The sequence below is a fragment of the Halomonas sp. M1 genome (genome assembly GCF_029581375.1).
In the GTDB taxonomy this organism is placed as follows: Bacteria; Pseudomonadota; Gammaproteobacteria; order Pseudomonadales; family Halomonadaceae; genus Vreelandella.
In genome coordinates, this window is sequence record NZ_CP121119.1 from 57446 (window position 1) to 288131 (window position 230686).

203 protein-coding genes, 2 tRNA genes and 1 riboswitch (2 of these 206 cut by a window edge) are annotated in these 230686 nt (G+C 53.8%); of the genes, 132 read left to right on the forward strand and 73 right to left on the reverse strand.

What is annotated here, in order from left to right; translation table 11 throughout:
* The 7 genes from P8S54_RS00265 to P8S54_RS00295 form a co-directional block, all read left to right on the forward strand.
* Window positions 1-609, forward strand: partial view of a carboxylate/amino acid/amine transporter gene (locus P8S54_RS00265; protein ID WP_281442740.1) — the 3' portion only. 261 nt of this gene lie to the left of the window's left edge; only the last 609 of its 870 coding nucleotides appear in the window; its start codon lies beyond the left edge, outside the window; its stop codon occupies window positions 607-609.
* Between the two features lie 93 nt (window positions 610-702).
* Window positions 703-1635: an NAD(+) kinase gene (locus tag P8S54_RS00270; protein WP_281442741.1), complete on the forward strand. Its 933-nt coding sequence runs from the start codon at window positions 703-705 to the stop codon at window positions 1633-1635.
* Window positions 1636-1637: 2 nt separating this feature from the next.
* Entirely contained in the window at window positions 1638-2624 is a 987-nt protein-coding gene (locus P8S54_RS00275) for a metallophosphoesterase (protein ID WP_281442742.1), read from the forward strand.
* 205 nt (window positions 2625-2829) lie between these two features.
* Window positions 2830-3678, forward strand: coding sequence for a rhomboid family intramembrane serine protease (locus P8S54_RS00280; RefSeq protein WP_009099592.1), 849 nt, complete (start codon window positions 2830-2832; stop codon window positions 3676-3678).
* 14 nt (window positions 3679-3692) lie between these two features.
* Window positions 3693-3977, forward strand: a complete 285-nt coding sequence (locus P8S54_RS00285; protein WP_009099593.1) for a DUF1315 family protein — start codon at window positions 3693-3695, stop codon at window positions 3975-3977.
* Window positions 3978-4041: 64 nt separating this feature from the next.
* The gene (locus P8S54_RS00290) at window positions 4042-4842 is read left to right on the forward strand and encodes a DUF2797 domain-containing protein (protein ID WP_235803696.1); all 801 of its coding nucleotides are present in this window, start codon (window positions 4042-4044) and stop codon (window positions 4840-4842) included.
* Between the two features lie 81 nt (window positions 4843-4923).
* On the forward strand, window positions 4924-5349 hold the full coding sequence (locus P8S54_RS00295) for a CopD family protein (protein ID WP_009099595.1): 426 nt from the start codon (window positions 4924-4926) through the stop codon (window positions 5347-5349).
* A gap of 36 nt (window positions 5350-5385) precedes the next feature.
* On the opposite strand, the gene P8S54_RS00300 is transcribed toward P8S54_RS00295, so the two are convergent.
* Window positions 5386-5844 (reverse strand): DUF2231 domain-containing protein, encoded by a 459-nt coding sequence (locus P8S54_RS00300; protein ID WP_281442743.1) that lies wholly within the window; start codon window positions 5842-5844, stop codon window positions 5386-5388.
* Between the two features lie 36 nt (window positions 5845-5880).
* On the opposite strand from P8S54_RS00300, the gene coxB reads away from it, so the two are divergent.
* From coxB to P8S54_RS00320, 4 genes are read left to right on the forward strand one after another with little or no spacing between them, the layout of a single operon-like run.
* Window positions 5881-6942 carry a cytochrome c oxidase subunit II gene (gene coxB / locus P8S54_RS00305; RefSeq protein WP_281442744.1) on the forward strand — a complete coding sequence of 354 codons (1062 nt, stop codon included), beginning with the start codon at window positions 5881-5883 and terminating at the stop codon, window positions 6940-6942.
* A complete protein-coding gene (ctaD, locus tag P8S54_RS00310; RefSeq protein ID WP_281442745.1) occupies window positions 6939-9464 on the forward strand; it encodes a cytochrome c oxidase subunit I in 2526 nt (841 codons plus the stop codon). The genes coxB and ctaD overlap by 4 nt, the downstream gene beginning before the upstream one ends.
* A gap of 5 nt (window positions 9465-9469) precedes the next feature.
* The gene (locus P8S54_RS00315; RefSeq protein ID WP_281442746.1) at window positions 9470-9826 is read left to right on the forward strand and encodes a hypothetical protein; all 357 of its coding nucleotides are present in this window, start codon (window positions 9470-9472) and stop codon (window positions 9824-9826) included.
* Window positions 9827-9841: 15 nt separating this feature from the next.
* The gene (locus P8S54_RS00320) at window positions 9842-12106 is read left to right on the forward strand and encodes a cation-translocating P-type ATPase (protein WP_281442747.1); all 2265 of its coding nucleotides are present in this window, start codon (window positions 9842-9844) and stop codon (window positions 12104-12106) included.
* Here P8S54_RS00320 and P8S54_RS00325 read toward each other — a convergent pair.
* The 7 genes from P8S54_RS00325 to ptsP all read right to left on the reverse strand — a co-directional run bounded on the left by P8S54_RS00325 (window position 12066) and on the right by ptsP (window position 21653).
* Window positions 12066-12362 carry a winged helix-turn-helix domain-containing protein gene (locus P8S54_RS00325; RefSeq protein ID WP_281442748.1) on the reverse strand — a complete coding sequence of 99 codons (297 nt, stop codon included), beginning with the start codon at window positions 12360-12362 and terminating at the stop codon, window positions 12066-12068. The genes P8S54_RS00320 and P8S54_RS00325 overlap by 41 nt on opposite strands.
* Before the next feature lie 40 nt (window positions 12363-12402).
* Window positions 12403-13482 carry a PA0069 family radical SAM protein gene (locus P8S54_RS00330; RefSeq protein ID WP_281442749.1) on the reverse strand — a complete coding sequence of 360 codons (1080 nt, stop codon included), beginning with the start codon at window positions 13480-13482 and terminating at the stop codon, window positions 12403-12405.
* 231 nt (window positions 13483-13713) lie between these two features.
* The gene (locus P8S54_RS00335; protein WP_281442750.1) at window positions 13714-14094 is read right to left on the reverse strand and encodes a gamma-glutamylcyclotransferase family protein; all 381 of its coding nucleotides are present in this window, start codon (window positions 14092-14094) and stop codon (window positions 13714-13716) included.
* Window positions 14095-14180: 86 nt separating this feature from the next.
* Entirely contained in the window at window positions 14181-15839 is a 1659-nt protein-coding gene (gene pgi, locus P8S54_RS00340) for a glucose-6-phosphate isomerase (RefSeq protein WP_281442751.1), read from the reverse strand.
* 239 nt (window positions 15840-16078) lie between these two features.
* Window positions 16079-17815 (reverse strand): PTS fructose-like transporter subunit IIB, encoded by a 1737-nt coding sequence (locus tag P8S54_RS00345; protein ID WP_281442752.1) that lies wholly within the window; start codon window positions 17813-17815, stop codon window positions 16079-16081.
* Window positions 17812-18783 carry a 1-phosphofructokinase gene (gene pfkB, locus P8S54_RS00350; RefSeq protein WP_281442753.1) on the reverse strand — a complete coding sequence of 324 codons (972 nt, stop codon included), beginning with the start codon at window positions 18781-18783 and terminating at the stop codon, window positions 17812-17814. Before pfkB ends, P8S54_RS00345 begins: the two co-directional genes overlap by 4 nt.
* On the reverse strand, window positions 18783-21653 hold the full coding sequence (ptsP, locus tag P8S54_RS00355) for a phosphoenolpyruvate--protein phosphotransferase (protein ID WP_281442754.1): 2871 nt from the start codon (window positions 21651-21653) through the stop codon (window positions 18783-18785). The genes pfkB and ptsP overlap by 1 nt, the downstream gene beginning before the upstream one ends.
* Window positions 21654-21890: 237 nt before the next feature.
* Here ptsP and cra point away from each other — a divergent pair, with 237 nt between their 5' ends.
* Window positions 21891-22865 (forward strand): catabolite repressor/activator, encoded by a 975-nt coding sequence (gene cra / locus P8S54_RS00360; RefSeq protein ID WP_009099622.1) that lies wholly within the window; start codon window positions 21891-21893, stop codon window positions 22863-22865.
* 13 nt (window positions 22866-22878) lie between these two features.
* On the opposite strand, the gene P8S54_RS00365 is transcribed toward cra, so the two are convergent.
* Window positions 22879-23355, reverse strand: coding sequence for a methylglyoxal synthase (locus tag P8S54_RS00365; protein WP_281442755.1), 477 nt, complete (start codon window positions 23353-23355; stop codon window positions 22879-22881).
* A 22-nt stretch (window positions 23356-23377) separates the two neighbouring features.
* Entirely contained in the window at window positions 23378-24844 is a 1467-nt protein-coding gene (gene pyk, locus P8S54_RS00370) for a pyruvate kinase (RefSeq protein WP_281442756.1), read from the reverse strand.
* A gap of 257 nt (window positions 24845-25101) precedes the next feature.
* Between pyk and gap the strand changes: the two genes are divergently transcribed.
* Window positions 25102-26106, forward strand: a complete 1005-nt coding sequence (gap, locus tag P8S54_RS00375) for a type I glyceraldehyde-3-phosphate dehydrogenase (RefSeq protein WP_281442757.1) — start codon at window positions 25102-25104, stop codon at window positions 26104-26106.
* Between the two features lie 24 nt (window positions 26107-26130).
* On the opposite strand, the gene P8S54_RS00380 is transcribed toward gap, so the two are convergent.
* The 6 genes from P8S54_RS00380 to P8S54_RS00405 all read right to left on the reverse strand — a co-directional run bounded on the left by P8S54_RS00380 (window position 26131) and on the right by P8S54_RS00405 (window position 33336).
* Window positions 26131-27180 carry a LacI family DNA-binding transcriptional regulator gene (locus tag P8S54_RS00380; protein ID WP_281442758.1) on the reverse strand — a complete coding sequence of 350 codons (1050 nt, stop codon included), beginning with the start codon at window positions 27178-27180 and terminating at the stop codon, window positions 26131-26133.
* A gap of 176 nt (window positions 27181-27356) precedes the next feature.
* On the reverse strand, window positions 27357-28463 hold the full coding sequence (gene ugpC / locus P8S54_RS00385; RefSeq protein WP_281442759.1) for a sn-glycerol-3-phosphate ABC transporter ATP-binding protein UgpC: 1107 nt from the start codon (window positions 28461-28463) through the stop codon (window positions 27357-27359).
* Between the two features lie 66 nt (window positions 28464-28529).
* Window positions 28530-30146 (reverse strand): alpha-glucosidase family protein, encoded by a 1617-nt coding sequence (locus P8S54_RS00390; protein ID WP_281442760.1) that lies wholly within the window; start codon window positions 30144-30146, stop codon window positions 28530-28532.
* A 66-nt stretch (window positions 30147-30212) separates the two neighbouring features.
* Complete coding sequence (locus P8S54_RS00395) at window positions 30213-31055, reverse strand: carbohydrate ABC transporter permease (protein WP_281442761.1); 843 nt, start codon at window positions 31053-31055, stop codon at window positions 30213-30215.
* Window positions 31055-32050, reverse strand: coding sequence for a sugar ABC transporter permease (locus P8S54_RS00400; RefSeq protein WP_281442762.1), 996 nt, complete (start codon window positions 32048-32050; stop codon window positions 31055-31057). The genes P8S54_RS00395 and P8S54_RS00400 overlap by 1 nt, the downstream gene beginning before the upstream one ends.
* A gap of 14 nt (window positions 32051-32064) precedes the next feature.
* Window positions 32065-33336 carry an ABC transporter substrate-binding protein gene (locus P8S54_RS00405; protein ID WP_281442763.1) on the reverse strand — a complete coding sequence of 424 codons (1272 nt, stop codon included), beginning with the start codon at window positions 33334-33336 and terminating at the stop codon, window positions 32065-32067.
* Between the two features lie 418 nt (window positions 33337-33754).
* On the opposite strand from P8S54_RS00405, the gene P8S54_RS00410 reads away from it, so the two are divergent.
* The 5 genes from P8S54_RS00410 (at window position 33755) to P8S54_RS00430 (ending at window position 40197) form a co-directional block, all read left to right on the forward strand.
* Window positions 33755-35290 carry a carbohydrate porin gene (locus P8S54_RS00410; protein ID WP_281442764.1) on the forward strand — a complete coding sequence of 512 codons (1536 nt, stop codon included), beginning with the start codon at window positions 33755-33757 and terminating at the stop codon, window positions 35288-35290.
* 378 nt (window positions 35291-35668) lie between these two features.
* Complete coding sequence (zwf, locus tag P8S54_RS00415; RefSeq protein WP_281442765.1) at window positions 35669-37162, forward strand: glucose-6-phosphate dehydrogenase; 1494 nt, start codon at window positions 35669-35671, stop codon at window positions 37160-37162.
* A 1-nt stretch (window position 37163) separates the two neighbouring features.
* Window positions 37164-37829 carry a 6-phosphogluconolactonase gene (pgl, locus tag P8S54_RS00420; protein WP_281442766.1) on the forward strand — a complete coding sequence of 222 codons (666 nt, stop codon included), beginning with the start codon at window positions 37164-37166 and terminating at the stop codon, window positions 37827-37829.
* Window positions 37830-37871: 42 nt separating this feature from the next.
* Window positions 37872-38534, forward strand: a complete 663-nt coding sequence (locus P8S54_RS00425; RefSeq protein ID WP_281442767.1) for a bifunctional 4-hydroxy-2-oxoglutarate aldolase/2-dehydro-3-deoxy-phosphogluconate aldolase — start codon at window positions 37872-37874, stop codon at window positions 38532-38534.
* A 181-nt stretch (window positions 38535-38715) separates the two neighbouring features.
* Window positions 38716-40197, forward strand: a complete 1482-nt coding sequence (locus P8S54_RS00430) for a glycoside hydrolase family 32 protein (RefSeq protein ID WP_281442768.1) — start codon at window positions 38716-38718, stop codon at window positions 40195-40197.
* A gap of 21 nt (window positions 40198-40218) precedes the next feature.
* Here P8S54_RS00430 and P8S54_RS00435 read toward each other — a convergent pair whose 3' ends face one another.
* The 5 genes from P8S54_RS00435 to P8S54_RS00455 form a co-directional block, all read right to left on the reverse strand.
* A complete protein-coding gene (locus P8S54_RS00435) occupies window positions 40219-41184 on the reverse strand; it encodes a carbohydrate kinase (RefSeq protein WP_281442769.1) in 966 nt (321 codons plus the stop codon).
* A 41-nt stretch (window positions 41185-41225) separates the two neighbouring features.
* Window positions 41226-42191, reverse strand: coding sequence for a glucokinase (glk, locus tag P8S54_RS00440; protein ID WP_281442770.1), 966 nt, complete (start codon window positions 42189-42191; stop codon window positions 41226-41228).
* Window positions 42191-44095 carry a phosphogluconate dehydratase gene (gene edd / locus P8S54_RS00445; RefSeq protein ID WP_281442771.1) on the reverse strand — a complete coding sequence of 635 codons (1905 nt, stop codon included), beginning with the start codon at window positions 44093-44095 and terminating at the stop codon, window positions 42191-42193. Before edd ends, glk begins: the two co-directional genes overlap by 1 nt.
* Window positions 44096-44278: 183 nt before the next feature.
* A complete protein-coding gene (locus P8S54_RS00450; protein WP_281442772.1) occupies window positions 44279-47374 on the reverse strand; it encodes an efflux RND transporter permease subunit in 3096 nt (1031 codons plus the stop codon).
* Window positions 47375-47382: 8 nt separating this feature from the next.
* Window positions 47383-48438, reverse strand: coding sequence for an efflux RND transporter periplasmic adaptor subunit (locus P8S54_RS00455; protein WP_281442773.1), 1056 nt, complete (start codon window positions 48436-48438; stop codon window positions 47383-47385).
* A gap of 232 nt (window positions 48439-48670) precedes the next feature.
* On the opposite strand from P8S54_RS00455, the gene P8S54_RS00460 reads away from it, so the two are divergent.
* The 9 genes from P8S54_RS00460 (at window position 48671) to P8S54_RS00500 (ending at window position 56420) form a co-directional block, all read left to right on the forward strand.
* Window positions 48671-50143 (forward strand): efflux transporter outer membrane subunit, encoded by a 1473-nt coding sequence (locus P8S54_RS00460; protein WP_281442774.1) that lies wholly within the window; start codon window positions 48671-48673, stop codon window positions 50141-50143.
* A gap of 114 nt (window positions 50144-50257) precedes the next feature.
* Window positions 50258-51307, forward strand: a complete 1050-nt coding sequence (cobT, locus tag P8S54_RS00465; protein WP_281442775.1) for a nicotinate-nucleotide--dimethylbenzimidazole phosphoribosyltransferase — start codon at window positions 50258-50260, stop codon at window positions 51305-51307.
* On the forward strand, window positions 51304-52020 hold the full coding sequence (locus tag P8S54_RS00470; RefSeq protein WP_281442776.1) for an adenosylcobinamide amidohydrolase: 717 nt from the start codon (window positions 51304-51306) through the stop codon (window positions 52018-52020). Before cobT ends, P8S54_RS00470 begins: the two co-directional genes overlap by 4 nt.
* Window positions 52014-53015 (forward strand): adenosylcobinamide-phosphate synthase CbiB, encoded by a 1002-nt coding sequence (gene cbiB, locus P8S54_RS00475; protein WP_281442777.1) that lies wholly within the window; start codon window positions 52014-52016, stop codon window positions 53013-53015. Before P8S54_RS00470 ends, cbiB begins: the two co-directional genes overlap by 7 nt.
* Window positions 53012-54148 carry a threonine-phosphate decarboxylase CobD gene (gene cobD, locus P8S54_RS00480; RefSeq protein ID WP_281442778.1) on the forward strand — a complete coding sequence of 379 codons (1137 nt, stop codon included), beginning with the start codon at window positions 53012-53014 and terminating at the stop codon, window positions 54146-54148. Before cbiB ends, cobD begins: the two co-directional genes overlap by 4 nt.
* Window positions 54132-54686 (forward strand): bifunctional adenosylcobinamide kinase/adenosylcobinamide-phosphate guanylyltransferase, encoded by a 555-nt coding sequence (locus P8S54_RS00485; protein ID WP_281442779.1) that lies wholly within the window; start codon window positions 54132-54134, stop codon window positions 54684-54686. The genes cobD and P8S54_RS00485 overlap by 17 nt, the downstream gene beginning before the upstream one ends.
* The gene (cobS, locus tag P8S54_RS00490) at window positions 54683-55453 is read left to right on the forward strand and encodes an adenosylcobinamide-GDP ribazoletransferase (protein ID WP_281442780.1); all 771 of its coding nucleotides are present in this window, start codon (window positions 54683-54685) and stop codon (window positions 55451-55453) included. Before P8S54_RS00485 ends, cobS begins: the two co-directional genes overlap by 4 nt.
* The gene (locus P8S54_RS00495; protein WP_281442781.1) at window positions 55390-56043 is read left to right on the forward strand and encodes a histidine phosphatase family protein; all 654 of its coding nucleotides are present in this window, start codon (window positions 55390-55392) and stop codon (window positions 56041-56043) included. Before cobS ends, P8S54_RS00495 begins: the two co-directional genes overlap by 64 nt.
* Window positions 55989-56420 (forward strand): bifunctional adenosylcobinamide kinase/adenosylcobinamide-phosphate guanylyltransferase, encoded by a 432-nt coding sequence (locus tag P8S54_RS00500; RefSeq protein ID WP_348651272.1) that lies wholly within the window; start codon window positions 55989-55991, stop codon window positions 56418-56420. The genes P8S54_RS00495 and P8S54_RS00500 overlap by 55 nt, the downstream gene beginning before the upstream one ends.
* Before the next feature lie 5 nt (window positions 56421-56425).
* Here the strand turns inward: P8S54_RS00500 and P8S54_RS00505 are convergent, their stop codons facing one another.
* Complete coding sequence (locus tag P8S54_RS00505) at window positions 56426-57043, reverse strand: hypothetical protein (RefSeq protein ID WP_281442782.1); 618 nt, start codon at window positions 57041-57043, stop codon at window positions 56426-56428.
* A gap of 74 nt (window positions 57044-57117) precedes the next feature.
* Window positions 57118-57380: riboswitch (cobalamin riboswitch) on the forward strand.
* Between the two features lie 140 nt (window positions 57381-57520).
* Here P8S54_RS00505 and P8S54_RS00510 point away from each other — a divergent pair.
* The 11 genes from P8S54_RS00510 (at window position 57521) to rho (ending at window position 70670) form a co-directional block, all read left to right on the forward strand.
* On the forward strand, window positions 57521-59323 hold the full coding sequence (locus tag P8S54_RS00510; RefSeq protein ID WP_281442783.1) for a TonB-dependent receptor: 1803 nt from the start codon (window positions 57521-57523) through the stop codon (window positions 59321-59323).
* A 13-nt stretch (window positions 59324-59336) separates the two neighbouring features.
* Window positions 59337-60227 carry a cobalamin-binding protein gene (locus P8S54_RS00515; protein ID WP_281444050.1) on the forward strand — a complete coding sequence of 297 codons (891 nt, stop codon included), beginning with the start codon at window positions 59337-59339 and terminating at the stop codon, window positions 60225-60227.
* Complete coding sequence (locus tag P8S54_RS00520; protein WP_281442784.1) at window positions 60227-61198, forward strand: iron ABC transporter permease; 972 nt, start codon at window positions 60227-60229, stop codon at window positions 61196-61198. The genes P8S54_RS00515 and P8S54_RS00520 overlap by 1 nt, the downstream gene beginning before the upstream one ends.
* Window positions 61198-61965: an ABC transporter ATP-binding protein gene (locus tag P8S54_RS00525; protein WP_281442785.1), complete on the forward strand. Its 768-nt coding sequence runs from the start codon at window positions 61198-61200 to the stop codon at window positions 61963-61965. The genes P8S54_RS00520 and P8S54_RS00525 overlap by 1 nt, the downstream gene beginning before the upstream one ends.
* A gap of 65 nt (window positions 61966-62030) precedes the next feature.
* Window positions 62031-63341: a cobyrinate a,c-diamide synthase gene (locus P8S54_RS00530; protein WP_281442786.1), complete on the forward strand. Its 1311-nt coding sequence runs from the start codon at window positions 62031-62033 to the stop codon at window positions 63339-63341.
* A gap of 88 nt (window positions 63342-63429) precedes the next feature.
* Window positions 63430-63870, forward strand: a complete 441-nt coding sequence (locus P8S54_RS00535; RefSeq protein WP_009099723.1) for a YtoQ family protein — start codon at window positions 63430-63432, stop codon at window positions 63868-63870.
* A gap of 33 nt (window positions 63871-63903) precedes the next feature.
* Window positions 63904-64515 (forward strand): cob(I)yrinic acid a,c-diamide adenosyltransferase, encoded by a 612-nt coding sequence (cobO, locus tag P8S54_RS00540; RefSeq protein ID WP_281442787.1) that lies wholly within the window; start codon window positions 63904-63906, stop codon window positions 64513-64515.
* A gap of 477 nt (window positions 64516-64992) precedes the next feature.
* Window positions 64993-66342, forward strand: a complete 1350-nt coding sequence (locus P8S54_RS00545) for an FRG domain-containing protein (RefSeq protein ID WP_281442788.1) — start codon at window positions 64993-64995, stop codon at window positions 66340-66342.
* Window positions 66343-66534: 192 nt separating this feature from the next.
* Window positions 66535-67623: a dsDNA nuclease domain-containing protein gene (locus P8S54_RS00550; RefSeq protein WP_281442789.1), complete on the forward strand. Its 1089-nt coding sequence runs from the start codon at window positions 66535-66537 to the stop codon at window positions 67621-67623.
* Window positions 67624-67655: 32 nt separating this feature from the next.
* Window positions 67656-69371, forward strand: coding sequence for an AAA family ATPase (locus P8S54_RS00555; protein WP_281442790.1), 1716 nt, complete (start codon window positions 67656-67658; stop codon window positions 69369-69371).
* Between the two features lie 342 nt (window positions 69372-69713).
* Window positions 69714-70670 (forward strand): transcription termination factor Rho, encoded by a 957-nt coding sequence (gene rho / locus P8S54_RS00560; protein WP_281442791.1) that lies wholly within the window; start codon window positions 69714-69716, stop codon window positions 70668-70670.
* A 52-nt stretch (window positions 70671-70722) separates the two neighbouring features.
* Here rho and P8S54_RS00565 read toward each other — a convergent pair whose 3' ends face one another.
* The gene (locus P8S54_RS00565) at window positions 70723-71922 is read right to left on the reverse strand and encodes a DEAD/DEAH box helicase (protein WP_281442792.1); all 1200 of its coding nucleotides are present in this window, start codon (window positions 71920-71922) and stop codon (window positions 70723-70725) included.
* Window positions 71923-72167: 245 nt separating this feature from the next.
* Here P8S54_RS00565 and P8S54_RS00570 point away from each other — a divergent pair, with 245 nt between their 5' ends.
* Together P8S54_RS00570 and P8S54_RS00575 are read left to right on the forward strand one after the other, a co-directional pair.
* Window positions 72168-72590, forward strand: a complete 423-nt coding sequence (locus P8S54_RS00570) for a hypothetical protein (protein WP_009099737.1) — start codon at window positions 72168-72170, stop codon at window positions 72588-72590.
* 92 nt (window positions 72591-72682) lie between these two features.
* Window positions 72683-73153 carry a DUF1456 family protein gene (locus P8S54_RS00575; protein WP_281442793.1) on the forward strand — a complete coding sequence of 157 codons (471 nt, stop codon included), beginning with the start codon at window positions 72683-72685 and terminating at the stop codon, window positions 73151-73153.
* A 12-nt stretch (window positions 73154-73165) separates the two neighbouring features.
* Here P8S54_RS00575 and P8S54_RS00580 read toward each other — a convergent pair whose 3' ends face one another.
* The gene (locus P8S54_RS00580; protein WP_281442794.1) at window positions 73166-73909 is read right to left on the reverse strand and encodes a class I SAM-dependent methyltransferase; all 744 of its coding nucleotides are present in this window, start codon (window positions 73907-73909) and stop codon (window positions 73166-73168) included.
* 159 nt (window positions 73910-74068) lie between these two features.
* On the opposite strand from P8S54_RS00580, the gene P8S54_RS00585 reads away from it, so the two are divergent.
* Window positions 74069-74476: a DUF4019 domain-containing protein gene (locus P8S54_RS00585; RefSeq protein ID WP_281442795.1), complete on the forward strand. Its 408-nt coding sequence runs from the start codon at window positions 74069-74071 to the stop codon at window positions 74474-74476.
* Window positions 74477-74590: 114 nt separating this feature from the next.
* On the opposite strand, the gene P8S54_RS00590 is transcribed toward P8S54_RS00585, so the two are convergent.
* A complete protein-coding gene (locus P8S54_RS00590) occupies window positions 74591-75232 on the reverse strand; it encodes an alternative oxidase (protein ID WP_235803695.1) in 642 nt (213 codons plus the stop codon).
* Window positions 75233-75498: 266 nt separating this feature from the next.
* Between P8S54_RS00590 and P8S54_RS00595 the strand changes: the two genes are divergently transcribed.
* Together P8S54_RS00595 and P8S54_RS00600 are read left to right on the forward strand one after the other, a co-directional pair.
* Window positions 75499-76860: a nodulation protein NfeD gene (locus P8S54_RS00595; RefSeq protein ID WP_281442796.1), complete on the forward strand. Its 1362-nt coding sequence runs from the start codon at window positions 75499-75501 to the stop codon at window positions 76858-76860.
* A 29-nt stretch (window positions 76861-76889) separates the two neighbouring features.
* Window positions 76890-77675 (forward strand): slipin family protein, encoded by a 786-nt coding sequence (locus P8S54_RS00600; RefSeq protein ID WP_009099750.1) that lies wholly within the window; start codon window positions 76890-76892, stop codon window positions 77673-77675.
* Between the two features lie 38 nt (window positions 77676-77713).
* Here the strand turns inward: P8S54_RS00600 and P8S54_RS00605 are convergent, their stop codons facing one another.
* On the reverse strand, window positions 77714-78325 hold the full coding sequence (locus tag P8S54_RS00605; RefSeq protein WP_281442797.1) for a LysE family translocator: 612 nt from the start codon (window positions 78323-78325) through the stop codon (window positions 77714-77716).
* Between the two features lie 142 nt (window positions 78326-78467).
* Between P8S54_RS00605 and P8S54_RS00610 the strand changes: the two genes are divergently transcribed.
* Together P8S54_RS00610 and P8S54_RS00615 are read left to right on the forward strand one after the other, a co-directional pair.
* Window positions 78468-78941, forward strand: a complete 474-nt coding sequence (locus tag P8S54_RS00610) for an Lrp/AsnC family transcriptional regulator (protein ID WP_281442798.1) — start codon at window positions 78468-78470, stop codon at window positions 78939-78941.
* Window positions 78942-79031: 90 nt separating this feature from the next.
* Entirely contained in the window at window positions 79032-79880 is an 849-nt protein-coding gene (locus P8S54_RS00615; protein ID WP_281442799.1) for a methylated-DNA--[protein]-cysteine S-methyltransferase, read from the forward strand.
* A gap of 7 nt (window positions 79881-79887) precedes the next feature.
* Here the strand turns inward: P8S54_RS00615 and P8S54_RS00620 are convergent, their stop codons facing one another.
* Complete coding sequence (locus P8S54_RS00620) at window positions 79888-80808, reverse strand: glutaminase (RefSeq protein ID WP_035539879.1); 921 nt, start codon at window positions 80806-80808, stop codon at window positions 79888-79890.
* A gap of 462 nt (window positions 80809-81270) precedes the next feature.
* On the opposite strand from P8S54_RS00620, the gene P8S54_RS00625 reads away from it, so the two are divergent.
* Entirely contained in the window at window positions 81271-83460 is a 2190-nt protein-coding gene (locus P8S54_RS00625; protein ID WP_281442800.1) for a S8 family serine peptidase, read from the forward strand.
* A gap of 10 nt (window positions 83461-83470) precedes the next feature.
* Entirely contained in the window at window positions 83471-84922 is a 1452-nt protein-coding gene (locus tag P8S54_RS00630) for a cobyric acid synthase (protein ID WP_281442801.1), read from the forward strand.
* A gap of 24 nt (window positions 84923-84946) precedes the next feature.
* On the opposite strand, the gene P8S54_RS00635 is transcribed toward P8S54_RS00630, so the two are convergent.
* Window positions 84947-85336 carry a RidA family protein gene (locus P8S54_RS00635; protein ID WP_281442802.1) on the reverse strand — a complete coding sequence of 130 codons (390 nt, stop codon included), beginning with the start codon at window positions 85334-85336 and terminating at the stop codon, window positions 84947-84949.
* Between the two features lie 175 nt (window positions 85337-85511).
* On the opposite strand from P8S54_RS00635, the gene P8S54_RS00640 reads away from it, so the two are divergent.
* From P8S54_RS00640 to P8S54_RS00650, 3 genes are all read left to right on the forward strand, one after another.
* Window positions 85512-86069 carry a hypothetical protein gene (locus P8S54_RS00640; RefSeq protein ID WP_281442803.1) on the forward strand — a complete coding sequence of 186 codons (558 nt, stop codon included), beginning with the start codon at window positions 85512-85514 and terminating at the stop codon, window positions 86067-86069.
* Window positions 86070-86387: 318 nt separating this feature from the next.
* Window positions 86388-87788: a xanthine/uracil/vitamin C permease gene (locus P8S54_RS00645; protein WP_281442804.1), complete on the forward strand. Its 1401-nt coding sequence runs from the start codon at window positions 86388-86390 to the stop codon at window positions 87786-87788.
* A 179-nt stretch (window positions 87789-87967) separates the two neighbouring features.
* On the forward strand, window positions 87968-88498 hold the full coding sequence (locus P8S54_RS00650; protein ID WP_281442805.1) for a cytochrome b: 531 nt from the start codon (window positions 87968-87970) through the stop codon (window positions 88496-88498).
* Between the two features lie 87 nt (window positions 88499-88585).
* Here P8S54_RS00650 and P8S54_RS00655 read toward each other — a convergent pair whose 3' ends face one another.
* The 3 genes from P8S54_RS00655 to P8S54_RS00665 all read right to left on the reverse strand — a co-directional run bounded on the left by P8S54_RS00655 (window position 88586) and on the right by P8S54_RS00665 (window position 92729).
* The gene (locus P8S54_RS00655) at window positions 88586-89764 is read right to left on the reverse strand and encodes a VWA domain-containing protein (protein ID WP_281442806.1); all 1179 of its coding nucleotides are present in this window, start codon (window positions 89762-89764) and stop codon (window positions 88586-88588) included.
* A 3-nt stretch (window positions 89765-89767) separates the two neighbouring features.
* Window positions 89768-90622, reverse strand: coding sequence for a MoxR family ATPase (locus tag P8S54_RS00660; RefSeq protein ID WP_281442807.1), 855 nt, complete (start codon window positions 90620-90622; stop codon window positions 89768-89770).
* A 100-nt stretch (window positions 90623-90722) separates the two neighbouring features.
* Window positions 90723-92729, reverse strand: a complete 2007-nt coding sequence (locus P8S54_RS00665; RefSeq protein ID WP_281442808.1) for a sigma-54-dependent Fis family transcriptional regulator — start codon at window positions 92727-92729, stop codon at window positions 90723-90725.
* Between the two features lie 293 nt (window positions 92730-93022).
* Here P8S54_RS00665 and P8S54_RS00670 point away from each other — a divergent pair, with 293 nt between their 5' ends.
* The 3 genes from P8S54_RS00670 (at window position 93023) to P8S54_RS00680 (ending at window position 97055) form a co-directional block, all read left to right on the forward strand.
* Window positions 93023-94837: an NAD(P)/FAD-dependent oxidoreductase gene (locus P8S54_RS00670; protein WP_281442809.1), complete on the forward strand. Its 1815-nt coding sequence runs from the start codon at window positions 93023-93025 to the stop codon at window positions 94835-94837.
* Between the two features lie 15 nt (window positions 94838-94852).
* On the forward strand, window positions 94853-95917 hold the full coding sequence (locus P8S54_RS00675; RefSeq protein ID WP_281442810.1) for a 2,3-butanediol dehydrogenase: 1065 nt from the start codon (window positions 94853-94855) through the stop codon (window positions 95915-95917).
* 523 nt (window positions 95918-96440) lie between these two features.
* Window positions 96441-97055, forward strand: coding sequence for an OmpW family outer membrane protein (locus tag P8S54_RS00680; RefSeq protein WP_281442811.1), 615 nt, complete (start codon window positions 96441-96443; stop codon window positions 97053-97055).
* 87 nt (window positions 97056-97142) lie between these two features.
* Here P8S54_RS00680 and pepQ read toward each other — a convergent pair whose 3' ends face one another.
* The 8 genes from pepQ to P8S54_RS00720 form a co-directional block, all read right to left on the reverse strand.
* A complete protein-coding gene (gene pepQ, locus P8S54_RS00685) occupies window positions 97143-98447 on the reverse strand; it encodes a Xaa-Pro dipeptidase (RefSeq protein WP_281442812.1) in 1305 nt (434 codons plus the stop codon).
* A gap of 14 nt (window positions 98448-98461) precedes the next feature.
* Window positions 98462-99373 carry a LysR family transcriptional regulator gene (locus P8S54_RS00690; RefSeq protein WP_281442813.1) on the reverse strand — a complete coding sequence of 304 codons (912 nt, stop codon included), beginning with the start codon at window positions 99371-99373 and terminating at the stop codon, window positions 98462-98464.
* A gap of 49 nt (window positions 99374-99422) precedes the next feature.
* Window positions 99423-100484, reverse strand: coding sequence for an oligopeptide/dipeptide ABC transporter ATP-binding protein (locus P8S54_RS00695; protein ID WP_281442814.1), 1062 nt, complete (start codon window positions 100482-100484; stop codon window positions 99423-99425).
* Window positions 100481-101497 carry an ABC transporter ATP-binding protein gene (locus P8S54_RS00700; RefSeq protein ID WP_281442815.1) on the reverse strand — a complete coding sequence of 339 codons (1017 nt, stop codon included), beginning with the start codon at window positions 101495-101497 and terminating at the stop codon, window positions 100481-100483. The genes P8S54_RS00695 and P8S54_RS00700 overlap by 4 nt, the downstream gene beginning before the upstream one ends.
* A 7-nt stretch (window positions 101498-101504) precedes the next feature.
* Window positions 101505-102446, reverse strand: coding sequence for an ABC transporter permease (locus P8S54_RS00705; protein ID WP_281442816.1), 942 nt, complete (start codon window positions 102444-102446; stop codon window positions 101505-101507).
* A complete protein-coding gene (locus P8S54_RS00710) occupies window positions 102443-103492 on the reverse strand; it encodes an ABC transporter permease (RefSeq protein ID WP_281442817.1) in 1050 nt (349 codons plus the stop codon). The genes P8S54_RS00705 and P8S54_RS00710 overlap by 4 nt, the downstream gene beginning before the upstream one ends.
* A 141-nt stretch (window positions 103493-103633) precedes the next feature.
* Window positions 103634-105205 carry an ABC transporter substrate-binding protein gene (locus tag P8S54_RS00715; RefSeq protein WP_281442818.1) on the reverse strand — a complete coding sequence of 524 codons (1572 nt, stop codon included), beginning with the start codon at window positions 105203-105205 and terminating at the stop codon, window positions 103634-103636.
* Between the two features lie 276 nt (window positions 105206-105481).
* Window positions 105482-105868 (reverse strand): glutaredoxin, encoded by a 387-nt coding sequence (locus P8S54_RS00720; RefSeq protein ID WP_009096365.1) that lies wholly within the window; start codon window positions 105866-105868, stop codon window positions 105482-105484.
* 223 nt (window positions 105869-106091) lie between these two features.
* Between P8S54_RS00720 and mpl the strand changes: the two genes are divergently transcribed.
* Genes mpl through P8S54_RS00735 form a run of 3 tightly spaced genes read left to right on the forward strand, consistent with a single transcriptional unit; the run spans window position 106092 to window position 108777 of the window.
* The gene (gene mpl / locus P8S54_RS00725) at window positions 106092-107468 is read left to right on the forward strand and encodes a UDP-N-acetylmuramate:L-alanyl-gamma-D-glutamyl-meso-diaminopimelate ligase (RefSeq protein WP_281442819.1); all 1377 of its coding nucleotides are present in this window, start codon (window positions 106092-106094) and stop codon (window positions 107466-107468) included.
* A 5-nt stretch (window positions 107469-107473) separates the two neighbouring features.
* On the forward strand, window positions 107474-108151 hold the full coding sequence (locus P8S54_RS00730) for a flavin prenyltransferase UbiX (RefSeq protein WP_281442820.1): 678 nt from the start codon (window positions 107474-107476) through the stop codon (window positions 108149-108151).
* A gap of 5 nt (window positions 108152-108156) precedes the next feature.
* Entirely contained in the window at window positions 108157-108777 is a 621-nt protein-coding gene (locus P8S54_RS00735) for a LysE family translocator (RefSeq protein WP_281442821.1), read from the forward strand.
* Window positions 108778-108807: 30 nt separating this feature from the next.
* Here the strand turns inward: P8S54_RS00735 and P8S54_RS00740 are convergent, their stop codons facing one another.
* From P8S54_RS00740 to P8S54_RS00750, 3 genes are read right to left on the reverse strand one after another with little or no spacing between them, the layout of a single operon-like run.
* A complete protein-coding gene (locus P8S54_RS00740; RefSeq protein ID WP_281442822.1) occupies window positions 108808-110205 on the reverse strand; it encodes a bifunctional DedA family/phosphatase PAP2 family protein in 1398 nt (465 codons plus the stop codon).
* 23 nt (window positions 110206-110228) lie between these two features.
* Window positions 110229-111161 carry a diguanylate cyclase gene (locus P8S54_RS00745; RefSeq protein WP_281442823.1) on the reverse strand — a complete coding sequence of 311 codons (933 nt, stop codon included), beginning with the start codon at window positions 111159-111161 and terminating at the stop codon, window positions 110229-110231.
* On the reverse strand, window positions 111158-112012 hold the full coding sequence (locus P8S54_RS00750; RefSeq protein ID WP_281442824.1) for a hypothetical protein: 855 nt from the start codon (window positions 112010-112012) through the stop codon (window positions 111158-111160). The genes P8S54_RS00745 and P8S54_RS00750 overlap by 4 nt, the downstream gene beginning before the upstream one ends.
* Window positions 112013-112246: 234 nt before the next feature.
* On the opposite strand from P8S54_RS00750, the gene P8S54_RS00755 reads away from it, so the two are divergent.
* The 11 genes from P8S54_RS00755 to lipB all read left to right on the forward strand — a co-directional run bounded on the left by P8S54_RS00755 (window position 112247) and on the right by lipB (window position 122761).
* Window positions 112247-113554 (forward strand): glutamate-5-semialdehyde dehydrogenase, encoded by a 1308-nt coding sequence (locus P8S54_RS00755; protein ID WP_281442825.1) that lies wholly within the window; start codon window positions 112247-112249, stop codon window positions 113552-113554.
* A complete protein-coding gene (nadD, locus tag P8S54_RS00760) occupies window positions 113551-114210 on the forward strand; it encodes a nicotinate-nucleotide adenylyltransferase (RefSeq protein ID WP_281442826.1) in 660 nt (219 codons plus the stop codon). The genes P8S54_RS00755 and nadD overlap by 4 nt, the downstream gene beginning before the upstream one ends.
* A gap of 143 nt (window positions 114211-114353) precedes the next feature.
* Complete coding sequence (gene rsfS / locus P8S54_RS00765) at window positions 114354-114740, forward strand: ribosome silencing factor (protein WP_281442827.1); 387 nt, start codon at window positions 114354-114356, stop codon at window positions 114738-114740.
* Window positions 114737-115204, forward strand: a complete 468-nt coding sequence (gene rlmH / locus P8S54_RS00770; RefSeq protein WP_281442828.1) for a 23S rRNA (pseudouridine(1915)-N(3))-methyltransferase RlmH — start codon at window positions 114737-114739, stop codon at window positions 115202-115204. Before rsfS ends, rlmH begins: the two co-directional genes overlap by 4 nt.
* Before the next feature lie 71 nt (window positions 115205-115275).
* Entirely contained in the window at window positions 115276-117183 is a 1908-nt protein-coding gene (mrdA, locus tag P8S54_RS00775; RefSeq protein ID WP_009096343.1) for a penicillin-binding protein 2, read from the forward strand.
* Window positions 117183-118346 carry a rod shape-determining protein RodA gene (rodA, locus tag P8S54_RS00780; RefSeq protein ID WP_281442829.1) on the forward strand — a complete coding sequence of 388 codons (1164 nt, stop codon included), beginning with the start codon at window positions 117183-117185 and terminating at the stop codon, window positions 118344-118346. Before mrdA ends, rodA begins: the two co-directional genes overlap by 1 nt.
* Before the next feature lie 87 nt (window positions 118347-118433).
* Window positions 118434-119408, forward strand: coding sequence for a lytic murein transglycosylase B (mltB, locus tag P8S54_RS00785; RefSeq protein ID WP_281442830.1), 975 nt, complete (start codon window positions 118434-118436; stop codon window positions 119406-119408).
* A complete protein-coding gene (locus P8S54_RS00790; RefSeq protein ID WP_281442831.1) occupies window positions 119405-120418 on the forward strand; it encodes a septal ring lytic transglycosylase RlpA family protein in 1014 nt (337 codons plus the stop codon). The genes mltB and P8S54_RS00790 overlap by 4 nt, the downstream gene beginning before the upstream one ends.
* Window positions 120419-120488: 70 nt before the next feature.
* Window positions 120489-121688, forward strand: coding sequence for a D-alanyl-D-alanine carboxypeptidase family protein (locus P8S54_RS00795; RefSeq protein WP_035539866.1), 1200 nt, complete (start codon window positions 120489-120491; stop codon window positions 121686-121688).
* 111 nt (window positions 121689-121799) lie between these two features.
* Complete coding sequence (locus tag P8S54_RS00800) at window positions 121800-122111, forward strand: DUF493 domain-containing protein (protein WP_281442832.1); 312 nt, start codon at window positions 121800-121802, stop codon at window positions 122109-122111.
* 2 nt (window positions 122112-122113) lie between these two features.
* A complete protein-coding gene (gene lipB / locus P8S54_RS00805; RefSeq protein WP_281442833.1) occupies window positions 122114-122761 on the forward strand; it encodes a lipoyl(octanoyl) transferase LipB in 648 nt (215 codons plus the stop codon).
* Between the two features lie 111 nt (window positions 122762-122872).
* On the opposite strand, the gene lipA is transcribed toward lipB, so the two are convergent.
* Together lipA and P8S54_RS00815 are read right to left on the reverse strand one after the other, a co-directional pair.
* Window positions 122873-123925: a lipoyl synthase gene (gene lipA, locus P8S54_RS00810; protein ID WP_281442834.1), complete on the reverse strand. Its 1053-nt coding sequence runs from the start codon at window positions 123923-123925 to the stop codon at window positions 122873-122875.
* A 150-nt stretch (window positions 123926-124075) separates the two neighbouring features.
* A complete protein-coding gene (locus P8S54_RS00815) occupies window positions 124076-125062 on the reverse strand; it encodes a LysR family transcriptional regulator (RefSeq protein ID WP_281442835.1) in 987 nt (328 codons plus the stop codon).
* Between the two features lie 336 nt (window positions 125063-125398).
* Between P8S54_RS00815 and P8S54_RS00820 the strand changes: the two genes are divergently transcribed.
* From P8S54_RS00820 to P8S54_RS00845, 6 genes are all read left to right on the forward strand, one after another.
* The gene (locus P8S54_RS00820) at window positions 125399-128026 is read left to right on the forward strand and encodes a DUF3141 domain-containing protein (RefSeq protein ID WP_281442836.1); all 2628 of its coding nucleotides are present in this window, start codon (window positions 125399-125401) and stop codon (window positions 128024-128026) included.
* Window positions 128027-128334: 308 nt separating this feature from the next.
* Window positions 128335-130962 (forward strand): type I DNA topoisomerase, encoded by a 2628-nt coding sequence (topA, locus tag P8S54_RS00825; protein WP_281442837.1) that lies wholly within the window; start codon window positions 128335-128337, stop codon window positions 130960-130962.
* On the forward strand, window positions 130959-131420 hold the full coding sequence (locus P8S54_RS00830) for a DUF6586 family protein (protein ID WP_281442838.1): 462 nt from the start codon (window positions 130959-130961) through the stop codon (window positions 131418-131420). The genes topA and P8S54_RS00830 overlap by 4 nt, the downstream gene beginning before the upstream one ends.
* A 121-nt stretch (window positions 131421-131541) precedes the next feature.
* The gene (locus tag P8S54_RS00835; protein ID WP_281442839.1) at window positions 131542-132006 is read left to right on the forward strand and encodes a 2-hydroxyacyl-CoA dehydratase; all 465 of its coding nucleotides are present in this window, start codon (window positions 131542-131544) and stop codon (window positions 132004-132006) included.
* 156 nt (window positions 132007-132162) lie between these two features.
* Entirely contained in the window at window positions 132163-132792 is a 630-nt protein-coding gene (locus tag P8S54_RS00840; protein WP_281442840.1) for a L,D-transpeptidase, read from the forward strand.
* A gap of 224 nt (window positions 132793-133016) precedes the next feature.
* Window positions 133017-133280: an Lpp/OprI family alanine-zipper lipoprotein gene (locus P8S54_RS00845; protein ID WP_016914087.1), complete on the forward strand. Its 264-nt coding sequence runs from the start codon at window positions 133017-133019 to the stop codon at window positions 133278-133280.
* A 100-nt stretch (window positions 133281-133380) separates the two neighbouring features.
* Here P8S54_RS00845 and P8S54_RS00850 read toward each other — a convergent pair whose 3' ends face one another.
* Window positions 133381-134514, reverse strand: a complete 1134-nt coding sequence (locus P8S54_RS00850; protein ID WP_281442841.1) for a L,D-transpeptidase family protein — start codon at window positions 134512-134514, stop codon at window positions 133381-133383.
* Window positions 134515-134664: 150 nt separating this feature from the next.
* The gene (gene mfd, locus P8S54_RS00855) at window positions 134665-138114 is read right to left on the reverse strand and encodes a transcription-repair coupling factor (RefSeq protein ID WP_281442842.1); all 3450 of its coding nucleotides are present in this window, start codon (window positions 138112-138114) and stop codon (window positions 134665-134667) included.
* A 269-nt stretch (window positions 138115-138383) separates the two neighbouring features.
* On the opposite strand from mfd, the gene P8S54_RS00860 reads away from it, so the two are divergent.
* The 9 genes from P8S54_RS00860 to sthA all read left to right on the forward strand — a co-directional run bounded on the left by P8S54_RS00860 (window position 138384) and on the right by sthA (window position 148122).
* The gene (locus tag P8S54_RS00860; protein WP_281442843.1) at window positions 138384-139847 is read left to right on the forward strand and encodes a glyceraldehyde-3-phosphate dehydrogenase; all 1464 of its coding nucleotides are present in this window, start codon (window positions 138384-138386) and stop codon (window positions 139845-139847) included.
* Window positions 139848-140185: 338 nt separating this feature from the next.
* A complete protein-coding gene (locus tag P8S54_RS00865; protein WP_281442844.1) occupies window positions 140186-141535 on the forward strand; it encodes a Na(+)-translocating NADH-quinone reductase subunit A in 1350 nt (449 codons plus the stop codon).
* Complete coding sequence (locus P8S54_RS00870) at window positions 141535-142761, forward strand: NADH:ubiquinone reductase (Na(+)-transporting) subunit B (RefSeq protein ID WP_281442845.1); 1227 nt, start codon at window positions 141535-141537, stop codon at window positions 142759-142761. Before P8S54_RS00865 ends, P8S54_RS00870 begins: the two co-directional genes overlap by 1 nt.
* Entirely contained in the window at window positions 142761-143579 is an 819-nt protein-coding gene (locus P8S54_RS00875; protein WP_009096306.1) for a Na(+)-translocating NADH-quinone reductase subunit C, read from the forward strand. Before P8S54_RS00870 ends, P8S54_RS00875 begins: the two co-directional genes overlap by 1 nt.
* Window positions 143580-143581: 2 nt before the next feature.
* A complete protein-coding gene (locus P8S54_RS00880) occupies window positions 143582-144250 on the forward strand; it encodes an NADH:ubiquinone reductase (Na(+)-transporting) subunit D (RefSeq protein ID WP_009096303.1) in 669 nt (222 codons plus the stop codon).
* A gap of 1 nt (window position 144251) precedes the next feature.
* Window positions 144252-144869, forward strand: a complete 618-nt coding sequence (nqrE, locus tag P8S54_RS00885) for an NADH:ubiquinone reductase (Na(+)-transporting) subunit E (RefSeq protein ID WP_105208885.1) — start codon at window positions 144252-144254, stop codon at window positions 144867-144869.
* Between the two features lie 68 nt (window positions 144870-144937).
* A complete protein-coding gene (gene nqrF, locus P8S54_RS00890; RefSeq protein WP_281442846.1) occupies window positions 144938-146170 on the forward strand; it encodes an NADH:ubiquinone reductase (Na(+)-transporting) subunit F in 1233 nt (410 codons plus the stop codon).
* A gap of 190 nt (window positions 146171-146360) precedes the next feature.
* Window positions 146361-146615: a (Na+)-NQR maturation NqrM gene (nqrM, locus tag P8S54_RS00895; RefSeq protein WP_009096297.1), complete on the forward strand. Its 255-nt coding sequence runs from the start codon at window positions 146361-146363 to the stop codon at window positions 146613-146615.
* 115 nt (window positions 146616-146730) lie between these two features.
* On the forward strand, window positions 146731-148122 hold the full coding sequence (sthA, locus tag P8S54_RS00900; protein ID WP_009096296.1) for a Si-specific NAD(P)(+) transhydrogenase: 1392 nt from the start codon (window positions 146731-146733) through the stop codon (window positions 148120-148122).
* On the opposite strand, the gene P8S54_RS00905 is transcribed toward sthA, so the two are convergent.
* From P8S54_RS00905 to leuS, 7 genes are all read right to left on the reverse strand, one after another.
* Window positions 148119-149297, reverse strand: a complete 1179-nt coding sequence (locus tag P8S54_RS00905) for a GGDEF domain-containing protein (protein ID WP_281442847.1) — start codon at window positions 149295-149297, stop codon at window positions 148119-148121. The genes sthA and P8S54_RS00905 overlap by 4 nt on opposite strands.
* Entirely contained in the window at window positions 149294-149845 is a 552-nt protein-coding gene (locus P8S54_RS00910) for a hypothetical protein (RefSeq protein ID WP_281442848.1), read from the reverse strand. Before P8S54_RS00910 ends, P8S54_RS00905 begins: the two co-directional genes overlap by 4 nt.
* 136 nt (window positions 149846-149981) lie before the next feature.
* The gene (locus P8S54_RS00915) at window positions 149982-150935 is read right to left on the reverse strand and encodes a PA2778 family cysteine peptidase (protein ID WP_281442849.1); all 954 of its coding nucleotides are present in this window, start codon (window positions 150933-150935) and stop codon (window positions 149982-149984) included.
* A 10-nt stretch (window positions 150936-150945) separates the two neighbouring features.
* Window positions 150946-151344 carry a PA2779 family protein gene (locus P8S54_RS00920; RefSeq protein ID WP_009096290.1) on the reverse strand — a complete coding sequence of 133 codons (399 nt, stop codon included), beginning with the start codon at window positions 151342-151344 and terminating at the stop codon, window positions 150946-150948.
* A 100-nt stretch (window positions 151345-151444) separates the two neighbouring features.
* A complete protein-coding gene (gene holA, locus P8S54_RS00925) occupies window positions 151445-152512 on the reverse strand; it encodes a DNA polymerase III subunit delta (protein WP_281442850.1) in 1068 nt (355 codons plus the stop codon).
* Window positions 152509-153021: an LPS assembly lipoprotein LptE gene (lptE, locus tag P8S54_RS00930; protein WP_281442851.1), complete on the reverse strand. Its 513-nt coding sequence runs from the start codon at window positions 153019-153021 to the stop codon at window positions 152509-152511. The genes holA and lptE overlap by 4 nt, the downstream gene beginning before the upstream one ends.
* The gene (leuS, locus tag P8S54_RS00935; protein WP_281442852.1) at window positions 153018-155603 is read right to left on the reverse strand and encodes a leucine--tRNA ligase; all 2586 of its coding nucleotides are present in this window, start codon (window positions 155601-155603) and stop codon (window positions 153018-153020) included. Before leuS ends, lptE begins: the two co-directional genes overlap by 4 nt.
* Before the next feature lie 164 nt (window positions 155604-155767).
* On the opposite strand from leuS, the gene P8S54_RS00940 reads away from it, so the two are divergent.
* Window positions 155768-156286, forward strand: a complete 519-nt coding sequence (locus tag P8S54_RS00940; RefSeq protein WP_009096282.1) for a zinc ribbon-containing protein — start codon at window positions 155768-155770, stop codon at window positions 156284-156286.
* Window positions 156287-156300: 14 nt separating this feature from the next.
* Here the strand turns inward: P8S54_RS00940 and P8S54_RS00945 are convergent, their stop codons facing one another.
* Window positions 156301-157614, reverse strand: a complete 1314-nt coding sequence (locus P8S54_RS00945) for a hypothetical protein (RefSeq protein WP_281442853.1) — start codon at window positions 157612-157614, stop codon at window positions 156301-156303.
* A gap of 438 nt (window positions 157615-158052) precedes the next feature.
* Here P8S54_RS00945 and P8S54_RS00950 point away from each other — a divergent pair, with 438 nt between their 5' ends.
* Together P8S54_RS00950 and P8S54_RS00955 are read left to right on the forward strand one after the other, a co-directional pair.
* Window positions 158053-158946 carry a DUF2971 domain-containing protein gene (locus P8S54_RS00950; protein WP_281442854.1) on the forward strand — a complete coding sequence of 298 codons (894 nt, stop codon included), beginning with the start codon at window positions 158053-158055 and terminating at the stop codon, window positions 158944-158946.
* Window positions 158947-159031: 85 nt separating this feature from the next.
* Window positions 159032-159697, forward strand: coding sequence for a hypothetical protein (locus tag P8S54_RS00955; RefSeq protein WP_281442855.1), 666 nt, complete (start codon window positions 159032-159034; stop codon window positions 159695-159697).
* Window positions 159698-160052: 355 nt separating this feature from the next.
* Here P8S54_RS00955 and rlmF read toward each other — a convergent pair whose 3' ends face one another.
* Together rlmF and P8S54_RS00965 are read right to left on the reverse strand one after the other, a co-directional pair.
* A complete protein-coding gene (rlmF, locus tag P8S54_RS00960) occupies window positions 160053-160991 on the reverse strand; it encodes a 23S rRNA (adenine(1618)-N(6))-methyltransferase RlmF (RefSeq protein ID WP_281442856.1) in 939 nt (312 codons plus the stop codon).
* A gap of 291 nt (window positions 160992-161282) precedes the next feature.
* On the reverse strand, window positions 161283-162179 hold the full coding sequence (locus tag P8S54_RS00965; RefSeq protein WP_281442857.1) for a LysR family transcriptional regulator: 897 nt from the start codon (window positions 162177-162179) through the stop codon (window positions 161283-161285).
* A gap of 158 nt (window positions 162180-162337) precedes the next feature.
* Between P8S54_RS00965 and leuC the strand changes: the two genes are divergently transcribed.
* From leuC to P8S54_RS01055, 18 genes are all read left to right on the forward strand, one after another.
* Window positions 162338-163789, forward strand: a complete 1452-nt coding sequence (gene leuC / locus P8S54_RS00970) for a 3-isopropylmalate dehydratase large subunit (RefSeq protein WP_281442858.1) — start codon at window positions 162338-162340, stop codon at window positions 163787-163789.
* A 3-nt stretch (window positions 163790-163792) separates the two neighbouring features.
* Window positions 163793-164440, forward strand: a complete 648-nt coding sequence (gene leuD, locus P8S54_RS00975; protein WP_281442859.1) for a 3-isopropylmalate dehydratase small subunit — start codon at window positions 163793-163795, stop codon at window positions 164438-164440.
* Between the two features lie 30 nt (window positions 164441-164470).
* Entirely contained in the window at window positions 164471-165550 is a 1080-nt protein-coding gene (leuB, locus tag P8S54_RS00980) for a 3-isopropylmalate dehydrogenase (protein WP_281442860.1), read from the forward strand.
* A 143-nt stretch (window positions 165551-165693) separates the two neighbouring features.
* Window positions 165694-166806 carry an aspartate-semialdehyde dehydrogenase gene (gene asd / locus P8S54_RS00985; RefSeq protein ID WP_281442861.1) on the forward strand — a complete coding sequence of 371 codons (1113 nt, stop codon included), beginning with the start codon at window positions 165694-165696 and terminating at the stop codon, window positions 166804-166806.
* A gap of 351 nt (window positions 166807-167157) precedes the next feature.
* Complete coding sequence (locus P8S54_RS00990; RefSeq protein WP_281442862.1) at window positions 167158-169245, forward strand: FimV/HubP family polar landmark protein; 2088 nt, start codon at window positions 167158-167160, stop codon at window positions 169243-169245.
* 30 nt (window positions 169246-169275) lie between these two features.
* On the forward strand, window positions 169276-170214 hold the full coding sequence (truA, locus tag P8S54_RS00995; protein WP_009096252.1) for a tRNA pseudouridine(38-40) synthase TruA: 939 nt from the start codon (window positions 169276-169278) through the stop codon (window positions 170212-170214).
* Complete coding sequence (locus P8S54_RS01000; protein ID WP_281442863.1) at window positions 170211-170846, forward strand: phosphoribosylanthranilate isomerase; 636 nt, start codon at window positions 170211-170213, stop codon at window positions 170844-170846. The genes truA and P8S54_RS01000 overlap by 4 nt, the downstream gene beginning before the upstream one ends.
* An 83-nt stretch (window positions 170847-170929) precedes the next feature.
* Window positions 170930-172168 (forward strand): tryptophan synthase subunit beta, encoded by a 1239-nt coding sequence (gene trpB / locus P8S54_RS01005; RefSeq protein WP_009096248.1) that lies wholly within the window; start codon window positions 170930-170932, stop codon window positions 172166-172168.
* Between the two features lie 8 nt (window positions 172169-172176).
* Window positions 172177-172980, forward strand: coding sequence for a tryptophan synthase subunit alpha (gene trpA, locus P8S54_RS01010; protein WP_009096245.1), 804 nt, complete (start codon window positions 172177-172179; stop codon window positions 172978-172980).
* Between the two features lie 92 nt (window positions 172981-173072).
* The gene (gene accD, locus P8S54_RS01015; protein ID WP_281442864.1) at window positions 173073-174083 is read left to right on the forward strand and encodes an acetyl-CoA carboxylase, carboxyltransferase subunit beta; all 1011 of its coding nucleotides are present in this window, start codon (window positions 173073-173075) and stop codon (window positions 174081-174083) included.
* Window positions 174076-175386 carry a bifunctional tetrahydrofolate synthase/dihydrofolate synthase gene (gene folC, locus P8S54_RS01020; protein WP_281442865.1) on the forward strand — a complete coding sequence of 437 codons (1311 nt, stop codon included), beginning with the start codon at window positions 174076-174078 and terminating at the stop codon, window positions 175384-175386. The genes accD and folC overlap by 8 nt, the downstream gene beginning before the upstream one ends.
* Before the next feature lie 42 nt (window positions 175387-175428).
* A complete protein-coding gene (locus tag P8S54_RS01025; RefSeq protein WP_281442866.1) occupies window positions 175429-176100 on the forward strand; it encodes an SPOR domain-containing protein in 672 nt (223 codons plus the stop codon).
* Window positions 176101-176103: 3 nt separating this feature from the next.
* Window positions 176104-176688 carry a CvpA family protein gene (locus P8S54_RS01030; protein WP_281442867.1) on the forward strand — a complete coding sequence of 195 codons (585 nt, stop codon included), beginning with the start codon at window positions 176104-176106 and terminating at the stop codon, window positions 176686-176688.
* Window positions 176689-176815: 127 nt separating this feature from the next.
* The gene (gene purF / locus P8S54_RS01035; RefSeq protein ID WP_281442868.1) at window positions 176816-178336 is read left to right on the forward strand and encodes an amidophosphoribosyltransferase; all 1521 of its coding nucleotides are present in this window, start codon (window positions 176816-176818) and stop codon (window positions 178334-178336) included.
* 35 nt (window positions 178337-178371) lie between these two features.
* On the forward strand, window positions 178372-179571 hold the full coding sequence (locus tag P8S54_RS01040) for an O-succinylhomoserine sulfhydrylase (protein WP_281442869.1): 1200 nt from the start codon (window positions 178372-178374) through the stop codon (window positions 179569-179571).
* 229 nt (window positions 179572-179800) lie between these two features.
* Window positions 179801-180352, forward strand: a complete 552-nt coding sequence (locus P8S54_RS01045; RefSeq protein WP_281442870.1) for a cytochrome b — start codon at window positions 179801-179803, stop codon at window positions 180350-180352.
* A 94-nt stretch (window positions 180353-180446) separates the two neighbouring features.
* Window positions 180447-181031 (forward strand): YceI family protein, encoded by a 585-nt coding sequence (locus tag P8S54_RS01050; RefSeq protein ID WP_009096234.1) that lies wholly within the window; start codon window positions 180447-180449, stop codon window positions 181029-181031.
* 105 nt (window positions 181032-181136) lie between these two features.
* A complete protein-coding gene (locus tag P8S54_RS01055) occupies window positions 181137-182483 on the forward strand; it encodes an MATE family efflux transporter (RefSeq protein WP_281442871.1) in 1347 nt (448 codons plus the stop codon).
* A gap of 12 nt (window positions 182484-182495) precedes the next feature.
* On the opposite strand, the gene P8S54_RS01060 is transcribed toward P8S54_RS01055, so the two are convergent.
* From P8S54_RS01060 to P8S54_RS01075, 4 genes are all read right to left on the reverse strand, one after another.
* Window positions 182496-183986: an NCS2 family permease gene (locus P8S54_RS01060; protein WP_281442872.1), complete on the reverse strand. Its 1491-nt coding sequence runs from the start codon at window positions 183984-183986 to the stop codon at window positions 182496-182498.
* A 234-nt stretch (window positions 183987-184220) separates the two neighbouring features.
* On the reverse strand, window positions 184221-185411 hold the full coding sequence (locus P8S54_RS01065; protein WP_281442873.1) for an amino acid aminotransferase: 1191 nt from the start codon (window positions 185409-185411) through the stop codon (window positions 184221-184223).
* Window positions 185412-185750 carry a 4a-hydroxytetrahydrobiopterin dehydratase gene (locus tag P8S54_RS01070; RefSeq protein WP_281442874.1) on the reverse strand — a complete coding sequence of 113 codons (339 nt, stop codon included), beginning with the start codon at window positions 185748-185750 and terminating at the stop codon, window positions 185412-185414.
* A 26-nt stretch (window positions 185751-185776) separates the two neighbouring features.
* Window positions 185777-186676, reverse strand: coding sequence for a GGDEF domain-containing protein (locus P8S54_RS01075; RefSeq protein WP_281442875.1), 900 nt, complete (start codon window positions 186674-186676; stop codon window positions 185777-185779).
* 348 nt (window positions 186677-187024) lie between these two features.
* On the opposite strand from P8S54_RS01075, the gene cobA reads away from it, so the two are divergent.
* From cobA to dcd, 4 genes are all read left to right on the forward strand, one after another.
* A complete protein-coding gene (gene cobA / locus P8S54_RS01080; RefSeq protein ID WP_281444051.1) occupies window positions 187025-187822 on the forward strand; it encodes a uroporphyrinogen-III C-methyltransferase in 798 nt (265 codons plus the stop codon).
* Between the two features lie 170 nt (window positions 187823-187992).
* Entirely contained in the window at window positions 187993-189132 is a 1140-nt protein-coding gene (locus P8S54_RS01085; protein WP_281442876.1) for a kinesin, read from the forward strand.
* 144 nt (window positions 189133-189276) lie between these two features.
* Complete coding sequence (apbC, locus tag P8S54_RS01090; protein WP_009096223.1) at window positions 189277-190077, forward strand: iron-sulfur cluster carrier protein ApbC; 801 nt, start codon at window positions 189277-189279, stop codon at window positions 190075-190077.
* An 11-nt stretch (window positions 190078-190088) separates the two neighbouring features.
* On the forward strand, window positions 190089-190655 hold the full coding sequence (gene dcd, locus P8S54_RS01095; RefSeq protein ID WP_281442877.1) for a dCTP deaminase: 567 nt from the start codon (window positions 190089-190091) through the stop codon (window positions 190653-190655).
* 82 nt (window positions 190656-190737) lie between these two features.
* Here the strand turns inward: dcd and purN are convergent, their stop codons facing one another.
* Together purN and purM are read right to left on the reverse strand one after the other, a co-directional pair.
* Complete coding sequence (purN, locus tag P8S54_RS01100) at window positions 190738-191481, reverse strand: phosphoribosylglycinamide formyltransferase (protein ID WP_281442878.1); 744 nt, start codon at window positions 191479-191481, stop codon at window positions 190738-190740.
* On the reverse strand, window positions 191478-192557 hold the full coding sequence (purM, locus tag P8S54_RS01105) for a phosphoribosylformylglycinamidine cyclo-ligase (RefSeq protein WP_281442879.1): 1080 nt from the start codon (window positions 192555-192557) through the stop codon (window positions 191478-191480). The genes purN and purM overlap by 4 nt, the downstream gene beginning before the upstream one ends.
* A 220-nt stretch (window positions 192558-192777) precedes the next feature.
* Between purM and P8S54_RS01110 the strand changes: the two genes are divergently transcribed.
* Complete coding sequence (locus P8S54_RS01110; RefSeq protein ID WP_281442880.1) at window positions 192778-193890, forward strand: AI-2E family transporter; 1113 nt, start codon at window positions 192778-192780, stop codon at window positions 193888-193890.
* Complete coding sequence (gene hda / locus P8S54_RS01115; protein ID WP_009096214.1) at window positions 193887-194591, forward strand: DnaA regulatory inactivator Hda; 705 nt, start codon at window positions 193887-193889, stop codon at window positions 194589-194591. Before P8S54_RS01110 ends, hda begins: the two co-directional genes overlap by 4 nt.
* A gap of 86 nt (window positions 194592-194677) precedes the next feature.
* Here the strand turns inward: hda and P8S54_RS01120 are convergent, their stop codons facing one another.
* Window positions 194678-195052, reverse strand: coding sequence for a phasin family protein (locus tag P8S54_RS01120; RefSeq protein WP_009096212.1), 375 nt, complete (start codon window positions 195050-195052; stop codon window positions 194678-194680).
* A 321-nt stretch (window positions 195053-195373) separates the two neighbouring features.
* Between P8S54_RS01120 and P8S54_RS01125 the strand changes: the two genes are divergently transcribed.
* The 3 genes from P8S54_RS01125 to P8S54_RS01135 all read left to right on the forward strand — a co-directional run bounded on the left by P8S54_RS01125 (window position 195374) and on the right by P8S54_RS01135 (window position 197099).
* On the forward strand, window positions 195374-196750 hold the full coding sequence (locus P8S54_RS01125) for a class II fumarate hydratase (RefSeq protein WP_281442881.1): 1377 nt from the start codon (window positions 195374-195376) through the stop codon (window positions 196748-196750).
* Window positions 196751-196925: 175 nt separating this feature from the next.
* Window positions 196926-197002: transfer RNA gene (locus tag P8S54_RS01130), tRNA-Val, on the forward strand.
* A gap of 20 nt (window positions 197003-197022) precedes the next feature.
* Window positions 197023-197099 (forward strand) — tRNA-Val (locus P8S54_RS01135).
* A 61-nt stretch (window positions 197100-197160) separates the two neighbouring features.
* Here P8S54_RS01135 and P8S54_RS01140 read toward each other — a convergent pair.
* From P8S54_RS01140 to P8S54_RS01155, 4 genes are all read right to left on the reverse strand, one after another.
* Entirely contained in the window at window positions 197161-197640 is a 480-nt protein-coding gene (locus tag P8S54_RS01140; protein ID WP_281442882.1) for a GAF domain-containing protein, read from the reverse strand.
* A gap of 107 nt (window positions 197641-197747) precedes the next feature.
* Window positions 197748-198539, reverse strand: coding sequence for a MetQ/NlpA family ABC transporter substrate-binding protein (locus tag P8S54_RS01145; RefSeq protein ID WP_281442883.1), 792 nt, complete (start codon window positions 198537-198539; stop codon window positions 197748-197750).
* Between the two features lie 103 nt (window positions 198540-198642).
* Window positions 198643-199296 (reverse strand): methionine ABC transporter permease, encoded by a 654-nt coding sequence (locus P8S54_RS01150; protein ID WP_281442884.1) that lies wholly within the window; start codon window positions 199294-199296, stop codon window positions 198643-198645.
* Window positions 199277-200320, reverse strand: a complete 1044-nt coding sequence (locus tag P8S54_RS01155; RefSeq protein ID WP_281442885.1) for a methionine ABC transporter ATP-binding protein — start codon at window positions 200318-200320, stop codon at window positions 199277-199279. The genes P8S54_RS01150 and P8S54_RS01155 overlap by 20 nt, the downstream gene beginning before the upstream one ends.
* Window positions 200321-200800: 480 nt before the next feature.
* On the opposite strand from P8S54_RS01155, the gene P8S54_RS01160 reads away from it, so the two are divergent.
* The 10 genes from P8S54_RS01160 (at window position 200801) to moaE (ending at window position 208620) form a co-directional block, all read left to right on the forward strand.
* Entirely contained in the window at window positions 200801-201427 is a 627-nt protein-coding gene (locus P8S54_RS01160; RefSeq protein WP_281442886.1) for a riboflavin synthase subunit alpha, read from the forward strand.
* Between the two features lie 196 nt (window positions 201428-201623).
* Window positions 201624-202922 carry an NCS2 family permease gene (locus P8S54_RS01165; RefSeq protein WP_009096201.1) on the forward strand — a complete coding sequence of 433 codons (1299 nt, stop codon included), beginning with the start codon at window positions 201624-201626 and terminating at the stop codon, window positions 202920-202922.
* Between the two features lie 34 nt (window positions 202923-202956).
* On the forward strand, window positions 202957-203502 hold the full coding sequence (locus P8S54_RS01170; RefSeq protein WP_009096200.1) for an adenine phosphoribosyltransferase: 546 nt from the start codon (window positions 202957-202959) through the stop codon (window positions 203500-203502).
* 8 nt (window positions 203503-203510) lie between these two features.
* On the forward strand, window positions 203511-203990 hold the full coding sequence (gene gpt / locus P8S54_RS01175) for a xanthine phosphoribosyltransferase (protein WP_035539888.1): 480 nt from the start codon (window positions 203511-203513) through the stop codon (window positions 203988-203990).
* 1 nt (window position 203991) lies between these two features.
* Window positions 203992-204675: a uracil-DNA glycosylase gene (ung, locus tag P8S54_RS01180; RefSeq protein WP_281442887.1), complete on the forward strand. Its 684-nt coding sequence runs from the start codon at window positions 203992-203994 to the stop codon at window positions 204673-204675.
* Between the two features lie 97 nt (window positions 204676-204772).
* The gene (upp, locus tag P8S54_RS01185) at window positions 204773-205402 is read left to right on the forward strand and encodes a uracil phosphoribosyltransferase (RefSeq protein ID WP_009096193.1); all 630 of its coding nucleotides are present in this window, start codon (window positions 204773-204775) and stop codon (window positions 205400-205402) included.
* 89 nt (window positions 205403-205491) lie between these two features.
* Window positions 205492-206721: a uracil-xanthine permease family protein gene (locus P8S54_RS01190; RefSeq protein WP_281442888.1), complete on the forward strand. Its 1230-nt coding sequence runs from the start codon at window positions 205492-205494 to the stop codon at window positions 206719-206721.
* A 37-nt stretch (window positions 206722-206758) separates the two neighbouring features.
* Window positions 206759-207310 carry a molybdopterin-guanine dinucleotide biosynthesis protein B gene (gene mobB / locus P8S54_RS01195; protein WP_281442889.1) on the forward strand — a complete coding sequence of 184 codons (552 nt, stop codon included), beginning with the start codon at window positions 206759-206761 and terminating at the stop codon, window positions 207308-207310.
* Between the two features lie 13 nt (window positions 207311-207323).
* Window positions 207324-208121, forward strand: a complete 798-nt coding sequence (gene moaC / locus P8S54_RS01200) for a cyclic pyranopterin monophosphate synthase MoaC (protein WP_281442890.1) — start codon at window positions 207324-207326, stop codon at window positions 208119-208121.
* Between the two features lie 4 nt (window positions 208122-208125).
* Complete coding sequence (gene moaE / locus P8S54_RS01205; RefSeq protein WP_281442891.1) at window positions 208126-208620, forward strand: molybdopterin synthase catalytic subunit MoaE; 495 nt, start codon at window positions 208126-208128, stop codon at window positions 208618-208620.
* Here moaE and P8S54_RS01210 read toward each other — a convergent pair.
* Window positions 208604-210205: a ribonuclease J gene (locus P8S54_RS01210; protein ID WP_281442892.1), complete on the reverse strand. Its 1602-nt coding sequence runs from the start codon at window positions 210203-210205 to the stop codon at window positions 208604-208606. The genes moaE and P8S54_RS01210 overlap by 17 nt on opposite strands.
* A 340-nt stretch (window positions 210206-210545) precedes the next feature.
* Between P8S54_RS01210 and purU the strand changes: the two genes are divergently transcribed.
* Window positions 210546-211400: a formyltetrahydrofolate deformylase gene (gene purU, locus P8S54_RS01215; protein ID WP_009096183.1), complete on the forward strand. Its 855-nt coding sequence runs from the start codon at window positions 210546-210548 to the stop codon at window positions 211398-211400.
* Window positions 211401-211418: 18 nt separating this feature from the next.
* On the forward strand, window positions 211419-212090 hold the full coding sequence (locus P8S54_RS01220; RefSeq protein ID WP_281442893.1) for an energy-coupling factor ABC transporter permease: 672 nt from the start codon (window positions 211419-211421) through the stop codon (window positions 212088-212090).
* A gap of 33 nt (window positions 212091-212123) precedes the next feature.
* On the opposite strand, the gene lexA is transcribed toward P8S54_RS01220, so the two are convergent.
* Window positions 212124-212804 (reverse strand): transcriptional repressor LexA, encoded by a 681-nt coding sequence (gene lexA / locus P8S54_RS01225; protein ID WP_281442894.1) that lies wholly within the window; start codon window positions 212802-212804, stop codon window positions 212124-212126.
* A gap of 271 nt (window positions 212805-213075) precedes the next feature.
* Between lexA and P8S54_RS01230 the strand changes: the two genes are divergently transcribed.
* From P8S54_RS01230 to P8S54_RS01245, 4 genes are read left to right on the forward strand one after another with little or no spacing between them, the layout of a single operon-like run.
* A complete protein-coding gene (locus tag P8S54_RS01230; RefSeq protein ID WP_009096176.1) occupies window positions 213076-213753 on the forward strand; it encodes a TetR/AcrR family transcriptional regulator in 678 nt (225 codons plus the stop codon).
* Entirely contained in the window at window positions 213731-214294 is a 564-nt protein-coding gene (locus P8S54_RS01235; protein ID WP_281442895.1) for a L,D-transpeptidase, read from the forward strand. The genes P8S54_RS01230 and P8S54_RS01235 overlap by 23 nt, the downstream gene beginning before the upstream one ends.
* A gap of 40 nt (window positions 214295-214334) precedes the next feature.
* On the forward strand, window positions 214335-215345 hold the full coding sequence (nagZ, locus tag P8S54_RS01240) for a beta-N-acetylhexosaminidase (protein WP_281442896.1): 1011 nt from the start codon (window positions 214335-214337) through the stop codon (window positions 215343-215345).
* A 57-nt stretch (window positions 215346-215402) separates the two neighbouring features.
* Window positions 215403-215981 carry a hypoxanthine-guanine phosphoribosyltransferase gene (locus P8S54_RS01245; RefSeq protein WP_281442897.1) on the forward strand — a complete coding sequence of 193 codons (579 nt, stop codon included), beginning with the start codon at window positions 215403-215405 and terminating at the stop codon, window positions 215979-215981.
* Window positions 215982-216008: 27 nt separating this feature from the next.
* On the opposite strand, the gene P8S54_RS01250 is transcribed toward P8S54_RS01245, so the two are convergent.
* A complete protein-coding gene (locus P8S54_RS01250) occupies window positions 216009-216842 on the reverse strand; it encodes a pyruvate, water dikinase regulatory protein (RefSeq protein WP_281442898.1) in 834 nt (277 codons plus the stop codon).
* 277 nt (window positions 216843-217119) lie between these two features.
* Here P8S54_RS01250 and ppsA point away from each other — a divergent pair, with 277 nt between their 5' ends.
* Window positions 217120-219504, forward strand: coding sequence for a phosphoenolpyruvate synthase (gene ppsA / locus P8S54_RS01255; RefSeq protein ID WP_281442899.1), 2385 nt, complete (start codon window positions 217120-217122; stop codon window positions 219502-219504).
* 195 nt (window positions 219505-219699) lie between these two features.
* On the forward strand, window positions 219700-221490 hold the full coding sequence (gene ggt, locus P8S54_RS01260) for a gamma-glutamyltransferase (RefSeq protein WP_281442900.1): 1791 nt from the start codon (window positions 219700-219702) through the stop codon (window positions 221488-221490).
* Between the two features lie 80 nt (window positions 221491-221570).
* Here the strand turns inward: ggt and P8S54_RS01265 are convergent, their stop codons facing one another.
* The 3 genes from P8S54_RS01265 to acnB form a co-directional block, all read right to left on the reverse strand.
* A complete protein-coding gene (locus P8S54_RS01265) occupies window positions 221571-223514 on the reverse strand; it encodes a glycerophosphodiester phosphodiesterase family protein (protein WP_281442901.1) in 1944 nt (647 codons plus the stop codon).
* 7 nt (window positions 223515-223521) lie between these two features.
* The gene (rraA, locus tag P8S54_RS01270) at window positions 223522-224019 is read right to left on the reverse strand and encodes a ribonuclease E activity regulator RraA (RefSeq protein ID WP_281442902.1); all 498 of its coding nucleotides are present in this window, start codon (window positions 224017-224019) and stop codon (window positions 223522-223524) included.
* Between the two features lie 207 nt (window positions 224020-224226).
* Window positions 224227-226830, reverse strand: a complete 2604-nt coding sequence (gene acnB / locus P8S54_RS01275; RefSeq protein WP_281442903.1) for a bifunctional aconitate hydratase 2/2-methylisocitrate dehydratase — start codon at window positions 226828-226830, stop codon at window positions 224227-224229.
* Window positions 226831-227369: 539 nt separating this feature from the next.
* Between acnB and P8S54_RS01280 the strand changes: the two genes are divergently transcribed.
* A complete protein-coding gene (locus tag P8S54_RS01280) occupies window positions 227370-228026 on the forward strand; it encodes a tRNA-(ms[2]io[6]A)-hydroxylase (protein WP_281442904.1) in 657 nt (218 codons plus the stop codon).
* Window positions 228027-228056: 30 nt separating this feature from the next.
* A protein-coding gene (locus P8S54_RS01285; protein ID WP_281442905.1) for an AAA family ATPase crosses the window boundary here: on the forward strand, window positions 228057-230686 show its 5' portion. Its footprint extends 1267 nt past the window's final position; the window shows 2630 of its 3897 coding nt (coding positions 1-2630); its start codon is at window positions 228057-228059; the stop codon falls past the right edge of the window.

A 230686-nucleotide genomic window follows, 5' to 3' on the forward strand; every position in this document is an offset into this window, starting at 1 on the left:
CTGCTATTTACCATCTTTACGCCTGTCTATATAGCGCTGCTGGATGATCTTATGTTTGGCCGCTTCACTCCTATCTATCTCGTTACCGCCGTGCTGGCCGTGCTGGGTGCTGGTGTGATCCGCTACGACGGTGTGGACAGCGGTTTTTGGGTAGGATTTTTGGTAGTACAGGGCGCTAACCTCTGTTTTGCCATTGGGCAGGTTGGGTATCGGCGCTTGGCCGCCGACCTTCCGCCAACGCTGCCTTGGCATAGCGTGTTTGGCTGGTTCTTTGTCGGCGCTATGGTGATTGCCCTGCCTGCCTTCCTGCTGTTTGGTAATACCGCTGCCTTACCAACGACATCCGTTCAGTGGGGGGTATTGGCTTGGCTAGGCCTCGTAGCCTCAGGCGTTGGTTATTTCGCTTGGAACCAAGGAGCCACTAAGGTGGATGCCGGTACGCTGGCAGTGATGAACAACGCGCTGGTGCCAGCAGGTTTGGTGGTTAATCTCGTGATCTGGAATCGCGATGCCGATATTGCCAAGCTTATTTTAGGCGCGGTGATCATGATGGCTTCGCTTTGGCTCAATCAATGGTGGCTAAAGCGTAGAACCCCAGCCGCAGCATAATGACCCTATTACTTCAGAAAGCCGGCAGGCGACTTATTTGCTCGATACCGCCCGACTCTACATAATGTCGGCTGATGCTAGCGAGAGTCGCCCATGCCTGATACTCCGTCGATACATATTGCACCATTGGATTTTGCGCGAAAGGGTAAGCCGTTCAAAACGATTGGTTTAATCGGCCGCCTTGGCAGTAATGAGGTGGTTGACTCGCTAACGCGCCTGGTTACTTACTTAGTTTCTCACGGCTACAAAGTGCTGGTTGAAGATCGTACCGCCACGGTTGTTCCAGACCACGGTCAGCCAGAAGCCAGCCGCCGCATGCTGGGAGAGCTGTGTGACTTAGTGATTGTGGTCGGTGGAGACGGCAGTTTATTAGGCGCTGCTCGTACTCTCTGCCGCAGCGGTACGCTGATTTTAGGCGTGAACCGTGGGCGTTTAGGCTTTCTGACCGATATTTCACCGGCTGAGCTTGAAACCCGGGTAGGAGAAGTACTGGCGGGGGAGTTTGAGGTTGAAGAGCGCTTCTTGTTGGACGCGGTGCTCTACCGTAACGGTGTTGCGGTAGGTAATGGCGATGCGCTTAATGAAGTAGTGGTGCATCCTGGCAAAGCAGTGCGCATGATTGAGTTTGAGCTGTTTATTGACGGTCAGTTTGTTTATAGCCAGCGTAGTGACGGCCTGATTATCGCCACGCCTACCGGTTCTACCGCTTATGCACTTTCTGGCGGTGGGCCGATTATGCACCCCAAGCTGGATGTGGTAACGCTAGTGCCGATGTTTCCCCATACGCTTTCAAGCCGCCCCATCGTGATTGATGCTGCCAGTGAAATACGCATACATATTGGTGAAACTAATCACTCCTACCCCCATATTAGCTGCGACGGACAAACCCGAGCAGTGGCTAAGCCTGATGACGTATTGGTGATTAAGCGTAAGCCTGAGCGTGTTCAGCTGGTGCATCCCATTGGACACAACTTTTATGAAGTGCTGCGCAGCAAGCTTGGCTGGAGCCATCGGTTAGGGGATTGAGTATGGAGGGTTACGATTTAATTGGTGATGTGCACGGCTGTGGCGCCACCCTGGCGGCCTTGCTGGAAAAGCTAGGCTATCACCAGCGCGGTGGGGTATACCGCCACCCGCGCAGAAAGGTTATTTTCCTGGGTGATTTGATTGATCGCGGCCCGCGTATTCGCCTAGCGGTGACTATTGCTCGGCGGATGGTGGAGGAGGGCGAAGCACACATCGTGATGGGTAATCACGAATATAACGCTCTGGCCTACACACATCCGGCTCCTCCGGGGAGTAACCGGCGCTGGCTGCGGGAGCATACGCCACGGCATAACCGAATTATTGAAGACACCCTGGCCCAATATAGGGACTACACCAACGAGTGGGAAGACACGCTGGCGTGGTTCAAAACGATCCCTCTATTTTTAGAGCTAGACGGTATTCGAGTTGTGCATGCCTGCTGGGATGACGAGCTAATTAGCCAGCTAACAGCGCGTGCTCCGGATGCCCGAATGGACAGCCGCTTCTTAGTTGAATCCACCGACCCCTCCACCCAAGCATTTCGGATACTGGATCGCTTGACCCGCGGCACTCATATACCGCTACCCCCGGGCGTGGCCATTCACTCAGGGGATGGGTTCACACGGCAGAGTTTTCGTGCGCACTTTTGGTCAGCTAACCCTCAGCAGTGGGGGGACGTGGTTTTTCAACCCGATAACCTACCTGGAAACTTGGAGTCTCGAAGCTTAACGCCCCAGGAGCGGAAGCGGCTGAGCTACTACGGGCCTGAAAAGCCGCCACTGTTTATTGGCCACTACTGGTGCGAGGGAATTCCAGCGCTGCCCACTAATAATATCGCCTGCCTGGATTATAGTGCAGTAAAATACGGGCGATTAGTGGCTTATCGTTGGAGTGGTGAAGAAACGTTGAACGCCGATCATTTCGTTTGGATTCAAGTGCCTAAAGAGGAGCGGGCGCTGCCTAAGCCGTGGGAAATCGATTTTGATTAAGTAAAGATAACAAAGCATACATACGGTTACATATTTTTTGCAAAACTGCTGAACTAACCCTGTTGCCGGCTATCAGAGTAAGTGTTCCCTTGAATGATCCCTTGCTTTTTACCCGGCGGCCCCCTCCGCCGGTTTTTTTTGTTTGTACGCTGGCTAAACCGATTGCAGACGCTGGGAATACCTAAATGCAAATAAGGAAGTCGCCATGCATCCAGTAACGCTTTTACCCCTAGGTGCAGATACCAGCGAGCTGCGTAAGGCATTGTGGCACTACCGCATTGGGCACCGCATTACTGATGAAGCCGATGGACAGCTGCTCTGGGTCGCTGACCCACGCCAGCACACGGAGTTAACGAGCCTCGTAGCGCGTTGGGAGCGGGGAGAAACGCTAATTGTTGATGCCCCCAAAGCCCGTCCACCTGCGTCACGCAATATTTTTGCGATAATCCGCCAGTTACCCGTCACCGCCTTGATGATCGGTATAAGCGTGCTCATCTTTGCGTTAACCGGCGTTTTTGGTGACCTACTGATCGTGGCGCTTACCATCGTGCCGGTGGGCGTATCGGGTGGGCAACTAGTGTACGGCTCGCTTGGCGACACGCTTGCTTCTGGGCAGGTATGGCGGTTGTTGTCGCCAGCGTTTTTGCATTTTGGCTGGATGCACCTGATATTCAACCTGATGTGGGTGTGGTACTTCGGCCGCCAAATTGAGCAGCTTCAAGGTAGCCGCACCATGTTACTGCTGCTTCTGGTGGCTGGTATTGGAGCCAATTTAGCCCAATATGTTACCGGCACCGTTCTGTTTGGCGGTATGTCTGGCGTTGTTTACGCACTGCTTGCCCATGTATGGCTGATGTCCCGGCGTGTGCCACGTAGCGGCTTTTTTGTGCCGCAAATGCTTGTGGTATTTATGCTGGGTTGGATGGTGTTCACCATGATGGATGTCGCGGGAAGCGTAGGTTTTGGCAATGTGGCCAATGAAGCGCACTTGGGTGGACTGCTCGTGGGGCTGGCGTCAGGCTGGTATTATTCATCCAAACGAAGAAAACGCTGAGCGAGGAGCTTGCGATGAGCGATATGACTTTTGATCGTATGATCAACCAAATGACCCCCGCAATTTATGAGAGCCTTAAACAGGCGGTTTCGCTGCGTAAATGGCCTGATGGCCGTCGCCTAACGCCAGAACAGACAGAGCTTTGCCTGGAAGCAGTAATGCGTTTTGAGGTTGAAAATAATGTGCCTGAAGAGAACCGTGTGGGCTACCTTGAGCACCGCACCTGCGGGGCGGGTGCGACGGGCGCTGGCGTTACCCCTGAAATGGCAGGACTAGCCCGGGATGCCACGCGTGACTGACAGTCTGTTCTCTTCCCAGTCACTGAATGCTCAACCACCCACTGCCCAGGGTTGCTTAACTAAAATGGCAGCGGCACTGCCTGCTAGTCCAGACGATTCAGTGGTTTACCACTTGCGGGCAGGCGAGCAGCGTCTTTTGCTCAATACGTTGATTGGGGAGCGGCTCAGCCTTACCTGGAGCGGCGCGATTGCTTGCACTCACTGTGGACGGGCGACTAAAAAAAGCTTTGCCCAAGGCCACTGTTACCCCTGCTTTAAACGCTTGGCGCAGTGCGATACGTGCATTATGAAGCCGGAAACCTGCCACTATCACCTAGGCACTTGTCGTGAGCCTGAGTGGGGTGAAAAGCACTGCTTCCAGCCGCATATTGTCTATTTGGCAAACTCATCAGGGCTGAAGGTGGGTATTACCCGCAAAACTCAAATGCCCACCCGTTGGTTAGATCAGGGGGCCATTCAAGCGCTACCCATACTGGAAGTGGATACGCGTCAACAGTCTGGCCTTGTCGAAATGCTGTTTAAAGAGCGGGTGGCTGATCGCACTAATTGGCGCGCGATGCTCAAGGGTGAGGTGGAAACGCTAGATTTAGCCGCAGAGCGCGACCAGCTTTTTCAACAGCTGGCTGATGGGTTAGCCCAGCTGCGTGAGATTCACGGAGCCGGAGCTATTCGCACGTTGGATGAAAAGCCGCTGCACTTTCATTACCCCGTCGACACTTTCCCTCGCAAGGTAGTCTCGCATAATTTTGATAAGAAGCCCCTGGTTGAAGGGGTGCTACAGGGGGTGAAAGGGCAGTATTTGATGTTTGATACGGGCGTTATTAATCTACGGAAATTCACAGGTTACGAAATTACGGTGCGTTAAACGGCTAGCCAGAGTGGCTTGGGTTGACTAAGGTTAATGGTGTAAAAATACCCCTGCCCAATGCAACGCAAGGAAGCCGCAATGCCCTGGCTAAAACTGCTCCACATTGCCGCGCTGGTTATCTGGTGCGGCTCACTTCTGTATTTGCCGGCGCTGCTTAGCCAGGCACTTCAGCTTCGTAAAGATGCTGGTTTTGCCCAAGGCGCTCCGCCGATGCCGCGGTTTTTCTACAATTCGGTGGCGACGCCAGCAGCGCTTGCAGCGATTGCTTCGGGCACGCTGCTATTTCTGTTGCATGGGTTGTTAGGCGGCTGGTTAATTCTAAAACTTGGCGCTGTGGTGGCGATGGTGGCTGCCCACGGCTGCTTTGGCTGGCTAATTTTACGCTTGGAGCTGGGAATCCACAAAGGTGTGAAATCCGCCACGCTGCTTGCATTGTTGCTAGCGGTGGCGGGTATTTTAGCAGTACTGGGGTTTGTGTTGGCCAAGCCCTTGGACTGGAGTTAAGTGTTTATGAAAAGTCTTAGTGCGCCTTCTTGGCTGCTAATCAACATCCACGCCCACTGCGTGCTCGTACACCAGTTGGCCTCCCAACCAGCCAGCCAGCGCAATAAGTGCGCCAGTGAGCAGCGATACAGCCAGGCCCCAGGGCAGAATGGCACTGGGTTCATTAAGCCGCAGCAGCCAGTTGAACGACGCCAGCGAGAGCATTACAACGGCCACAATCGCATGGCTCCAGCCGGTGATAAGTCGGCGGATACGGGCAACGGTTACCAGATCAATGATCCCTGCGATAGACGCTATCCAGCCACCAAAAGCGCCTACGCCCGCCAGCCAAAGGCCGCTACGCAGCCAAAAGGGGTCGTTGGTGTACCAGTAAGCCAGGTCGCTTGCTACCAGTGCCATCAAGGCGGCTACAGGAAAGTGGATCATTACAGGATGCAATGGGTGGCCAGCCAGAGAAGCTCGGCTTTTTATCGATCGCTGGGGAGTTGGTGCCATGGTCACTTCCTGTGGGCAGACAAAGGGAAATAGCAAATGAGGGAACGCAACTGCTACACGGCCTCACGGAATATTCAACGCGTATCGCGCCAACGGGTCAACCAAATAGCGTTAGTGACAGTGCTCGCCGCTGCTGGCTTAACCGCTGGTTGTGCAGGCGATAAATCTATTCTAGACCCCGCTGGACAAGCTGCACGTGATGTGGCGCTGATTTGGTGGATCATGCTGAGTTTCGGAACGGTTGTGCTTGTCGCCGTGACGGCGCTATGGCTGTACGCTTTTAAGCCCCGGGAGGTAACGCGTACCCCGGTTCAGGAGCGGCGCATTGCTCGCCGCTGGATTCTAGGCGGTGGTATCGTGCTGCCCGTGACCAGCATTATCGCATTGTTGGCGTTTGGCGTACCTGCCGGGCAGCGCATGCTGGCGATCGACGATTCAGCGGAAGTTATTGAAGTGATTGGGCACCAGTGGTGGTTCGAAGTGCGCTATCCCAACGCTGAAGGGGGGCAGGTGGTAACCGCGAACCATCTGGTCATGCCCGTAGGTGAGCCGGTTGATTTCCATGTGACCGGTGCGGACGTGATTCACGCCTTCTGGATACCGCGCCTGGGCGGCAAGGTGGACATGATCCCCGGTAGGGTGAATAGAATCCGTCTAGAAGCCGATATCCCCGCTGTTTTTGGCGCTCAGTGTGCGGAGTTTTGTGGTGTTGGCCACGCGCATATGCACCTTTTCGTTGAGGCGCTTCCTAGAGAGGAGTACGACGCCTGGTTAGCAGAGCGCCAAGAAGAGCAGCTGAGTGCGGTGGCCGCCGCCGACGCCAGCCACGATGACGCGCGCGATGCTTTCATGACCCATTGTGCCAGTTGCCATCAGGTAGCTGGCATTAGTAGTGGTACCACCGGGCCGAACTTGTCGGATATGGGTAGCCGCGCGACGGTGGGGGCGGGCGTTATGGCTATGGAGGAGGGCGCTGTGAGTCGGTGGCTAAAGTATCACCAATCGCTAAAGCCTGGGAATAGGATGCCATCTCATGATGATATAGAAACGGACACCTTGGATGCCCTTGGTGCTTGGTTGGAGACCTTGAGCCCATGAGCACAGTCAACGATAAAGCCATTGAGCATGACCCCCAGCAGCTACACGATGACCTACACGACATTTGGGGCAATCCAAAAGGGCTTAAAGCACTAACGATTGTGAATCACACCACCTTGGGCCTACGTTTCATGGTCACGGGGATGGTGTTTTTCTTGATTGGTGGCATTCTTGCCATGCTTATACGCACCCAGCTTGCGATGCCTGATCAAGACTTCATGTCGCCGGACATCTATAACCAAGTTACCACCATGCATGGCACGGTGATGATGTTCCTGTTCGCTATCCCTATGTTGGAAGGGCTAGCGATTTATATGATTCCCAAGATGATCGGCGCGCGAGATTTGGTCTGCCCAAGGCTGACCTCGTTAGGCTATTGGTGCTACCTATTCGGCGGCATCATCCTTATGTCTAGCCTCGTTTTGGAGATGGCGCCGTCCAGCGGCTGGTTTATGTACACCCCGTTGAGTAGCAGCGAATTTTCCCCAGGCTTAGGCTCAGACTTCTGGCTGTTGGGCATCACCTTTGTAGAGATTTCTGCGCTGTCGGCAGGGGTTGAAATTGTCGTTTCTATCTTGCGTACCCGAACCCAGGGGATGGCGCTGCATAAAATGCCGCTATTTGCTTGGTATATCCTCGCTATGGCGTTAATGATTGTGGTGGGCTTTCCACCGTTAATCTTAGCCAGTGTGTTGCTTGAACTTGAGCGTGCCGTGGGCATGCCATTTTTTGAAGTGGCGGCCGGCGGTGATCCTATCTTATGGCAACACCTGTTCTGGCTTTTTGGCCACCCTGAGGTCTACATCATCTTCCTGCCGGCGGCGGGCATTGTTTCCACGCTCATCCCGGTATTTGCCGGGCGGCCGATTGTTGGCTATGGCTGGGTGGTATTCGCGATTATCGTGACGGGGTTTATTAGCTTCGGGTTATGGGTGCACCACATGTTCACTGTGGGCATACCCCAGCTTGCACAGGCATTTTTCTCGGCCGCCAGTATGTTGGTGGCGGTGCCCACCGCCATTCAAGTATTTGTTTGGCTGGCAACGCTGTGGTTAGGCAAGCCCAAAATGAAACTGCCAATGCTTTGGGTAATGGGCTTCTTGATTATCTTTGTCTGTGGCGGTTTGACGGGCGTTATGCTGGCGTTGGTTCCGTTTAACTGGCAAGTGCACGATACCCACTTTGTGGTGGCCCACATGCACTACGTTCTTGTGGGGGGCATGTTCTTCCCGTTAATTGCTGGGCTTTATTATTGGCTGCCGCTCTTTTCTGGGCGTATGCCATCAGAAAATTTAGGCCGCTGGGGGTTCTGGCTCACTTTCCTGGGTTTCAACGGTACTTTCCTGATTATGCACTGGACAGGGCTATTGGGCATGCCGCGCCGTATTTATACCTACGATACGGGAATGGGATGGGATATTTATAACCTGCTCTCATCGGTTAGTAGCTTTGTGATGTCAGCTGGTATTGCCATGGTGCTGCTGGATATCGCGCTGCACTTCCGTTTTGGTAAACCTGCCAAGCATAATCCATGGAATGCCGACACGCTTGAGTGGGCTAATACAATGCCGCCAAGTGCCTATAATTTTGTCAGCCTGCCCAACATCGAAACGCGTCACCCCCTTTGGGATGACCCTAACCTTCCCTACACCATGGCCGAAGGTAAACACTCTCTGGCGGTTGCTTCCCATGGTCGGCGGGAAATGTGGGGTACCGACCCCATTACGGGTAAAGTGCGTGAAATTATTCACCTGCCGGGCAACTCTTGGTGGCCGCTATTCGCAGCAGCAGCGCTGGCAGTGGTATGTATTAGCCTCTTAGTCCGCGTGTACGCAATAGCAGGTATCTTTGTATTGATTGCCGGTGTATTCCTGCTGCGTTGGTCATGGGAAAACGGCGCGCACCCCAAAGCCGCACCAGAAGCGGGTGTGGTGCCAGGAGACCCGCCGCTTCACTCTCGTACCATGGATAGGCCTGGGGTCTGGGCGATGGCCACCTTTTTGATTGCCAACGGCTCCTTTTTCCTCTCCTATTTATTTGGCTGGTTTTATCTCTGGACAGTGTCGCCCGAGTGGAGCATGCCTCCGGTGCCGCCGCTCTCATTAAGTATTTTGGCTGGCGCTGGTATTGCAGTGCTGGCGGGCTATGGCGTGATGGTAAAACTAATACGCGGGCTTCGGCAGCAGCGTGATGCTGGTTTGGGTTCAGGCTTTTACTTGGCAGGCGCACTAGGTGCCTTGCAGGTAGCCTTAACGGGTTGGGCGCTGTATGGCGCCGATCTATCGCCAACCCAAACCACCCACGATGCGATCATGCTGGTCGGTCTTATCTACGCCCTGTTTCACGGCGGCTTAGCGGTTATTCTTACCGTGATGCAAGGGTTACGCGTGGGTTATGGCTATGTGGGTGTTCATGCGCCTTTTGAGCCTGCGGTGGTGATACAGCTATGGCGCTATAACGTGGTTACCTTCTGGGTGTTAGTAGGGGCGCTTGCTGTTCTGCCCCGTGTGATAGGGGGCTAAGCACTATGACAACTCTAATGGAGCGTTTGCGTTTAACCCATCCCCTTCACTTTGTGATTGGCTTGACGCTGTGGTGTATCTGGTTTGTCGCGGTTTATGGAGGGCACGCAGTAGCCTGTGAAGCCGCGCCGCCCGCGCCGGACCAGGGTGTATTTACCCTGCTGAATGGAGGGCTGCTGCTGATCAGCCTATTGACCACTGCCGTGCTGGTGGCCCTCACCTGGGGGTGTTGCCAAGCCGTGAAGCAACACCATGGGCGAGCGCGATTTAATGCGGCAGTTTCTGCGGGGCTATACCTGTTTTCAGCACTTAGCGTTGTGTTTGTCGCGCTGCCTATCATTGGGGTGCCCCCTTGTCTCTAGGGATTTGGCTGCGCCATGCATAAAGAGCAGCCTCGGTGCGAAGAGGTCATTGAAGCGCCACTCTATACCCTCCACGGCATGTGGTGTACCAGCTGTGCACTGGCTGTAGAGGGGGTGCTAAAACGCCTGGTGGGTGTTTCAGAGGTTAGCGTTCACTACCCAACCGCCACGGTGTGGATTAAAGGAGTGCCCGACGCCATTCGGCTAGCGGTGCTTGCGCCTCACGTGGCAAAAATTGGCTATCGGTTAACCGCGCTTGAGGCGGTTGGTGATGCCCATGCGCGCCTTGAGCAAGAGAGCCGCTACCTGTCGCTTCGTTTAATCGTTGGCTCCGTGTTTGGCATGTGGACCATGCTGGCGTCGCTGCTGATATACGCCGGTGCGCTGCCCAGCGTTCAGATAGAGAGCGTCGTTGCGTGGATCTCTGGTGCGTTTGCGCTACCCGTAGTGCTTTACGCTGGCCTGCCCTTCTACCGAGCCGGTTGGCGCACGCTACTCGCCAAGCGCCCAGGTATGGATGTGCTGGTTAGTTTAGGGGTTATCGGGGCGCTAGTGGTGTCAGCGGGGCTTTTATGGCGGGGCTCAGTAGAGGTCTATTTTGATACCGCCGTGATGCTGATTGTGCTGCTTTTGGTTGGTCGCCTCGTCGAAACTTTTTGCCGGCAACGGGGCTTAAGAGCTTTTGATTCGCTAGCGCTACCTAGCGTGGAGGTGACTGTCTGGCAGCATCGTCAGCCGGTAACCTTACCCGTTGAAGAGATTGCCCTGGGCGCACAAATAGACGTGGCCCCAGGTGAGACAATTCCTCTGGACGGTACGCTGGAAACATCTGGCTGGATAGATACGGCGACACTCTCCGGCGAAAGTGTGCCGCGCTTCTTTGCTAAGGGGCAGCAGGTGTATGCGGGCTGCCGTTACTTAGGTGGGGAAGCTCCCCTTAGGCTTCGGGTCACGGCGCCGGTTGGGCAGCGGCGGGTGGATAAGCTGTGCGAACAAATGCGCCGTTTTCAGGCCCAAAAGGGCGAACTACAAACCTTAGCTGAACGGTTTGCCGCATGGTTGAGCCCTGCAGCGCTCGTGCTTGGGGTTTTGACGCTGCCTGCTGCGTTGCTATTTGGGGTGGGGTGGGAAGAGGCCACCGTGCGTGCGCTTTCTGTATTAGTGGTGGCCTGTCCCTGCGCGGTAGGCCTTGCGGTGCCGCTGGCAAGCCTAGCAGGCAGCGGCCAAGCGATGCAGCAAGGTGTTGCCCTACGCGACCCCGCTGCACTGGAAATTCTCGCTAACGTGCGTGCCATCGCTTTTGATAAAACCGGCACGCTCACCCGTGGTCAGCATAGCGTGCTGCATGCTGTCCTGCGTCACCCCAAAGACCAAGCCGACTTTCAGCAGATGTTATGTTCCGCCGTTAGGCAAAGTGAGCATCCACTCGCTTACGGCCTGCTGCGTTGGGCAACTAACCCTGAAAACTATGCAAACGATAAGGTTGCGCAGTTAGAGCAGCTAGAAGAGTACCCTGGTAAAGGTCAGCGAATGACGTTTACTAACGGTGAGCAGTGGTCTTTAGGCAGCGCCGCTTTGGTAGGGGCTCAACTTGAACAGCAAGGCCAAGACTTGCCTGAATGCGCCCAAGACCCCACTTACGACTTTGCCTCTCAAGTGGTAGTGGCTGACAGTCAAGGCTGGCTTGCCACGCTATACCTAGCTGATCAGCCGGTATCTGATGCCCAAGCAACCATACAGCAGTTACAAACTTCAGGTTATGGGCTGGCGATGATCAGCGGTGACCGCCAGGGTCCCGTGACTTGGCTGGGTCAGCAGGTAGGGCTACCCAAAGAAGCGTGCTACGCGCAGCGCTCACCGGAAGCTAAAGCAAAGCTCCTAACTGCGCTACCATCCCCCACGCTCTACGTGGGAGATGGTGTTAACGATACACTCAGTTTGGCTGCCGCAGGAGTTGGTGTTGCCCCTATGCAGGCAAGCGAGGCTGCTCGGGAGGGGGCCGCTGCGCAGTTGCTAACGCCAGGGGTGGGTGGCGTGGTGCGGCTACTAAGCATTGCCAAGCGTACACGTCGGGCAATGGTGCAAAATCTTGCGTTTTCAGCGCTTTACAACACTTTAGCCCTGGGGTTAGTGGTGGTGATGGCGATACCACCGTTGGTGGCCGTGCTGGCCATGGCAGCCAGCTCGCTTAGCGTTACACTCAATGCGGCAAGGCTAGCGTGGGCGGAAACTGACGAGGTTAACGATAGCCCAGCGCTTGCCCCAAACGCTCCGCATTAACGGCTACCCAATGCGAGTCAATGGCGCCCCAGTGTTTTATGGTGTAGTGGCCAATATTATGCCGTTCGCCTTCGCCTTTCTCGAACACACACTCGATATCCAGTTCTGCCAGGGAGGTGATGGTATCTTGCGCGGTACGCCTTGGCATGCCGGTGGCTTCAATAAGGGCGGGCACGTTCGCGACACCTTGCGCAATTAAATGTGCCACATATAAACGGCGGTAAAAACTCGACTTGGTTTTGCTGAGCGGGGGCATTCGGTTTCCTTGGCGGCAACTAATCAGTGTGCTGTCTAGCTTAAATGAATAAATCCCCCTGTGCCCGTGGTGGGCAAAAATCCCGAGTATTTAAGCCCTGTTCGGTGCGGTTTTGCATGTTCCACTGGCGACTTGCGCGGCTAAAGCGCTGGGCGATCAAGTCGGCAAATACCCCTTCACCGCGAAAGCGCTTACCAAATTGTGCGTCATAGTTTTGCCCGCCTCGGCACTGGCGAATGAGGCTCATCACTTTAGCCGCTCGCTCGGGGTAGTGGGCTTCCAGCCAAGCTTCAAATAGGGGGGCGACTTCATTGGGGAGTCGCAGCAGCATCCACGTGGCGGTGCGTGCCCCGGCACGGCTGGCGGCTTCCAAGAGGCGTTCAATTTCGTGGTCGGTAAGCCCCGGAATAATCGGTGACACCAGTGTGCCCACCGGTATGCCCGCCGTGTTTAGTTCTCGGATCACCTTCAAACGCGCCTGAGGCGATGCCGCGCGGGGTTCTAACGTGCGTTTAAGGTTGGCATCCAGGCTGGTTAAACTGACAAATACCCGCACTAAGCGATGCTCGGCCATTTCTGCCAAGAGATCCAAATCCCGCAGCACCAGTGTGCTTTTTGTCACAAGCGTGACTGGGTGGCGGCAAGCCAGCAGTAATTCCAGCAAACGGCGGGTGGTTTGGTAGGTGGCTTCTAGCGGCTGGTAACAGTCGGTATTGCCGGATAGGTTTATCGGGCGGCAAACGTAGTGAGGGTGGCAAAGCTCCTCTTTTAAGTGTTCCACCAGCCCGCTGCGGGCGATCAATTTGGTTTCAAAATCTAGCCCTGGCGACAAATCCCAATAAGCGTGGGAGGGGCGCGCATAGCAGTAGACACAGCCATGTTCACAACCACGGTAAGGATTAAGCGAACGGTCAAAAGGTAAATCCGGCGAGTTGTTCCAAGAGAGCGCGCTTTTGCTGGCTTCCTCGCGTACTTCTGTTGCCAGCGAGCTAGAGGCTTCTTCCTGCCACCAGCCGTCATCCTCTGCCACGCTGCGGGTAGGGGCAAAGCGGTTGTGCGGGTCGTAGGTTGCACCGCGCCCTTTATGCACGGTCGCGCGAGAGGGATCCAGTGATGTCATCTGCCACCTCGTACGTAGTATCAACATATATGTTCATAAATACAGTATATGAGGTTTTCGCAGCACCGCAACCAAGCGGTCAGTACAGCCACTTTCACGTTTGCAAAGCGAGATTACGCCGGCACCTATCGCACTGCCGACGAGGTGCATGCGATGTCGCTGGCGAATTTAGACGGGGGGTATGCGGAGGTTGTGAGTACGCAAGAGGCGCTGGCCCTTCTTTAAACTGTTTTACCACTTTCCGCTCTTGATCAACGACGTTGCATCAACCGTTGGGTTGTAGATATAGCACCATGCATCGCCATACTGTGTTGTTAACACCGTCCGGTCGTACATCCCTTTTGCGGGAGAGTGATGCAGGTAATCTTCTAGCTCATCGAGCCGCGCTAGCTGATCAGCGTTAATGGCATACACCTCCACCACAACGCCTGTGGATGGCGTAAGCTGGGCACCTGGGTAGGGGCCAAGGTCGTAAAGCGTGATCTCTGTTAAATGGTCTTGGCCCAGCATTTCAGCGCCGTTTAACCAATGATGATTGCGATGGCCGTGCTTTAACGTGCCGTATACCGCTACTCGCGGGCAGCGTTGGATAGCTTGGTGAAGATGATGCATGACGTTCACCTCGTACAATGTGATAAGAGCGATTGCAGAAGCGCCTGGGCAGTTTGCCGAGGCGCTTTACTTACCTATCCATGAATTTAACGCTTCTTGCGGGCGGGCTTTTTGTCACCGGCCTCTGGTTCTGCTCGGTGTGTGGTACCCGGGAAGTGGGCGCGGACTAATTCTAGCAGCCCCTGGGTAGAAGCATCGAAGTCGGCGGCGTTGGCGTCGATGCGCTCGCTGATCTCTCCGGCGATGCGCTTGCCCAGCTGCACGCCCCATTGGTCGAACGAATTGATGTTCCAAATCACGCCCTGGACGAACACCTTGTGTTCGTAGAGCGCAATCAGCGCGCCGAGGTTTTTCGGCGTTAGCTCGTCGAGTAGCAGCGTGCTGGAAGGGCGGTTGCCTGGGCAGCTATAGGGGTCGAGCTGGCTGAGCTCTTTGCTGTCGCCTTGGCTGCCTTCCATAAAGGCGTTGGCTTGCGCCAGCATATTGGTGAGCAGCGCGAAGTGGTGGTCTTCCACGCCGGGTTCCGGCTTGAGCGAGGCGATAAAGTCGATGGGCACATAGCGGGTGCCCTGGTGTAGCAGCTGGAAGAACGCGTGCTGGCCGTTGGAGCCGGTTTGGCCCCACACAATCGGGCCGGTTTTGTAATTGACCGGATGACCGAAAATATCCACCGACTTGCCGTTAGACTCCATATCCAACTGCTGCAGGAAAGAGGGCAATTGGTTCAGCGCCTGGTCGTAGGGCACGATGGCCTGAGTTTCTGAGCCGATAAAGTTGATGTACCAAATGCCAATCAGCGCCATCAGTACCGGCATGTTCTGGGCGAACGGCGCTTCGATAAAGTGCCGGTCCATCTCGTGAGCGCCTTCCAGCAGCTCAATAAAGCCTTCAAAGCCAATAGAGAGCGCAATGGGCAAGCCGATGGATGACCACATGGAGTAGCGGCCGCCTACCCAGGCCCAGAACTCGAACACGTTCTCTTCACGAATGCCGAACTCCATCGCCGCTTTGCGGTTGGTGGAGGCGGCAATAAAGTGCGCGCCGACGTCGGCGTCTTCTCCGGCGTTTTCCAGGAACCAGCGCCGTGCGGTCTTGGCGTTTAGCAGGGTTTCCTGGGTGGAGAAGGTCTTAGTAGAAACAATAAAGAGCGTGGTGGCGGGATTGAGTCGTGATAGCACCTTCTGAATATGAGTGCCGTCCACGTTGGAAACAAAGTGGAAGTGCAGCTCCGGGTGGCGGTATTTCAACAGGGCACGGACCGCCATATTGGGGCCTAGATCAGAGCCGCCAATACCGATATTCACTACGTCTTTAATGCGCTGGCCGTCATAGCCTTTCCACTCGCCGTTACGCACCGCTTCGGAGAACACTTTGATCTGCTCGCGGGTGCGGGTAATTTCGGGCATCACGTCTTCGCCATCCACATACACGGGCTCATCGCCTAAATGGCGAAGAGCCGTGTGAAGTACGGGACGGTTTTCGGTGACGTTAATAATGTCCCCCGAGAACATCTGGGCACGTCGCTGTACCAGTGCAGAGTGGTCAGCTAGCTCAATCAGCTTAGCGAGCACCTCGTCAGAAACGTGGTGCTTTGAGTAATCGAGAAACAGGCCGCCGACGCGCAGGCTCATTTTTTCAAAGCGCTGTGGGTCGTTGGTGAAATAATCTCGGATACGGTCTTGAGTCGTTTTGTCGCGCAGGCGCTCAAGAGCCTGCCAAGTGACACTGCGAGTGAGTTGAAACATAACGGGCGATCCTATTGTTTTTACATCGTTATCACTGACGAGGGTGAGGGGGCTGCCCCTTTCGTCGCTTTTATTTATGTAAAAATACTACATATTGCGTGATATGAAAGCCAAATATGGGCTTAATTGGCTTAAAGTAGGTAATAAAACAAGTTGTTGTGCGGTGTGAGCGGTATGAGCGGCATGTCGGCAAAAAAGGCGGGTTCAGGCCCGCCCTTGGCAATGCCAGTCTGCAATCGTTAACTAGCGACAGCGACCTGCGCGGCACCGCGTTTGATAAAGGCATAGCCTAAGCCGGTGATCAAAGAGCCCACAATGATCGCGCCAAGATAGAGCAGCACAGGCGTAATGGCATTCGGGATCAGTAGCACAAAGATGCCGCCATGAGGTGCCATGAGCTGGGCACCAATCAGCATAGAGAGCGCGCCGGTCACGGCACCCCCAGCAATACACGCAGGAATCACGCGTAGCGGGTCTTTCGCTGCAAAGGGAATCGCCCCTTCACTGATAAAGCACAGGCCAAGCACAAACGAGGCTTTGCCTGCTTCCTGCTCTGGGGCAGAAAACTTGTGGCGGGCGACAAAGCTGGCAATGCCCATGCCAATGGCTGGTACCATGCCCGCTGCCATAATGGCTGCCATGGGCGCATAGGTTTGTGATGCGAGCAGGCCCACGCCAAAGGTGTAGGCCGCTTTGTTCACTGGGCCACCTAGGTCAAAGCACATCATGGCACCCAGTAAAATCCCCAGTAGCACCGCATTGGTAGACCCCATAGAGGAGAGGAAGCCGGTTAGGGCGGCCATAATGGCGGCCACGGGTTCCCCAATCACGTAGATCATGGTCAGGCCTGTGACGAGGCTGGCCACAAAGGGAATAATCAGAATGGGCTTGAGGGATTCGATGCTCGCGGGTAGCTTAACGTATCGAGTCACGGCCAGTGCCACGTAGCCTGCCAAGAAGCCAGCCAAAATACCGCCGATAAAACCAGCATCAATATTGGCGGCCAGCATGCCACCAATCATACCGGGAGCGATACCGGGGCGGTCGGCAATGGAGTAGGCGATATAACCTGCCAGCACGGGAATCATCAGGGCAAACGCGGTACCACCACCAATTTGCATCAGTGCGGCAGCCAGCGTTCCCTCTTCTTGGAACGCTTCGATACCAAACACGAACGAGAGGGCAATTAACAAGCCGCCCGCCACCACCATGGGTAGCATAAAGGAAACACCGGTTAGCAGGTGTTTATAGACGCCTTTCTCTTTCATGCCTTTCTTGGCCGATGCGCCATTGGCGGCACTGGTGCCGTCCTCCACCGCAGCGTCGGTAAAGGCGGCTTCAAGCGTCGGGCGCGGCTTTTTTAGGGCGTTACTGGTAGACGTACGATAAATACGCTTACCCGCAAAACGAGTGGGGTCCACTTCGATATCGCAGGCCAATACGACCACGTCAGCGGCGGCGATCTCATCTTCGGTGAGTTTGTTTTGTGCGCCCACCGAGCCTTGGGTTTCCACACGAATCTGGTGGCCCATGGCTTTGCCCGCTTCGGCCAGCGCTTCTGCGGCCATAAAGGTGTGGGCAACGCCGGTGGGGCAGGCGGTGACGGCAACAATCCTTTTGACGCCTGCGCTGCTTGCCGGGGTAGCCGCCGTGGCCGCCGGAGCGCTGAAAATAGGCGCTTCCCGCTTGGCTTGGGTCAAAAATGACGAGGGGTCGGGTAAGGCGCTGGCAATAGGGGCCTTAAATAGCCGCTTACCCTCAAAGCGCTCTGGGGCGGGTACATGGTCGGCGGCTACGACAATTAAGTCGGCGCTAGCGATTTGCTCGGCGCTGGCGGCTTGCAGCGGCGCAATCTCGCCGTGCATCTCCACATGAACGTTCCAACCTAGCCGAGTGGCGGCTTGTTCTAGGCGCTTGGCGGCCAGGAAAGTGGTCGCCATGCCGCTGGGGCAGGCGGTAATCAGAATAAGGTTCATCGCGTGGCTCCCTCGGTGTGGGTGTCGTCAAGACGCCGTACCCGGGTCTGTTGTTGGAGTGAGTCAAAATCATCGGCGTGGGAAGTGCCCACACCGACATGGCGTACCGCGTCGGCAGACAGCGCCGTCGCGAAGCGAAGCGTGTCTTCAGGCGAGTGGTGGCTTAGCAGCCCGTGGAGCATGCCCGCCACAAAGGTGTCACCCGCGCAAACGGTATTGGTGGCGGTGACGGTGGGTGGCGTGGATTGCCAAGTGCCGTGCTGGCTCACCCATAGAACGCCTTCGGCACCTGCTGAAATCAGCGCGTGTTCGATACCGCTGGCGTGCAGCCGCTCGGCGGCCGCTTGGCGCTGCTGGTCGCTATCAAGCGCGCTGCCCGCCCAGTCGGCCAGCTCGGTTTCGTTCGGCTTCACGGCAGCAGGCTGCGTGGCAATCGCCGTGAGCAGCGCCGGGCCGCTGGTGTCTACCCAAAGCGGCACTCTGAAACCTTTGAGGAAGGTGAGCAGCTCGCCAAACGTGGGCTGGTCGATGCCGGGAGGCAGGCTGCCTGCGACCACCACGGCTTGAGGCGGCGCACTACTTTCAAACAGGCCGCTGAGCGTGGTACGTAAAGCATCCAGATGGGCAGCTTCGATGGGCATGCCGGGGCCGTTGATATCGGTCACGCGGCCGCTCTGCTCGGCCAGTTTTGCGTTGATGCGCGTATTGCCCGGCACCCGTACAAAGGCATCTTCAACGCCGTAACGGGGGAAGGCGAGGCTAAACGGGGTATCGTTCTCTGCGCCCAAAAAGCCGCTCACGATCACCTCGTGACCCAGGCTTGCCAATACCCGCGCGACGTTCACCCCTTTACCTGCGGCCTCCAGCTGCGCGCCGGTGGGGCGGTTCACGTGCCCCAGCGTTAGTGCATCCAGGTTGAAGGCGAGATCCAGCGCCGGGTTCAGCGTAATGCAGACCACACGTGCCATTAGCTGGCCTCCAGAGCGTCGCGGACTTCGTCGCTGGTGGCTTTGCTCAGCGCTAGCTGGGCGCTGGCCTGGGCTTGGGCAAGATCAAACTCGCGAAGGCGGGCTTTGACCAGCGGGATTTGGCGTGCGCTGACGGAGAGTTCATCGACACCCAAGCCCACCAGAACCGGTACGGCCATCGCATCAGAAGCCAGTTCGCCACACACGCCAACCCATTTGCCCTGTGCGTGGGCGGCTTCGACGGTCATTTGAATCAACCGCAGTACCGCCGGGTGCAGGCCATCGGCTTGGGCAGAAAGCTCCGGGTGGCCGCGGTCAATCGCCAGGGTGTACTGCGTTAAGTCGTTGGTACCCACGGAGAAGAAGTCGACTTCGGCGGCGAGTGTTGGCGCTAATAGGGCGCTGGAAGGCACCTCAATCATCACGCCAAGCTGTACGTCGGTGGCGCGCTGCTGGGGGGCGATCTCTTTGAGCAGGCGGTCATAGATCGCCTTCGCCGCGCGGAACTCGGCCACGTCTTTAACCATCGGCAGCATGATGCGTAACGGTTTGCCAACGGCGGCCATCAGCAGTGCGCGAATCTGGGTTTCCAGTACTTCCGGCTGGGTCAGCGCTAGGCGAATACCGCGCAGGCCAAGGAAGGGGTTGTCTTCCTGGGGCACCGGCCAGTAGGGCAGTGGCTTGTCGCCGCCGACGTCGAGGGTGCGGGCGACGAGCGGGCGGCCATTCAGCGCGTCGGTGGCTTCGCGGTACTCGGCGATTTGCGTGGCGAGATCCGGAGCGCTGGAGTAGGCCATGAACAGGAACTCGGTGCGCAATAAGCCGACGCCTTCCGCACCGCGTTCTACCGCATCGGCGGCGTGGGCAGTGTTGCCCAGGTTGGCAGCCACCTCCACTTTATGACCGTCGCGGGTTTGCGCTTGCTCAAAGCGCAGCTCCCAGGCGTCCGCTTCTCGCTGCTGCTGGTCGAGCAGCTGCTGTTCGGCGCGGCGCAGGCGCTCCTCGGAAGGTTGCGAGGTTACGCGGCCGCGCTCGCCATCCAGAATCATCATGCCGCCGTTATGCAGCGCCATCACCGCTTCACCGGCACCGACCACGGCAGGAATGCCGAGCGCACGTGCCAAGATGGCGCTGTGGGCGGTCGCACCGCCGCGAACGGTCAGCAGGCCGCGCACGCGGGAGGTGTCTAGGCGGGCCACATCAGAGGGGCCGATATCGTCCATCACCAGAATATAGGGGTGGTCGGGCGGCTCGGGCAGGGTAACGTCGCAAAGCACGCCGAGCACGCGGCGGCCTACATCGCGCAGGTCGGCAGCGCGTTCCGCCAGCAGGCGGTCGGCCAGCATCTCTTGGGCGTGGGCGGCGGTGTCGATGGCTTCCCACCAGCCCGCTTGTGCCGAGCGGCCTTCGCGGATGGCGTCAATCGCCGCCTGGTGCAGTTCGGGGTCGTCGAGCATCTCTTCGTGCATGGAGAGAATGTCGGCTACTTCGCCGCCGGGGGCGTTGTGTACCAGCGCCTGCAGCTGGGCAGCGCCCTCTTTGAGAGCGGCCTCTAAGCGTGCGATCTCTTGGGTGGGGTCGCTGGCATGCTCAGGGTAATCAAACTGCATCGGGCGAATAACAAATACTGGGGCAATTGCTAACCCTGGGGAGGCTGCCACGCCGGTGTGCGGTTTATCGGCGGCCAGCGGCTCCACGGCAGGCTTGCTGGCGTTGGCGGCTGGCGTGGCATCGCGGCCCCCGTCGAACGGCGTGACTTTTTCACCCAGGCCCTCTTCCACGGCAGCAGCAATGGCATCTAGCGCAGCGCTTGCCTGTTCGCCCTCGGCAGAGAAAATCAGCCATTGGCCGCGGCGCGCACCCAAACCAATCACTTTGGTCAGGCTGGCGGCGGAGACGGTGGTGGCGCTGCCTTCTTCCAGGCGCACGTTGATCGGCATGGGCTGGGCACGGGCGATCTGAACCAGTTGTTTAGCCGGGCGAGCGTGCAGACCGTGGGGGTTCAATACGCGCACGCGGCGGGTTTGGGTGCTGGCGGTTTCACCGGCCAGTGCCGCAAGTAGCTGGGCGCTGTTTTTGCCCACAAAGCTCTCGCTTTCGCCGTTCTCTAGTACCGCCATCAGCTGCTCAAGCAGCGGGCGGTGGGCATCGCCGCTGGCGGCGAGGCAGAACAGCGCATGAACTGGGTAGCCGCTATGCTCAAGCGTGGTGTCGGCGGGCGTCGCCACACCTAGTGCAGGATGGTTCACCCCTTGGGCGTGGCTTGAAAGCCACAGGCCTTTGCCTAGCCACTGTGGCTGGGCGTTCGCCACCGCGCTGATAAAGCCGTTATCCACGCAGCCGCTTTGGCGCAGCCGTGCCGCGGCCGCCAGAGCTAGTTCTTGTGGGTCGCGGGCGGGAAAGTTAACGCATAGGGTATCGGCATCCAGGCGAGGTGCCAGTGTTGGCTTGGATAGCAGTCGAGCCACATCAGCGGCGGAGCTGGCGCTGGCCAACTCAGTGGCTACGCCGTCACGGTCAAGAACATGGGTTAGCTGGCGCAGAATGTCCAGATGCTCATCATTTTGTGCCGCAATAGTGACCAGCACATACACCGTATTGCCATCGTGCCACTGTACTCCCTTGGGGAATTGCAGCACGCGTACGCCAGTGCGCTTTACATGGCGGCGGCTGTCAGGCGTGCCATGCGGAATCGCAATCGCGTTACCGAGGTAGGTAGAGGACTGCGCTTCACGGTCATGGAGGCCGTCGCGGTACTCGGCCGCCACCAAGCCAGCATCCGCTAGCGCGTTGGCGGCGCTGTCGAGCGCAGCTTGCCAGTGGTCCGCATGGCGGTCGAGCAAGATGTCATCGGGGCCGAGTGTCAACATAGGGATCTCCTGTAAACGCGGTCAGGCAACAGCAACGTCTGCGATTGGCGGCGAAGGTGCGCGCATAAGATGTTAGTCGTAGATCGTTAAGGTTAGCTGGATGAATCGTGTCACCTGTGGTTAGTTGGCTATGCTGAATCGATTCACTTTTAGGCACAAGGGTTGTTTCTTTAGACTTTTGTCTGAAGAGGGTAAAACGGCTGCTAAACTGCCGTCTTCATTTAGGGAGAAACCAGCATGACACTTGCCGATATTGCCCGGCTCGCCGGGGTTTCGCGCACCACGGCAAGCTATGTAATCAACGGCCAGGCTGAACAGCGGCGCATTAGTTCAGCCACCATCGACAAAGTTATGGCCGTGGTGCGTCAGCACCGCTATCACATTGACCCTCAGGCCGCTGCGCTGCGCCGTGGCGCTAGCCGTTTGATTGGCCTGATCGTGCCGGATTTGGAAAACATCAGCTATGCGCGCCTCGCTAAACGCTTGGAGCGCGGCGCCCGCGAGCGCGGCTATCAGCTGCTGGTGGTGAGTTCTGACGACTGCGCAGACAGCGAGCGAACGCTGGCCCTAGCGCTGCGCGCCCAGCGCTGTGAAGTGCTGATTACTGCGAGCTGCCTGCCCGAAAACGACACCTTTTACGCGGATTTAGCCGATGAAGGGTGGAGCGTGGTAGGCATGGACCGTGGCCTGACGCCTGAACGTTTTGCCAGTGTGGTGAGCAATGATCATGAAGCGGCTTATGCGCTAACACGTTCGGTGATGACGAGTTCAACGCGGCGCATTGCCTGGCTAGATGCCATGCCAGAGCTGTCGGTGAGCCGCGAGCGTCGCGCCGGTTTCCTGGCGGCGTTAGAAGGTCAGGGAGTTGAGGCAGTCACCTTTAGCGGCGAGCGTTACGAGCGTGATCTGGGCGTTGAGCTGGCTAAGCAAGCCTTGGCGGTAGGTGAGGTTGATGCGCTGGTGACGGCCTCCTACGCGCTTATGGAGGGTGTATTTGATGAGCTGCTTGCCCAGGGTGGGCTGCCAGAGACGCTGCGGTTAGCCACGTTTGGTGACCACCGCCTGCTAGATTTCCTGCCCCAACCGGTTAATTCTGCGTTGCAGGATTACGATCGAATTGCGGAGCTAACGCTGCAGTGCGTGCTGGGTGCGATGAATGGAACCTACCAGTGCGGGCAGCAGGTGGTATCGCGCCACCTGCGTACCCGATAGAGTTTCAGGGAGGCTATACCGTGCGTGCCTTGGCCCAGGCGTTCGCATCGGGAATCGACATGTCGTAGCGCTCGCTAAGATAGGGCGAGGAGAGCAGGAAGTCGGCGCTGGCGGCGTTACACGCCACCGGTACGTTCCATAGCGCCGCCAAGCGCAGCAGGGCTTTCACATCCGGGTCGTGGGGTTGCGGGGCAAAGGGGTCCCAGAAGAAAATCAGCACGTCGAGCTGCTGCTCGGCAATACGCGCGCCAATCTGCTGGTCGCCGCCCAGCGGGCCGCTCATTAAGCCTTCTACTTCTAGCCCCAGGGCGGTTTTAAGCCGCTCGGCGGTAGTGCCCGTACCAATCAACGTATGCTGGCTCAGCGTATCTTGCCAGCGCGTCGCCCACTCCAGCATCTCGGTTTTTTTGCCATCGTGGGCAATCAGCGCAATACGCTTGCGCGGTTGCAGCGTGCGCACGGCTTGGCGGGGTGGGCGGGCGTCAGTCATGGTGGGGTCTCCTGAAGAAAAATTATTCGGCGTCAACGGCCAGTACTTTCATGGTGTTGGTGCCGCCGTGGGCATTCATATGGTCGCCGCGAGTAAGAATGACATGCTCGCCGGGGTGTGCCAATCCATGTGCCTTCAGCAGCTTAATGGCTTCTTTATTGACGTCGGCGGCTTCCATGTGAGTGGTATCAAATGGGATCGAGACGACACCGCGATAAAGCGCCATGCGCCGCTGGGCGATGGGGCTGTGGGCTAAGCCGACAATCGGTAAGCCAGAGCGAATGCGCGAGGCAATCAGAGGCGTGTAGCCGGTGGAGGTCATGCAGGCAATAGCGCGTACACCAGTTAAGTGGTTAGCAGCGTACATGGCGGATAGTGCGATGGTTTCATCAATGCGCTCAAAGCCTTCATGAATGCGGTGTCCGGAGGCTTGAGCAACCCGCTCACGCTCAGCGCCTAAGCAAACGCGATCCATGGCTTCCACGGTTTCCACCGGGAAGTTGCCCGCTGCCGTTTCTGCAGAGAGCATGACCGCATCGGTGGCGTCGAGTACGGCGTTAGCCACGTCGAACACTTCTGCACGCGTGGGAAGTGGCGATTCGATCATCGACTCCATCATCTGTGTGGCGGTAATCACAGCGCGATTAAGGGTGCGTGCGTGCTTGATGATGCGTTTTTGCGTGCCGATCAGCGCTTCATCACCAATTTCAACGCCCAAGTCGCCACGCGCCACCATCACTGCTTCTGAGGATTCAATAATGGCATCAAGCGTCTCATCATTAGCCACAGCTTCTGCGCGTTCCAGCTTGGCTACTAGGCCAATCTCTTTGCCTTCCTCACCCAGCAGCGCGCGGGCTTCTTGCATATCGGCGGCGTGACGCGGAAAAGAGACGGCTAAATAATCCACGCCAATGTCGATTGCTGTTTTCAGGTCTTGCTTATCTTTATCGGTGAGTGCCGGTGCTGACAGGCCGCCGCCCTGCTTATTAATACCTTTATTGTTGGACAGTTTGCCGCCCACGTGAACGCGTGTGTGAACTTCCTGCCCAACAATAGTGGTGACGTCCAATACGACGCGACCATCGTCCAGCAGCAGCCGGTCACCGGGGTCAACGTCATCCACCAGCGCTTTATAGTCACAGCCAACCCGCTCAGCGGTGCCGCTGTTGGCATCCATGGCCATATCGAGCACAAACGCTTGACCGATGTCTAAGTGGATAGCGCCTTCCTTAAAGCGGGAAATGCGAATTTTAGGGCCTTGCAGGTCGCCGAGTGCCGCGACACTGCGGCCAAGGCGCTGAGCGATCTCGCGGACATCGTTCAGGCGACGGCGATGATCATCAGCAGAGCCGTGGGAGAAGTTCAGTCGCACCACATCCACGCCTGCTTTAAGCATGGCTTCCAACACCCCGGGGAGGTCACTAGCGGGGCCAAGCGTGGCAACAATTTTGGTACGACGAAGGGGAGTGGGGGGCGTTGTGCGTGTCATAACGGTGACTCCTTAAGCAGCGTTGGCTGAACCTTTTGTGTTGCAGGACGCAAGGTACCGTAGGCCGACGAATCGTTGATTAAGTATTGGACTACGGTAGTCTTTATATAGTAATTTTACTACATATTGGATGATTTTTAGCCTCTTTAGGCGGTTATAGCAGGTTTAAATCGGCCTAAAGGTGATTAAATACGTATTTTTAGTAATTTTTTTACAGAATACGCCATCTACGACCACTGCTTGATTGAGGTGCTACCATGACAATAAGAGTTGCCATTAACGGTTTTGGACGGATTGGTCGCAATGTGCTGCGTGCGCTGTACGAGAACGGCTACCGTGATCGCGTTCAGGTCGTTGCGATTAATGATCTGGGCGACCCCTCCCTCAATTCGCATCTGCTGCGCCACGACACCGTTCATGGGCACTTTCCGTTTGCGGTTGAGCATGATGCAGAAAGCATCAGCGTGGATGGCGACCGCATTGCGATTTCGTCAGAGCGCGATCCGGCTAATTTGCCTTGGGCCTCCATGCATATTGATTTGGTCATGGAGTGTACCGGCCTGTTTACCAAGCGCGAGGCAGCGGCCAAGCATATTGCTGCCGGTGCCAAGCGCGTGCTGATTTCTGCGCCCAGCCCGGATGCGGATGCCACCATTGTGTACGGAGTGAATGACGAAATTCTCACCGCTGACCATAAAGTGGTGTCGAATGCGTCCTGCACCACCAACTGCTTAGCCCCCGTTGCCAAAGCGCTAAACGATGTGGTGGGTATCGAAAACGGCCTGATGACCACCGTTCATGCCTACACCAACGACCAGAACCTGTCGGATGTGTATCACTCCGACCCGTACCGTGCCCGTAGCGCTACCCACTCCATTATTCCGACCAAAACCGGCGCAGCTGCCGCCGTAGGTTTGGTGTTGCCGGAACTGGCGGGCAAGTTTGATGGTTTAGCGGTGCGCGTACCGGTGATTAACGTCTCACTGGTGGATCTAACGTTCAACGCGGGTCGTGACACTACCAAAGAAGAGATCAATGCGATTGTTGAGAAAGCTGCCGCTAACTCTCCGGTGTTGGCCGTTAACGCTCAGCCGCTGGTGTCTATCGACTTTAACCATGATGCACACTCATCGACGTTTGACGCGAACCACACCCGTGTGAACGGTCGGCTGGTGAAAATCATGGCGTGGTACGACAACGAGTGGGGCTTCTCCAACCGTATGTTGGATACTGCCATCGCGATGCAAAAAAACGCGCGATAGCCCCTACCGCTTAAGGACTGCTCTCTAAGGGCAGGTATCCCCCAGCAGCAGCTCTGTTTTGAGTAGCTGCTGGGTTTTGGGTATTCGCCCTAGGATCATGTTGGCCGCCACGCGCCCTTTACCTGCGCTGTCCTGGCGCACGGTGGTTAACCGCGGGGCGCGGTATTGCCCTTCCGCAATGCCATCAAACCCCGTAATCCGCAGCTCTCCTGGTACCTGAATGCCCCGCTGCTCTGCCAGCGTCAGCGCGGTGAGCGCAATTCGATCCGACATGCACAGCAGTAAGTCAGGCCGCTGTTCGGCGGGTAGGTCGATGATCTCGGTAATCACCGGTGAGCACACGTCAAACACGTTCTCTTCAATGTTCCACAGCGGGATCTCGCCAGTATCGAAGCCATGTTCTTTAAGCGCTGCGTGAAACCCGTCTAAACGCGCACGGCTAATGGTGCTGCTGTCCGGCAGCATCGTGTGCTCTTTGGTTACCCGGCCATTGCAGTGCTCTTTGGTTAAACGCAGGTTGATAATGGCGGGCCGAAGAGGGCGCTGTTTAAGCGCATGGGTTGCCATCGCGTAGCTGGCGTCGCGGTCATCGATATGCACCGTGGGGCAGTCGTCAATATCAAAATCCACCGATACCAGCGGGCGCTGTGAAGGAAGCTCATTCAACAGCTTATTGTTGGGCATGAGCCCGTAAACAATAAAGCCATCGGCAATATTGGCTGAGCCGGGTGGCTGGGAGGCGTGCCCTCGACCGGGTAACAGCAGCATGGTGTGCCCGTGGGCATCGAGTACTTCGGCCACGCCAGAGAGAAACTCGCTGGCCACGGCATCGTTCAAGCTGTAGGTCAGGCTTTCGGCCAGTATCACCGCCACAATGCTGGAGCGGCCGGTGCGCAGGCTGCGGGCTTTGGCATCCGGGCCGCTATACCCCAGCCGCTTGGCTTCTTTGAGAATACGGTCGCGCAGCAGCGGGGAGAGCTGGTCGGGGCGGTTGAAAGCGTTGGAAATCGTCGCGGTAGAGACGCCGAGTTCGAGCGCAAGGTCCTTTAGGGTCATTCGGCGAGGGGCAGTCACGGTGCTTCCTAAACAGGTGAAGAACGTTGGCAGAGTGCGTGCCTGCCTTATTTTATAGCGCAGGCTAATTATTTAATTGTCGCGCACAAGAATAACGGCCTAGGTGGTATGCCGACTACCCTCATCTGAAAGGTTGTCTTAACCGCCAAGGCCGTGATAGGTCGTGCTTTGATTAATTAAGCTGCTGAACGAGCGCCTGAGAGCACCAGGGCAGCACCGCTCTCGTCAAAGAGGTGCACATGCTCGGTATCCGGCACAAGCGATACCTGCTGACCCTCTTTCCACTGGCTGGGCGCTTCGCTGCGGTGAATCAGTAGCGTTTTGCCCTCTTTAGGCTCTAGGTAAACGTATACTTCGTTGCCCAGATACTCGACGTTAACGATATCAAAGCAGTTATCTCCCTGCGGCGCTTCCAAACGCAGGTGCTCAGGGCGCACGCCAAGCGTCAGCGCACTGCCTTGCGCGTAGCCGTCGCCCGCTTGGGGCAGGGTTACGTCACCTAATCCTGCAACGTTAACCCGGCAGCCGTCAGTGGTACCGTTAAGCAGTTTGGCAGGCAGGAAGTTCATGGTTGGCGAGCCAATAAAGCCTGCCACGAACTTAGTGGCCGGGCGTTGATAGAGCTCATGAGGGCTGCCTACTTGCTCAACATGGCCACGGTTAAGCACCACGATTTTATCTGCCAGCGTCATGGCCTCTACCTGATCGTGGGTCACGTAAATCATGGTAGAGCCAAGGCGGTTATGCAGACGGGCAATTTCGTTGCGCATCTGCACGCGCAGTGACGCGTCCAGGTTAGAGAGCGGCTCATCAAACAGTAAAATGCGTGGCTCACGCGCCATGGCACGGCCCATGGCTACCCGCTGGCGCTGACCACCTGAAAGCGCTTTGGGCTTACGGTGTAAGAGCTCTTCTAGCTGAAGGATCTTCGCTGTGCTCATTACTCGTTCATGCACCGTTTCTTTGTTGGTTTTAGCCAGTTTCAAGCCAAACGCCATATTGTCATAAACGGTCATGTGCGGGTAAAGCGCGTAGGACTGAAATACCATCCCTACACCGCGTTCGCGGGGTGGTAAATCGTTGACTACGGTGCCGCCAATGTTCAAATCGCCGTCGCTGATGGACTCTAACCCGGCAATCAGGCGCAGCAGGGTCGATTTACCGCAGCCGGAAGGGCCGACAAATACTACAAACTCGCCGTCGCCAATGGAGAGATCGACGTCTTTAATAATGTGATCTCGGCCAAATACCTTGTTGACCTTTTCAAGCGTAACACTTGCCATGGTAACTCCTTGCCGGCCTCAAGAGCGTCGCGGGCCGGCTATCGTTATTAACTGTTGTAGGCGGCTTTAGGCAACCTGCATAAAGGCGGCTTGATAAGCAGGCAGCGTGAGTGTGCTGCCATCTCGCGTAGCGGTAAAGTTGGCCACTGAGTGGTCACTGGCAATCTCAACGGGCAGCGTAGTGTGCTGCTCTTGCCCTGTCAGGTTGAAGACGCACAGTAGCGTTTCGTCGCCTTGTTGACGGGTGAAACCAAGCAGATCTTCACCTACATCCACCAGGGTTAAGTCACCATCAAACAGCGCTGGGTGGCTGCTGCGAAACGCCAGCAGAGCACGTACGCTATTGAGCGTAGCATTCGGGTCATCTTGCTGGCGGCTAACGGCCAAATCTAGATGGCGGGTTTCCATCGGCAGCCAAGGCTCTACCGGGGAGAAGCCGCCTCGCACGCCGTCGGTCCACGGCATGGGCGTACGGCAGCCGTCGCGGCCCTTAAATTCCGGCCATAGTACTTTGCCGTAGGGGTCTTGAATGCGCTCGAAAGGTACGTCAGCTTCCGGCAGGCCCAGCTCTTCACCCTGATAAAGGCACACGCTACCGCGTAGCGAGAACAGCATAGCGAGCATGACTTTGGGGTAGGCCTTGGGGTCTTCATCGACTCCCCAGCGGGTCGCGCTGCGCACCACGTCGTGGTTAGAGGTTGCCCAGCAGGGCCAAGCGTCACCTGCCAAACGCTGGAAGCGCTCAATCACTTCGCGCAGGTAGCTGGCTGAGTGAGGCATGTTGAGCAAATCAAAGGTATACGCCATGTGCAGCTTATCGCCACCGGCGGTGTACTCCGCCATGCGCTCTAGCGGGTTGTCGTCTCCAATTTCGCCCACCGTCGTGGTGCCGGGGTACTCATCCATCAATGCGCGTAGGTCTTTCAGGAAGTCCAGGTTCTCTGGGCGGCTGAGGTCGTAGACATGGCGCTGCCAGGTATAGGGGTTTGCTTCCGGAGCGCCCAGGGTTTTGGCTTCGCCTTTCGGTACCGGCGGGTTGTCCCGCAGCTCGGCATCGTGGAAGTAGAAGTTGACCGTATCCAAGCGGAAACCGTCGACGCCCAAATCCAGCCAGAAACGCATGTTGTCGAGCTGCGCCTGACGCGCTTCCGGATTGTGGAAGTTCACGTCCGGTTGGCTGGTCAGGAAGTTGTGCAGGTAGTACTGCTGGCGGCGCGAGTCGAAGGTCCACGCTGAGCCACCAAAAATCGACAGCCAGTTATTAGGCGGCGTGCCGTCGGGCTTGGGGTCGGCCCATACGAACCAGTCGGCTTTCGGGTTGGTGCGATTCTGGCGGCTCTCTTTAAACCAGGGGTGCTGATCGGAGGTGTGGCTAATCACCTGATCAATCATCACCTTCAGGTCCAGCGAATGGGCTTTTTCCAGCAGCGCTTTGAAATCCGCCAGCGTGCCAAACATCGGGTCCACGTCGCAGTAATTGCTAACGTCGTAGCCAAAGTCGAGCATCGGCGAGGTGAAGAAGGGCGATAGCCAAATACCGTCCACATTCAACGACGCGACGTAATCCAGTTTCTCGGTGATGCCGTTCAGATCACCCACACCGTCGCCACGGCTATCTAAAAAGCTGCGCGGATAAATTTGATAAATCACGCCGCCGCGCCACCACATCGTATTGTCTTGCATTACTCAATTCCTTAAAACAGTGGCTGACGGATAAACATCAGCCCATCAATATAGTTGCTGCGTGGGTTAGCCTTTGACGGCACCCGCGGTCAGGCCCGACACAATGCGGCGCTGGAAAATGATCACCAAAATTACCAGTGGAACGGTGACCACCACGGAGGCGGCCATGATCGGCCCCCAGGGCAGCTCGTAGGCACTACCGCCAGACAGCAGCGCGATGGCAACCGGCACCGTACGCTGGGCATCGGTCAACGTGAACGTCAGGGCAAACAGAAACTCGTTCCAGGCAGCGATAAACGCCAGCAGCCCGGTCGTGGCCATGGCGGGCCACATGAGCGGTAAAAAGACCTTGGTAATAGTGACCCAGGGAGTGGCACCGTCCATGATGGCGGCTTCTTCCAGTTCCATAGGCAGCTGCTTCATAAAGGTAGTGAGCACCCACACAGTGAAGGGCAGGGTGAAAATGGTGTAGCTAAGAATCAGGCCTGCTGGGTTGTTGTAAAGGTTCAGCGCGCGAATAACTTCAAACAGCCCTGAAAGCACAGCGACTTGGGGGAACATGGAAACGCCAAGAATCACCAGCAGAACCGTGGAGCGCCCACGAAAACGCACGCGACCAAGCGCGTAGGAGGCGGTAATACCCAGCAACAAGGCAATGAATACTACGCTGAACGCGACGATGATGGAGTTGAAAATGGCTCGGATAAAGCTGGTTTGGCTAAAGATATGGACGTAGTTGTTCAAGTTCCAGTTGGAGGGCCATAGCTCCACGCGAAACAGGTCGCTAGAAGGCTTTAACGACGTGATGACCGCGTAGTAAAACGGGAATACCGCATACACCATAATGATGGCAATCAGAGCCCAGAATCCAACGCGTTTCGCTATTTTGGCTAGCTGACGAGTGGTCATCAGTCACCTCCTAGTTGAATCTGTTTGCGGCCGAGGTAGAGGTACGCAATGGTGGCTAGCGCAATAATTAAGAACAGCAGCGTGGATGCCGCACTGCCGTAACCTACGTCCTGAAATTCAACCAGCTGCTGGCGGGCGTAAACCGACATCGACATCGTGCTGGTGGAGTTTGAGGTGAGTACGTAAATGACGTCGAAGACTCGCAGCGCATCCAGCAGCCGGAAGATAACGGCGACCATCAGGGCTGGCGTAATCAAAGGCAGGGTGACTTTGAAAAATACCCGCAGTGGGTGAATGCCATCCACCTCGGCAGCTTCGTAGCAGTCTTTGGGGAGCATCTGTAGGGCGGCCAGCACCAGCAAGGCAACGAAGGGGATGGTTTTCCACACGTCGACCATGATGACTGCCCACATGGAGTAGGTGGCGCTAGCGGTCCATGCAATGGGGTTGTCGATAATACCCACTGCCATCAGCATGTGGTTAATGATGCCGAACTGATCGTTGAGCATCCACGCCCACATCTGGGCAGAAACAATCGTAGGGATCGCCCAGGGTATAAGTACCGCTGCCCGAACGATCACACGTCCTTTAAACTCAGCGTTCAAAATTAGTGCGACGATAACGCCAAACACGACTTCCAGCGATACCGACACCACCGAAAAATAGACCGTGTTCCACACCGAGCGCCACCAAATAGGATCGGCAAGTACGCCGTACCAGCGGCCATCGTCGTACACGAGATAGTTCTCAAAACCGATGAGATTGGCGGCACCCAGATCTGAAAGCGAGGCGTCGGTAAAGCTCAAGAAAAACGTACGCATTAACGGCCAACCAGCCACTAGGGTTAATGCAATGAGCATCGGCGCCAGAAAGAGCCAGGCGGCTTTGACGCGTTGGCGGCGTACTTTGGTGCCTCGATGACGCCGCGCAGGTGGCGCGATGGAGTGCGCCCCGAGGGGCGCATCGTTTTGCGAGGAGTGTGAAGAGCTCGGCATGGGGGTCTCCGCGATTACCAGTTGCGACGCTTAAGACGCAGCAGCTCGCCTTCTAGGTCTGCAACGGCCTGAGCGCCATCTTTGGTGCCAGAAAGCACGTCGTGGGAAGTGCTAAAAAACGCGTTGCTGACACGTCCATAGGCATCACCCGTGGGTGCTGAAGGGCGGGCAACGGCGTTCGTGAACGTGTCGTAAAGCGTGCCAAAGAAGGGGGCGGCATCCAGTACTTCTTGATCTTGGTAGAGTGCATCGATGGTCGGGTTATAAGAGGCCTGAATGGCACGCCGCTTCTGCTCCTCTTCCCCCGTTAGGAAAGCGACCAGATCGGCGGCAAGCTCTGGGTGCTCGCTGTAGCGGGAGACGGCTAAATTCCAGCCACCCAGTCCCGCCGCGCTCTGGCCCTCGTCACCGCCTGCTGGCAGTTGAATGACGCCCACTTTACCGCGCACATCGCTGTCATCGCTTTGTGCCAGTGACCAAGCATAGGGCCAGTTACGCATAAAAACGGCGTTGCCGCCCTGGAACACGCCGCGGGCTTCCTCTTCGGTGTAGTTCAAAACGCCCTCAGGAGCGATGTCACCAACCCAGGAAGCGGCGAGGTCAAGTGCTTGCGCGGCGCGCTCGTTGTTAATGGTCACTTCACCGTCGTTATCCACAACGGTGCCGCCGCCAAAGCTTGCGACCCATTCAAGGGCATTCACGGTTAAGCCTTCATAAGCGCGGCCCTGAAACACAAAGCCCTGCATGCGGTTATTGCCTTCAGACCGCTCAGCGCTTTGAATATCACGAGCAGTCTCGGTTAATGCTTGCCAAGTGGTGGGTACGTCATGGCCATGTTTTTCAAGCAGGTCTTCGCGGTAATACAGCACACCTGCATCAGTGAACCAGGGCATAGCCACCAAGCGGTCATTAATGGTGTTGTTGGTCACAATCGTGTCGAAGTGGCCCGCAGCGGCCTCTTCACCTAGCACCTCGCGTAGGTCCAACAGGTGATTGGCCAACAAACCAGGCCACACCACATCAATTTGCATGACATCAATGTCGCTAGAGTTAGCAGACAAAATTTGCTGATACAGCGATAAACGCTCGGTTGATGAGTTAGGCGTTGACACCACATCCACGCGATGGCCGGTTTTTTCTTCCCAAGCGCGTACGCCTTCTTGGCAAAGGGTCAGTTCCGCGCCAACGGCCCCACAAGAAATGGTTATTTCGGCCGCCTGGGCAGACCCAGTGGCACTGGCAATACTGGCCAAAGCAATGGCTGACGTGAGAAGTGTCTTTTTCATAACGGCGTTCCTCGGCGTTTATTGTTGTGGGTGATGATGTTGTGGATGATAAGTATCAAAGCGCTTGGTGCGCCTACTTAAACGATTAAGTAAGTTGCCAGTTAGCCGTCTGTTGGCGTGAAGTTCAATAGCGACTTTTGTCTAAAGCAATAAATGAATTTTATCTAACATAAACGAGTGGTTAGACATTGGTCGATAATTAGCAACAGCATGTTGGTTTACTGATACTTAATCGATTAAGTTTCAGGGGCTGCGACTCCTGAAGCCAATCTAGTGGTTGCTTTGCAACATCGAAGGAAAATTGGTGCGAGGGCAGGCATAACGAGTAAAGCAATAGCGGTTTAAAAACACTCGTTTTTTTAAGAAGAACAGATGTTTTTCAGAGCAGATGTTTTCCAGAACAATAGGATCTATAACAATGCATAAAACAGCGTTTAAAACTCCGCTGACTATTGCGGTGGCGGCTGCCAGCTTAGGCATGAGCGGGTTAGCCAGTGCCAACATGACCCTCGAAGAGCGTTTTGCCGAGCTTGAAGCGCGTATTGCCGCCGCTGAGCAGCGTGCTGATGCTGCCGAACGCCGCGCTGAAGTGGCCGAGCAGGGCACCTCCGTTCCTGCTACCAGTGCTCCTGCTGCTGCCACCACTGATGCTGATATTGAAGAGCGCCTAGCCCGAGTAGAACGCCGCTCTAACGGCGAGGAAGGTTTTGCATTCAATGTCTATGCGCGTTCAGGCCTGTTACTAGGCGAAGACCGTAAAAGTATCGATGGTGGCCCTTATGTTACGCCTGCCGGCAATCTTGGCGGCGCCGTGGGTCGTTTGGGGAACGAGCCTGATACCTACACAGAAGCCGTCCTCAACTACCGCATGCAGTTTGATAATGGCGCACGGGCACGCTATACCACCATGCTGGCGGCAGGCACTAACTCCAGTAACGATTGGGTTGGGGATGATACTAACCTAAACGTACGCCAAGCCTATGCGGAATTCAGCGACTTACCGAGTTTCACAGGGGTGTTTGAAAACGCCTCTATTTGGGCGGGTAAGCGTTTTGACCGCGACAATTTTGATATTCACTGGTTGGATAGCGACGTGGTGTTCCTGGCCGGCACCGGCGGCGGTATTTATGATATTCAGCTGGCGGATAATTGGAAATCAAACGTCTCGCTGTATGGCCGCAGTTTTAGCGAGTTTGACGTTATCAACCGTGAGAACCCCGGTCTAGACGGCGACGGTAGCAACACCGACAACCTGATCCTGACCTCCAACAACTACTTCGGTAACTGGCAGGTGATGGCCAACGTGATGTCCGCCGCGGATAATGATGAGCGCGATATTGGTGTGGGCCAAACCGCCGCCGATAGCGGCTGGCACACCATGGTGGCCTACCACGGTGACAGCTTTTTTGGCCTGGGCGAAGGGAACTTCAAAGCTGCCGTGCTGCATGGCCAAGGCTTGGGTGCGGAAGTGAAAGGGCTGGGTAGCAACGGTGACCTGACCGACGACGCCACTGCCACGCGCTTAGCTGTTTATGGCACCACTTACATTGCTCCGCAGTGGCGCATTGCGCCCTCGATTCTGGCAGAGGTCAGCGATGACCGCTTTGCTGATGGCGACAGCTACACCTGGGCAACACTGAATGTTCGTTTAGCTAACGAGATTACCCAGAACTTCGAGATGCAGTACGAAGGCAGCTATCAGTACATGGACCTTGACCCCAACGGTTTCAGTAGTCGCAATGCGGTTAGTGGCAACTTCGGCAAGTTTACCATTGCGCCTACCTTTAAGCCGGAAGTGGGTGGTTTCTGGAAACGTCCCGAAATTCGGCTGTTCGCCTCCTACACAGATTGGGACGCTGAGTTGAACGGCTACACTACCGAAGACTCTTTTGGTAACGATGGCTTTGCGGGCGGACAGTGGAGCTTCGGTGTGCAAAGCGAAATTTGGTTCTAGGGTGGGCAGGTAGCTTATCTAGCAACCGCTTGACGTCTAACGAATCTGTCAGGCAGGAACGGTCTTACCCATGCTGATTGCCCGCGACACGTCGCGGGCTTTTTATAGGTAAGTGCTGATTATAGGTAAGTGCTGATGATGAGTATTCACCAAATGACAGTAGTTAACCCTGCTTGCTGTTAACGTGATACAGCGTATGAAAAAGGCAAGTTCATTGTTAATGGAGTGCGCATTTTGTGATATGCCACTGTGTAAATATGCGATGACATAAAAATTTTGTAGTAAAATTACATTTAATATTGCGCTTAATGACTCGATTCAGATAGATTTTAGGTAATCTAACTACATTATAGCGCCTAATGATAAACAGGAGTTGAGATGAGCCAGTCACATGCACCGCTGGGCGACCCCAGTCATGCGATTGATTTAGCGCTGTTCGGGGCGTTAGGCGACCTTGCCATGCGCAAGCTGTTCCCTGCGCTGTATCATCTTGACCGCGAGGGCTTAATGCCCGAAAACACGCGGATCATGGGGCTGGCGCGTCAGGAGCACGACATTGCTGCGTTTCGTCAACTGGTCAGTGGTGCACTGCAAAAGCGCCTGAAAAAAGACGAGCAGGATAAAGAGAGCCTGGAGCGGTTCTTAAACCGCTTAGAGTATCTGACGCTCGATTTCGCAACGGTAGATGGCTACGACGCCATTCGCCAGTGGCGCGAAGGCTCCAAGCTTCCCATGGTGGTGTATCTATCCGTCGCGGCGCGCATCTATGGCGATATCTGCCACAACCTGCAGGCAAGCAATAGCCTGGATGACGACACCCGCGTGATTGTTGAAAAGCCGATTGGTTATGACTTGGCCTCTTCCGAGCAGATCAACGACGCTATTGGCGCTGTTTTCCCTGAATCGCGCATCTATCGTATTGACCACTACCTGGGTAAAGAGACGGTTCAGAACCTGATCGCCCTGCGCTTTGCCAATCCGCTGTTTGGCACGCAGTGGAACCAGAACCATATCTCCCACGTCGAGATTACCGTAGCCGAAAAGGTCGGCATCGAAGGCCGTTGGGGCTACTTCGACGATGCGGGCCAGCTGCGCGATATGGTACAGAATCATCTACTACAGCTGCTGTGCCTTATTGCCATGGACCCACCTTCGAATCTAGATGCCGACGCTATCCGCGATGAGAAGGTAAAAGTGCTTAAGGCGCTCAAACCGTTTACCGGCGAAGCGCTTGGCCGCGACGTGGTACGTGGCCAGTACATTGCGGGCACCAGCGATGGTCAGCCCGTGCCAGGCTACTTGGATGAAGAGGGTGCCAACACCCAAAGCCAAACCGAAACCTTCGTGGCCATGAAAACCGAAGTGGCCAACTGGCGCTGGGCAGGCGTGCCGTTTTACCTGCGTACCGGTAAGCGTATGCCGGAGAAGCTGTCGCAAATTGTGATTCACTTCCGTCAGCAGCCTCACTATATCTTCGATCCTGATCAGCGCAATATTGCCGCTAACAAGCTGATTATTCGCCTGCAGCCGGAAGAGGGCATTGCCCTTCAAGTGCTCACCAAGGATAGCGGCCTGGATAAAGGCATGCGCCTGCGCCCAGGGCCGCTGCACCTGGATTTCAACAACGCCTTCCCCAAATCGCGGATCCCAGATGCCTACGAGCGTTTGCTGCTGGAAGTAATGAAGGGGCAGCAGTACCTGTTTGTGCGCCGGGACGAAGTGGAGCACGCGTGGCGCTGGTGCGACCAGCTGATTGGTGGCTGGAAAACACGCGAAACCCCGCCGCGCCGCTACCCGGCGGGCTCGTGGGGGCCGGTTGCCTCCATTGCCATGATTACCCAGGATGGCCGTAGCTGGTACGAGGACTATTAAAATGAGCAACACACGACAAGCGCTCGCTGAGCAGCTAGCAGAAGCTGTTTACCAAGCCCTGGCCGACGACCTTAGCCACCAAGCGCGTGCGCTGCTGGTGGTGTCGGGTGGTTCAACGCCTGTGCCGTTTTTCAAGGCGCTGGCGCAAAAGCCACTGGCGTGGGCGCGGGTAGAGATTACCTTGGCCGACGAGCGCTGGGTGGATGAGCAGAGCAGCGACAGCAACGCCAAGCTAGTGCGCGACAACCTGCTACAAGGCCCTGCGGCAGCGGCTACGTTTGTACCGTTGACCTCTGATGCCGGTACGCCGGAAGAGGGCGTAGCAGCCGTGGCAGAAGCTACCGCAGGACTTGCCTGGCCTGCGAGCGTGGTAATTTTAGGTATGGGCGGCGATGGTCACACGGCTTCGCTGTTCCCAGATAGCCAAGAGCTGGGCCTGGCGCTCTCCACCGATGAGCCGCTGGTCGCCGTGCGCACCCCCAGCCAGCCGCAGCCGCGCATTACGTTTTCGGCGGCCCGCCTGCATCAGGCGAAGCGCCATATTCTACATATCACCGGCGACAATAAGCGTGCCGTATTGGCGAACGCCATGAGTGGCGACGATGTACGTACACTGCCCATTCGCGCCTTTCTATCTTGCCCGTTGGCGATCTATTGGGCGCCCTAATGCGTCGCCTTCGCCAATAATAAATTGCTTGGAGACTCACTCATGACCATCGATAAACAGCTACCCTCAACGCGCACCGCCGAGCTAGACAGCATCTGCTTAAAGGCAGAAGTGATTCCGGTGATTACCATCGAGCGCCTTGAAGACGCGGTACCGCTAGGCCGTGCTCTGGTGGAGGGTGGTCTGACCGTTTTGGAAATTACTCTGCGCACTGATTGTGCTCTGGAAGCCATCAAGCGTATGAAAGGAGCGCTGCCGGGCGCCAGCATTGGGGTGGGCACGGTACTCACGCCTGCGCAGTACCGCCAGGCCGAGCAGGTAGGCGCTGATTTCGTAGTGACGCCGGGTGCCACTGAAGCGCTTTACCGCTACGGCGTTGAGAGCCCGGTGCCGATGTTGCCGGGAGTATCGACTATTTCTGAGCTGATGACCGGTTGGCAGTTTGGCTACCGTCGTTTTAAGTTTTTCCCCGCTGAATCCAGCGGCGGTGCCAAAGCGCTTAAAGCGTTTGGCGCACCGATTCCTGAAGCACGTTTCTGCCCCACGGGAGGTATTACCTTAGACAACGCTGAAACCTACCTCTCACTGCCCAACGTAATGTGTGTAGGCGGCTCCTGGCTAACGCCGAAAGCGATGGTCGATGCCGAAGATTGGGACGGCATCCGCGAACTGGCCCGCCAGGCTGCCGAGCGTTTCCACCACTAATTTGTAACACCGTATAGAGAACTCTCGTCACTTGCCTCACTGATATCGGGTCGTGTGAGCAAGACGTTTGCCCGAGCATGTTGCCATGCTCGGGCTTTTTTGTGTTTACGCCTAAAGGGGGTGCTTCCGTTTGCTAACAGTCGTGATACGCTAACTTAAACGATTAAGTTAAGGTTTAAGCATGACGTTAGCGGATTTTGAGCCCCAACGCCCGGCGGTGCACTTCGCGCCGCCGATGGGGTGGATGAACGACCCCAACGGGCTGGTGTTTTTTGACGGCGAGTACCATCTGTTTTATCAATTTCACCCGTTCAGCACCGTCTGGGGGCCAATGCACTGGGGGCATGCGGTTAGCCGCGACCTGTGCCACTGGCAGCATTTGCCCATTGCGCTGGCACCCAACGAAGAGGGCGCCAGCTTTTCGGGTAGCGCCGTGGTGGATGAGCACGATGTAACGGGGCTGTTTGACGGCCAGCCGGGGCTGCTGGCGTTTTACACCTGCCACCGGGTGCTCTCTGATGACCCGGAAGATTACCAGCAGTCCCAGTTCCTGGCTTACAGCCGCGATAAGGGCCGCACTTGGCAGCGCTACGAGCGTAACCCCATTCTGCCGCCGCCAGGATTTAAGGACTTCCGCGACCCTAAAGTGGTTTGGCATGGCCCCAGCCAGCGCTGGGTGATGGCGCTGGCCTGTGGGCAAGAGATTCACTTCTATACCTCCCACAACCTGCTGGAGTGGCAGTTTGCCAGCGCCTTTGGTGACGGCGAGGGCGCGCATACTCAGCACCCCTGGGAGTGCCCGGATCTGTTTGAGCTAGCGGTAGAAGACGCTGGCCCTAATGAGCCCGCTACGCGGTGGGTGTTGGTGGTCGGCATTGGCGCCACGCCGGATAACCCGTTTGGCTCGTTTACCCAGTACTTTGTAGGCGAGTTTGATGGCCAGCGATTCACCAATGACAACGCCCCAGGCGCTGTGCTGATGATGGATGAAGGGCGAGATTTTTACGCCGTGCAGAGCTGGTCGAATACGCCTGGGCGGCAGCTGGCGCTGGCATGGTTGAACAACTGGCAGTACGCCAACCATGCCCCTGAAACGGGCTGGCGGGGCACGATGAGCCTGCCACGAGAACTTACGCTGCACGCGACTTCTCGTGGGGTGCGGTTACATCAGCGTTTTGCGCGCGAAGCAGGTCAAGCGCTGAGTGCCCCAAGCCACATATCGCCTCGCTCGGTGCAAACAGCGAGTGAGCACTGCATCGCCTTGCCAGAGGGTGAGGCGGTTTACGGCCAGCTGACGCTGGTACTTAAAGCAGGAACGAAGCTGGCGTTATCGCTACAGCAGGGCAATCAGCAGCGGTTATGGCTGACGGCGGGGGAAGCAATAACCTCGCTCCGCTACGAGCGGCAGGGAAGTAACGGGCAGGCTGCATTCGACGAGCACTTTGCTTGCGATCATGCTGCTGACAGCGTCGATGGGCTAACGGTCACGGTGGAGTGGTGGTGCGATCACGGCACGCTGGAAATGCTGATCGGAGGAGCCACCGAGCAGCGCAGCATCACTCAGGTGAGCTTTGTCGATCATCGCCGTCAACCAGTTACGTTGGAAGTGATCAGCGGGCAGGTAGATGTCATGGAAGGGGCTATTCAAAGCGTCGTCGAGTAGCGTGCTCGACGATGCTGAGTGCTAGCCTGCCGAGCTGCGCAGGGCTTCAATATCGGCGTGGGTGGGCAGGGCGGCATAAGCGCCGGGGCGGGTGACCGCGTGGGCGCCGCAGCGGCAGGCGATATCTACAGCGCTGGCGAGAAATTCGCTATCTTGATGCCAGTTGTCTGTTAGGCCGTAGCGGGAGAGCTCCGCCAGCAGACCGCCAATAAAGGCATCGCCACCGGCGGTGGTATCCACTGCCGTTACGCTGGGCGGCGTCACGGTTTGGTCAATGCCGATGCCTTTGAGCACCACATTATTCGGGCCGTCGGTAATCACCACCACTTTGACGCCTGCGGCGAGCCGCTGAGCAATCCACGCGTCTTGCGGGTGGTCGCCCCGCAGGTAGTCCAGCTCTTCAAGAGAGACTTTCAGCAGCTCCGCACTATCAATCAGCTCGGTCACCCGCCACACATCCGCTGAGCCATCCGCCCACAGGTTGTGGCGCAGGTTAGCATCCACACTCACTAGGCAGCCCGCCCGCTTGGCCATGGCGGCAATCGCCAGGGTGGTGTCTGCGATCTCTGGGTCGGTTAGGCTGTTGCTGCACAGGTGAACAATAGCAGGCTGCTCAAACACGCCGTGGGGCAAGTGCTCCAGGCGGTAGAGCAGGTCGGCCGCGGGTGGGCGGTAGAAATCAAAGGTGCGCTCGCCGCTGCTGTCGCGGGAAACAAACGCCAGCGCCGTGCGGGCCTCTTTGGTAAGCACGACCCCGTGAGTATCTACGCCGTGGCTTTTCAGCTCATTAATCAAAAAGTGCCCAAAGGTATCGTCACCCACCATGCCCAAGAACTGGCTAGGTACGTTCAGCCGTGCGCAGGCCACCGCCACATTGGCCGGTGCGCCGCCTGCGTAGGGGGTGAACGTCTCTGGCCCTTTGGTATCACCCAGGCGGCTAGAGAGCATATCAATCAAAGCTTCACCGAACGCAATCACCGGCGTCATGGGTTACTCCTTTTAGTTAGGGCGGATTTTCATCAAGAGGGTCAGAAAACTTCTTCGTTATGCAGCGCTTCGGCGGCACCCAGCAGGCCGGTCCAGGGGTGGGTCACAATCCACACCGGAATATCGGCGTTGTACGCGCCCATGCGCCCTTTATTAACAAAGCTTGAGCGCAGTTCGCACTTAGGCAGCCACTCTAATAAGCGGGGCAGAATGCCGCCGCACAGATACACGCCGCCGCGTGCGCCCATGGTCAGGGTCGCATCGCCGCACACGTCACCAAGAATTTTCAAAAAGCGCAGCAGGGTGGCGGTGGCTATGGCATCGCCCTCGTTAGCTGCTTGGGTCACCTCGGCGGGTGTCTCGCAGCGCGGCGATTGGCCTTCTAGGGTGCAGTGCGCTTGGTAAAGCTCTAACAACCCCTGGCCGCACAGAATGCGTTCCACACTCACACGCTGGTGGCGCTGTAAAAACACGTCCAACAGCGCGCGTTCGGTGGTGTCGGTAGGCGCAAAGGTGACGTGGCCGCCCTCGGTGGGCAGTGGAATCCAGGCGTGCTGGCCGGGGAATACCCCGGCAACGCCCAGGCCCGTACCTGGGCCAATGACCAAGCGGGTCGAGTGCGACTGGGCTTCCCCAGGCTGCACTTCCACCAGGTTATCTTCCCCCACGTGGGGCACGCCCAGCGCCTGGGCGGTGAAGTCATTGATGACTTTAAACAGCGATAGATTCAGCGCCTGCTGAACGTCGCTTTTCATAAAGTCCCAATGGTTGTTGGTCATCTTTACCCGCTCGGCGTGCACCGGGCAGGCGAAGGCCAGGCAGGCTTCTTGCGGGGCGTTATCGCCCGTTGCGCCTACACGGGCGAGATAGTCCTGAATCGCTTCAATGACGCCGGGGTAGTCGGCGCAGGGCAGATTAAGAATGTCGTGGGGCGTGACCTCGCCCGGCGTGACCAACGCCAGGCGAGCATTCGTGCCGCCGATATCGCCGATGAGTGCTGGTCGCATCAGGCGTCCTCTTGTAAGATTTGCCCCTGCTGACGAGCGAGATCGTCTGCTTCAAAGCCGCCCAACGAGCCAGCGCCCTCTTCACCGCGCATCGCCAAGTGGCGGAAGCCCGAAAACAGCTCGCGGCCCAGGCCAACGTGGTAGTGGTCAAGGTTCGCCACCACGCGCTCGCGGTCGGCCCAGGTGGCCGCATCCACTTTGGCTTCCAGGGTGCCGGTGTTGGCATCCAGGCGCACCACGTCGCCATCGCGCAGTTTGGCAAGCCCGCCGCCGTCCAGCGCTTCCGGGCTCATGTGGATAGAGGCGGGCACTTTGCCCGACGCACCGGACATGCGGCCATCGGTAACCAGCGCGACCTTGAAGCCACGGTCCTGGAGTACGCCGAGGAAGGGGGTGAGTTTGTGCAGTTCGGGCATGCCGTTGGCTTTGGGGCCTTGGAAGCGAACCACCACAATCACGTCGCGATCCAAGTCGCCGGACTCAAACGCCGCTTTCATGTCGTTTTGATCTTCGAAGATCTTCACCGGCGCTTCTACCACGCGGTGCTCTTCAGCCACTGCCGAGACTTTGATGACGCCACGGCCCAGGTTGCCTTTCATCACAGTCAGGCCGCCGGTGGCAGCGAAGGGTGTGGCGACCGGGCGTAGCACTTCTTCGTCCAGGCTGTTTTCCGGGCCTTCGCGCCATACCACTTTGCCATCTTCCAGGAAGGGCTCTTGGGTGTAAGCGGTGAGGTTGGTGCCAAACACGGTAGGAATGTCGCCGTGGAGCAGGCCCGCGCCCAGCAGTTCGCGGAACAGGTAGCTCATGCCGCCCGCTGCCTGGAAGTGGTTAATATCCGCCTGACCGTTAGGGTAGACCTTCATGATGCTGGGCGTTACCGCTGAAAGGTCGGTGAAGTCGTCCCAGTTGAGCGTAATACCCGCCGCTGCCGCCATGGCGATCAGGTGCAGGGTGTGGTTGGTAGAACCGCCAGATGCCAGCAGGCCAACCACGGCGTTCACAATGGCGCGCTCATCGATCTGCTTGTAGAACGGGCGATACTCGCCGCCGGGTTCGGTGTTGCGGATGGTTTGCTCGGTGGCGTAGCGGGTCAGCGCTTCGCGCATCTCGGTGCCTGGGTTCACAAACGAGGTGCCCGGCAGGTGCAGGCCCATCACTTCCATCATCAGCTGGTTAGAGTTGGCGGTGCCGTAGAAGGTGCAGGTGCCGGGGCTGTGGTAGGAGTCGGACTCCGCTTGCAGCAGCTCTTCGCGGCCCACTTTGCCTTCGGCGTATAGCTGGCGAATGCGCGCTTTCTCCTTGTTCGGCAGGCCGCTGGGCATGGGGCCGGCGGGTACGAACATGGCGGGCAAGTGGCCAAAGCGCGCGGCACCGATAAACAGGCCCGGTACGATTTTGTCGCACACGCCCAGGTAAATAGCAGCATCGAACATGTTATGTGAAAGACCCACGGCGGTGGCCATGGCGATCAAGTCCCGAGAAAACAGCGAGAGTTCCATGCCCGGTTGGCCTTGAGTTACGCCGTCGCACATGGCGGGCACGCCACCGGCAAACTGCGCGGTAGAGCCCATGGCGCGGGCGGCCGCTTTGATGGTTTCTGGGAAGGTTTCAAACGGCTGGTGGGCCGACAACATGTCGTTGTATGAAGAAATAATCCCCAGGTTGGCGCTGTTCATCAGCTTCAGGGAGTCTTTCTCCTGGGCGCTACAGGCAGCAAAACCATGGGCCAGATTGCCGCAGGAGAGCTCAGAGCGGTGAACACCGCGCTTGTGCTGGTCGGCCATGCGGCGCTCGTAGAGGGCACGCCGCTCGGCAGAGCGCTCACGAATGCGTTGGGCAACCTCGGCAACGGTCTCATTTAAGGTGGCGGGTGCTGAGCTAAGTGGTGTTGAACCAGGCATATTGACCTCTGCGCTGTGGGGGCGACAAACTGGATTTGTAGTTATCTTACGTATTTAATAGCCTTTAAGAGATATTTTACGGTAAAAAAAGCCAGCATTGTAGTTTTATTACCATATTGTTGACAGGAGTAGCAAAAGGCCAGCCTAGCCACTTACGTCGCTTAGGCGGGCCATCTTAGTGGTTTAGCTCTCTACTTCGTCGCTTTTTATGCTGAATAGCATGGCATAAAGAGTAGGAACCGCCACTAGGGTAAGTAACGAGGCGAACGCCAAGCCCCCCATAATAGTGACAGCCATGTTATTGAAGAACGCATCTACCAATAGGGGCAGCATGCCTAAAATAGTGGTGCCTGCGGCAAGGAACACGGGGCGTAGACGGCTGATACTGGCATCTATCAGCGCAGTAAAGCGCGCTTTGCCTTCATTGATCTGCCCATCTATTTCGTCCACTAACACAATGGCGTTCTTCATCAGCATGCCCGAGAGGCTAAGCATCCCCAAAAGCGCGGTGAAAGAGAAGGGGAGCCCTGATAACAGCAGCCCAATCACTACGCCGCATACTGACATGGGCACCACTAGCCACACGATAAGCGGCTGTTTGAGTTTGCCAAAAAGCAGTATGGAGATAAGTAGCATTACCAGCAGGCTGATGGGTAGCTGTTGGGCTAACCCCGCCTGTGCTTCGCTGGAGTCTTCATGCTCGCCACCCCACTCCAACCGATAGCCGGGTGGCAGGGCAATGGACTCGATTTCCCCTCGAATGGCATCGAAGGCTTGTGCTGCTGTGTAGCCTTCAGCGGGGTCTGCGCCAACGGTTAAAGTACGCAAGCGATTACGTCGCTGTATTAACGACTCTTCGCTTTGTAACTCAAACGCTGTCACCACTTGACTGATAGGGACAAAGCGCTGCTGGGCGGCGCTCCATACGTTACGATCTTGAAGTAGTGCCACATCGTCACGTTCTGGAGAGGTTGGTCGCACCACAATGGGGAGTAAATGCTCTCCTTCACGGTAGGTACCCGCACGAACACCCGATGAGGCAAACTGCAGCGTTTGGGCAATATCTTCCCTGGATACGCCGGCAATACGAGCGCGCTCGTCGTTAATGTGCGGTACGACTATCATCTCTTGTTGGCGCCAATTATTCCTCGGGTCGATCAAGTAGGGGTTAGCCGCTATACGGCGTTCCGCTTCCGCCGCTAGTTCGCGTAATACCGTGGGAGAAGGCCCTTGAAAGCGCGCCTCTATATCCGCGCCATCGCCAGGGCCAAACTGTAGCCGCTGCGTGCGCACCTGGGCATCAGGAAACGTCTCGTTAAGGTCACGGTAAAGCTGGCGATCAAGATCCGGTATAACGTCTATATCTTCGGTACGCACCATCAACTGTATATATGCGGAATTTGGCTGTTCTGGGGCATACGTAAGCATAAAGCGGGTTGCGCCCTGGCCAATAAAGCTAGCCACTGAAGAAACGCCTTCCTGCTCTAATATATAGGCTTCGATTTCTTCGGCGTGATGGGCCGTCGCGCGAATGTCGCTGCCCTGGGGCAGCTCCACATTAACCAAAAATAGCGGCGTTGTGGATTGTGGAAAGAATGATTGAGGTAGATGCGTAAAGGCCCATATACAAACAGCCGTTACCACTACCAATATAGAGACCGTGATAATGCGTAAACGCAGCGCGAGTATGAGCAACCTTCGGTATGTCCGATAAAAAAAGCCGCCGTAAAGCTCTCGTTTACTGAGATCTTCCTCGCTGCTTTCGGGTTGGTCGGTAGCGTTGTCTGAGTCCGTTTCCTCTTTACGCAGCAGGTAGTAACCAAATAATGGCGTCACCGTAATAGCCAGTAGCCAGCTTAATAGCAGTGACACCAGAATGACGATGAACAGTGAGAAAAGGAATTCACCAGTAACATCGTCTGAGAGCCCGATGCCGGCAAACGCCATAATGCCAATAACCGTCGCCCCCAAAAGCGGTAGCTGGGTGCGGTTGGCAGCTTTGCTGGCGGCTTCCTTGGCGCGCTCACCTCGCTTGATGTTGCTGACCATGCCCTCAGCAACCACGATGGAGTTATCGACCAGCATCCCCATGGCAATAATTAACGCGCCGAGTGACACCCGCTCCATATCAATGCCCAGTAGGCCCATAAACAGCAGCGTACCTAGCACGGTAAGCAGTAGGGTACTGCCGACCACCACGCCAACCCGCCACCCCATGACGAGACACAGCACGCCAATGACAATGGCCACCGACATCAACAGGTTGAGCAAGAAATCGTTAATGGCATCGTTAACCACATGGTGCTGTTCGTAAAGGGGATGAAGCTCTACGCCAAGCGGGATTCTGCTCTTAAGCTCCTCCATGCGAGCTTCAACTGCTTCACCTACTTCAATAATGTTTTCGTTGGCCAGACCTGCAATGCCGATAGTGAACGCGCTTTGGCCATTGTAGCGAATGAGGTGCCTGGGCAGTTCGCTTGGTTGGCGATAAATATCGGCAATATCGACTAACGAGATTTGCTCTGTTGTGCCAGGGCGGCCTATGCGGATGGCTTCCATTAACGCCGTGCTATCAATATCACTGCGCGCCACCAAGCGCACTTGGCGGTCGCCAATGCGAAGGCTGCCTGCATTTTCCACGGTGTTTTCCGTTTGAATCGTATTGATGACCTGCTCAATGGGAATGCCAAGCGTGGTTAGCCGTTCGTTCGATATATCGATGTAAATTGTTTCTTCGCGCTCACCGGCGGTGATTACCCTGGCAACGCCGGGCACGGCAAGCAGCTCTCGCTGTAAAAAAGTAGAAATGTCGCGAATTTCACGGGTGGTAAAACCATCCGCGGTCACCGCATAAAAAAGCCCGTAAACCTCACCAAAATCGTCGTTGATTTGCGAGCCAAGCACGCCGGTGGGGAGGTCGCTTTGCGCATCATGGATCTTGTTACGCAGCTCATCCCAAATTTGCGGCAGCTGATTACTGTGGTAGCTAGGGTGCACTTCTACTTTGATTTCTGAGCGTCCAGGCAGCGACTTCGACTCGATAACGTCGATCTGCTCCATTTCCTGGATAGCGCGCTCAAGGCGTTCGGTGACCTCATTTTCTACTTCTGTCGCGGTGGCGCCAGGATAGGGCGTATTAATAATAGCGTTAGGGATGGTGAAGGATGGGTCTTCGAGTTTGCCGACGGCGTTATATCCCCACAAACCACCAAATAAGCAAATTAAGACGATTAGCCACGTGTTTAAAGGCCGTTCTATGGACAGCTTTGCGATATTCATAAGGCCTCCTAAAGCGCGGCGTCGAGCGGTTTAACGCGCATGCCGTCGCGCAGTAGCTGGACGCCAGTGGCTGCAATGGGCACGCCCGGCGCAAGGCCTGCAACAATAATGACGAGGTCTTGGGTAACTTCCCCCACGGTGACTTGCTGGGGTGAAACCGTGCCGGTCTCTGAGTGATATACCCAAACGCGAAAATCGCCGTCTTCGGTGTGATCCAGCGCACTACTAGGCACTGTGACCACCGAGGTCGTTAGCGCATTTTCTAACTTAATAATGACCGTCGCAGTAGTGCCGGGGAGTGCGATAGGCGAAACACCATCAGCGGGGGCAAATTCAACTTGGTACGTTTGTGCCACTAGGTCAGGTTCAGTGACATGCTCGCGGTAAACTAACGGAATGCGCTCGCCGGGCAGGGTGGCAATTTCTGCTTCGATGTTGAAGACGCTGCCACTCTCCAGGTGCTGCATGAGCGCTTCAGGCACATTAATGCGAATACGCAGCTCAGAGATATCCTGAATACGCACTACCTCCGCATTGGGCGGCACGGTGGTGTGGTTTTCCACAAGGCGCCGTGTCACGAGTGCATCAAAAGGCGCATTTAGGGTGGTATATGCCAACTGTTGTTTAGCATTTTCCAACTGCGTTTCGGCTAACTCCGCATCGGCACGTGCTGCGTCCAGCACGGTTTCAGACACCGCATTGTGCGAATACAGGTTGCGCTGTCGATTAAAATGCCTACGCGCTTGTTCTACTTCTGCTTCAGCGCTGCGTACTTGCAATGCGTAGTCGGTAGGGTCTAGCTGAGCAATGAGTTCACCGCGGGGAATTGTCGTCCCTTGGACGGCAGGAAAGGTTTCTATCCGGCCGCCGACCCGAAAGGCAAGGTTAACGGTACTTTTAGCATCTACGCGCCCAATAAAGCGCCGGCTGGGAAAAAGATCCTGCTGATCTGTTTCAAACAGCTTAATGACTTGCACGGGAGGCTCTGGAGGCGCTTCATCGTTGGAGCAGCCGACAAGCAGTACCGCTGCTATTAATACTATCCATAATACGTTGGGCCTCATTCAATGCCTCCCTGCAGGCGATTAATCATTGGTATGTCGTAATGTGGGTTAATGATATCTGGGTCTTCAGCCCATGGCGTGTTTAAACTGCCCACTATAATAGGTACTCTTAACACATTCGAACAGGCGTTTGGTTTTTTGCTGTACGTGACCACAAATAATGGCACACGTTAAACGCGCCCAATGCAAAAAACGATGATTAACACTAAGGATGGCGAGCGTGCAGCGGAGTATGCAAAAACGTATCTCAAAAGCGATACCCAGCAAGGGTAGCCAAAAGCGCAGTTGGTTAGGGGTGGCATTAGCACTGGTTTTAAGCGGCTGCGCACTTGGGCCTGAGTACCAAGCGCCTGAGGTTGTGCTACCCGATATCTGGCCTGAGCACATCACCTTAAGCCAAACGGAGCGGGATGATTGGCGCAACTGGTGGCGCCAGTTTAACGACCCGGCGCTGAACCAATTAGTGTCGCGGGCCACACACGATAATCTAGAGCTCACCATCCAATTGGCGCGCATTCAAGAAGCCCGCGCCCAGTTAGGGTTTGCAGATGCCGATCAGTTTCCGACCGTAGGCTTTCAAGCGGAAGCCACACGAGAGCGCACACCAGGGGCAGCGTTCCCCATCGATTTTGAACCTATTCAAGATTTAATTACCTCCACTAACAATCAATACTCGCTAGCCGCTAGCCTAGGGTACGAGATTGATTTGTGGGGGCGTTTAGCTAACGAGCGAGAGGCGGCCACCGCAGCCCTTCAACAAAGCGAGTTTGCCCGAGATGCGGCAGAAATAGGTGTCATAGGCGATGTCGTGACGACGTATTTCAATCTAAAGAGCGCTGAGGCGCAGCGCCAGCTACTCGATGAAACCATTGCCTCTTATGAAGAGACCTATCGTTTGCAGCGCCTGCGTTTTGAGCATGGCGACATTAGCGAGCTGGACGTTCGACGCGCAGAAGCCGAGCTGCAGGGGTTGCGTGTAGAGCGGCCTGCATTAGCCAGGCAAGTGGAGGCGTTGCGCGGGGCGTTAGGCGTGTTAGTGGGTATGTCGCCCCAAGAGCTAATCAGCGCGCTGGATACTGGTGATACCCAGCTTGCGGAGATCGCTCAGCCGCAAAGAATTCCTCAAGTGATGCCCTCTGAGCTACTTCAGCGTCGGCCCGATATTCGCTCGGCTGAAGCCTCGCTCATTGCAGCAACGGCGCAGGTAGGTGTTGCGGAAGCGAACCGTTTACCCTCGCTCAATTTAACCTCTTTTATTGGCACAAGTGCCGTAAGTAGCGGCGATCTCTTTAGCGATGCAGCGCGAACTTGGGGGCTTGGTGCGTCGGTAATGGGCCCGCTGTTTGATTTTGGCCGAACCCGTGCGGGTGTTGAAGGCGCTGAAGCTCGGGTTGAGCAGGCTGAAGGGCAGTATCGTCTAACCGTATTGTCAGCTTTTAATGAAGTGCGTGACGCCCTTTACAGCTACGAGTTTACCTCCCAGCGGGCCGCAGCGGTGGAAGAACAAATAGGTGCAGTGCAGCGCGCCCGAGACCTTACGGTATTGATGTATGAGCAGGGCCAGGTTAGCCAGCTTGAGCGCTTAGATGCCGAGCGTAATTTGCTTGCCGCCCGGATGGAGCAAGCCGATGTAAGGCGTGAGGAGCTAGCCGCAGCAGCCACACTATTTAAAACGCTAGGGGGTGGATGGCAGGCCGACCAGTAAAGGCTCAACAATCAAGCCACCAAAATGGTTCAGTTTTGTTACTATTCGGCGTCCTTAAACAGCTGATCTTTTACTCTTTTCTAACTGAGGCCGTTTTGTTGTTCTGGAGCCGCTATGCACCCCATCGTTAAGCAAATAGAACCCATTAACCGTGATGCTGCTGAACACACGCGCGCATACCTAAATACGCTGACCAAGCCGCCCGGCAGCTTAGGTGAGCTAGAAGCCTTGGCGATTCAACTGAGCGCCATCACCGGCATGGCTAAACCCAGCGTGACGCCGCCGCGCATAGTGGTGTTTGCCGCCGACCACGGGGTAGCTAGCGAAGGTGTTTCCGCGTTTCCCCAGGAAGTCACTGCGCAAATGGTGGCCAACTTTACCCAGGGGGGCGCTGCCATTAATGTATTTGCGCGACAAATTGGCGCTGATGTGGAAATCGTCGATGTGGGCGTCGCATCTACGTTAACGCTTTCTGGCATTACCCTGGCGAAAGTGCGTGCGGGCACGGCTAACATGGTGGTGGAAGATGCCATGCACGCCGATGAGGCCTTAGCGGCGATTGAGCAAGGCATAGCGGCAGTTGAGCGCGCAAAAAAGGCAGGGGCACGCTGCATGATTGTGGGCGAAATGGGGATTGCCAATACCACTGCCAGTAGTGCCATGCTAGCGGCCCTGACTGGCGTGTCAGTTGCCCACGTGGTCGGGGCCGGTAGCGGCATTAATAGCGCTCAGTTAGCGCATAAAGTCGCGGTGATTGAGCGCGCGCTAAGCGCCCGCCAAGCCAACGCCGACGACCCTCTAGACGTACTCGCCAAATTGGGCGGCCTTGAGATTGCCGCAATGACAGGCGCTTACCTAGCCTCAGCAGCGCATCGCACCCCCGCGATTGTGGATGGCTTTATTGCCACGGTGGCAGCACTCACGGCCTGCCGCCTCTGCCCATTAGTGCGCGATTACCTGATCTTTGGTCACCGTTCACACGAGCCAGGCCACGCCACAGCGCTAGAAGCACTTGACTCTAAACCACTGCTCTCACTAGGCATGCGCCTTGGTGAAGGGAGCGGCGCGGCGCTGGCCTTTCCGCTACTGCAGGCAGCCGCCGCCATGCTCAGCGAAATGGCCTCTTTTGCCGATGCGGGCGTTAGCAACAAAGCGGCGCAGTGAGCCGTTTGGAAACGCTGCCGTTTAGCCAGCCTTTATTGCTTGCCCGCAGCGAGCAGTGCCTAGCGATCACCTCTGCTATGCCGCTGCGTGTCCTTAGCAGTGCGTTAGTAGGTGAGGGCTTTGGCAGGGTGCGTCATTTTGCGAATTTCCACGTTGATAAGCACTACGATGGCCACTCGCCAAACGAAGATTTAGCGCAGTGGTTATTGGCCCAAGGCTTACCGCTAACATCGGTAGCCATGATGACCGCCGTTCATTTAAACAGCGCCTGTGTGGTTAGCAGGCCGCTGGGTGAACTACCCCATGGCGTGATGGCGCTGGTTACTGCGGGGGTGGGCAACGCCGTTGATATTAGCGTTCCAAGCCAAGACGACCCCCGCTTGGCGCTACGCGCCGCGCCCAAGGTTGGCACCATCAATATATTTGCGTTCTTAGATGCTCAGCTAACCGATGGCGCGTTAGTCAACGCTTGTTTGTCGGTAACGGAAGCAAAAGTGCAGGCGCTCCGGCATGTCGGGGTAACAGATCCTTACAGCGGTACGCCCGCTACCGGCACCTCTACCGATAGCATCTCCATTGCGGCAACCCAGCGTGGCGACGCCACTCCTTATGCTGGATCTGGCACCCCGCTTGGGCGAGCACTGGGCCAGGCGGTTTACCAAGCAACGCTTGGGTCGCTGTCACTTTCACAAATGAGGACGCCAACGTGCTAACGCTGCTGCTAACTTCAACCGTTGGGCTGGTTGCCATTGCGATTGTCATCGACTTGATCGTTGGCGACCCGCGCACGTTGCCGCACCCGGTGGTGCTGATGGGGCGGGCGATTAGCAATTATGAGCGGCTTTGGAACCGAGGCACGGCGCAGCAGCGCAGGTTAAGCGGCGCCTTCTTAACCGTTTCGATGGTCGGCGGTGTATGGTTTTCTAGCTGGTTACTTCTCGTATTGTTAGCCAGGCTGCACCCTGGGTTGGCGTTGCTTGCCGAGCTTTGGCTGCTTTCCACGACGCTTGCGATTAAAGGCCTGGGCGATGCGGCCCGCGCAGTGGTAGAGCCGCTTAGCAAAGGCGACTTGCCCGCTGCACGCCAAGCACTGGGAATGATTGTTGGGCGTGATACCCAAGCCTTAGATGAGGCAGAAATCACCCGGGGAACAGTGGAAACCGTGGCGGAAAATACCGTCGATGGCATCACCGCGCCGCTGTTTTTTGCGCTTATCGGTGGGGCACCGCTGGCGCTGGCGTACAAGGCGGTGAATACCCTAGATTCAATGGTCGGCTACAAAAATCAACGCTATGGCGATTTTGGTTTTGCCTCTGCCAAATTGGATGATGTGGCTAACTGGATACCCGCGCGCTTAACCGCTCTGTGCCTATGGGTCGCTGGCCTGCTATTGAGTATTTCGGGTGTTTTATCCCTACGCTGGAAGGGCGCGCTGCAGGGCACCTGCCGCGATGCGCCGCGCCACCCCAGCCCCAATGCCGGTTGGCCGGAGGCCATGGTGGCCCGTTTGCTTGGCGTGCGATTAGGCGGCACCAATTTCTACCAGGGCGTGGCGTCCCACCGCGCCACGCTAGGCGACCCCCTTGAGCCGCTGCGCTTAGCGCATATCACTGCCACCGTGCGTTTAATGCACGGCGCTTGGATGCTGTTTATGCTGCTAGCGGTTGGGGTCGCTGTGTTGGTGCTTACTCTTCGGGGGCTGTTATGAGTGCGCCTAATCTTGCATGCACCAGCGCTACATGGCCCGCGCATGGCGGTCAGGCTGAAACATTGCTAGCGCATTTTGGTTTGCCCGCAGACCACCCAGTGGAAGACTTTAGCGCCAACCTCAATCCACTAGGCCCACCCCCCTGGGTGCGAGGCTGGCTAACAAAGCAGCTGGACGGCCTTGAGCGCTACCCCGCGCCAGACTACGCCACTGCCCGGCAGGCTATCGCCGCCCATCATCAGCTTCAGCCTGACCAGGTATTGCTAACCAACGGCGGTGCAGAGGCCATTTTTCTTGCCGCCGCGCTGCATGCGGGCAAACATGCTGCGATTGTTACTCCAAGCTTTGGCGAATATGCCCGCGCCTGCCGCGCCCATCGGCTGACTGTCAGCGACATCGCGCTGCGCCCGCCGCACTTTATACTTGAGTTAGACGCGCTAATGGCAGGGCTTGACGGCATCGACGTGCTGTTTTTATGCCGCCCGAACAACCCTACCGCCACGCTTATTGAGAGTTCGGTAATGGAAGCCTTACTGGAGCGCACGGTGTCAATGGGGTGTCATGTAGTGGTCGATGAGGCGTTTGTCGATATGGCAGGCGACAGCCCACAACAGGCTTCCCTGGCACCCTTGCTGGCGCGCTATCCGCATCTGATGCTGCTGCACTCCATGACTAAGTTTTATACCTTGCCGGGCCTGCGGCTGGGCTACTTGTTGGGAAGTGAGGCGACGATTCAAACGGCAGCGATTCACCAGCCGCCCTGGAGCGTTAATCACCTTGCGGCTGAATTGGTGGCGCCGCTGCTGGCGGACAAAGCGTTCGCCAACGCCACCTCGCAGTGGCTAACCAGCGAGCGCCCGGCCATGGAGCAGGCGCTGAAACAGCTAGGTTTGGACGTAGTGCCTAGCCACGCCTGCTTTTTTTGTATTCGCCCCGGTAGTAAGCAGCGCAGGACGGGCATTACCAGCGATGCGCTGTTTGAGCGTTTGCTACGCCACGGGGTGCTGGTGCGTCATACCCATAATTTTTCAGGGTTGAACGGTGAATGGCTGCGAATAGCGCTGCGCGATGCCCCTGCAAATCAGCGGTTGATCAGCGTGTTGAGAAAGGTGCTCAATGATTGTGTTCGTTAGCGGCGGGGCGCGCTCCGGCAAAAGTGAGATTGCTGAGCAGCAGGTAGCCAGTGCTGCAGGCCATTCGCCCTGTTACTACGTAGCCACCGCCGATGTGTACGATGACGAGATGGCTGAGCGAGTGGCCCGTCACCGTCAATCTAGGCAAGCGCAGTGGCAGGGCGTGCAGTGGAAAACCCTAGAGGCGCCGCTACGGGTTGATCAAGCAATTGCCAACGTGCCAGACGGTGGCGCGGTACTGCTGGACTGCTTAACGCTATGGGCTAGCCAAGTGTTGTATGCAAGCGGGCTAAGCGAAGAGGAGGGTTTAGCGCTGCTGGCAGAGACACTTGCTGATGCCCGAGCACGCCGCGTGCATTTAGTGATTGTTTCTAACGATATCAACGAAGCGCTGCCGCCCACCGATGCTGAAACCTGGCGCTATCTGGCTTTTCTTCAGCGGGCTCACCGCTGTGTGGCGGCTGAAGCGGATTCCGTACTTGAGGTCATCGCGGGCTGCGCACTGGAATGGAAGCGAAAGAAGGAGCTGCCACGGTGAAAAATGCTTTATTAGGTCTCTTGCTGGCGCTGCAGTTTCTTACCCGCATTCCGATTCCGGTCGCCTGCCCCTGGACACCCGACACCCGACGCTGGGCCGTGCGCGCCTACCCGCTAGTCGGGTTAATGATAGGCAGCGTGCTGGCGCTAATAGCGTTCGCTATGCAAAACGTGCCTGCACCTATCACTGCGCTAGCCATATTAAGTGTGTGGGTGGCACTTTCGGGGGGGCTGCATTTAGACGGCGTCATGGACATCGCCGATGCGCTAGGCAGTAATCAACCGTTGGCGCGTCGCTGGGAGATCATGAAAGACTCCCAAATCGGCAGCTTTGGAATGCTGGCGCTGGTATTTCTGCTCGCCTGGAAGGGTGTGCTGCTGTGGGCGTTGGTGGCCTATCAGGCGCCTTTGTGGTGGCTGTTGATAGTGCCCGGGCTAGGGCGTTGGGCAGGCGTTGCGTTACTGGTGTTAACACCCTGCGCACAGCAAAAAGGCTTGGCGTGGAGCTGGCAGCAGTCGCTTAGCCGCAAAGACGTAGCGCTTGCGCTATTGCCACTGGCGTTGCTTGCGCTGTTGGCACCTGCCGTCGTGTTGATGTGGCTAATGGCCATCGCTTTTGTGGTACTAATGCGCTGGCTTATGCTGCGACTGTTTAACGGGATTAACGGCGATATGGTTGGCGCCACCATTGAAGGAGGAGAGCTTTGGCTATTGATCTTAGTGTGGAGCTGGTGGCAGTTCGCCACGGTATCACCGCCTGGAATTTAGAGCGCCGCTACCAAGGCCAGCAAGATATTCCGCTGCTGTTTCCAGATGCCGAAGCAGGGCTGTTGGCGCTGCGGGATACGCTGGCCGATGAGCGCTTTGACGCTATCTACTCAAGCGATTTACAGCGTTGCCAACAAACCCTTGCGTGGTCTCGGGCGGCAAAGCCGGGCACGACGGTGAGTTTGGAGCCGCGCCTGCGCGAGCTGGATTTTGGCGATTACGAAGGTAAGGTGTACGACGAATTAAAAGCGCTGCCGCACTACCGCGCCTGGATTGATAGCGTAGGCGAGCTGCAAATTCCTGGCGGTGAGTCCTCCGGCCAGCTACGCGCGCGCCTGGATGCCTGGCTCGACGACCTTGCCGCCAATGCCCTCGCGGGTAATCACCGAAAAATTCTCGCTGTCACCCATGGCGGTGTGATTCGGGAGCTGCGCCGGCGTTTTGAAACCATTGGTTTTTGGGATGGCATTGTGCATCAAGCCCAAGGCCGACGCTGGCAGCTTATTTATCAGCAAAACGCACAGGGAACAGGGGAATGGCAATGCAGCTCTTCATCGGCGGTGCCTGCGCAGGAAAGCGAGACACGGTAACTGCTCGTTTTCCTGCAGCGCGCTGGTGGCGGCTCAATGATGATCACCCCTTGAGCGATTGCCATCAAGCGCTGGAAGCTGAACAGCCGCTGGTTATCACCGGCGTGCTTGAGTGGCTAGCCTCCGCTCTCGACGCTACTGAACACGATGTTTTACGCTCGCAATGGCTGCGCGAGTTAGCCACGCTAGGCCAGCGTGCCGACGAGCTAGGCGCGCCGCTGATTGTCATTACCACGGAAGTGGGGCGAGGTATTGTGCCTATGCAGCCCGAACAGCGCCGCCTGCGCGATGTAAACGGCTGGTTTAATCAAGATGCAGCCGCCCAAGCCGAGCAGGTGTGGTATGTGAGACACGGCTTGGTGGTGGCAGTTAAGTAGCCTGTTTACCGCAGGCGCCGCCAGCGCTGCCAGCCGATCATTAAAAGATGCACAGGCAGGTAAACCACCAGCGGCCAAACCAGTGTCAGCAGGAAGAGGTAGAGCAGAGGATCGAGGGTATCCTGAGGCTGGCCAAAGGGCCCTTGAACCCAGTTAATATTACGCTCGGCTTCGGTGAACAGGTAGGTCATTGGCAGCATGATCCAAGTCAGCACCGTTTGCCACAGCAGGGCACGGCGCGAGTAGCCCAGCTTGGCGACGCCCATGCCCGCCACCAGTGGCAGAACCACATGGTAGAGCGACATGGCCCGCGCCATGGGCGGGTGCTCAGGGTCGAACATATACTCGGTGCCGCCGATAAGGTGTGTGCCAGTAAGCGCCGCCGTGGCAACGTCCAGGCTCCACAAACTGCCGACCAGTGCCACCGCCAGCCACTGCATCGACATCAGCGTGCGCTGCTCGCTCCACAGTGCCGCCAACAGCAGAAAACTCGCCACGTTGCATAGCCAGAAAAAGTTTTGTGCCCCCAGCAACACGACGTAGCTCGGCGCCCATATCAGGATCCATAGCGTAAAGGCCAGCTTTAGCCAACGCGGCACAGTGGCTGCCGAAGAGTGGGCCATGTTCGTCTCCTTGTCGGTGCGCTGCCCTCACTCTAACAATTCACGGTTAATTGACCACCCTCCAACAACTTGCTAGCTTACGCGCACTCTCAGGTGCTGGTGGCGCTCCCGCCATCAGTTAAACGGGAAGTTGGTGAACACGGCTTTGTAAACTAGTGGTTTGAGATAGCTGTGTGAATCCAACGCTGCCCCCGCAACGGTGATCGAGATAAGAACGGCCAAAAACGCCACTGTGCTACGGCATGGGAAGGTGGTCGTTCGGAAAGACACGGCGCTTATGTAAAGCTGCCCCTTTCGCTTGTCAGCCCGGAGACCGGCCTAAGAGTGATGGTTCTAAAGAACCACTCCATACCGAGACGCGGAGGGCGGCTCAGGGTGATGCTGGCGGCTTTCAAGCTGCCGATTTCCCCTTGGTGTTCCTCTGCTCGGTCAAAAAAATACGCTGTGCGGGTGAGCACAGCGAGCAAGGGACCTTTCATGAACCACCGTTTCCACACTACCGCCACCCTGGCTTCGTTTGCTATGGCGGCACTGCCGTTAGCTGTTCAAGCCCAGACGAACGCCCAACCTGCTGCTAATACATTAAATCCGGTGGTGGTGACCGCCGCGCTTGCCCCCCGTACTGCTAACGAAAGCCTGTCGTCGGTTACCGTGTTAGATGAAGCCACGTTGCGCCGCCAAGATCCCGTAAGCATAACCGACCTGCTGCGCGGCCAGCCGGGGGTTGATGTCTCCAGTAACGGCAGCTTTGGCAAAAATAGCAGTGTGTTTATTCGCGGCACCGGCAGTAGCCAAAATGTGCTGTTGATCGATGGCATTCGCCTACGTTCAGCCACCACAGGCGGTGCTGCATGGCAGCACCTTGACCCCCGCATGTTTGATCGCGCCGAAATTGTGCGTGGCCCGCGCGGCAGCCTGTACGGCGCTGACGCCATGGGTGGGGTTATTCAGCTTTTTACGCCCGAAGGAGAGGAGGAGGGGCCACAGCCGCGTATTTCCGTAGGTGGTGGCTCGTTTAACACTCAGCGGGTAGGTGCAGGGATTAGTGGTAAAACAGGTGGTACTCGCTATAGCTTCGCGGGCAACCATTTCACCACGGATGGTCAGCCGATACGCCGCGATGGTGAGGACAAAGGTTACGACAATACCTCAGCCTTGGCGCGGGTTTCTCATACTTTTGAAAATGGCGCAGAAGCGGGCGTTCTGGCCCTTCGTGCCCGTGGCCACAACGAATACGATGGTGGCGAAAACGACTTTGTTCAGCAGGTGGCGGGCGTTTATGGTGAGCTGCCGATGACTGAAAGCTGGCGTAGCCGCTTAACCCTTAGCGAAGCCCGTGATGAAAGCGATAACTTTGCGTCCTTTGGTGATTCAGTCTTTGACACTAAAGTGAGTACCGCTCGCTGGGAAAATACCTTTATTGCCGGTGCCCACGAATTGATCGCTGGCGCTGAGTACAGTGAAGATCGCGTTAACAGCACGACCGCCTATGAAGAAACCAGCCGCAGTAATGCAGCGGTATTTTCCCAAGCGTTACTCGACTTTTCACCGTTTACGTTACAAGCCAGCCTGCGCTTTGACGATAATGAATCTTACGGTGAAGAAGTGACCGGGAGTATTGGCGTTGGCTACGATGTAGATGGTCGCCACACCCTGCGAGCCAACTATGGCACGGCATTTAATGCACCTACTTACAATCAGCTCTATTTTCCCGGCTTTGGTAATCCCGATTTAGAAGCTGAAACGTCCCAAAGCGTTGAAGTTGGCGTGCGTGGCCAGTTCGACAGTTGGTTCTGGGATGCGGCGCTTTACCAAACAGACATCGATAATTTGATAACCGGCCAGGGGCTTCAGTTTAACGTGCCTGAAACCCGCATTCGTGGAGCAGAGCTGGCCGCTGGTGTGGAAGTCAGCGATTGGACACTGGCAGCTGCGCTGACTTACACCGACCCTGAAAACCGGCTGACTGGTAAGCGTTTGCAGAACCGTGCCTCTCAAAGCATTCGCTTAGACGCGGATCGTGAACTAGGCGAGTGGTCGGTAGGCGGCTCTTGGGTAGCTCAAAATCACCGGTACCGTGATGCGCAAAACCAAGACCGTTTGAGCGGCTATGGTCTGGTGAACCTTCGCGCAGGGTGGCAATTTGCTCCGCTATGGAGCGCCCGTGTCACGCTGGAAAACGCGCTTGATCAAGACTATGTGACAACGCGCTCGTTTGATGGCGCTGACTACATCAACGCAGGCCGAGCAGGATTTCTAAGTGTTCACTTTGGCCAGTAGCCAACGTGGGTTAATGCGCGGGGCCTTGGGCCTCGCGTTTTCGCTCATGACCATACAGGCACAGGGCCACGACCATTCACGCTGCGTGGTGGATGATCGTGACCGCGAAGTATGCCTGCACAACGCTGCACGGCGTATTGCCACGCTTTCCCCTGGGGCTACGGAACTCACCTATGCCGCAGGCGCAGGCGACCAAGTCGTTGCCGTGGTGAGCTACAGCGACTACCCCCCAGAAGCTAAAGAGGTTGCGTCGGTGGGGAGCCATACGCGCATCGATTTAGAAGCCCTCGTCGGGTTAGCGCCAGATTTAGTCATCGGTTGGGTGACCGGTAACCCCGCCGAACAGTTAGAGACACTGGAAGCATTAGGTATGCCGGTGTTTTACATTGAACCGCGCACGGTGGAAGACGTCGCCTACACCATTGAGCGTTTAGCGCGGCTAGCGGGCACAGAGCCAGCGGGGCAACGGGTAGCCGAATCATTTAGAACAGGCATGGCTGATCTGGCCTCACGCTATGGCGAACGTGCGCCAGTACGCACGTTCTACCAGGTGTGGGATGAGCCTTTGATGAGCGTTAATAACGATCACCTGATTGGCCAAGTGGTGCAACTGTGCGGGGGTGTCAACGTGTTTGGCGATCAGCGGCGATTAGTGCCACGGCTGGACGATGAGGCCGTGCTGGCCGCCAACCCGGAAGCCATCATTGCCGGGGGGATGGGCGAAGAGAATCGCCACTGGCTGACCCACTGGGAGCAGTACTCGAACCTCACGGCCGTTGCGGCAGAGAGTCTCTATTTTGTACCGCCCTCCCTCATTCAGCGCCCTACGCCGCGCTTGCTGGAAGGCGCGCAGATTCTGTGTGACAAACTCGAACAATCCCGCCAGAAGCGCAGGGCCTCATAGTGGCCGCGCGCCTGTGGCAACCCCTTGGCCTACTGGTGCTGATTGCCATGGCCGCTATGCTGTTCGCCTTAGCGGTGGGCAGTGCGCAGCTTTCCATTGGTCAACTTTGGGCGGTGGTACAAGGGCAGGGCGACGCACTGGCGCGCACCATGGTGATTGATTTACGCCTTCCCAGAGCGCTTTCCGCCTTTGCGGTGGGGGGGCTTCTGGCAGTGGCGGGGGCGTTGATGCAGGTGCTGCTGCGTAACCCGCTTGCGGACCCTTACGTGCTGGGGCTTTCCGGCGGGGCATCCATTGGTGCGCTGGCGGCCATGCTGGCAGGCGCGGGCGGCGTGTTGATTTCAGGCTCGGCGTTTGCCGGTGCGCTGTTTTCGACCTTTTTAGTGTTTGGCCTTGCCCACGGCAGCGGTGGCTGGACGCCTTCACGACTGCTGCTGACGGGGGTGGTGGTGGCTGCAGGCTGGGGCGCGGTGATTACCCTGATGCTTGCGCTAAGCCCTGCCGAGCGGCTGCCGGGCATGCTGTATTGGCTAATGGGCGATCTCTCCTACGCCCGCACCCCGTGGCCACCGTTGCTGCTTTTATTAACGATTTGCATTGTGCTTATACCGCTTGGGCGAAGCTTGAATGTGCTGGCCCGCGGCCCACAGCAGGCGGCAGCGCTGGGGGTGGATGTGCGCCCGCTGGAGTGGGGTATCTATATCGTTGCCAGCCTACTCACGGCGGCAGCGGTCACCACCGCAGGTAGCATTGGCTTTGTTGGCTTGGTGGTGCCGCATCTGCTGCGCCTACTGCTAGGCAACGACCAGCGCTTAATTTTACCGGCCTGTGCCCTGGCAGGGGGCACTTTGCTGGTGCTGGCGGATACGCTCGCCCGCACCATGATTGCACCGGAACAGCTGCCCGTGGGCGTGATTACCGCGCTATTAGGCGTACCCACTTTCTTGTTTTTGCTCTACCGGAGCCGCTGATGAGCGACCTTTCTACCAGCGACCTCATCATCGACGTGCCCGGTCGCGAAAGTGGCACGGCGCTGAACCTTGCCCTTGAGCCGGGTCAAGTGTGGGGCGTGTTAGGCCCTAACGGCGCGGGTAAAACCACATTGCTGCACACGCTGGCAGGGCTGAATGCCCCACGGGCTGGGCAGGTGCTGCTCAATCAATCACCGCTTACTCAACTGCGCCGCCGCCATATCGCCCGTGAGCTTGGCTTAGTGTTTCAAGAGCGCCTGGATGGCTTTCCTGCCACGGTGCTAGAAACCGCGCTGATTGGTCGTCACCCTTACCTTTCTTTGTGGCAGATGGAGGGGGGCGATGACTACGCGCAGGCTGAAGCGGCACTGGAAAGGTTAGATGTAGCGCACCTCCGCGACCGTTTGGTGAGCACACTCTCCGGCGGTGAACGCCAGCGGGTGGCGATGGCCACGGTGCTCACCCAAGCGCCGAAGATTTGGCTGGCAGACGAACCCACCAATCACCTCGATTTACACCACCAAAGCGCGGTGATGGCGCTAATGGCGGAGCAGGCCGCACAGGGGAGTGCGGTAATGATGTGCCTGCATGATTTAAATCTAGCCGCCCGCTGGTGCGATCACATACTGCTGCTATATCCCAACGGTGAAGCCTGCTGGGGGCGGCGAGACACCATGCTGGTGCCCAGTGCACTGGAAAGGCTCTACCAGCAGCGCTTAGCCACGGTACAGGTTGAGGGTGCGCCGGTATTTGTACCTATTCAGTAATACCTGACGTCACGATAAATTCAAAAAGCTTGTAGTCGACAAGCGTGTGTAAAAGAGGAAAGGTCATGTTGCAAGGTGAAGCGCACGCGGCGTTAATCAGCGCCCCCGGTTCCGGCCAGGGAAAATCCATGGTAACGGCCGCTTTGGCAAGGCTGCACCGTAATGCGGGCCGCACTGTGCGGGTGTTCAAACACGGCCCCGACTACCTAGACCCCATGGTGCAAGAGATCGCCTCTGGCCAGCCGGTTTATCAATTGCACCCCTGGATGACCGGCGAGCACGAGTGCCGCTGGCGCTTGGCGAAAGCCGCCCAAGAGGCCGATGTGATTTTGGTGGAAGGCTCCATGGGATTGTTCGATGGCTCGCCCTCCAGCGCTGATTTAGCCATCTTGGCAGGCATTCCCGCTTTGCCGGTCATTGACGCCTGGGGCATGGCGCAAACCTTTGGTGCGGTGGCCCAAGGCCTTGCCAATTACCACCCGGATCTCGCTATTCACGAAGTGATTGCCAACCGAATCGGCAGCCCCGGCCACGGCAAACTGTTGGGTGAGAGCATGCCGGAAGGCATTGCGCTGCTGGGCGCGATTCCTCGCCACGATGCCATGAAAATCCCCGACCGCCACTTAGGCTTGGTTCAAGCCAGCGAACTCAGCGGCCTGGACGCCCAGTTAGATGCCGCCGCTAAGGTACTGGAAGAAGCTGGGCTAGGCCGCCTGCCCAAACGGGTAACACTGAGCGCCGACGCCCCCACGCCCGCACCCCAATACTTGAACGGCGTGCGTATCGCCATCGCCAAAGACGACGCCTTTGCATTTATCTACCGCGCGAATCTTGATGTATTAGAAGAGATGGGCGCGACGCTGCACTTCTTCTCGCCGCTTAACGACGCAGCACTGCCAGAATGCGATGCCCTTTGGCTGCCCGGCGGCTACCCAGAACTGCACGCCGCCCGTTTTAGCGCCAACCAGCCAATGCGCGACGCGATAAGCACCCACCACCGCGCAGGCAAACCGATACTGGCCGAGTGCGGCGGGCTAATGAGCTGCGTAGAGCAGTTGATGGATGGCGAAGGCACAAGCCACACGATGATGGGGCTACTGTCCGGCACTGCCAAAATGGCCGGTAAACTCACCGCGCTGGGGCTACAAAGCCTGCACACCCAAAATGGCGAACTACGTGGCCACACTTACCATCATTCACTACTGGAAACGCCTATGCAGCCGCTGGCCCGAACCCGCAAGCTGGCAGGCAGCGAAGCCGAACCTATCTACCGTGAAGGCGCGCTGGTAGCCAGCTATTTCCATGGCTACTTCCCCTCTGCTCCCAAGCTGGTGGCAGATATCTTTACCGGGCAAGCGCTGGAAATCGCAGCTTAGTAATTTTTTTGGAATGTTTTTTCATAAAGCGTATGTGGGCTATGATAGGGCGTCTAAAAATCCACATTTACCATGATTAGGAGCCACCATGAGCTTTTACGTATACCTTTCCGGCGAGATTCACACCGACTGGCGTGAAGAGATCCAGCGCGGCGCAGAAGCGGCAGGGCTGGATGTAGTCTTCACTGCACCCGTGACTGACCATGACGCCTCCGATGCCGCAGGCGACCACCTGGGCAAACCCGAGAACGGCTTCTGGCGCGACCACCAGTCTTCCAAAGTGAACGCAATCCGCACCCGCACGATGATTGAACAGGCGGATTTGGTGGTGGTGCGCTTTGGCGACAAGTACAAACAGTGGAACGCCGCCTTTGACGCAGGCTACTGCGCCGCGTTGGCTAAGCCCTACATCACGCTGCACAGCGAAGAGATTGTTCACCCGCTGAAAGAAGTCGACGCTCAAGCGCAAGCCTGGTGCACCACTACCGATCAAGTCGTGGAAACCCTGCGCTACGTGCTGAAAGCGTAGCTCGTAAAACGTAAAACACCCCAAGGAGACCCCATGCGCGAAAATGCCAAAACCCCGGAACGTCATGCCCAGCGCATGGCGGCCAAGCAGAAAATCATGAACGAGCGCATCGCCCGCGCCGATAAAGAGCAGGGCATCTTGCTGGTGCTTACCGGCCCCGGCAAAGGCAAAAGCAGCTCCGGTTTTGGCATGCTCGCCCGCGCCCTAGGCCACGGCATGAAGGTTGGCGTGGTGCAGTTTATTAAGGGCGCGTTCAGCACCGGTGAAGAAGCCTTCTTCCGTAACCTGCCCAACGTGGACTACCACGTAATGGGCGAAGGCTACACCTGGGACACCCAAGACCGCGAACGCGACGTCGCCGCCGCCAACGCCGCCTGGGAACAAGCCAAGCGCATGCTCCAAGACGACAGCTACCACATGGTACTGCTCGACGAACTCAACATCGCCCTGCGCTACGAGTACCTCGACCTAGACCAAGTCCTCGACGACCTACAAGCCCGCCCCGAGATGCAGCACGCCATCGTCACCGGCCGCTACGCCCCCCAACAGCTCATCGACCTCGCCGACACCGTCACCGAAATGAAAGTGATCAAACACGCCTTCAAAGACCAAGGCATCAAAGCCCAGAAAGGGATTGAGCTGTAAGGGGCAGGGGAGAAGCGTAAGTGGTGAATGGTGAGGGGGCGCTAATCGAACCCTCATTACCCTGCGCTATGGCTATGGCTATGGCTGATGGTGGTCTGAAGTGGTAGGAGGGAGCTTTAGCCCGCGACGATAAAGCCACAACCCTTAATACTCCCACTTGATCAATATACCCACCCAGTGGGAGGTTGCTTCAGTGCGAGCCCTCCCCAATTCCCCACCGCTGCCAAAAACTGCGCTAGCTCAATATTTTTTGCAGCATCACGTGACCTAAGCCAAATTTATCAATAAAGTATGATTAAATCGTAAAAACGAGCCGGCACGCGAATTTTGGGTATGCTGCCCAGCGAGATGAAAAGTGCTATAAAAACAGTGGTTTATTTTTTTAAAGCGGCTAGATAACACCAATAAACGCGCAGTCACGTTCATCAATGTTATGCGGCAGGCTGTATAATCACTGTTAGGCATACAGAGAGCATTATGCAGACTCTTAGGATTACCAATAGTCAGGAGCTTGAGGACTTTATTAGAGGCTCTGAGGAAAGTTGGCTATTTCGGGGGCAAACACGCCACTACACCGATGACAGAGGTGAGGTGAGTATTCCGACCTCGTTCCAGCGACATGGCTGTATTCCGCCTGTCATGATTGCTTGGACGCATTACTCTAGAGCGCTCATTAGAGCGTTTTCAGGTATGAATTACCATGAAATAGATTTGGGAACCTCTCAGGCGATATTGCAGCATTATGGTTGGCGCTCCTTCTTCGTGGATCTGACTAAATCCTTCAGTGTGGCTGGATGGTTTGCTGCCAACCGATACTCTGAGTCAAAAGCAATTGAGATGTGCGAAAACTTCGAGGAAGAGCCTGTGTGGCTTGTTGTGCGGAATGCTTCATATGAAGAGGCGGAGGAACCAGGCAGCATCTATGTTATAGATCGAGCGCGTCTGGAAAGTCATGAGCTTTCCATACATGATCTTACCGAATTCGAAATTCAAGAAGGCACATTACGGTTCGATTCTCAAAAGGCATGTCTCGTAGAAGGGAAAAATGGCAAGCTGCCGCCTGATGCTGTTATTTATCATCTAGTCGTTGAACACAGTGTGCTGGTTGAATATTGCTCCCAATCGGGCATAACCAACGTTGAAGATGTTTTTCCAAATCGGGAACACGACTTTTTGCTCCAAGCTCTATTAGATATCCCTTGGGAATTAATTCGGACTGAAGAACAGTTTCCGATCCCTGCGTATCGAAGAGGCTTAGAGTTGCCCGAGTACGATCACAAGTTTGTAAAACATTTAGGGTCATATCCAACCTTGTTTTCTGGCTTTTGGGTTGCAGACAACCGAGGAGAAATGACCTCTCCATTTGTTGATCTGCCATTTTTCCGACTACCAAAATTCGTATACTTTGCTAACACCAACGATAATTTTGAAATTAATCATGTTACTGCGCTGGTGAATAGATATGGGAAGTTCGTTGTTGAGCTGGATGGGCTGATTAATGTACCGGAAGTAGCTGTTGCGTCGGAGTTTGAGAAAGGGATCTATGTTGAAAGGTTGAGTGACGGAAATGTTGCAGTTTCCGCGCTAGTGGTTCAGCACCCTGGCCATGTGGTGAGTGGAGTTGGTGTTAATGTGGGGTGGGTCTACAAGTTGGGACAGCGTGAGTGGTTGAAGCAAGATCATCCAGAACAATGCCCTTGTAATAATGACCTTCGTCATATACTCCAGTTTGCTATTCTGAGGCATCTAAATGAAGCTCTTAAGCATGAGAAAATGATCCAAAGAAGCGCTTTGGATTTTGTGCATAATGAAGTGGAGTATGCCTAACAAATCGCGTCACGCGGACGCACTGAAGTGCGCCGGTGCGCTCTGCCGTTATACGGCAGCCAAGCTTAGGGTAGATCTAGGCTACATCTTCAATGAATTTGGGTGAATCTATAAAGAGACTGGATTGACTGAGACAGGAATCCAAGATTCAATAGATAAACTTATGTTTTATGCAAATTGGGGCTTTCTAAAATGAACAGTGCAATTCAGTCTGACCTAATTAAAGTGCCCCAAACCGAGACTTCAGGCTCTCGCTCCCCTGCAAGGTTTGCGTATCAGAGAAACTGGGCTCTAGCAGAGCTGATCGAATATCATTTGGAAGGAAAGGATTACGTCTTCGCCTTTGAATTCCACGATGACATATTGATACTTGATTCTGAAGATAATCCATCTAGCCTCCAATTTGTTCAGGTGAAAACCAAAACAACTGGGCTAAAGTGGACTGTTCATGAGCTCACAAAGTCAGAAAAAGGCAAGAAAGGGAACCCAGACAAGCTCTCAATAATCGGTAAGCTATACGAAAATAGGAATAACTTCTCTAGTCACAGCAGCCAACTGCGTTTTGTCACCAATGCATATTTTTCCTTCATTGCCCCCGCACCTTTAACAACTACAGATAAGTTAGAAAAGAGTGATCAAGATAAGATAACTAATGCAATCCAAGCACAGCTCGGAACTGCCGCTGTTGATTTAAGTACTCTCCAACTAGAACAAAGCTCTCTGAGTGTTGATGATCACGAAAAGCACATACGGGGCATTCTGCATAACTTTTTTGAGCAGCTGTTTGGTAGTGATCATAATATCCCGGTGTCACCATGGTATCAGTCTATATCCGACCAGATTAAGGTTAAAAATAACTATCCATCAAAGCAAATAAAATCTTTCGATGATTTAATTCGTAACAAATGCATTACGAAATCTGAAATTGAGGATTTTGTTCAGCGAGTAAGCCAATCTCATAATGGCAGCGATAACTGGGATCTCATTAAATCCAAGCTACAAATGGAAGGCCTTGGTCTTCAGGAATTAATAAAGCTTCAGCGTAGCTGGAAGAAGTACACTTCTGACAGACTGGATTACGACAATGATGCGCTAAAGAGTCTCGAAAGTGACATTGCAAATGCAGTAAGTTCAGCCTCTCTTGGAGTTGATCCAACATTAAAAGATGTGATTGAGATAATTAGAAAAGATATATCTAAAAAGCTGTCAAAAGTGACAAGCATATTTGACAAGCACTACATAGACACCATCATCCTATGGCAATACTGTGAACAACTATAATTTTAAAAAACTTGTAAGGCATTTGCGAAAAAATGGAACGAAAACAGCTACTACTCAAGCAACTAATAATCCTGTCGATACCGGAGAAGTCCGCAAAAAAAGTGACGTTCCATCCACAAAGAAACCTGATAACGGGCGAGAATGACGTAGGCAAATCTTCCATTATAAAGTCAATCTACCACTCTCTTGGTGCTGACGTACACTTTGACAATGTTTGGAAGAAAGCTGACGCAATTAGCCTGTTAACATTTTCATACAGCAATGAAGATTACATGATCTTGCGTTCCAGAGATCATTTTGGCTTATTCGATATACAAGGTAATCTGATCCAGTCTTTTGATAGCATTATCAAAGGCCTTTCACCTTACTTCGCTAAGCTGTTTAACAACAAGCTGCAGCTAAAGCAATCACAAACAAATCAAAGAATACCTGCTTCACCAGCCATTCAGTTTTTACCGTTTTATATTGATCAAGATAAAAGCTGGACAAAGCCGTGGGACTCATTTGAAGGGCTTGGCGTTTTTGGTGGTTTCAAACGAGACTTGATAAACTTCGTTACCGGTATACGTCCGAATGAATATTTCCTGCTGTCTGAACAAATAGACCAACTTTCGGCTAAATTGATAATACTTAAGAATGAGTCGGGAGCTCTTATCTCAGCAAAAAAAGCTGTAGAAAAGCATATGCCAAAAGCCACTTTTGATATTGACATTAGAGCTTTTAAAAAAGATATAGACAGGTTGCTTGTGAAGCTAGAGGCGCTAAAAAATAAGGAAAACAAATACCGCAAAAACCTCATCAAGCAAAAGAACAAAGAGGTTTTTATCGACAATGAAATTAACCTGGTCAGCAAAACCATTCGTGAAATCAATAAAGACTATGATCATTCGCTAAATGAACTTGATTGTGAAATAACCTGCCCAACCTGTAATGCAACCTATGAAAACTCGATGGTTTCCAGGTTTGGACTATTGAAAGACATCGACACTTGCCGCAGCCTTCTCTCTGACTACTTGGAAGACAAGAAGAAAATCGCAAAGGAAGTCGTCAAGCTGGAGAGCCAGCTTAACCTGCAGATTGCTAAGGTTCGTGAGATCACTTCTCTCCTTGATGAGAAGAAAGGCAAAGTTCGTCTCAAAGACCTTATCCAAAATGAAAGCTCCAAGCAGGTCAAAGAAATATTTAACCGGAGTCACAGCAACTACAGTATTCAAATTGATGAAGTTGAGGAGAAGAAGTCAGGCCTTGAAGCAGACCGTTCAAAATTGAACAACAAGGAACGTAAAGACTCTATCATTAGTAGTTTTAATGCATTTATTGACCTGTTTTTAATAAAGCTGAATGTTCACACTCTTAACTCTGATGGGTTCAGTGACATTCCATTATCAGTGAGATCCCAAGGTAGTGATACTCCGCGAGCCTTGTTGGCTTATTACTACGCCATTCTATTCACATCAAAAGAGTTTACATCTTTACCGCTGTTTCCTCTGGTTATTGACTCACCAAATCAACAGGATCAGGATGCTACAAACAGGAATAAAATAATCAAGTTTATATTTGAAAATACACCTGATGACTACCAGCTTATTCTAGGTACTGTAGACTTACACGGTGTTGAGTACGATGGCCATAATATTTCACCTGCGACCAAGCTTAAACTATTAGATAATGATGAATTTGAGGAAAGTTACAATATGGTGTCGCCTCTTTTAGACCGTCTTCAAGCGAGCTTAGTGGCTGGCAAGTGACTAGAGTAGTGATTTTATAGGTCAGGCATCGTCGAAGCAGCGTATAACAAGCTCATGTTGTCGAACTGGTTTTCCGCTTCGCTCCAAACCAGCCGCAAATGCGGGCGTTAGACTTGCTACAAAAAAAGAGGAAATTTTGTGTCACAAATTATTGAGAACTGAATCGCCTCAGGTTTCATAGACACCTCCAGGCTACACTTCCAATTTGTCGGTGAGCCGGGCGTTAAATTTTAGTAGAAGTAATAATGATGCACTCGACGTCACCTCCTGTCGTATCCAAGGACATGGTTAACCACACGGAATCCGACAAACACCCAAATTTAAAAGGCAATCCACCCTACCATGACCCGCAAAACTCTAAGCCTAAAAACCAAAAGGCCAACAGAGCCAAAACCCATTAACGAAGTCGAAGAACAACTCTCCAACGACCCCATAACACGCTTCCTCAACGGCACCGCCATCCATCCCTCCCCACGCCTGTATCTAGCGCCCAGTGATCAGCCGCGCACCGTGCGGGCGATGGATTTGATTACGCCCATCGGGATGGGGCAGCGGGGGTTGATTGTGGCACCGCCGGGTTCTGGCAAAACGACGCTGTTAAAGCATATCTGCCAAGCGGTGGCGGAGGCTTACCCGGAGATAAAGCTGTATGCCTTGCTGATCGATGAGCGCCCGGAAGAGGTCACCGATTTTAAGCGCAGCGTGTCGGCAGAGGTGCATGCCTCGTCGTCCGATGAAAGCTACGCGAACCATGTGCGGATGGCCGATCAATTGCTGGACACGGCGCGTAAGCAGGCAGGCGAGGGGCAGGATGTGATGATCGTGATCGATTCACTCACAAGGCTTTCGCGGGTTCACAATGCCGAGCAGCGGGGCAATGGGCGCACGATGTCGGGTGGTCTAGATTCCCGGGCGATGGAAATCCCTCGCAAACTGTTTGGCGCGGCGCGAAAAATCGAAAATGGCGGCTCGCTGACCATTCTGGCCACCGTGCTGGTGGATACGGGAAGCCGTATGGATCAGGTGATTTTCGAGGAGTTCAAAGGCACGGGCAATATGGAGCTAGTGCTATCACGGGACGTGGCTAATCAACGGATTTTCCCGGCGATCGATATTGCCAAAAGCAGTACCCGTCGCGAAGAGCTGTTGATGGATGCAAAAGAGCTTGAAAAAGCACGCACCTTGCGCAGAGCGTTAACACCGCTTAAGCCCATAGAAGGCGCGCAGAAGTTTCTTGCGCTGTTGGAGAAATACCCCACGAATGCGGCGCTGTTGGATGCCTTTTCACCGGCTGAGTAGAGGAGAAGCTCACCTCTGAAACGAATACAAGAGTGAGCTTCTTTGTTAACGCTTAACGGCTGCTTTTTTTGACATGGTTTAAGTTAGACGCGGGCACGGTTTTTTTAACCGGGAAGCCTTCAATTTCTTTGCGCTCAATTGTATTTTTCAAACGCTTTTCAATTGCGCACAGGTTTTTAAAGTCACTGATATCGACCAGCGAGATGGCTTCACCGGAGGCACCCGCACGGCCTGTGCGGCCAATGCGGTGAATGTACTCTTCTGGCTGGAAAGGTAAGTCGTAGTTCACCACACGGCTTAGTTCGCCAATATCCAACCCCCGAGCGGCGACACCCGTAGCCACCAAGTACTTCAGTTCGCCCGATTTGAACTGATCCAACACTTTTTCACGCATGGCCTGGCTTCTGCCGCCATGGATGGAATCCGCTTGAATACCGCGCTTTTCCAGCTGGGCGACCAGCTTGGCGGCACTGTGTTTTTTCTCGACAAAAATCAGCGCCTGATCCCACGCTTGCTCGTTGATCAAGTGGCTTAACAGGGCGGACTTGGTGTCTTTGTCGACCGTGATCAGCCACTGTTTGATCGTGGCGGCGGCGCGGACATTGGGCGTAATGGAGATGTCAGCCGCCAGGTCGGTCATTTTGCTGTCTGAAAACGCGTGGGCGATGGCACGCACGTCGTTGGTCATGGTGGCCGTGAACAATAGGTTCTGCCGGTTCTCCGGCAGGCGCACGATGATTTTATGGATGTCATCGACAAAGCCCATGTCGACCATTCTGTCCGCTTCGTCCAGCACCATGACTTGCAGTTCATCAAAGTGCAGCGCGCGCTGATGCGCCAAATCCAGCAGTCTGCCCGGTGTGGCGACCAGAATGTCCACGCCTTCGATTAAGCGCTCTTTTTGCGGCGCGGTATCCACGCCGCCATACGCGGCCATTGAGGTGAGCTGGGTATGCTTGGCGTATTGCGCCACACTGGCTTCAACCTGAACTGCCAGCTCGCGGGTCGGCACCAGGATCAGCGCACGAATGCGTTTGCCGCGCAGCGGTTCGGCTGTTTTACTGAATTTTTCCAGCAGTGGCAGCACAAAGGCAGCGGTTTTACCTGTGCCGGTTTGTGCGGTGGCGATTAAGTCTTTACCCGAAAGAATGACAGGAATCGCTTGTTCCTGGATGGGCGTGGGCGTTTTGTAACCGAGTTCAGTAATTGCTTGAACGAGTGGGCTGGATAAGCCTAGTTTTGAAAAGGGCATTAGACGCTCTGACAAAGGGTCGTAAGGGGTGTCGAAAATAAAAAGTGGTGCAGTATAGCGTAAAAGCACCCCTAGGACGGGCCTCATTAACACCTCACTATAAAGCCATAAATGACCGCCCCGGGGGCCATCCCTAAGGGGTATAATGTTGCCGGTTGCGGTGAGGTGACTGTGTTACAAACGTTGGCGTTCAGCAGATTTGTTTTACTTGTTACTGTTTTTTAAATAGAGAAAGGTAGTGGTTAATGATTAATACCAAAATATACAAGGCAGTTTACGAACTTGCTGAAAAGCTGATGAAGGCCGCCGCCAAAGATGATCGCGCCACCTTTGAAGCGCTGTATGCCGAGCTACAGGCGATTTGCAGCGAGCATGAAAACACCGATAAAGATCACCCAGAGCAGTGGGAAACCTTGGCGGACTTCACCGAAGAGCTGGAAGATGCGCTGGCCCTCTACGAAAAAGCGTTAGCAAAAGCCAGTGCGATAGATTCGAAAGACCATCTGTCATCCATCGGTTTTTCCATGGCAATGTTGCAAGTGGAGCTGGGCCAAACAGACGCGGCAATCAAAAACCTCCAAGAGGCAAAAGAGAGCGCACGTCGAATTGAAGACAACGAATTGAAAGCAGAAATAGATGAACTGCTTGAAACGTTAACTGCAGGCTAAACTGCGTTCTTGATGTACCAACCACTGATGACAGACACAGGTTCAGCTAACAGCTGATGGTGTTGAACATACCTAAGACTAGGGGCTCGCTCTTGACCAATAACGATATTTTTCGCCGTATTCGCTATACCTTTGATTTAAAAGATAACACCATCGTGAATATCTTCGCTCTGGCTGAGGTTGAGGTGACACAAGAGCAGGTAACCGCTTGGCTGAAAAAGGATGACGATGACGCCTTTGTCACAATGAAGAACAGGGAGCTGGCGTCCTTTCTGAATGGCTTTATCAGCTTTAAGCGGGGTAAGCGCGAAGGCCCGCAGCCCGCGCCGGAAGCGCAGTTAAACAATAATATGGTGTTCCAGAAGCTGCGTATTGCGCTGAATTTAAAAGCGGATGACATTTTAGAGATTTTTGAGCTGGTGGGCTTGCCCTTAAGCAGCCACGAGCTAAGCGCTTTTTTCCGGAAGCCCAGCCATAAGAACTATCGCGAGTGCAAAGACCAAATGCTGCGTAACTTCCTGCTTGGCGTTCAGCGTCAGCTACGGCCCAACGCTGAGAGTTAAAGTGCTAAAAGGCTAGCGCCTCACGCAAGCGAAAATCGCATTGCCAGAGGCGTTATCCCACGGCGAGATGGTGTCGTAGTTGTGCTCAAACACATGCACCTCGAAGTAAGGCGCCAATAGGGCGCTTAACTCTGCAAAACTCACCGCCACCATGGGGTGCTCGTCATTCCAAACCTGCGTCTCTTCAGCGTTCGTTTTTTCGATACTCAGCCTGAGTGACTGTCTTTCTCCGTGCCCGCAGTAATGCCAGCCAGAGCGAAAGGTAAAGGTATTGTTTGCCTGCTTGGCGGTGTGTTTAACGCATAAACCGTTGTCGATTTTGTCTTTATCGACGGCATTAAAATAGAACACGCCGCCTGCTTTTAACGCGCGGTGGGCGCTGGCAATGCACGCCGTTAGCTTTTCAATACCATCGTTATAATGGATTGAGTACAAAAAGCAGGTGATGAGATCGAGGGGTTCGTTAATCTCAAAGGTGCTCATATCTTGCAGCGAGAAGTGCGCTTCTGGGCAGCGCTTGGCGGCGATATCCAGCATCGGTTGGTTAATGTCTAGCCCACTACTGGTGTAGCCCGCGTCGATAAAATGGCGCACATGGGGGCCGGTACCACAGGCTAAATCCAAGTGGGTGGTGCCACCGTTGCCAAATATCTGATGCAGCCTGCGGATGGCGTTACTTTGGGCTTGATAGTCGATGTCTACGCACATCAAATCGTAGTAGCCAGAAAGATCAGTATAAAGTGCGTTGACGGACATGGTCGCCTAGTGGTGGAAGCTGGAATAAAAGGGATGGCGCATAGTAAACGAGCGGGTAGGAATTGAGAAGCGAGGGCGGGACGACGGCTAAAGAAATCCGGCTACTTCCCGATAACACCTCACAGGTAGGAAATCTTAACGTCACCACAAGAGCCCGCTATGCGCAAACTACTTGCCCTTTGTTTTACAACGCTATTACTCACTCTTCCGGCCCATGCCAAGGCTTCTGTGCAGGCGGCCGAAGCGGCGGCGCTGGCGTGGTTAGCGGCGGTAGATAGAGGGGAATACCAGCAGGCGTGGGATGAGGCATCGCCGCTGCTACAAGCGCCACTTTCTGCGGCTATGCTTCAGCGCACTATTTCGCTGTCGCGGCGGGACTTTGGTGCAGCGGAAACGCGACGCCGTGTAAGGGTATCGCAATATACGTCTATGCCCGGTGCACCACGAGGGGACTATAAGGAGTTCACGTTTCAAACACGTTTTGAAAATAATCCCAGGGTTATGGAGGTGGTAACGCCCCACCTTGAAAACGGCACTTGGCGCGTTAGTGGCTATTATATCGAATAAGGACAGGGCAGACGTGGCGGAAGATACAACAGCGCCGCTAATCCAGCGGCGCCAGCTCAACCAGTAGTGGAAACAGCTGAGTATAAAGATTGAAATAAAACTGCTTAGACAGCGCTATTGAGAGAGCTGATCCGCAAAATCATGATTAGTGTCGCGGTGGTCTGCTTCATCCGCCCTTACTGCAACCACCACCTCACGCAGCCGAGCATCCTGAGGCAAGTTCCAGTAGTCGATAGCAATTTGCGGAGCGGGAATGTTTTCGTATTCGCCGCGATCAATCCCTTCTAGGTACTCGGTGTAGCTATAAACGGCTTCCTCTTCTAAGTAACCCACTACACGGTGGGCAGTTTTGCTAGAGCAGAGGTAGAGCAAGAAAAACAGGTTAAAGAAAATACCTTGCGCCAACATAATAATGAAACGCTCAAAGCGGTTAGGTTTGGCCACTTCGATAAACGTCATCAAGTGCATACGCTCATTTTCAGCTTCATCCAGCAGCGTACGAATCCAGCCGTCGTCATCTTTAATTCGCCGCAGGGCATGTAGGTGTTGAATGGCACCTCCTACCATGCCGGGCACTGCGGCCACGGTTTCTAAAATGACCGCCCGATGGCCGTAGCGGCCTGCAAAAAAAACATCTGCAAAAAAGCGCATAAAGCGTACTAACCGATATGCAATGCGGTCAGAAAATCCGCGTGGTTGATAGTGGGTCTGCTTCGTGTCGCTTTCGGTTGAACGGTCGTTGGTGGTGCGCATCATTATGTTCCTTATCTGAATTTATCTGGTAGTACGACTTCTGTATAAGAGTCTGGTTCACTCGAAAAGGATAAACAGCGTAAGAATTAGTGCTTACTTTTACTTAATTTATGGCGAGTCCACCCAGAGGTGCTACGTTAAAAAGAGGTTCTGATATTAACAGCTGCTTTCCGGTTTCTACATGCTGTATAGGTTTTGTGAAACTAAGCGGTGTGGTAGTGGTCACTGTTGTAAGATTTAGGTGATGGCGCGAAGCGCGAGGAGCGATCATGCAAGCCTTTTCTCTCAAATCGCACTGGCTCTGGATGCTTCTCGCTGGCGTCATCATGGCCACATCGTCTTTTACATGGCAGGCGATGGCGCAAAATAGTGGTGGTAAGGCACTGGTGCTCAACATTGAGGGTGCCATTGGGCCTGCAACGAAGGATTACTTTGGGCGTGGCCTTCGTCGGGCTCAAGAGCAGAACAGTGATCTGGTTATTGTTGAGTTAAACACGCCTGGCGGGCTGGTTGAAACTACCCGTGACATGATCCAAGCCATGCTCAATTCCGAAACCCCCGTGGTTATGTATGTGTCGCCAAGCGGCGCACGCGCGGCAAGTGCTGGCACCTATTTGTTATATGGCAGCCATGTGGCGGCCATGGCACCTGCCACCCATTTAGGGTCGGCAACGCCAGTGCAAATGGGTGGCTCTGGCGTCGCTAGCGGTGAGGAAGACACAGACGAAGGTGATACAAAAGAGTCTGAGCGTGAAGGCAGTGCGATGGATCGAAAGGTACTGGAGGACGCCGTTAGCTTTATTCGGGGCCTGGCCGAGCGCCACGGACGCAACGCAGATTGGGCGGAAGAAGCGGTACGCAACGCGGTAAATCTCACTGCCAATCAAGCACTAGAGCAGAATGTAATTGATGTCGTCGCAAAAGATATCGACGACCTGCTCGCACAGTTGGATGGTATGACGGTGGTGATGAAGCGGGGAGATGTCACATTGGCGACGGAAAACCTGATCGTTGAGCGCTTTGACCCTGATTGGCGTACCCAACTGCTGTCATTGATCACCAATCCTAATATTGCCTACTTCTTAATGATTATCGGTTTTTACGGGCTGATTTTCGAACTCTCAAGCCCTGGTAGCTTATTTCCCGGCACCATAGGCGTTATTTCGCTGCTATTAGCGCTTTTTGCCTTTCAGGTACTGCCCATCAATTATGCGGGCCTTGCACTGGTCTTGGTGGGGCTAATACTGATGGTGGGAGAAGCGCTACTACCCAGTTTTGGCATATTAGGGGCAGGCGGTATTGTGGCCTTTGTGCTTGGCTCGGTAATGCTGATGGATGCTGAATACTTGGCTATTTCGCTACCACTAATCGGTGGAGTGGCGCTACTTTCAGCAAGTTTGATGCTATGGACACTCACTCGGTTTGCCACACTGCGTAGAAGGCCTGTGCACAGTGGGGCAGAACAGCTGATTGGGGCGCACGCGGTGGCGTTAGATGACTTTCATATTCAGGGCCATGTGCGCCTGCACGGCGAGCGCTGGAATGCGGTGTGTGATGTGCCCGTTAAGCAAGGCGATACCTTAAAGGTAGTAAGGCTTGATGGGCTAACCGTGCATGTAACGCCCTCTTAATCAAAACCAACGGCGAGACGAGGTGTGCAATGATGCTTTCATATTTGGTTCCCGTAGTGTTGGTAGTGATGCTATTCGCTGCCTCTATTCGTATTTTACCGGAGTATAAACGTGGGGTTGTGTTTTTCCTTGGGCGGTTTCAAACGGTGAAAGGACCAGGGCTTGTCATCGTGATTCCTGGGGTTCAGAAAATGGAAGTCGTGGATTTGCGCGTTATTACCATGGATGTTCCAGAGCAGGACGTTATTTCCCAGGATAACGTGACGGTTAAAGTGAATGCAGTGCTCTACTTCCGTGTAGTAGACCCTGAAAAAGCGATTATTCAGGTGGAGAACTTCACTCAGGCTACTAGCCAGCTGGCGCAAACGACCCTTCGCTCAGTGCTGGGTAAGCATGACCTTGATGAGATGCTTTCAGAGCGGGATAAGCTTAACGATGACATTCAAGAGATCATCGACACCCAGACCGAAGCATGGGGCATTAAGGTCGCGAACGTTGAGATCAAACACGTCGATCTAGATGAGAGCATGATTCGCGCCATTGCTCGCCAAGCAGAAGCTGAGCGGGAGCGTCGCGCCAAAGTAATTCACGCAGAGGGCGAGCTGCAAGCGTCTAAGAAGCTAGTGGAAGCCGCCAATGTGATGCAGGAAAACTCTGCCGCACTACAGTTACGTTACCTGCAAACCATGAGCGACATGAGCAATAAAAATGCTTCAACCATTATTTTCCCGCTACCCATGGATATCATGGAAGCGTTTAAAGATATGAAGGCACATAAAGCGACAAGGTCGAATAATACACAAGACGATACATAATGCTTGCCGCCAGCGCTGACCCTTCAACAGCAGGTCTGCTAAGAGGCTAAGCGCAATGCGAAGCCAATTAGCAGCGTGCCAAATACCCAGTTCTGTATTTTTTGCTTTTTTTGATTGCCTGCAACCCAGCGCTGCATTTTTGCCCCAATGCAGGCATAAAACGCGTCATATATTAGCCCTATGCCCACCAGCATGGCCCCTAGCAGCGTGAATTGAAGTGCAACCGCACCTTGTTCTGCATGCACAAACTGGGGCAATAACACCGAGCAGAAAAGCAGTGACTTTGGGTTCAGTAGATTGGTCAGCAGTCCGCGCCGGAAGGCCATGTAATAGCTTCCTTTAAGCGGTGTTGCGTGCTGTTTGGTACGGGGGCTAGGCCGTGCGCGGATAAGCTGCAAAGCTAGCCAAACCAAGTAGGCGGCACCGGCGTAGCGAACCACATCAAATAGCCACGGAGCCGCAATAAAAAGTGCTGCTAATCCTAACCCTGCCAAGGCGACATGCGCGCCTCTGGCAATTGCCAGCCCGAGCGCAGTAGCCAGCCCGTGGCCACGGCCAAGGGTGCTGCTGGTATGCAGAACGAGCAGCATATCAGGGCCGGGAATTAGATAAACAATGGCTAAAGCGCCGATAAAAAGCCCGAGCTCCATGGCTGCGTCCTGTGAGTGCTAAATCGTCTTGAGAAGAGACTCATGGTAACGTTAAAGTGCTAAGCGTTTTCTTGCCATTTACACCCATGAAAATTAATTTTTTAGTATTTTGTGCCAATTTTAATAATGGAAATACTCACATATGCCAAATTGCAAGTTGGATGCTACCGACCGCCGACTGCTTGCGTTACTCCAAGGCGATGCGCGTTTAACAAATGTAGAGCTAGCAGAAAGGGTGAACTTGTCACCGTCTCCTTGTTTACGCCGTGTGCGGCGCTTGGAAGAGAGTGGCATTATTCGCGGCTACCATGCAGAGCTTGATCGCCGAAGCGTTGGCTTAGAGTTAACCGTGTTTGTTGGTATTAAGGTGGAGCGACACCATGAAGAGCAGGCAAACGCCTTCCGCGACGCCGTGGTAAAGCTGCCTGAAGTAGTCACCGCTCACCTGGTATCCGGTGAATCAGACTTTTTGTTACAAGTGGTCGTGCCGAGCCTGACGGCTTACGACGCGTTTTTAACCAATACGCTGCTACGCTTGCCTGGAGTGAGCGATATTCGCAGCAACTTTGCGATTCAACCGGTGAAGGAGTACGGCATTTTGCCGCTGAAACATTAAGCGATGCTCTTTTGCGCAAGATTCGGGTAGGACAAGCGGGCGTGGCTGGTTAAGCTTGGCGCATGCTCTGCGTTTAGGTGGGGACTCACTGTGACAGACTATGCCCGTATCGAGAAAGCCATGGCCTTTATGGTGGCGAATGCCACCCAGCAGCCCAGTTTGGAAACAGTGGCGGCGCAGGTACATTTGAGCGCGTTCCATTTCCAACGGCTGTTTTGCCGCTACGCAGGCGTGAGCCCTAAGCGCTTTTTGCAGGCGCTGACGCTGGCGCGGGGTAAGCAGCTGATTGCATCTGCCCAGAGCCTTACCGATACTGCCCAGGCATTGGGGTTAAGCGGCGGCTCGCGGCTTTACGATCATTTTGTCACGCTGGAGGCGGTGACACCCGGGGAGTTTAAGCGTCAAGGGCAGGGCGTCGAGATTGCTTATGGCGTGCACCCTACGCCGTTTGGCGAGGTGTTGGTGGCGGCGACTCCCAGAGGTATTTGCCGCATGGGCTTTCTTGCTGCGACACCAAAAGAGGAGATGCTTGCCCAACTAGCCGCCGATTGGCCCCGCAGCTCGCTTAACCACCAGCCAGACGCCACGCGCCACGTGGTGGATGCGCTGTTTGAGCCTCAACAAAGCGCCGCGTCGGGGGCGCTACGGCTGCACGTCAGCGGTACAAACTTCCAGATTAATGTTTGGCGAGCGCTGCTTACCATTCCCGAAGGCCAGCTGGCCAGCTATTCCCATATTGCCCAGGCGCTTGGGGCACCTAAATCTTCCCGTGCGGTGGGCAATGCCGTGGGCGCTAACCCTATTGCGTTGTGGATTCCCTGCCACCGGGTGATTCAACAAAGCGGTGCTCTCGGTGGCTACCGTTGGGGCGTTGAAACCAAGCTGCAGGTGCAGGCGTGGGAAGCGGCCCGGCACTCCCCTTTACTTGAACCGCACTAACCCTGAATCAGTGGCCAAACACCGACCAACCAGTGTGTTGGACAAACATTTCCAGGGCGCGCGTGCCCAGCAGGCTATTGCCAAATTTATCCAGCCCCGGTGACCATACGGCCAACGAGCCGCGACCAGGGGCAACCGCTAAAATGCCGCCGCCTACGCCGCTTTTGCCAGGTAAGCCGACACGGAAAGCAAACTCCCCTGACGCATCGTAGTGGCCGCACATCATCATAAGTGAATTAATCCGTCGCGCCCGCTGGGGTGATACCACGCGCAGATTGCTGGGGCGATTGACGCCATCTGAGGCCAAAAACAGCCCCGCATGGGCAAGCTGCTCGCAGCTCATGGCGATGGCGCACTGGTGGAAGTAGGTGCCCAGCACTTTATCGACATCGTGGCGCAGATGGCCAAAGGCTTTCATAAAGTGGGCAAGCGATGCATTGCGGTCTTTGTGCTGCATTTCCGAAGCGGCGACTTGATGGTCAAAGCAGATACTGTTGTCGTCAGCAATGTAACGCACAAAGCTCAATATTTCCGCCAGGGTCTCTTTAGGTTCGTGGCCCATCATAATGGCATCCACTACTGCAATGGCCCCGGCGTTGATAAACGGGTTACGCGGTTTACCGCCTTCATGTTCAAGCTGCACAATGGAATTGAACGGGTCGCCAGATGGCTCGCGGCCAACCTTAGACCACAGCCCATCGCCCCATTTGCCCAGTGCGATGGTGAGTGTGAAAACTTTGGAAATACTCTGGATTGAGAACGGCGTGTTGGCGCAGCCCGCAGAGAAGCGCTGGCCATCTACTGTTGCCAAGCTAATGGCAAATTGGTTTGGGTCGACATGGGCTAATTGTGGGATGTAGTCCGCTACTTTGCCCCGCTCGGTTTCCAGGGCAAGCTGGGTGGCAATGTCGTTAAGCAACTCTTGCATGAAATCCATCGTCGTTTGGTAGCGTGGGGGCCGCTACCCTAGCGGAAAATGCTGAATCTGTCTGCTGATGTGTGCCCATTCAACACGGTATAACGCCCGTTTAGAGTGACCTTGGTGTTGGCAAGTGCCGAAGAGGACTCCTAAGACGTAACCCTAAGTTACTTAAGCGCTATATGGCATTTTGGGTGGCATTCTTTCTTATCGTTTTAAGAAGTGGTTCGTCACTATCGGACAAGTAATAGTTAAAATAAACGATAGCTTAATTAGGCGCTCTATTTATAAATACAACATTAATCAGCTACTTTTAATTTTACTAAGTGTACTGTTTGATGAGTTTTTTAATACTTTTATTAACTTGATTCGCTATTTTTATCAGTATTTAATGCTTCAGCATCTCATCCCCTGCATTGAAACTGGTAACGAATCTCATGTTTTCTTTCATTGAATACCTAAGTGGCCCTCATGCTTGAGCGCCGCCCTCTCTTCCTGGCGGTAGGGATCGCGCTCGGCACTCTGTCATTATCAGGATGTGGTTCAAGCGGCGGCGGTGGCTATAGCAGCCAGGGTGTGCATACCCCTGGCGGCTCTTCTCCTAACCTGAGTGCCGGCCAACTCCCCATACCGCTTGGGCCTGGTTTGGTAAGAGTGGCGGTGGCAGATAGTGCGTTCGATGTCGCCTCTATCACTAATAGCGAGCGAGTGATCGACAGCTTAGATGTCTATAGCGGCACATCAGATGTTAGCGGTTTTGATGAATGGCACGGCAATGCCGTTTCTTCCGCAATTACTAGCGGAAATTTGGGTAATGCCCGCTTAGACCTGCTGAAAGTAGAGGATAGCCTAGGTAACACCTTCAGCAACGCACTCGATTACGCTATTGGTGAAGCGGCCAGTCGCGGTGCCAGGGTAATTAACGCCAGCTTTTCCCGCCGCTTAGAGGCCAGCGACCCCAGGCTTTCTTTTAATGGGGTGACCTCGGCTACCTCGTACCAGCGTGTTGTCAATGCTAACGGCGGCAAAGGCGCCATTTACGTTGTTAGCGCAGGCAATACTGGCCGCGCCATTGACACCCGAGGTAACCCCATTTACACAAGCCAGCCTGGGCTTTACGAGATGATGCTTATCGCAGTAGGCACTACGTCGGATGGCAGAATTCACCCTTCAAGTAGCTATCCAGGAGATGATGCTCGGTTGCAGGCACGCTCCATTGGAACGGGGTTCGTCAACCGAAGGGTGGGTGCCCAGGGCACGTCGATTTCAGCGGCACAAATTTCTGAGTATGCTGCGGGTATTGTGGGCCAATGGCCACATTTAACGGCTCAGCAGGCTAGCCAGCGCCTGTTGGATACGGCGAGCCAGGAGAGCGCGTTGTTTCAGCAGAATAACTGCGGCGCTAGCGGCACGCTGAACTGCGGTGCCTTCTATTTAGGCCAAGGCATTGCTGATATCGACGCTGCCCTTGCGCCTGAAGGCGATCTACTGGTCAGCCAAAGCCAGCGTGTGGCAGAGGGCGGGGCGCTGGCCGATGCGTCTTTCTTGCAGCTTTCCGAGGCCTATGGCAATTCTATAGCCACTTCTGGTGTGCTGGAGAATGTGGTTGCGTTTGACGCGCTGGGCCGGGATTACGCCATTGATTTGGGGCGCAATACGCAGCCGCGCACCGCACAGGCCACGCAGCGGCGCGGGCAGATGCAGCAGATGGCAAAAGCCACATCGGCTGCGACTGAGACGCATACCGCTATCGACGGCAATTACCGCTTCACCGCCCGCAGTAATGTTGCTGGTGATTTACTGGCTAGCCGCTTTGACGGGTCTTTTGGCAATACTCAATTGAGTGCGTTTAGCTTTGCAGGTAACCAGCCTAGCCCTATGGGCAATGTCGCAGAGCTGGGTGTGATGCCAATGATCTCTTTTCAAACGGGGTCGGCGCTTACCCAAGCATTCGATACGGTGGAGGGTATCGAATCCCGCTATGCGCTGGGCCAACGGCTCAGTATGACGGCATCCCACTGGGCGGGGGATTCTGGCGACGATGCTGTCAGCGACTACCAAGCACGGCGCTCGGACCTGGGGCTTACTTGGCAAATAATGCCTGGACTGAGCGTCAATAGCTATGTTGGCCAGCTGACAGAGCAGCAGGGACTGCTGGGGGCTAGCGGTAGTGGCGCACTTGGCCTTGGCGACGATAATCAAATGGATTTTGCTGGGCTAAGCGTTCAAGCTCAGTTTGATAACATTAGCGGCTTTGCTGAATTTGAGCAGGGCCGTGGTAGTGCCTCAGGACGTGGCTTATTGTCCAGCGTTGATGACATTAGTGCGCAGCAAATGGCACTGGGCATTCAGTGGCAAGGGCAGTGCGCACGTTCTGAACGCTGGGCGTTAACGCTACGCCAACCGCTTCGCATCGATAGCGCGAATGCCACTTTCGATGTGCCTGTGGGTCGTCGTTTGGATGGCAGCGTTGTGCGTGAAACGCGAAGCGCTTCTCTGGAGCCGTCAGGTCGCCAGCTCGATATCGAATTAGGGTATGGGTTTTCGACCAGTGAGCACAGCCAGTGGCAGGTTAACGTGCTGCATACCCGAGACCCTGGTCACGATGCTGGCGCACCGAGCGATTCAGCGGCCATGGTGAACTACATTTACGCTTGGTAATAGGCGCGCTATGACCACACTAATGATTCAAGGCACCACCTCGGATGCAGGAAAAAGCACCGTGGTGGCGGGGCTTTGCCGCGTTTTAAAACGTCGCGGTGTCTCCGTGGCCCCGTTTAAGCCCCAGAACATGGCCCTGAATAGCGCGGTGACCAGCGATGGCGGCGAGATTGGCCGCTCCACCGCGCTACAGGCTCAAGCGGCGGGGGTGGTTCCGCATAGTGATATGAATCCGGTGCTGTTGAAGCCGGAAACCGATCGCGGCGCCCAGGTGATTCTGCGCGGCAAGGTGCATGGCCATATGGATGCACTGGATTACCATGCGTTTAAGCGCACAGCGAAAGAGAGCGTCATGGCAGCGTGGCAGGCCTTGGAAAGCCGTTTTGATGTGATTATTGCCGAAGGCGCGGGTAGCCCTGCGGAAATCAATCTACGTAAAGGCGATATCGCCAATATGGGCTTTGCTGAAGCTGCCGACTGCCCGGTACTGCTGGTGGGCGATATTGACCGTGGCGGCGTCTTTGCTCAGCTCGTAGGCACGCTGGCGCTATTAAGTGACAGCGAGCAGGCGCGCACCAAAGGTTTTATCGTGAACCGTTTTCGGGGAGATATTGCGCTGCTGGAGCCTGGGCTTGAGTGGCTAGAGGCGCGCACTGTCAAGCCGGTACTGGGTACGCTGCCCTATGTGCAGGGGCTACTGTTGGATGCGGAAGATAGTATTGGCTTAACTCAGGCCCCGCAGGCAAGCCAGCCCCTCAACGTTATCGTTCCCGCGCTACCGCGCATGAGTAACCACACGGATTTCGACCCACTGCGCCTGCACCCGCAGGTATCGCTGACGTTTGTAGGACCTGACCGGCAGATCCCCCCAACGGATGTGATTCTCCTGCCCGGCAGCAAAAGTACGGCCAGCGACTTGGCATGGCTTAAGCGCCAAGGCTGGGAGGCAGCGATTACTCGCCACCTGCGCTATGGTGGCAAAGTGATGGGTATTTGCGGTGGCTTCCAAATGCTGGGTGAATGGGTAGATGATCCAGAAGGGCTAGAAGGCACACCAGGAAAAGTTGCTGGGCTTGGACTGCTACCGATGACCACGCGAATGGTGGCTGGCAAGCAGTTACGCAATGTTAGTGGCACGATGGTGGGGCAGGACGCGGCAGTGATCGGCTACGAGATTCACAATGGGATTAGTGAAGGAGCCGCTCTAAACCAGCCACTGCTTGACCTAGGCAGCCATCGGGATGGGGCAATAAGTAGCGACGGCCAGATATTAGGTACCTATGTGCACGGCGTGTTTGACCACCCGGAAGCCTGCCGAGCGTTGCTCACGCACTTAGGATTAAAAAATACGGTGGAGGTCGATTACCGCGCCCACCGTGAGAAAGAGTTGGATCGTTTGGCGGACACGCTAGAAGCACACTTGGATATAGGCGCGATACTCAAAATGCTCAATGTGAGCTAAACGAACCACAGAGCTGGATGCTGGTTAATCGCGCTGGCGCGTGGCCATTAGGGTGATTTCGACAGCGCTGCCACCACAGAGGTGTGGCGACTCCGTGCAGGTGCGCGCGGGGTAACGACCAGGCTCAAAAAATTCAGCATAGATACTGTCTAGCGCGTTGATCTGTTTTAAATCTGCTAAATGTATATCCACTCGTAAAACATCCGCTAAGCTACCGCCCTCTTGCTGCAGCATGCGCTTAAGTTCGTGCATCACTAACTGTGTTTCCTCTTTAACATTGCCGCGGACAGCTTGACCATTAGAAATATCGGCAACGGTAAGTCCCGAAATAAACACATAATGGTCGTCAATGACCATGTGGCTTCCTGGAAAGCTGGGCTTAGGCAGCGTCGGGTCGTTATTAAACTGTGGCATTCGTTCTCCTTAACGACAAAATAGCCGTTTTGCCTTTAGTGCGACTGTGGTTGTTGAATGTGGTTCCCTTCTATTAAGAGGGTGGTGCTGGCGGTGGCTTTGCTCTACGCTGGCGGGCTTTTAAAACGCGCCAGAGTCGTTTTGGCGTCATGATCAAGCGCAAAGAGAGAGCGTAATGAAGGTAGTTCATATTAGTCAGAGCGCCCCGCGCGATGCGAGTTTGGCAACCCTATGTGCCGAAGTTTACGGTCAGCAGGCAGGGCTAACGCCGTTGGTGGTATTTACAGGCACAAAAAACGTGCTGTTTGCCCAAGAGGCTGCACGTTTATTGGCGGGCGTTGACGGTGAAGGGAAGCCTCTAGCACTTGCACTGCTGGTGCTGGATGAAAAAGGTCAGGGTATGACCGTGACCCATGCCTGCGAATTTAAACAAGGCGCTAAAGCGCGCTTAATCAGTGAGCTCAGCTTAAAAGCACCGCTGCGTGTTGAGGTGGCTAGCGACAAAGAAGAAGCATTTTACCAGCAGTGCGGTATTAAACGCTGGTTTGATAGTGAAGGTAAGCGGATCGGTTTAGGCGCGCGTCATCCTGCTAAAAGCAGTGATGAGCTGGTGCCCACCCTCCATCTGGACGAAGCGCTAATTTTGCGCCGTTTTAAGCATGACCCCAGCGCATTTTCTGACGCTAAAGAGGCTTTTCTGTCGGGCTTAAATAACTTTCCCAGCACGTTTTGAATTTAATGCCGCCGCGTTAAGAGGGCGGCCTTGCCTATAAGACTAAAAGATGACGTTTACGTTGACGTCATTTTGCGGTGGGCTATTGTCTGCATGTAAGCGTTATCTTAACAAGTTTTAGCCGATTTTAGTGGTTTTTGCTGCCTTATTAGCGGTTTGCGCTTTTGCAGTTACTGCAATATTAGGTGCGTTTTAGCTGGGCCATGCACGAAAGGTCGAATGTTATCTTGATTAATAGCTGAGTAAAAAGCACTCAACTAACAACAACAATACTCAAGGATATTAATAATGAATAACCAGACACCGTGAGGAAACGCTGTGCTGCTCAAACGTAAATACGGGGAAGAACATCCCTACTGGCCCGTTGGCCCCTTCAAAGTTCGTTTGCCTTTTATCCATTTCCGCTGGGAAATACCCGAGACCATTCAGGCGCTGGTCATGTTTGTTATCGGGCTGGGGATGATTCCGCTTTTGGAGCAGTATCTAGGGCTGCCCTATGAAGTGGCACTAGCGTATGTCGTGGTGTGTGGTATCGGTTTTATTCTTCCCCCGTTGCTTGGGGTGCCTTTTGTGGCGGGGTGGATTACGCCCGCTATTCCCGTGGTACTGCTGTTTATTGGTCAGTTTGAGCCAGGGCCGGAAGCTATCCGCGCGATGGTGGCACTGCAGCTAATGGTCACGGCGATTTTCCTGTTTATGGCGGTGACGCGTTTAGGTACGAAGCTGGTTAACAGCGTGCCGGACTCCATCAAGGCGGGCATTTTATTGGGCGCTGGCATCGCCGCGATCAGTGGCGAAATTAGTGTTGGCGGGAGGCTTTACGAAACGCCTATTTCACTGGGTATTGGTGGTTTAATTACCCTGTATGTCCTGTTTTCACTTTCGTTTCGCGACCTGACTGAAAAATTCCGTTGGGCGCGTAATATCGCCGCCTATGGCATGGTGCCCGGTATGTTAATCACCATGGCGATTGGCTGGGGGGTAGCGGAGTACCCGATGCCTACGGTGGAGTGGGGCATTGCCGTGCCGGACTTTGGCGGTATCTGGGCCTACCTGCCGTTTACCATTGGTGCGCCGGGTATTGATCTACTGGTCGCCGCTATACCTACCGCTATCATCGCTTACATTATTGCCTTTGGTGACATCATTGTGGGTCAGAGCTTGATCAAACGCGTGGATCATTTGCGGCCGGATGAGAAAATCGAAGTGAATGTTGATCGTGTTCACCTGATCACGGGCTTGCGAAACCTAATGCACTCTATGTTTGCTCCTTACCCAGGCCTTGCCGGGCCGCTCTTTACCGGGGCAATGGCCACTATTGCTGAGCGCTACCGGTATGGCCGCGGTGCCATGGATACTATTTATTCGGGGGCGTCGGTATTCTGGATAGTGGGCTTTTTGGCGCTATTCTTACTGCCGCTGGTAACGCTATTCCGCCCGGTACTGCCCATTGCGCTCTCGATTACTTTGCTGATTACCGGTTATTTGTGTATTGCGGTTGCGGTAGAGCAGATCAAAAACGCAACGGCCATGGGGGTCGCTGGCATTATGGGTGTGGTGCTGGCTACACACGGCGCAGCGTGGGGGCTGGGAATTGGGGTGATTCTCTACTTTATGATTGAACACCGCGCGCGAAGCCATGCGGAAGATGAGGCCGATGAGCCTATCCACGTGGAAGAAGATGCGGTGGTCGAGGTGGAAGAAAAACCGGTTAGTTAGGTAAGACGCTGCGCTAATACAAGCTGTTAAAAAACCGGCAGTCTTTATAGACCTGCCGGTTTTTTTTGCAACAACACGTTCGAGTTTACGCAACAAAAATACTGAGTGTTGTCATGATGTTGCTTGTTTAGCCCGGTAAAATATAGGTGTGTTAACTGTTACTTAAGAGGTAAAGGCGTATGGCGTTAGCGATAAGGGATACCCACTCCCGCTATGGTTTGGTGAGTAGGGCGCTGCATTGGGCGATGGCACTGCTTTTTTTATGGCAGTTTAGCGGTGCCACGGCGCGAGTGTTTTTGGAAGATACCGCACTGGAATCTTTCTTATGGGGCACGCACCGTACTGTGGGCGTAATGCTTATGGCGCTTATTTTGTTACGCATTGTATGGGCGCTCATCAATGCATCGCGCCGTCCGCCTTCAGTGAGCGTGATGGCAAAACTAGGTCATTTGGCGCTGTACGGCTTAATGGTTGCTGTGCCCACGATTGCCTTAATACGCCAATATGGCTCGGGCCGGGCATTGGATGTTTTTGGCGTCAATCTAATGCCGGGTTTTGAGGGTGAGCGCATTGATTGGATGGTAGACCTAGGCGGCTCGCTACACGGCGAGCTAGGCTGGGCGATGTTAGCGCTGATCGTCGGCCATATCGTAATGGCGGTTATGCACCGCAGGCTAACTAATCATAATGTGCTAAAGCGTATGGCGTAATTGGTCAGCGTTACTGACCTGGCTATTCTAACCCAGCGTATTGAAGGCGCGCCTCGCTCTACCAGCGGGGCGCGCTTTTTTAGCCCTCTACTTAGCCAACTGACGCATGGCGGTTTCTAAACCTTCCATCGTCATCGGATACATGCGGTCTTCGATGATTTCGCGGATTAGCTGAGTCGAGTAGGTGTACTCCCAGGCCCGGGGCGGCATAGGGTTTAGCCACGCCAAGCGCGGAAACGTGTCGCAAAGGCGTTTAAGCCACACACCACCCGCCTCTTCATTAAAGTGCTCCACGCTGCCGCCTGAGTGAGTAACCTCATAGGGCGACATAGCGGCGTCGCCGACAATCACTACCTGGTAATCTGCGCCGTAGGTGTGCAGCACATCCATGGTGGGAATGCGCTCGTTGCCCCGGCGCAGGTTGTTTCTCCACACGCCTTCATACAGGCAGTTATGGAAGTAGTAGTGCTCCAGATGCTTGAACTCTGAACGCGCGGCTGAGAACAGCTCTTCGCAGACGCGTATATGGTCATCCATGGAGCCGCCAACGTCCAAAAACAGCAGCACTTTAACCGCGTTGTGGCGCTCTGGACGCATTTGGACATTTAACAAGCCGCCATCGCGAGCGGTTTCACGAATGGTGCTGTCCACGTCAAACTCGTCAAGCGCCCCTTGGCGGGCAAACTTGCGTAGCCGTCGCAGGGCCATTTTGATATTGCGAGTGCCGAGTTCAAGTGAATCATCGTAATCGCGAAAGCGCCGTTCGTCCCATACCTTGGTGGCGCGGCGGTGGCGCGAGCCATCCTGACCAATACGAATGCCTTCCGGATTGTAGCCGTAGGCGCCAAAAGGGCTGGTGCCACCGGTGCCAATCCACTTGTTGCCGCCGGCGTGGCGCTCTTTCTGCTCTTCGAGCCGTTTTTTGAAGGTTTCGATCAGTTCTTCAAGTCCGCCTAGGGATTCAATTTTGGCTTTCTCTTCGTCGCTGAGCTGTTTCTCAAACTCCCGGCGTAGCCACTCATCGGGGATCAGCGCCTCAATGGCGGCGTCCATATCCTCAATGCCTTTAAACCAGGCGGCAAAGGCGCGGTCGAAGCGGTCGAAGTAGCGCTCATCTTTGACCATTACGGTGCGGGCGACTTGATAAAACGCTTCCATATCGGCAAACACGACGCCACGTTCAACCACCGCATGGAGGTCAAGTAGTTCGCGGAGTGAGACGGGCACACCAGCGCGTTTTAGCGTGTCGAACAGGCTGATAAACATCGTTTAACGGCCTGAGCCTTTCTGGCGACGCAGCATAAAGGCCAAGCGCTCCAGTAATTGTGTATCCTGCTCGTTTTTGACCAGCGCACCGGCCATCGGTGGCAGGGCTTTGGCTGGGTCGCGGTTATAGAGCGCTGCTTGGGCAAGCTCATCACTCATCAGTAGCTTTAACCAATCCACCAGCTCCGAGGTGGAAGGTTTTTTCTTGAGCCCTGGGGCGTTGCGTAGATCAAAAAAGACTTCCAAGGCTTCGCCGACCAACCTGGGGGCGATATCCGGGAAGTGGACATCCACAATTGCTTGCATGGTCGCGCGGTCAGGGAATTCGATGTAATGGAAAAAGCAGCGGCGTAGGAAGGCGTCGGGCAGCTCTTTTTCGTTATTCGAGGTGATCACGATAATTGGGCGTTGTTCGGCACGAATGGTCTCGCCGGTTTCATAAACATGAAACTCCATACGATCCAGCTCTTGCAGCAGGTCGTTGGGAAACTCGATATCCGCTTTGTCAATTTCATCAATCAGCAGTACGACACGCTCGCCTGCGGTGAAAGCTTCCCATAGCTTGCCTGGCTTAATGTAGTTACCTACGTTTTCCACGCCTTCAACGCCCAGTTGGGAATCGCGCAGGCGGCTGACCGCATCGTACTCATAAAGCCCCTGGGCGGCTTTGGTACTGGACTTGATGTGCCAAGTAATCAGCTTAGTGCCAAGGGATTCAGCGAGCTCCTCGGCCAGCAGTGTTTTACCGGTACCGGGTTCGCCTTTAATGAGCAGCGGACGCTGCAGCACAACAGCGGCATTGACCGCCTGTTTGAGTGCATCAGTTGCGATGTAAGAAGAGGTAGAATCAAACGCCATGGGGGAGTGCCTCGGCTTGTCGAAACGAGTTTTAAAAATAGATTCAAACAAGTGTACGTGAGGGTAAACCTCAAGGCCAACTAGTGGATAAAGAGACTTGCTATCCGCCCTGCCAGTTGGGTGGCACAATGCCATGGCGCTGCATTTGCCGGTAGACCGTGGGGCGCGAAACGCCTAGCTCACGGGCGACCGCGCTAATATTCCAGTGGTGTTGCTTGAGCAGTTGGGTAAGTGAGCCTGTCTGAGATTCACTGGCATCGGCTACAAGCTGCGGCGCTTCGTGGCGAGTAATTCGTTGGCTAAGGCACTGTTCTGGCAGGTCGTGAACGGTTATTTCGTCACTTTCTGAGGTTGCCAGGGCAAAAGCGAGAGCGTTTTTAAGTTGACGGATATTGCCGGGCCAGGAATAGGCGAGTAGTGCACTGATGGCATCTGCGCGCAGGCGCGGCGATATTTGCGCGGCGCGTTCGGCGGCGACATCTTCAAACACGCGGCGAATAACATACAGTTTATCGGCGCGTTCACGTAATGCGGGTAAGCGCAGCTGCGCGCCGTTAAGCCGGTAATAGAGGTCTTCGCGGAATTCCCCTTGCTGAATCATTTCTTCGATATGGCGATGGGTTGCTGTAATAACGCGAATGTCGATTTTTACTGGCGTGTTAGCGCCTAGCGGCATGACTTCTCGTTCGGCCAGCACGCGTAACAGCCTAGTTTGTAGTGCTAATGGCATATCGCCAATTTCGTCTAGAAACAGCGTGCCTCCATGGGCCTGAGGAATAAGCCCACGCATCCCTTTTGAGCGGCCACCGGTAAAGGCGCCAGGTTCGTAGCCAAACAGTTCGCTTTCAATCAGTGACTCGGGAATGGCCGCACAATTAACCGCAATAAACGGTTGTTTGGCGCGATTGCCGCTTTCGTGCAGTGCGCGTGCCACCACCTCTTTACCGGTGCCGGTTTCGCCGCAAATCAGTACGTTCACGTTAGCTTCATTACGCAAGCGGTCGGCTAGTTTTTGCACTTTGCGCATCGCAGGGTCGTCGGCACCTAGCCGGGCTAAGGGTTCCGGCAGTTCAGTAGTAAGCGGTGTTGCCCGTTGCGCCATGCGGGGACGGCGGGGTTCCAGCAGGCTTATAAAGTGGATGGTGTTGCTGGCGCGAGCGCGAAAAGCACGCAATTGATCATCAGTACCGCTGTTAATACTGAGTATATCGGCGATCTCACACTCGAATAGTTCACCTAGCATTGGAATGTGATTTGCAGACCAAGGGGGCCAGCGGTGCTGGTGTTCGGCGATTAGCTCGCGGCCAACGCCGTTGGCAGCGATTACCTGTCCATTTTCCTCAATGGCAATTAAACCACGCCCATTGACGTGGACAAATTCCCGCGAGATATCTAGACGCACCATCAGGCAGTCGCGGTAGCGCTGCAGAAAATAAGCATCCTCAATCATGCGCGCATAAAGCGTTACCAGCGATAGGCTGAAATTCTGGCTTTCGTGCTGGGTAGGCGACTGCAGCGCGGAGATATCTAACACGGCCATCACGTTACCCTGAGGGTCAGCAATAGGCGCGGCGGTGCAGGTCAGAGAAATATGGGAAGCATCGAAGTGTTCTTGGCGGTGGCAGATAATCGCCTGGCGATCATGCAAGCAGGTGCCAACAGCGCAGGTGCCAGCAAAGCGTTCATCCCAGTCAGCGCCCAAGTAGAGGCCTGCTTTGCGTAATTGCTGGTCCTGGTTGGGGTCGCCGCGAAACTCAACGGTAATGCCGCGGTGGTCGGTGACCAGTAGCACGTAGCCAAGCTGGGCTATTTGTCCATAGAGTTGATCGACCCCAGCGCGGGCGACATGCAGTAGCTCGTCAACAGACTCGCGGTGCTCAATCAGGGTTTGCTGAGGCACCACCCGTGCTGGGCGTGGGTGAGTGGGGTCTAGCTGATAGTCATTTAGGCAGCGCAGCCAGGAACGACGAATGGTGGCCTGCGCAGGCAAGCAGGGGGCATCTAACCCTTCACCAAGCTGAAAAATATGCTCTATATGTCGACGCTGTTCAGACTGAAGCTGTGAAGTTGTCTGAAACTGTTTAATGGCGTGCGTTTGATGCAGCATGGCGTTACTCATTGGGCGCTGTTGTTATTGTTCTTTTAGCCTATGCGCTTTGCCCCCAGAGTCAACGTGGGCTGCTTACGCCGTTAGTCGTGCGTTACACCTGTAACGTTTAGCTGTAAACAGCGTGACAGGTGTACGGCACTTTCGCTGTCTTATCTGCTTGTCTGCATGTGAATAAATTATATATTTATCAATTGCTTATTTTTTATATGGTTGGTTTGGCACGGCGGCTGCTATGTATTAGGTGCATCACATTTAATTCAACAATAACAACTGCATATGGGGTACCCGCTATGTCAACGATAAAGGCACAAGGCCCGCAAGCCGCCACGGCAACTGTTCAAGGTTGGCTTCGCAATTTTGATGCTGCCCTTCAAGGCCAGGATGTTGAGCGCGTGCTGTCTCTGTTTGGAGACGAGTGCTACTGGCGCGACTTTCTTACCTTCACCTGGAATTTAAAAACCTGCGAAGGCAAAGATGAAATTCAGGCCATGCTCAATGCCACGCTCAATAACGCACAGCCTATGGGTTGGCAGTTAGACGGCGAAGCCACTGAAAACGGTGACACCTATGATGCATGGTTTACTTTCAAAACAGCGGTTGCCAGTGGCAAAGGCTATTTGCGTCTTAAAGAAGGCAAGTGCTGGACGTTGTTAACCACCATGCAAGCACTGAACGACTACCCTGAGCAGTGCAATCAGCATCGTCCAAAAGGGGCCGAACACGGTGCCAATAAGCAGCGTGAAACGTGGTTGGAGTCACGGGAGCGTGAAGAGGCGGAGCTGGGCTACACTCGGCAGCCTTACTGCGTGATTATTGGCGGTGGCCAGGGTGGTATTGGTTTAGGCGCACGGCTCAGGCAATTGGGGGTGCCGACGATCATCATTGAGCGCAACGAGCGCGCGGGAGACTCCTGGCGTAACCGCTATAAGTCACTCTGCCTGCACGATCCAGTGTGGTACGACCACCTTCCCTATATCCCTTTCCCAGATAACTGGCCGGTATTCGCCCCGAAAGACAAAGTGGGTGATTGGCTGGAAATGTACACGAAAGTGATGGAGCTCAATTATTGGAGTTCCACCGAGTGTCAGAATGCTAGCTACGACGAAGCCGCAGGTGAGTGGGTGGTTAAGGTTAAGCGCAACGGCGAGGAGATCACGTTACGACCCAAACAGTTAGTGATGGCTACCGGTATGTCTGGGATGCCCAATGTGCCGACATTTCCAGGGGCGGAAAGCTTTGAAGGTGAGCAGCAGCACTCTAGCCAGCACCCCGGGCCGGATGCCTATAAAGGCAAGAAATGCGTCATCTTGGGCTCTAATAACTCGGCCCACGATATTGCTGCAGCGCTGTGGGAGCACGATGCTGATGTCACTATGCTGCAGCGTTCATCGACCCATATTGTGAAGTCGGATTCACTGATGGAAGAGGTGCTAGGGCCGCTTTATTCGGAAGAGGCGGTGGCAAGCGGGTTAACTCATGAAAAAGCCGATCTGGTGTTTGCCTCCATCCCTTACAAGGTGCTGCCAGATTTTCAGCGCCCCGCCTTTGAGGCGATTAAAAAGCGCGATGCCGAGTTTTATCAGAAGCTTGAGAACGCAGGGTTTATGCTCGATTTCGGTGACGATGAATCGGGGCTGTTTTTGAAATACCTACGCCGCGGTTCGGGTTATTACATCGATGTAGGCGCTTGCGATTTGGTCGCCAGTGGCGACATCAAACTGCGCAGCGGTGTGGGCATCGAACGCATTAACCCGCACTCTATCACGCTGACGGATGGCAGCGAGCTTGAGGCTGACTTGATCGTCTACGCCACCGGTTATGGCTCGATGAATGGCTGGGCGGCACGGCTTATTTCTCAAGAAGTGGCCGATAAAGTTGGTAAGTGTTGGGGATTAGGGTCTGATACCACCAAAGACCCCGGCCCGTGGGAAGGTGAGCTGCGCAATATGTGGAAGCCCACTCAGCAAGAGGCACTGTGGTTCCATGGCGGCAACCTACACCAGTCGCGGCACTACTCACGTTATTTGGCGCTGCAGTTAAAAGCACGTATGGAGGGGCTAGATACCCCTGTCTATGGCCTGCAGCCAGTTCATCACAGAGCATAAGAGAAGGAGTAGCAAATGAGTCATTCAACCATGCAGGCAGCGGTTTGGTACGCAGCGAAAGACCTTCGTGTTGAGCAAATGCCAATACCGACGATTAACGACCCTCATGAGGTAAAGGTCAAAGTAGCGGCGTGTGGTATTTGTGGTAGCGATTTGCATGAGTACGCTGCTGGGCCGATTTTTATTCCAGTCGATAAACCACACCCCATTAGCGGTGAACAAGCACCGATTATCATGGGGCATGAATTCGCCGGTGAAGTGGTTGAGGTAGGTGACAAAGTAACACGGGTGAAAGTGGGGGATCGCGTTGCCATCGAGCCGATTCTTTCGCCCAATAAGGATGGGGCTTATCAAATGGAGCGCTATAACCTCACGCCGCTATTGGGTTTCCATGGCCTTTCCGGCGGCGGCGGTGGCTTCTCGGAGTTCACCGTGATGGGGGAACACATGGTGCATAAGCTGCCGGATGACCTCAGCTACGAGCAAGGGGCATTGGTAGAACCAGCGGCGGTTGCTTTGCATGCTGTTCGTCAAAGTAGTTTGAAAGCGGGCGATAGCGCGGCCGTATTTGGCGCAGGCCCAATCGGATTAATGACCATTGAAGCCCTGAAAGCGGCCGGCGCCGCTCACATCTACGCCGTTGAGGTCGCGCCTTCACGCAAAGCCAAAGCTGAAGCGCTGGGCGCTATCGTAGTGGACCCGCAGCAAGAAGACGCCGTGGCGAAGCTGCAAACGTTAAGCAAGGGTGGTGTTGACGTAGCGTTCGAGGTGACGGGGATTCCGGCCGTACTCAATCAGTCTCTTCATAGCACTCATGAAGGCGGTGAGGTGATTGTGGTGAGTATTTGGGAAGGGGAGGCGAGCTTCCAACCTAATGACCTCGTCATTAAAGAGCGCACCATGAAAGGGATTATTGCCTACCGTCATGTCTACCCGGCGGTGATGGCGCTCATGCAGCGTGGCTACTTCCGCGCTGAAGACATGGTGACTCAGCGTATTCCGCTTGCAGATATTGTGGAAGAGGGATTTGAAGCGCTGTTAAGTGATAAAGCACAGGTGAAGATTATTGTAACGCCTTAGCGCTTACTGCTTTAACAACGCTAGGTTGATGCATTGTGAAGCAAGGCCACCTTGAAATGCGCAGCGCTGGTGCATTTTGCTTGCTGCAATGCGTTATAAATAATTTAACGAAAACCAAATATTGTATAAGTTATTGTTTTTAATGATTTATTAAAAATATGGCACACGGCTCGCAATATATTAAGCAAGAAGCAAATGAATAGAGTAGACAGATGCAAGATGCCTCTCTCCCTTCTTTGCTACATCGCCCCAGCCTTTGCTGGTAAGCGACACACCGAGTGAGCTGGCGTGCTCCACCTGGGTCCCCTTCGGGGGACTCTTTTTTTTGTCTATTGCTTTGAGCTATCGCTCTATCGCTCAACAGTTTGTTTGAAAACAAAAACCTATATTAAAATTACACTAAAAATTTTGAAACGCTGTTCGACTGGTATATCTTGTATAATAAGCTAGTATTAATAGTAGCTATTCATAAGCTAGCCTAAAAAAATCCACCCCCTGAGTTGAACGCAAGAGGATTGCCCTGATGAGCAAAATTAAACTGATGACAGCTGCCGTTATTTCCGCTGGCACACTAATGGCAAGTCAAGCAGCGCTTGCTTATGGAGCAGGAGATACGTTTGTACGTATCGGTGTGGCCCAAACCGATACGGGCTCTGGTAACGGAGATGTTCTCGGTGCAGATCTAAATGTCCAAAGTGCCCGTGGCTTCACTTTTGGTGCAGGCTACCTGTTTGCAGACAAGGTTGGCGTAGAGTTGAATAGCTCTGAGAAATTCGAACACGACCTCAACATTACCCCTGGCGGTGACATTGGCAGTGTCGACCGCATGCCCGTTAACTTGTTGGTTAACTACTACCCAATGGGTGGACTGGACTCTAAAGTACAGCCTTATGTGGGGGCTGGCTTAAACTACACGCGTTTTTCTGGAGAAAGCACCACGCCAGATGTTAGTGTCGACAGCAGCTATGGTGTCATTGGTCAAGCAGGTGTAGATCTAGCTGTGACGCAGAACATTATGCTGAACGGCTATGTAAGCTACGCTGATGTTAGTGCGGATATTAATGCTGGTGGCAATACGGTTGGTAAAGTAGACATTGATCCGGTCACTATCGGTGGCGGCGTTACCTATCGCTTCTAATCAATGCCGCAAACGCTATTACAGCACGTATGAAGGTAGCAAGTTTGTAAATAACGCCCGGCTTTGCCGGGCGTTTTTTTTAGGCAATTACTGTGAGGGCGTTAGGTTTTCGTAGCCGCTTTCGGTAATCAGTACATTGTCTTCAATTCGAATGCCGCCACAAGGCGCCAATGCATCTATTAATTCCCAATTAACCGGTAGCGATGTTTTACGCAGCGGTGCCAGCAGCATCGGAATAAAATAGAGGCCTGGTTCAATGGTGACCACCATGCCTGCGCGCAGTGTCCGTGTCAGGCGTAGCGCGGGGTGCAAAGCAGGCGCAGGTGATGGGGTGCCATCTGGGTGACGAAGCCCTGCCACGTCATGTACTTGGAGCCCCAAAGAGTGACCCAGCCCGTGAGGGCAAAAGGCCCGCGTTACCCCTTCATTAACAGCTTCTTCTAGGCTGCCTTTGAAAAGATCGTGGGCAATTAAAATCTCGCCTAAGTGCTGGTGCATTTGCTCATGCAGTGCAACAAACTCGACCCCAGGTGCTGTGCTCTGTACGAGGGTGTCTTTTAGGCCGTGCATCGCCGTGATTAAATCGCTAAACACGCCGGGTGCGTCAGGGCCTGCGTGGGTGCGGGTTATGTCGGCACAGTAACCGCGAAAGCGTCGGCCTGCGTCTACCAACAGGCTGTGCCGCTGCTTAGGGCTATGCAGGTCATAGTGTTGATAGTGCAGCACACCCGCATGGCTATTTAGACCAATAATATTTTGATACGGCACGTCAGATTCACGCTGACGACTGGCGCCTAGATAAGCCAGCTGGATGTCCAGCTCCCCTGAGGCACCGACGAACGCAGCCTGAGCGGCTTGGTGCCCAGCGATAGCCAAACGGTTTGCTTCACGCAGGCAAGCGATCTCATAAGCCGTTTTAAACAGTCGTAGCTCATCAAGCGCTTGGATCAGCGCAGTGGGCTCATGCTCTGCTTGAATGGCTTGTTGCGTGCTTGCTTCTAGGCAGTGGATGTCGCCAATCACCGCTGCACGACCCGTGAGGGGAGGCGTTATTTTGTCGCTGCACAGATGCACATCAAGTTCAGCTACCCAAGGCTCTTCAGGAAGACGCGTAGGTAAATGCCAGAAATCAGCCGGCGCATATAAATAAAGCTGCGGACGTTTGCCTGGTTGAATGACAAGCCAGCTATGCTGCACATTGGCAAGCCCTATCCAGTGCATGAAGTGACCATAAGCTTGAAACGTAGGTGTTTGGTCGTCGGCGAAATGGACGTTGGCATGGCCGCTGTAAATAGCCAGGCTATCTATCTCTTGGGCTATCAAAATATCGCTATAGACGCGCTGTAAATGCGCTAAGTGGTCTCGCTGTAAATTAAATAGGGTGGCTGACATACTTAGGTGTCCTTTCAATGTCGTGGTGGAGTGATTTCACTCCATAGCCCATCCAGTTCAACATGATGCTGGCTTTGATGGCGGTATAAGCGGAGTTCCATGGGCACATCCCAGTGGCTATCGCCTGCCCGTACCAAGGTGCCTTTAGCAAGCTCAGCGGTTACGTTGCGTTCAGGTAGCCAGCTCATGCCATAGCCAAGCAGCACTAACTCTTTAATACCAGCGGCATAGAGGTTTTCACTCTGTGCCGTCAGGTAGGTGCTTTGGGGCATGCGGGCAAGGTGTGCTTTTACCGCCGAACCCAGCAATCCGCGTTTTGGATAGGCAAGCCAGGGAGCTGGCTGTTGCCGAGTACCCGGCAAAAGGGCGCAGGGTGAACCTTGGCTATTTAGCCCAGTAACTGGGATCAGACGCTCATGACCTATCACGCGGTAGGTGCATGCGCTGGTATCGATATCTAAATCACAGCGTCCTATGGGCCAATAACACATGGCTAGATCGCATTCCGCTCTAGCAAGCGCTTGAAAATAGTCACTGGCTACCCAGCCGGTGGCGCGCAGGTAAGGTTGTACGCGCTCCTGCCAGCCCATTTTGGCTAGCCATTCGGGTAAGAACTGCGGCAGTAAGCTTTGGGGGGCGGCCACCATAATACGTCGCTGCTGCCCAGCGCTGATCTCTCGCACACGGTCGCGGGTGAGACGTACACGGTCGGTAACTTGCTCGCATAGTGTCAAAAATTCTTCTCCCGCAGGCGTGAGCGAGAGCGGCAGCGTTTGCCGATTTATCAGCGTGACGCCCATCTCCTCTTCCAGCAGCTTAATTCGCCGGGAGAAGGTGGGCTGTGTCACGTGTTGCTCGTCGGCGGCGCGGGAGAAGTGTCGCGTTCTGGCCAGGGCAATAAAGTCTTCTAGCCAGCGAATTTCCATGCCATACCTCGTAGTGCTCTCAGGCGCGATGCTTTGTTGAAGATGACCTTCATAGGCGACCTTCTTCTACAGCGTGGCATGCGACGCGTGTGCCGTCGTCCTGCGTTCGCAGCGTAGGAATTTCCTGCTTGCAGCGGGCGTTGGCGTAGGGGCAGCGCCCGTGGAAGACACAGCCGCTGGGTAAGTTGACCGGCGTAGGCACTTCGCCGGTTAGGCGGATATGCTGTGGTCTGTCATCTTTCAGCCGTGGGATCGCCGAGAGCAGCGCCTGAGTGTAAGGGTGGCGTGGCTTCTCAAACAGCGTGGCCGTTGTAGCAATCTCGCATACTGTCCCTAAATACATCACAGCTACCCGGGTGCCGAAATGCTCTACCACGGCTAAGTCATGGGTAATAAATAGGTAAGTTAGATTACGATCACGCTGTGCATCCATTAGTAGGTTGAGCACTTGGGCCTGAATGGAAACGTCTAGCGCTGAAATGGGCTCATCTGCGACGATAAACTCGGGGTCAACCGCTAAGGCGCGTGCAATCGCGATGCGCTGACGCTGGCCACCGGAAAATTCATGCCCAAAGCGCTTGCCCCAGTCAGGGTCAATGCCCACAGAGCGCATTACCTCGCCAACTTTGTCGAGAATTTGCTGCCGATTCCAGTTCGGGTGATGCAAGCGCAGCGGTTCTTCCAGGGTTTGCTGGATGGTCATGCGTGGGTTGAGCGATGCATAAGGATTCTGGAAAATCATCTGCATGCGCTTGCGATAGGGCAGCAGCTGACGCGAACTCAGGTTGTCGATACGCTGGCCATCGTAGCTAATCTCGCCTTCGCTAGGCGTAATCAGCCCCATTACCGTGCGAGCGACCGTTGATTTGCCACAGCCGGACTCGCCCACTACACAGAGTGCTTCACCGCGTTTGATGTCTAAATTAACGCCGTTAATGGCATGCACATGCTCTTGATGGCGAACCAGCTTGCCGCCTTTAAATCGCAGCTGATCTAGGAAATCGCCTGATAGCGAAAAGCGCTTCTTTAGCCCACGAATTTGCAACAGTGACGCGCTGCTCTCTTCGTTTTGTGTCGGCTGGGTGATGAGCGTTTCTGCCTGCGCACTCATGAGGTTTCCTCCTTCAGGCGACGGTCTTCTAGCATCTCAGCCACCATGTGGCAGGCCACTTGGCAATTGCCTGAGGTGACGAAGCCAGGGACTTGCTGGGTACATGCCGGGCGGGGCTGGCCATCGGCACGATTGATAAAGTCGCAGCGGGGATGGAAGGCGCAGCCATTAGGTAAATTGGACAACGAGGGCATACTGCCGCGGATTTGGTTGAGCCTTTCTCCTGGGGTCGCCATTTGCGGCAGGGCGTTAATGAGCCCCTGGGTGTAGGGGTGCTGTGGGTCGTTGATAATTTCCCTGGTGGGGCCTTGCTCAATCACTCGGCCAGCATACATAACCAGCATGTGCTGGGTAACTTGGCTAACAACACCCAGGTCGTGGGTGATCAATATAAGCCCGACATTGTGCTGCTCGCATAGCTCTAGCAGTAGCGCCATGATTTCCGCTTGAATAGTCACATCCAAAGCGGTGGTGGGCTCATCGGCAATGATGATGTCGGGGTCAAGCAGCAGTGCGATGGCGATAATGATCCGCTGGCGCATACCCCCGGAAAGCTCGTGGGGGTACTGATCCAGACGCGTTTCCGGCGATGGGATCTGCACTTGGCGCAGCTTGTCCAGTGCGATACTGCGCGCCTCTTTTGATGAAATACGCCGGTGCGCCTTGAGGCACTCCAGCATTTGCTCACCAATGGAGAGCACCGGGTTTAGCGTCATCATCGGATCTTGGAAAATCATCGAGATGCGGTTGCCACGCACCTTACGCAGGCCGCGCTCAGACATCGTATTAAGCGTTTGGCCTTCAAATTTAATGCTTCCCCCAGCGATAAAGCCGGGCTTGGCGATCAAATTCAGTAGTGAGAAAGCGGCCACCGATTTACCGGCGCCGGACTCTCCAACAATGCCTAAACGTTCGCCGCGCTCAAGGGTGAAATTAACATCGCGTAGGGCGCGCACTTCGCCCTGGCGTAGGGCAAAGCGAACATCGAGTTGAGAAACTTCAAGTAGTGCCATGGTGCCCTCAGCCTTTATAAAGTCGTGGGTTCATGACATCGCGAAGCCAGTCACCCAATAGATTGATAGACAGCACCAGCACTACTAGCACCGCACCAGGAATCAACGTAATCCACCAAGAGCCCGACTGTATGTAATCAAAGCCTGCTTTGATCAACGACCCCAGCGATGGGTGAGTTTCTGGCATCCCCAGGCCCAAGAACGACAACGCCGCCTCGGAAATTATTGCGTTGGCAATTTGTACCGTAGAGATAACAAAAATAGGTGAGAGCGTGTTGGGCAGTACATGACGGAACATAATGCGCTTGCTGCGCAGGCCCATCACGCGGGCGGCGTCCACGTACTCTTTGCTTTTCTCGGCCAGCACCGAGGCGCGCACCGTTCTTGCATACTGCGGCCACTCAGCCAAGCCGATAATCAAAATCAGCATGAGTACCGCGTATTGGCTGTAAAAGGCGCTGCCCATGGTGGCCTTAACTACAGCGCCTACCACAATGGCCACCATTAGAGTGGAGAACGATAGCTGGATATCTGCCAGGCGCATCAAGAAAGCATCAACGCGGCCACCCAAATAGCCGGCCATTAAGCCGAAGGTGACGCCAAGCAGTGCCTGAAGGAATACGGCACCAAAGCCAATCAGTAGCGATACCCGGGTGCCGTAAAGCACAATCGACCATAAATCGCGGCCCTGGGCATCGGTGCCTAGTACGTAGCGGTCGTCGGCGCCGTCAATCCAGAAAGGCGGCAGTTCAGAGTCGAGAATATCAATTTGGCGCAGGTCATAAGGGTCAGTGGGGGCCAATAGCGGTGAAGCAAAGGCGGCAATGACCATGCAAAGGAATACCGCCAAACACAACTGAGCGGTGCGGTCGCGCTTAAAGCTGTACCACAAAAAGGAATCGCGTAGGCGTTCCCAGCGGCTGGGTGAAGCATTCGTTGTCATTGTCATGCGGGCTTCCCGGTCAGTTTAACGGTGGGGTTCACCAGTCCGTAGATCAAGTCCACAATCGTATTAGTGACCACAAAAATAACGCCGACAATCATCAGGTAAGAGACAATCAACGGAATATCGGCATGGTTTATTGCATCTAAGAACATCAAGCCCATGCCCGGCCATTGGAAAACGGTCTCGGTTAAAATGGTGTAAGCCACCATGGTGCCGATTTGAACACCACCGACAGTAATCACGGGTAGCATGGTGTTCTTAAGCGCGTGAACAAAGTAAACGCGGCGCATCGAAATGCCTTTGGCACGGGCATACTTCACATATTCAGATTGCAGTACTTCCATCATTTCGGCGCGGATCAGTCGAATGAAAAGCGGCAGCATAATAGAGGCAAGTGCAACCGAAGGCAGTACCAAGTGCTTTATGCCATCCCAGGTCGCGAGATTGGTATCCCAGTTACCCGTCACGTTGACTAAGTCATAGCCACGTCCAAAGGAAGGCATATTACCTTGCGTGGAGAAGACGCTATTCAGCCACGCTCCCCAGCCGGTGGTTTCAGGGAAGAGCGTGACAGTCACGCCGATGGAAAAAATTTGGATAAGCAAGATGGCGGTAAGAAAGACCGGAATTGAAATACCAATAATGGAAACGCCCATAAAAAGGCGTGAAATCGGTGATCGTGGCTTAATCGCGCTATAAACACCAATGGGGACAGAAAAAACGACGATGATCAGCGTTGCAGCAAATACCAGCTCTAAGGTTGCCGGTAAGTGTCTGGCGATCACTGATAGAGCAGGCTCGCGATAAAAGTACGAATAGCCAAAATCGCCTTGAACCGCGTTTGTAGCAAAACGTACATACTGTACCAAGAACGGGTCGTTAAGGCCCAGACGCTCACGAATAGCTTCCCGCTCGCTTTCAGGTACTGACTGTCCGACCATCTGTTGTACAGGGTCACCCAGGTTATCCTGGATGGCGAAGGCCAGTACACTGATGATAAACATCACCAATATAGCGTGCATCAGCCGCTTGATTAGAAAAGCAATCATGGCGTACGCCACCTATGCAATAGGTTTAATTAAGGAGTAGGGCGGATCTCGTTGCTGGTCATCAACAAATAAACTACTTCGCCCCCCAGTTACCTGGAGAGCGAAGCATCCTTGCTTATTAATGCGGCAAAGCGAGAGAACTTAGCGGTTGATTACTAAGTCACCCAGGTATGGGAAGTCGGTTGCGTTAACGACCGGCTCAATTTCGACACCGTCTGCTGCGGCATAGGCCAGATTTTGCCAATGCAGCATGATGAAGCCAACATCTTCGTAAAGCATGGCTTCAGCTTCACGTAGCATTTCATTACGTTTTTCGAGATCTGTTTCGCTGTCTGCTTGGGTAACTAGCGTATCGATCTCTTCGTTGCAGTAGCTGCCGTAGTTGTACTGGCCCGCCCCCGTCTCTTCGTCAATACAGAAAGAGAGATACTGGAAGAAGTTAGCGCTGTCTTCGGTATCAGAGTGCCAGCCAATCATCGCGATATCAGAACCACGCTCATCATATTCGGGCCAGTACTGGGCGAGCGGCATGGTACGTAGGCTGACATTAATATTAATACGCGCCAACATGTTAGCAACCGCCTGGGCGATTTGCGCATCGTTAACGTAGCGGTTGTTCGGCGCAATCATTTCCACGCTAAAGCCGTCTTCAAAGCCTGCTTCCGCCATAAGCTCCTGGGCGCGTTCCAGATCGTAACGCGGAACCAGGTCAGGGTTGTGGCCCGAATAGCCTTCAGGAGAGAACTGGCCTGCAGGCGTTGCGAAACCGCGCATTAAGCGGTCGGCAATGCCCTCTTGGTTAATGGCAAGGTCAACCGCTTGGCGGACGCGAGCATCCTGGAAGGCTTCAACCCGCTCTTCATTAAGCTGGAAGCCGATGATGCGCGTGCCGGGAATTTCATAAAGGTTTGCACCTTGGGCATCGCGAACACGGTCTAAATCGTTAGGCGGTACGGCATCAATAAAATCAACGCCGCCAGAGAGAAGCGCCGCAACGCGGGAGGCGTTTTCTGCAATAGGCGTCAGTACAATGCGTGAAACATTGCCTTCGGTTTCGGTATCCCAGTAATCTTCGAAACGCTCAAAATCAACCCGCACACCCTGACGACGGTCGGTGACGATGAACGGGCCGGTACCGGAAACGTTGCGCGATGCAAAGGAGTTGCCCGCTTTAACGATTTCTGATTTGTCGTTTCCGTCGTCGGTTTCACCGGTGTAGAACTCGCTATCCATGGGGAAGATGTAGGTAGCAAGGTTGAGCAGCAGCGGGTAGGGCTCAGTGGTAGTGATTTCTACGGTGTAGTCATCAACCGCTTCAACGCTGGCTATCGGCTCAAAAATAGCGCGATAGTCTGGGCTATCTTTTAAACGCTCAATGGTCCATACCACGTCTTTGGCAGTGAATTCGTTACCGGAGTGGAAGGTAACGCCTTCACGCAGCGTCATGCGCATGTGGGTGTCGTCTACTTGCTCCCACTCAGTGGCCAACCGCGCTTCAAATTGAAAGTCTTTGGTCCAGCGAACCAGCGGGTCAAAGGCTAAGTGTGAAAAGCGTAATACGCCGCCAGAAAGCTGCTCATGGAGGTCGAGAGTTTCAGGGTCAGCAGAGTAGCCAATACGCAGTGTTTCAGCGCTTGCCGCCATCGGTAGCATTGCAGTGCCCGCAACAGCGGCGCCAATAATGGAGGCTAGTAGCGTTTTCTTGAGCGTCATAATCGTTCCCATGAATGATTGTTTATTGTTCGTTCTACACGTTGGTCACGGTGCTGTTGTTCATAGGTGACCCGTAAAACAGACACGGCCAGCTCGTAAGCTATCTAGCTAACATAGAGAGAGCCTGTTGCGTCATACAATCGAAATAATGACACGTATCATTCATCTGCCGAATGAGATGGCTAAAAGCGGCAGGGCGGCGCCAGGTGTTTAGACGAAAGTTGATACTGTTGGCAGTAAACTAGCAGGCCAAATGGCCTGCCTTAAGCAAGTTTTTTAGCCAAAGCGCTTATGCAGCAAGCGATTAATGGCATCCGACTCGTAAAGCCATTCGTGCCGCCCATCTTCATGGGTGATTTTCAGGCAGGGGACTTTAACTTTGCCGCCGCCTTCTTGTAGCGCCTTTTTATGCTCGGGATCTAACTGAGCGTCCCGTGTTTCAATTTTCAGCCCCAGCCGGGCAATTTCTTTGCGTACTTTGATACAAAAAGGGCAGGTGCGAAATTGATAAAGCGCTAGGCTTTTGCACGCTTGATCTACCTCGGCCTGCTCTTCAGGGGTGCGCTCTACCGATTTTGGTGTAGAAAGCTTTTCTGAGATCAGCATGACCGGTGCGAGTACAAGACGTAGGCCGCGGAAAAAATAACGAATCAGAATGCGCATGGATAGTTCCTCTGACCAACACCGTGGCTAGGCGATGTGGTTAAGTGGTTTATTAAATGGATGGGCGCATCCTGCAACAATACGCCGAATTTGTCACTTTCTAGCCCCGTGACGTGAAGCCGCAATGATGATGGGATGAGCAGCGTGGCTTAGCGTGCTAATCTCAGCGGCTATTTTCAATATGTTATGTCGGCTTTTACGGCAAAGGGAAAGGAGCTACCCCATGCATCTCCATATTATCGGTATTTGTGGCACCTTTATGGGTAGTTTGGCGTTGTTGGCTCGGGAGTTAGGGCACCAGGTTAGTGGCTCCGACGCCAATGTTTATCCCCCCATGAGCACCCAGCTTGAACAAGCAGGCATTACGTTAATGGAGGGCTACCGTGCGGAAAATTTGTCAGCGGCAATCGACATGGTGGTGGTGGGTAATGCGCTCTCTCGGGGTAACCCCGAGGTCGAGGCATTGCTCGATAGCGGGCTGCGCTACACCTCGGGCGCCCAGTGGCTTGCCGACCATGTGTTGCCTAATCGGCAGGTTATTGCGGTGGCCGGAACCCACGGTAAAACAACCACAGCAAGCCTATTGGCATGGCTGTTAGAGAGTGCAGGGCAGACCCCCGGTTTTTTAATTGGCGGTGTGCCGCGTAATTTCGGTGTGTCTGCCCGACTGGGCAGCCCCGAAGCGCCGTTTGTGGTTGAGGCAGATGAATACGACACCGCTTTTTTTGATAAACGCTCTAAGTTTGTACATTACCGCCCCACCATTGCGGTGCTGAATAACCTTGAGTTTGATCATGCGGATATTTTTCCTGATCTAGCGGCTATTGAGCGCCAGTTTCACCACCTAGTGCGCACGGTACCCAGCAAAGGCCAACTGCTGATCGCCGACCAGCAGCCTGCCTTGGAACGGGTGCTAGGGATGGGTGCCTGGACGCCAGTAGAGCGCTTTGGTTGCTTGGCCACCAGCGAGTGGCAGCTAAGCCTGGAGCGCTCGGATGGCAGTCGTTTTCAGGTACTGTATCGCGGTGTTAATGGGGAAGAAGACGGCGTTGTAGAGTGGTCGTTAACCGGAGAGCACAATGCCCGCAACGCCTTGGCAGCGCTGGCGGCGGCGCATCGCTGTGGGGTTGATCTGCCCCGTGCATGTGCTGCTCTGTCGCGTTTTCAGACCCCTCGGCGCCGGCAAGAGGTGCTAGGTGAAGTAGGGGGAGTGCAGGTGATTGATGATTTTGCCCATCACCCAACCGCCATCGCCGCTACGTTACAAGGGCTGCGTGCGGCCACTACCAAGGGGCGCTTGTTAGCGGTGATTGAGCCTCGCTCCAATACCATGCGCTTAGGTGCACTGCGTGAGCAATTAAATGACAGCGTTGCTGAAGCGGACGCGGTGTTTTGGTTTCAGCCCGAAGGCCTTGATTGGTCAATGGAAACGTTAGTGGCAGAGCAGGGCGAGTGCGCTCAGCTATTTAGCACTATTGAGTCGCTGGTCGAGGCCGTTGTCACCCAGGCGTCACCGCAAGACCGTATTGTCGTCATGTCGAATGGTGGCTTTGAAGGTGTCCATGAGCGCCTATTAACCGCATTAGCCGTTAAGGAGTAAGTTGCGTGGCGAAGATTCGTTCAGATAGCCCAGGTTCTACTTTTAAGCCACCGGTTACCGTGGCCCTAACCGGTGCATCGGGGGCGCAATATGGCTTACGGCTGATCGATGTGCTGGTAGAGGCCGAGCATGAAGTATGGGTGATGATATCCAAAGCTGCACACATGGTGATAGCCACTGAAACAGAGGTATCGCTGCCAGCGCAACCTGCGCGTTTAGTCGAGGCGTTAAGCCAGCGTAGTGGAGCTAAGCCAGGGCAAGTTCGTTGTTTCGGGCGTGAGGACTGGATGGCGCCTGTGGCGTCCGGTTCGGGTGCACCTTCGGCCATGGTGGTGTGTCCTTGCTCTACAGGGACTCTCTCTGCGGTGGCAACCGGAGCAAGCAATAACTTAATTGAGCGCGCGGCAGATGTCGCCATCAAGGAGCGTCGAACCTTGGTGATGGTACCCCGGGAAAGCCCTTTTTCTCCCATTCACTTAGAACATATGCTGGCGCTTAGTCGACTAGGCGTAGTGATCCTCCCAGCCGCGCCAGGGTTTTATCACCAGCCGCAAACCATCGAAGACCTTATTGATTTCATTGTCGCCCGAATCCTCAATCAGTTGGGCATTACTCACCGCCTGATGCCGCGTTGGGGAGAAGCGCACCAGCCATCCAGCGATACACAACATAAGGATTTGTGACGGTGATGTCCTGGGCCATGTTGTCGGTGTTTGTGCCAACTTTTTTGTTTGTTTCGCTTACGCCAGGCATGTGTATGACCCTTGCCATGGTGCTGGGTATGACCCAGGGCGTTAAGCGTACGCTTTGGATGATGGCGGGGGAGCTAATTGGGGTTGGTTTTGTAGCTGCTGCAGCCGGCGCTGGCGTTGCCGCCTTAATGCTTCGTCAGCCTGAGCTGTTTACTGCTTTCAAATGGGCAGGTGGTGCTTATCTTGCTTACCTGGGAGTTATGATGTGGCGCTCCCGGGGGCGCATGGCGATCCCCAGTGAACTGGATGCTGGCCCCGCTGCTGGGCGGTTGCAACTGGCCATGCAGGGACTCGTAACTGCCGTTGCAAACCCTAAAGGCTGGGCGTTTTTTATGGTGTTGCTACCGCCGTTTTTAGATAGCAGTCGCCCACTAGCACCGCAGCTTAGCGTTTTGATTGTGGTTATTCTTACCATCGAATTTGCCAGCATGCTGGTTTACGCCACCGGCGGTAAAACGCTGCGTAAGGTGTTGGGTAAAAGTGGCAATGTGCGCTTGCTTAACCGAATTGCTGGCACGCTGATGTTGGGTGTGGGCGCTTGGTTAGCGCTGGGTTAACAAAGCCAGTTAGAGTAAGGCTACCGCCCGTTAAGCGGGCGGTAAGAAGATAATGCGTAAAGTAACCAGAAACAGCGATGCGCTAGCGAGCAGTATCCACGGGCAGGGGGGGAAAGGCGGCCGGTAGCGACGCTGCCAGCTAAGTCGCACCAGCGCGCACACCACCAAGCCGAGTAGAGCGCCGCCAATTAAGTCACTTAACCAATGTACGCCTATTACTAAGCGGGAGAGTGCCATTGGGGTGGCTAGTACAATCGCAAGCCAGTACACCCAAAAGTGCCGCTTACGCGGCAGACCAGCCACTAAAAAAGCGGCGGCCAGGCCAATCACCACCACCGATGTAGAGGTGTGGGCGCTAGGGTAAGCGAGTGACCCCGTTAGGTGGTCGGGGGTGAAAGGCCGTTCACGTCCAAAAATAGCCTTGCCCAAGGTGTTTAGCAGGGCAATGCCCCCCACTGCTGCGCCCCAGTGATAAAAGGCATCCCAGCGCTTGTGCACCAAAAACCACAGCCCCCAGGGGATGAGTAGCGCGGTAATACCGAGCTTATCGCCGATATCAGCCAGTATTAAACTTGAGGTAACCAACACATCGTTGCTTAGCCAGTTAAACAGCCGCTGAGCTTGGAGGTCCATGAGTAGGGGGCCGTCGTGCTGCATGACCAGCAGCGTCCAGGCTGACACGCTGGCGAGTGCCACGACGAACAGCAGAAGCGATGCTAGTGGAACCTCTCCGGACCGGCTCATAGAGAGCCAGGGGCGCCGCATGAATGGGATGCGGCGAATGATGCGCGCAATGCCTAGATACGCCCAGCCGTGGCGGCCAACTTGTGCTCTGCCCCAGGAAAACATCACGGCTAGCACTACTACGCTTGCGGCCATCATAATCGCAGCGGCTTCTACGTCAGGTGGCAGGTCAAGGCGCTGTTGCCACGTTCGGCCTAATAGATAACCTGGCAACACATAAGCCGGCGCCCATAGCGCTGCTGATGAAACGTTGGCCCACAAAAACGTGCGGGCAGGCATGCGCATCATGCCTGCAATTAGCGGAATAATAGGGCGTACCGGGCCTACAAAGCGGCCAACAAACACCGAATAGATCCCATATCGTTCAAAAAAACGCGCGCCACGCCCTAGCCACTCTGGATGATGCACCAGTGGCCAGCGCTGAGTTACCTGCTCGCGGTGATGGTAGCCCAGCTTATAGCTAATGCCATCGCCTAGTACGGCGCCAATGAAGGCCGCGCCAACAAGCCAGGGGAGGCCAAGGGATTGGTGCCCGGCAACCGAGGCGGCTGCGGTAATTAACACTACCCCAGGAACCAGCAAACCAACGAGTGCGAGAGACTCAGCCAGCGCGATGAGTAAAACCAGCAGCAGCAACATGGTTGGCGACATCGAAAGCGCAAAAAGTGAATCAACTACAGACACAGAAAGCTCCAAATAAAAAAAGGTTAGGCCTCAACCAATGCCTGGGCGCGCGCTTCCAGGCGCTTCACGTAACGTTCAAAACTTTCAGTTCGGCACGGTAAACACACGCTAATGCGGGTGTCTAAATGACCTGTTTCGACGAGCACGCAGCGTGATAATGCGCGCTGAAGCCGTTCACGTACTAATAAAGCTCCGCTTTCACTCGTGTCTGGAAGCACTAGCCAAAAAGTGGCGTTGCCTGCTCGGCCCAGCAAATCATGGTCGCGGCAGCGGCTATTAACCTCGCTGCAGAGAGTACCTAGAAGCGCTAGTTGAGCACGCTGTCCAAACTGCTCTTCTGCCATATCTAGCTGGGGTAGATGAAGCACCAGCACGGCAAGGCGTTTGTTAAGCATTGCTGCGCGCTGATACTCATTGTGTAGCCGCTCTTTTAAGGTGTCGATATGGTAAGCATTGCAGTCGCTGTCGTTGGGATCTGTTGCTCTTAATAGTGCCCCCCTGCGAGCATGTTCCCAGGGGGGGAGCGCTGATAGCAAAATAAGGGCGAGATAGCCCAGCGCAAAGGTGGATGAAATATCACTGGTGCCGGGTAGCAGCCACCAAAGGGGTGTACAGAGGATGTTTAAAAAAAGCGCGCCCCATAACGGCAGAAGCAAAAAAGAAGCGGCAACAGGCAACCCCAGCCAGATAAGCGGTGTAGAGGGTTGATAGTACATGGCGGCTAGAACCACCGCGTAGGTGCTTGCGAGTAAAATGGCCCGCGGGATAGCGGGTGTTAAGCCCTGGCTGTAGTGCATCAATAGGGCGGTTAGTAGCAGCAAGGTGACAAATAAGGGGATTAATAACTCGCGGTAGTCACCCATCGCGTATAGCCACAATGTATAAGCGGCCATAACGACGACGCTGCCACTGTACGCCAGTGTCATTAACCACCTGGGTAGCTGATGCTCAGTCATGGCATGCTCCCAAACGTCTTGGCAGGAGAGGTATGCAGCATTTCCAGAGTGAGCGTTGAAAGCTCCACATCCATCAGCGGAGTGTGGTAATAAAGCACCTTTTCAGGCAGAGCGTTGCAAATCAGCCTGCGGCGTTGGGCGCCCTCCTTTGGCGAGCGCGACAGTAGCAATATAACTAACGTCGTGCCATTTAAGCGATACACGTTTTCAAATGCGTAAGTTAACTCGCAGAGTTTTTGTGCCGATGCCCAAAGCTGGTGACGTTTAACGTGTATGACGACTACTTCAGCGTAAATCGCCTCTCTTTCAGAGCGGATCTGCTCCCGGGCTAAGTCGCGTAATAGCTGCTCGCCAGCCCATAAGTTGAGCCCCGGTATTAGCCGTAAGCGTTGCTGGATCGCTCCGTTGATATCAATCAGCTGGCGTGTTTTCGATACCGCCAATAGCCCTAAAGCCGTTAGTGTTGTCAGCAGTAATAGCCACTCTGGCTTGCTGAGAAAAGGGGCGATCATTATCCAGCTTAGTAGGGCGGCGCTGGCGTTAAAGGCGATTGCCACAGGTCTTTGCGGCAGCATATAAACGGCTGCAAAAACCCATATCAGTATGCTGTGCCGCTCCGGGGCCGAGACAATTAAGCAAAGTAGCAGGCCGCCAGCCAGCATTTGCCAGGGCAAGCCTCTAGCCCGGCGGTGGCTGAAATCCAGCAGCAGCGCGGTGATCAAAAGCCATCCAACCGAGAGCCACAGCACCAGGGCGGCAGCAGGTGGGGCGGTGGGTGTCCAGAGTGCTAGCACCACAGCGGCAGCCAATAAATTGGTTCTTAGTAGGCGTATTTTGTACTTGCTTTGCATGGTGGCTTACTATTCACCTTTAATAACGAAGGCTGATTCACGGCCGTGCCGTGGTGCTGTTTGATAATGTTGCCGTGTCGAGATGAGGCATCTAATACCCCAGTATAACGCCCAAATGGCGTAACATACTGTTAAGCATTCAGTACCATGGTCACCATAGCTTCTATATAGCTTTTACACATAACATTTACCTACAACCACCTCACACGCTACGCCACTAACCAGGGAGACGATATGAGCGGTTCTAACACGTTCCAGGATGAAGCCCAACGCCACTTGGCTGCTGGGGATGTGCCCGCTTATATGCAGGCGCTCGGGCAGGGTGCCCGTGCAGCGGCCGTTGAACTGCGCCGCGCGGATACGGGACTAAAAAATCGTGCACTTGAGGCGATGGCGGCCCGCTTGGCCGCTTCTAGAGCGATGATTTTAGAAGCTAATGCACTTGATATGCAGCGCGGTCAACAAAATGGTTTAGACAGTGCGCTACTGGATCGCTTAGCGCTCTCCGATAGCCGAGTAGATGCCATGATTGAAGGGTTGCGCCAGGTGGCTGGACTACCCGATCCAGTGGGCGAAATCGACGAGATGAACTACCGTCCAAGTGGTATTCAAGTGGGCAAAATGCGCGTTCCGCTGGGGGTTGTCGGCATCATTTATGAGTCTCGCCCCAATGTCACCCTTGAAGCTGCAAGCCTTTGTTTAAAATCCGGTAATGCCTGCTTATTGCGCGGGGGGTCAGAAGCCAGCGCCTCAAACGCTGCCATTAGCAGCTGCATTCAGCAAGGCTTGGCTGATGTCGGCTTACCCGCGGGTGCTGTCCAGGTAGTGGCAACCACTGATCGCGCTGCGGTAGGCGCGATGATCAGCATGCCTGAGTATGTTGATGTGATTATTCCGCGAGGCGGCAAGTCACTAATTGAGCGTATTTCCCGCGAAGCGAAGGTGCCCGTCATCAAGCACCTTGATGGCGTTTGTCATGTGTATATCGATACAACGGCAGATCCAGCCAAAGCATTAGCCATTGCGGTTAACGCTAAAACCCACCGCTATGGAACCTGCAACACCATGGAGACTCTGTTGGTGGATGCGCCGATCGCCGATCTTGTGCTGCCAGAGTTGGCCCGTGCCTATGCACAGCATGACGTGGAGCTACGAGGCTGTAAGCGCACCCAGGCATTGTTGCCGCAGGCCGTTGAAGCAACAGAAGAAGACTGGCATGCAGAGTACCTGGCCCCCGTATTGGCCATTAAGGTCGTTGATGGTATGGATGAAGCGATTGAGCACATTGAGAAATATGGGTCTCACCACACTGATGCCATTGTTACCCAGGATTACTCCCTTGCCCGCCGCTTTATGGCAGAAGTGGATTCCAGCTCGGTGATTGTTAATGCTTCTACCCGCTTTGCAGACGGCTTTGAGTACGGGCTTGGGGCAGAAATTGGCATATCCACCGACAAACTGCACGCCAGAGGTCCCGTCGGGCTACAGGGGCTGACAACACAGAAGTACATCGTGTTTGGAGATGGTCAGGTTCGGCAATGAGTCATGCGCTGTTAAAGGTAGGCATGCTGGGCGGAACCTTTGATCCAGTACATTTGGGCCATTTGCGCAGCGCGGTGGAGGTTCGTGAAGCGCTGGGGCTGGATTGGCTACACATGATTCCAGCGCCCAAGCCGCCTTTGCGAGACGCCCCGCAGGTCTCGCCCGACCAACGTTTTGAGCTGCTCAAAATGGGTATAGCCGATACGCCGGGCATTATTGCTGATGGGCGTGAGCTGCGCCGGGAGGGCCCTTCCTACAGCGTTGATACGTTGGCAGAGTTACGCAGTGAGTACGGTAGTGAGGTGCCGCTGACCATGATTATTGGCTTTGATGCGTTTTTACGGCTGACAAAATGGCACAAGGTGGACGAAATATTCACTTTAGCGCACCTTGTGGTAATAGCTCGGCCTGGCTATCAAACACCCTGGCCTCCAGCGCTGAAGGAACTGGTTGGTAATCGAGAAGTCGATAGTACATCGGCGCTCATGCAGCGCCCTTATGGTTCAATGCTATCGCTCACACTTCCCTCAATGATGGCGATCTCTGCTACTTATGTAAGAGAGCGCCTAAAAGCAGGTGAGAGTGTGCGTTATCTGCTTCCGGAAGCAGTGGAAAGAAGCATTTTACAGCAGGGGCTTTATCAAACGTACGAATAGCGCTGGCAGTCATGAAAGAAGCCGTTACAATGGCCCGCTAAACGGCGGCTGATTGATATTAGCTTCGAAGCAGTATTGATTGCCGTTTTTTTACCCGTTCTACTAATTAGTCTTACCTTCACAAGGGGTTGCCTTCAGGAGCCATGCACATCGATACACTTAAAAGCCTAGCGATTGACGCGCTAGAAGAGCTAAAAGCACGCGATATTACCCAGCTAGATGTTTCCAAGCTAACCGAAGTCACCGATTTAATGGTGATTGCTAGCGGAACCTCTACACGTCATGTCTCCGCACTGGCGCAGAATGTAGTGGAAAAAGCCAAAGCCGCCGGTCTTAAGCCCCGTGGTGTAGAAGGTGGCGATAATGCTGATTGGGTGCTTGTTGATTTGGGTGACATCGTTGTCCATATCATGCTTCCCGATGCACGCGCACTGTACGACCTTGAACGTCTATGGGCAGACCTGCCCAACGATGCTGGCGGGATTGGTGAGTCATTGAAACGCTTAGAAGAGCGGGTCACTATGTCATGAGAATACGGCTGTTAGCGGTGGGGACGAAGATGCCCGGATGGGTGGAAGAGGGCGTTGAAACCTACCGCAAACGGTTGCCAAGGGATTTTAATTTAGAAATTGAAGAGATCCCTCTGGGTCAACGGGGCAAAAATGCTGATATTGCCAAAGCCCGTGCTCAAGAAGCCCAGCGTATTCGTGACAAGCTGCGTGGTGATGAATATATCGTGGCATTAGAGGTCAAAGGCAAGAAATGGAGTACCGAGCAGCTTGCCCAAGAAGCCGATGCTTGGCGCATGATGGGGCGTGATATTGTGCTTCTCGTTGGTGGCCCTGATGGTTTAGAACCTTCCCTTTCGGCGTTGGCTGATAAGGCTTGGTCGCTCTCTTCTCTCACGCTGCCGCACCCGCTAGTACGTATTATGCTTGCAGAGCAGTTATACCGTGCGTGGACCCTGTTAGTCGGTCATCCTTATCATCGCTAGGCGTGCTAAAACAGAGCCATTTCCATGGCTATTGTTGCGTCATTTGTTAGATTTGAGAGTCATCTTTTGCCATGCCACAGCGCCTTGATACGCTAAAAAACTCCGAGCAAGAGCTGCGTATTTTCCGTGTCAGGGCGCTGCTTGCCGTCTTGGTAGTTATTGTATTGACCAGCTTACTGACTGGTCGCCTCGCTTATTTGCAGATTACCCAGCATGACCTTTATAGCACTCGCTCAGAAAAAAACCGTGTGCGTGTTGAGCCGTTACCGCCCAACCGAGGGCTTATCTATGACCGTAACGGAACCCTACTTGCTGAAAATCGCCCCACCTACAACCTTACCCTAGTTCGTGAGCGTGTCGATAATTTGGATGACACGCTGGCGCTGCTGGTGGATCTTCTAGAGTTACCCGAAGAGGATATCGACGCTTTTAATGTTCGCTCACGTCAGCGCCAGCGTCCGTTCCAGCCTGCGCTATTGATGAGCGACTTAAGCGAAAACCAAATTGCCCGCCTTGCGGTAAATCGTCATCGATTGCCCGGTGTGGAAGTGGAAGCTCAGTTACTGCGCTACTATCCCGATGCCGAGGTGATGGCGCATGCCCTGGGGTATGTGGGGCGCATTAACGCTGAAGAGATGCAAACCCTGGATACCGGCCGTTATGCGGGCACGCACTTTATTGGCAAAACCGGCGTAGAACGGTTTTATGAAGACCAGTTACACGGCCAGGCAGGACTTCGCAAAGTAGAGACTAATGCACGTGGTCGTGTGTTAAGAGAGCTAGGGCGAACCGACCCCGTTCCCGGAGAAAACCTGACCCTTACACTGGATAAATCGTTACAGATGTTGGCCTATGAGCTGATGGATGGCCGTCGTGGGTCCATTGTGGCGGTTATGCCGGATACTGGGGAGATTTTGGCGATGGTTTCAACGCCTGGCTTTGACAGTAACCAGTTTGTGACCGGTATCGATGTTGCCTCGTATAGGGCGCTCCAGGAGAATATCGATTTACCGCTATTTAATCGTGCTATCCGCGGGCACTATCCGCCCGGCTCCACCATTAAGCCGTTCCTTGCATTAGCGGGCTTAGTCGAGGGGGCAATTACCCCTGATAGCACGATCAACGATCCAGGGTTTTACCAATTACCCAATGATACTCGGCGCTACCGCAACTGGCTGCGTTGGGGCCATGGCCGGGTTGATATGGAGCGCTCGATAGCTGTTTCCAACAACACTTACTACTATTCGCTGGCGCACGACCTGGGTATCGACAAGCTACATGAGCAGATGAGCAACTTTGGCTTTGGCCAGCGGGTAGCCCACGATGTGCAAGGTGAAAGCACTGGACTGATGCCCTCTCGGGATTGGAAGCGTGGTCGTTTTAATCAGCCTTGGTATCCGGGTGAAACGCTCTCGGTGGGTATTGGTCAAGGGTATTGGCAGGTGACTCCCCTACAGCTAGCCAGCGCAACGGCTGCCTTGGCGAATCGAGGTCATTGGGTGAAGCCGCGCCTTGCGCTAGAAGTGGGTAATCAACCGGTTCCTCGTGACCTCCCTGATACCTTGCCGGATATTGAGCTTGATAATGAAGGCTGGTGGGGTCGCATCTTTAGCGGTATGGAAAAAGTACTTACCGGTAGTGAGGGCACCGCCCGTCGCACTGGGGTGGGGCTTGAGTATCGTATGGGGGGTAAGTCGGGGACTGCTCAGGTCTTTTCGCTGGGGCAGGATCAACGCTATAACGCAGAAGAGTTAGAAGAGCGCCTGCGAGATCACGCGCTTTTTATGGCCTTTGCGCCCCTTGAAAATCCACAAATTGCGGTATCTGTCATTGTTGAAAACGCTGGAGGGGGAAGTACCCACGCAGCGCACTTGGCTCGCGCGATGACCGATGCTTGGCTTCTAAAAGAGCGTGCGCCAGAGGTAGATGAAGTGCGTGATGCGTTAGAAGAAGACACTGTTGGCGTGGAGGGTAATTAATGGCGGCTTGGCAGACACTCTCCCGCTCTTTTCGTAGCTACCCCGTGCGGCCTCCAAGTAGTGGTATTGCGCGACGTAAAAGCATCTGGGAGCGTATTCATCTCGACCCTTGGTTAATAGGCATGCTGCTGGTGCTTATGGTGGCGGGTCTGTTTGTTCTCTACAGTGCTTCTGGTCAGCGTATCGAAGCAGTCGTCGCCCAAGCCATTCGTTTTGGCGTTGCGCTGGTCGGCATGGTCATTATTGCGCAATTCTCTCCCTCTACTTTCCTGCGCTGGGCTCCTTTTGCTTATGGTGTTGGGCTTGTCATGCTCATTGCGGTAGAGCTCGTTGGAGATGTGGGGATGGGGGCTAAACGGTGGCTGGTCATTCCTGGTGTTATACGCTTTCAACCCTCTGAGATGATGAAGCTAGCCGTACCGTTGATGGTGGCGGCTTACCTGAACCGCTGCCCGTTGCCGCCCCGTCTTCGTGATATTGCGGTGTGTGGCTTAATCATTGGTGTGCCTGTTGTGCTGACGGCTATTCAGCCAGATTTAGGCACCTCGTTACTCATGACGAGTGCGGCAGTCATTGTAGTGCTGTTGGCAGGCCTTTCCTGGCGGCTTATCGGCTTTGTTGGAGCACTAGTGGCCGCAGGGTTGCCGCTGCTGTGGATGAATATGCATAACTATCAGCGCCAGCGAGTGCTGACGTTTTTAGACCCGGAAAGCGACCCCTTGGGTGCGGGTTGGAATATTATCCAATCTACCACGGCAATTGGCAGTGGTGGTTTGTGGGGCAAAGGCTGGTTGGACGGTACTCAATCCCAGCTTGAGTTTCTCCCTGAACGCCATACGGATTTCATTATTGCTGTATTGGGCGAAGAGTTTGGTCTTGTCGGAATGTTATTGCTACTGGCGCTTTATGTCATGATTGTGGGGCGCGGGATGTGGTTAGCCACGTCTTCCCAGGATACTTTCGGGCGGCTGGTGGCGGGCAGTATTATTCTTACGTTTTTCATTTATGTTTTTGTTAATGTCGGTATGGTCAGCGGCATTCTGCCGGTGGTTGGTGTGCCGCTACCTTTAGTGAGTTACGGCGGCACCTCAAGCGTGACCTTATTGGCGGGGTTCGGTATTCTCATGTCGATTCATGCGCATCGTCGTTTGTTACCGCGCTGATGGTCTAAGCGATATGGTTTTCACAGGAGTGGTGAGTTAATGAACAGGGCCCGAAACAACGCAGGTAGTTATTTGATGGCTGTCGTAATGGCATGCTCAATTCCTGCCGTATGGGCTGAGGAGCAGGCGCATTTTGACCCGCAGCACCATGAGCGTACCCAGCAATTGGTTGATGAACTGGTAGCCGAAGGGTTGCCAGAAGCCTGGCTGACCGAAACATTTAACCAAGCCAATTATAGCCAGGGCGTGCTGGATGCTATGGAGGGTGCGGCTGAGCGCCGGTTAAGCTGGCATGAGTATCGGGAAATATTCATGACCGATCAGCGAATCGAAGAAGGCGCTGCTTTTATCCAGGAACATGCGGATACGCTCGCCCGTGCTGAAGAGGTATATGGGGTTCCCCGTGAGGTTGTAACCGCTATTATTGGCGTGGAAACCTACTATGGGCGCCATAAAGGCCGCCACCGGGTACTCGATTCGCTGGCAACGTTGGCATTTCATCACCCGGTGCGTGGCGATTTTTTCCGCGGTGAGCTGGCTGCATTCTTACAGATTGCTCACGAGCAGGGTGTTGAACCCACAGCGCTATATGGCTCCTATGCGGGAGCCATGGGCTATCCGCAATTTATCCCTACTAGTTACCAAGCCTACGCCGTCGATTTCGACGACGACGGTATTCGTGACCTATGGGAAAATCCCGTCGATGCGATTGGCAGCGTGGCCAATTATTTCGCGGTGCATGGTTGGCAGCGTGACGGCACTATTTATCACGAAGCGAGTGGGCCCACGTCACCACCAGAGACACTAAGCTTTAATCAAACGCGTTCGCCCGCAGTTACCGTGGCGGATGTAGTAGAAGCAGGGATTGAGCCTGAGGTGGCGCTCGAACCAACGCTTCCCGCCGTACCCTTGATGCTGGAGTTCGCCGACGGCAGTATCCGCTACCGGTTGGGTGAGTACAATTTCTATGTCATTACCCGATACAACCACAGCCATCTCTATGCAATGGCGGTGGCAGAGTTATCTGAAGCCATTGAGCGGCAGGTAGAGGACCAAGGATGAAAACAGTGCTGACAGATGTCCGGGGCGTGGCTGGTGCTGTCACTATCGTCGCCCTAATGAGTGGCTGCGCTAGTCAAGAAACCCAGCGAACCAGTGTTGATACGGATCGGTCTTCGAGTGCTTCCACATCGAGTAGCACTGTTGCAACAAGCGGTTCCAGTAGTGCTGGTACTAGCGGTGGCCGCTACGCGATGTCAGGTGATGCTTATCCGCTTGAGCCACCGGATGTAAGCAAAGTGCCGGATGCCGAGCCGCGCATTGAACCTTTATCGCGCGCTGGAAATCGCCCCACCTATGAGGTGTGGGGTGAAACCTACCGTGTGTTGCCTGATTCTAAAGGGTATGCGCGGCAGGGCACGGCCTCCTGGTATGGCGAGAAATTTCATGGTTATGCCACGTCTAACGGTGAAATTTACGACATGTATAAAATGACGGCCGCCCACCGTTCTTTGCCGTTGCCAACCTTTGCTCGTGTGACCAGTTTAGATAACGGTGAGTCGGTGATTGTGCGGGTGAATGATCGTGGGCCTTTCCATAGTGATCGTGAAATTGACCTTTCTTACGCGGCGGCGGCACGGTTAGGGTTTTTAGAAAATGGAACAGGGCCGGTTCGCGTCGAAGCGCTTGACCCAGCGCAATGGCTTGCGGAGCGGGGCAGAGGTGGCAGCGCATCAGAACCAAAACCGGCAACCGCTCAATCTGCTACCGCTTCAGGTGCTTCAGCATCCGCAGCAGCAGCGCCCCAGCAACAAGCTGCCTCTCAAGCACAAGCGGCTAGTGGTCAAGAAGCGGGTACTGCGGTGTATCTGCAAATTGCCGCGCTGGGAACTGCCGAAGGTGCCGAGCAGCTGCAGCGGCGTCTGCAGGGTGAGCTTGCACATTCAGTACGCGTAATGAGTGATGCAGACGTTCACCGTGTGCAGGTCGGGCCAGTAATGCCTGCCCAAGAGACACAAGCCCGAGAGGCATTGCGCCACGCAGGTTTCCCGCAAGTGTTTGTCGTGAGATAAGTCGCCCTTTTATTTATCCTTAATGGCGTGTCTCATCACGTCCATTCTCTATGTAAGTGAGAAGTTAGTAATGAATATAGTAATGTCGTTTCGTCGTTCAGCTCAGCTCTGCTTGTTTGCAGCAATGACGGTGGTAGCTTTACCTGCCTCGGCCCAGCCCGTTCCTCAGCCGCAGACGATTATTCCAGCTGCACCACAGCTTGCGGCAAGCTCGTGGATACTGATGGATGCTCATAGCGGGCGTGTGCTTGCTGAACATAACTCTGATGAGCGTTTGCCCCCGGCGAGTCTCACTAAGCTGATGACGGCTTACCTAGTAGAGCGTGAGTTGGATCGCGGCACCATTAGCCTCACCGATATGGTTAACATCAGCGAGAGGGCATGGCGCACCGGCGGTTCCAAAATGTTTATTGAAGTGGGCGATCGTGTCTCAGTCGATGATCTGTTGCATGGCATAGTTATTGTTTCAGGCAACGATGCCAGTGTCGCTATTGCCGAGCACTTGGCTGGGGGGGAAGCACCCTTTGCGGATTTGATGAACCAGCATGCCACGCGTTTGGGCATGAATAATACAAATTTTCAAAATGCCACCGGGCTGCCGGGTGATAATCACTACTCAACCGCTCGTGATATGGCGCTGCTTTCTCAATACATCATCAATGATTACCCTGAGCACTATGCGATTTACTCCCAGCGCACTTTCTCCTTTAGCGGCATCGACCAACCTAATCGCAACCGGCTGCTTTGGCGCGACCCCACGGTTGATGGCTTGAAAACTGGCTGGACAACTGAGGCTGGTTACGGCTTGGTAGCCTCAGCCAAGCGTGATGATATGCGTCTAATATCTGTTGTGATGGGTACAAGTTCAGAGGAGGCGCGCGCTCAAGAGACGCAGAAACTGCTCAGCTACGGCTTTCGCTTCTATGAAACCATGAAGCTCTATGAACGAGGCGCTGTACTTGCGACGCCGCGAGTGTGGGGTGGCGAAATGAACGAACTACGGGTTGGAGTTAACGAAGAAGTATTCATGACGCTACCGCGCAATCGCAATGAAGAGCTTCGCGCGCGCCTTAATCTTAAGCAAGACCTGCAAGCGCCGGTCGCTGTAGGCGATGAAGTAGGTACCTTAGAAGTGTATCTCGGCGAGGATATGGTTGGTGAGCGTCAACTGGTTGCCCTTGAAAATGTTGAAGAGGGTGGGTTGTTTAAGCGATTGTTTGATCAGGTAAGGCGCTTTTTCAGCGGCTTGGTCAGCAACTTCACCGGCTAATGCCGTACGCTTTTCACTCGTTAACGGTACTTTCACTAGAGGGCTAGGGGCGCGGCTAATGGGCTTGGCTCCTAGTGACTCGTTCTCTTATTTGGTAATTGAAGGCAACTTATGAAAAAGGATGCAAAAAAAGGGCTTCGCGACTTGCGGCAGCCTGCCGCGCCCCCATCTCCCAAAATTACCTTTCCTTGTGATTACTCGCTGAAAGTGGTGGGCGACGCTGCTGAAGACTTTGCAGCCTGTGTGTGCCAAGTAATCCATAGGCACGCGCCTGGTTTTGATGAAAGCCTCATTCAGGTGGTGGATAGTCGCAACGGTCGTTTTCAGTCGGTGCGCATTGTGATTAAGGCAACGGGCGAACAACAGCTTAGTCAGTTGTTTGACGCTTTAAAAGCCACTGGCCGCGTGCACATGGTGGTATAGCAATGAACGCCCCCATTGAGCTTCACCTTCTTGGCCGCAGCGCGTACTTGCCCGTGTGGGAATCAATGCGTGCGCTGACTGATACGCGAGGCGAAGCAACTCCCGATCAGTTTTGGCTCGTCGAGCATGACCCTGTTTTTACCCAAGGGCAGGCAGGTAAACCTGAGCATTTATTAATGCCGGGTGATATCCCTGTGGTGCAAACTGACCGTGGCGGCCAGGTCACTTACCACGGCCCTGGTCAGGTAGTGCTCTATCCGCTGTTAGATATTCGACGAAACAAGATTGGTGTGCGTGATTTGGTTACCGCCCTTGAAAATGCAGTGATTCACGTACTCAGCAAGTATGGGGTTAGTGCTCGCGCCAGGCCAGATGCACCGGGCGTATATGTGGATACTGCGCTAGGAGAGGCAAAAATCGCCTCACTAGGGTTGCGTATTAGGCGGGGGGCAAGCTATCACGGTGTGGCGCTCAATGTAGATGCGGATTTATCACCGTTTGCGCGTATCAATCCCTGCGGGTATGCCGGCATGCCGGTAACCCGTTTAGCCGATCTGGTCGCAATCAAGCCTGATCATCAAGTGGTGGGGGAACAGCTAGCGTTTGCGTTAGCCGCAGAGCTAAAGCGTGAGCTAGTAACCGTTGCATAACTGTAGTGCCAAAAACACCGACGGTATGGATTTAGGGGTTTGCCGCTGTAAATAGGAGAGGGTACCTCTACGCATACCCTCAGCACGTGCATTTACAGCGGCATAGGCGTGTCACCCTACGTTCAACGCAGGAATACGGCTGGTATCTGTTTCTTGGCCCGGGACGGCTGCAGGTGACGCAAGACCAAGATTGTTTTTCTCAAACACGCGGTCAGCACGATAGCTTGAGCGTACCAAGGGCCCTGAGGGGACTTCCATAAAGCCTTTTTCTAGCCCCAGCACGCGGTAGCGGTCGAACTCTTCTGGGGTTACCCAGCGCTCTACAGCAAGGTGGTTTTTGGTTGGGCGTAGGTATTGGCCAAGAGTTACGATATCAACGCCAATCTCACGTAGGTCGTCGAAAGTCTGTAAAATCTCTTCGTCAGTTTCGCCGAGTCCTAACATCAAGCTGGTTTTAGTGATGACATCGGGACGATACTTCTTGGCATGCGCCAAAACGTCGAGCGTTTTGCGATAGCCAGCGCGTGGATCCCGTACCTTTTGGGTTAAGCGTTCTACCGTTTCAACATTCTGAGCAAACACCTCCAGCCCGGAATCCACTACCCGTTCAATAGCGTCTTTTTGTCCATCAAAATCGGGGGTTAGCGCTTCAACAACAACCTCTGGCGTACGCGCCTTAATAGCGCGAATACAGTTGGCATAATGTGTCGCGCCACCGTCGTCTAAATCGTCGCGATCGACGGAAGTAAGCACGATATAGCGAAGCCCCATTAGTTCAACAGACTTGGCTGTGTTTTCAGGCTCTTCGGTGTCCAGCCAACCTTTGGGGTTGCCAGTATCTACTGCACAAAAGCGGCATGCGCGGGTACATACGGAGCCCATCAGCATAATAGTCGCGGTACCGTTGCTCCAGCATTCGCCCATGTTGGGGCAATGCGATTCGGCGCACACGGTGCTAAGGCGGTGAGTAGCGACATTTTTCTTAACCGCTTCAAACCGTTCACCACCAGGAATCTGAGCGCGTAACCACTTAGGCTTACGCTCAAGAGAAGGGGCATCCGCCTGCGCTTTGCGCTGCTTCATGCCGTCTTTGATCACCGTCATGCCGTGTTCATTGCGGAATTTTTCACCGCTGGGCACACGTTGTGAGGGGTTATTGCTCATAGAAAAGAGCCTCTCGACTGTGCGGCAGGCCAGCATCACTCCGCGTTAAAACTGACCAAGCCCTGAGTACGCTAAATCATACGTAGGTAGTAGGGTAATGTAACATATCTCATAGAGAACAAGACACTCTGAGTACGTTGCATGGGCTGCCTAAACAGGCAGCATAGGCAGACAAGAAACACCGTGACTGGGCAATGGGCTTGAGGGCGTTTGAAAGTAGCGCCGATACTCGTCTAGATGCTCACGGGTAAAGCGTAAAAAGAGCTCCGCAACCGGCGTGGGGAAATGGTCACGTCGGTGAACGGCGCACCAAGAGCGGCGGATAGGAAAGTTGGGTAATGCCAGCGATGCAAGTAACCCCTGCTCAAGCTCTAGTTGTACTGCTAAACGAGGGAGTACCGCAATGCCCAAGTGCGCCATGACACCCTGCTTGATCGCCTCGTTGGTTCCTAACTCAATGCGATGAGGAAGGCCCACTTCTTGGTTGGCTGCCAGCTGTTCAAAGGCATTGCGCACCCCTGAGCCGGGTTCGCGCATTAAGAGGTAATGGCGGGCAAAATCAGCTAGAGAGGGCGCAGGGGCGTTTAGTAGCGGATGTTGAGGCCATACGACGGCGATTAATTCGTTATCTAAAATAGGCATAACGACCAAGCCGTCGTCGTCCGGCACCATTGCCATAATCACTACGTCATCTTTCTGCTGTGCTAGTCTTTCAAGCGCTTGGCTGCGATTGCACACTTTTAAGCGTATTCGAACGTCTGGATAGCGCGCACGAAAACGAGCAAGCAAGTAAGGCACTACATATTGGGCGGATGAAACGGCCGCGATATTAAGTTCGCCGCTAATTTTGCCGTTAATGTCCGAGAGGTTCATCTGAAGCCGAGAAAGTTGACCAATGATCTCTCGAGTAGAGAGCGCCAACGTGTCCGCTGCGGGCAGTACATGGAGAGTTTTGCCCGCATATTTAAATAGCGGTTGGCCTACGGCTTGCTCAAGCTGGCGGATTTGGGCGCTGACAGCGGGTTGGGTAAGGCCGAGCTGTTCTGCCGCGCGAGAATAAGAGCGCTGGCGATGCACTTCCTGAAATACTTGAAGTTGACGAAAGGTCAGGCGGTTTAGCAGCGTAGGGGACGACATAAAACAACCTCTCGGTAATACCCTCCAGCGATAGTGAACGCTGTAACAATAAGTTGCTCTGTAACTCTATTATTGTGCACTGGTTGTAATGTGCTGTAGCCATAAATAGCGCAGTAGAAAGCGCTTATAAAGGAATTTCTTTATGAAAGACAGCGTTTTAAAGTTTGCGCTAATTAGACGATGCTACCACTGAAGTAGTCAGCCGTCTTTAGCGCTATGTCGTAAGAATTGATCAAGGGAGGCATCGACGTCACGCGAAGAGTAGCCTAAACTATATTGCACTGCAGCATCATTGCTTCGGGATTGATGCCCCGCATCACTCCAATGGGAGGATCTATGAACTTTCTCGCTAACCCTTTACTACCTGACCAAGGGCTCAGTAGTGCTTGGTCAGGCATTGCCAATGATTTAACAGCGCTACCCGGCGGGGAAGCCCTTGCCAGCGTTATCGACCCTTTTGGGTTCGGGCGTTCTGCCATGTCGTACTGGCGTGATAGCTTAGAACGTAACATCCTCTATTGGGATGCGATGCGCGAACGCGGCAACCAATACCTTGAACATATGGAGCAGACCAAGCCCAATGTGCTTGGTTTTGAAACCGAAGTATTGCTCGACGGGCGTACGCTGCCCCATCCGACGAACTACGAACTGCTGCGAGTTCTTCCCCCCGCTAATACATACATTGATCCCAAGAAGCGGCCCTTTGTGGTGGTTGACCCCCGTGCAGGGCACGGCCCTGGCATTGGCGGCTTTAAACCCGATAGCGAGCTGGGGGTAGCCTTAAAGGCCGGCCATCCTTGTTATTTCATTGGTTTTTTACCGTTCCCTGAGCCGGGTCAAACCGTCGAAGACGTGGTTGAAGCAGAAGTGGCCTTTTTGCGCCATGTTATCGCGTTACACCCTGATACGGTTGAAAAGCCGATGGTGGTCGGCAACTGTCAGGCAGGGTGGCAAATTATGATGGCTGCCGCGTTAGAACCCGACGTCTTTGGCCCCATCTTAATAGCGGGTGCTCCGCTCTCTTATTGGGCGGGCGAGCATGGTAAAGCACCCATGCGCTATACAGGCGGCATGACAGGGGGGAGCTGGATTACCGCGTTAACCAGCGATTTAGGTAACGGTCTGTTTGATGGCGCTTGGTTGGTGCAAAACTTTGAGCGTCTCAATCCGGCTAATACATACTGGAAAAAACAGTTTCATCTCTACTCGAATATCGATACTGAAAAAGAGCGGTATCTAGAATTTGAACGCTGGTGGGGCGGCCACGTGGTTTTGGGTGGTGAAGAAATCCAGTACATCGTTGATAACCTCTTTGTCGGAAACCGCCTTTCCACCGCGCAGTTAGTCACCCGGGATGGGCGTCGTATTGACTTGCGCAATGTCCGCTCACCGGTTGTGGTGTTTTGCTCACGGGGCGATGATATTACGCCGCCGCCTCAAGCACTTGGCTGGATTCGGGATCTATACGAAGGCGAAGAAGATATCATCGCCAACGAGCAGACCATTGTGTACTGCCTGCACGATACGACGGGGCACCTTGGAATCTTTGTTTCCGGCAGTGTGTCACGTAAGGAGCATTCAGAGTTTACGGCGAACATGGACTATATCGATGTAATGCCCCCGGGGCTTTACGAAACGACGGTATCCCATGCCAGTGAGCGCGATGATGCCGAGCTGATCGAGCGAGATTATCTGCTAGAGTTTACCGCGCGTAACTTTGAAGAGTTAGACCGCGATGTGATGCATAAGCCCGAAGATGATCGGCGTTTCGCGACCGTTGCGCGTATTTCTGAGATAAATCTCGGTTTTTATCGTCTCTTTATGCAGCCTTGGTTGCGCGCGGTGATGACGCCGGAAGCGGCGCGCTGGACGCGCCGTATGCACCCCATTCGCCTAGGTTATAAGTTGCTTTCTGACCGCAACCCATTAACGGTGCCGCTACCGGTGATGGCAGAAACCGTACGCCGCAATCGTCAGGAGATAGGCCAGGATAATTTCTTCAAAGCACTGGAATCGATGGCGTCTGATCAAATTACTGCGGGGCTTAATGCTTGGCGCGACCTGCGCGACAGTTCTACTGAACGTCTGTTTATGGACATTTATGGACAGCCTCTCTTGCAGGCGGCGGTTGGTTTGCATGGGGATGCGCATGTGCATCGCCGTCGTCCTGGTGCTGAGCCAGAGCACCGTCGCTTTATTGAGAACCGCAAAAATGAGCTGCGTGAAAAGTTCTCCCATGGCGGTACTCATGAGGCTGCTATGCGCTCGATCATCTACGTGCTGGGCGGTGCAACGGCGACTGATGAACGTAACTTTAAACGACTACGCGCTTCTCGCGCCGAGCTTGAGCCGACAGCCTCGCTAAGCGATTTCAAGCACTTGGTGCGTGAACAGTTCTTTTTGCTGAAAATGGATCGGGAACAGGCGCTCAATACCCTACCTGACCTACTAAAAGGGCAGAGTAATGAGGAAATTGATAGCCAAGTAGAGCACCTAGAGCATGTTTTTGCAGCCAGTGGGGAGCTGTCTGAGCACGCCGCTGAGCGCTTTAGTCAGGTAAAAGCTCTGTTTGATAAGGCGCGTCCGGCTAAGCCTAAACCTGCCGTGGCTAAACAGGCGGCTACTCCTGCGGCGATTGAGAAAGCACCTCAGAAAGCTGCTCAAAAGGCACTGGATCCATCGGTTGAAAAAGCTTCAGAAAAAGTGCTTGAGAAAGCTGCCCCTGAGAACGCAGCCTCTGAAAACGCAGCTAAAGCAGAGGTGAAAGCAGCTAGCCATAGCGCTAAAGAAACCTCTGAAACGGCTGGTAAAGCCGCCAGTGAAAGTCTCGCTGCCACTCCTGCAAAGGCTGCAGCGACTACGACGGCTGATAAAAAGCAGGCGGCGACGCCTAGTGATAATGCCGAGGGAGAAAAGCCAAAACCTGCCTCAGTGGCACGACGCAAAACACCGCGTAAGCGTTAAACAAAGGCTTGGTAACGTATACGCCCCTGCTAAAAAGCAGGGGCGTTTTATTTGATTGCGCTTATTTTGGGTTGCCGTCCTTGTGGCGGCAGTCTAGTGTCTAGCTACTTTGTGATAAAAACTTATGGGGCCTCAGCATGGTTCTGGTCACATTCAGTGTGGCGCCCTTCGTCGTGGTTGCCACTGGCGCTTAAGTAAGTGCTGGGGTAGGGTAGGCGCATTTTTCACGCAGTCGCTAATGTTAATTGATGCGGCGCCGTATTCAGAGCATGGGCTAGGTAGCCTAAGCAATAGGAAAGTGGAGCACTATGGGTAAGTCACTGGTCATCGTCGAATCGCCAGCGAAAGCGAAGACGATAAATAAGTACCTCGGCAACGATTTCATCGTCAAGTCGAGCGTGGGTCATATACGTGACCTACCGACCAGCGGCTCAGGTAAGGCAGCCTCCGATCCCAAGGAGCGCGCTCGCCAGGCCGCGGCAACGCGTAAGATGTCCGTGGAAGAGAAGGCAGAGTATAAGAAGCGCAAGGCCCAGGACCAACTGATACGGCGTATGGGTATCGATCCTGGTAATGGATGGGAAGCCCACTACGAAGTGTTACCCGGTAAAGAGAAAGTGGTTGCCGAGCTAAAAAAATTAGCCGAAAAGGCTGATGCTGTTTATCTCGCAACGGATTTGGACCGCGAAGGTGAAGCCATTGCCTGGCACCTGCGCGAGACCATCGGTGGTGATGAAAGCCGTTACAAGCGCGTTGTATTTAACGAGATTACCAAGAACGCTATCCAGGATGCGTTTAAGGCACCTGGGGTGCTCAATATTCCACGGGTTGAGGCTCAGCAGGCGCGCCGCTTCCTGGATCGCGTCGTAGGCTTCATGCTCTCGCCATTGCTGTGGGCCAAAATTGCCCGTGGCCTTTCGGCCGGTCGCGTACAATCAGTCGCCGTTCGCCTGATCGTGGAGCGTGAGCGTGAAATTCGTGCCTTCATTCCTGAAGAGTTTTGGGATGTGCATGCCGATCTGGTTTCGCCGGACGGTGAGCTGGTGCGGTTTGCGTTGGCGCGTCAGGATGGCAAGGCATTTCGACCAACCTCGCAGAAAGACACCCTTGATCGCATTGAGAAACTGCGCAAGGCGAAGCTTGCCATCACCTCCCGTGAAGATAAGCCCACGAGCTCCAAGCCCACGGCGCCGTTCATCACTTCGACGCTTCAGCAAGCCGCTAGTGGTCGGTTAGGGTTTTCAGTTAAAAAGACCATGACCATGGCTCAGCGCCTTTACGAGGCGGGCTACATCACCTATATGCGCACGGACTCCACAAATCTCTCCAAAGATGCGGTGGAGGGGGTGCGGGCTTTTATTGGCGATGAGTACGGTGAGCGCTACTTGCCGGAAGCGCCTAACCGTTACAGTAGTAAAGAGAGCGCCCAAGAGGCCCACGAGGCGATCCGGCCTTCTAGCGTTGAACGTAAAGCGTCTGACTTAGCGGGAATGGAACGCGACGCTGAGCGTCTTTACGAACTTATTTGGCGCCAGTTTGTGGCGTGTCAAATGACCCCGGCTGAGTACCTATCTAGCACGCTAAGTGTTGAAGTAGAAGGTTACGATCTGCGTGCCAAAGGGCGTGTGCTTAAGTTTGATGGCTATACCCGAGTTATGAAGCCCAGTGGTAAAAACGAAGATCAAAGCCTGCCAGATTTGCCCAAAGGCACGCCCATGGGCCTTGAAAAGCTTGACCCTCAGCAGCATTTTACTAAGCCTGCCCCGCGTTATACGGAAGCAAGTTTGGTAAAAGAGTTGGAGAAACAGGGGATTGGCCGGCCTTCTACCTATGCATCTATTATTTCCACGATTCAGGATCGTGGTTATGTGAAGCTAGAAAATCGTCGTTTTTATGCTGAAAAACTGGGCGATATCGTTACCGAGCGTTTGAAAGAGTCCTTCCCTGATTTGATGGATTACTCTTTTACGGCGCGTATGGAAGATAGCCTAGATGAGGTGGCTGAAGGTGAGCGTAACTGGCAAGCGTTGCTAGATGCTTTTTACGAAGAGTTTCGTGGAGAGTTAAGCAAAGCTGAAAGCGAAGATGGTATGCGCCCCAACCAGCCGGTGCCTACAGAGATCGACTGCCCGAGCTGTGGTCGTAAAATGCAGATCCGCACGGCATCAACCGGGGTGTTCCTTGGCTGTAGTGGCTACAACTTGCCTCCTAAAGAGCGCTGTAAAACGACTATTGATCTGATCCCGGGTGAAGAGGCAGTTGCCGAAGATGCCGGTGAAGAAGCAGAAACCAATGCCCTGCGTGCCAAACATCGTTGCGAGAAGTGTGGCACGGCAATGGATAACTACCTAATTGATGAAACCCGTAAACTGCATATTTGTGGTAACAGTCCCGATTGCGATGGGTACGATATTGAGACAGGTAAGTTCAAGATAAAAGGGTATGACGGGCCCATCATTGAGTGCGATAAATGCGGCTCGGAAATGCAGCTGAAGTCTGGGCGTTTTGGTAAGTACTTCGGCTGTACAAATAGCGAGTGTAAAAACACACGTAAGTTGCTGAAAAGTGGTGAAGTGGCGCCGCCTAAGATGGATCCAATTCCAATGCCAGAGCTGGCCTGTCAAAAAGTGGATGACCACTACGTACTGCGTGACGGCGCCAGTGGCTTATTCCTTGCGGCTAGCAAGTTTCCTAAAAACCGGGAAACGCGCCCGCCCTTGGTGGAGGAGTTAAAGTCCCACGCCGAGGAACTGCCGGAGAAGTACCACTTTATTCTCAAGGCGCCTAGTAAAGATCCAGACAGACGCCCAGCGCAAATCCGTTTCTCGCGTAAAAATAAAGAGCAGTTTGTGATGACTGACGAGGAAGGAAAGGCGACTGGCTGGAAAGCGACCTATGAAGCCGGTAAATGGCACGTGGAGGACAAGCGTAAGTGAGCTCGCGGTCTCGTACGAATCAACTGCTTTACCAAGCAGAGCTGCTAGTGGGTTTGCCCGCCGGGGATGATGAGCATGCCCCCGTTCGGCAAATGGCGATTGAAGAGAGCGCCTTGGCGCTCTTTGAGCTGGCGCTTAATGCCATGCTCAGAGAGGTTTGCGAGCATGCGCGGTTGCAGACGCATGCTTGGCAGCAGCTACTCGCCAGTGATGGCCCAGCCATTGCTGAGCTTCAGCGCCTACGTGACCTTATCGGCCAGCCGGATAGCTGGCTATGTTGGTTAACGGCTCAACTTGAACGGCTACATAGCAGTGAAGGGGCTGCCAAGCGGCGTGTAGACAACCCCTCAATGATTGCCGTCGCCAGCCAGGCCTCTTTCTCAGAGCAGTTACTCACCCATATAGCCGCCGCGAAACAGGAAATAGCGGCGCTACGTGAAACCAGCCAAGAGTGGTAGAGAGTAGTCGAGGGAATGAGAAAGTGGCGAAACTATTACAAACCACTAAACTCTAGGCAGTACGTTAAAAATCAATAAGTTCAATTCACCGATGATGAGATGACGCGGGAGGATGACACGGATGCGCTACAACCAAGTCAAGGATTTAATCGAGTGGGCGGCAGGCTACCATGCGCGCATGGCGCGCCAGTACACAGAGGCTGCTGAGCAGGCTGATAATCAGCGTCTGGCGATGGCGTTAACTTATCTCGCCTCTAGCGAGTTAAAAATGAAGACCGGGCTGGAAGCACTTTTTAATGACGGCAGCGATCAGCGTGAAGTGCTAGAACTCTGGTTTGACGAGTCCGGCGACTTCCCTCAGCCCCCCTTGTTAGAGGCGCTTGCTGAACGCTCGGTAGCCGGTTCAATTGATGAAATAATGGCAACGGCAGAAGAGTCTCATCGCAATTTGCAGGCTCTTTACGGGCACCGTGCGTCGCGGTCAAAAATTGAGCCTGAAGAAGAGTTTTTTACAGCGTTAGCCGAAGGGCACAATGCTGAAGCTCGCAAGCTAGTAACTAGCATGCATGAGTTTGAAGATATCTAACAAGCGTTAAAAATGAGTTAAATTGGCTCGTTACCATAGAAAAAAATGGTTTTTGTGCGGCGAAATCGCTGACAGTGGTAGCGTTAATAAGGTATAAAAGCCCTCATAAATGCCTTATTTGGCCTGCCAAGCTGGCCCAAAGTGAGAGCCACAACGATGCCTTTAAACCGCCGCCGATTTTTGGCGCTAGCACTAAGCTGGCCAGTAGTCGCCAATGCAACGACTGTTAGCCCTGTGAGTGATTATCAGCCGACAGATCTGGTTGAGACGCTGCTTTCACGAGCCCATATTCCGCGCCACAGCAATGAGCTGTGGCTGCTGGTTGACGATAAAGACGCCTCGTTGAGTGTTTTTCGTGGCAATACATTAATTGATCGTATTGCGCCAATTTCATTGGGTCGAGCAGGCGCAAAAACTCAGCGTGTGCGCGGCGATAACGTCACGCCGCTGGGTGAGTTTCGTATCAACCGTTTTAATTATCAAAGTCAGTGGCATATTTTCATAGGTATCGATTATCCTACGCCACCGCATGCTCGGATGGCACTTGAGAAAGGCATTTATTCTCAAGCTGATTATGAAGCATATTTCGATTACTATCGGCGCCACGGATATCCGCCGCAAACCACCGCATTAGGTGGTGCTATTGGTATTCATGGTATTGGCGGAGGGGATCCGGATATTCATGGTCGCTACCACTGGACCCAAGGGTGCGTGGCAGTCACTAATGAAGAGATCGAGCGAGTGGCAGGGTTGGTAAGTGTTGGCACTCGCGTGGTGATCCGCTAGGCTTATGTCGTTGAAGGAAGTTCGAGGTTTTAAGCACGTGGCTATAGACATCCGTTGTTGTCTATTATAAAACAGCGTTTGACTTGTGTGCCTAGGAGATCATTCTCGGTACTAGTCGCTGTAAAGAACCTGCACCGCAGGTAGACAAATTTAAGCTAACACTTTAGTCTTACTTTTTGTCATACCCTTAATGTTGTACCCAAGGAAGACTCAAGGAGAACACTATGACTCTGAAAACTGCTCTTAAGATGACTGCCGCTGCCGCTTCTCTGGCAATCCTGGCTGGTTGTGCTTCTACCAGCGCACTGGAAGAAGTTCGCATGACTGCTGAATCTGCACAAGCTGATGCTGCAGAAGCACGCAGCATGGCTTCACAAGCTCTGAACACTGCTAACCAAGCTCAGCGCGACGCGCAAGCTGCTCTGCAGATGTCTGAGCAAAACCGTGAAGAAATGAACCGCATGTTCCAGCGTTCCATGCAGAAGTAATTCTGCTTGGGCCACTGAACATCAATTAGGTTCAGTGGTTGCTGTAGATGTAAAAAACCCCGCCTCGGCGGGGTTTTTTTATGGCTGGAAGGCCTAAGCGTTAAGCTTCGCCCTCAATGCGTACAACGGTGCTTACTTCTAAGTCTACTTCTTCAAGCAAGCCCTCTAGTTGAACGGGCGTCTCAACGGGTGCGGCTTCTGGCGCTTGGGGGCCATAAAGCGCTACAAAGCGGCCATTTGGGTCTGCAATTGCCCGCTTGATTTGCTCTTCATCAACATCAACTTGGTCTTCAACCAGCTCGTTTAGACGTGCTAAGGCGTCTTGGAGTGGCTCTGAGTCATCGATATTCTCTTCAAGCTGTGGGTAGGTTTGTACAAATAGCGTGCCGTCTTCAGCCCACCCGGCTTTGAAGGGGGCGTCCATCAAATTCACCTGGGTGCCGCTGGGTAGACGGTCGTAGAGTGACTCAATATCCTCAGGGTACATGCGGATACAGCCACGGCTAGCGCGCATGCCCACTCCGTCAGGGCGGTTAGTGCCGTGAATTAAGTAGCTAGGCATTGCTAGCAGAATAGCGTGACGGCCAAGAGGGTTGTCTGGGCCGGGAGGAACGATCGCCGGTGCCGGCTCACCACGCTCAGCCGCTTCACGGCGCATTGATGCAGGGGGTGCCCAGGCGGGATCTTTAACCTTTATCGTTGTGCGTGTAATGCCCACCGGGGTAGCAAAGCCGTCTCTGCCAACGCTAACAGGATAGGTTTCCACAATGCCGGGGTTGTTGGCTGGGTAATAATAAAGACGCAGTTCCGAAAGGTTGATGACGACGCCTTCACGGGGCGCGGGTGGCAAGATGTATTGAGCAGGAATGACGATTTCTGTGCCTTTGCCTGGAACCCATAAGCTTACATCAGGGTTGGCCATGCGAATCTCTTCGAAGCCGATATTATGCCGACGAGCGATATCGATTAGGGTTTCTTCCTGATCCTCCACCGTGACAGTGTAATACTCACCAACGATGTCGCCTTTTTCGGGCAAGCGGAAATGGCCGCGTGGAAGCTCACGGTGATCGGCTGCCTGCTCTGCACCAGCTACAGCTGCATCACTAACCACAGCTTGCTCGCTGGCCTGCTGCTCGCTTACAGGCTGGGCATAGGCCGGCCCAGTAAGGCTAGCCGCCAGCAGGACCGCTAAGCTGGTGGGGCCCCATAGGTTGAAAAGATGGCGAGTGTTCATGGTCGTTCCTAATAGTGAATGCAGTTGAGTAAAGGCACGTCAGGTGAAGCAAAGGTGTTATTGCCAGGGTGGAGCATCCTTATTTGCCAGAAGCGCGTTGGCTTATTGAAGCTTCCAATGTGCTTCTTAGGTATAAGTTTGCCCCAAGGATTACGCCGCCGCTACTTTTTGATTCAGCGTGGTCAACAGAGTTTCAACCTTTTCAAAACGCTGTTCGACTGATTCCATTGGAAATTCAAACCTTAAAGTGTCTGAGCCGTCTAAACGGTAGTGCTGTGGTGATTTTTGAATCAGCATCACTAATGTCAATGGGTCTACTTGTGTGGCGCTGTTAAACAGTACTCGGCCTTTGCTCTCGCCCGCTTCGATGCGGGCCACGCCTAGCTGTTCGGCGCGTTGGCGGAGCTTGGTTTGCCGAATTAAGTTTTTCAGCGGGGCAGGCAGCAGGCCAAAGCGATCAATAAGCTCTACCTGAAGTTCTTTAAGTTCCGCGTCACTTTGAGTATTGGCAATACGCTTATACATGACTAGCCGCTGCTGTACGTCATGAATATAGTCATCGGGTATCAAGGCGGGTAAGTTGAGGCTGATTTCCACGCCGTTATTAAAGGGGGCGTCTATGTTAGGCGTTTTGCCCGCACGAATTGCTTTTACTGCACGGTCAAGCATTTCCATATACAGCGTGTAGCCTATGGTTTCCATCTGGCCGCTCTGCTCATCACCCAGTAGCTCGCCTGCGCCGCGGATCTCCATATCGTGGCTGGCTAGAGTAAAGCCAGCGCCTAGATCATCAGAGGCGCTGATAGCTTCAAGACGCTTAACAGCGTCCCGCGTCATAGCCTTAGGTGGCGGCGTTAGCAGATAGGCATAGGCCTGGTGGTGGCTGCGCCCTACGCGGCCGCGAAGCTGATGTAGCTGTGCAAGGCCGAACTTATCAGCACGCTCAATCAAAATAGTGTTGGCGCTGGGCACGTCAATGCCTGTTTCTATAATCGTTGAGCACACCAGCACGTTAAAGCGCCGATGGTAGAAATCTGACATAACCCGCTCAAGACTGCGTTCAGGCAGCTGGCCGTGGGCGACGGCTACGCGGGCTTCTGGTACCAGTTCTCGTATCTGCTCAGCGGTATTCTCGATAGTTTTAACTTCGTTATGCAAAAAATAGACTTGGCCGCCGCGCAAGATTTCGCGCAAGAGCGCCTCTTTAATAATGCTGTTATCGCGTTGTTGCACAAAGGTTTTGACTGATAGGCGCCGGGCGGGTGGGGTGGCAATAATGGAGAGATCTCGAATGCCGCTCATTGCCATATTTAACGTGCGTGGAATGGGCGTGGCAGTAAGCGTCAAAATATCAATTTCCGCGCGCAGCGTTTTGAGTTTTTCCTTTTGAGCAACCCCGAAGCGGTGCTCTTCATCAATAATTAATAGCCCTATTTTTGGCAGCTCAACGCTTTTTGAAAGCAGCTTATGAGTGCCAATGACAATATCAGTTTGACCCTCTTTGATGCTTTGCAGTGTTTGAGTCATCTCTTTACCCGCGGTAAAACGGGAGATCAGGCCTATATTGACCGCGGTATCAGCAAAGCGGTCGCGGAAGTTCTCAAAATGTTGGCGGGCAAGCAGCGTGGTGGGCACTAATACCACAACTTGTCTGCCAGACTGTACGGCCAGAAACGCTGCGCGCATGGCGACTTCGGTTTTGCCGAACCCCACATCACCACACACCACGCGGTCCATGGGCTGAGGGGAGGTCATGTCGCTGATAACCGCCTCAATTGCGGCTTGCTGGTCTGGGGTCTCTTCAAAGGGGAAGCTAGCCGAAAAGCGGGTGTACTCTTCAGCGGGAGCATCGTAAACCACGCCTTGCTGGGCTTCTCGCCGGGCATAAACATCGAGGAGCTCTGCGGCGGTGTCGCGAATTTTCTCGGCGGCTTTGCGGCGTGCTTTTTCCCACTGATCTGAGCCCAGCTTATGCAAGGGTGCCAGCTCGTCGTCTGCGCCGCTGTAGCGTGAAATTAGATGCAGGCTATCCACGGGCACGTAGAGTTTTGCCCCATCAGCATAATAGAGAGCGAGAAACTCATTAGCCTGACCGCCCGCCTCTAAGGTCTCAAGCCCCATATAGCGGCCGACGCCGTGGGCTTGGTGTACCACCGGCGCGCCTTCCTTAAGCTCAGACAAGTGCCGAACCGCAAGCTCGTTATCGTCGGTCGCTTTTTCCCGACGGCGGCTCTGGCGAACCACATCGCCAAATAGCTCGGTTTCACTAATTACCGCTACATTGGGTTCAGTAAGCCACAGGCCGCTACCGACTTGGCTTTCGGTGATGCCCATCCCGTGTTGGCTGCCTAGGAAGGCGTGGAAGCTCTCCACGTGAGGCAGTTGTAAATGCAGCGGCGCTAGAATTTCTTCTAGTGCTTCTCTGCGCCCTCTGGATTCTGCAGCAAAAAGGATTCGCGTTTGGGGCTGGGCTTCCAGAAAATCGGCCAATGCGCTGAGCGGCTGTTTTGCCCGCGCATTAATCGCCAGGGTAGGCAGTGCTTGGGCGTCAGGGGTTAGCGCATGGCGATGCGTTTCATCTTCGGTTAACTCTATGCGTGGCCGCGCCTTGATCGCCGAGAAGACCTCACTAACGGGAAAGAACGCGCGATGTGGAGGTATTAACGGCCGAGTGGAATCTACTCCAAGGTTGTCGTAGCGTGACTCAATCGCTTGCCAATGCTGCTCGGCGGCTTGAAATATTCCGGGTAGTAATGCGACGCGAGTGTCGTCAGTGACGTGTTCAAAAAGTGATGCGGTCTGTTCGAAAAATAGCGGCAGGTAGTGCTCTAGCCCGGGTGAAGGTATGGCTTTGAGAGCGTCGTTATAGAGCGGGCTTTGGCGCGGATCAACGTCGAATAGGGTTTCAAACTGCTCCCGAAAGCAAGCAATGGCGCTACGGCTTAACGAGTATTCGTGGGCAGGAAGAAGTTCAAGATGATCTAGTTTATCGGTAGAGCGCTGATTGCCTGGGTCGAAATGACGCAGCGTATCAATTTCATCATCAAACAGGTCAATCCGGATAGGTTCATCCATGCCCATGGCAAAAAGATCGATAATAGCGCCGCGCATAGCGTACTCACCCGGCTCATACACGGTCTCAACAGCGCGATAGCCTGCTCGGGAGAGTGACTCCCTGAACGTTTCACGATTGAGCTTGGCGCCTGTTTGCAAGGTCATCACCCGGCCAGCGATATATTCCACCGGCGGCAGGCGTTGCATTAACGTGTTGATAGGAACCAATACAATCCCGCGAACCCCGTCCTGGAGCTGTCGTAAGGTGCGTAGGCGGGCGGATATAATATCCTGATGGGGAGAAAAGCTGTCGTAAGGCAGCGTTTCCCAATCAGGGAAGGGGAGGACAGGCACGGTGCTGTAGAATGCTAGGTCTTGCTCCATACGTTGGGCGCTAGCGGTGCTGGGCGTGATCACCAGTAGTGGGGCCTTAGACGCTACCTGGGCGAGTGCCAGGGCAGTCGCACTGCCCGGCGGCGCTGTGAGGTAAAGCGTGTCGCGAGTCCCGTGTGGCTGGGGTGGTTCGAGCAGAGAGAAAGAAGGCATAAGTAAGGTATCGTTTTGCGCTGAAACGGAATTTGGATCATACACGATCAATACTTCCAGTTAGAGTCCCCGCCGAGCAAGAGTGATGGGTGGCTCTGTTATGTTTCGTTGCCTCCATATTATTTGCGATTTGTAGTCAATGGCCTCTTTCTGTAATACCCCTACATGCTGTGCGACTAACCTTTGATTGCTACTGAGCCTTAAGCCCAGGATAATGCACCTTGGTTTTTTCTTTATGACCCTGTTTTCACTACTCAATGAGGCCGCACGTGAGTCAGCAAGCTCTCGAAAACGTTTTTCAGGATTGGCAAAACAACGAAGCCTTGGCAGAGCAGATGATCCCGCTTGTCGGGCAGCTTTACCGTCAGAACAACGTTGTTGCCACCATGTTCGGACGTTCGCTGATCAAACGGTCGGTTATTCGTATCCTTAAAGATCATCGCTTTGTGCGTAAGATCGAAGGCACTGAGCTATCAGTTGAAGATACGTTCCCCATCGTCAAGGCGATGAGTGAGCTAAACCTGGGGCCTGCTCATGTAGATGTTGGCAAGCTAGCCGTCAATTTTAAGCGCCAGAGTGGAAGCGATCTAAACGCCTTTCTGCGTGACGAGCTAAGTGACATCATTGACGGCTACAAGCCAGGTGCTAGCACTGGTGAGCCTCAGGACGTGGTGCTGTATGGCTTTGGTCGTATCGGTCGCTTGCTGGCTCGTGTGCTGGTTGAAAAGGCTGGCGGTGGTAACTTGCTGCGCCTACGCGCGATTGTTGTACGTGGCCGTGGTGACGTAGCAAAAGATCTTGAAAAACGCGCTAGCCTGCTTCGTCGCGACTCCGTCCATGGGCCTTTTGAAGGCACTATTTCGATTGATGTTGAGGCGCGTACGCTTATCGTAAATGGTAATGTGGTACAGGTGATCTACGCCGATTCGCCCAGTGAAATCGATTACACTGCTTATGATATTAATAACGCTGTCATCGTCGATAATACCGGCATTTGGCGCGATGAAGCAGGTCTTGGTCAGCACCTTGAGTGTAAGGGCGCAGCGAAAGCGTTGCTGACGGCGCCGGGTAAAGGTGATATTAAAAATATTGTCTTCGGTATTAACCACGGTGCCATCAGTGATGAAGACCGCATTGTTTCAGCCGCGTCTTGCACTACCAATGCCATTGTGCCCGTGCTGAAAGTGCTCAACGATGAGTACGGTGTGGTGAATGGCCACGTAGAAACGGTGCATGCCTACACCAACGATCAGAACCTAATCGACAACTACCATAAAGGCGACCGTCGTGGCCGTAGTGCGGCGCTTAACATGGTATTGACTGAGACGGGTGCTGCAAAAGCTGTTTCTAAAGCGCTGCCGGAGCTTGAGGGTAAGCTAACGGGTAACGCTATCCGTGTGCCAACACCCAATGTTTCCATGGCGATTTTGAACCTGACGCTAGATAAGGGCACCGACGCTGAGGCGCTCAACGACTATTTGCGCCGTATGTCGATTGACTCTGCCTACCAAAAGCAGATCGATTTTGTCGACTCGGCAGAAGTGGTCTCTTCTGATTTCGTTGGTAATCGCCATGCAGGCATTGTGGATGCCAAAGCGACCATCGCTAACGGTAATCATGCTGTTGTATACGTTTGGTACGACAATGAGTTTGGTTATAGCTGCCAGGTCATTCGTATTCTTCAGCAGATGTCGAATGTGCAGTTTTTGAAGCTGCCACGCCAAGTGGGCTAATTGCCCTCTTTGCTTAGCATAGGCGTTCTGCCTTGATAGCTAAGGATAGGGTGGTGTTTTGCCCGCTCTTCTAGCGCTTATTGTCAACGCCACCTTCGGGTGGCGTTTTCGTACCAGAAACAAACGCGCTGTAAAAGCATATAGCACCTTTGGAGGCCCTCAGGGATGTGGTCATTGGCCGCTCTTATCTTTATAATACGTTAGATTTTTCGGGGTGGTTCAAGCGTGCTTGGGCCTGACTGGTAACAATCTGAACAGAAAACAAGAATTCACTGAGCAGAAAATAAGCATTCGAACCCCTTACCTTCGTATATCCGATCCAACAACTGGGCGAGACTATGATCGAAGTCAAAAAAGGCCTGGATCTCCCCATCACGGGAGCGCCCGAGCAGCGTATTGAAGATGCGCGGCGTGTGCGCCACGTGGCAATCCTGGGCACCGACTACGTTGGCATGAAGCCAACGATGGAAGTTCAGGAAGGGGATAAGGTCAAACTGGGCCAATTGCTTTTCACCGATAAGAAGATTGACGGTGTGCGCTTTACAGCGCCTGCCAGCGGTGAAGTAATTGCAATTAACCGTGGCGAAAAACGCCGTTTGCTGTCTGTCGTTATTAAAGTTGACGAAAATGAAGAAGCGATGACATTCGCTTCCCATGATCGTGGTGCTTTAGGGCAGCTAGAGCGTCAAGTCGTTGTCGACCAACTGGTTGAGTCAGGACTCTGGACTGCCTTGCGCACCCGTCCGTTCTCACGTACGCCAGCCATCGACAGCACACCTACCGATATCTTTGTCACCGCAGTGGATACTCATCCGCTAAGCGCTGATCCCGCCTTAATCATTAATGAAAATGCCCAGGCATTTGAAGACGGCCTCAAGGTGCTAACCCGCCTGACCGAGGGCAACGTTTTTCTATGCACGGGTGCTGACGCTTCCCTACCAGGAAGTAACGTTAGTGGTGTGACCACCGAAAGCTTCGCTGGGCCGCACCCTGCTGGCTTGGTGGGAACCCACATTCACCACCTTTCGCCTGTCGCGCTACATAAGAAAGTGTGGCACATCGGCTATCAGGACGTTATCGCGTTCGGCAAGCTGTTTGTGGAAGGGCAGCTCGATATGACCCGCGTAATAGCGGTGGGTGGCCCGCGTGCTGAGAATCCTCGTCTGCTGCGTACCCGTGTGGGCGCCAGTACCGATGAACTCTTTGCAGGTGAGGTTATCCAACCCGAAGACACCCGTGTAATTTCAGGCTCTGTGTTCTCTGGCTTTGCCACCGAGGGCAAATTGACCTATCTGGGGCGCTTCCATAATCAGGTGAGCATGCTGGAAGAGGGCAATAAGCGCACCTTCATGGGATGGCTATCTCCTGGCGCGAACCGTCACTCTGTACTTGGTATTTATATTTCTAAGCTTAAAGGCCTGCGTAATTACGCGCCAACCACATCAACCAATGGTTCTGAACGTGCCATGGTGCCAGTGGGCGCGTATGAGACCATCATGCCTTTGGATGTAATGCCAACACAGCTGTTGCGTTCGCTGATCGTGGGCGACATTGAAGTTGCCATGCAACTTGGGTGTCTTGAGTTAGACGAAGAGGATCTGGCGCTTTGCACGTATGTTTGTCCCGGCAAATACGAGTATGGCCCCATCCTGCGTGACAATCTCACCATGATCGAGAAAGAGGCCTGATGATGGGTATTCGACAAACACTCGATAATCTCGAGCCGCACTTCCACAAAGGTGGCAAGTACGAAAAGTTCTACCCGCTCTACGAAGCGGTAGATACTGTTTTCTACTCACCGCCCAGCGTGGCAAAAACTACTGCCCACGTGCGTGATGGTATCGACCTTAAGCGCATTATGATCACCGTCTGGATGTGTACCTTCCCGGCGATGTTCTTTGGTATGTGGAACGCAGGCTGGCAGGCTAATACAGCTATTGATGCTGGCTACGCGTCCATGAGCGGTTGGCGTGAAGCAATCATGATGACCCTGGCGGGCGGGCATGATCCCGGCAGCCTATGGGCCAACTTTGTACTGGGCGCCACGTACTTCTTGCCAATCTACCTCGTAACGTTCGCGGTAGGTGGCTTCTGGGAAGTGATGTTCGCTATCAAGCGCGGTCACGAAGTTAACGAAGGCTTCTTCGTAACGTCAGTACTGTTTGCGCTGATTCTGCCAGCGACAATTCCGCTTTGGCAGGTGGCTCTGGGTATCACCTTCGGCGTGGTTATCGGTAAAGAGATCTTTGGTGGTACCGGTAAAAACTTCCTGAACCCCGCATTAACCGGTCGCGCGTTCCTGTACTTTGCTTATCCGGCGCAAATTTCCGGTGATGCAGTATGGGTTGCTGCCGATGGTTACTCTGGTGCGACAGCACTTTCGCTAGCATTCCAGGACGGCATGACGGCACTGACCAATACTTTCACTTGGTGGGACGCCTTCTTAGGCTTTGTGCCAGGTTCGGTGGGTGAGGTCTCAACGCTGGCCATCTTCATTGGTGCGGCGGTGCTGCTGTGGACCCGAATCGCCTCGTGGCGAATCATGCTGGGTGTATTCCTGGGGATGGTGGTCACTAGTACGCTGTTCAACCTGATTGGCTCTGACACTAATCCGATGTTCGATATGCCGTGGTACTGGCATTTGGTGATCGGTGGATTTGCTTTTGGTATGGTGTTTATGGCGACCGACCCTGTGTCTGCCTCTATGACCAACCAAGGCCGCCTAGTGTTCGGTGCGCTGATAGGTGTGATGACAGTTTTGATCCGTGTGGTGAACCCGGCCTTCCCGGAAGGCATCATGCTGGCCATTCTGTTCGCTAACCTGTTTGCGCCGCTGATCGATCACATGTTCGTCCAGGCCAATGTTAAACGCCGCCTCAAACGGACTGGCGTACCGGCCGAGGAGACTGCCTAATGGCACAAGGTAATAACTCCATCAAGAAGATCCTGACCGTAGCATTTTCGCTGTGTATCGTGTGCTCAGTCATCGTTTCGACGGCGGCTGTTGCATTACGACCCATGCAGCAGCTAAATCAGGAGCTGGATCGTAAAACCAACATCCTAAACGTGGCGCGTTTATACGAACCCGGTGTGGATGTAGAGCAGGCGTTCCGCGAGCAGATCACTGCTCGCGTCGTTGAGCTGGCAACTGGCGACTACACTGACCAGTTCGACGCTGACACGTTTGACGGTTTTGAAGCGTCTCGTGACCCTGCAACGGGTCGTACGCTGTCTGGTCCCCGCGACATCGCTGGGCTATCCAGGGTTGAGAACTATGCGGCTGTTTATTTGGTCGGCGACCCTGATGACCCCGATCAGATTGTTTTACCCATCCGTGGTCAAGGCCTTTGGGGCCGTATGATGGGCTTCCTGGCGGTTGAAGGTGACGGTAATACGATTGTGAGTATTACTTACTATGACCACAGTGAAACGCCTGGCCTGGGTGCCGAGGTAAACAATCCGCGCTGGCAAGCTCAGTGGGAAGGTAAAAGGATCTTCGACGACGAAGGTGAACTGAATCCTGCTATCCGCGTTGTTAAAGGTAGTGGTTCCGGCGATTATGAAGTTGATGGTCTCTCTGGTGCTACCCTGACAGCTAATGGCGTTAACAACATGCTGCAGTTCTGGCTGAGTCCAGAAGGCTTTGGTGAATATTTAGCCAGGTTCCGCAGCGGCGTTGACCAGGAAGATGCTCAGGACGCTGACGTCGAACTCGAAGCGGAAGGAGCCTGATCATGGCAGATTTAAATGCTAAAGGCGCTTTGACGGCGCCGATCTTCAAGAACAACCCCATTGCGCTGCAAATCTTGGGTATTTGTTCTGCCCTGGCGGTTACTACCAGCATGAGCGTTTCGCTGGTCATGTCGCTGGCTGTTATCTTTGTGTGTGCGTTTTCTAACTTGTTCGTATCGGTCATTCGGAACCATATTCCGTCTTCGATTCGTATCATTGTTCAGATGACGATCATTGCATCGCTGGTTATCGTGGTTGACCAGATCCTCAAGGCCTATGCTTATGAGATGTCTAAGCAGCTGTCGGTCTTCGTAGGTCTGATTATCACTAACTGTATCGTAATGGGCCGCGCTGAAGGCTTTGCCATGTCCAACTCGCCGGGCATATCGTTCCTTGACGGTATTGGCAACGGCTTGGGCTACGGCTTTGTACTGATGGTCGTGGGCTTCTTCCGTGAGCTGTTTGGTGCGGGTAGTGTCTTCGGCTTCACCGTATTTGAGACCGTGCAAAACGGTGGCTGGTACGTGCCTAACGGCCTGCTACTGCTGCCGCCCTCTGCCTTCTTTATTATTGGGTTATTAATTTGGGCGATTCGCGCTTACAACCCTGAGCAGGTAGAAGATAACGAGTTCAAGATGAAGCACAACACCAAGCCGAAGGAGGCTGTGTAACATGGAACAGTATATTAGCCTTTTTGTTGCTTCGGTTTTCGTTGAGAACTTGGCCCTAGCCTTCTTCCTGGGCATGTGTACCTTCCTGGCGGTATCGAAGAAGGTATCAGCTGCCTTTGGTCTGGGTATTGCGGTTATCGTGGTGCTGACGATTGCCGTGCCCGTTAATAACCTAGTATTCAACCTCCTTCTCGCTGAAGGTGCGCTGACTTGGACTGGGATTAGCGGAGCTGAGAATATTGATCTCTCATTCCTGGGTCTATTGAGCTATATCGGTGTTATTGCCGCTCTTGTACAGATCCTTGAGATGTTCTTGGATAAGTACGTACCTGCGCTGTACAACGCACTGGGCGTGTTCTTGCCGCTGATTACTGTTAACTGCGCCATCCTCGGTGGCGTACTGTTCATGGTTGAGCGTAACTATAACTTCGGTGAATCCGTTATCTACGGTTTCGGCTCTGGGGTTGGTTGGGCGCTGGCAATTACTGCCCTGGCGGGTATCCGTGAGAAGCTCAAGTACAGTGACGTACCTGGTGGTTTGCAGGGCCTTGGCATCACGTTTATCACCGTTGGCTTAATGTCTCTGGGCTTTATGTCTTTCTCAGGCATTCAGCTTTAATCGGAGCTGGTTTTCTCGGCAGCCTAGGCTGCCGAGGTACAGAAAACCCTCAGCAATAGGAAACCGACATGGTTGATACATCAGTCATCTTGCTCGGTGTTGTCATGTTCACGGTCATCGTTATTAGTTTAACGGGGATCATCCTGGCAGCGCGTAGTAAGCTAGTGAGTAGCGGGGACGTGACTATCGAAGTCAACGGCGACCCCGAGCACACCTTGACGACGCAGGCAGGCGGCAAGCTTTTGAATACGCTGGCTGCTAACGGTATTTTTCTTTCCTCCGCTTGTGGTGGCGGCGGCTCGTGCGCCCAGTGTAAGTGCCGGGTAGAAGAGGGTGGCGGTTCTATCCTGCCCACCGAAGAGTCGCACTTCACCATGCGTGAAAAGAAAGACGGCTGGCGCCTCTCTTGCCAAGTACCTGTTAAGCAGGACATGAAAGTAGAAGTGCCTGAAGAAGTCTTCGGTGTTAAGAAGTGGGAAACCGAAGTGACGGCCAACCCTAACGTCGCTACTTTCATCAAAGAACTGAACTTGAAGCTGCCCGAAGGTGAAGAAGTTGCCTTCCGTGCCGGTGGCTACGTTCAGCTGGTAGCGCCGCCGTACGATATTAAGTTCTCTGACTTTGATATCGAAGAAGAGTATCGCGGCGACTGGGAAAAGTTTGATCTGTATAAAATTTCCCACAAAAATGACGAAGAAGTCATCCGCGCCTACTCCATGGCGAACTATCCGGAAGAGAAAGGCCTGCTCAAGTTCAATATTCGTATTGCAACGCCGCCTCCAGGCACTAGTCACCCGCCGGGTCTTATGTCTACCTTTGTGTTTAACCTGAAGCCGGGTGACAAGGTAACCGTAATGGGGCCGTTTGGTGAGTTCTTTGCTCGAGACACTGACGCCGAAATGATCTTTATCGGTGGTGGTGCGGGTATGGCGCCGATGCGTAGCCACATCTTCGATCAGCTCAAGCGTCTGAAGTCTGACCGCAAAATTTCGTTCTGGTACGGTGCGCGCTCTTGGCGTGAAACGTTCTATAACGAAGAGTACGATCAGCTGGCAGAAGAGTTCCCGAACTTTAAGTGGCACTTAGCGCTTTCGGATCCTCAGCCCGAAGATAACTGGGAAGGTCCAACAGGCTTTATCCATAACGTTCTGTATGAAAACTATCTGAAGGATCATCCTGCGCCTGAAGATTGTGAGTACTACATGTGTGGGCCGCCCATGATGAACGCGTCTGTTATTAAGCTACTGCTTGATATGGGCGTTGAACCGGAAAATATCCTACTTGATGATTTCGGCGGTTAATAGTTCGGTATTAGATCTGCATGCGGGGCTGGCCTTAGGGTCAGCCCCGTTTGTTTGTCAGGTTGAAAAAATGCCACACGCCTGATCATTTCGGAGTGGCTGAGGTACAATAGTCACTAAATGTTATTGGCACTTATCGACATGAGTGTTGTCGGCAGGTGAGCAGTTAACGCAATGTCGGGAGATTAATATGACAATTTGGCTACTGGTATTCGGTTTTATGGCGTTGATGATGACCGCCATGGCGGTGGGCGTGTTGATGGGGCGTAAGCCTATTGCGGGTTCATGCGGTGGTCTGAACCAGCTAGGCCTTAAGGACGGCTGTGACATCTGTGGCGGTAAAGATGAAGTGTGCGAGGAGGAGAATCGTAAACGTATGAGCGAGCGTCGGCGTAGCGATGCAAGCCGCGGTGCCGACTTAGGCTACGACGCCACGCGGCGTTAATACTTCATCATGATGTTCAGCTTGATAAACGCTCGCTTATATAGCGGGCGTTTATGTATGCGTTCTTGAATACTTAGTTGTTAAGTACGTGCAGTTACAAGGAGATTGAAAGCGTATGGCGGTTCACAATTATGATGTTGTCGTTATCGGGACTGGCCCCGCCGGTGAAAGCGCTGCTATAAACGCTGCAAAACACGGCATGCGCGTAGCGATTGTTGAGAAACAGGCCCAGGTTGGGGGTAACTGCACCCACTGGGGTACGATTCCTTCAAAAGCGCTCCGCCATCAAGTAAAGCAGATCATGGCGTTCAACACTAACCGTATGTTTCGCGATATTGGTGAACCCCGTTGGTTTTCGTTTCCTAAAGTCATGGAGCGTTCGCGTAGCACGATCGATAAGCAGGTCGAGATGCGCACAACGTTTTATGCGCGTAACCGTATCGACCTGTATCACGGTGTCGCCCGTTTTAAAGATGAACATACGGTATTGGTTCGGGATCGCCAGGAAGGAATGGAGGAGCTTGTCGCCAAAAAAATTATCATTGCTACCGGCTCAAGGCCTTATCGCCCGGCAGACATTAACTTTCGGCACCCGCGAATTTACTGCTCTGATACGATTTTAAGCCTTTCCCATACGCCCCGTACGCTAGTGATTTTTGGCGCCGGTGTAATCGGCTGTGAATACGCCTCCATCTTCTCAGGGCTAGGCGTTAAAGTGGATTTGATTAACAATCGCGATAGCCTGCTCTCATTCCTTGATGACGAAATTAGCGATGCGCTTTCATATCATTTGCGTAAACACGGCGTCTTGATCCGCCATAACGAAGAGTACGCAAGTGTTGAGGGTGATGAGTCCGGCGTGGTGGTTCATTTGCAGTCAGGTAAAAAGATCCGTGCGGATGCCTTTTTATGGGCCAACGGGCGTACCGGGAATACCGATAGCCTAGGGCTTGAAAACATCGGCTTAGAAGCAAATAGCCGCGGACAATTGGGCGTGGACGAGCACTACCGCACCGCCATTCCAAACATTTACGCCGCAGGGGATGTGATTGGCTGGCCTAGCCTTGCCAGTGCCGCTTATGACCAGGGGTTAAACTCCTGTAACGAGCTGTTGGAGAAGGAGTACCGCTTTGTTAGCGATGTGCCCACCGGTATCTATACCATTCCAGAAATCAGTTCGTTTGGTCCCAACGAGCGCGAACTCACAGAAGCTAAAGTGCCTTACGAAGTGGGTAAAGCCTTCTTCAAAGATACCGCTCGTGCACAGATTACCGGTGACACGGTAGGGATGCTGAAAATTCTTTTCCACCAGGATACGCTGGAGATTCTTGGTATTCACTGCTTTGGCGACCAGGCTTCAGAAATTTTGCATATCGGCCAAGCTATTATGCAGCAGGAAGGGGAGGCGAACTCCTTGAAGTACTTTGTTAATACAACCTTCAACTATCCCACTATGGCTGAAGCTTACCGTGTGGCGGCGCAAAATGGTTTAAACCGCGTATTTTAATTAACGAGTGCATTGTTCAGTGCCACGCTATGTGGCACTGACTCCGCAGACACCATGCTTTCCACTCTATCGCGGCCCAAGGCTTTTGCTTGGTAGAGCGCTTGATCAGCTAGCGAATAAATTTGCTCAAACGAGAGCTTGCCATCATGGGCGCAGCTAATGCCAATGCTAGCGGTTTGTTGCGGGAGTTCAGCAATGTGTTGAAGATTTAAGTCAGCTATCTCTTTGCGGATCCGCTCAGCGACCTGTTCGGCGTCTTCAAGGTGAGTGTTGGGCATGAGCAAGCAAAACTCTTCACCGCCAATACGTGCCAGCGTGTCTGCAGGACGCTTAAGCTGCTTCATGCGTGCGCTGACCACACGAAGTACTTCATCGCCGATAGGATGACCAAACGTATCATTTACACGCTTAAAGTAGTCTAGATCAATCAGTAAAAAGCTTAGCGGTTGTTGCTGGCGTTGTGCGTTTGTTAGTTGATCCTGCGCCGTGCCAATGAGGTGGCGACGGTTATAAAGGCCAGTAAGTTCGTCGGTGAGCATTAGCGCTTTAAGCGTATCACGCTGGCGTTGTAGGCGAAAAACCGCGATCAGTAAGACCGCCGCAATCAGCATAACCATTGCTACAAGAAAACTAACGGCAGTTGAAAGGCGCTGCATTATTAGACGTTGTTGCCCGGCAGCAGTATGGACGACATCGTTTAGTTCAAAATATACCCATGCCATATTGGCTTCTAAGTCTGTGGCTAAGCGCTGTAACGTTGGCAATTGGCTGGGCGCGTTAACAGCACGTTGAGCACTTTCCTCTAATGCGTTGAGCTGTTCAGGTAAAGCCTTCATATCATTTTGTAAGTAGCTAGCGCGTCGCAATAACTGAGGGTGTTGCGCTAAACCGTGTTCAACATGGGCAAGATATTGTCGGGATAACCAGGTGGTATGATTAATTTGGCGTAAGTGGATGGCTTCAGGCTGATCTATAAATCCCTCTAGGGCGATCTGAAATTGTGGTGTTGTTTGTTGGGCGCGAACAATATCACCGACGAGGGCAGTATAGTCAGCGCCTAGCTGTTGTCTGGCATTATAAACGTAGCTTGCAATTAATAAGGCACAAATGCTGACGCCCACTGCCAACAACCCGGCTAACTGCCAAGGAATGGAAGGGCGGCATAGGGCTTTCATTGCTTTCTAAGCTCCTTAATAGACCAAATCCAGCGTGTTAGGGGCATGGTGCCAGCGCGCACTGCCGCGAGATTATCCGGCGCGATCAACGTTAATGGGCCAAGCTGGTCTAATGCTATGGGCTCACCATCGAGCCGTGTTGTAAGGAAGTACCGGGTTCGCGCTCGCTCCTCTCCTTCTAAAAAAACCGTATAGTTATCTAAGGCGATGAGGCGGATACGTTGATCGGCAGAAATACCCTGTTGTTCAATGAGATCATTTAGCCACACGCCAGTAAAACGGCCGCTGATGCCTTCAGGGTGCGTCATTTCTATATCGTAAATAGGCAATGTTTCGATATCTGCCAGGGATAGCCAGTGTTGGTCGTAGCCAATGGTGACGCTTAAAACAAGTTTTTGGTTTTGAGAGTTTGGGTACTGGCTAGGCACAACAGCCCCATCCGCGTGGAGTGTTGGTATAAATATCCAAGACGCGAGCACGCTGATAAAAATGGCGGCGGGGGAAAAGCGAAACCACTGAATCTGCGCTACGCGCGGGTGGACAGACATATTGAAGCTCCCTGAAATGCCAATTTTGGTCATGCGGTTATCAATGTCTGTGTAAACTTAAACAAAGTTTCGTTGCAATAGCCATCCTTTGTAATAATGAATTTGGTATTGTTTTTAACGTTAATACTGACTTAATTCATTTGGTTTTATGGGATGAGGGGTTTAAGGCTTTCAGTATTTCAATTGCGCGCGTTTGCCATTCGCCCTCTAAGGCGGCTGCTTGGCTTAGCGCTTCGTGAGCGCTGATTGTGTCTTCCTGTTGAAGCCGCACTAGGGCTACGTTTAGCCACGCGGCGCCCATGGCAGGGTCAAGCTGTGTGGCAGACTCAAAGGCCCGCAGTGCGGCATCTGATTGTTCCGCCGCATATAGAACATTGCCGAGCGCGAATTGGCCAAGAGGATTGGTAGGGTAGCGTTCGGCAAAGGCTTGCCAGCTACTTAGTGAGGCCAAAGAACCGTGCTGCTCTTCAAAGGCACTGATGGCTTCCAAGGCATTTCGCGCAGTCACCCCTTCTGGCAGCTTGCCTGGTTCGCTCACCACAAACCCCCAGCGTTCGGTGCGTGCCCAGGTGGCATCAAAGCGGCTAAACGACATCGTATGTCGCTCGATTTCACCACTGCGCAAAATCAGTGTCTCATTAGGCAAATCGTACCCAATCGCTACCGCATAGTGCCACATGGGAAACGCTGGTAGCGCGAGATTTTGCATCACGACCACCGGGTCACCTGCCTCCAGATGGCCAAGTAGCGCATCCATGGTGCCGCGTATGGGGAAAGCTAGCTGTTCATAGCGACGCACCGTGGCCAACATTTCAGGCTGAACGCTGCCTTCTCTACCGGGCAAAAAAACTTGGGGGATCAACTGCTCAAGGCTGGCATCCACACCCTGATGATTAAGCACCATCGCAAGGGTTGCCGGGCCACACTGGTACTCAGTTTGCGCATAAAACGGTACCTGGATGAGCTCGCTTTGGGGAGTAAGGTTCGCCTTGGTGCTTTCTAGCAGCACTGGGCTGCGTGCGCAGGCGGTGAGTAATAGGGCAAATAGTAAAACGCCCGCAAAGCGGGCGTTTTTAAACAGTGTCGGCATGTTGAGCATCTTAGCGAGTGAACGGATAAACGTCGGTTAAACCAAGAATATCGGTAACTAACAAAATGATGAACACTGCAAACAGCACGCCAATAACACCCGCACCTGCAGGCATTTGCTCTAGCTGTTCGGCCATTTGCTGTGCTTCGGCATCGCTTAGCGCGGCAACACGGGCTTCAACTTCGTTAAGGTCCACACCCTGCTTTAGCAGCTGGTCTTGCACATCGGCCCGAGCTAGAACGTTGTAAATACGTTCGCGGTCAGCACCAGCACGGTCAGCTGATAAAGCAGATTGCGTTGTCACTAAGTCCATAGATTGTGGGGCAATCGGTGATGCTGCAACAGGTAGGCTGGTAATCACAAGAGCGGCAATTAGCAGGGTCGAGAGGTATGCACGCAATGTTTTCATCGTCTTCATCCTTAGACTGGTCGGGGAACAGGTGTTTTTATTGCTTGAAACAACAGTATAGAAATAAATGGCTTGGGGTTTAAGGCTTAACTGCAAAGTGCTAATTATTTGCACTAATGCGATAGGTCCAGGGCGTTTCAGCTAAAAGACCTTTTGCACCGGCCATGGTAATGGCGAGGTCGTGAAGCCCTGGCCATAGCGGCACCTGTGATGCGCCTTTAACGGAAAGGTCCAAACGTTGGGCCATCAATAGAAGTTTGTGCAGGCGCTTCATGGATAGGCGGCTGATGGCTTTTTGGTAGGCGGGGCGTCGTTTATCAAAAATCATCGGCTTTTGAGTTTTGCAGGCGTGCTCAAAGCTTTGGCCTTGGTCCAGGTGCTGGTGTAGAGAGAGCAGGGTGCGCAGCTCGCGGCTTAGCGCCCAAAGCACAATGGGGGCTTCTACCCCTTCGCTTTTTAAACCGGTCACGATTTTAGACGCGCGACTAGGCTCGCCTTTCAAGCAGGCGTCTGCCAAGTTAAACACATCAAAACGGGAGCTATCCTCAACGCCCTGGGCTATATGTTCTGCGTTAAGGCGGGTGTTTTGCGGATAGATAAGGGCAAGCTTTTGCAGCTCCTGATCCGCAGCCAGCAAGTTGCCTTCGGTACGTTCGCCAAGCAGGCGCGCCGCATCTAGCTCAATCTGCAGCCCGTGGAGCGAGGCGCGATCCCGTAGCCAGTAGCCTAAGCGAGATACATCAACGGGCCACACCGGCACGAACAGGCCCTGTTTATCCAGTGCTTTAAACCATACGCTTTTTTGCTGTTTAGCATCCAGCTTGCCCATACTGACGAGCAGTAGGTCATCGTTGCCATCCATCATCTCAGCGTATTGCGCCAGCGCTTTGCTGCCCTCCTGACCGAGCTTATGGTGGCCTAAACGCAGTTCTAGAAGTTTGTTAGAAGCAAACAGAGAAAGATTGCTGGCGGTATCCAACAGGCGCCCCCAAGCAAAATTAGCTTCAACGTCGAGAACTTCCCGCTCTTCGATGCCTGCTTGCCTGGCGGCTAAGCGCACGGCATCGCAGGCATCGCGGTGTTGCAGGGGTTCATCACCGGCCACAATAACCGCTTTAGGCAGCTTCTTGGCTAGCGCAGCGGGTAGCTGGTCGGAAAATACCTTCACTGCATGGCCTCAAGGTTAGCCAGCCGCTCAATGATGCGCTGAGCCAACTGCCGCGTGAGGGCTTGTTCTGCTTCTTGAAAAAGCGATTCACGGTTAAGCAGGTCGTCATCGCTAACGCGAAGCCGCGTGCTGGTAGAGAGCGTTGCGTTATTGAGCGCGTAGGCATTGGTTTCCCGCTGCTGCACGGAAAGCGTTGCGCTGAGCATAAGCTCATGCTCGCGGCTGGAACGGCTTTCACCGCCAATCCGCCTATCTTGCAGGGCGGGTGTCCCCAGCGTTACCCGCCAGGGTGCCCCGTCACTCACCTCTGTACCTAGCTGCTGCAGGCGGCTACGCAGCTGCTGTGCTAAGGCGCTATTGTCGTTGCCCTCTAGGGCAAGGGGAGGGAGTTGTTGTATTGACTCGGTGCCGCGTAGCCGAAACCCACAGCCGCTGAGCAGCACCGCCGCAGAAGCGGCGATGCTAGCAGTGAGGAAACGACGGCGCGTTAGCGGGTTGGTTTGCTTCATCCGCTCACCACGATGTTAACCAGCTTGCCGGGTACCACGATCACTTTGCGTACCGTTTTACCTTCAAGGTGGCGCTGGACGTTTTCGTTCTCCATCGCAAGCGTCTCAATGGCTGCTTTATCGGCGCTGGCCGGCGCTTCCAGGCGGGCGCGCAATTTACCGTTAACCTGCACGACCAGCTCAATGCTGTCCCGTGTAAGCGCGGCTTCATCCACTTTTGGCCACTGGGCTTCAATGGCGGGCTGCTCGTAGCCCAGCTGCTGCCACAGGCTGTGGCACAGGTGCGGGGTGATGGGGGCCAGCAGCAGCACACAGGCTTCAAGCGCTTCACGGCTAACCGCTAAGCCAAGTTCAGACGTATCGTCGAACTTACCCACCGCGTTAGACAACTCCATCACCGCAGCAATAGCGGTATTAAAGGTGGTACGGCGGCCAATGTCATCACTGGCTTTCTTGATCGTCTCGTGGGTTTTACGGCGCAGCGCTTTTTGCTCGTCGTTCAGCGCTTCAATGGTCAGTTCGCCCGGTGTGCCCGCAGCAAGATGCTCGGTAACCTGGCGCCAAATCCGCTTCAAGAAGCGATGCGCGCCTTCCACGCCGGAATCCGACCACTCCAGCGACTGTTCTGGCGGTGCGGCAAACATCATAAACAGGCGCACGGTGTCAGCACCGAATCTATCAATCATCGACTGCGGGTCAACGCCGTTGTTTTTCGATTTGGACATCTTCTCGATGCCGCCCATCTCAACGGGCTGGCTGTCGCTCATTAATAAGGCGCTGAGCGGGCGGCCTTTCTCATCGCGCTTCACTTCTACATCAGCGGGGTTAAACCACTCTTTACCGCCATTATCTTTAACGCGGTAGAAGGTCTCTGCGATCACCATGCCCTGAGTTAGCAGCTGCTGGAACGGCTCGTCGGAGTCCAACATGCCGAAATCGCGTAGCAGTTTATGGAAGAATCGAGCGTAAAGGAGATGCAGAATCGCGTGCTCAATACCGCCAATGTAGAGATCCACCGGCAGCCAGTAGTTGGCGCGCTCATCCAGCATCGCTTCGTGGTTATCCGCACAGCAGAAGCGGGCGAAGTACCAGGAGGACTCCATAAAGGTGTCGAAGGTATCGGTTTCCCGCACCCAGCCATCGCCCAGCTCAGAAAACTCCGGCATTCTCTTAAGTGGCGAACCAGAAGCGTCGACTGTCACTTCCATGGGGAGTGCTACCGGCAGCTCCTCATCAGAGAGCGGCACAGTTTGGCCTTCCGGGCCGTACTTCACGGGAATGGGAGCGCCCCAGTAACGTTGGCGGGCAATACCCCAATCGCGGAGGCGGTAGTTGGTTTTTACTTCGCCACGGCCAATCTCAGCAAGCTTCGCGGCAATGGCGTCAAACGCTGCCTGGAATTCTAGGCCATTAAACTCGCCGGAATTAATCAGCGTGCCGTGCTCCGTGTACGCGCCTTCAGAGATATCCGGCGTGTCGCCGTGCTCATCGGCCACCACCGGCTTCAGCTCAACGCCGTACTTGGTAGCAAACTCCCAGTCGCGCTGGTCGTGGGCGGGTACGGCCATGACCGCGCCGGTGCCGAACTCCATGAGTACAAAGTTAGCCACAAATACCGGCACTTCATCGCCGGTCAGCGGATGAATAGCTTTGTGCCCTGTGAGCATGCCCAGCTTCTCTTTGGTGGCCATCTCCGCTTCTGAGGTGCCACCTTTAGCGCACTCGTCACAAAACGTCGCCAATTCACTGTTGTGTGCGGCTGCCTGCTTCGCCAGCGGGTGGCCAGCGGCCACGGCTACGTAGGTGACACCCATCAGTGTATCTGGGCGGGTGGTGTACACGGCCAGCGGCTCGCAGGTGCTGCCGTCTTCCGCCTGAATTTCAAATGTCATCTCAACGCCACGGGATTTGCCAATCCAGTTGCGCTGCATGGTTTTGACCTGCTCGGGCCACTCGACGTTATCCAAATCCGCCAGCAGCTCATCGGCGTAGTCGGTAATCTTCAAGAACCACAGCGGGATCTCTTTACGCTCAACCGGCGCACCAGAACGCCAGCCGCAGCCGTCAATGACTTGCTCATTAGCCAGTACGGTTTGGTCCACCGGGTCCCAGTTCACCGTCGACATCTTCTTATACACCAAGCCTTTTTCCACCAGCTTGGTGAAGAACCACTGCTCCCAGCGGTAGTAGCTGGTATCGCAGGTGGCGAACTCACGGCTCCAGTCGTAGGCAAAGCCCAGTGCCTTCAACTGGTTACGCATGTAATCAATGTTTTGGTAGGTCCACTTAGCGGGGGGCACTTGGTTTTGAATAGCGGCATTTTCCGCCGGCATGCCGAAGGCGTCCCAGCCCATGGGCTGCATGACATTTTTACCCTTCATGCGCTGGAAACGAGATACAACGTCGCCGATAGTGTAGTTACGCACGTGGCCCATGTGCAGCTTACCGCTGGGGTAGGGGAACATGGAAAGGCAGTAGAACTTCTCGCGGTTGGCGTCTTCTACGGCTTTAAAGCACTGGTGTTTGTCCCAGTACTGCTGAGCGTCACGTTCAATTTCGCGGGGGCTGTATTGTGCGTCCATCGGTGTTTTCAATGCCTTGGGGTAATTCGCCCCTAATTAGGGCGCAAAGTGAATAGTAGATGACGGGTGTCAGATAAGTAGCGTCGATTGTATCCTATGCGGGTGTATCCTTGAACGGCTAGCCGATGATAGGAACACTCTGGGTCGACAAAAGGAGAGGTACCATGGAACAACATAACGATCATCGTTTGCGCGAAGGCTATGAGCGCCTATTAGAGCGCATGCAAGATGGCGCCAACGAACTCACTTGGGACAACCTACAAAAGGACTTGGACGACGCCGTTGCTTTTGAAGCTGAGCTTGAGGAGTACACCAAAGACGAGCTAGCGCTGCTACGCGCCTGGGTAGAGCGCGACTTAAAAGATATGCGTTACTACATGGCGGATACCGGCAAGCAAGTAGCCAGCTGGTTGGGCATTGATATTGACGGCCTTTCCCGCCGGGTTGCCGAATCACTGCTGTCCATTGCCGACCGCAGTGTGGTTGATCGCGAGCGCTTTGAAGATGACCTGGAAGCAGCCCGTGCCGACTACTGTGAAGGCGAAATGGCCGCCCCGGGCTTAATGGCCTGCGTACACTGTGATGCCCAGGTAATGCTCAATGAGGTGTCCCGGCTAGAACCCTGCCACCAGTGTGGTCACCGCTACTTCTATCGCTTCCCCAACAAAATTATCGAAACCTGATACGGCGCTACGCTCTAAATCACTAGCCAGCTGAGGCCTGCAATCGCCCCTAGCGAAAGCAGGCTCATCATCCCAGCGTAGGGTAAGTTATCCCGCATCATTTGGTAGCCGCTGACCCCGTAGCGGCCCTGCAGTGAAAGGTTGATGCCGGAAAGCGGCCCTACGCTGGTGCCCACCGCCCAGGCGCTAAGCGCCACAAAGGCAAACAGCGTTTGCTCACCGCCGTTCAAGTTCAAAATTGATGCCAACACCGAAACGCCAATAATTGGGTGCAGCCCTACCAGCGCGCTTAGCGTGATGGCGACGAAGCTCACCATGGCCTGCCACGTGCCAAAGCGGGCAAACAGCGTCCACTCATCGCCTGCCGCCGCCGCCACCAGCGTAGAAAGCCCCAGCGTTAATAAGCCCGCCGCCAAAAACAGCGAGATTTCCCCGCGCATTGCGGGTAGCCGAGTTGTGGTGTGTTGGCGAATACGCCGCAGAGTAAAGCGCGGGCCTTCGCGCAGGTTGCTAAGCAGCGCCACCCCGGGTAACAAAAAGGTAATAATGCTGACAATAGTGAGTGAAGGGGTAAGCCAGAAGTGAAACACCATCACCAGCGCCGCCATGCCCGCAGGCATGAAAAGACTGCATGGTGAAAGCGAAAAACCATCCACCTCAGCCAAATCAAACCGCCGCCTCATCTCCAGCGTGGTGAGTAGCCCCGAGAGCATCGCCAGTGGAAAACCAATCAGCGCAATGTGGCCATACTGCACCGACGGAACTAGCGCGATTACCACCGCCATAGACGCAAAGAAGGGCGACCACAGCGCCGCGCTACTTAGCCCACGGTTTAACGCCAATAGTTGTGGCGTGGTTAACGGAGCGCGCCGTGCTAAACGATCGCCCACCATAAACACCGTGGAAAGATTCAAAATGGTGCCAAGAAAATGCACCCCCAGCCACGTGCGTAGCACGCCATCCGCGCCGGTGACCCGCTTACCCGGTGGGCGTTTGTTACCCTGGGTGCCAATCAAAGAAATAAAGCTAACGCCCACCAGCATCGTGGCCACAAACACGTTGCCCTGTAGCATGGCAGGCCAGTTAACCGCGGCGCCATACACCACCCGTGCCACCACCAACATCAGCGCGCCAATGGCAATCAACACCCCCGCTTGAACGCGCGAGCGCTTAGGAATATCCCGCCACAAAAGCGCCACCGCCGCCCACAGCAAGTAACTCACCGCCTGAGCTGTTGGCACCGCGCCGGTAAAACCAATAATTTGTGCCAACAGCCCAAGCAGAATCAAAACACCCGCCAAGCGCTGCCGCGTTGTTGTCTCTTGCATCTCAATCCCTTACTGGTTGAGTTAGCAGGCTAATCGGGTTTGCGAGAGAAGGCTAGTAGCAAGAAGTGACGGGGTAAGTGAGACGACAGGTATGCGAGGTGACAGATGGAAGGTGTGAGAGGGCGCTTCAGCGCGCGATGATAAAGCCACCATCCCAGCGATAACGCCACCGATACCGCCATGCAGGCCAATCAGGCGCAACAGAAAAATTAACTGAGCTCGTGACCTAAGCTGAATTTGTTAATAGAGTATGATTAGAACGGCAAAACGAGCGGGCACGATAATAGGGGATATGTAGCCCTGCTTAGGACGGCAACAAATAAAATCAATCAATTATGTGGTTTTTTTGGGGCTGTATAACATCAATGATTGTGACCGCACAGTTATTGGTGTTATGCGGTGGGCTATATAATCGCTGTTAACACTCCAGGAGAGACTGTGCCTCTATACAAGTATTTGGCATTTGAGAATACGTTGAGAGTTTTAGATGGGAGTGTCAGGTTTACTCAGCCGGGGGCTTTTAATGATCCGTTTGAAATGGTTCCGGAATTACATATTCCGGAAGAACTCTCATCTAATGAGATATCTATCAGGTTTGATATTCTTGCGCCCAGAAGGCAGCCGAGTGTTGGGGAGTTAGCAACTGACTTTGAGTCTGACTATTGCAATGACTTCAGCTCTAGAAAGATTCTAAGCTCGCTGAACCAGTTCATTGGTATTCTTTGCTTGTCTAAAAACGAATCATCTCTACTAATGTGGTCACATTACGCTGAGGAGTATTCAGGAGCCGTTATCGAGTTTGATGAAGAGCATGAATTTTTCACGGGCCTATTTGATATAGAGTATCGAGAGAATAGGCCGAAAAAGGATATCAGCTCTTATTTAACTGGTGAATCCCCAATTTCTATAGCGGAGCTTTGTGTAAAATCGAAGGACTGGGAATACGAAAAAGAATATAGGATCGTTAGAAATCTCTCTGATTGCAAAAAGGTTAGCGAACATAACGGATTTCCAGTTTATGTGATGGATATTCCTTTAGAAACGATAAAGTCTATTACTCTGGGCGAAAGAATGCCCGTAGAGAATCAAAGAGAGATCTGGAATAGGGTCAAGAATACGAAAATCGCATTGAATCTCGCTGCTATCGCAAACTGGGGATACGAGTTTAGAAAAGAGCGAATTAAATATGATCTTCCTGCTTCTGAAATGAGCCCTGTGATTAGCCCAAGAACAGCTCATATATTTTCCAATCTCGAAAATGAGTTTGGTGAAATAGCTCGCTGGATGATAAAAGAGCATCAGTTGAGCGGCGTTGCTAACCACACGCTGTAAAGTGTTAACAAGCGCATGTTGTCGGTCTGGTTTTCCGCTGCGCTCCAAACCAGCCGCAAATGCGAGCGTTAGGTAGGTATTGAGGATGCCCAACTATTTGTTGTTCAAGTTTGGTGAAAAGGAGCACATGGAGGCTCTCGTTAATGACGGGGAGCTTTACCTGCAGACACTTGGTTACTATGCAGATTTGGAACATCGTGAACGTGGTGATAAGTACGAGGGCGTTGTCACTGTCCGCTCATCAAACGGCGGGACATTGAAGGTTAAGCATCCAAAAACTGGGGAAGAGCACTCTATTCAACTTACTTACAGTCAGATGCGGGAGTCCGACAGCTCACTTAAAGCCGTTAACGTCTACTGTCTTTATTGTATGCAGTTTGAAGAAACTGATAGTCCAGAAATTGGCATGCGATTTAGCGTCGATGTGATTAATGGCTTCGGTGATGCGGCTGTAATGATTTACGATGTTGATGCATTCCTGAACCGAGTTGTCAAGGCAGCGGAAGAAGAGGACTCTGTCATTATGCACAGGATAGTTCGGTATTTAGATCTGAGAGACTATACGGGTGACCTAGGTCCGTTCAAGAAGGATTCTAGATTCTCTCACCAGAACGAATATCGAATCGCCGTAGGTACTCCGGAGCGAAATGGTAAGCCAATAAAACTGAACGTTGGATCGCTAGAAGGAATTGCAACGTTGATGAAATCAGACGAGGTCCAAAAGCTGACATTCCGTGTTGCTGAGGAGTAAACTACCTAACCATCGGCTGCACGGCGACCGCGTTTCCGCTGCGTTGCAGCTCCAAGTCGGCGCGTGAGCCGGGCGTTGAGGCTGTAGGAAAAACTCTTTGGCCGCTAAGTTTGGCAGGATCGAGAAAAATAGATGAGGAGTGGTCAGCATGCCGCGCTTCAAGCCTTATAACCACGATCAAAACGTATTGTGTTGATTAACCACCAATATCAGCTTCAGCCAGGAAGTTTTGAGCAGGCAATGCACTACCAAATCCACAAAATCTATACTAGCCGTGTTTTCTTCCTGACGATGGGCTTACAGCGGCACAATCTCAAGCATGTTTCGCATATTCATGCGCCGCTTCAAGAGCGGCTCAGATGAACGTCCAGGCCAATATTCTCGTCACCTTATTACCCTGCTTCATCTCTATTTCCCGGCAATCAACGGCACCAAGCTTACTAATCAGCTTCTTGGCAGGCTTAACATTGTCGGTTTTTGAAACCAGGCTGCTAAACCAGCGGCATTGAGTTGAATATACGTGGCTTTCTCTTATTAACTTTTTAAGAAACAGCTGTTCGCCCCCTTTGCACCAAAGCTCGGCTCCCTGCCCACCAAAATTCAGCGTGGGGGATGCCTTTTTTGTTTTTTGCTCACCGCGACTACGCGCAAGGTTATTGAGTTTAAGCTGGCTACCTTTAAGTGCTTCATCGAGCGAGGCATGGAAGGGTGGGTTGCATACGCTGACGTCAAAGAATTCTCCGGCTGGAATGATGCCTTCAAAAATGTGGTTTTTATCGTGCTGGGTGCGCAACGTGAAGCGGTCTTTGAGGGTGGGGTTATGGGTGATAATCGTGGCTACGTTTTCAAGCGACTCAGGATTGATGTCGCTACCTACACACTGCCAGCCGTAAATTTGGCAGGCCAGTAGCGGGTAGATGCCATTGGCTCCAGTCCCTATATCAAGCAGCTTGACGCTTTGCTGTTCATGTCTAGGCCCAATTAAGTCCGCCATGTGATGGATATAGTCGGCCCTGCCTGGGATGGGAGGGCAAAGCGCGCCTTCTGGAATATCCCAATCGACAATGTTGTAGTATTGGTTTAACAACGCGGCGTTGAGCGTTTTTACGGCCAAGGGGTCTGCGAAATCGATGGAAAGTCGGCCATGGGCGTTCGGTTTTACATGGGGAGCTAGTGCTGGATGGCTGTTTATAAGAGCAGGAAAGTCATAGCCCTGGTTGTGTAGGTTCTTCGGGTGTAGATCTTTACGAACAGGTCTAGCTCGGCTTTCTTCACGTCGATGGGGGGTATTCACAGTAATAGGCCTGAGGCTTGGCGTTCAATAGTCGAGTAGGTTTAGCTTAGCCCGTGATTATAACCTTAATAGTGGTGTTGAGCTTACCGGTGCAGGTGTTATCTCCAAGCCCTACAGGCTTTAACGCTTGGCGCGCTTGTCGAATGGGCGGGCACTTTGCTAACGAAATGAGCGGCGACGATGCGTTGCCGCCCACGGGCCGGCAATGGAGCGTTTACAAATGGGTGTCGTGCCCGTACCCAACGTTGTCATCCATCACTCTGAAGCTAGATAAACTTGCCCGGTACAGGGCTATTTTCTAGCACCTCGCGTATTTTCCAGCTCTTCAATCATTTTTCTCGCGGCATTAGAAAGCGTGCGGTTGGTATGCACCAAATACCCCAACGGACGGTGTATGGGGGCAGTATCTACCGGTAGCTCTACTAGCTCATTGTCGATCATGTTTTCGGGCAGCAGGCTCCAACCTAGCCCCACGCTGCACATCATTTTCAGTGTTTCTAGGTAGTTGGTCGACATGCTCACGGGCAGGGTTAGGCCTGCCTCAATAAAGCGTTGACTAATCAGTGTACGGGTAAAGGTTTTGGCCCCCGGCATCACACAGTTGAACTCACACAGTTCCGTTAGGCTAAGTGGGCCGGGGCTTTGGCGAGAGCGCTCCGCCAGCGGATGGTCGGTGGCGCACACGAAGCAGAGCCGATCCCGCCACAGCTCTACCACATGCAGCTGCTCAACCGGGTGAGGGGCGAGGGTGACAATCGCAATTTCCAAGGTGCCATCAACAATGCCTTGGTAAGCCAGTTCGGAATCCAGAAAGCGTAAGTCTAGGGCTACCTCTGGGTGGCGCTGGGTGTATTGCTTTAGCAGGGGCGGCAGGCGGTGCAGGCCAATATGGTGGCTAGTGGCCAAGGTTAACCGTCCGCCCACTTGGCCAGAAAGGTTAGCCAGCGCACGGCGGCTATCGTCTACCGTAAACAGGATGTGCTGGGCTTTAGGCAGCAGCACGCTACCCGCTTCCGTCAGCGCAATGCGCCGCCCAATTCGGTCGAATAGCCGCGTGCCTAGCAACTCCTCTAGGGTGGCAATGCGCTTGCTCACCGCAGGCTGGGTCAGGTGCAGCTGCTCCGCTGCACGGGAGAAACTTTGGGCTTCGGCAACTGCCAGAAACGCTTGCAGGCTTTGAGTGTCCACGAGTGACTCCCTGAATATGTATTCCAGTTTGGAATCTAAAGTATGAATAACATGAATTGCTTTTATGTGCGAGTCGCGTAACACTCTCTTCATTGCATGCTAAGCAGCACGTAGAGGCTGCCATACCGAACTAGCAGGGCACTGCCCAGGAGAGCCACATGTCAGGTCAAACCCTTTACGACAAACTCTGGAACCAGCACTTGGTGAAGCAGCGTGACGACGGCACCGCGCTTATTTACATCGATCGCCAACTGCTCCACGAAGTGACCTCGCCCCAGGCGTTTGAAGGCCTGCGGTTGGCTAACCGTAAGCCCTGGCGTTTGGATGCCAACTTGGCAACGCCTGACCACAACGTGCCTACCACGGTGAAAGAGCGCGCCGAGGGCAACAGCGGGATTAAAGACCCGGTATCGTTAATCCAGGTGCAAACCCTGGACGACAACTGCCTTGAGTACGGTATTGAAGAGTTCAAAATTAACGATCCACGCCAAGGTATTGTGCACGTGGTTGGCCCCGAGCAGGGCGCCACCTTGCCGGGCATGACCGTGGTATGTGGTGACTCCCACACCGCCACCCACGGCGCGTTTGGGGCTTTGGCTCACGGTATCGGCACCTCCGAAGTTGAGCACGTTATGGCGACCCAGTGCTTGCTGGCGCAGAAAATGAAGAACATGCAGGTGCGTGTTGAAGGTGAGCTTGGCCTGGGCGTAACGGCAAAAGATGTGGTGCTGGCGATTATCGGCAAGATCGGTACCGCTGGTGGTACGGGCTACGCCATTGAGTTTGCGGGCAGCGCCATTGCGTCGCTCTCCATGGAAGGCCGCATGACCGTGTGCAACATGGCCATTGAAGCCGGTGCCCGCGTGGGGTTGATCGCCGTTGACGATACGACGATTAACTACCTTGCCGAGCGCCCCTTTGCGCCCACAGCCGCGCAGTGGGAAGCCGCCGTGGCGGACTGGCGTTCGCTGGTGTCGGATGACGATGCCCAGTTCTATAAAGTGGTTACCCTGAACGCGGAAGAGATTGAGCCACAGGTAAGCTGGGGCACCAGCCCTGAAATGGTCACCGGTATTTCTGGTCACGTACCCGACCCGCAGGCTGCTCAAGATGAAACTGTGCAGCGCAGCCACACCCGTGCGCTTGAGTACATGGGCCTGCAGGCGAATCAAAAAATTACCGATATTAAGTTGGATAAAGTGTTTATCGGTTCCTGCACCAACTCGCGCATTGAAGACCTGCGTGAAGCAGCTAAAGTAGCCAAAGGTAATAAAGTAGCGGATTCGATTAAGCTTGCTATGGTGGTGCCGGGTTCTGGCTTGGTCAAGCGCCAGGCGGAAGCGGAAGGCCTGGATAAGATCTTTACCGACGCAGGCTTTGAGTGGCGCGAGCCGGGTTGCTCCATGTGTTTGGCCATGAACGCCGATAAGTTGGGCGCGGGCGAGCACTGTGCATCTACCTCTAACCGTAACTTCGAAGGGCGCCAGGGCTACGGTGGTCGGACCCACTTGGTTAGCCCTGCGATGGCAGCGGCAGCGGCAATTGCTGGTCATTTTGTTGATGTGCGCACTTTACCTGCTAACGACGCTACCCACGCCCAGGAGGCCTAAGCCATGAAAAAGTTTGAACGTTTTGAAGGGGTGGTAGCGCCGCTGGATCGTGCTAACGTCGATACCGACCTGATCATCCCAAAGCAGTTTTTGAAATCCATTAAGCGCACCGGCTTTGGCGTTAACCTGTTTGATGAGCTGCGCTATTTAGATGAAGGCCAGCCGGGGCAAGATTGTTCCCAGCGCCCGCTGAACCCTGATTTTGTATTGAACCTGCCCCGTTACCAGGGCGCTGAAGTGCTGGTTGCTGGGCGCAACTTTGGTTGCGGCAGCTCCCGCGAGCACGCGCCTTGGGCACTGGAAGACTTTGGTTTTAAGGTGGTGATTGCCCCCAGCTTTGCGGACATCTTCTACAACAATGCGTTTAAAAACGGCATCCTGTTAATCACCCTGGCGGAAGAGGAAGTCGATCGCCTGTTTGCTGAAGTAGAAGCCAGCGAAGGCTACCAGCTGGATGTGGATTTAGAGCACCAGCGCGTGATTACCCCCAGCGGTGAAATCCTTGAGTTTGAGGTAGATGAGTTCCGCAAACACTGCCTGCTGAATGGCCTGGACGATATTGGCATCACGCTGCAGGACGAAGACGCAATTCGCAGCTTTGAAGAGAAGCACCGCCAGCAGCGCCCGTGGCTGTTCCGCCAGCCTGCGTAAGTATTCAACTATAAGTGCTAAGGATTGAGCATGACTCATAAAGTGTTACTGCTGCCCGGTGATGGTATCGGCCCGGAGATCGCGGCCCAGGCGGCGCGTTTGTTAAACGCCTGCCAAAAAGCGGGCTTGGATATAGAAGTAGAAGAGGGCTTGGTGGGTGGCGCTGCCTACGATGTTCACGGCGAGCCGCTCCCGGCGGAAACCCTTGAGAAAGCCAAAGCTGCCAGCGCCATTCTGCTAGGTGCGGTGGGTGGCCCCAAGTGGGACAAGCTCGAAGACCTAACCAAGCGCCCCGAAAAAGGCCTGCTGGGGCTGCGTAAGAACCTGGGCCTGTTCGGCAACCTGCGCCCGGCGATGCTTTACCCGCAGTTGGCCAGCGCTTCCAGCCTGAAGCCTGAGCTAGTGGCTGGGCTGGATATTATGATCGTCCGTGAGCTAACCGGCGGCATCTACTTCGGTCAGCCCCGTGGTATTGAAGTGCGCAATGGCGAACGGGTGGGTTTTAACACTTACATCTATTCCGAAAGTGAGATTGAACGCATCGGCCGCGTGGCGTTTGAAATGGCCCAGAAGCGTGGCAAAAAGCTCTGTTCGGTAGATAAAGCCAACGTGTTGGAAGTGACGATTTTATGGCGTGAAGTGATGGAGCGCTTGGCGCCGGAGTACCCGGATGTGGAGCTTTCCCACATGTACGTGGATAACGCCGCCATGCAATTGGTGCGCGCGCCGAAGCAGTTTGATGTGATGGTGACCGGCAATATGTTTGGCGATATTCTCTCTGACGCTGCCGCTATGCTCACCGGCTCTATCGGTATGCTGCCGTCTGCATCGCTCAACGAGAGCGGGCAGGGCATGTACGAGCCTTGCCATGGCAGCGCCCCGGATATCGCTGGGCAAAACATCGCTAACCCGCTGGCCATGATGCTTTCGGTGGCGATGATGCTGCGCTACTCGCTGAATGAAACAGCGATGGCCGAGCGCATTGAAGCTGCCGTGGGCAGTGTGTTGGATGATGGCCTGCGCACTGCCGATATCGCATCAGAAGGCACTCGTCGCGTTTCCACCGAGGAAATGGGCGATGCAGTGCTCGCGGCCTTTGCCAAGCAGTAACGTATCAAGCACATCTGCTCACTAGTCAATTCCAAATAGCGCGTGTTGTAGAGCTGTGCTGGTCGGCCACCCCTTGGGGTGGCCGACGTCGTGTCTAATATTTGTGTATAATACTTACCTCATTCTTAGTTGGAGGACTTCACATGTTGAAAGTCGGTTTCGTGGGATGGCGCGGTATGGTTGGCTCTGTGCTTATGCAGCGCATGCAGGAAGATGGTGATTTTAAAGGCATTGAGCCGATTTTCTTCACCACTTCCCAAGTCGGCCAGCCGGGACCCGACATCGGCGTCGACGTGCCTCCCCTCAAAGATGCGTTCGATATTGACGCGCTAAAAGCCCTTGACGTAGTGGTTACCTGTCAAGGTGGCGATTACACCAAACCGGTTTACAAAGACCTGCGTGAAGCGGGCTGGAAAGGCTACTGGATTGATGCCGCCAGCACCCTGCGCATGGAAGATGAAGCGACCATCATTCTTGATCCGGTTAACCGCCATGTGATTGATGCCCAGCTGGCCAAAGGCGCGAAAACCTTCGTGGGCGGCAACTGTACCGTAAGCTTAATGCTGATGGGCTTGGGCGGGCTGTTTGAAGCCGATATGGTCGAGTGGATGACCTCCATGACCTACCAAGCGGCGTCCGGCTCCGGTGCCAAACACATGCGCGAGCTGCTGAACCAAATGGGCCAGCTGCGTGATAGCGTCGGTGAAGAGCTAAAAGACACCTCTAGCGCGATCCTCGACATCGACCGCAAAGTGACGGCCGCCATGCGTGGCAATGACTTCCCCACTGATAACTTCGCAGCGCCCTTGGCAGGTAGCCTGCTGCCGTGGATCGATACCAAGCTCGATAGCGGCCAAAGCCGTGAAGAGTGGAAGGGTAGCGTCGAGACCAACAAAATTCTCGGGCTGCAAAATAACCCTATCCCTATCGATGGTCTCTGTGTGCGTATCGGTGCCATGCGCTCTCACAGCCAGGCATTCACCATCAAGTTAAAGCAGGATGTACCGCTTGATGAGATTGAAGACCGCATTGCCAAGCACAATGAGTGGGTTAAGCTGATCCCCAACGATAAAGATGCCACCATTGCTGGCCTAACGCCTGCAGCCGCAACGGGCACGCTGCAAATTCCGGTAGGGCGCCTGCGTAAGCTTAATATGGGCGGCGAATACCTCTCTGCATTCAGCGTGGGCGACCAGCTGCTGTGGGGTGCTGCCGAGCCGCTTAAGCGTATGCTGAAGATTCTGCGCGAGCAGTAACAGACGTTATATGCTTCGCTATAGCATTAAGCCCAGAGTACTTAGTAAAGAGTACTTAGTAAAGAGTACTTAAGAAATAGTGTTTAAGAAAAAGTACTTGAGAAAGGGTGCTTAAGTAAAAGTACCTAAGTAAAAGCGCCTCAGCAAGAGCGTCAATGTAGTTCCCGATGGGAAGCTGTTCGCAGCTTCCCATCTTTTTTGCCGCTGTTAAGTAGAAAGCTCATACGCGTTTGGCATTCTAAAGTATGCGCAAAAACGGTAAGTTATGATAAAAAGAACCCAAACATAATGATGAGCGCGCTCAGCTAAATGTCGTTACATCGCTGAGATGCGCAGGCAGCAGGGGCTTGAATGAAACAGACGCACGCATGGTTATTGTGGCTACCGCTCAGTGCCGTTAGTTCCTTGGCACTGGCCGTCGGCTTAGGCCCGGCGTCGGTGAACTCGCCGCTAGATGCACCACTTAACGCCACCGTGCCAGTTGTAGACGCTAGCCAATACGCACTAGAGGATTTGCGTGTTGCAGTAGCGGATGAAGCTGCCTTTACAGCGCTAGGGTTAGAGTGGACACCGCTGGCTGCCAGTTTGCGCGCCCAAGTGCGTGAGCAGCCTGATGGCCGTCAGGTGGTGCTGAGCTCCTCGCAAACAGTCGATGAACCCTGGCTGGATGTGTTGTTAACGATCTCTTCCCCAGAGGGTGAAACCAGCCAGGCCTTTACGCTGCTGTTTGACCCGCTCGACATGCTCGATGCCAGTAGCCGTAGCGCATCTCTCGAAGGGCAGCAGGCGGCGAATACAGCGGAGGCTCCTAGTCAGCCCCAACCGGCTGATGTGCCAGCGTCGCAAAACGCCTCAAGTGGCAGCGCTCCCAGGGCTAATAACACGGCTTACGTAGCGAGCGGCGATACGCTATGGGGAGTGGCTGAGCGAGTAAAGCCTGCCAGTGCCAGTGTGCATCAGATGATGTTGGCGCTGGTGGATGCCAACCCAGACGTTTTCTCCTCCGGCAATATCAACAGCATGCGGGCTGGGCAAACGCTGGCGATGCCCAGTCGTGAACAGATAATGGCCCGTACCCCAGGGGAAGCAGCACAAGCGCTGCAAACCATGCGAGGCGCAACCGAGCGTGCTAATGCTGCAAGTACTGCTAGCCAGCCACCTGCGGAAGCCACCGGAGAAACGCCTGCCAATAGTCCAGATACTGGCGAGACAGCTTCTACTTCTGAGACGGCAGCGCAGTCAAATGCTGAGCAAGGCGTTGTGGAAGCGTCAGAGCAAGAGGGAGGCCAAGAGAACGAGCTGGCGGGACTCACCTTAAATGACGTGGTGGAACAGCTGCGTGAAAGCCAAGCCATGCTTCAATTAGTGCTTGAAGAGCGTGAACAGCTGCGCGCTGAGCTGACTGAGCTGCGCCAGGAAGTGGCTGCGCTGACGGAAGCGCTTAACGCCTCCCAGCAGGAAGCTCAATCAGTCGCGGCGCTTGCGGTCACTGCTCCAGAGGCGAGTGGTGAGCCAGCCCTCGGTGCTAATGCCCGTAGCGTTGCTGATAACCGCGGCTTTGTAGAGCGTATCTCTGACTACCAGTGGCCTATTGCCAGCGCTGCATTGGCGTTGCTATTAGCGGGGCTTGTATGGTCACGCAAGCGCCGCGAGCGTCAGTGGGAAGTGGCTCCACTAAGTACGGCACCTAGTACCGTTACACCGCCTACAGCATCCATGGGGCGCGCAGAGCCTCGTATGGCGGAGGCTCAATATCCAGGTTCGCACAGCACAGAATTTCGCAATCCAGAGTCCCATGCCGCCGAGCCCTTTGGCTCCGAACCCGTTGGTGCTTCTCAAGGGAGTGATTCAGTGCCCGGCGGTGCTGAACCGAGCGTCACAGCATCAAGCCAACGTATGTCAACATTTGGTGAGGCGCCAGTGGTTAAGCCCAGCACTGCTAAGCCAGCAGAACCCGCCAGCGTAGATAATGATGCTCCAGAAGAAATACCTTTTGAGGAGAGCTCGTCAACTAGCAGCGCTGATGACGAAGAGGCGCTCAATGCGGCGTTCCTGGATGTTCCCCAGTCAGTCGATGAGTCAGATGTTGAACCTGTCGAAAAGTATGTGGATGAACCCATCGATATGTCGAGCGAGGAACCCGAGAAAGAGCTAGAAGAGCCGCTAGTCGTGGACAGCACACCGTCTCTAGCGCAGCCCGAAGCGCAAGAAGAGGATCAGCGCTCTCAGCCTATTGATTACTACATTGACTACAGTCCCCCATCATTGAAGCAAGATGAAGACGGGGAGCAGAGTGCTGTTGAGGGTGGGACGGCTGATGGTGCGACAGCTACATCTAAGCAGGCAAACCACACCGCGCGGCACACGCCTAGGGTGCCCGAAGAGGAGTGGGAAATTGAAGAGGTGGCATTCGAGCCTCGACGCCGGGATAATGGCTAACTTTTAACCTCCTCTAGATGATGTGGCTTAATGACGCTGTTCTACCACTTTGATGAGACACAACCGCTGGCAGGCCGCCTTGCGATGGGCATTGAGTACGATGGCTCGCGCTTTTGTGGCTTTCAGCGTTTAAAACACGCGGCTTCGGTGCAGGCATCGATAGAAGATGCCTTGGCAAAAGTGGCGAGTGCGCCTATTCAAATACACGCCAGCGGCCGGACTGATTCAGGCGTTCACGCTACGCGCCAGGTCATCCATTTTGATCCGCCTGTTCAGCGCTCTGAAAAAGCTTGGATTTTTGGAACCAATACGAACCTTCCTAGGGATGTGGCGGTGCGTTGGGTAAAGCCGGTGGGCGATGATTTTCACTCCCGCTTAGGCGCACTTGGGCGCCGCTACCGCTATATTTTGCTCAACCAAATCAGTCGCCCGGTGTTAGAGCGCAGCAACGTGACCTGGTGCCGAGACCCGCTGGATGCCGACGCTATGCATCGGGCCGCCCAAGCGTTGGTGGGTGAGCACGATTTTTCAAGTTTTCGGGCAGCGGGTTGCCAATCCAAAACCCCTTGGCGGCAAATGCATTTTGTTGAAGTGAAGCGTTACGGCCCCATTGTAGTGATTGATATTCAGGGCAACGCGTTTTTGCACCACATGATTCGTAATATTGCCGGTGCTCTGGTGAGTGTAGGGCGCGGAGCCCAGGATGAAGGCCATATTGAGCGCTTGCTGGCGCTGAAGAATCGCCGCAAAGGGGATGTCACCGCGCCTGCTTGCGGGCTGCACTTTGTAGACTCCATTTACGATGAGCGTTTTGCGCTGCCTCAAGAGCCACTTGGCCCCAACCTGCTGGCGTTTACCGGGGAGTGGACGGGTGAGCGCCCATTGCCCGATAACCCGCGAATAGCCGCTCGGCGGAATCTCACCTTTAAGAAAAAAGCCATACCCGAGCACCAGGAGACCTCCCCGTGAGCACGCGCTATGCACGTACGCGAATCAAATTTTGCGGTTTCACACGCCCGGAAGATGTTGAGCAGGCGGTCTCGCTAGGGGTGGATGCGCTGGGCTTTGTGATGTGGCCTAAGAGTTCTCGCGGCATCTCACTGGAAACGCTTGCCACGCTGTCGGCCCGCGTGCCTGCCTTTGCAACGCGGGTGGGTCTGTTTGTTAATCAGCCCGCTGAGCTGATTGAGCAGTGTTTGCCCTATTTAGATGTGATTCAGTTCCATGGGGATGAGCCGGCGTCGTTTTGCCAGCAGTTCGACCGGCCTTGGATCAAAGCACTACGCATGCGTGACGGTATCGACCTGCACCGTGCAGCTGACGAGTATGTTCAGGCTCAGGCGCTACTGTTAGATGCCTATCGGCCCGGTACGCCGGGAGGAACCGGAGAGACCTTTGATTGGTCTAGAATCCCCGCAGCTCTTGAAAAACCTGTTATCCTCGCCGGTGGGTTAACGGCTGCGAATATTGCCGCAGCGGTTAATCAAGTGGCGCCTTATGCGGTTGATGTTTCAGGCGGTATTGAGGCGTCGCATGGCGTAAAGGATGTCGAGCTAATGGCCTCCTTTGTTAAGCAGGTAGCGTTAGCCGACGCTCAATAAGTACATTATGTGGTCGCCTAACGGGCGGCTACTTTCTAAGTTAGTTCATTCATTATTTGCCTGTTCTGGCGATCTTGTGAGGTATGCCTGTGACTGTCTCAGCAACTGAAACCAAGTTCAGCGACCTGACCCGAATGCCGGATGCCCGTGGTCATTTTGGGCCTTACGGCGGCCGGTTTGTGTCAGAAACCTTGAGCTTTGCGCTAGAAGAGCTGGAGCAGACCTATCTTAGTCTGCGTGATGACCCAGCCTTCCAAGCAGAGTTTGACCGTGACCTAGCCCACTATGTGGGGCGTCCATCGCCGCTTTATCATGCCGAGCGTTGGTCGCAGTCGTTAGGTGGTGCGCAGATTTGGCTAAAGCGTGAAGACTTAAACCACACTGGCGCTCACAAGGTAAACAACACCATTGGCCAAGCGTTGCTTGCAAAAAAAACCGGTAAGCCTCGGGTTATTGCGGAAACCGGTGCTGGCCAACATGGTGTTGCCACAGCCACCGTGGCTGCGCGCTTAGGCCTTGAGTGCGATGTGTATATGGGCGCGGCGGATGTGCAGCGCCAGAAGCTAAACGTGTACCGTATGCGCTTGCTGGGCGCGCGGGTTATTCCGGTGGAGTCGGGTACTCGCACGCTTAAAGATGCGATGAACGAAGCGTTGCGCGACTGGGTGACCAACGTTGATAACACGTTTTATATCATCGGTACCGTCGCTGGCCCGCACCCTTACCCACAGTTGGTGCGTGACTTCAACGCGGTGGTGGGTCGTGAGGCGCGTCAACAGTCATTGGCGCAAATTGGTCGCCTGCCCGATGCGCTAGTGGCCTGCGTGGGCGGCGGCTCTAATGCCCTGGGGCTTTTTTACCCCTTTGTGGAAGACGATGCGGTCGCGATGTACGGCGTTGAAGCTGGCGGCGACGGAGTTGAGACGGGCCGCCATGCGGCGCCGCTTTCGTCTAACGCTCCCCGGGGGGTGCTACACGGTAACCGTACCTATCTGATGTCTGATGAAGCAGGCCAAGTGTCGGATACCCATTCGATTTCAGCGGGGCTTGACTACCCAGGCGTTGGCCCTGAGCACGCGCTTTGGAAAGACGTTGGTCGAGTCAACTACGTGGCGGCAAACGATAAAGAAGTGCTGGAAGCGTTTCGTGAGCTAACCCACATGGAAGGCATTATGCCAGCACTTGAGTCTGCCCATGCGCTAGCGCACGCCAAGGTGTTAGCGCCGACAATGCGCCCTGACCAGCACATTGTGGTCAACCTTTCGGGTCGTGGTGATAAAGATATCATGACCGTGGCTAACATCGACGGCATTGAGTTTTAAGGGCGAGCATGAATCGTATTGACCAGCGTTTTTCAGAATTAAAGCAGCAGGGCCGTAAGGCACTCATTCCCTATATCACGGCAGGTGATCCTGCCCCGCAATACACCGTTGGCTTTATGCATGCCTTGGTGGAGGCGGGTGCTGATATTATCGAGCTTGGCGTGCCGTTTTCGGACCCCATGGCCGATGGCCCTGTTATCCAAAAAGCCTGCGAGCGGGCGCTAAAGCAAGGCACTCGCTTAGTCGACCTGTTAGAGATGGTGGCGGAGTTTCGTCAATCAGACGCTACGACGCCTGTCGTTTTGATGGGGTATTTAAATCCTATCGAGCGAATTGGTTACGAGGTGTTTGCAGACAAAGCCGCAAGTGTTGGCGTGGACGGTGTACTAGTAGTCGATATGCCCCCAGAAGAGGCTGAAGAGTTTGGCCCGCTGTTAAAAGCGCGTGATTTAGCGGCGATTTTCCTGGTTGCGCCTACCACTTCCCATGCCCGTGCCGCTACAATATGCGCCCACGGTGAGGGCTATTTATATTATGTTTCGCTTAAGGGCGTGACCGGTGCGGCGACGCTTAACGCTGCAGATGTGGCTGACCACTTAGCACCGCTACGTGAAATGACCGATTTGCCGCTATGTGTTGGCTTCGGTATTCGCGATGGGGTGACCGCAGCGGAAGTAGCGAAAGTGGCCGACGGCGTTATCGTAGGTAGTGCGCTGGTTAACCGCATTGCTGACAGCGTTGATGCACCCGAAACCATAGCCGGTCAGCTTAAAAGCGTGCTGGCAGAAATGCGCACCGCGATGGATGCCTAAGCGTGTGCTCTCATCGTCTACACTGATTTGAATGACGACACTCATCAAGCTTGGCGGTGCCAGGCATTGACGTATATGGAAGCCTTTTTGATATGAGCTGGTTAGATAAAATCGTGCCCTCCATGGGGCGTATCCAGCGTAAAGACCGTCGTGCCAGCGTGCCCGATGGCCTCTGGCGTAAATGTCCCAAGTGCGAAGCGGTGCTTTACCTGCCGGAACTAGAGAAGCACAACAGCGTGTGCCCCAAGTGTGACCATCACTTACGCTTAACGGCCCGTAAGCGCTTGGACTGGTTTCTGGATAAACAGGGGCGGGAAGAGGTGGCTGCTGAGATTGAACCCAGCGATCGCCTTAAATTCCGTGACTCAAAAAAGTATAAAGACCGCCTAGCGGCGGCGCAGAAAGATACCGGCGAAAAAGACGCTCTGGTAGCGATGCGCGGTGAGCTGGATGGCTTGCCCGTGGTAGCCGTTGCGTTTGAATTTACGTTCATGGGTGGTTCCATGGGGGCAGTGGTGGGCGAAAAGTTCGTGCGCGCTGCGACCATTGCCCTTGAAGAGCGTATACCGCTGATCTGTTTTGCAGCTTCAGGCGGCGCTCGGATGCAAGAGGCGCTGTTCTCGCTAATGCAAATGGCTAAGACCTCTGCGGCGCTTGAAAAGCTTAAGCAGGAAGGTGTGCCTTATATCTCTGTGCTTACTGACCCGGTGTTCGGTGGTGTTTCGGCGTCGCTTGCGATGCTTGGCGACCTTAACATTGCCGAACCTAACGCACTGATTGGTTTTGCTGGGCCGCGGGTTATCGAGCAAACCGTGCGTGAAACCCTGCCGGAAGGGTTCCAGCGCAGCGAGTTCCTGCTTGAACACGGCACAGTGGATATGATTGTGCATCGCCACGAGATGCGTAATCGCGTGGGAAGTGTGTTGCGTAAGCTGACCCACCATAGTGCGCCAGTCGTTGAAGAGAGCGTGCTTGGGGACGTTGAAATTGCTGAACCGCTAGTGGATGAAGAGCGAGTTGCCGATGCTGCTGAAGCCGCGCCGACAGAAGCTCATAGCGAACACAGCCCGGCCAAGAGCGACGATTCGACACGCAATGCCTAAGTCTTTAGCCGAGTGGCTACACTATCTTGAAACCCTGCATCCCGTAGGGATCGATATGGGGTTGGGGCGGGTATCTCAGGTGGCCAAGCGGATGGGGCTGCTGGAAAGCCCTATTGCGCCACGTGTCATTACGGTTGCAGGCACTAATGGCAAGGGGTCTACCCTTGCCATGATGGATGCCATTGCTCGCGCCCATGGCCTGCGGGCGGGAACCTACACCTCTCCCCATCTTTTGCGCTACAACGAGCGTGTCACCATTGATGGTCAAGAAGCTGAAGATTCGCTGTTAGTAGCAGGTTTCAATGAAGTAGAGGCCGCTAGGCTTCAGTCGCCTTCCATTAGCCTAACCTATTTCGAAGCAGGAACACTCTGCGCACTGTGGTGCCTAGCCCAGGCAAAGCTTGATCTGGCGCTGCTCGAAGTTGGTTTAGGCGGGCGTTTGGATGCAATTAATATCATTGATGCTGATGTAGGCGTGGTGACAACGATTGCTCAGGATCATGCCAACTTTTTAGGCACTGATATTGCCCAAATTGGCCGAGAGAAAGCGGGTATTTTCCGCCCGCGGAAGCCTGCCGTGCTGGGTAGCCAATCTTTGCCGTCTAGCGTTGCCGAAACGGCTATCGAGATGGCGGCGCCCGTTTATCATCTAGGGGCAACGTTTAACCATGCAGCGTTTATCGACAATGCTGATGAAAGTTCCGGTGAGCATTTGGATGTCGCCGCAGCTTGGTGTTGGTATGGGTTAACCGCGGAGGGTGAAACTATTTCACTGGATGGGCTTCCTGATCCAGGGCTTCCGATTGATAATGCCGCCACAGCGTTACAATCCCTGGCGGTTTGCGGTGTGCGGCTATCCACTCGCGCTTGTAGTGAAGCGCTAAAGGCAGTCAGGCTTCCAGGGCGTATGCAGTGGTTGGGCCAGTGGTGCCTGGATGTGGGCCATAACCCTCATGCTGCTGAGTACGTGGCTCGTCGCTTACCCATGCCACCTGCGGGTGGGCGGCAATGGGCGTTAATCGGTATGCTTAACGACAAAGATGCCGACGGGGTGATTGATGCGCTACTCCCACGAATTACCGATTGGGTGTGCGTTACCCTGGAGGGAGAGCGTGGGCGTCCAGCGGTTGAGCTAGCGGAGCGTATTACCTCGCGGGGCGGGCATGTGCATTATTGCGCGGCGTCCCCCGAAGAAGGCGTGGCCGCTATGGCTGAAAGGCTTGCCCCCGAGGACCGAGTGCTGGCCACCGGGTCGTTTTTTACCGTGGCGGCGCTCTTGGCAAACCCACTGCCGCAAGCTTAAAGGTCCTAACCGTGGTGCTCGCTTAGCCTGATGGAGATGGATATGAAATACGGTAAAACGGAACGCATCAGCGGTATTGTAATTTTGCTCGCGCTACTGGCGATCATTGTGCCGTGGTTGATGAGTGACCCTGCTCCTCGGGAAGAGCGCCCCCAGCCTACGTTTGTGATTGAACAGCCTGTTCAAGTAGCACGCCAGGATGTGCCTGCACCTGAAATGCCGTCCACAATTAATGCCTTGCCCTCCTCTTCGTCCCAGGAGGGCGACGCTGTGATCAGTACGCCTATTGACGCTGAGCCCCAGCAGCCGGAAACAAGCCAAGTATCACCCCCAAGTGAAGCCGCTTCATCGACTCAAGAGCCGGTTGAGGAGAGCGAACCCACTAGCGAACCCGAACCCGTCAGAGACCCTATTGCTGAATTAATGGCTAGTAATACGAGTGGTGGCACTTCCTCAAGCTCTTCAGCGCCAACGCCTACTCAACAGGGCGAGTGGGCAATACAGGTAGGCAGCTTCGGTGACGTGTCCAATGCCCAGCGTTTGAGTGAACAGCTATCTGGGGAAGGGTTTAGCACCTATCGGCGGGAGCGGGATAATAATTTAACCACGGTTTATGTGGGTCCTTATGCCACTTCTGAAGAGGGTGAAGCGGCAATGGCGCAGATTAAGCAGCGTGCCAATGTTCAGGGCTTGCTGGTTAGGGTAAGAGATTAATTTATGGCGCTTACTTGGATAGATGCGCTGTTCCTTGCGGTTTTGGCGCTTTCCATGCTGGCAGGTTTTGTGCGTGGCTTTATAAGGGAAGCGTTAGGCCTCGCTGCATGGGTAGTGGCGCTTATGGTGGCGCGCGTGCTAGCTGAGCCTGTCGCCGATTTAATGAGTGGCTTTATTGAAAGCTTTGATGCCCGGTTAGTGCTGGCATTTGTCTTAGTGATTTTTGCCGTCATTTTGTTATGCGGCATCGTTATCCGCTTGGTTCATGCGGCGGTTGAGTGGGTGGGAATGGGGTTGTTGAATCGCTTTGCGGGCGCGGCCTTTGGTATTGCCCGTGGTGCGGTCATACTCCTGATAGCCACTGTACTGATAACCCTAACGCCATTGGGTGGGCTTCAGGCATGGCAGGAAGCGACACTGCGACCAACGTTTATCGAGCTTAGAGACTGGGCAGTTAGCCAGCTTGATCAATGGGAGCGAGAGCTTCCCCAGGCGCCAGAGTCGCTACGCGATATCTCGCTCCCCGACATACGTGCCAGGCAAACACCTGCGGAGCAGCAATTGAGCCTTCCTCCGGATAACGAGTAGCCATCACGATTAGCGACGCCCCCTTTAAAGAAGCACCTGTGCTGTTGCATTCGGCGTAGGTGCATGTGAGTTGATGAACGTACGGGCTTACCCTGGTAAGCCATGGCATTAAAGCGAGGTAACTGGAATGTGCGGTATTGTAGGCCTTCTGGCCAAGCAGGCGGTAAATCAGGGAATCTACGATGCCCTGACCGTACTTCAGCATCGGGGCCAGGACGCTGCCGGCATGATGACTTGGAGCGAGGGACGCTTCTTACTGCGCAAGAGTAATGGGCTGGTTCGTGATGTATTTCACACCCGCCACATGGCTCGTCTTAAAGGTAACCTGGGCATTGGGCACGTACGTTATCCCACCGCAGGCTCTTCCAGCGAAGCAGAATCTCAGCCGTTCTACGTCAACTCCCCTTACGGCATCGCGCTAGCGCACAATGGTAACTTGACTAATTCCGAGCAGTTGAAACAGGAGCTTTTCTCAACTGATCTGCGCCATATCAATACCAGCTCAGATTCTGAAGTGTTGCTTAACGTTTTCGCCCATGAGCTGGGCAAGCAGGGGCTTCATTTAGAAGCAGAAGATATTTTTGATGCGGTTCGTAGAGTGCATCGGCGCTGCAAAGGCGGCTACGCGGCGGTCGCGATCATCAATGGCTTTGGTATGGTGGCATTCCGCGACCCCTTTGGCATTCGCCCAGTGGTGTTCGGTACGCGTCAGGGTGATAACGGCCAAGAGGTAATGATTGCCTCTGAGTCTGTGGCGCTAGACGTCGGTGGCTTTGAGCTTGAGCGTGACTTGGCGCCTGGTGAAGCTATTTTCGTCGATATGCAAGGGCAAGTGCATACCCAGGTCTGTGCAGACCGTCCGCAGCTGCATTCGTGTATTTTTGAGCACGTTTACTTGGCGCGTCCGGATTCTCTGCTGGATGGTGCCTATGTTTACGGCACGCGCATGCAAATGGGCCGCAAGCTTGGCGATCGCATTCTCAATGAGTGGCCCGATCATGACATCGACGTGGTGATTCCTATCCCCGATACCTCGCGTACCTCGGCACTGGAAATGGCCCAACACCTTGGGGTGACCTATCGTGAAGGGTTTATGAAGAACCGCTATATTGGCCGTACCTTTATTATGCCGGGCCAAACCCAGCGTAAAAAGTCGGTACGCCAGAAGCTCAATGCCATTGATGTTGAGTTCAGAGGTAAGAATGTTCTGTTGGTGGACGACTCCATTGTGCGAGGCACCACCTGTAAGCAGATTATTCAGATGGCGCGGGATGCGGGTGCTCAAAACGTTTACTTTGCCTCAGCGGCTCCGCCGGTTCGCTACCCCAATGTGTACGGTATTGATATGCCGGTTGCCTCGGAGCTGATTGCCCATGGCCGTACAGAAGAAGAGGTTGGTCAGTTGATTGGTGCTGACCGTATCTTCTATCAAGACCTGGAAGATCTGAAAGACGCCTGCCGGGAAGTCAATCCTGAAATGGAAGCATTTGACTGCTCAGTGTTTGACGGTAATTACATAACCGGCGACATCGATGACGCTTACTTAGCCGTGTTAGAAGCCGGCCGTAACGATGCGGCAAAAGATCAGAGTGCGGGCGACCATGCCTTGGTAGGTATGCATAACCAAGACGATGATTTTGACGACTAGTCATGTTCACGATGTCTTCAACAGGGGTCTAAGCCATGCACGATGATAGCCAGCAGGATGAGTGGTCGTTAGAGACGTTAGCGATTCGCGCAGGCCACCAGCGTACTTTTGAGCAAGAGCATTCGGAGCCGATTTTTCCGACCTCTAGTTTTGTATATGAAAGCGCGGCGGAAGCAGCGCGTAAATTTGGTGGACAGGAGGCGGGTAACGTCTATTCCCGCTTTACCAACCCCACTGTGCATACCTTTGAGCGTCGCTTGGCAGCGCTTGAGGGCGGTGAGCGTTGTGTTGCGACGAGTTCAGGCATGTCGGCCATCCTCTCAACGGCACTTGCGCTGTTATCGGCAGGGGATGAAATTGTTGCCTCTCGCTCGCTCTTTGGTTCGACCGTTAGCTTGTTTGATAAATACCTGGGTAAGTTTGGTATTACCACCCGCTACGTCGAACTGTCGAATATCGCTGCTTGGGAAGAGGCTGTTAGCCCAGCGACCAAGCTGCTATTTGCAGAGACGCCTTCTAATCCGTTGTCGGAAGTGGCTGATATACCGGCACTGGCGGCGCTTGCCCAGCGTTGTGGGGCCTTGCTGGCCATTGATAACTGCTTTTTAACCCCTGCGTTGCAGCAGCCCATAGCACTTGGCGCTGATTTGGTGATCCACTCAGCCACTAAGTACCTGGATGGCCAAGGGCGCGCAGTTGGCGGTGCCGTGGTGGGCAAGCACAGTGTGTTGGAAGAGGTATTTGGCGTGGTGCGCACCTGTGGCCCATGCTTGAGCCCCTTTAACGCCTGGATTTTTACCAAAGGGCTGGAAACCCTCTCGCTACGTATGAACGCCCACTGCGAGAATGCGATGACGCTGGCGCGCTGGCTAGATCAGCATCCTGCGGTAAATAAGGTCTACTACAGCGGTTTGGAAGCACACCCACAGCATTCCCTTGCTAAGCATCAGCAGCGGGGTTTTGGGGCCGTATTGGGCTTTGAAGTAACGGGTGGGCAAGCAGGTGCCTGGCAAGTGATAGATGCTACGCGAATGTTGTCGATCACGGGAAACTTGGGTGATGTTAAAACCACGATTACCCATCCGGCTACCACGACACACGGTCGTCTCTCTGAGGATCAAAAAGCGGCTGCGGGAATAACCCCAGGGCTAGTCCGCGTGGCGGTTGGCTTGGAGAGTCAGGCAGATATCCAGCGGGATCTTGCCCGTGGTTTGGATGCGCTTGTAGCCCCTTAGCCTGTTTAAGCGATGAATTGAACCGGCCGCCGTTGGCCGGTTTTTTATTGACTTTGCGACCTAGCTTCAGGTTATCAACGGTTTTTACGAATGAAGTGTTCTGCTTTTTTCAGCAGTCTTTTTGTCTAACACCCGTTATGATTTAGACATTCATAGAATAAATAAAATTAACCACAGAACGTTTAGGTTTCACATATCAAATTAGATGGTAGAGATGGGGATTAATCGAATGTGGCGGAACACACAGTATGGTTGGGGTGTCATAAGTATTCTGTTTCATTGGTTGAGTGCCCTTACTATTATCGGGCTATTTATTCTAGGGTGGTGGATGACGGGCCTAGGCTACTATGATCCTTGGTACAATCAAGGGCCGTGGATCCACCGCTCAATTGGTGTTTTGTTATTGTTGGCGACGGCACTACGTATTGTTTGGCGCTTGATGCAACCGACCCCTAAGGGAGAAGGGAGTCGCCTAGAAAAAGTCGCAGCCCATTTAGGACACATTGCCCTTTACACTTTATTGCTGGTGGTGATGGTAAGCGGCTACATGATTTCCACCGCCAATGGTAGGAGTATCAGCGTATTTGGTTGGTTTGACATGCCAGCGGTGCTTTATGGTTTGCCCAACCAAGCGAGTCTGGCGGGTGACATTCATTGGTACAGCGCGCTTGCATTAATGTTGTTAGCAGCGGGACATGCGCTTGCCGCTATTAAGCATCACTGGCTTGACCGTCACTCCACTTTGGTTCGTATGGTCAATCCGGCTCATCGTCCCAAGTAACGCTTGTTGTTCGAACAAAGACTCAATTTGCACGCTGCTAGGGTGGAAAATACTCACCGTAGTAATTCTTAAGGAAAGAGAGGATACATTGAATATGTTGAAGAAAACTGCTTTTGCTACCGCTATTGCTGCCGCTGCTATGGTGCCCCTTAGCCAGGCACAGGCCGCTGACTACCAGATTGATATCGAAGGTCAGCACGCCTTTGTACAGTTCAAAATCAACCATTTAGGCTTCTCTTACATTCTTGGTACGTTTGAAGAGTTTGATGGCCAGTTTTACTACGATGAGGATGACTTAGACGCCTCTTCTGTGGAAATGGAAGTGCAGGTTAATAGCCTTAACACCAATCATGCTGAGCGTGATCGCCACTTCTTAAGCAGTGACTTCCTCAATGCTAGCGAGTACCCAACAGCAACCTTTACGTCGACAGGTTTTGAATCAACCGGCGACAACGAGGGCGTGGTCACGGGTGACCTAACGCTGCACGGCGAAACTCAAGAAATTGAAATGCCGGTTACCTTAATGGGCGAAGGTGACGACCCCTGGGGCAACTACCGTGCAGGCTTTGAAGGCAGCACTATGCTGACGCTTAGCGATTTCGGAATTGACATGAGCGACTTCCCTGAATCAATGCACGAGCTAGAGCTTTACGTGACGTTTGAAGGTATTCGCCAGTAAGCCTCGCTTAACTAAAAGCGCCACCACCCCTGTTGGGGTGGTGGCGCTTTTGTATGTGATGCTCTAGCGGTTTTTTTAGTTTCTAATCGATCAGGGAGCATGCGTTTGGCAGCTTTTATGCAACAGCGTGAGTTGGCTATAACCCTATGGCGGCAAACCTGGCCAATGGCAATTGGTGTCTTGGCGCTATTGGGTTTTCAACTTGTGGACAGTGCTTTTATTGCCCGTTTAGGTACATCGCCGCTTGCCGCGCAGTCATTTACCTTCCCGTTATCTTTTTTAATTATTGGTATCCAGGTGGGGATGGGGATTGCCATTGCTGCCCTTATCTCGCGTGCGCTTGGCGCGGGGGAGGAGGCGCGTGCTAAACGGCTAAGCAGCCTAGTACTTATTGCAGGCGGAGCGGTTATAGGCGGTTTGGTAGTGGTGCTATGGCTGCTTCAGGTGCCTGTGTTTAAGCTGTTAGGCGCTGATGAAATAGCCCTGGGATATATTCGAAGTTACTGGGGGCCCCAGCTATTTTCTGCGTGGTTGGGGGCGCTGCTCTATTTTATCTATAGCGTATTTCGCGCCCATGGCGATACACGAACCCCTGGTAAAATGATGGTATTAAGTAGCCTGATTAATCTTGCGCTCGACCCGCTGCTTATATTTGGGGTAGGCCCGTGGGCAGGCTTAGGGTTGCCAGGAGCCGCTTGGGCAACGGCTATCGCTTTTTCTGTGGGGCTTTTACTGACGAGTGGTACGTTGGCACGCTGCCAGTGGGTAACACGGCAAGATATTTGGCAGGAGTGCCTACGTTCGTGGCGACCCTTTACCGGCATTGCGGCTCCCGCTATGGTAAGCCAGTTGATGCCACCGCTAGCGGCGATGCTTGCCATTACAGCTGTTGCGGGGTTAGGTGATACCTATGTTGCCGCTTGGGGGCTTGCTAGCCGCTTAGAAACACTCTCTTTGATGGTGATATTAGCCATGACGATGTCGTTGCCGCCGTGGCTGGGGCGTTGCTATGGTGCTGGAGACTGGGGTCAGATTCAGCAACTGATGCGTTTAGCGATAAAAGTGGCCGTCATATGGCAGCTTAGCCTGGGCGTGCTATTGGCATTAGCGGCACCTTGGGTCGCTATGGCTTTGGCGGGCAACCCAGAAGTGCAAGGAGAGTTGGCACTGGTGATCCGCTTTTTACTGCCCAGCTACGCCGCTCTGGGCGTCTGTATGCTCGTAGTCTCGGCAGGTAATGCACTTGGGTGGCCGCTACGTGCCATGCTACTTTCAAGTGCGCGTCTGTTTATCTGTTACTTGCCTTGCTTGTGGTTAGGCGCCTACTTATACGGGTGGGTTGGTTTAGCCGCCGGTGCGGCGGTCGGTAACTTGGCTGCGGGTTTAATGGCCTGGGTGTTGTTACAGCGCATCTTATCCCGCCCGCATCGGCAGGCGGGATATGTTTCCTGACTCCCGCGTTATTTACAGATTGCGTTTGTGGGGAGCTTCCTGAAAAGAGAAGTAGACGAATAAAACCGCCATTGCTAAATAGCCCATGACAAATTCAGGGGCAGCGTTAAAGGCTATTTCTGGAGCGTGCATAAGACCCACGAAAGAGAACCCAGCCGCAATAAGGGCAAAGACAGCTGCGCGCCGGAACTGATGGTCGATGACGGAAACGGTCATCGCACCTAAGAAAATAGCCATAAACATCGCGCCCTGGCCCATTACCACAATGGCGCTTGAAATATCGCTGACCACCTCACCGGCGCCGCGATTAAAGCGGGTCATCACGTAGTTGGCGAAGTAGGGCAACATCGCCAATGCGATAGCAGGGTAGTAGCGAGTGTCGTTGGCTTGGAATGCGGTGGCAATCATCGACATGCCGACAAACACCAAAATAGGTGCGACGACGGATACGGGAATAATGGCGGCTAGCGCTGCAATCAAACCAAACATGGTGGCCAGTGCGTAAACGGCTCCATTTAAAATACTGTACCCCCGGCCAGCGCCCATCCACTTAGCCCCGACGGTTGCAATATAGACCGTGGTAGGGAATACCCCACCAAACAGCGCACCAATCATGGTGCCAGCGCCATCCACTGCTTGGCATTCACGAACGTCGTATTTGTCGCCCGCGGCTTCCATGGCCTCAACGTTGTTCATGGTTTCAATGGCGTTATAGAGCGTAATGGGCAGCACGACGGTGAGCACAGCCAGCATGCCGGTAAATAGCAAACCAAGCCCCTCAAACCAAGCGAGGTTGGGCAGGAGTGGGTAGAAGCCTAAGTGGGTAAACGCATCGCTGAAACGTTCGCTGCCAGCGTCACCAATCAGGTACGCCATGGCAGTGCCTATTACAATGGCGAATAAGGACGTTGGCAGTTTGAAGGGCATGCTGACACGGGCCACCAAGCCTACGATGATAATACCCAGTACCAGTAAGCCGATGATTGGCATTTCCAAGGTTTTAAATAGCATCTCGCCAGCAATAAAGGTGAGTGCAACCCCTGCAACGGCACCAAGCATGGCGGCGCGGGGTAAATGGTACTGCACCCAGCGGCCAATAACGCTAACCAAGGCTTCAATTGCCCCGCTGATAAAACAGGCGGCAACCGCTACTTTCCAGGCGAGTTCAGCATCACCGGTTAACTGCTTGGCTGGAAGCAGTACGCCAAACAAAAATACAAACATGACCGGTGTTGAGATGCCGTAGGAGAGAGCCGTGACATCGCTACGGTTCTCTTTGCGGGCAAGACGCGAAGCACTCCACGCGTAATAAAAATTGCCTGCCATGACTGCAACAGCGGCGCCAGGGAGCACTTGGCCGTAAACGATGGAGCTGGGGAACCCCATGCCTAGCATCGTAATCGAGATGATGACAAAGTTGGCAATATTGTTCTGAAACAGCGCGAAGAATGCGTCGGTATCTTCTTTTTTGTACCACGGGTAGTGGGTGCTGGCAGCCGCCATGTTAGGCCTCTTGATTATAGTGTGTTGTTTACAAGGCAACGCCGAGTGTGCCGAAATTCTGACTAATCGGTCAAGCATTGCTTTGTGCTGGACGCCGCACGGGCGCCCCAGGCTCTGGCGGCAAGCGCGCAATTGTACACAATATGAGGCTTAGGATTGAGAGGCAGGTATATAAAAAATAAAAGAAAACGCCCAGGCGGAAAGCCTGGGCGCAGTCATGCCGGTGTTAACGGTTTATTCGTTAACCGCTGCAATAGCCTTGGCTAAGTAGGGCAGGTTTTCGTGGGAGAAGCCTGCTACGTTGGCACGGCCAGAACGCACCATGTAAATACCAAACTCATCGCGTAGGCGGTCAACCTGTTCGGGAGTTAATCCGGTATAGGAGAACATACCCTGTTGCTCAGCTACGCAGGCGTACTTCTGGTCGAGGCCATAGGGCTTGAGCGCTTCGACAAAATCGCGACGCAGCGTATTAATGCGATCGCGCATTTCTGTCAGCTCTTCACGCCACATTTTTGTCAGCTCAGCATCATGGAGAATTTCGCTAACAATTGCGCCGCCGTGAGCGGGGGGATTGGAGTAGTTTTCGCGAGCAACAATGGCAATTTGCGAGCGTACGTTTTCCATTTGCTCGGTATCTTTAGCCACTGTAATTAAACAACCGGTACGCTCACAATAGATGCCGAAGTTTTTAGAGCACGAGCTGGTGATAATAACTTCATCTAAATTTTCTGCCAGCAGGCGCACGCCGTAAGCGTCTTCATCTAACCCTTGGCCAAAGCCCTGGTAGGCAAAATCAACCAGAGGTAACAGCTTGCGTTCGCTCAGCACGGCCAGCACTTCTTGCCACTGCTCTGTTGAGAGATCAAAGCCGGTTGGATTGTGGCAACAGGCGTGGAGCACCACGACATCGCCTTCCGGTATTTTTTTCAATGCGGCCAACATGCCATCAAAATCAAGGCGGTTGTCGGCGTCGACATAAGGATATTTGTGCAGCTCAATGCCAGCAGCGGTAAAAATACCGTGGTGGTTTGGCCAGGTTGGGTCGCTTACCCAAATGCCTTTGCCAGGCAGCTGAGTAGCCACGAAATCAGCGGCTAAGCGAAGTGCACCGGTACCGCCGGGTGACTGGGTAGCGCTGGCACGTTTAGCTTTTAATACCGGTGACTCTGCGCCCAGCACCATGGGTAGAACGGCTTCGCCATAGGCAGGAGCACCGTGAGAACCAATGTAGGTCTTGGTGGTTTCATTCTTGAGCAGGCGAGCTTCAGCTTCTTTGACGGCGCGCATCACTGGGGTGTTGCCTGCGTCATCGCGGTATACACCAACCCCTAGGTCGACTTTTTGCGGGTTGGTATCTTTTTTAAAAGCTTCGATCAGCCCGAGAATGGCATCTCCAGGGACTCGCTCAATATGCTCAAACATTTATTCGACTACCTCGTCGGTTCTGGCGGCAAGAATGAAGTCATTAATATGCAGGCCTTTGATTTCATGGGACCACCACGTCACTGTGGTACTACCCCATTGGGTTACAATCACCGGGTGGTGCCCAGCCTGCTCTGCTAAATCGCCAACGCGCTGGGTAAACGCAAGCGCATCAGCAAAGTTACGAAACGAAAAGAGTTTCGTGAGCTTCATGATGCCATCGTGCTTCACAATCTGCCACTCTGGAAGTGCCTGAAGATGCTGTTGGCACGCTTGGGGAGAGAGCGGTTCGGCATTGCCGCCACAGGGTTCGCAAGACGTTTGGGAGAGCTTCGACATGATGTACTCCTGTTGTTTTCCTCTCCTCAGGGTAGAAGGCAGACACAGTCGCGGCCAATATCTTTAGCGCTGTATAAGGCTTGATCGGCTCTGGTAATTAAGCTGTCAAGCGGTTCTCCGCAGCGATATTCTGCCACTCCAATGCTGAGAGTTACCTGGCCTGCGCCTACGCCAAAATCGTAATTGGCGATAGCGTCACGCAGCCGGTCAGCGAGTTTATGGCACTGCTGTAGCGGTGTTAGCGGCAACACGACCATAAACTCCTCCCCGCCTAGCCTGGCAACCATATCTTCACAGCGCAACAATGCTTGGGTTTGTATGGCTAGCTTTTTAAGTACGTTGTCACCCTCTAAGTGACCCCAGCGGTCGTTGAGCCGCTTAAAATGGTCAATGTCTAACATCATGATCGAAAGGGGCGTGCCATGGCGTGCACTGAGAGAGGATAAGTGGTTCAAATGCAGCATTAACTTGCGGCGGTTTGGTAAACCGGTTAGTGGATCCGTATCGCATAGCTTACGCAGCCGCTGCTCTTCTGCTACTTGGTCGGTAATATCCATCATAATCCCGTTCCAAAAAACGCCATTTTCCGCTGGCTCTGGCTTAGCACTAACCGCTATCCAACGAGGTTTAGCGTTTGGAAAAGGCAGCCGAAAGCGTGTTGAAAGCGGCAGCATCCATCGTGCAGAGCGCTCGATGGCGGACATGATTTTTGGGTGGTCGCTATCGGTTAGCTGTTTGATCAGTTGATTGGCATCTTTTGCAAGTTGCTGCCGGTCGATGTGCTTTAACGATTCGCCACCGCCTTCCAAATATGAAAAGCGCATCTGCCCGCAGTGGGACCGGTAAAACTGGAACACAACCCCGGGTATAAGGGGAACCAGGAGATCGGCACTCTGGGGTGCAGAAATGACGTTATCCACGGGCATGCGTGAATCTCCAAAAAAATGTCAATTAAAATTGATCGAACAGGTTAGCCCTAAATGCTTAGCAAAGATGTAAGCCATTGCTGACAATGCTATTATTTTTAATAGTTAATTATCATTAAAAAATTATTTTTTATAACAAATTGTATTTTTCTGTCCTGGGTATAAGTACTGAACAGAGAAGTATTGGCACTTTAAAACGAATTTTATTACTTTTTTGCATATAGATTTGATTTTTTATAGCTGGAGTTCTCCTTGGACGTTGTTAATGCGCAAGCCGATCATCCTGACGGCAATAGAAATGCTTTGGGGGCAAGCAGTAGGAGTGCCGGTGTAGGCAGGCACGACGGCATGGTAAGTTTAGTGGGCGCTGGCCCCGGCGACCCAGAGCTATTAACCCTTAAAGCCTACAAGCGGCTTCAGGCAGCAGAAGTGGTGCTTTATGATCGGCTAGTGAGTGATGAAATATTAGCGATGCTGCCAGCACAGGCGGCCCGTTTTTATGTGGGCAAAGCGCGCTCTTCCCACAGCGTGCCCCAGGAAGATATCAACCAAGCGTTAGTTACTTGGGCCCAGCAAGGGAGGCGGGTAGTCCGCTTGAAAGGGGGGGACCCGTTTATTTTTGGCCGTGGCGGTGAGGAGCTAGAGACGCTGGTGGCTGCCCAGGTTAAGGTCGAAGTGATTCCCGGTATTACTGCAGCCTCGGGATGTGCCGCGTACGCAGGCATTCCATTAACCCATCGCGATCATGCACAGTCGGTTCGTTTCGTTACAGGCCATTTGCAGCAGGGAGAAAATACGCTGGATTGGCCTACATTGGCACAGCCAGGCCAAACCCTGGTGTTTTATATGGGGCTGAGCAATTTAGCCACCATTTGCCAAGCGTTAATAAAACATGGGTTAGATTCCTCAACGCCATTAGCGCTGATTGAACAAGGCACGACCCAGCAGCAAAAGACCCACATCGGCTCTTTACAGCAGCTGCCCCAAGCCTTTTACGCGGGAACCATAACCCCCCCCACGCTGCTAGTCATCGGCGGTGTTGTGCGGCTACACGAAACGCTTTCATGGTTTGAGACTCAGCAGGGCTGTGCGGTAGGCTTTGATGAAGGTAAACATCCTGAAACTCCTTACAAAGCCTCTGAATAGCCAAATTTCTTTGAGCCTTATAATCTTAATAGGCTATTGAGTTTACGCATCGACTGGCTAGATGCTGTTAGCTGTGTATGCTAGTAAGGAACACTTTTGGATAGTGAGCTCGCTTTAAATGCCTATTAACGCTGCTGGAATCGGTAGCTTATAAAAGAGAGGGACGCAGCATGTCAGAAGCAAACCACTCGGATCATCAACCACCGGCCAATAAGCCGGATATGAAAACGCTGTTTAAAGATAACCGCGTCAAAGGAATCGCAGGCATTGCCGCGATCGCTGTTATCTGGGCGATTATGGCGCAATCGAATGCTGGCACCCACAAAGAGCGTGTTGAAACGCTTGAAGGTCGTCTTGCTAATGTTCAGCAAGAAAATAACCAATTAACCCAGCGTTTAGTAGAAGTCGAGCAGGCTGAAATGGACCTGACGGCTATGCGCGAAGAGCTGCAGGCGTTAGAGCAGCAGCAGGACGAGGCGCAGTCCAACCTTGAGGCAGCGCAGCGAGATGTTAGTAGCGTTGATGCGCGTCTTGAGGAGTTAGAGGCCGAGCGCGATACGTTACAGGAAGAAGTGAATAGCCTAAGTGAGCAACTAGAAAATGCTGAAAGCGAGATGCAGACGTTGCGCGAAGAGCGTGATCAACTCGTCAGCGATCGTGATGAAGCACAAGCAACACTTCAACAAATAGAAGATGCACACCAAAGTGCTGAAGAAGCGCGTCAGCAGGCTGAGGGAGCCCGTCAACAGGCTGAGGAGGAGCGGCAAGAAGCGGTTCAAGAAATGAGTGCCGCTGAAGAGGCCCTAGCAGAGCTGGAAACTAAGGTGAGCGATGCCAATGAGCAGCTCTCAAGTCTAGAAGAAGACATTGAAACGGCGCAGAGCGAATTAGAAGAGCTCCGTAGCGAGCGCGAATCTGCCACCAGCGAGCGTGATGCGATTCAGGAAGAAGTTGATTCGCTGACTGAGCTGCGCGAGGAAGAAGAGCAAAGCTTAACCCAGGTGCGCTCTGAGATGGACGACCTTATGGTTGCGCTGGATATAGGGCGTGAAGAGGTCGCGAATGTTGAAAGAGATATTGAGACTCGTGAAGAGCAACTTGCACGCTTAGAGGCTCAGCTTGACGAGTGGCGCACCGAGCTCTCGGCCCTTGATGCGCGCTTAGGCGAAGTTGATAGTGCCGCAAGCGGTGAAGTGCCGACCCTCGCAGGCGCGGAAGAGAGCGACAGCGATGATGAGCACGATGGTGATGAGAGCGATGGTGATGAAAACGATAGCGATGACACTGAAGAGCAAGCACAGCAACAGTAATTGCTAAGCTAAGGTCAGCGCGTTGAAGAAGCGGATGTAGCTAACCCCTACATCCGCTTTTTTGGTTGTTGGTTTATGATTAGGCCCCCGAGGAGTATCATTCATCCAAAGCTAACAACGGTTGCAACGATAGGAGTGCCAATTATGGATGGGGTTAAACATATTGTAGCGGTGGCGTCGGGCAAGGGAGGCGTTGGTAAATCGACAGTCACCGTTAACTTGGCACTGGCTCTTTCAGCGCAAGGCTACCGTGTTGGGGTGTTGGATGCTGACGTTTATGGTCCAAGCCAGGCGCAAATGTTGGGTGTTAAGGAAGGCGTGCGGCCTCAGGCTGCTGCGGATAATAAGTTCTTACCGCTTGAGGCTCATGGGCTCCAAGCGATGTCGATGGCCTTTATGGTCAATACCCGGGAGGCTATGGTGTGGCGTGGGCCAATGGTGGTGGGTGCGTTCCAGCAGATGCTGACCCAAACCCAGTGGGATAATCTGGACTTCCTGCTCATTGATATGCCGCCAGGTACTGGGGATATCCAGTTGACTCTGGCTCAAAAAGTGCCGGTTGCTGGCGCCGTTATTGTTACCACGCCCCAGGACATAGCACTGCTAGATGCCCGCAAAGGCATTGAGATGTTCCGCAAAGTTAACGTGCCCGTACTTGGTGTTGTTGAAAATATGAGCCTTTACCACTGTGAAAACTGTGGCCATGAGGCAGCGATTTTCGGTACCGGTGGTGGTGAGCGTATTGCAGAAGAGTACGAAACCAACGTATTAGGACGTTTGCCGCTCACGCTCTCTATTCGTGAGTTTGCGGATTCCGGTCGCCCCAGCGTGATTGCCGAACCAGAAAGCGCTGTTAGCCAAACGTTTGCTGAGATTGCCAAGCAGGTGGCGCAGGCCGTGAGCGGCAACGAAAGCGGCAGCCCCACAATTTCTTTTAGCGAGTGATGAAGTAACCGATGAGTATCAAATCTGATAAATGGATTCGCCGCATGGCACAGAGTGATGCCATGATTGAGCCGTTTGAAGCGGAGCAGGTGCGCTACGTCAACGAGCAGCGGGTGATCTCCTACGGCACTTCAAGCTATGGCTATGATGTGCGCTGTGCAGATGAATTTAAGGTGTTTACCAATATCCACTCAGCTATTGTCGACCCCAAAGCGTTTGATGATAAAAGCTTTGTGGATGTGAAGGGTGATGTATGTGTTATCCCGCCTAACTCGTTCGCGCTAGCGCGTACCGTGGAGTATTTTCGGATTCCCCGCAACGTGCTAACGATTTGCCTTGGGAAATCCACTTACGCGCGTTGCGGCATTATTGTCAATGTGACGCCTCTAGAACCCGAGTGGGAAGGGCATGTAACACTAGAGTTCTCTAACACGACGAATTTGCCAGCCAAGATTTACGCCCACGAGGGCGTGGCGCAAATGCTCTTCTTGGAATCTGACGAGGTGTGTGAAACCTCATACAAAGACAGGGGTGGCAAGTACATGGGGCAAAGAGGGGTTACCCTGCCGCGCACCTAATTTATTGCCTGTAACAACAAACGCCTTACATGCTCCGTCATACGTGGAACAGTAAGGCGTTTTTTTATGGCGTTATAGCGGACTAGCTGTGTTCGATGTCCTCATCGAGCTCTTCTGCAGCATCGGCATGGGATAAGCGCATACCGTAGGGCGGCAGCGGATGGCCATCCATAGACGCGCCGTCAGCACTGAACTGCAGTCGGCCCTGAAGGAACCAATCGACGGCAATGGGCAAAATAAGATGCTCGCGAGCGTGGACCTTCTCTTTCAGGGTTTCCACCGTGTCATCCGGTGTCACGTTTAACTCTGCTTGCAGCACTACAGGGCCACCATCTAGCTCTTCGGTGACGAAGTGGACGCTACAGCCGTGATGAGAAACGCCATCTGCGAGTGCCCGCGCATGGGTATTGAGCCCTTGGTAAGCGGGCAGTAGCGAGGGATGTATATTGAGCATCTTGCCTAAAAAACGCTGCACAAACCGTGGCGATAAGATGCGCATAAAGCCGGCGAGTACAATGACATCAGGCTCGTGGCGCTCAATGACCTTGATTAACGCTCCGTCATACGCTTCACGGCTATCGTATTCCCGGTGCGGCAGTGCAACGGCTTCAATACCGGCTTCATGGGCACGCTTGAGACCGTAGGCACCGGGCTCGTTCGAGATAACCGCTACAATCTCACCGCTCAGGCGGTCATGGCTTTGTGCGTCGATAAGTGCCTGTAGATTGCTGCCGCTACCAGAAATCAAAACCACTATGCGACGTGCTTCGGCAGGCTCTGGTGTCATGCCATTTAGGGTGTCGCTTTGATACTCGGTGCTGCTCATGCCGGAGAGTTCTCCAATCCGTTCTGGAGCACAACGGCTTCCCCTTGGCGTGCAATAATTTGCCCGATCTGGTAGACCGTTTCGCCTTGGGCTTGAAGGTGAGCCATGGCATTTTTCGCCTGCTCAGCGGGCACTACAACAACCATGCCGATACCGCAGTTGAGCACACGATGCATTTCGGTTTCGTTAACGTTGCCCTTAGCCTGTAACCAGTTAAATACCTCTGGGCGCTGCCAAGTAGAAAGGTCAACTTCGGCAGCCAGGCTGTCTGGAAGAACACGAGGAATATTTTCCAGTAAACCGCCACCCGTAATATGCGAAAGCGCGTGCACCGGAATATCGGTGCCGCGCATCATCGATAGCAGCGATTTTACGTAGATACGGGTGGGGGCCATCAACGCATCGCCCAGGGGCTTGCCATCAACCGTTTCGTCCAGCGATGCATTGCTGACGTCTAAAATTTTGCGGATAAGTGAATAGCCGTTGGAGTGAGGGCCGGAAGAAGCTAACCCAAGCAAAATGTCGCCTTCACTGACCTTGCTACCATCTAAAATGTCAGCTTTTTCAACCACGCCAACGCAGAAGCCTGCCAAGTCGTAGTCATTGCCTTCATACATGCCAGGCATTTCAGCCGTTTCGCCACCTACGAGGGCGCAGCCAGCCTGTTCGCAGCCTGCACCAATGCCTGTGACAACATCAGCGGCGATATCCACATCCAGCTTGCCCGTGGCATAGTAGTCAAGAAACAGCAGGGGTTCGGCACCGGCTACAATCAAATCGTTGACGCACATTGCCACTAAATCGATGCCAATGGTGTCATGCTTGCCAAGATCCATAGCAAGCCGCAGCTTGGTACCTACGCCATCGGTTCCGGATACTAGAACCGGTTGCTTATAGCCTGCAGGCAGCTCACAAAGCGCGCCAAAGCCTCCTAGCCCGCCCATCACTTCAGGGCGTGAAGTGCGTTTAGCAACGTGTTTGATGCGTTCAACCAGCGCGTTGCCGGCATCAATGTCGACACCTGCGTCTTTATAGCTGAGTGAAGGAGTAGCCTGAGAAGTGGAGGTCTCGGTCATGACAGATCCTGTGAAGCCTATAGCAGTGCGGTAGTGCTGGCGAATTGGCCAGTGCTGGGGCAATAACGGGCAGATTGTACCATCCAGAGGCGTAAGCCGCATCGATGAGTGGCGTTATCCGATGCGTGAGGCGCTACTTTTGTTACTATTCAAACGCTAAGCCGCTCATCATTCAGCGCGCTAGGTGGCTAACCATCTATCCAGGAGGGAGACAAACAGAATGCGAAATTCGTGGTGGGGCGTCGTTATATTGTTGCTGCTAGTGGGGCTAGTGTATTTGCTGGATGCAATGCTGATGCCGTTTATTGCTGGAATGATAATTGCCTATCTATTTGATCCAATTGCCAATCGCTTTCAGCGGTGGGGAATGAATCGGCCGCTGGCAGTCTCTAGCGTGTTTTTAATCATCTTGCTGGTGCTAGCGATCAGTATGCTGATTTTCATACCTCTTATTGTGCAGCAGATAAAGCAGTTGGGTGATGCGGTTCCCGGTGTTTTCGAATGGTTTGAAAATGTGCTGGCGCCCCAGGTGCAGGAGTGGACAGGGTACGACGTCCGTGCTGAGTTGGATAATGTGCAGGAGACGCTCTCGGAGCACTGGCAAGATGCAGGCGGGTATTTAGCCCAGGCATTGGGACAAATTGGCCGCTCGGGAATGGCTTTTGCTACGTGGATTACCTACGTTGCGCTCATTCCAGTCGTAACCTTTTACTTATTACTTGACTGGAGCCGTCTGCTGGCAAGCATTGCGGACTTAATCCCGCGGCAGTGGGTCGATGAAACGTATCGTTTAGCTAAACGTTGCGATGATGTCTTATCGGCCTTTTTACGCGGGCAGCTGCTGGTCATGCTGTGTTTGGGTATTATCTACGCCCTAGGTTTGACGGTAATGGGGCTCAACTTTGGCTTACTGATCGGTGTTGTTTCAGGGCTGGTGAGTATCGTGCCGTTCCTAGGATTTATTGTAGGGCTGGGGATTGCGCTAATTGTTGCTCTGTTTCAATTTGATTCATGGTGGCCGCTGCTGGGTGTATTGGCGGTATTCACCACGGGGCAAATTGTAGAGAGCGCCGTGCTGCAGCCAAAGTTGTTGGGCGATAAAATTGGTTTGCACCCTGTCGCGGTTATTTTTGCTGTATTGGCTGGCGGTAACCTTTTCGGGCTAACTGGCGTACTATTAGCCCTTCCTGCAGCAGCTGTTATTATGGTTCTTCTGCGAGAAGTTAAGGATTGCTACAAAGAAAGTGCCCTTTATGATGCTGAACAAAGCTCATTAGAACATCCAGCACGCCATGATGGGCTTGGTCTTTACGACGATAGGGAGTCATCATGAGCCGAGTGCCGGCGCAGCTACCGCTAGGGGTGGGGGTGCGAGATGATGCGACGTTTAATAATTACTATGTCTCAAGCGCTAACGCTGCATTAGTCGAGTACTTTACCCGTCAGCTTCAACCTGAGGCCGAGCCGTTTTTATACCTGTGGGGCGCGCCAGGCAGTGGGCGTAGCCACCTCTTGCAAGCGGCTTGTCACGCAGCCTCTGATGCGGATAAGCGTGCGCTCTATTTACCCCTTGCTGATCTTGGTCATTTTCCGCCATTAATGCTTGAAGAAATTGAGCGCCTAGATCTAGTAGCCATTGATGATTTGGAGTATGTGGTAGGACGGAAGCGTTGGGAGGAGGCACTATTCCATGCGTTTAATCGTCTGCGGGATGCGGGCAAAGCGTTGATTATCGCTTCCAGCTCACCCCCAAGGCAGTTAGAGGTAGTGCTGCCAGATTTAGCCTCTCGACTAACCTGGGGGGTTACCTTTCATCTAAATCCCTTAGACGACGCTGAGCGGTTAGGGGCGTTAAAACTACGGGCCAATGTACGTGGTATGCAGCTACCCGAGGATGTGGGGCGCTATATATTGCATCGTGGCCCACGAGAATTGGGCGAGCTGTGCCGGGCGCTGGAAACGTTAGATCAAGCGTCGTTGTCTGCTAAGCGTAAGCTTACTATTCCCTTCGTAAAGTCAGCCCTAAATTGGTAAAAACCCCCGCCAGCAAGCTGGCGAGGGTTTTAATTCTTAAGCATTAACCGGCTGCGTTATGGCAAACGCTAAGCAGTGTTGACTGCTTAAGCGGTTTTGCTCATGGAGCTAGCAGCTGTTTGAGCCTGCTTAACACTCTGTTCAGTCAGCTTTTGGCTTTTTTGCAAAAAGTCCTGCTGCAAAGAAACAACCTTATCGGTATCGCCCTTAACGCGCTCGGCTAGCTCTTTAGCAACTTTCTGCTGGCTTTCCATGTAGCCGCGCAGGCCTTCAGCGTCTTTAACGCTTAACAGCTGACGCATTTGTGCGATGCCAGTATCAACGTAAGCCTTGTTGGCATCCATCTGGGCATTCAACATCTTTTCAGAGTAGTCAATGCTCAGTGCAGTGTAAGCGCGAAGGGGAGCCATAAAAAAGTTATCAAACTGCTGGTTCATTTCATTCGTATTAAAAGTCGTCATAGTAAACACTCCTGTGCCGTTACTCACTAATCGAAACTGCTAGTGCTTATTGGCTTCAAGCAGAGCCGGTTAGTGTGGGTTATTCAGCGACGGTTACATGTAAAGCGTTCACCGCAGCTGACTCGTTGATCTTGCGTTGCAGCATAACAGCTAGTTTTGTGCAGTGCAACATGTGGTTCGTCTTACGTTTGACAGGGAGTCCATCAACATTCTCTTAGCTCAGTGTTTACCTATGCGAATGGGACAGCTAGGTTAGAAATAATGATAGCGTCAGCAGACGCTCAGCTTTTTATCCCCTGTTTGCCACCTAGGAGTGAGATTATGAATATGCGCATTGAGCGAGACAGTATGGGCGAGTTAGAGGTGCCAGCTAACGCGCTTTATGGTGCTCAAACCCAGCGGGCTATTAACAATTTTCCGGTTTCTGGCATGCCTATGCCTGCGGCCTTTGTGCATGCGGTTGCGCGCATAAAGTTGGCCGCAGCGCGCACTAACCACCAGTTGGGGCTGCTGGATGAAACACGTGCAAATGCGATTGAAAAAGCTGCAAATTCAGTGATCAATGGTGAGCATGATGATCAGTTTCCTATTGATGTTTATCAAACAGGTTCTGGTACCTCCACCAATATGAATGTCAATGAGGTGTTGGCGACGCTGGCGTCCCGCGAAGGCTTGGAAGTCACGCCGAATGACCACGTTAATATGGGGCAGTCGAGTAATGATGTGATACCCACGGCAATTCACCTTTCAGCCGCCATTGCCGTGCAGGCGTCGTTGCGTCCGGCACTACTAACATTACGCGATACCATTGATCAACGTGGTGAAGCACTCGCACATGTGGTTAAAACAGGCCGTACCCACTTAATGGATGCCATGCCACTGCGTATGGACCAAGAGTTGGGTGCTTGGTCGAGCCAAGTTAGCCAGGCCATTGAGCGGTTTGACAGCGCGATGCAACGGCTGTGCCGGCTGGCTCAGGGTGGCACCGCGGTAGGTACAGGCATTAACGCCCCCGCAGGGTTTGCCGAAAAAATGGCAAGTGAGCTTAGCCAGCAAACCGGACTCACATTCACGCCAAACGATAGTTTTTTTGCCAGCCTTTCGTCTCAGGATGCCGCTGTAGAGTTGTCGGGACAGCTTAAGGGGTTGGCATGCGTCATTATGAAAATTGCCAACGACTTACGCTGGATGAATTCGGGGCCACTGGCGGGGTTAGGCGAGATTGAGTTGGAGGCGTTGCAGCCAGGCAGTTCCATCATGCCTGGAAAAGTAAACCCGGTGATACCGGAGTCAGCGGCCCAAGCAGCCGCTCAGGTAATCGGGTTGGATGCAGCGATTACCGTGGCAGGGCAAAGTGGTAATTTCCAGCTTAATGTTATGTTGCCGCTAGTAGCCTCTAACCTGCTAACGTCGATTACTCTGATGAGTAATGCGTCACGCCTACTTGCTGAGCGTGCTATCGCAACGTTTAAAGTAAGGGAAGATAATCTGCAAGAGCCGCTGGCGCGTAACCCTATTTTGGTCACCGCGCTAAATAGTACTATTGGCTATAACGCGGCAGCTGCGATTGCCAAAAAAGCCTATCACGCTGGGCGGCCAATTATTGATGTGGCGGAAGAAGAGACGGATCTCGACCGAAACACGCTTGAGCGGTTGCTAGATCCCGCCGAACTCACGAAAGGGGGAGTGCCTGAGTAGAACCGATGCATTGCGATTCGGCGTGAGCACGTGTGTTTAGATTAGCTACCTGGGTAGATGAGTGCTGATATTAGCGCGTTTTTTTCCTTTTAACGGCTTCGTTTTGCCCTTGAGAAACTTAAAAACAGCTTGCAATTCAGCTATGAAGCCGTAGAATACGCATCCGTTGCACAGCAGGACCATAGCTCAGTTGGTTAGAGCGCCACGTTGACATCGTGGAGGTCGGCGGTTCAAATCCGCCTGGTCCTACCAATGTATGCAGCCTTTTTTACAGGACCATAGCTCAGTTGGTTAGAGCGCCACGTTGACATCGTGGAGGTCGGCGGTTCAAATCCGCCTGGTCCTACCAAGATTCGATAAAAACGCCTCGTTCTTTGAACGGGGCGTTTTTTTGTGCCGGTAGGCGGGCGCTAGTCGTTGTTGGTCGCGCAAGGAAGGTCGGTTTGGCGTATAAAAGTAGCCACTAGCGCTTCCATGCCAGCTTGGTCTTCTTGGCTAAAGCGAGTGTGCTGCGGGCTATCCAGATCAAGTACTCCCCACAATGTGTTATCTACGATAACGGGAATAACCAACTCTGAGCGCGACGCTTCATCGCAGGCAATGTGGTCGGCGATAGCGTGAACATCGTCAATTCGCTGGGTGGTTTGCTGTCGTGCGGCGGCACCACATACCCCTTTATTGAAGGGAATAGGGTTGCAGGCTGGCTTGCCTTGAAAAGGGCCTAGACTAAGCACATTAGGCTGGCGCTGCAGGTAAAAACCTACCCAATTGAGCTCGCCAATGGCTTGGTAAATAAACGCGCAGGTTTGGGCACTGTTGGTTAACCAGTCCCGGGTATCTAACAGTGACTCAAGCTGGCGGTTGAGCAGCGCATAATCCACAGCGGCCATACTGACTCCTGGGTTAAAGCGGTTAAAATAGAAAGAGGTAAAATACATCAGGCCAGCCCTTAGGCTGGCCTGATGCTAGTGACATGCAGCGTGCTTTGAGGCTGAAATTACTCGATCCAGCCCGGTACAGCGCCGCCTTTGAACAGCTCTTCAGCTTTAGCGATAACTTCATCACGCTGGTAAGCATCTACTAGCTGGCGGATATCTTCGCGCTCTTCATCCCCTCCGCGCACGGCAATCAAGTTTACGTAGGGAGACTCTGGGCCTTCTTTAATCAGCGCGTCGTCAAGATGCAGGCCAGCTGGCTGGGCAAAGGTATTATTAATGAAGGCAAGGTCAACATCGGGCAGTACGCGGGGCAACTGCGCTGCTTCAATTTCCCGGAAGCGGAAGTTGCGCGGATTTTCCGCGATATCAATGGGGGTAGCTTCAAGGTTGCTAGGGTCATTCAGCGTGATTAGCCCCTTGTTGTGCATCAGTATCAGCGCACGACCTTCGTTAGAGGGGTCGTTGGGCAGGGCAATCTGCGCGCCATCAGGTAGATCATCGATACTGTCATACTTTTCAGAGTATGCGCCAATAGGGTAGACGAACGTGTAGCCTGCAATCGCAAGGTCATATCCGCGGTCGTTTACCATCGCCTGTAGGTAGGGTTCGTGCTGATAGGCGTTAGCGTCAAGGCTGCCGTCGGCTAAGGCGGCGTTAGGGGTAACGTAATCAGTGAACTCGATGATTTCGACGTTCAGGTCGAACTCTTCTTTTGCAATTCGAGCCGCTACTTCCATCACTTCAGTTTCTGGGCCTGCCACGGTGCCCATCTTGATGGTGCGTGTTTCGGCGTTGGCGACATTAATGGCCAAGGCAAGGGCGGTGAGACTGCCGATAATGACTTTTTGCATAGCGTTTCTCCTGAAGCGTTATTGGAAGCTGATCCAATAATGGGGTAATAAAAAACAAATGTCTAATGCGTTTTAGTTATATTTGTGGCCTGGCTTTATATGGCTATTTTCGATCGCTTTTACGCACCAAATAATCGCCCAGGCTTTGGAAGCCCTGCACCATCACCACCAAAATAACGACGGTGATGAGCATGATGGTTGGGTTGAAGCGATTGTAGCCATAGCGAATGCCAAGATCGCCAAGCCCACCGCCGCCCACAGCGCCGGCCATAGCAGAGTAGCTAACCAGGGTAACCAGAGTAATTGTTAAGCCTGTAATAATGCCGCCCCTTGCTTCAGGGATAAGCACCTTGCAAATGATTTGCCAAGGCGTTGCGCCCATGGACTGCGCCGATTCAATCAGGCCGGGGGAGATTTCATTAAGTGCCCCTTCTATTAACCGCGCAACGAAAGGAATGGCGGCAATGGTTAGCGGAACCGAAGCGGCGTTGATGCCAATAGATGTGCCCACTAGCATGCGGGTGAAAGGAATAATCGCAACCATCAGGATAATGAAGGGAATTGAGCGGCCAATATTAGTAACAATGCCTAGCACCTGATTAAGCACCGGCATGGCTAAAATTTGCCGTGGGCGTGTTGCGTACAGCATGACCCCAAGCGGCAGGCCAATCAGTGTTGAGATTACCCCTGATATCGCCACCATATAAAGCGTATCCAGCGTGGCTTGTAAAATAAGATTAAACATTGCGCTGGACATGACCCAGTACCTCTACCTGTAATTGATGTGCTTCTAAATACGCCATAGCTTCCTGGGTTTGAGCGGGAGTGCCTAGCAGTTCGGCAATCATTAGCCCAAGCGTGCGCTCTTGGATAGATTCGACCTTGGCTTGCAAGATGCTTACATCAACACCGCATTCACGGGCAAGACGAGATATAAGCGGTGTCGAAACCGCATCCCCCGAGAAGGTTAGCCTTACCACGGGGTGTGTGTGCTCGCCTGGTGAGTCGTTGAGACGTTCAATAAGCTCTTTGGGTGGGCTTAACTGTAAAAAGTCATTGAGAAATTCCCGTCCTAACTGAGTGGTAGGCGCTGTGAAAAAGTCGCCTACTTCGGCATCCTCAACCAGTTTGCCATCTGAAATTAAGCTAACCCGGTGGCAGATGGACTTCACCACTTCCATCTCGTGGGTAATCAATAAAATAGTAATACCCAGCTGCTTATTAATGCTTCTTAAAAGCTCAAGAATAGAACCCGTTGTCTGTGGGTCGAGGGCAGAAGTGGCTTCGTCGCACAGCAGTACGTTGGGTTTACTAGCTAACGCGCGGGCAATCGCAACGCGCTGTTTTTGGCCACCGGAGAGCTGGGCAGGGTACTGCTGGGCTTTATCGGCTAAGCCGACCATCTCTAACAGCGGCAGCACGCGTTCTTTAATAGCGCTGCGTTTCTGGCCCATTAGCTCCAGGGGAAGCGCGACATTATCAAACACCGTACGCGTTGTTAGCAGGTTAAAGTGCTGAAAAATCATGCCAATACGATGGCGAGCTTGGTTCAGTGCGGAGCGCTTTAATAGCGTCATTTCCTGACCATCAACCGTAACGCTGCCGCTAGTGGGGCGCTCTAAAAGGTTGACGCAGCGAATGAGCGTTGACTTGCCTGCGCCGGAAAGGCCAATGACGCCGTGGATGGTGCCTTTGGGTATTGTTAAATTAACTTCTTTTAAGGCATAGACGGCATTTTTGCCGCTGCCATAGGTTTTACTAACGTTACTAAGCTCAATCATAGCGTCTGCCTTAGATCGTAGGCCGAAGACGGGGGAGTGCGAGGGGGCAATCGTAGGGCGGGAAACAAAAAAAGGCCACCCTGACGGGTGGCCATCAACGCTGGACACACCCTTTTAGCTGCACTTCACCACGCCGTAGGCTTGGTGGACGCCCGCAATCTGGGTACAAATCGGCGTCATTACATTTGCGGCGAAAGTCTAAAGAGGCTGGGGTGGTTTGTCAAACCAAACCATTCGTTTTTATGTGTTTTAGCCATATAAATGGATTTTTAAACTGTTTAGGCGTTGTTTTTTAGGTCTGAAATCTTTTTTTAGGGGTAAGAGGCAGTCGCTAGCAGTAAAAACGATTGTTTAAGCCACCATGTGGCTGGGCGCTGCGTTAAAGGGCATACCTGCACAAGGTCGGCGCATTAGTAGTAAGCTTGCGCAAATTTTCATACGCATTTTAAACAGACGAGCGTTTCGATAAGGAGTGGCAATATGTTTACCGGCATTGTGCAGGGTATTGCAGAGGTGGTGGAGGTGCGCGAGCTTGAGGAGTTTCGTACCCATGTTGTCGCATTGCCAGCAGAGATGCGTGAAGGTTTGGCAATCGGTGCCTCGGTCGCCCATAACGGTGTCTGCTTGACCGTAACGGCGATAGACGGGGATAACGTTAGTTTCGACCTGATGCGTGAAACGCTGAGATTGACTAATCTTGGTGCAATATCGCCAGGTCAGTGCGTCAATATAGAGCGTGCCGCACGTTTTGGGGATGAGATAGGCGGACATTCAATGTCAGGCCATATTATTTGTATGGCGAGGGTGGTGGCAATTGAAGAAGCGCCAAACAACCGTAGGCTTTGGTTTTCACTGCCTGAAGAGATTAGTCGGTTTGTGTTTGAGAAAGGCTACATTGGTGTCGATGGTATTAGTTTAACGGTTGGCGATGTGCGGCCTAGCCCTGATGGGGGTGGGGTTGAGTTCAGTGTGAATTTAATTCCTGAAACGTTGCTACGCACCATGTTAAAAGAGCGTGTCATTGGCGATCAGGTCAACATAGAGATTGATCCGCAAACACAGGTAATCGTAGAGACCGTTGAGCGGGTACTGGCAGGCCGCCGGTAAGCTTCTATTTGCGCATCCCCTGACCGATCGGTTAATTCATGGCCCGAAGTTTGCTAGCCAATAAGTAGTGGGTAATATTCCCGCTTTAGCTAGCCGCACGTTAGGTACTCGCATCGCGTAGTACCTTTCGGTAGTATGTGCGGCTTTTCTCGCACCAAGGGACGCATTCAGCGTTAGCGCGAAGGACAAAAACTACATGAAACTACTGGATAACTACTTCAAGCTCACCGAGCAGAAGACAAACGTGAAGACCGAGGTGATTGCGGGTATCACCACGTTCCTCACCATGGCGTATATCATCTTCGTTAACCCAAGCATTCTTTCAGAAGCTGGGATGGATTATGGCGCCGTCTTTGTTGCCACCTGTGTTGCCGCCGCGATTGGCTGTTTCATCATGGGGCTGTGGGCTAACTACCCTATTGCTCAAGCGCCTGGTATGGGCCTAAACGCCTTCTTTACCTATGGCGTTGTATTGGGAATGGGGTATACCTGGGAGGCTGCCTTGGGGGCGGTGTTCTTCTCAGGTTTTGCGTTTTTCCTACTGAGTATTTTCAAAGTGCGTGAGTGGATTATTAATTCAATTCCACTCTCGTTGCGCCTAGGTATTGCGGCAGGTATCGGCCTTTTTCTAGCGATGATTGCGCTTAAAAATGCCGGTATTGTGGTGTCTAATCCTGCAACCTATGTCGCGTTGGGAGACCTCTCCCAGCCGCCTGCGCTTTATGCGCTGTTAGGCTTTTTTGTTATTACTGCGCTGGCGTATCTGAAAGTCACTGGTGCAGTGATGATCGGTATTTTAGGCGTCACTGTGCTGGCGATGCTTTTTGGCCATAACCAGTATGGTGGCATTATGTCGATGCCGCCGTCTGTCGCGCCAACCTTTATGGCAATGGATTTGATGGGCGCCCTTGATGTAGCGATGCTGAGCGTTATTTTTGCATTTTTGTTTGTTGATCTATTTGATACCTCTGGCACCTTGGTGGGCGTTGCTCATCGTGGAAAGCTGTTGGATAAAGACGGCAAACTGCCGCGCATTGGTCGCGCTATGATGGCAGATAGCACAGCGTCCATGGCGGGTGCTGCACTGGGTACATCCACCACTACCAGCTACATTGAATCAACAGCGGGTATTGCCTCCGGTGGCCGCACGGGATTAACCGCAGTAGTTGTCGGTGTGCTTTTCCTCATCAGTCTATTTTTTGCGCCGCTGGCTGGGTCTATACCCGCCTACGCAACCGCTGGGGCACTGCTTTATGTGGCGGTGTTAATGGCGGGCAGCTTGGCTCACGCAAACTGGGAAGACCCCACAGATGCTGCGCCAGTGCTTATTGCTGCGCTGGCTATGCCGCTTACGTTCTCGATTGCGGAAGGTATAGCGCTAGGGTTTATCAGCTTTGTGGCAATTAAAACGCTGTCGGGTCGTTTCAAAGACTTGAATCCAGCGGTGATTATATTGGCCCTGCTGTTTGCGGCAAAATTCCTATTCTTGGGTTAATACCCTGTTTTTTTACTAATCAATGAGAGACGCGATGAGCATCTACGGCGATTACATTAAGTCCGTTATTCGCACGGTTCCCGACTGGCCCGAGCAGGGGGTGAATTTTCGAGACATTACGCCCCTGCTACAAAACAGCGCTGCTTTTCGCAAGCTGATTGATAGCTTTGTGCACCGCTACCAGGAGATGAACTTAGATGCCATCGCGGCAATTGATGCACGGGGGTTTATTATTGGTGCACCGTTAGCCTACGAGCTGGGCTGCAGCTTTGTACCCGTGCGCAAGAAGGGCAAACTGCCTTTCAAAACAATCAGTGAAACCTACACGCTTGAGTATGGTCATTCGGAAGTTGAGCTTCACTCGGATGCCTTTCAAAAAGATGACCGGATTCTGCTGATGGATGACCTTATTGCGACCGGCGGTACCATGCTGGCGGCTGCTAATCTGATTCAGCGCAGCGGCGGCCACGTTGTTGAGACCGCAACGATTATTGATTTGCCTGAACTGGGTGGATCTCAGAAAATTCGCGATGCTGGTTATAGCGTATTCGCGGTATGTTCATTTAACGAAGACGAGTAATGCCTCCTATGAGCAGCGAACGCTATCACCAACACTTCACCGTTTCCTGGGATCAATTGCACCGCGATGTGCGCCAGCTGTGCCACCAGATGATCGAGCGTGACTTTAAAGGCATTGTGGCGATTACGCGTGGCGGGTTAATTCCAGCGGCGCTGATTGCTAGGGAGCTGAATATTCGCCTGATCGATACGGTCTGTATCAAGAGCTATGATCATATGGATCAGGGTGGTCTGGATATAATGAAAGGCGTTGACCATGATGGCGACGGTTGGCTGCTGGTAGATGATCTAGTCGATACCGGTAAAACTGCACGTGCTGTGCGTAAAATGCTGCCCAAGGCTCATTTCGTCACTATTTACGCTAAGCCGGATGGCCGCCCCTTGGTAGATCAATACCTTACCGAAGTGGGCCAACAATGTTGGATCCAGTTCCCTTGGGATATGGGGATTGCCTACGTTGAACCCCTCGTCGATCAAATGAAAAAGTAATATGTCTAGCCCCTTACCTAACGACTGGCATCAATGGCTTGGGCAAGAGTTCCAGGCTGACTACATGAAGACTTTGAAGCACTTTTTGGCTCAGGAAAAAGCGGCCAAGAAAGTTATCTACCCTCACTCAACCAATTGGTTTAGAGCATTTGAACTGACGCCGTTGAGCGAGGTTAAGGTCGTTATATTGGGGCAGGACCCCTACCATGGGCCTAATCAGGCCCATGGGCTCTGTTTTTCTGTACAGCCTGGTATTCAGGTGCCGCCGTCACTGGTAAATATCTATAAAGAGTTGGCCAGTGATGTTGGTTTTACGCCGGTTCGCCATGGGTTTCTAGAGCATTGGGCCAGGCAGGGTGTGCTGCTGTTGAACACAGCGCTAACCGTTGAGCAGGGCAATGCGGCATCTCATCGGGGGAAGGGGTGGGAACCTTTTACCGACCGCGCCATTGAAACTATCAATCAACATGCTGGCCCCTGTGTTTTCTTGCTTTGGGGTAGCCATGCACGCCAAAAAAAATCCCTGATTGATCAAGGGCGGCATTTAGTGCTGGAGTCCCCGCACCCATCGCCGTTATCAGCACATCGGGGGTTCTTTGGTAATCAGCACTTTTCCCGTTCTAACCAATTCTTGATAGATAACGGGCGCTCGCCGATTGCGTGGCAATTGCCGGAAACCCCTTAACCTAATGGTCAGTTGCGGGTAGAATGGCGCGCAATTTTGTAAGCCTGTCGATGCGACGCTAGTCGCCATCCTGAATCTCCTGCAGTGAGGTAGTCCCATGAGTGTCTATGCCATTAACCATCCGCTTGTTCAACATAAACTGGGACTGATGCGGGAAGCTGATTTGAGCACCAAGAGCTTCCGTGAACTAGCGGGTGAGGTGGCTAAGCTATTGACCTATGAAGCAACCAAGGGTCTTGAGCTTGAGGATCACGAGATTCATGGCTGGAATGGAGAGCCTATTGCGACTCGTCGCCTTAAAGGTAAAAAAGTCACTGTAGTGCCTATCTTGCGTGCAGGACTAGGTATGTTGGAAGGGGTAACAGACCTCATTCCAAGTGCCCGGGTAAGCGTAGTGGGACTTTACAGAGATGAAGAGACACTTGAGCCAGTACCGTACTTTGCCAAATTTGCTAACGACATCGAAGAGCGTATGGCCATTGTCATTGACCCCATGTTAGCCACTGGGGGTTCAATGGTGGCCACACTGGATATGCTGCGTGAGCGTGGCTGCGCGCATATGAAAGTGATTGTGCTGGTGGCGGCACCGGAAGGCATTAAGCGCGTACAGGATGCATACCCGGAGGTTGAGATTTATACCGCGTCAGTGGATGAGCGGCTCGATGAGAATGGCTACATCGTGCCGGGCTTGGGAGATGCTGGCGATAAGATATTCGGGACGCGCTAAGCCGCTACCCCACATTGCCCCTTGCGCTTAGCGTTAGGGGCATTTTTTTGGCCCGTTACTACACATAATTTACCAATGGGAACCTGAAGATGAGTAACACTGCTAATCCTGAGTCGTGGCCTAAGACACTACTTACCGGGGCGCAAATGCTGTTTGTGGCTTTTGGTGCCCTGGTGCTGGTGCCCCTGCTAACGGGCTTGGACCCAAGCGTGGCGCTGTTTACCGCAGGGGTGGGTACGCTTGTTTTTCATGGGGTGACCAAACAAACCGTTCCTGTCTTTCTCGCCTCCTCATTTGCATTTATCGCACCGATTCAAGGTTCGATTGCGAGTTTTGGTGTTTCCGCCACCATGGGCGGTTTAATGGCAGCGGGTCTTGTATATGTGGCTATTTCACAAGCCGTTCGTTTGAAAGGGACAGCATGGCTGCACCGTTTGCTGCCGCCTGTGGTGGTTGGGCCGGTGATTATGGTCATCGGCTTAGCCTTAGCACCTGTTGCAGTGAGCATGGCCACGGGTGAGACCAGCGATAATATCGGTTACGGGCAGGCGATTTTTCTATCGATGGCAAGCTTGGTGGTTACTCTGATACTTGCCGTGTTTGGGCGTGGGATATTGCGCCTCGTGCCTATAATGGGGGGTATTGCCACAGGCTATATTTTGGCATTGATAATGGGTGTGGTGGATTTTTCTCCGGTACATAACGCGGCTTGGTTGGCACTGCCTAGTTTTACCGCACCCAGCTTTCACTGGGCGGCGATTCTATTCATGATTCCAGTGGCGATTGCACCTGCGGTAGAGCACATTGGTGACATGGTGGCGATTGGCTCGGTAACCCGTAAGAATTACCTGGAAAAACCTGGCTTGCACCGCACGCTACTAGGGGATGGCCTGGCTACCACCACAGCAGCTCTATTTGGTGGGCCACCTAACACGACCTACTCTGAAGTGACTGGTGCGGTCACTTTAACGCGGGCATTTAATCCTCGTTATATGGTGGTTGCGGCCGTTATTGCCATCATCTTGGCCTTTGTGGGCAAGTTGGGCGCGTTTCTGCAAACTATCCCTGGCCCCGTCATGGGGGGGATCATGACGCTGCTGTTTGGTTCTATCGCTGTTGTGGGGATGAACACGCTAGTACGGGCTGGGCAGTCGCTCACGGCTGCGCGTAATTTGGTGGTGGTGTCGCTAATCTTAGTGTTTGGTATTGGTGGGATGCAGTTCGGCGGTGGCCAATTTACCTTGCAGGGCGTTAGTTTGGCGGCACTGGTGGGCATTGCGTTAAACTGGCTGCTACCTGCTGAAAAAGAGGGCGAATAGCCTCATTGAAACGCTAAATAAAATAACGGTGCCGGTCATGAAAACCTCAATCGATAGCCCGTTCCCAGTGCTAGGGGTTGCGGCTTGGAGCGGTACGGGCAAAACCACCCTGTTAGCCCAAGTATTACCGCGTTTGCGAGCGCATGGGCTAGAGGTGGGGGTGATTAAGCACGCTCACCACAGCTTCGATATAGACAAGCCTGGCAAGGATAGCTATCAGCTTCGTCAAGCCGGTGCGGCGCCAATGTTGATCGCTTCTCGGCAACGTTTCGCGTTAATGCAAGAAACCCCCGGTCAAGCAGAGCCCGATTTGAGCAAGTTGCTGGCAATGATGGTTCCTCACCAGCCTGATCTTGTCATTGTTGAGGGCTTTAAAGCCTGGCCAATCCCCAAGCTCGTACTCTACCGTGAAGGCATAGGCGACCCTTCTATTGTAAGCAATGAGTGGGTGCAGGCGGTGGCCACTATTGGGCCAGCGCCTCTAGCATTAAGCGCAACGGTAGCGCATCTTAATCTGGATGATATCGAGGCGGTTACTCAGTGGGTGATTAGCTGGGTGAATGATCAATCCCGTACCGTGGTTTTTTAAAAAAGGTAATGTTATGCAGCTAACCCACCTCAATACCCATGGCGAAGCCAATATGGTGGATGTCGGTGATAAGCATGAAACGCGCCGCGAAGCGGTGGCTTCTGGCCGTATTGTGATGCATCCAGAAACTCTTCAGCTGTTAAGTGATGGCGCGCTGCCAAAAGGGGATGTGCTGGCTACAGCTCGTATTGCTGGCATTCAGGCGGCAAAGCGTACCCATGAGCTGATTCCGCTCTGCCATGCGCTGGCGCTTTCCAAAGTGTCGGTTGATTTTGACGTTGACCATGCCAATGGCTGGGTAAATGTTTCGGCACTTTGTCGGCTCAATGGCCGTACGGGTGTAGAAATGGAAGCGCTTACTGCCGTCTCTGTGGCGTGTTTGACGCTTTACGATATGTGCAAGGCCGTAGACAAAGAGATGCGTATCGAGGCCGTTCAGCTAGATAGTAAGCGCGGAGGTGTGCGCGGTGACTACCAGCGTGCGCCTACCGCTGCGCCTATCGTGACCGGTGAAGGGGCGACGGGTGAGGTGCGCTTGGGCGAGCGCTGTGTTTCCCCCTGTGTGCGGGTCAAGTTCTTAGCTGAGCTGCGCGAACGAGTGGGGCAGAGCGATGTAACTATCCATCTTGACAAGTTGCCAAGCCGTGACGTTGCAGGTTTAAAAGCTGCCTTAGCCGAGCGGGATACGCGGTTTAGCGTGCTTTCCGATCAACGGGCGCTGTGTGCGATCAATCAAGTGATGGCAAATGATACGTCGCGCATTACCGATGAAGATGAAGTTGCTTTCTTTCCGCCGGTAACGGGAGGCTAGTCCCATGGCTGACGCGGTCTTGGATATTGCAGTGGAGGTGCAGGCAGCGCCGTTCTCAATGGATTACGGCTATGAGTCAACGCTTCAGCAACGCACAGATATTGGTGCAATCGTTAGCTTTACTGGCTTGGTGAGAGATTTTAACGAAACACCCGACGTAACGGGGCTAACGCTTGAGCATTACCCAGGGATGACGGAGCGCACCCTGGCTGCGATTGGTGAGCAGGCGTGGGAGCGTTGGTCGTTGCAAGCCGTGCGGATTATTCATCGAGTAGGGCATTTATCACCAGGCGACCCGATTGTCAGAGTGCTGGTTGCCAGTGCCCACCGTCGGGATGCGTTTAACGCTTGTGATTTCATTATGGATTATTTGAAAACTCAAGCGCCATTTTGGAAAAAAGAGCACTCCCGTGAGGGGGCTTACTGGGTTAAAGAGCGCGATAGTGATCAGCAGGATGCCGATCGCTGGTCATCATCCGAGCCTAAGGCTGGCTATTAAGCTCCTCGGCGGAGGGCATTTCAGTCGCCATGATTTGTAAATGCACATCAGGCATGTGTTGGCAGTGGTTGGCTAGCCACTGAATAAGGCGTGGCTGAAGCGCTAAGCGTAAATCTGCCAGGGTGTCTGCTTCGATTTCCTCCAGTTGAGCATCAAGCCAATCGCTAAAGCTCTCCTCATCAAGAGGACTCGCGCTGCTAGCATCAAGCATTAAACGCCCTATACGCCACCAGCCTGTTTCGCTGGCGGTGACCGGCAATGCAAGAAACAAGCTACCACGCCGCGCCTTGGACGAAGATGCATCAAGCCCTGGGTGGGGAATAACGCTATTTTGATTAACGATGCAGGGTAGTTGCGGGTAACGCTGTTCGCAGCGCAAGCCCTGGTTGTCAAAGACGATCATATCGCCGTTAGTCGGCGCCAATGGGGCGCTAATGCCAAGAGAGGTGGCAACCGCTTGATGCGCCTCCTGATGGCGCGCCTCTCCGTGTACGGGCAGTAGTGATTTTGGCCTTACCCACTGGTAGAGCTTTTTCAGCTCTTCCTGGGCGGGGTGTCCGGTGGCATGTAGCTCTGGATGATTCATTTCATCGAAAAGAGTGACGCCAAGCTGGGAGAGGCGTTTTTTAAGCTGCTCAATAGGCCGCTCGTTTCCCGGTATCGCCTTGGCGGAAAAAATGACGCTATCGCCTGGCGCTAAATCCATAAAGGGATGCCGCCCTTGGGCTAAGCGTTGCAAGGCAGCGCGTGGCTCTCCTTGGCTGCCGGTGGCAATCACCACAACTTCATTAGGCGGCAAGTAGCCTAGGTCGTGAGGTGGTACGAGCGGTGGAAAATCGTCTAAGTACCCCAAGCCCTTAGCAACGCTTACCATGCGCTCCATGGAGCGCCCCATTAGGCTGACACGGCGTCCGCATCGCTGGGCTGCCAGGCCGATAGCCAATACCCGCGCTAAGTTACTGGCAAAGCATGAGACCACAACGCGTCCGGTGCACTTCTCCAAGGTTTTAACGAGTGCTCTGGCCACATCGCCTTCGCTACCTGAGTGGCCTGGCATTGGGGCATTGGTAGAGTCGCCCACCAGCAAATCAATTGGCGCTAAGGCCCGGAAGTTTGCTGCATTCACCGGCGTGCCAATTAACGGTTCGGGGTCAAGTTTCCAATCACCGCTATGCAGAATGCGATATTCTCCCGCCATCATCATAATGGCGCAGCTTTCCGGGATAGAGTGAGTAAGCAGCAAGTAGCGCAGCGTAAATGGTCCCTGCTGCATGGCATCGCCCGGCTCAATGACCTGTATAGCCGCGCTGCTTAGCTGATGCTCGGCAAATTTCAGCCGCAGCAGCCCAGCGGCAAGCGGGGTTGCATAAATCGGGCAGTTCCACTTCGGCCATAGCCACGCAACGGCGCCGATGTGATCTTCATGCCCATGGGTAATAAAGAGCGCCTGGGGCTTAATGCCTAAGGTATCCAGGGTGTCTGTGTTGGGTACTTGTAAGGGGGCATTGGGTAAATCTTGACGAATCATCATGCCGCAGTCGACGGCGATCCATTGATCGTCGTATCCATACAGCGTCAGATTCATTCCAATTTCACCGCACCCGCCCAGCGGAAGCAGGCGCAGTGGTGGGCGACGACGGGGACGAAGTAGAGCGCGTGTTGGATGCATTAGTCACGAAAAGCCTAAAAAGTAAGACCTTAACTATACGGGAAGGCAGGGGCGGCTAACAATCACCGTGGCTTCTCCCCGGTGCTTAGCCAGAGGGCTTCCGGTACACTAGGGAGACTGATGTGTTGCTTTTAACATCAGAAAACTAACCCTAAGCGTGCCATTGAAATAAGTTAAGTGTGCCGATCAAAACTGCCTATTAAAAAAAGCACCTATCAAAGCACCTGTTAAAAGTACCTATTAAGAGTAGCTATCTATGTCGCACTATTATCGTCTCGTTGTTTCTTGCCCTGACCAAGTGGGCATTGTGGCGCGTGTTTCCAGTTTTATTGCCGAGCAGGGGGGCTCAATTACTGAAGCAAGTCAGCATTCCGACCTTGAAACAGGCCGGTTTTTTATGCGCTATGAAATTTTAGCCGATTCACTAGGAATGTCGGCAGAGGCGCTGCGTAACGCTTTTGAACCCGTGGCAGAAGCGTTCAATATGCAGTGGTCGTTAATGGATACCCAAAAGCGGCGCCGCGTTGTATTAATGGTGTCGCGGGAGTCTCACTGCTTGGTGGACTTGCTATATCGCTGGCAGGCCGGTGAGCTAGACTGCGACATCGTGGGTGTGATTTCCAACCACGAAGATATGCGTTCGCTAACCGAGTGGTACGGCATTCCTTACCACCATGTGCCGGTTGACGCAGCAAATAAGCAGGCCTCGTTTGAGAAGGTGCAGGCACAAATTGATAGCGCCCGCGCTGATTGCGTCGTGTTAGCACGCTATATGCAAATCTTGCCCCCCGCGCTATGCGAGCGGTATGCCGGGCGCGTGATTAATATACATCACAGCTTTTTGCCCTCTTTTGCTGGCGCAAAACCGTATCACCAAGCTTACGAGCGAGGCGTGAAACTCATAGGGGCTACCTGTCACTATGTCACCGAAGAGCTGGATGCCGGACCTATTATCGAGCAGGATATCCATCGCGTTAGCCACTGTCATACACCCACCGATCTTGTGCGATTTGGCCGGGACGTTGAGAAAGCCGTATTGGCGCGAGGGTTACGTTGGCACCTTGAAGACCGCGTGCTAATCCACGGAAATAAAACGGTTGTGTTCAGTTAACTGTTGTTAGGGGCTGCCATGTCATTTGCACAAAGTGTTCTTGCACCCTGGGCGCTGGTGCTTACCTGGTTAATAGCGTTTGGTGTATTGGCTTGGGTGGCATGGCAGCGCCCGTGGCAAGTTCTGATTAGTGATGTAGCGCTTCAGCATCGCTGGTTGGCAGCTACGCTAGCGGTCATGCTGATGTGGCAGTTGCGTGCCCAAGCGGTGGACTGGCTTACGCTACATCTTGTTTTTACCGTGCTAATGACCTTGGTATTTAGGATCCCCCTGGCGCTTCTAAGTAACGCAATGATTAATATAGCGATGGTGGTGATAGGACGTAATGACTGGGTGCTTTGGGGAGCTAACGTTTTGGTAACGGGAATCGTGCCCGCGTTTATCATTGGCGTGGTTTGGCGTCTGGTTGACCGACGGTTGCCCGATAACTTGATGGTATTTATGTTTGCCTGTGGTTTTTTCGGGGCAGCCTTAGCTACGTTGGGCGCTGGATTGACCGCCGTACTGCTGATTGTAGCGGCAGGGACCGATCCTGAGGCTGTTTATCTTGCTCAGGAGTATGCTCGGTTTCTGCCGCTTTTAATGCCCTCTGAAGCGTTTCTAACGGGCATGCTGTTAAGCATCTTATTGGTCTACCACCCTAGCTGGGTGGCCACGTTCAATGACCACCGCTATATCGATTCTCAATAAGCGCGCCAGTGGTGGTAGGGTGATAGGCGGCTATTAGCCTAATGCCTGGCCATTGCCACCCCGTATAACCCCAACGCCGACACCTTCAATGTCCAGTTGCTGAGTGCGTAGGTCAATTTCAATGGGTGCGAAGTCGGCGTTCTCAGCCACTAGAGTCACCTGGTGACCTTGGCGCCTAAAGCGTTTAACGGTGACTTCATCTTCCAAGCGAGCAACGACAATTTGCCCATCGCGAACTCGGTCAGTGCGATGCACTGCCAATAAATCGCCTTCAAGGATACCCACGTCTTTCATCGATAACCCACGCACTCGCAGCAGGTAGTCCGCTTTTGGCGTGAAATACTCTGCGGGGAGTGGGCAGTAGCGGTCAATGTGCTCGGCTGCCAGGATGGGGCTGCCAGCTGCGACCTCTCCAATGACCGGTAGCCCAATGAACTGGGTGTCCACATGGGGGGTAGAGGGGGTTGCTGAAGCAGCCTCAGTCAGTTCTGAAGCATCCTGGTTAGGCAGGCGGATGCCCCGTGATGTATTGCGGATAATCCGAATGGCCCCTTTGCGCTCTAGCGCGCGAAGATGCTCTTCTGCCGCGTTGGGGGAGCGGAATCCCAGTGCTTTGGCAATTTCAGCGCGTGTCGGGGGGTAGCCGAATTCACCCATTGTTTTAACGATAAAATCAAATACGTGCTGCTGACGTGCTGTGAGTGGACGCGACATACCAAACTCCAAAAAATGAAAAGACAGTAGCTACATGTCGGCTAATCAGTATGTGTTTAAGTATACAGTATGTTCCTCTGTCCAGTACATGGCTGGCCTGTATCTTGATGTAGGGCTTGCTGATGTAGGTGCTAAACGGCACGAGCGTTTGAATTGTTTAGAAAAATAGTGACAGGTAGCTGGCAGTTGTCTTGATATAAAGGATTGAGACTAGCGAATTAATGGCATAGTATTTTGCGATGTTTTAAACACCTGTTTTCTGGAGGGCGCGATGGCGCAGTCTGATACGGTAACGCGTATTTTAGATACCGCAGAGGTGCTATTTGCAGAGCGCGGTTTTGCCGAAACCTCGCTGCGCAATATCACAAGCAAGGCGCGGGTTAACCTAGCGGCGGTCAACTACCACTTTGGCTCTAAAAAAGCGCTTATCCAAGCCGTTTTTGCACGCTATTTGGAGCCTTTTTCACAGCGTTTTCATACCGCGCTGGATGAGCTGGAGGCACGCTATGAAAGCGAGCCTATACCCTTGGAAGTATTGCTTGAAACCATGGCGTCAACGGTGCTGGCAGTGCCTGCAGAGCGCAATAGCCTAAAGGTATTCATGCGTTTGCTAGGCTTAGCCTATAGCCAAGCTCAGGGGCATCTGCGCCGCTATATCCAGCAGGAGTATGGTGATGTATTTACCCGCTTCACTGAACTGGTACGCCAAGCAACCCCTGACTTGCCGGACGCAGAGCGCTTTTGGCGGCTACACTTCATGTTAGGTACAGTGATCTTTACCTTATCGGGTCTTGACGCGCTGCGCGATATCGCCGCGAAAGACTACAACGAGCAAGTCACTGTTAGAGACCTAGTAAGACGTTTACGCCCAGTGGTAGTGGCTGCGATGCATGCACCGTTACCCCCTGTGCTAGAAGAAGGACACTATGAGAACGCCCACATTAGCTGAGCTACCGCCTTTAGACGATAACTGGCTAGAGATAGACACGCAGAAGCAGCAGCTGCGCTGTTGGCAGGGGCGAGTGCTGAGCCATGAGTGCTCGGTTTCTACAGGGGAGGCGGGCGTTGGTCAGCAGGAGGGTAGTGGCCGAACGCCCCAAGGCTGGCACTACGTGCGCGCAGCGATTGGGGATGGCTTGCCAGAAAACGCAGTGTTTCGCGGTCGCCGATGGACCCGTGAAGTGTACTCTGCCGAGCTAGCAGCAACCTACTCCTCACGTGATTGGATATTGACACGCATTCTTTGGCTGTGTGGTTTGGAGACGGGTAAAAATCGCGGCGGGCATGTAGATTCACAGCGGCGCTATATCTATTTGCACGGTACGCCGCCGGACCAACCTATGGGTGTGCCGGCCTCCCATGGCTGTATTCGGTTGCGCAATCACGATTTATTGGCGGTGTTTCGGTTTGCACGACCCGGTACGTCGGTTTGGCTTCATGGGGGCGATGCTTACGTTCCTGCCTCTGATAATTTTGACACGCCACATTGATCGTCTAGAATTGGCGCCCCTCCTTGTTGGATCCATCACAATGACTCAACCCCTAGGCCCGGTTATGCTCGACCTTGAAGGGCCGCGATTGACCAAAGCTGAAAAGCAGCTATTGCGGGAGCCTGCGGTTGGCGGGGTCATCCTGTTTGCGCGTAACGTAGAGGATGCCTATCAAACGCGCCAGCTGTGTAGCGAAGTCCGGCGGGTGCGCGGTGATCTGCTGTTAGCCATCGACCAAGAAGGTGGGCGTGTCCAGCGTATTAAGCAGGGCGTCACCAGGTTGCCCCCTATGGCGCGCATTGGCGACCTATTTGCTAATGACCAAGAAGCGGGCATGACGTTGGCCAAAGATGCTGGCTGGCTACTGGGAATGGAGATGGCCGCCTGCGGTCTCGATATCAGTTTCGCCCCCGTACTGGATGTGGAGAGCGGGATTTCTAGCGTAATTGGTGACCGCAGCTTCAGCACTGATCCAGCCCATGTCGCTCTACTAGGCCATGGATTTATTCAAGGCCTACATGACGCTGGTATGGCGGCGGTGGGAAAGCACTTCCCCGGTCATGGCGGTGTAGCCGCGGACTCCCATGTGGCACTCCCTGTTGATGATCGCTCCCTTGAGCAAATAAAGCAGCGCGACCTCGTGCCCTTTGCCCAGCTTGCGAGCCAATTGGATGGGGTAATGCCTGCCCACGTTATCTATAGCGCATTTGATGCCCGGCCTGCGGGTTTCTCACCCAATTGGCTTGGCATGCTGAGGGAATCGCTGGGCTTTAAAGGATGTATTTTTTCTGATGATTTGAGTATGGCGGGCGCCCATGCGGCAGGGGATCCTAAGGCGCGGGCAAACGCAGCCTTAACGGCTGGGTGCGACATGCTTCTGGTGTGTAATGACCGAGCCGCTGCGCTGGAAGTGGTCGACGCTTGCCAAGGTTTGCAAGGTAAACGTCCCGCCAAATTACGCTATGGCCGTGCCAGACCTGATCTCGATGCTCTCTCAGCATTGGGTCGTTGGCGTCGCACGCATGCCAAATTAGAAGCGCTAGCCAACTAAGTACGCCTGTTTGAACTCGTTAACCGGTCACTATTTACGCTGTATTGGAGTAGCTCAATGTCCAAACTGGATAAAGAAACGCTGGAGTCGCTGGACTCGATGCGCGAACTGATGGATAACGCAGATTGCCTGATTTCTCAGGAAAAAGTAGAGCGTGCCTTAGACCGCATGGCAGAAGCGATCACCAAAGATTTGGGTGATAAATTGCCGGTTTTTTACTGCGTGATGAATGGTGGGTTAATTACTACCGGGCACCTGCTAACACGGCTTGGTTTTCCGCTAGAAGTGGACTACCTGCACGCCACTCGTTACCGTAACGAACTGCGTGGGGGCGAGCTATTCTGGCGCGTCTCTCCAGAAATACCTATGGCGGGCCGCCATGTGGTTATCGTTGACGACATTCTTGACGAAGGTTCAACGCTTGCGGCAATTCTTGCTTACTGCGAAGAAGCCCAAGCGGCCAGCGTGACCACCGCCGTACTGGTCGATAAGCAGCACAATAGAAAAGCGGTACCGGGTTTGAAAGCCGACTATTGCAGCCTCGAAGTGGCCGACCGATACGTATTCGGTTTTGGTATGGACTACAAAGGCTACTGGCGCAACGCCCCTGGGATTTTTGCCCCCAAGGGCATGTAGGCACCCAGTACAGCGCTTTGAGGAGGCTTAGCGGGGCGAGAAGCGTCTCGCTAGGCCTGTTTCTGCGATCATTCGTGTGGAAATTTCCTCAACCGAAAACCGCGTTGTATCAATAAATGGAATGCCCAACGAACGATAGAGTGACTCCGCCTGCCCAACTTCCTGCAAACATTGATCCATCGAGCTGTAGCGACTATTGGGCCGACGTTCGTTTCGGATTGCCGCTAGCCTACGTGCATCAATGGTTAACCCAAATAGCTTTTGACGATGGGGCGAGAGCACTTTGGGCAGCTTTAGGCTGCCATCTTCATCAAGATCATCCTCCGTTAGCGGGTAGTTAGCAGCGCGAATACCAAACTGAAGGGCCAGATAGAGCGACGTGGGGGTTTTTCCACAGCGTGATACGCCGACCAAAATAATGTCTGCCTTATCGTACTGGTGGGTGCGCGCGCCGTCGTCATTATCTAGCGCAAAGTGCACCGAATGGATACGATCCATATACACAGCATCGCTACCAATGGAGTGTGTTCTCCCCACGCTGTAGGAAGAGTGGGTCTCTAACTCTTGCTCCAGTGGCTTCAAAAATGTCGAAAAAATATCTACCTTAAAGCCAGTGGCGTGGCGAATCACATCGCGTACTTGTTGGTCAACGATAGTGTCGATGATGATGGGGCGGTGCCCATCACGCACTGCAGTGGAGTTAATTATTTCTGCCAAGGCTTGGGCTTTTTCAACCGTATCGATGTAAGGCTTGGTCAACATCTCGATTTCAATGTCGCTAAACTGTGCTAACAAGCTGCGCCCAAGGCTTTCAGCGGTGATGCCGGTACCGTCAGAAATAAAAAAAGCTGTCCGCTTCATATTGAAATCCGCCAAAGAATAAAAGTCGTTATTGAACGTCATTATTGTGGGCGGAGCCGTTAAGTAGCACAACGGCTGGTGAGTAATTGCTGCTATTTATGCGCGCTAAGAAGACCGTTCAACTACAGGAAACGCCTTTAAAGTGCCTTTGTTGTAAAAATCCTCCACCTCCTTCGCTGTTAGACCAATGGCGAATACCCGGCCACGGTGCTAGGGTGGCACGGTCATTCAGTGTCGGCCGCAAGGTCGCAAAGAAGTCTAAAAGCTAGGGGGTAGCGTGGAAGAGTACATTCTGTGGTTCGATCAGCTTGGCATGGCAGACGTCGAACGCGTGGGTGGTAAAAACGCCTCGCTCGGCGAAATGATTTCTAATTTATCGGGTGTTGGTGTGACCGTGCCGGGTGGTTTCGCCACCACTGCGCATGCCTACCGCGAATTTCTTTCCCATGAAGGGCTGAATGACCGTATCAACGCTACCCTGGCGCGCTTAGATGTCGATGACGTTAAAGCGCTAGCCCAGGCAGGTAGCATGATCCGCCAATGGGTTATCGATACGCCCTTGCCACCTGCGTTTGAAAAAGCACTGCGTAGTGCCTATGAAGAGCTACAAAACCAGCACCCCGATTTAAAAGTTGCGGTACGAAGCTCTGCGACTGCCGAAGATTTGCCCGATGCTTCCTTTGCCGGCCAGCAGGAAACCTTTCTTAATATTGAAGGTTTTTACAACATCAAACATGCGGTGCATGAAGTCTTTGCCTCGCTGTTTAACGACCGTGCTATCTCATACCGGGTACACCGGGGCTATGCCCATGAGAATGTCGCCTTGTCGGCGGGTGTACAGAAAATGGTTCGCTCCGAAACGGGTGCTTCTGGCGTTCTATTCACCCTAGACACTGAGTCTGGCTACCGCGACGCGGTATTTGTCACGGCTTCTTGGGGGCTGGGTGAAACGGTGGTGCAAGGGGCGGTTAACCCCGACGAATTCTATGTACATAAGCCCACGCTGGCGGCAGGTCGCCCAGCGGTACTGCGCCGCACGCTTGGCTCAAAGCTGATCAAAATGGTTTACGGTCAAGATGCCAGTGCAGGCAAGTCAGTTGAAACAGTGGATGTGCCGTTGAAAGATCGCGGACGCTTCTGCATCAGCGATGCGCAGGTAATGGAGCTTGCCCATCAGGCGATGACCATTGAGCAGCACTACCAGCGCCCTATGGATATCGAGTGGGCGCTTGATGGCGACGATGGCAAGCTCTACATCGTCCAAGCACGCCCTGAAACCGTGGTGTCCCAGCAAGAAGGCGGCAAGCTTGAGCGCTTCCATCTGCGTGAGAAAGGCCGCACGTTAATTACCGGCCGTGCCATTGGTCAGCGCATCGGCCGCGGTGCGGTGAAAATTGTGCTTACCCCCGACGAGATGGATAAAATCCAAGAGGGTGATGTGTTGGTGACCGACATGACCGATCCTGATTGGGAGCCGATCATGAAGCGCGCCTCTGCCATCGTCACCAATCGCGGTGGACGTACCTGCCACGCGGCGATTATCGCTCGTGAGCTGGGTATCCCCGCTGTGGTTGGGTGCGGTGATGCAACGACGCAGCTTAGGGAAGGCATTGACGTAACGGTGTCATGTGCTGAAGGCGATACCGGCCACGTTTATGAAGGATTGCTGGCATTTGACTGTAAGGTGTCGAGTGTCGACGCCATGCCAGAAATCCCCTTCAAGATTATGATGAACGTCGGTAATCCAGACCGCGCTTTTGGCTTTGCTAGCCTGCCCCATGCGGGCGTTGGCTTGGCCAGGCTTGAGTTTATTATTAACCGTATGATCGGCGTGCACCCTAAAGCGCTGCTTGAGTACGACACCTTGCCTGCTGATCTTCAGCAAGTCATTGACTTGCGCACGGCTGGCTACGCAGACCCTGTCAGCTTCTACGTTGATAAGCTGGTGGAAGGTATTTCGACGCTAGCGGCGGCGTTCCATCCTCAGCGGGTAATTGTGCGGCTGTCAGACTTTAAATCGAACGAGTACGAAAATCTTATCGGCGGCAAGCTGTATGAGCCTGGCGAAGAGAATCCCATGCTCGGTTTCCGGGGGGCGTCTCGCTACATTTCTGAGGCTTTCCGTCCCTGCTTTGAACTGGAGTGTCGGGCGCTAAAGCGTGTGCGTGAAGAGATGGGCTTCGATAACGTCGAAATCATGGTGCCTTTTGTGCGTACACCCGATGAGGCGCGTGAGGTGGTTGAGCTGCTCGCCGCTAATGGGCTGAAGCGGGGTGGGGCCGAGAATCCCGATGGCCTAAAAGTCATCATGATGTGCGAGCTGCCTGCCAACGCGCTGTTGGCTGATGAATTCCTTGAGTACTTCGACGGGTTCTCTATTGGTTCAAACGACCTGACGCAGCTCACCCTAGGTTTGGATCGCGACTCAGGCATAGTGGCGCATCTGTTTGATGAACGAAACCCTGCCGTCAAAAAGCTGCTCGCTATGGCTATTCAGGCGTGTAAAGCCCAAGGGAAATACGTGGGGATTTGTGGACAGGGGCCGTCTGACCATCCTGACCTAGCTAAATGGTTGATGGAGCAGGGGATCGACTCGGTGTCGTTAAACCCCGATGCCGTATTGGAAACATGGTTTATGCTGGCAGGCGAAACCATCGCCTAATCGCGATTTGCTTGTTTGTTGTTATTGCGCCCGGCCATTGTGCCGGGCGCAGGCGTTTAATAGGCTACTATTCGTTAGGTGGTTTAGAGAGCTGGCCTGTAGCAGTGCTCGCTGGGGCAACGTTTAGTCGTTGGGTGCCAAGCCTGAGGCGCTGGGTGTGAGGGCTACTAGAAGATCTTATTAGGGAGTAGGGTTATGTTGCCCATTAAGGCAAAATTAACGTTAGCAGGCTTGCTGCTAATGCCGCTATATAGCTACGGGTTTAGCTATGAAGCACCTTCCGTGGCGCCGGAGGTGGGTTCAGGATACGAAGATAAGCCAGGTTGGGAGGCATCTTCCTTTGCGGTAGCCGCAGCCAATCCCTTGGCTACCGACGCGGGATTTCAAGTATTGAAAGCAGGTGGCAATGCCATTGACGCAGCGGTGGCGGTGCAGATGGTGCTTACCTTGGTAGAGCCTCAGTCAAGCGGGATTGGCGGCGGTGCTTTTCTCATGCACTACGACGGTGTAAAGGTCCAGGCCTATGATGGCCGAGAAACAGCCCCCGCAGCGGTTACCGGTGAGCTATTTATAGAGGAAGGCGAACCGCTTGCCTTTATGGATGCCGTGGCAAGTGGTCTTTCAGTGGGCGTGCCAGGTACGCTTAAGATGCTTGAAAAAGTTCACGCAGAGCATGGTCAGCTCCCGTGGGAGGTGCTTTTTGAGCCTGCCATTACCTTGGCTGAAGAGGGTTTCGCCGTTAGCCAGCGCCTGCACACCAGCTTGGCTAACGATGAAGCGCTGCGCCAAGATGCCCTGGCAAATGCTTTCTATTATGACGTTAGTGGCGAGCCCATCGCGGTGGGAGAAACGCTGACAAACCCTGCCCTCGCGGCTATTTTGCGGCGTATTGCCAGCGAGGGTAGCTTAGCGCTACATGAAGGCGATATCGCCGAAGATCTCGTAAGCCGTGTTCAAACCCACCCCGTTCGTCCTGGCACAATGACGCTCGATGATTTAAGTGAGTATCAGGCGCTTGAGCGTGAGCCTTTATGTACACCTTGGCAGCAGTGGGAGGTCTGCGGTTTCCCCCCGCCTTCCTCTGGGCATATCACCGTCATGCAGATTCTAGGCGTGCTGGATCAACAGCCTCTCTTAGAAGCTCCGTTAGATAATGCTGCCGCCAGCAGTGGCTGGTTACACCAGTTTCTGGAGTCGTCTCGATTAGCCTTTGCCGACCGTGGTCGTTATATCGCTGATCCAGCGTTTGTCGAGGCACCCGGGGGCGACTGGTCATCAATGTTAGCGCCGGAATACCTTTCCAGTCGTAGTGCTTTAATTGGTTCAGAAAGTATGGGTGATAGCGCTGAACCGGGCAATCCTGGGGAGCAAACGGTTAGCTTTGCCCGCCAACCTGAACAGCCCGAATATGGCACTAGCCACATTAGTATCGTAGATGCAGAGGGCAATGCCATCGCCATGACGACGACGATTGAACAAGCCTTTGGCGCGCGGATACTGGCTGATGGTGGGACAGGGCTTCCCGGCGGTTATTTGCTCAATAACGAGCTGACTGACTTTTCATTTGTACCTGAGATTGATGGAGAGCCAGTAGCAAACCGTGTCGAGCCGGGTAAGCGACCCCGCTCTAGCATGGCCCCTACGCTGGTATTCGACCAAGAGGGCGGCGAGTTAGTCGCCAGTTTAGGGTCACCCGGTGGGGCCGCCATTATCCACTATACCGCTCGTACGCTTGTGGCAATGCGCGACTGGGGGCAAAGCGCTCAAGCCGCGCTGAATTTACCTCATGCGATTACCTTAGGTGGCGATGTGTCCATTGAGAAGGGGCGCTTTCCTGAAGAGACGATAGAGGCCCTTCGCGAACGTGGCCATACCGTTACTGAGCGAGAGCTTACCAGTGGCCTACAGGCGATTATGCGCTTAGAGGATGGTTCGCTGTTTGGCGGCGCGGACCCCCGTCGCGAGGGCGTGGTAATGGGCGAGTAATCTAAGGTTTATTAGCAAACGGCGGCCATGTGGTCGCCGTTTTGCTTAGTGGGAGATGATTGGCTATTTATCAGCAGCGGCTACTCTCGAAGCCAATTGCGAAGCTTCACCAGCATAAGGCTGCCGTCGCTTAAGGTGCGGCGCTCTTCCACTAACGCCCGCAGCCGATCCGGATAGTCGGTAATGATGGCATCAACGCCCAGGTCAATGAGGGTCGACATACGCGCTGTGTCATTTACTGTCCACGCGTGTATCTCGTAACCATATAGTGCTGCTAGACGTATTTCCTGGCGATTTATTCGGTTATGCCTAAGCCCGAGTGCATCAAAGCTTCGGCGATCCAGGTTGCCGGGCAGTATCAGTTGGGCGAGCAGCGTGACACGTAGTTCGGGTGCCTGCTGCTTAATATAGCTAACGGTGTCTGGCGACATAGTGGCTATACGCATATCCATCAGGGCGTTAGGAAAGCTGCAGTTTGCGACTGCCGTTAGCGCGCTCTCTTGGGTGGCCCAGCAGCGGTAGCGAATGTCGCTTTCGGCGTCCAGCGTTTCCAATACGGCGCGGGCAAGCACCCGCTCTTGACCGGGTAGAGGTTTCATATCAATCATCAATCCTGCCCGGCCGCGTACCAGTGCCAGAGCTTCATCCAGGCCTGCAATTTTTTCATTTTGATAGGCATCGCCAAACCAACTGCCCACGTCAAAATGACTTAGCTCTTCTCGTGTTAAGTCGCCAAATTCGCGGGGGTCTCCGGTTAAGCGCGCCAGGGTGCGGTCATGGTAGAGCAGCACATGATTATCAGCGCTCAGGCGTACATCCAGCTCCACATAGTCGGCGCGGTCTTTTAAGGCTTGCTCTACAGCAGCTAGGGTGTTTTCCGGTGCCACCATTGAGCTGCCGCGATGGGCAATCACCGTTACTTTGTCGCGTATCTCGAAGCTATTGAGAATCCACCAGGCTTGAAGTGCCGCTATCATCAGTACACTGAGCTCGATTGCCCAGGCCCAGCGTCCCGGATGTGCCTGTTCAGAGCGAGGTGAGGGACGCACTTCGCGATACGCTAGTTGTAAATAGAGGCAGGCAGAAAGCAATGCGTTGGTTGCGACACCTAAAAAAGTAAGGGTAAGTGTTACTAATATATAGCCTGTTAAATACGCAAACATCGCGGGAATGAGCACCGCGCTACGTTCAGGTAACCACCAAAGAAGAGGTGTGAATACAAGATCAAACAGCCACGTTGCGATGAAAGGAAGGCCGATAATAATGACCAGCAGCGCCAGGACCGCGACGCCTATAGAGCGGTGCCATCCACGGGTTAGCACCACGCTGCGCTTGAGTGCTAGATAGGGGTTATAGCTCTCCAAAGCCACCAGCGGGAGAGCAAGCAGCCACCGCAAGTAGAGCCATGCCGCAAGGCTGGCCCAAACGACTAAAAGGGGAAGGGCGCAGGCAATGAAATACCAAAATAATGGGGGGCGTACGCGCTGCACGTAGTAAGGGTCAAGTCCGCTCAGCCAGACGTCATATAGCCAGGCAAGGCCTAGCATAAAGGGAGCCAGCAGCAGCAAGTGGGCGCCTACTTGCAAGACGACTAAGCCCGACAGGGCGGGCAAGCGCCGTGTGCTGCGCCATAGTGCTTCAAACGCTAACGCGTAGTGATTGTCCTTCGGCTTTACGGCCACCATTAGCATTCCTGCTTGCTGCCAATAGATCAGCAAGAAGGTAAAGCCAAGCCCTACTAACATGGCTACAAGGCCAAGAGGGCTAAACAGTAAACTAATCAGCGCATCATTAGTAACTACCACGCGATTAAGTTGCGCCAGTACGGCCCGCGCCGCCCAGGCAATCAGGGGCACTAGCAGAGCAGTGGCGAGTATTGTGAAGAGCAGGTGGTACGCAATCAGAGGACGTAGATGATCACGAAGAGTTTTTAATAACGCGTAACCTAATTGATTTAACGGCTGCATAGTCACAAAAATGTCTGAGTGAGGCACCAGGGTGGCACTATCTGCCACGCCTGGCAAGATTGCACTATTGGGATATGTCGAGCGCCTTATCCGCGATGATAATGCCGTTATTATCAGCATATAGCCACTGGCCCGGGTGTAGGGTGGCGCCAGCAAAGGTAACTGGAATATCCCGTTGCCCTTCGCCATGCTTTTCGCTACGCCGGGGATGGCTGCCTAGGGCCTGTACGCCTAGTGGTAGGGTTACTAGTATGTCTACATCCCGAACACAGCCAAACATGACGACGCCTGCCCACCCGTTTTTAGCGGCTTGCTCGGCCAGCATGTCACCCAGCATGGCGCAACGGTTAGAGCCACCAGCATCAACAACCAGCACGGCGCCCTTACCTGGTTCGGCAACCGCTTGCTTCACCATAGAATTGTCTTCAAAGCATTTTACTGTGCGAATAGGGCCGTAAAAGCTGTCAACGCCGCCGAAATTGGCAAACATCGGTTCTAGCACGTTTACCTCTGGGTAGGCATCGCACAAGTCGGGGGTCACAATCGCGTTAGTAGTGGTCATAACATGCTCCTTTCTATTAACAGTTGGCTTGATTGACAGTTGGTTTGCCAATAGTTCGTTTAGCTAGATGAATGGGCATGGCTAGCTATAAAAAACGCCCCGACCTGTGAACAGGGCGGGGCGTTCGGTCATCGACTCAGAAAAAGGTAGTATTACCCGTTCTGCGATGGTGCGAGCATCGGCGATAGATCGATTGCAACAAAGGTCTTAAACTTCTTGTGCAACCGGAATCACGTTCGAGGCGATTTTTTGATACTCCTCGATTTCGTGGAAGTTCATGTAACGATATATCTCTCCTGCCATAGCGTCAAATTCGCTCATGTAGCGCTGGTACTCTTCAACGCTTGGCAGGCGGCCTTCTACAGCGGCGACCGCTGCCAATTCCGCTGAGGCGAGGTAGACATTGGCACCATCGCCTAAACGGTTCGGGAAGTTACGTGTAGACGTAGACACGACAGTGCTTTTCGCAGCAACGCGTGCCTGGTTACCCATACACAGTGAACATCCCGGCATTTCCATACGGGCACCTGCACGGCCGTAAATGCCGTAGTAACCCTCTTCGGTCAGCTGGTGCTGATCCATCTTGGTGGGCGGTGCCAGCCATAGACGAGTCTTCAGGCTGCCTGCGGGCTGTTTCTCAAGCAGCTTGCCGGCAGCGCGGAAGTGGCCGATGTTGGTCATGCACGAGCCGATGAATACTTCATCGATCTTTTGGCCCGCAACGTCAGACAGTAAGCGCGCATCGTCTGGGTCGTTCGGAGCGCAAAGCACCGGCTCTTTAATCTCGCTGAGGTCAATTTCAATAACCTCGGCGTATTCTGCATCTTTATCTGCGCGCATCAAATGCGGGTTAGCAAGCCATGCTTCCATGCCTTCGATGCGGCGGCTAATGGTACGCTCATCGCCGTAACCATTCGCAATCATCCACTTCAGCAGTGTGATGTTCGATTTTAGGTATTCAGTAACGCTCTCTTCAGACAGCGTAATGGTACAGCCAGCAGCGCTACGCTCAGCAGAGGCATCAGAAAGCTCGAAGGCTTGCTCTACCGTCAGCTCTTCAAGGCCTTCAATCTCTAGTACGCGGCCGGAGAAGGCGTTTTTCTTACCGGATTTCTCAACGGTGAGAAGCCCTTTCTTGATGGCGTAAAGCGGGATAGCGTGAACCAGGTCGCGCAGGGTAACGCCAGGTTGACGAGTACCTTTAAAGCGCACCAGTACAGACTCCGGCATATCCAGCGGCATAACGCCGGTGGCTGCAGCAAACGCCACCAAGCCTGAACCGGCTGGGAACGAGATGCCCAGCGGGAAGCGGGTGTGGGAGTCGCCGCCGGTGCCGACGGTGTCAGGCAGCAGCATGCGGTTAAGCCAGCTGTGAATGATGCCATCACCGGGGCGCAGTGATACGCCGCCGCGGTTCATAATGAAGTCGGGAAGTGTGTGGTGCGTATCAACGTCTACCGGCTTCGGGTATGCAGCGGTATGGCAGAAAGATTGCATAACCAGATCGGCTTGGAAGCCCAGGCACGCAAGGTCTTTCAGCTCATCACGGGTCATCGGGCCAGTGGTGTCCTGTGAACCGACCGTGGTCATTTTGGGTTCGCAGTACATGCCAGGACGAACGCCGTCCAGGCCGCACGCCTTACCGACCATTTTCTGAGCAAGCGTGAAGCCTTTACCCGTGTCTTTTGGCTGGTCAGGCAGGCGGAATACGTCAGACTGTTCAAGGCCCAGAGATTCACGCGCTTTGCCGGTTAAGCCACGGCCGATGATCAGCGGAATGCGGCCACCCGCGCGTACTTCATCCAGAATTAGCTGAGTTTTTAGCTCGAAAGTGGAAACCACTTCGTCGGTGCCGTGCTTGCACACTTTGCCTTCGTAGGGGTAAACGTCGATGACGTCGCCCATTGCTAAGTTGGCGACGTCCATTTCAATCGGTAACGCGCCAGAGTCTTCCATAGTATTAAAGAAGATTGGAGCAATTTTGTTACCAAAGCAGAAGCCGCCTGCACGTTTGTTTGGCACGTAGGGAAGATCATCGCCGAAGAACCACAGAACCGAGTTGGTGGCGGACTTGCGCGAAGAGCCGGTACCTACCACGTCACCCACGTAAGCAACAGGGAAGCCCTTGGCTTTTACTTCTTCGATCTGTTTTAGCGGGCCAGTGGTGCCTGGTACTTCCGGTTCAATACCTTCGCGCTCATTTTTAAGCATGGCGTTGGCATGCAACGGAATATCAGGACGAGACCAAGCATCAGGGGCAGGTGAGAGGTCATCGGTGTTGGTTTCGCCAGGCACCTTGAAGACCGTCAACGTGATTTTCTCTTCCAGCGCAGGCTTGGAAAGGAACCACTCTGCGTCAGCCCAGGATTGAATGACATCTTTGGCGACGTTGTTGCCATTTTTAGCGCGCTCTTCAACATCGTGGAAAGCGTCAAACATCAACAGCGTGTGCTTCAGCTGTTCGCCGGCTTCACGAGCCAGCTCTTCATTATCCAGCAGTTCAACCATAGAGACGATGTTGTAACCGCCTTGCATGGTGCCAAGCAGTTTAACAGCATGGATTTTGTCGATTAGCGGAGAGGTAGCTTCCCCTTTGGCAATCGCGGTTAAGAAACCTGCTTTAACATAAGCAGCTTCATCAACGCCTGGCGGTACACGGTTGGTGATTAATTCAAGAATAACTTCTTCTTCACCCGCCGGCGGATTCTTCAGCAGCTCGATTACGGAAGCGACTTGCTCAGCATTTAGGGGCTTGGGCGGGACGCCCTCAGCAGCGCGTTCCTCGACATGTTGGCGGTAAGCTTCAAGCACGTTGGGGCCCTCTCATCTTCTAATGGTGGCGAACGCATGCCCACACGGTATTGAGTATGCGTCCGTACACGTGACATACGCTTGACAAACAGCGTCTGGTGGATGGTTGGGATTCTACGGCAAACTGTCGACAATGTTAAGGCGACAAGCGGTTGAGCGCGTTGTACTTTATGTTGATGAGTTGATATTTAGTTTCCTGAACTGGCTTTTTTAAAATTTTTGGACGATACGCTGTAAGTTTTTTACCCAAAGAGGGTGATTAATGGTAAGTCCGAGTGTGATTATGGTGATGTCGCGTTACCATGTATTACGCTGATGGCATGAAAAACGTGCTCAAAAAGTCGTATTACTCGGGCGTGGCGTGTTTCAGGTAGTTGTGGTTTCAATCAGGTGTGGTTTCAGGTCGGTTGAATGAGGTGTTAAGAACCTCTTTGTTTAAGGTTACATGACGGTAGATAGCGCAGTGTTTTAAAGGGAGCAAACGCCATTAGGCGTTTATATGTTGTACAATAATGAGATAAGCAATTGGTAATGGTGTTATGTCAATACAATTAAAAGCACTACAGCCGGTGGATCATGGGCTGCAAGCTGATGATTTGTTACCGGAAAGTCTTGAGGCATTTCTGGCGTGCCCAACGCCAGATGCTTGGTTGGAGTGGGCGTTAGAGAACCCTAATACGCTGCTAATTGACCATGCGCAATGCGAAAAAAAAGCGGCTTCAACGGCGATGAGTTTGCTCTATCGTTATGTCGATCAGCCTGTTTTGTTGAGCAAAATGTCGCAGCTTGCCCGTGAAGAGCTGCTGCACTTTGAGCAGGTAGTCGTCTTAATGGAGAAGCGGGGCGTGGTGTATCAGCATCTTACGGCCTCGCGTTATGCCGAGGGTTTGCGCAAGCATTTGCGTAGCAATGACCCGGAGCGGCTGATCGATGTGCTGATCATTGGTGCATTAATAGAAGCACGCAGCTGTGAGCGTTTTGCGCGCTTAATCCCTTATTTAGATGAAGAGCTGGCGCGCTTTTATCGCACGTTGGTGAAGTCTGAGGGGCGTCATTTTGAAGATTATTTATTGCTTGCACGGCAGCAAACAGATGATTCGTTGGATGACCGAATCGCCTTTTTCGTGGCGCGTGAAGCGGAGCTGATCACTTCGCAAGATACGGCTTTTCGTTTTCATAGTGGCGTGCCAGCTTAAGCCACCGCTAGCCAAGGCAGGATGTGTATCATGCGCGATGCTCAACCGACAGACCAGCTGACCCTTTTTGGCCATTTTTCGCTAACGCAAGGCGAGGATGTGCTGACACATTTCAGTTACGACAAAGTTAAAGCCCTTTTGGTTTATTTGTTGTTGCACCGCCAGCCGGTAAATCGTGCCGCGCTTGCTGAGCTGCTCTGGCCAGACCAAGGCCTCTCATCTGGCAGGACTAACTTGCGCCACGCGCTGCACTGTTTGCGTCAATCCATGGGCGACAACGCTGAGCACGTGCTGAACGTATCTCGCCAAACCATTGCTTTTCAACTGCCTAACCACTGGCAGGTAGATTTACATGAGCTGCAGAAATTGCTTGAAGGGCCGCGGGATTTAGCCACCCTTGAGGCGGTAATGGCCTGTTATCAAGGCGATTTGATTGAAGAGTTGCAGCTTGCTAACTGTAGTGAATTCCAGCGATGGCTGGTGCAGGTAAGAAATGAATGGCGCCAACGCGTTATTCGTTTTGCTGAGCAGGTACTAGATGCCCATGCCGATGTACCTGATCCCATGTTAGAAGGGTTGGTTAGCCGTTTCTCAGGCTATGGCCCTTTCCATGAGCGTTTAGTTCGCCAGCTCGCTGAAAAGAATCAAATGGCGGCAGCCCATGAGCAGTTCAATAGTTACTTGCAGCTATTGGCACTCTCTGGTCAACAGCCCGAGCCGAGCTTCTTACAGCTAGCAACTTACTGGTCTGACGGCCATCACGACCCGCGGGCGATGAGTCCGCAAGGGGCGTTCTCCCGTGCGTTAGCTGCTGACAGTAAGCCGTTGCGTGAAGATGAAATCGAGCTTCGTCAGCTCTCTGTTATGGCGATTCGCCTGAGGCTTCAGGGTGATTGGCAGGAGCGTGCTGCAACACGCAACTGCTTGGCTCTTCAATTAGAGCTACTGCGCTGGTTAGAGCAACAGTGCCACCATCTAGGGGGCTTTTGGCTACCTGGGGCTACCGGTGGCTTGGGGCTTGCCTGCTTTGGTACTCATGGGCCTGCGCACCAATTAGCGGAACTCGTGGCTCTATACGAGCACTGCCGCCAAGCGCTGCCTCAAGAGTCTGCACGGCACTGGACCGGAGAGGGCGAACCGCCCAAGTTTGAACTTGCTGCTGGGCTACACAGTGGGCGCGTCGTGTATCTGCCGGAGCGCCAATTAGCAGACCCTCTTGGCCAGGTCACTCAGGTCTCCTTGGAACTTATGAGCGCGGCAGAAGGCAGCGAGTTGGTTATCTCGCAGGAGTCGAGCCAACACATGCCGCCCGCGCTTGATCTTCAGCCGCGGCTAGTTTCGCGCTTGGTGGCTAGCGACGGTCGTGTGCGCCTACGCGCACTGGTATTAGGCCAAAACGAGGGTGGGCGTGATGCGTTACCGCCCAGTTTAGTGGGCCGTGAAACATCGCTGCGTACGTTGCGGGATGCTCTTGCCCGGGCGGGTATTGGGCTGCGTCAGAGCGTTTTGGTACGCGGTGCTTCTGGTATGGGCAAATCCGCCCTGATGGTGGGGTTCCGCCAGCTAGAACTTAGCCGCGATGCGGCTATTTGCTGGCAGCCTACCACACGCCTTTCGGTATTAGAGCCTTATGGCGTCGCCCGTACTCTAGTCGCGTGGTTCTTGGAAGCAGCGCCCACCAGTGATTCTATATATCAGCTACAGAAGCGCTTAGAAATAGAACCCCTGGACGAGCAGCGCCAGCAACTGCTTGAAGAAGCCTTGGGCGTTCGCGATGTTCAAGAGATTACCCAGCTAACCCAAAACGGCGAGGCCGTTGAGCTGGTAGTGCGCCTGCTGCACCGGTTAATAGATCAGCAGTCTGGTGCTAAAACGCTGGTGCTGATGATCGATGATCTGCAGTGGTTGGACGAGCCCTCTTTCAAGGTGTTAGCGGGCCTTCAGGCACGCTTGCCCATTAACACTGCCTTTATGCTAGTGGCTAGCCACCACGGCCGTGAACCGCTGCCTGTTAAGCTGCATTGGGATCAGCAAATTAGCCTAAGTAAGCTGGATGCTTTGCAGTCCTCTCGTCTACTGTCTCAGCTTTCAAGACGCTATAGAATTCATTTAAGTCCACGGTTGCGAAATCAAATCATTGAGCGCTGCGACGGTGTGCCGCTGTACCTGCAGGAGATCTGCCGCCGCTTGGATATGGATCGCCGTGAAGGGCGCACCGTGCAATTCGACGAGCTTCCCAAAGGTTTGTTAGGGCTACTGGCTAGCCGCATTGACCAACTTGAAGGCGACCGCGAAATAGCCCACGTGGCGGCAGTGCTTGGTAAGCGCTTCAGGCTCGACTTTTTGCTCGAGTGCAGTGGGTGTGAAAAAGCCCGCCTTATCCAGGCGGTTGAGCATATGCGGCGATTGGAGATTATCGAGCCAGTTGAAAAAGAGAGCGGCGAGCACGAGTTCCAGTTTAGTCATCAGCTTCTTCAGGAAGCCGCTTACCTTTCCTGCCCAAGAGATGTTCGGGTGAAGCTTCACCAGCAGGTGGTAACGCTGATCGAAGAGCGCTTTCCTGTGTGGATTAGTCGCCATCCAGGCGACTTTGCTACCCATTTACGTCGCAGTGGTCACTATGCTCGAGGTGCCCGCTACTTTGAACTAGCTGCCCGCGA

Coding starts and splice junctions, on each gene's coding strand:
- P8S54_RS00270 (WP_281442741.1), top strand. CDS start 703: ATGCCTGATACTCCGTCGATACATATTGCACCATTGGATTTTGCGCGA.
- P8S54_RS00275 (WP_281442742.1), top strand. CDS start 1,638: ATGGAGGGTTACGATTTAATTGGTGATGTGCACGGCTGTGGCGCCACC.
- P8S54_RS00280 (WP_009099592.1), top strand. CDS start 2,830: ATGCATCCAGTAACGCTTTTACCCCTAGGTGCAGATACCAGCGAGCTG.
- P8S54_RS00285 (WP_009099593.1), top strand. CDS start 3,693: ATGAGCGATATGACTTTTGATCGTATGATCAACCAAATGACCCCCGCA.
- P8S54_RS00290 (WP_235803696.1), top strand. CDS start 4,042: ATGGCAGCGGCACTGCCTGCTAGTCCAGACGATTCAGTGGTTTACCAC.
- P8S54_RS00295 (WP_009099595.1), top strand. CDS start 4,924: ATGCCCTGGCTAAAACTGCTCCACATTGCCGCGCTGGTTATCTGGTGC.
- P8S54_RS00300 (WP_281442743.1), bottom strand. CDS start 5,844: ATGGCACCAACTCCCCAGCGATCGATAAAAAGCCGAGCTTCTCTGGCT.
- coxB (WP_281442744.1), top strand. CDS start 5,881: ATGAGGGAACGCAACTGCTACACGGCCTCACGGAATATTCAACGCGTA.
- ctaD (WP_281442745.1), top strand. CDS start 6,939: ATGAGCACAGTCAACGATAAAGCCATTGAGCATGACCCCCAGCAGCTA.
- P8S54_RS00315 (WP_281442746.1), top strand. CDS start 9,470: ATGACAACTCTAATGGAGCGTTTGCGTTTAACCCATCCCCTTCACTTT.
- P8S54_RS00320 (WP_281442747.1), top strand. CDS start 9,842: ATGCATAAAGAGCAGCCTCGGTGCGAAGAGGTCATTGAAGCGCCACTC.
- P8S54_RS00325 (WP_281442748.1), bottom strand. CDS start 12,362: ATGCCCCCGCTCAGCAAAACCAAGTCGAGTTTTTACCGCCGTTTATAT.
- P8S54_RS00330 (WP_281442749.1), bottom strand. CDS start 13,482: ATGACATCACTGGATCCCTCTCGCGCGACCGTGCATAAAGGGCGCGGT.
- P8S54_RS00335 (WP_281442750.1), bottom strand. CDS start 14,094: ATGCATCATCTTCACCAAGCTATCCAACGCTGCCCGCGAGTAGCGGTA.
- pgi (WP_281442751.1), bottom strand. CDS start 15,839: ATGTTTCAACTCACTCGCAGTGTCACTTGGCAGGCTCTTGAGCGCCTG.
- P8S54_RS00345 (WP_281442752.1), bottom strand. CDS start 17,815: ATGAACCTTATTCTGATTACCGCCTGCCCCAGCGGCATGGCGACCACT.
- pfkB (WP_281442753.1), bottom strand. CDS start 18,783: ATGGCACGTGTGGTCTGCATTACGCTGAACCCGGCGCTGGATCTCGCC.
- ptsP (WP_281442754.1), bottom strand. CDS start 21,653: ATGTTGACACTCGGCCCCGATGACATCTTGCTCGACCGCCATGCGGAC.
- cra (WP_009099622.1), top strand. CDS start 21,891: ATGACACTTGCCGATATTGCCCGGCTCGCCGGGGTTTCGCGCACCACG.
- P8S54_RS00365 (WP_281442755.1), bottom strand. CDS start 23,355: ATGACTGACGCCCGCCCACCCCGCCAAGCCGTGCGCACGCTGCAACCG.
- pyk (WP_281442756.1), bottom strand. CDS start 24,844: ATGACACGCACAACGCCCCCCACTCCCCTTCGTCGTACCAAAATTGTT.
- gap (WP_281442757.1), top strand. CDS start 25,102: ATGACAATAAGAGTTGCCATTAACGGTTTTGGACGGATTGGTCGCAAT.
- ugpC (WP_281442759.1), bottom strand. CDS start 28,463: ATGGCAAGTGTTACGCTTGAAAAGGTCAACAAGGTATTTGGCCGAGAT.
- P8S54_RS00390 (WP_281442760.1), bottom strand. CDS start 30,146: ATGCAAGACAATACGATGTGGTGGCGCGGCGGCGTGATTTATCAAATT.
- P8S54_RS00395 (WP_281442761.1), bottom strand. CDS start 31,055: ATGACCACTCGTCAGCTAGCCAAAATAGCGAAACGCGTTGGATTCTGG.
- P8S54_RS00400 (WP_281442762.1), bottom strand. CDS start 32,050: ATGCCGAGCTCTTCACACTCCTCGCAAAACGATGCGCCCCTCGGGGCG.
- P8S54_RS00405 (WP_281442763.1), bottom strand. CDS start 33,336: ATGAAAAAGACACTTCTCACGTCAGCCATTGCTTTGGCCAGTATTGCC.
- P8S54_RS00410 (WP_281442764.1), top strand. CDS start 33,755: ATGCATAAAACAGCGTTTAAAACTCCGCTGACTATTGCGGTGGCGGCT.
- zwf (WP_281442765.1), top strand. CDS start 35,669: ATGAGCCAGTCACATGCACCGCTGGGCGACCCCAGTCATGCGATTGAT.
- pgl (WP_281442766.1), top strand. CDS start 37,164: ATGAGCAACACACGACAAGCGCTCGCTGAGCAGCTAGCAGAAGCTGTT.
- P8S54_RS00425 (WP_281442767.1), top strand. CDS start 37,872: ATGACCATCGATAAACAGCTACCCTCAACGCGCACCGCCGAGCTAGAC.
- P8S54_RS00430 (WP_281442768.1), top strand. CDS start 38,716: ATGACGTTAGCGGATTTTGAGCCCCAACGCCCGGCGGTGCACTTCGCG.
- P8S54_RS00435 (WP_281442769.1), bottom strand. CDS start 41,184: ATGACGCCGGTGATTGCGTTCGGTGAAGCTTTGATTGATATGCTCTCT.
- glk (WP_281442770.1), bottom strand. CDS start 42,191: ATGCGACCAGCACTCATCGGCGATATCGGCGGCACGAATGCTCGCCTG.
- edd (WP_281442771.1), bottom strand. CDS start 44,095: ATGCCTGGTTCAACACCACTTAGCTCAGCACCCGCCACCTTAAATGAG.
- P8S54_RS00450 (WP_281442772.1), bottom strand. CDS start 47,374: ATGAATATCGCAAAGCTGTCCATAGAACGGCCTTTAAACACGTGGCTA.
- P8S54_RS00455 (WP_281442773.1), bottom strand. CDS start 48,438: ATGAGGCCCAACGTATTATGGATAGTATTAATAGCAGCGGTACTGCTT.
- P8S54_RS00460 (WP_281442774.1), top strand. CDS start 48,671: ATGCAAAAACGTATCTCAAAAGCGATACCCAGCAAGGGTAGCCAAAAG.
- cobT (WP_281442775.1), top strand. CDS start 50,258: ATGCACCCCATCGTTAAGCAAATAGAACCCATTAACCGTGATGCTGCT.
- cobD (WP_281442778.1), top strand. CDS start 53,012: ATGAGTGCGCCTAATCTTGCATGCACCAGCGCTACATGGCCCGCGCAT.
- P8S54_RS00485 (WP_281442779.1), top strand. CDS start 54,132: ATGATTGTGTTCGTTAGCGGCGGGGCGCGCTCCGGCAAAAGTGAGATT.
- P8S54_RS00500 (WP_348651272.1), top strand. CDS start 55,989: ATGGCAATGCAGCTCTTCATCGGCGGTGCCTGCGCAGGAAAGCGAGAC.
- P8S54_RS00505 (WP_281442782.1), bottom strand. CDS start 57,043: ATGGCCCACTCTTCGGCAGCCACTGTGCCGCGTTGGCTAAAGCTGGCC.
- P8S54_RS00510 (WP_281442783.1), top strand. CDS start 57,521: ATGAACCACCGTTTCCACACTACCGCCACCCTGGCTTCGTTTGCTATG.
- P8S54_RS00515 (WP_281444050.1), top strand. CDS start 59,337: ATGCGCGGGGCCTTGGGCCTCGCGTTTTCGCTCATGACCATACAGGCA.
- P8S54_RS00525 (WP_281442785.1), top strand. CDS start 61,198: ATGAGCGACCTTTCTACCAGCGACCTCATCATCGACGTGCCCGGTCGC.
- P8S54_RS00530 (WP_281442786.1), top strand. CDS start 62,031: ATGTTGCAAGGTGAAGCGCACGCGGCGTTAATCAGCGCCCCCGGTTCC.
- P8S54_RS00535 (WP_009099723.1), top strand. CDS start 63,430: ATGAGCTTTTACGTATACCTTTCCGGCGAGATTCACACCGACTGGCGT.
- cobO (WP_281442787.1), top strand. CDS start 63,904: ATGCGCGAAAATGCCAAAACCCCGGAACGTCATGCCCAGCGCATGGCG.
- P8S54_RS00545 (WP_281442788.1), top strand. CDS start 64,993: ATGCAGACTCTTAGGATTACCAATAGTCAGGAGCTTGAGGACTTTATT.
- P8S54_RS00550 (WP_281442789.1), top strand. CDS start 66,535: ATGAACAGTGCAATTCAGTCTGACCTAATTAAAGTGCCCCAAACCGAG.
- P8S54_RS00555 (WP_281442790.1), top strand. CDS start 67,656: ATGGAACGAAAACAGCTACTACTCAAGCAACTAATAATCCTGTCGATA.
- rho (WP_281442791.1), top strand. CDS start 69,714: ATGACCCGCAAAACTCTAAGCCTAAAAACCAAAAGGCCAACAGAGCCA.
- P8S54_RS00565 (WP_281442792.1), bottom strand. CDS start 71,922: ATGCCCTTTTCAAAACTAGGCTTATCCAGCCCACTCGTTCAAGCAATT.
- P8S54_RS00570 (WP_009099737.1), top strand. CDS start 72,168: ATGATTAATACCAAAATATACAAGGCAGTTTACGAACTTGCTGAAAAG.
- P8S54_RS00580 (WP_281442794.1), bottom strand. CDS start 73,909: ATGTCCGTCAACGCACTTTATACTGATCTTTCTGGCTACTACGATTTG.
- P8S54_RS00585 (WP_281442795.1), top strand. CDS start 74,069: ATGCGCAAACTACTTGCCCTTTGTTTTACAACGCTATTACTCACTCTT.
- P8S54_RS00590 (WP_235803695.1), bottom strand. CDS start 75,232: ATGATGCGCACCACCAACGACCGTTCAACCGAAAGCGACACGAAGCAG.
- P8S54_RS00595 (WP_281442796.1), top strand. CDS start 75,499: ATGCAAGCCTTTTCTCTCAAATCGCACTGGCTCTGGATGCTTCTCGCT.
- P8S54_RS00600 (WP_009099750.1), top strand. CDS start 76,890: ATGATGCTTTCATATTTGGTTCCCGTAGTGTTGGTAGTGATGCTATTC.
- P8S54_RS00605 (WP_281442797.1), bottom strand. CDS start 78,325: ATGGAGCTCGGGCTTTTTATCGGCGCTTTAGCCATTGTTTATCTAATT.
- P8S54_RS00610 (WP_281442798.1), top strand. CDS start 78,468: ATGCCAAATTGCAAGTTGGATGCTACCGACCGCCGACTGCTTGCGTTA.
- P8S54_RS00620 (WP_035539879.1), bottom strand. CDS start 80,808: ATGCAAGAGTTGCTTAACGACATTGCCACCCAGCTTGCCCTGGAAACC.
- P8S54_RS00625 (WP_281442800.1), top strand. CDS start 81,271: ATGCTTGAGCGCCGCCCTCTCTTCCTGGCGGTAGGGATCGCGCTCGGC.
- P8S54_RS00630 (WP_281442801.1), top strand. CDS start 83,471: ATGACCACACTAATGATTCAAGGCACCACCTCGGATGCAGGAAAAAGC.
- P8S54_RS00635 (WP_281442802.1), bottom strand. CDS start 85,336: ATGCCACAGTTTAATAACGACCCGACGCTGCCTAAGCCCAGCTTTCCA.
- P8S54_RS00640 (WP_281442803.1), top strand. CDS start 85,512: ATGAAGGTAGTTCATATTAGTCAGAGCGCCCCGCGCGATGCGAGTTTG.
- P8S54_RS00650 (WP_281442805.1), top strand. CDS start 87,968: ATGGCGTTAGCGATAAGGGATACCCACTCCCGCTATGGTTTGGTGAGT.
- P8S54_RS00655 (WP_281442806.1), bottom strand. CDS start 89,764: ATGTTTATCAGCCTGTTCGACACGCTAAAACGCGCTGGTGTGCCCGTC.
- P8S54_RS00660 (WP_281442807.1), bottom strand. CDS start 90,622: ATGGCGTTTGATTCTACCTCTTCTTACATCGCAACTGATGCACTCAAA.
- P8S54_RS00665 (WP_281442808.1), bottom strand. CDS start 92,729: ATGCTGCATCAAACGCACGCCATTAAACAGTTTCAGACAACTTCACAG.
- P8S54_RS00670 (WP_281442809.1), top strand. CDS start 93,023: ATGTCAACGATAAAGGCACAAGGCCCGCAAGCCGCCACGGCAACTGTT.
- P8S54_RS00675 (WP_281442810.1), top strand. CDS start 94,853: ATGAGTCATTCAACCATGCAGGCAGCGGTTTGGTACGCAGCGAAAGAC.
- P8S54_RS00680 (WP_281442811.1), top strand. CDS start 96,441: ATGAGCAAAATTAAACTGATGACAGCTGCCGTTATTTCCGCTGGCACA.
- pepQ (WP_281442812.1), bottom strand. CDS start 98,447: ATGTCAGCCACCCTATTTAATTTACAGCGAGACCACTTAGCGCATTTA.
- P8S54_RS00690 (WP_281442813.1), bottom strand. CDS start 99,373: ATGGAAATTCGCTGGCTAGAAGACTTTATTGCCCTGGCCAGAACGCGA.
- P8S54_RS00695 (WP_281442814.1), bottom strand. CDS start 100,484: ATGAGTGCGCAGGCAGAAACGCTCATCACCCAGCCGACACAAAACGAA.
- P8S54_RS00700 (WP_281442815.1), bottom strand. CDS start 101,497: ATGGCACTACTTGAAGTTTCTCAACTCGATGTTCGCTTTGCCCTACGC.
- P8S54_RS00705 (WP_281442816.1), bottom strand. CDS start 102,446: ATGACAATGACAACGAATGCTTCACCCAGCCGCTGGGAACGCCTACGC.
- P8S54_RS00710 (WP_281442817.1), bottom strand. CDS start 103,492: ATGATTGCTTTTCTAATCAAGCGGCTGATGCACGCTATATTGGTGATG.
- P8S54_RS00715 (WP_281442818.1), bottom strand. CDS start 105,205: ATGACGCTCAAGAAAACGCTACTAGCCTCCATTATTGGCGCCGCTGTT.
- P8S54_RS00720 (WP_009096365.1), bottom strand. CDS start 105,868: ATGCGCATTCTGATTCGTTATTTTTTCCGCGGCCTACGTCTTGTACTC.
- mpl (WP_281442819.1), top strand. CDS start 106,092: ATGCATCTCCATATTATCGGTATTTGTGGCACCTTTATGGGTAGTTTG.
- P8S54_RS00735 (WP_281442821.1), top strand. CDS start 108,157: ATGTCCTGGGCCATGTTGTCGGTGTTTGTGCCAACTTTTTTGTTTGTT.
- P8S54_RS00745 (WP_281442823.1), bottom strand. CDS start 111,161: ATGACTGAGCATCAGCTACCCAGGTGGTTAATGACACTGGCGTACAGT.
- P8S54_RS00750 (WP_281442824.1), bottom strand. CDS start 112,012: ATGCAAAGCAAGTACAAAATACGCCTACTAAGAACCAATTTATTGGCT.
- P8S54_RS00755 (WP_281442825.1), top strand. CDS start 112,247: ATGAGCGGTTCTAACACGTTCCAGGATGAAGCCCAACGCCACTTGGCT.
- nadD (WP_281442826.1), top strand. CDS start 113,551: ATGAGTCATGCGCTGTTAAAGGTAGGCATGCTGGGCGGAACCTTTGAT.
- rsfS (WP_281442827.1), top strand. CDS start 114,354: ATGCACATCGATACACTTAAAAGCCTAGCGATTGACGCGCTAGAAGAG.
- rlmH (WP_281442828.1), top strand. CDS start 114,737: ATGAGAATACGGCTGTTAGCGGTGGGGACGAAGATGCCCGGATGGGTG.
- mrdA (WP_009096343.1), top strand. CDS start 115,276: ATGCCACAGCGCCTTGATACGCTAAAAAACTCCGAGCAAGAGCTGCGT.
- rodA (WP_281442829.1), top strand. CDS start 117,183: ATGGCGGCTTGGCAGACACTCTCCCGCTCTTTTCGTAGCTACCCCGTG.
- mltB (WP_281442830.1), top strand. CDS start 118,434: ATGGCATGCTCAATTCCTGCCGTATGGGCTGAGGAGCAGGCGCATTTT.
- P8S54_RS00790 (WP_281442831.1), top strand. CDS start 119,405: ATGAAAACAGTGCTGACAGATGTCCGGGGCGTGGCTGGTGCTGTCACT.
- P8S54_RS00795 (WP_035539866.1), top strand. CDS start 120,489: ATGAATATAGTAATGTCGTTTCGTCGTTCAGCTCAGCTCTGCTTGTTT.
- P8S54_RS00800 (WP_281442832.1), top strand. CDS start 121,800: ATGAAAAAGGATGCAAAAAAAGGGCTTCGCGACTTGCGGCAGCCTGCC.
- lipB (WP_281442833.1), top strand. CDS start 122,114: ATGAACGCCCCCATTGAGCTTCACCTTCTTGGCCGCAGCGCGTACTTG.
- lipA (WP_281442834.1), bottom strand. CDS start 123,925: ATGAGCAATAACCCCTCACAACGTGTGCCCAGCGGTGAAAAATTCCGC.
- P8S54_RS00815 (WP_281442835.1), bottom strand. CDS start 125,062: ATGTCGTCCCCTACGCTGCTAAACCGCCTGACCTTTCGTCAACTTCAA.
- P8S54_RS00820 (WP_281442836.1), top strand. CDS start 125,399: ATGAACTTTCTCGCTAACCCTTTACTACCTGACCAAGGGCTCAGTAGT.
- topA (WP_281442837.1), top strand. CDS start 128,335: ATGGGTAAGTCACTGGTCATCGTCGAATCGCCAGCGAAAGCGAAGACG.
- P8S54_RS00835 (WP_281442839.1), top strand. CDS start 131,542: ATGCGCTACAACCAAGTCAAGGATTTAATCGAGTGGGCGGCAGGCTAC.
- P8S54_RS00840 (WP_281442840.1), top strand. CDS start 132,163: ATGCCTTTAAACCGCCGCCGATTTTTGGCGCTAGCACTAAGCTGGCCA.
- P8S54_RS00845 (WP_016914087.1), top strand. CDS start 133,017: ATGACTCTGAAAACTGCTCTTAAGATGACTGCCGCTGCCGCTTCTCTG.
- P8S54_RS00850 (WP_281442841.1), bottom strand. CDS start 134,514: ATGAACACTCGCCATCTTTTCAACCTATGGGGCCCCACCAGCTTAGCG.
- mfd (WP_281442842.1), bottom strand. CDS start 138,114: ATGCCTTCTTTCTCTCTGCTCGAACCACCCCAGCCACACGGGACTCGC.
- P8S54_RS00865 (WP_281442844.1), top strand. CDS start 140,186: ATGATCGAAGTCAAAAAAGGCCTGGATCTCCCCATCACGGGAGCGCCC.
- P8S54_RS00870 (WP_281442845.1), top strand. CDS start 141,535: ATGATGGGTATTCGACAAACACTCGATAATCTCGAGCCGCACTTCCAC.
- P8S54_RS00875 (WP_009096306.1), top strand. CDS start 142,761: ATGGCACAAGGTAATAACTCCATCAAGAAGATCCTGACCGTAGCATTT.
- P8S54_RS00880 (WP_009096303.1), top strand. CDS start 143,582: ATGGCAGATTTAAATGCTAAAGGCGCTTTGACGGCGCCGATCTTCAAG.
- nqrE (WP_105208885.1), top strand. CDS start 144,252: ATGGAACAGTATATTAGCCTTTTTGTTGCTTCGGTTTTCGTTGAGAAC.
- nqrF (WP_281442846.1), top strand. CDS start 144,938: ATGGTTGATACATCAGTCATCTTGCTCGGTGTTGTCATGTTCACGGTC.
- nqrM (WP_009096297.1), top strand. CDS start 146,361: ATGACAATTTGGCTACTGGTATTCGGTTTTATGGCGTTGATGATGACC.
- sthA (WP_009096296.1), top strand. CDS start 146,731: ATGGCGGTTCACAATTATGATGTTGTCGTTATCGGGACTGGCCCCGCC.
- P8S54_RS00905 (WP_281442847.1), bottom strand. CDS start 149,297: ATGAAAGCCCTATGCCGCCCTTCCATTCCTTGGCAGTTAGCCGGGTTG.
- P8S54_RS00910 (WP_281442848.1), bottom strand. CDS start 149,845: ATGTCTGTCCACCCGCGCGTAGCGCAGATTCAGTGGTTTCGCTTTTCC.
- P8S54_RS00915 (WP_281442849.1), bottom strand. CDS start 150,935: ATGCCGACACTGTTTAAAAACGCCCGCTTTGCGGGCGTTTTACTATTT.
- P8S54_RS00920 (WP_009096290.1), bottom strand. CDS start 151,344: ATGAAAACATTGCGTGCATACCTCTCGACCCTGCTAATTGCCGCTCTT.
- lptE (WP_281442851.1), bottom strand. CDS start 153,021: ATGAAGCAAACCAACCCGCTAACGCGCCGTCGTTTCCTCACTGCTAGC.
- leuS (WP_281442852.1), bottom strand. CDS start 155,603: ATGGACGCACAATACAGCCCCCGCGAAATTGAACGTGACGCTCAGCAG.
- P8S54_RS00940 (WP_009096282.1), top strand. CDS start 155,768: ATGGAACAACATAACGATCATCGTTTGCGCGAAGGCTATGAGCGCCTA.
- P8S54_RS00945 (WP_281442853.1), bottom strand. CDS start 157,614: ATGCAAGAGACAACAACGCGGCAGCGCTTGGCGGGTGTTTTGATTCTG.
- P8S54_RS00955 (WP_281442855.1), top strand. CDS start 159,032: ATGCCCAACTATTTGTTGTTCAAGTTTGGTGAAAAGGAGCACATGGAG.
- leuC (WP_281442858.1), top strand. CDS start 162,338: ATGTCAGGTCAAACCCTTTACGACAAACTCTGGAACCAGCACTTGGTG.
- leuD (WP_281442859.1), top strand. CDS start 163,793: ATGAAAAAGTTTGAACGTTTTGAAGGGGTGGTAGCGCCGCTGGATCGT.
- leuB (WP_281442860.1), top strand. CDS start 164,471: ATGACTCATAAAGTGTTACTGCTGCCCGGTGATGGTATCGGCCCGGAG.
- asd (WP_281442861.1), top strand. CDS start 165,694: ATGTTGAAAGTCGGTTTCGTGGGATGGCGCGGTATGGTTGGCTCTGTG.
- P8S54_RS00990 (WP_281442862.1), top strand. CDS start 167,158: ATGAAACAGACGCACGCATGGTTATTGTGGCTACCGCTCAGTGCCGTT.
- truA (WP_009096252.1), top strand. CDS start 169,276: ATGACGCTGTTCTACCACTTTGATGAGACACAACCGCTGGCAGGCCGC.
- trpB (WP_009096248.1), top strand. CDS start 170,930: ATGCCTGTGACTGTCTCAGCAACTGAAACCAAGTTCAGCGACCTGACC.
- trpA (WP_009096245.1), top strand. CDS start 172,177: ATGAATCGTATTGACCAGCGTTTTTCAGAATTAAAGCAGCAGGGCCGT.
- accD (WP_281442864.1), top strand. CDS start 173,073: ATGAGCTGGTTAGATAAAATCGTGCCCTCCATGGGGCGTATCCAGCGT.
- folC (WP_281442865.1), top strand. CDS start 174,076: ATGCCTAAGTCTTTAGCCGAGTGGCTACACTATCTTGAAACCCTGCAT.
- P8S54_RS01025 (WP_281442866.1), top strand. CDS start 175,429: ATGAAATACGGTAAAACGGAACGCATCAGCGGTATTGTAATTTTGCTC.
- P8S54_RS01030 (WP_281442867.1), top strand. CDS start 176,104: ATGGCGCTTACTTGGATAGATGCGCTGTTCCTTGCGGTTTTGGCGCTT.
- purF (WP_281442868.1), top strand. CDS start 176,816: ATGTGCGGTATTGTAGGCCTTCTGGCCAAGCAGGCGGTAAATCAGGGA.
- P8S54_RS01040 (WP_281442869.1), top strand. CDS start 178,372: ATGCACGATGATAGCCAGCAGGATGAGTGGTCGTTAGAGACGTTAGCG.
- P8S54_RS01045 (WP_281442870.1), top strand. CDS start 179,801: ATGTGGCGGAACACACAGTATGGTTGGGGTGTCATAAGTATTCTGTTT.
- P8S54_RS01050 (WP_009096234.1), top strand. CDS start 180,447: ATGTTGAAGAAAACTGCTTTTGCTACCGCTATTGCTGCCGCTGCTATG.
- P8S54_RS01060 (WP_281442872.1), bottom strand. CDS start 183,986: ATGGCGGCTGCCAGCACCCACTACCCGTGGTACAAAAAAGAAGATACC.
- P8S54_RS01065 (WP_281442873.1), bottom strand. CDS start 185,411: ATGTTTGAGCATATTGAGCGAGTCCCTGGAGATGCCATTCTCGGGCTG.
- P8S54_RS01070 (WP_281442874.1), bottom strand. CDS start 185,750: ATGTCGAAGCTCTCCCAAACGTCTTGCGAACCCTGTGGCGGCAATGCC.
- P8S54_RS01075 (WP_281442875.1), bottom strand. CDS start 186,676: ATGCCCGTGGATAACGTCATTTCTGCACCCCAGAGTGCCGATCTCCTG.
- cobA (WP_281444051.1), top strand. CDS start 187,025: ATGGTAAGTTTAGTGGGCGCTGGCCCCGGCGACCCAGAGCTATTAACC.
- P8S54_RS01085 (WP_281442876.1), top strand. CDS start 187,993: ATGTCAGAAGCAAACCACTCGGATCATCAACCACCGGCCAATAAGCCG.
- apbC (WP_009096223.1), top strand. CDS start 189,277: ATGGATGGGGTTAAACATATTGTAGCGGTGGCGTCGGGCAAGGGAGGC.
- dcd (WP_281442877.1), top strand. CDS start 190,089: ATGAGTATCAAATCTGATAAATGGATTCGCCGCATGGCACAGAGTGAT.
- purN (WP_281442878.1), bottom strand. CDS start 191,481: ATGAGCAGCACCGAGTATCAAAGCGACACCCTAAATGGCATGACACCA.
- purM (WP_281442879.1), bottom strand. CDS start 192,557: ATGACCGAGACCTCCACTTCTCAGGCTACTCCTTCACTCAGCTATAAA.
- P8S54_RS01110 (WP_281442880.1), top strand. CDS start 192,778: ATGCGAAATTCGTGGTGGGGCGTCGTTATATTGTTGCTGCTAGTGGGG.
- hda (WP_009096214.1), top strand. CDS start 193,887: ATGAGCCGAGTGCCGGCGCAGCTACCGCTAGGGGTGGGGGTGCGAGAT.
- P8S54_RS01120 (WP_009096212.1), bottom strand. CDS start 195,052: ATGACGACTTTTAATACGAATGAAATGAACCAGCAGTTTGATAACTTT.
- P8S54_RS01125 (WP_281442881.1), top strand. CDS start 195,374: ATGAATATGCGCATTGAGCGAGACAGTATGGGCGAGTTAGAGGTGCCA.
- P8S54_RS01140 (WP_281442882.1), bottom strand. CDS start 197,640: ATGGCCGCTGTGGATTATGCGCTGCTCAACCGCCAGCTTGAGTCACTG.
- P8S54_RS01145 (WP_281442883.1), bottom strand. CDS start 198,539: ATGCAAAAAGTCATTATCGGCAGTCTCACCGCCCTTGCCTTGGCCATT.
- P8S54_RS01150 (WP_281442884.1), bottom strand. CDS start 199,296: ATGTCCAGCGCAATGTTTAATCTTATTTTACAAGCCACGCTGGATACG.
- P8S54_RS01155 (WP_281442885.1), bottom strand. CDS start 200,320: ATGATTGAGCTTAGTAACGTTAGTAAAACCTATGGCAGCGGCAAAAAT.
- P8S54_RS01160 (WP_281442886.1), top strand. CDS start 200,801: ATGTTTACCGGCATTGTGCAGGGTATTGCAGAGGTGGTGGAGGTGCGC.
- P8S54_RS01165 (WP_009096201.1), top strand. CDS start 201,624: ATGAAACTACTGGATAACTACTTCAAGCTCACCGAGCAGAAGACAAAC.
- P8S54_RS01170 (WP_009096200.1), top strand. CDS start 202,957: ATGAGCATCTACGGCGATTACATTAAGTCCGTTATTCGCACGGTTCCC.
- gpt (WP_035539888.1), top strand. CDS start 203,511: ATGAGCAGCGAACGCTATCACCAACACTTCACCGTTTCCTGGGATCAA.
- ung (WP_281442887.1), top strand. CDS start 203,992: ATGTCTAGCCCCTTACCTAACGACTGGCATCAATGGCTTGGGCAAGAG.
- upp (WP_009096193.1), top strand. CDS start 204,773: ATGAGTGTCTATGCCATTAACCATCCGCTTGTTCAACATAAACTGGGA.
- P8S54_RS01190 (WP_281442888.1), top strand. CDS start 205,492: ATGAGTAACACTGCTAATCCTGAGTCGTGGCCTAAGACACTACTTACC.
- mobB (WP_281442889.1), top strand. CDS start 206,759: ATGAAAACCTCAATCGATAGCCCGTTCCCAGTGCTAGGGGTTGCGGCT.
- moaC (WP_281442890.1), top strand. CDS start 207,324: ATGCAGCTAACCCACCTCAATACCCATGGCGAAGCCAATATGGTGGAT.
- moaE (WP_281442891.1), top strand. CDS start 208,126: ATGGCTGACGCGGTCTTGGATATTGCAGTGGAGGTGCAGGCAGCGCCG.
- P8S54_RS01210 (WP_281442892.1), bottom strand. CDS start 210,205: ATGAATCTGACGCTGTATGGATACGACGATCAATGGATCGCCGTCGAC.
- purU (WP_009096183.1), top strand. CDS start 210,546: ATGTCGCACTATTATCGTCTCGTTGTTTCTTGCCCTGACCAAGTGGGC.
- P8S54_RS01220 (WP_281442893.1), top strand. CDS start 211,419: ATGTCATTTGCACAAAGTGTTCTTGCACCCTGGGCGCTGGTGCTTACC.
- lexA (WP_281442894.1), bottom strand. CDS start 212,804: ATGTCGCGTCCACTCACAGCACGTCAGCAGCACGTATTTGATTTTATC.
- P8S54_RS01230 (WP_009096176.1), top strand. CDS start 213,076: ATGGCGCAGTCTGATACGGTAACGCGTATTTTAGATACCGCAGAGGTG.
- P8S54_RS01235 (WP_281442895.1), top strand. CDS start 213,731: ATGAGAACGCCCACATTAGCTGAGCTACCGCCTTTAGACGATAACTGG.
- nagZ (WP_281442896.1), top strand. CDS start 214,335: ATGACTCAACCCCTAGGCCCGGTTATGCTCGACCTTGAAGGGCCGCGA.
- P8S54_RS01245 (WP_281442897.1), top strand. CDS start 215,403: ATGTCCAAACTGGATAAAGAAACGCTGGAGTCGCTGGACTCGATGCGC.
- P8S54_RS01250 (WP_281442898.1), bottom strand. CDS start 216,842: ATGAAGCGGACAGCTTTTTTTATTTCTGACGGTACCGGCATCACCGCT.
- ggt (WP_281442900.1), top strand. CDS start 219,700: ATGTTGCCCATTAAGGCAAAATTAACGTTAGCAGGCTTGCTGCTAATG.
- rraA (WP_281442902.1), bottom strand. CDS start 224,019: ATGACCACTACTAACGCGATTGTGACCCCCGACTTGTGCGATGCCTAC.
- P8S54_RS01280 (WP_281442904.1), top strand. CDS start 227,370: ATGTCAATACAATTAAAAGCACTACAGCCGGTGGATCATGGGCTGCAA.